Annotated in this window: 216 protein-coding genes, 1 other RNA gene and 1 riboswitch (2 of these 218 cut by a window edge); of the genes, 118 read left to right on the top strand and 99 right to left on the bottom strand. The window is 61.7% G+C overall.

What is annotated here, in order from left to right:
- The 4 genes in view from AC19YY_RS07330 to AC19YY_RS07345 are tightly spaced (at most 35 nt apart) and all read right to left on the bottom strand, a layout consistent with a single transcriptional unit that may run on beyond the window.
- Nucleotides 1–443, bottom strand: the 5' portion of a protein-coding gene (locus AC19YY_RS07330) for a penicillin-binding protein activator LpoB (RefSeq protein WP_500604011.1). It extends 298 nt beyond the left edge of the window; 443 of the gene's 741 nt are visible here — the first part of the coding sequence; the start codon lies at nt 441–443; its stop codon lies off the left edge, out of view.
- 3 nt (nt 444–446) lie between these two features.
- Nucleotides 447–1,034, bottom strand: coding sequence for a penicillin-binding protein activator LpoB (gene lpoB / locus AC19YY_RS07335; protein ID WP_169955039.1), 588 nt, complete (start codon nt 1,032–1,034; stop codon nt 447–449).
- A gap of 35 nt (nt 1,035–1,069) precedes the next feature.
- Nucleotides 1,070–1,438 (bottom strand): YcfL family putative periplasmic lipoprotein, encoded by a 369-nt coding sequence (locus AC19YY_RS07340; protein ID WP_169955038.1) that lies wholly within the window; start codon nt 1,436–1,438, stop codon nt 1,070–1,072.
- Between the two features lie 10 nt (nt 1,439–1,448).
- The gene (locus AC19YY_RS07345; RefSeq protein WP_170057552.1) at nt 1,449–2,846 is read right to left on the bottom strand and encodes a COG3014 family protein; all 1,398 of its coding nucleotides are present in this window, start codon (nt 2,844–2,846) and stop codon (nt 1,449–1,451) included.
- 301 nt (nt 2,847–3,147) lie between these two features.
- Here AC19YY_RS07345 and AC19YY_RS07350 point away from each other — a divergent pair, with 301 nt between their 5' ends.
- On the top strand, nt 3,148–5,046 hold the full coding sequence (locus AC19YY_RS07350; RefSeq protein WP_169955036.1) for an FTR1 family protein: 1,899 nt from the start codon (nt 3,148–3,150) through the stop codon (nt 5,044–5,046).
- A 63-nt stretch (nt 5,047–5,109) separates the two neighbouring features.
- Here the strand turns inward: AC19YY_RS07350 and elbB are convergent, their stop codons facing one another.
- Nucleotides 5,110–5,775: an isoprenoid biosynthesis glyoxalase ElbB gene (elbB, locus tag AC19YY_RS07355; protein ID WP_432754770.1), complete on the bottom strand. Its 666-nt coding sequence runs from the start codon at nt 5,773–5,775 to the stop codon at nt 5,110–5,112.
- A 114-nt stretch (nt 5,776–5,889) separates the two neighbouring features.
- On the opposite strand from elbB, the gene AC19YY_RS07360 reads away from it, so the two are divergent.
- Nucleotides 5,890–7,125 (top strand): sterol desaturase family protein, encoded by a 1,236-nt coding sequence (locus AC19YY_RS07360; RefSeq protein ID WP_500604012.1) that lies wholly within the window; start codon nt 5,890–5,892, stop codon nt 7,123–7,125.
- Here AC19YY_RS07360 and AC19YY_RS07365 read toward each other — a convergent pair.
- Nucleotides 7,106–7,750, bottom strand: coding sequence for a DedA family protein (locus AC19YY_RS07365; RefSeq protein ID WP_169955033.1), 645 nt, complete (start codon nt 7,748–7,750; stop codon nt 7,106–7,108). The two genes, AC19YY_RS07360 and AC19YY_RS07365, sit on opposite strands and share 20 nt — an antisense overlap.
- Nucleotides 7,751–7,968: 218 nt before the next feature.
- Here AC19YY_RS07365 and hemB point away from each other — a divergent pair, with 218 nt between their 5' ends.
- From hemB to AC19YY_RS07380, 3 genes are all read left to right on the top strand, one after another.
- Nucleotides 7,969–8,982 carry a porphobilinogen synthase gene (gene hemB / locus AC19YY_RS07370; protein ID WP_169955032.1) on the top strand — a complete coding sequence of 338 codons (1,014 nt, stop codon included), beginning with the start codon at nt 7,969–7,971 and terminating at the stop codon, nt 8,980–8,982.
- 18 nt (nt 8,983–9,000) lie between these two features.
- Entirely contained in the window at nt 9,001–11,223 is a 2,223-nt protein-coding gene (ppk1, locus tag AC19YY_RS07375) for a polyphosphate kinase 1 (protein ID WP_169955031.1), read from the top strand.
- Nucleotides 11,224–11,456: 233 nt separating this feature from the next.
- Complete coding sequence (locus AC19YY_RS07380; protein WP_170042269.1) at nt 11,457–12,866, top strand: amidase family protein; 1,410 nt, start codon at nt 11,457–11,459, stop codon at nt 12,864–12,866.
- Nucleotides 12,867–12,869: 3 nt separating this feature from the next.
- On the opposite strand, the gene ppx is transcribed toward AC19YY_RS07380, so the two are convergent.
- The gene (gene ppx, locus AC19YY_RS07385; RefSeq protein WP_500604013.1) at nt 12,870–14,372 is read right to left on the bottom strand and encodes an exopolyphosphatase; all 1,503 of its coding nucleotides are present in this window, start codon (nt 14,370–14,372) and stop codon (nt 12,870–12,872) included.
- 480 nt (nt 14,373–14,852) lie between these two features.
- Between ppx and AC19YY_RS07390 the strand changes: the two genes are divergently transcribed.
- The 4 genes from AC19YY_RS07390 (at nt 14,853) to AC19YY_RS07405 (ending at nt 19,374) form a co-directional block, all read left to right on the top strand.
- On the top strand, nt 14,853–15,500 hold the full coding sequence (locus AC19YY_RS07390) for a DUF1120 domain-containing protein (protein WP_170042098.1): 648 nt from the start codon (nt 14,853–14,855) through the stop codon (nt 15,498–15,500).
- Nucleotides 15,501–15,643: 143 nt separating this feature from the next.
- Complete coding sequence (locus AC19YY_RS07395; RefSeq protein WP_170057555.1) at nt 15,644–16,336, top strand: fimbria/pilus chaperone family protein; 693 nt, start codon at nt 15,644–15,646, stop codon at nt 16,334–16,336.
- Nucleotides 16,326–18,815, top strand: a complete 2,490-nt coding sequence (locus tag AC19YY_RS07400; RefSeq protein ID WP_500604014.1) for a fimbria/pilus outer membrane usher protein — start codon at nt 16,326–16,328, stop codon at nt 18,813–18,815. Before AC19YY_RS07395 ends, AC19YY_RS07400 begins: the two co-directional genes overlap by 11 nt.
- 4 nt (nt 18,816–18,819) lie before the next feature.
- A complete protein-coding gene (locus tag AC19YY_RS07405; RefSeq protein ID WP_178121768.1) occupies nt 18,820–19,374 on the top strand; it encodes a DUF1120 domain-containing protein in 555 nt (184 codons plus the stop codon).
- Here AC19YY_RS07405 and AC19YY_RS07410 read toward each other — a convergent pair.
- Genes AC19YY_RS07410 through AC19YY_RS07425 form a run of 4 tightly spaced genes read right to left on the bottom strand, consistent with a single transcriptional unit; the run spans nt 19,346 to nt 22,185 of the window.
- Nucleotides 19,346–20,083, bottom strand: a complete 738-nt coding sequence (locus tag AC19YY_RS07410; RefSeq protein WP_169955027.1) for an amino acid ABC transporter ATP-binding protein — start codon at nt 20,081–20,083, stop codon at nt 19,346–19,348. The two genes, AC19YY_RS07405 and AC19YY_RS07410, sit on opposite strands and share 29 nt — an antisense overlap.
- Nucleotides 20,070–20,720: an amino acid ABC transporter permease gene (locus AC19YY_RS07415; protein WP_169955026.1), complete on the bottom strand. Its 651-nt coding sequence runs from the start codon at nt 20,718–20,720 to the stop codon at nt 20,070–20,072. The genes AC19YY_RS07410 and AC19YY_RS07415 overlap by 14 nt, the downstream gene beginning before the upstream one ends.
- On the bottom strand, nt 20,717–21,385 hold the full coding sequence (locus tag AC19YY_RS07420) for an amino acid ABC transporter permease (RefSeq protein WP_170042101.1): 669 nt from the start codon (nt 21,383–21,385) through the stop codon (nt 20,717–20,719). The genes AC19YY_RS07415 and AC19YY_RS07420 overlap by 4 nt, the downstream gene beginning before the upstream one ends.
- Nucleotides 21,386–21,399: 14 nt before the next feature.
- Nucleotides 21,400–22,185, bottom strand: coding sequence for a transporter substrate-binding domain-containing protein (locus AC19YY_RS07425; protein ID WP_169955024.1), 786 nt, complete (start codon nt 22,183–22,185; stop codon nt 21,400–21,402).
- Nucleotides 22,186–22,439: 254 nt separating this feature from the next.
- Here AC19YY_RS07425 and AC19YY_RS07430 point away from each other — a divergent pair, with 254 nt between their 5' ends.
- The 5 genes from AC19YY_RS07430 to AC19YY_RS07450 all read left to right on the top strand — a co-directional run bounded on the left by AC19YY_RS07430 (nt 22,440) and on the right by AC19YY_RS07450 (nt 27,674).
- The gene (locus tag AC19YY_RS07430; RefSeq protein WP_169955023.1) at nt 22,440–23,141 is read left to right on the top strand and encodes a FadR/GntR family transcriptional regulator; all 702 of its coding nucleotides are present in this window, start codon (nt 22,440–22,442) and stop codon (nt 23,139–23,141) included.
- Nucleotides 23,142–23,261: 120 nt separating this feature from the next.
- The gene (gene trxA, locus AC19YY_RS07435) at nt 23,262–23,591 is read left to right on the top strand and encodes a thioredoxin TrxA (protein WP_169955022.1); all 330 of its coding nucleotides are present in this window, start codon (nt 23,262–23,264) and stop codon (nt 23,589–23,591) included.
- A 232-nt stretch (nt 23,592–23,823) separates the two neighbouring features.
- Nucleotides 23,824–25,083: a transcription termination factor Rho gene (gene rho, locus AC19YY_RS07440; RefSeq protein WP_003176825.1), complete on the top strand. Its 1,260-nt coding sequence runs from the start codon at nt 23,824–23,826 to the stop codon at nt 25,081–25,083.
- A gap of 156 nt (nt 25,084–25,239) precedes the next feature.
- Nucleotides 25,240–26,706 carry a 4-hydroxy-3-polyprenylbenzoate decarboxylase gene (gene ubiD / locus AC19YY_RS07445; RefSeq protein ID WP_038444369.1) on the top strand — a complete coding sequence of 489 codons (1,467 nt, stop codon included), beginning with the start codon at nt 25,240–25,242 and terminating at the stop codon, nt 26,704–26,706.
- Nucleotides 26,706–27,674 carry a CDP-6-deoxy-delta-3,4-glucoseen reductase gene (locus AC19YY_RS07450; RefSeq protein ID WP_170057557.1) on the top strand — a complete coding sequence of 323 codons (969 nt, stop codon included), beginning with the start codon at nt 26,706–26,708 and terminating at the stop codon, nt 27,672–27,674. The genes ubiD and AC19YY_RS07450 overlap by 1 nt, the downstream gene beginning before the upstream one ends.
- 203 nt (nt 27,675–27,877) lie before the next feature.
- Here AC19YY_RS07450 and AC19YY_RS07455 read toward each other — a convergent pair whose 3' ends face one another.
- The gene (locus AC19YY_RS07455; protein ID WP_500604015.1) at nt 27,878–28,354 is read right to left on the bottom strand and encodes a sn-glycerol-3-phosphate transporter; all 477 of its coding nucleotides are present in this window, start codon (nt 28,352–28,354) and stop codon (nt 27,878–27,880) included.
- Nucleotides 28,355–28,679: 325 nt separating this feature from the next.
- On the opposite strand from AC19YY_RS07455, the gene AC19YY_RS07460 reads away from it, so the two are divergent.
- Both AC19YY_RS07460 and AC19YY_RS07465 read left to right on the top strand, forming a co-directional pair.
- On the top strand, nt 28,680–31,067 hold the full coding sequence (locus AC19YY_RS07460; RefSeq protein ID WP_170042105.1) for a TonB-dependent receptor plug domain-containing protein: 2,388 nt from the start codon (nt 28,680–28,682) through the stop codon (nt 31,065–31,067).
- A 26-nt stretch (nt 31,068–31,093) separates the two neighbouring features.
- Entirely contained in the window at nt 31,094–31,759 is a 666-nt protein-coding gene (locus AC19YY_RS07465; RefSeq protein WP_169955018.1) for a gamma-glutamylcyclotransferase, read from the top strand.
- Here AC19YY_RS07465 and glpT read toward each other — a convergent pair.
- A complete protein-coding gene (glpT, locus tag AC19YY_RS07470) occupies nt 31,743–33,080 on the bottom strand; it encodes a glycerol-3-phosphate transporter (protein WP_057440450.1) in 1,338 nt (445 codons plus the stop codon). The two genes, AC19YY_RS07465 and glpT, sit on opposite strands and share 17 nt — an antisense overlap.
- Before the next feature lie 288 nt (nt 33,081–33,368).
- Nucleotides 33,369–34,349, bottom strand: coding sequence for an NADPH:quinone oxidoreductase family protein (locus AC19YY_RS07475; protein WP_169955017.1), 981 nt, complete (start codon nt 34,347–34,349; stop codon nt 33,369–33,371).
- A 149-nt stretch (nt 34,350–34,498) separates the two neighbouring features.
- Between AC19YY_RS07475 and AC19YY_RS07480 the strand changes: the two genes are divergently transcribed.
- On the top strand, nt 34,499–34,906 hold the full coding sequence (locus AC19YY_RS07480; protein ID WP_169955016.1) for a flagellar basal body-associated FliL family protein: 408 nt from the start codon (nt 34,499–34,501) through the stop codon (nt 34,904–34,906).
- Between the two features lie 62 nt (nt 34,907–34,968).
- Here the strand turns inward: AC19YY_RS07480 and AC19YY_RS07485 are convergent, their stop codons facing one another.
- The 5 genes from AC19YY_RS07485 to AC19YY_RS07505 all read right to left on the bottom strand — a co-directional run bounded on the left by AC19YY_RS07485 (nt 34,969) and on the right by AC19YY_RS07505 (nt 40,902).
- The gene (locus AC19YY_RS07485) at nt 34,969–35,418 is read right to left on the bottom strand and encodes a hypothetical protein (protein ID WP_500604016.1); all 450 of its coding nucleotides are present in this window, start codon (nt 35,416–35,418) and stop codon (nt 34,969–34,971) included.
- 150 nt (nt 35,419–35,568) lie between these two features.
- Entirely contained in the window at nt 35,569–36,687 is a 1,119-nt protein-coding gene (locus tag AC19YY_RS07490; RefSeq protein ID WP_169955014.1) for an ABC transporter permease, read from the bottom strand.
- Nucleotides 36,687–39,404, bottom strand: a complete 2,718-nt coding sequence (gene rbbA / locus AC19YY_RS07495; protein WP_500604017.1) for a ribosome-associated ATPase/putative transporter RbbA — start codon at nt 39,402–39,404, stop codon at nt 36,687–36,689. Before rbbA ends, AC19YY_RS07490 begins: the two co-directional genes overlap by 1 nt.
- The gene (locus tag AC19YY_RS07500) at nt 39,401–40,366 is read right to left on the bottom strand and encodes an HlyD family secretion protein (protein ID WP_169955012.1); all 966 of its coding nucleotides are present in this window, start codon (nt 40,364–40,366) and stop codon (nt 39,401–39,403) included. Before AC19YY_RS07500 ends, rbbA begins: the two co-directional genes overlap by 4 nt.
- An 86-nt stretch (nt 40,367–40,452) precedes the next feature.
- Nucleotides 40,453–40,902 carry an EVE domain-containing protein gene (locus tag AC19YY_RS07505; RefSeq protein WP_170042107.1) on the bottom strand — a complete coding sequence of 150 codons (450 nt, stop codon included), beginning with the start codon at nt 40,900–40,902 and terminating at the stop codon, nt 40,453–40,455.
- 195 nt (nt 40,903–41,097) lie between these two features.
- Here AC19YY_RS07505 and AC19YY_RS07510 point away from each other — a divergent pair, with 195 nt between their 5' ends.
- On the top strand, nt 41,098–41,247 hold the full coding sequence (locus tag AC19YY_RS07510) for a hypothetical protein (RefSeq protein WP_169955010.1): 150 nt from the start codon (nt 41,098–41,100) through the stop codon (nt 41,245–41,247).
- 2 nt (nt 41,248–41,249) lie between these two features.
- Here AC19YY_RS07510 and AC19YY_RS07515 read toward each other — a convergent pair whose 3' ends face one another.
- The 4 genes from AC19YY_RS07515 to AC19YY_RS07530 form a co-directional block, all read right to left on the bottom strand.
- Nucleotides 41,250–41,885 carry a 5-formyltetrahydrofolate cyclo-ligase gene (locus tag AC19YY_RS07515; RefSeq protein WP_500604018.1) on the bottom strand — a complete coding sequence of 212 codons (636 nt, stop codon included), beginning with the start codon at nt 41,883–41,885 and terminating at the stop codon, nt 41,250–41,252.
- 56 nt (nt 41,886–41,941) lie between these two features.
- Nucleotides 41,942–42,120: non-coding RNA, 6S RNA (gene ssrS, locus AC19YY_RS07520), on the bottom strand.
- A gap of 30 nt (nt 42,121–42,150) precedes the next feature.
- Entirely contained in the window at nt 42,151–42,468 is a 318-nt protein-coding gene (locus AC19YY_RS07525; RefSeq protein ID WP_029289530.1) for a cell division protein ZapA, read from the bottom strand.
- A complete protein-coding gene (locus AC19YY_RS07530) occupies nt 42,465–42,674 on the bottom strand; it encodes a TIGR02449 family protein (protein ID WP_057440444.1) in 210 nt (69 codons plus the stop codon). The genes AC19YY_RS07525 and AC19YY_RS07530 overlap by 4 nt, the downstream gene beginning before the upstream one ends.
- Nucleotides 42,675–42,811: 137 nt before the next feature.
- Here AC19YY_RS07530 and AC19YY_RS07535 point away from each other — a divergent pair, with 137 nt between their 5' ends.
- The 9 genes from AC19YY_RS07535 (at nt 42,812) to gcvH (ending at nt 52,258) form a co-directional block, all read left to right on the top strand.
- Nucleotides 42,812–43,369, top strand: a complete 558-nt coding sequence (locus AC19YY_RS07535) for a YecA/YgfB family protein (protein ID WP_500604019.1) — start codon at nt 42,812–42,814, stop codon at nt 43,367–43,369.
- Between the two features lie 20 nt (nt 43,370–43,389).
- A complete protein-coding gene (pepP, locus tag AC19YY_RS07540; RefSeq protein ID WP_169955007.1) occupies nt 43,390–44,712 on the top strand; it encodes a Xaa-Pro aminopeptidase in 1,323 nt (440 codons plus the stop codon).
- Entirely contained in the window at nt 44,709–45,896 is a 1,188-nt protein-coding gene (gene ubiH, locus AC19YY_RS07545) for a 2-octaprenyl-6-methoxyphenyl hydroxylase (RefSeq protein WP_500604020.1), read from the top strand. The genes pepP and ubiH overlap by 4 nt, the downstream gene beginning before the upstream one ends.
- Nucleotides 45,889–46,374: a DUF4442 domain-containing protein gene (locus tag AC19YY_RS07550; protein WP_169955005.1), complete on the top strand. Its 486-nt coding sequence runs from the start codon at nt 45,889–45,891 to the stop codon at nt 46,372–46,374. Before ubiH ends, AC19YY_RS07550 begins: the two co-directional genes overlap by 8 nt.
- 9 nt (nt 46,375–46,383) lie before the next feature.
- Nucleotides 46,384–47,601 carry a 2-octaprenyl-3-methyl-6-methoxy-1,4-benzoquinol hydroxylase gene (locus AC19YY_RS07555; RefSeq protein WP_500604087.1) on the top strand — a complete coding sequence of 406 codons (1,218 nt, stop codon included), beginning with the start codon at nt 46,384–46,386 and terminating at the stop codon, nt 47,599–47,601.
- Between the two features lie 163 nt (nt 47,602–47,764).
- A complete protein-coding gene (locus AC19YY_RS07560; RefSeq protein WP_169955004.1) occupies nt 47,765–48,769 on the top strand; it encodes an extracellular solute-binding protein in 1,005 nt (334 codons plus the stop codon).
- A gap of 197 nt (nt 48,770–48,966) precedes the next feature.
- Entirely contained in the window at nt 48,967–50,583 is a 1,617-nt protein-coding gene (locus AC19YY_RS07565) for an ABC transporter permease (protein WP_169955003.1), read from the top strand.
- A 156-nt stretch (nt 50,584–50,739) separates the two neighbouring features.
- Nucleotides 50,740–51,822, top strand: a complete 1,083-nt coding sequence (gcvT, locus tag AC19YY_RS07570; RefSeq protein ID WP_492633860.1) for a glycine cleavage system aminomethyltransferase GcvT — start codon at nt 50,740–50,742, stop codon at nt 51,820–51,822.
- Nucleotides 51,823–51,874: 52 nt separating this feature from the next.
- The gene (gene gcvH / locus AC19YY_RS07575) at nt 51,875–52,258 is read left to right on the top strand and encodes a glycine cleavage system protein GcvH (RefSeq protein ID WP_500604021.1); all 384 of its coding nucleotides are present in this window, start codon (nt 51,875–51,877) and stop codon (nt 52,256–52,258) included.
- 42 nt (nt 52,259–52,300) lie between these two features.
- Here gcvH and AC19YY_RS07580 read toward each other — a convergent pair whose 3' ends face one another.
- From AC19YY_RS07580 to AC19YY_RS07605, 6 genes are all read right to left on the bottom strand, one after another.
- A complete protein-coding gene (locus AC19YY_RS07580; protein WP_170057563.1) occupies nt 52,301–53,440 on the bottom strand; it encodes a DegT/DnrJ/EryC1/StrS family aminotransferase in 1,140 nt (379 codons plus the stop codon).
- A gap of 161 nt (nt 53,441–53,601) precedes the next feature.
- The gene (locus AC19YY_RS07585) at nt 53,602–53,919 is read right to left on the bottom strand and encodes a DUF2388 domain-containing protein (protein WP_057440438.1); all 318 of its coding nucleotides are present in this window, start codon (nt 53,917–53,919) and stop codon (nt 53,602–53,604) included.
- 69 nt (nt 53,920–53,988) lie between these two features.
- The gene (locus AC19YY_RS07590; protein ID WP_169954999.1) at nt 53,989–54,435 is read right to left on the bottom strand and encodes an NfeD family protein; all 447 of its coding nucleotides are present in this window, start codon (nt 54,433–54,435) and stop codon (nt 53,989–53,991) included.
- A gap of 10 nt (nt 54,436–54,445) precedes the next feature.
- Complete coding sequence (locus tag AC19YY_RS07595) at nt 54,446–55,366, bottom strand: SPFH domain-containing protein (RefSeq protein ID WP_027608388.1); 921 nt, start codon at nt 55,364–55,366, stop codon at nt 54,446–54,448.
- Between the two features lie 74 nt (nt 55,367–55,440).
- Nucleotides 55,441–57,192, bottom strand: coding sequence for a type IV pilus assembly ATPase TfpB (tfpB, locus tag AC19YY_RS07600; protein ID WP_500604022.1), 1,752 nt, complete (start codon nt 57,190–57,192; stop codon nt 55,441–55,443).
- A gap of 84 nt (nt 57,193–57,276) precedes the next feature.
- A complete protein-coding gene (locus AC19YY_RS07605) occupies nt 57,277–57,612 on the bottom strand; it encodes an ACT-like domain-containing protein (protein WP_170057565.1) in 336 nt (111 codons plus the stop codon).
- 127 nt (nt 57,613–57,739) lie between these two features.
- On the opposite strand from AC19YY_RS07605, the gene AC19YY_RS07610 reads away from it, so the two are divergent.
- The gene (locus tag AC19YY_RS07610) at nt 57,740–58,210 is read left to right on the top strand and encodes an Lrp/AsnC family transcriptional regulator (protein WP_169900887.1); all 471 of its coding nucleotides are present in this window, start codon (nt 57,740–57,742) and stop codon (nt 58,208–58,210) included.
- 85 nt (nt 58,211–58,295) lie between these two features.
- Here the strand turns inward: AC19YY_RS07610 and AC19YY_RS07615 are convergent, their stop codons facing one another.
- Nucleotides 58,296–59,663 carry a CYTH domain-containing protein gene (locus AC19YY_RS07615; RefSeq protein ID WP_170042117.1) on the bottom strand — a complete coding sequence of 456 codons (1,368 nt, stop codon included), beginning with the start codon at nt 59,661–59,663 and terminating at the stop codon, nt 58,296–58,298.
- Between the two features lie 160 nt (nt 59,664–59,823).
- Between AC19YY_RS07615 and argE the strand changes: the two genes are divergently transcribed.
- Both argE and argA read left to right on the top strand, forming a co-directional pair.
- A complete protein-coding gene (gene argE, locus AC19YY_RS07620; protein WP_169954995.1) occupies nt 59,824–60,972 on the top strand; it encodes an acetylornithine deacetylase in 1,149 nt (382 codons plus the stop codon).
- A 135-nt stretch (nt 60,973–61,107) separates the two neighbouring features.
- Entirely contained in the window at nt 61,108–62,406 is a 1,299-nt protein-coding gene (gene argA / locus AC19YY_RS07625; RefSeq protein WP_032858930.1) for an amino-acid N-acetyltransferase, read from the top strand.
- A gap of 115 nt (nt 62,407–62,521) precedes the next feature.
- On the opposite strand, the gene tauA is transcribed toward argA, so the two are convergent.
- Entirely contained in the window at nt 62,522–63,508 is a 987-nt protein-coding gene (tauA, locus tag AC19YY_RS07630) for a taurine ABC transporter substrate-binding protein (RefSeq protein WP_500604023.1), read from the bottom strand.
- A gap of 369 nt (nt 63,509–63,877) precedes the next feature.
- On the opposite strand from tauA, the gene AC19YY_RS07635 reads away from it, so the two are divergent.
- From AC19YY_RS07635 to AC19YY_RS07670, 8 genes are all read left to right on the top strand, one after another.
- A complete protein-coding gene (locus AC19YY_RS07635) occupies nt 63,878–65,209 on the top strand; it encodes an OprD family porin (RefSeq protein WP_169954993.1) in 1,332 nt (443 codons plus the stop codon).
- Between the two features lie 276 nt (nt 65,210–65,485).
- Entirely contained in the window at nt 65,486–66,124 is a 639-nt protein-coding gene (locus AC19YY_RS07640; protein WP_169954992.1) for a peroxiredoxin, read from the top strand.
- Between the two features lie 316 nt (nt 66,125–66,440).
- Nucleotides 66,441–67,034 carry an NADPH-dependent FMN reductase gene (gene ssuE, locus AC19YY_RS07645; RefSeq protein WP_038444301.1) on the top strand — a complete coding sequence of 198 codons (594 nt, stop codon included), beginning with the start codon at nt 66,441–66,443 and terminating at the stop codon, nt 67,032–67,034.
- 93 nt (nt 67,035–67,127) lie between these two features.
- Nucleotides 67,128–68,096: a sulfonate ABC transporter substrate-binding protein gene (locus tag AC19YY_RS07650; RefSeq protein WP_169954991.1), complete on the top strand. Its 969-nt coding sequence runs from the start codon at nt 67,128–67,130 to the stop codon at nt 68,094–68,096.
- A gap of 25 nt (nt 68,097–68,121) precedes the next feature.
- Complete coding sequence (ssuD, locus tag AC19YY_RS07655; protein WP_500604024.1) at nt 68,122–69,270, top strand: FMNH2-dependent alkanesulfonate monooxygenase; 1,149 nt, start codon at nt 68,122–68,124, stop codon at nt 69,268–69,270.
- 9 nt (nt 69,271–69,279) lie between these two features.
- Nucleotides 69,280–70,068, top strand: a complete 789-nt coding sequence (gene ssuC / locus AC19YY_RS07660; protein ID WP_169954989.1) for an aliphatic sulfonate ABC transporter permease SsuC — start codon at nt 69,280–69,282, stop codon at nt 70,066–70,068.
- On the top strand, nt 70,065–70,871 hold the full coding sequence (gene ssuB, locus AC19YY_RS07665; RefSeq protein ID WP_169954988.1) for an aliphatic sulfonates ABC transporter ATP-binding protein: 807 nt from the start codon (nt 70,065–70,067) through the stop codon (nt 70,869–70,871). The genes ssuC and ssuB overlap by 4 nt, the downstream gene beginning before the upstream one ends.
- 27 nt (nt 70,872–70,898) lie before the next feature.
- Nucleotides 70,899–71,114: a TOBE domain-containing protein gene (locus AC19YY_RS07670; RefSeq protein ID WP_003213899.1), complete on the top strand. Its 216-nt coding sequence runs from the start codon at nt 70,899–70,901 to the stop codon at nt 71,112–71,114.
- A 113-nt stretch (nt 71,115–71,227) separates the two neighbouring features.
- On the opposite strand, the gene AC19YY_RS07675 is transcribed toward AC19YY_RS07670, so the two are convergent.
- Together AC19YY_RS07675 and AC19YY_RS07680 are read right to left on the bottom strand one after the other, a co-directional pair.
- Nucleotides 71,228–71,854 (bottom strand): TetR/AcrR family transcriptional regulator, encoded by a 627-nt coding sequence (locus AC19YY_RS07675; protein WP_169954987.1) that lies wholly within the window; start codon nt 71,852–71,854, stop codon nt 71,228–71,230.
- A gap of 163 nt (nt 71,855–72,017) precedes the next feature.
- Nucleotides 72,018–73,394 (bottom strand): glutamine synthetase family protein, encoded by a 1,377-nt coding sequence (locus tag AC19YY_RS07680; protein ID WP_057440427.1) that lies wholly within the window; start codon nt 73,392–73,394, stop codon nt 72,018–72,020.
- Nucleotides 73,395–73,672: 278 nt separating this feature from the next.
- Here AC19YY_RS07680 and AC19YY_RS07685 point away from each other — a divergent pair, with 278 nt between their 5' ends.
- From AC19YY_RS07685 to AC19YY_RS07720, 8 genes are all read left to right on the top strand, one after another.
- Entirely contained in the window at nt 73,673–74,461 is a 789-nt protein-coding gene (locus AC19YY_RS07685; RefSeq protein WP_169954986.1) for a gamma-glutamyl-gamma-aminobutyrate hydrolase family protein, read from the top strand.
- Between the two features lie 39 nt (nt 74,462–74,500).
- On the top strand, nt 74,501–75,859 hold the full coding sequence (locus tag AC19YY_RS07690) for a glutamine synthetase family protein (protein ID WP_169954985.1): 1,359 nt from the start codon (nt 74,501–74,503) through the stop codon (nt 75,857–75,859).
- Nucleotides 75,860–75,914: 55 nt separating this feature from the next.
- On the top strand, nt 75,915–77,279 hold the full coding sequence (locus AC19YY_RS07695) for an aspartate aminotransferase family protein (RefSeq protein WP_500604025.1): 1,365 nt from the start codon (nt 75,915–75,917) through the stop codon (nt 77,277–77,279).
- A 194-nt stretch (nt 77,280–77,473) separates the two neighbouring features.
- Entirely contained in the window at nt 77,474–78,571 is a 1,098-nt protein-coding gene (locus tag AC19YY_RS07700; RefSeq protein ID WP_038448089.1) for a polyamine ABC transporter substrate-binding protein, read from the top strand.
- 241 nt (nt 78,572–78,812) lie between these two features.
- Nucleotides 78,813–79,907 (top strand): polyamine ABC transporter substrate-binding protein, encoded by a 1,095-nt coding sequence (locus AC19YY_RS07705; protein WP_500604026.1) that lies wholly within the window; start codon nt 78,813–78,815, stop codon nt 79,905–79,907.
- 67 nt (nt 79,908–79,974) lie between these two features.
- Complete coding sequence (locus AC19YY_RS07710) at nt 79,975–81,117, top strand: ABC transporter ATP-binding protein (RefSeq protein WP_029289449.1); 1,143 nt, start codon at nt 79,975–79,977, stop codon at nt 81,115–81,117.
- Entirely contained in the window at nt 81,114–82,034 is a 921-nt protein-coding gene (locus tag AC19YY_RS07715) for an ABC transporter permease subunit (protein WP_029289447.1), read from the top strand. Before AC19YY_RS07710 ends, AC19YY_RS07715 begins: the two co-directional genes overlap by 4 nt.
- Nucleotides 82,031–82,915 (top strand): ABC transporter permease subunit, encoded by an 885-nt coding sequence (locus AC19YY_RS07720; protein WP_057440425.1) that lies wholly within the window; start codon nt 82,031–82,033, stop codon nt 82,913–82,915. The genes AC19YY_RS07715 and AC19YY_RS07720 overlap by 4 nt, the downstream gene beginning before the upstream one ends.
- Nucleotides 82,916–83,045: 130 nt before the next feature.
- Here the strand turns inward: AC19YY_RS07720 and AC19YY_RS07725 are convergent, their stop codons facing one another.
- The gene (locus tag AC19YY_RS07725) at nt 83,046–83,687 is read right to left on the bottom strand and encodes an HD domain-containing protein (protein WP_500604027.1); all 642 of its coding nucleotides are present in this window, start codon (nt 83,685–83,687) and stop codon (nt 83,046–83,048) included.
- A gap of 273 nt (nt 83,688–83,960) precedes the next feature.
- Between AC19YY_RS07725 and AC19YY_RS07730 the strand changes: the two genes are divergently transcribed.
- Nucleotides 83,961–84,926, top strand: a complete 966-nt coding sequence (locus AC19YY_RS07730) for a GlxA family transcriptional regulator (RefSeq protein WP_432754757.1) — start codon at nt 83,961–83,963, stop codon at nt 84,924–84,926.
- Here AC19YY_RS07730 and AC19YY_RS07735 read toward each other — a convergent pair.
- A complete protein-coding gene (locus AC19YY_RS07735; protein ID WP_432754756.1) occupies nt 84,865–85,257 on the bottom strand; it encodes a carboxymuconolactone decarboxylase family protein in 393 nt (130 codons plus the stop codon). The two genes, AC19YY_RS07730 and AC19YY_RS07735, sit on opposite strands and share 62 nt — an antisense overlap.
- A 99-nt stretch (nt 85,258–85,356) precedes the next feature.
- Here AC19YY_RS07735 and AC19YY_RS07740 point away from each other — a divergent pair, with 99 nt between their 5' ends.
- On the top strand, nt 85,357–86,262 hold the full coding sequence (locus AC19YY_RS07740) for an AraC family transcriptional regulator (protein WP_076963658.1): 906 nt from the start codon (nt 85,357–85,359) through the stop codon (nt 86,260–86,262).
- Nucleotides 86,263–86,372: 110 nt separating this feature from the next.
- Here the strand turns inward: AC19YY_RS07740 and AC19YY_RS07745 are convergent, their stop codons facing one another.
- Nucleotides 86,373–88,739 carry a penicillin acylase family protein gene (locus tag AC19YY_RS07745; protein WP_500604028.1) on the bottom strand — a complete coding sequence of 789 codons (2,367 nt, stop codon included), beginning with the start codon at nt 88,737–88,739 and terminating at the stop codon, nt 86,373–86,375.
- Between the two features lie 40 nt (nt 88,740–88,779).
- Nucleotides 88,780–89,355, bottom strand: a complete 576-nt coding sequence (locus tag AC19YY_RS07750) for a DUF6436 domain-containing protein (protein WP_170042128.1) — start codon at nt 89,353–89,355, stop codon at nt 88,780–88,782.
- A 111-nt stretch (nt 89,356–89,466) separates the two neighbouring features.
- Between AC19YY_RS07750 and bipL the strand changes: the two genes are divergently transcribed.
- Nucleotides 89,467–90,408 carry a phospholipase BipL gene (bipL, locus tag AC19YY_RS07755; protein ID WP_500604029.1) on the top strand — a complete coding sequence of 314 codons (942 nt, stop codon included), beginning with the start codon at nt 89,467–89,469 and terminating at the stop codon, nt 90,406–90,408.
- Between the two features lie 122 nt (nt 90,409–90,530).
- Here bipL and AC19YY_RS07760 read toward each other — a convergent pair whose 3' ends face one another.
- A complete protein-coding gene (locus AC19YY_RS07760; RefSeq protein WP_169954976.1) occupies nt 90,531–91,283 on the bottom strand; it encodes a DUF2059 domain-containing protein in 753 nt (250 codons plus the stop codon).
- Nucleotides 91,284–91,414: 131 nt separating this feature from the next.
- Here AC19YY_RS07760 and AC19YY_RS07765 point away from each other — a divergent pair, with 131 nt between their 5' ends.
- Nucleotides 91,415–92,047 carry a 2OG-Fe(II) oxygenase gene (locus AC19YY_RS07765; protein ID WP_169955048.1) on the top strand — a complete coding sequence of 211 codons (633 nt, stop codon included), beginning with the start codon at nt 91,415–91,417 and terminating at the stop codon, nt 92,045–92,047.
- 2 nt (nt 92,048–92,049) lie between these two features.
- The gene (locus AC19YY_RS07770; RefSeq protein ID WP_500604030.1) at nt 92,050–92,544 is read left to right on the top strand and encodes a 2-thiouracil desulfurase family protein; all 495 of its coding nucleotides are present in this window, start codon (nt 92,050–92,052) and stop codon (nt 92,542–92,544) included.
- Between the two features lie 149 nt (nt 92,545–92,693).
- Here AC19YY_RS07770 and AC19YY_RS07775 read toward each other — a convergent pair whose 3' ends face one another.
- The gene (locus AC19YY_RS07775; protein WP_500604031.1) at nt 92,694–93,317 is read right to left on the bottom strand and encodes a transporter substrate-binding domain-containing protein; all 624 of its coding nucleotides are present in this window, start codon (nt 93,315–93,317) and stop codon (nt 92,694–92,696) included.
- Nucleotides 93,318–93,451: 134 nt separating this feature from the next.
- Between AC19YY_RS07775 and AC19YY_RS07780 the strand changes: the two genes are divergently transcribed.
- Complete coding sequence (locus tag AC19YY_RS07780; protein WP_169954973.1) at nt 93,452–93,889, top strand: DUF4399 domain-containing protein; 438 nt, start codon at nt 93,452–93,454, stop codon at nt 93,887–93,889.
- Between the two features lie 63 nt (nt 93,890–93,952).
- Here the strand turns inward: AC19YY_RS07780 and serA are convergent, their stop codons facing one another.
- Complete coding sequence (gene serA / locus AC19YY_RS07785; protein WP_029289418.1) at nt 93,953–95,182, bottom strand: phosphoglycerate dehydrogenase; 1,230 nt, start codon at nt 95,180–95,182, stop codon at nt 93,953–93,955.
- A gap of 205 nt (nt 95,183–95,387) precedes the next feature.
- Here serA and AC19YY_RS07790 point away from each other — a divergent pair, with 205 nt between their 5' ends.
- From AC19YY_RS07790 to AC19YY_RS07805, 4 genes are all read left to right on the top strand, one after another.
- Nucleotides 95,388–96,782 (top strand): D-2-hydroxyglutarate dehydrogenase, encoded by a 1,395-nt coding sequence (locus AC19YY_RS07790; RefSeq protein WP_169954972.1) that lies wholly within the window; start codon nt 95,388–95,390, stop codon nt 96,780–96,782.
- Between the two features lie 24 nt (nt 96,783–96,806).
- Nucleotides 96,807–97,472, top strand: a complete 666-nt coding sequence (locus tag AC19YY_RS07795) for a fumarylacetoacetate hydrolase family protein (RefSeq protein ID WP_170042132.1) — start codon at nt 96,807–96,809, stop codon at nt 97,470–97,472.
- A gap of 263 nt (nt 97,473–97,735) precedes the next feature.
- Nucleotides 97,736–98,662 carry an SdiA-regulated domain-containing protein gene (locus AC19YY_RS07800; protein ID WP_169954970.1) on the top strand — a complete coding sequence of 309 codons (927 nt, stop codon included), beginning with the start codon at nt 97,736–97,738 and terminating at the stop codon, nt 98,660–98,662.
- Nucleotides 98,663–98,783: 121 nt separating this feature from the next.
- Nucleotides 98,784–99,704: an SdiA-regulated domain-containing protein gene (locus AC19YY_RS07805; RefSeq protein ID WP_169954969.1), complete on the top strand. Its 921-nt coding sequence runs from the start codon at nt 98,784–98,786 to the stop codon at nt 99,702–99,704.
- A 7-nt stretch (nt 99,705–99,711) separates the two neighbouring features.
- On the opposite strand, the gene AC19YY_RS07810 is transcribed toward AC19YY_RS07805, so the two are convergent.
- A complete protein-coding gene (locus AC19YY_RS07810) occupies nt 99,712–101,658 on the bottom strand; it encodes an autotransporter domain-containing protein (protein ID WP_500604032.1) in 1,947 nt (648 codons plus the stop codon).
- 362 nt (nt 101,659–102,020) lie between these two features.
- Nucleotides 102,021–102,692, bottom strand: coding sequence for a ribose-5-phosphate isomerase RpiA (rpiA, locus tag AC19YY_RS07815; protein ID WP_076963671.1), 672 nt, complete (start codon nt 102,690–102,692; stop codon nt 102,021–102,023).
- 136 nt (nt 102,693–102,828) lie between these two features.
- Between rpiA and ilvA the strand changes: the two genes are divergently transcribed.
- Together ilvA and AC19YY_RS07825 are read left to right on the top strand one after the other, a co-directional pair.
- Entirely contained in the window at nt 102,829–104,343 is a 1,515-nt protein-coding gene (gene ilvA, locus AC19YY_RS07820; protein WP_169954967.1) for a threonine ammonia-lyase, biosynthetic, read from the top strand.
- Between the two features lie 40 nt (nt 104,344–104,383).
- Entirely contained in the window at nt 104,384–104,797 is a 414-nt protein-coding gene (locus AC19YY_RS07825) for a DUF2269 family protein (protein ID WP_170042135.1), read from the top strand.
- A gap of 112 nt (nt 104,798–104,909) precedes the next feature.
- Here the strand turns inward: AC19YY_RS07825 and AC19YY_RS07830 are convergent, their stop codons facing one another.
- Nucleotides 104,910–105,566, bottom strand: coding sequence for a histidinol-phosphatase (locus tag AC19YY_RS07830; RefSeq protein ID WP_172313674.1), 657 nt, complete (start codon nt 105,564–105,566; stop codon nt 104,910–104,912).
- A 143-nt stretch (nt 105,567–105,709) separates the two neighbouring features.
- On the opposite strand from AC19YY_RS07830, the gene AC19YY_RS07835 reads away from it, so the two are divergent.
- A complete protein-coding gene (locus tag AC19YY_RS07835; RefSeq protein ID WP_032858866.1) occupies nt 105,710–106,189 on the top strand; it encodes an RNA pyrophosphohydrolase in 480 nt (159 codons plus the stop codon).
- A 22-nt stretch (nt 106,190–106,211) separates the two neighbouring features.
- Nucleotides 106,212–108,491 (top strand): phosphoenolpyruvate--protein phosphotransferase, encoded by a 2,280-nt coding sequence (ptsP, locus tag AC19YY_RS07840; RefSeq protein ID WP_169954964.1) that lies wholly within the window; start codon nt 106,212–106,214, stop codon nt 108,489–108,491.
- 111 nt (nt 108,492–108,602) lie between these two features.
- On the opposite strand, the gene AC19YY_RS07845 is transcribed toward ptsP, so the two are convergent.
- Nucleotides 108,603–109,349 (bottom strand): NRDE family protein, encoded by a 747-nt coding sequence (locus AC19YY_RS07845; protein ID WP_500604033.1) that lies wholly within the window; start codon nt 109,347–109,349, stop codon nt 108,603–108,605.
- A 213-nt stretch (nt 109,350–109,562) separates the two neighbouring features.
- Here AC19YY_RS07845 and lgt point away from each other — a divergent pair, with 213 nt between their 5' ends.
- The gene (lgt, locus tag AC19YY_RS07850; RefSeq protein ID WP_169954962.1) at nt 109,563–110,375 is read left to right on the top strand and encodes a prolipoprotein diacylglyceryl transferase; all 813 of its coding nucleotides are present in this window, start codon (nt 109,563–109,565) and stop codon (nt 110,373–110,375) included.
- 51 nt (nt 110,376–110,426) lie between these two features.
- A complete protein-coding gene (locus tag AC19YY_RS07855) occupies nt 110,427–111,398 on the top strand; it encodes a thymidylate synthase (protein ID WP_029289382.1) in 972 nt (323 codons plus the stop codon).
- Nucleotides 111,399–111,512: 114 nt separating this feature from the next.
- Here the strand turns inward: AC19YY_RS07855 and cadR are convergent, their stop codons facing one another.
- Nucleotides 111,513–111,962: a Cd(II)/Pb(II)-responsive transcriptional regulator gene (gene cadR / locus AC19YY_RS07860; protein WP_169954961.1), complete on the bottom strand. Its 450-nt coding sequence runs from the start codon at nt 111,960–111,962 to the stop codon at nt 111,513–111,515.
- A gap of 85 nt (nt 111,963–112,047) precedes the next feature.
- On the opposite strand from cadR, the gene AC19YY_RS07865 reads away from it, so the two are divergent.
- The 6 genes from AC19YY_RS07865 to AC19YY_RS07890 all read left to right on the top strand — a co-directional run bounded on the left by AC19YY_RS07865 (nt 112,048) and on the right by AC19YY_RS07890 (nt 120,014).
- Nucleotides 112,048–114,360, top strand: coding sequence for a heavy metal translocating P-type ATPase (locus tag AC19YY_RS07865; RefSeq protein WP_170042138.1), 2,313 nt, complete (start codon nt 112,048–112,050; stop codon nt 114,358–114,360).
- 16 nt (nt 114,361–114,376) lie between these two features.
- Nucleotides 114,377–115,240 (top strand): LysR substrate-binding domain-containing protein, encoded by an 864-nt coding sequence (locus tag AC19YY_RS07870; protein ID WP_169954959.1) that lies wholly within the window; start codon nt 114,377–114,379, stop codon nt 115,238–115,240.
- Nucleotides 115,241–115,475: 235 nt separating this feature from the next.
- Nucleotides 115,476–116,540: a putative 2-aminoethylphosphonate ABC transporter ATP-binding protein gene (locus tag AC19YY_RS07875; protein ID WP_169954958.1), complete on the top strand. Its 1,065-nt coding sequence runs from the start codon at nt 115,476–115,478 to the stop codon at nt 116,538–116,540.
- Nucleotide 116,541: 1 nt separating this feature from the next.
- Nucleotides 116,542–118,266 carry a putative 2-aminoethylphosphonate ABC transporter permease subunit gene (locus tag AC19YY_RS07880; RefSeq protein ID WP_170057574.1) on the top strand — a complete coding sequence of 575 codons (1,725 nt, stop codon included), beginning with the start codon at nt 116,542–116,544 and terminating at the stop codon, nt 118,264–118,266.
- Between the two features lie 26 nt (nt 118,267–118,292).
- Entirely contained in the window at nt 118,293–119,318 is a 1,026-nt protein-coding gene (locus AC19YY_RS07885; RefSeq protein ID WP_169954956.1) for a putative 2-aminoethylphosphonate ABC transporter substrate-binding protein, read from the top strand.
- Between the two features lie 141 nt (nt 119,319–119,459).
- Nucleotides 119,460–120,014 carry a phosphonate degradation HD-domain oxygenase gene (locus AC19YY_RS07890; RefSeq protein WP_500604034.1) on the top strand — a complete coding sequence of 185 codons (555 nt, stop codon included), beginning with the start codon at nt 119,460–119,462 and terminating at the stop codon, nt 120,012–120,014.
- Here AC19YY_RS07890 and AC19YY_RS07895 read toward each other — a convergent pair.
- Nucleotides 120,011–121,378, bottom strand: a complete 1,368-nt coding sequence (locus AC19YY_RS07895; protein ID WP_169954954.1) for a DUF3482 domain-containing protein — start codon at nt 121,376–121,378, stop codon at nt 120,011–120,013. The genes AC19YY_RS07890 and AC19YY_RS07895 overlap by 4 nt on opposite strands.
- Nucleotides 121,371–122,750, bottom strand: coding sequence for a DUF2868 domain-containing protein (locus tag AC19YY_RS07900; RefSeq protein ID WP_500604035.1), 1,380 nt, complete (start codon nt 122,748–122,750; stop codon nt 121,371–121,373). Before AC19YY_RS07900 ends, AC19YY_RS07895 begins: the two co-directional genes overlap by 8 nt.
- A gap of 69 nt (nt 122,751–122,819) precedes the next feature.
- Between AC19YY_RS07900 and AC19YY_RS07905 the strand changes: the two genes are divergently transcribed.
- Nucleotides 122,820–123,332 carry a dihydrofolate reductase gene (locus tag AC19YY_RS07905; protein WP_169954952.1) on the top strand — a complete coding sequence of 171 codons (513 nt, stop codon included), beginning with the start codon at nt 122,820–122,822 and terminating at the stop codon, nt 123,330–123,332.
- A gap of 67 nt (nt 123,333–123,399) precedes the next feature.
- On the opposite strand, the gene AC19YY_RS07910 is transcribed toward AC19YY_RS07905, so the two are convergent.
- On the bottom strand, nt 123,400–124,791 hold the full coding sequence (locus tag AC19YY_RS07910) for an L-cystine transporter (protein WP_169954951.1): 1,392 nt from the start codon (nt 124,789–124,791) through the stop codon (nt 123,400–123,402).
- A gap of 242 nt (nt 124,792–125,033) precedes the next feature.
- On the opposite strand from AC19YY_RS07910, the gene AC19YY_RS07915 reads away from it, so the two are divergent.
- Entirely contained in the window at nt 125,034–126,092 is a 1,059-nt protein-coding gene (locus AC19YY_RS07915; RefSeq protein ID WP_432754745.1) for an HAD family hydrolase, read from the top strand.
- 168 nt (nt 126,093–126,260) lie between these two features.
- Here AC19YY_RS07915 and ilvD read toward each other — a convergent pair whose 3' ends face one another.
- From ilvD to AC19YY_RS07930, 3 genes are all read right to left on the bottom strand, one after another.
- The gene (ilvD, locus tag AC19YY_RS07920) at nt 126,261–128,102 is read right to left on the bottom strand and encodes a dihydroxy-acid dehydratase (protein WP_170057576.1); all 1,842 of its coding nucleotides are present in this window, start codon (nt 128,100–128,102) and stop codon (nt 126,261–126,263) included.
- Between the two features lie 228 nt (nt 128,103–128,330).
- A complete protein-coding gene (locus AC19YY_RS07925; protein ID WP_500604036.1) occupies nt 128,331–129,530 on the bottom strand; it encodes an MFS transporter in 1,200 nt (399 codons plus the stop codon).
- A gap of 246 nt (nt 129,531–129,776) precedes the next feature.
- Nucleotides 129,777–130,973: a class I SAM-dependent rRNA methyltransferase gene (locus tag AC19YY_RS07930; RefSeq protein WP_500604037.1), complete on the bottom strand. Its 1,197-nt coding sequence runs from the start codon at nt 130,971–130,973 to the stop codon at nt 129,777–129,779.
- A gap of 310 nt (nt 130,974–131,283) precedes the next feature.
- On the opposite strand from AC19YY_RS07930, the gene AC19YY_RS07935 reads away from it, so the two are divergent.
- A complete protein-coding gene (locus AC19YY_RS07935; protein ID WP_169991609.1) occupies nt 131,284–132,096 on the top strand; it encodes an HDOD domain-containing protein in 813 nt (270 codons plus the stop codon).
- 21 nt (nt 132,097–132,117) lie between these two features.
- Entirely contained in the window at nt 132,118–132,930 is an 813-nt protein-coding gene (gene mutM / locus AC19YY_RS07940; RefSeq protein ID WP_057440389.1) for a bifunctional DNA-formamidopyrimidine glycosylase/DNA-(apurinic or apyrimidinic site) lyase, read from the top strand.
- Between the two features lie 122 nt (nt 132,931–133,052).
- Here the strand turns inward: mutM and AC19YY_RS07945 are convergent, their stop codons facing one another.
- The 5 genes from AC19YY_RS07945 to AC19YY_RS07965 all read right to left on the bottom strand — a co-directional run bounded on the left by AC19YY_RS07945 (nt 133,053) and on the right by AC19YY_RS07965 (nt 137,656).
- Nucleotides 133,053–133,304, bottom strand: coding sequence for a YfhL family 4Fe-4S dicluster ferredoxin (locus tag AC19YY_RS07945; protein WP_003213796.1), 252 nt, complete (start codon nt 133,302–133,304; stop codon nt 133,053–133,055).
- A gap of 103 nt (nt 133,305–133,407) precedes the next feature.
- Nucleotides 133,408–133,887: a pantetheine-phosphate adenylyltransferase gene (gene coaD, locus AC19YY_RS07950; protein WP_003176711.1), complete on the bottom strand. Its 480-nt coding sequence runs from the start codon at nt 133,885–133,887 to the stop codon at nt 133,408–133,410.
- A 114-nt stretch (nt 133,888–134,001) separates the two neighbouring features.
- A complete protein-coding gene (locus AC19YY_RS07955) occupies nt 134,002–135,597 on the bottom strand; it encodes a GMC family oxidoreductase (protein WP_500604038.1) in 1,596 nt (531 codons plus the stop codon).
- 57 nt (nt 135,598–135,654) lie between these two features.
- Complete coding sequence (locus tag AC19YY_RS07960; RefSeq protein WP_169954945.1) at nt 135,655–136,200, bottom strand: twin-arginine translocation pathway signal protein; 546 nt, start codon at nt 136,198–136,200, stop codon at nt 135,655–135,657.
- 28 nt (nt 136,201–136,228) lie between these two features.
- A complete protein-coding gene (locus tag AC19YY_RS07965; RefSeq protein WP_169954944.1) occupies nt 136,229–137,656 on the bottom strand; it encodes a coniferyl aldehyde dehydrogenase in 1,428 nt (475 codons plus the stop codon).
- 147 nt (nt 137,657–137,803) lie between these two features.
- Between AC19YY_RS07965 and AC19YY_RS07970 the strand changes: the two genes are divergently transcribed.
- Together AC19YY_RS07970 and AC19YY_RS07975 are read left to right on the top strand one after the other, a co-directional pair.
- Nucleotides 137,804–138,475 (top strand): TetR/AcrR family transcriptional regulator, encoded by a 672-nt coding sequence (locus AC19YY_RS07970; protein WP_500604039.1) that lies wholly within the window; start codon nt 137,804–137,806, stop codon nt 138,473–138,475.
- A gap of 33 nt (nt 138,476–138,508) precedes the next feature.
- The gene (locus AC19YY_RS07975) at nt 138,509–139,363 is read left to right on the top strand and encodes a sulfurtransferase (RefSeq protein WP_500604040.1); all 855 of its coding nucleotides are present in this window, start codon (nt 138,509–138,511) and stop codon (nt 139,361–139,363) included.
- 113 nt (nt 139,364–139,476) lie between these two features.
- Here AC19YY_RS07975 and AC19YY_RS07980 read toward each other — a convergent pair whose 3' ends face one another.
- The 4 genes from AC19YY_RS07980 to AC19YY_RS07995 are packed head-to-tail and all read right to left on the bottom strand — an operon-like array spanning nt 139,477 to nt 143,983.
- The gene (locus AC19YY_RS07980; protein ID WP_172313654.1) at nt 139,477–140,472 is read right to left on the bottom strand and encodes a hydrolase; all 996 of its coding nucleotides are present in this window, start codon (nt 140,470–140,472) and stop codon (nt 139,477–139,479) included.
- Nucleotides 140,473–140,530: 58 nt separating this feature from the next.
- A complete protein-coding gene (rsmD, locus tag AC19YY_RS07985) occupies nt 140,531–141,145 on the bottom strand; it encodes a 16S rRNA (guanine(966)-N(2))-methyltransferase RsmD (RefSeq protein WP_169954941.1) in 615 nt (204 codons plus the stop codon).
- The gene (locus AC19YY_RS07990) at nt 141,145–142,635 is read right to left on the bottom strand and encodes a M16 family metallopeptidase (protein ID WP_169954940.1); all 1,491 of its coding nucleotides are present in this window, start codon (nt 142,633–142,635) and stop codon (nt 141,145–141,147) included. Before AC19YY_RS07990 ends, rsmD begins: the two co-directional genes overlap by 1 nt.
- Nucleotides 142,628–143,983, bottom strand: coding sequence for a M16 family metallopeptidase (locus AC19YY_RS07995; protein WP_169954939.1), 1,356 nt, complete (start codon nt 143,981–143,983; stop codon nt 142,628–142,630). The genes AC19YY_RS07990 and AC19YY_RS07995 overlap by 8 nt, the downstream gene beginning before the upstream one ends.
- 341 nt (nt 143,984–144,324) lie before the next feature.
- Between AC19YY_RS07995 and ftsY the strand changes: the two genes are divergently transcribed.
- The 4 genes from ftsY (at nt 144,325) to rpoH (ending at nt 148,402) form a co-directional block, all read left to right on the top strand.
- Nucleotides 144,325–145,731, top strand: coding sequence for a signal recognition particle-docking protein FtsY (gene ftsY, locus AC19YY_RS08000; protein WP_500604041.1), 1,407 nt, complete (start codon nt 144,325–144,327; stop codon nt 145,729–145,731).
- Complete coding sequence (gene ftsE, locus AC19YY_RS08005) at nt 145,728–146,399, top strand: cell division ATP-binding protein FtsE (protein WP_003213784.1); 672 nt, start codon at nt 145,728–145,730, stop codon at nt 146,397–146,399. The genes ftsY and ftsE overlap by 4 nt, the downstream gene beginning before the upstream one ends.
- Nucleotides 146,396–147,418, top strand: a complete 1,023-nt coding sequence (gene ftsX / locus AC19YY_RS08010) for a permease-like cell division protein FtsX (protein ID WP_057440383.1) — start codon at nt 146,396–146,398, stop codon at nt 147,416–147,418. The genes ftsE and ftsX overlap by 4 nt, the downstream gene beginning before the upstream one ends.
- Before the next feature lie 129 nt (nt 147,419–147,547).
- Nucleotides 147,548–148,402 carry an RNA polymerase sigma factor RpoH gene (rpoH, locus tag AC19YY_RS08015; RefSeq protein WP_003176698.1) on the top strand — a complete coding sequence of 285 codons (855 nt, stop codon included), beginning with the start codon at nt 147,548–147,550 and terminating at the stop codon, nt 148,400–148,402.
- A 170-nt stretch (nt 148,403–148,572) separates the two neighbouring features.
- Here rpoH and mtgA read toward each other — a convergent pair whose 3' ends face one another.
- Nucleotides 148,573–149,295 (bottom strand): monofunctional biosynthetic peptidoglycan transglycosylase, encoded by a 723-nt coding sequence (gene mtgA, locus AC19YY_RS08020; protein ID WP_169954937.1) that lies wholly within the window; start codon nt 149,293–149,295, stop codon nt 148,573–148,575.
- Between the two features lie 74 nt (nt 149,296–149,369).
- On the opposite strand from mtgA, the gene AC19YY_RS08025 reads away from it, so the two are divergent.
- The 4 genes from AC19YY_RS08025 to trmB all read left to right on the top strand — a co-directional run bounded on the left by AC19YY_RS08025 (nt 149,370) and on the right by trmB (nt 151,607).
- Nucleotides 149,370–149,750: a DUF423 domain-containing protein gene (locus tag AC19YY_RS08025; RefSeq protein ID WP_076963151.1), complete on the top strand. Its 381-nt coding sequence runs from the start codon at nt 149,370–149,372 to the stop codon at nt 149,748–149,750.
- A 71-nt stretch (nt 149,751–149,821) separates the two neighbouring features.
- Entirely contained in the window at nt 149,822–150,022 is a 201-nt protein-coding gene (gene thiS, locus AC19YY_RS08030) for a sulfur carrier protein ThiS (RefSeq protein WP_162947777.1), read from the top strand.
- Between the two features lie 55 nt (nt 150,023–150,077).
- Nucleotides 150,078–150,872 carry a thiazole synthase gene (locus tag AC19YY_RS08035; RefSeq protein WP_017845016.1) on the top strand — a complete coding sequence of 265 codons (795 nt, stop codon included), beginning with the start codon at nt 150,078–150,080 and terminating at the stop codon, nt 150,870–150,872.
- Between the two features lie 9 nt (nt 150,873–150,881).
- Nucleotides 150,882–151,607 (top strand): tRNA (guanosine(46)-N7)-methyltransferase TrmB, encoded by a 726-nt coding sequence (gene trmB, locus AC19YY_RS08040; protein ID WP_169954936.1) that lies wholly within the window; start codon nt 150,882–150,884, stop codon nt 151,605–151,607.
- 138 nt (nt 151,608–151,745) lie between these two features.
- Here the strand turns inward: trmB and AC19YY_RS08045 are convergent, their stop codons facing one another.
- From AC19YY_RS08045 to AC19YY_RS08085, 9 genes are all read right to left on the bottom strand, one after another.
- Nucleotides 151,746–152,069 carry a DUF3392 domain-containing protein gene (locus AC19YY_RS08045; protein WP_034116244.1) on the bottom strand — a complete coding sequence of 108 codons (324 nt, stop codon included), beginning with the start codon at nt 152,067–152,069 and terminating at the stop codon, nt 151,746–151,748.
- A gap of 18 nt (nt 152,070–152,087) precedes the next feature.
- Nucleotides 152,088–153,290 (bottom strand): radical SAM family heme chaperone HemW, encoded by a 1,203-nt coding sequence (gene hemW, locus AC19YY_RS08050; RefSeq protein WP_500604042.1) that lies wholly within the window; start codon nt 153,288–153,290, stop codon nt 152,088–152,090.
- Nucleotides 153,287–153,883 (bottom strand): RdgB/HAM1 family non-canonical purine NTP pyrophosphatase, encoded by a 597-nt coding sequence (rdgB, locus tag AC19YY_RS08055; protein WP_169955044.1) that lies wholly within the window; start codon nt 153,881–153,883, stop codon nt 153,287–153,289. The genes hemW and rdgB overlap by 4 nt, the downstream gene beginning before the upstream one ends.
- On the bottom strand, nt 153,880–154,314 hold the full coding sequence (locus AC19YY_RS08060) for a DUF4426 domain-containing protein (protein WP_029300487.1): 435 nt from the start codon (nt 154,312–154,314) through the stop codon (nt 153,880–153,882). The genes rdgB and AC19YY_RS08060 overlap by 4 nt, the downstream gene beginning before the upstream one ends.
- A 21-nt stretch (nt 154,315–154,335) precedes the next feature.
- Complete coding sequence (metW, locus tag AC19YY_RS08065) at nt 154,336–154,956, bottom strand: methionine biosynthesis protein MetW (protein ID WP_029300485.1); 621 nt, start codon at nt 154,954–154,956, stop codon at nt 154,336–154,338.
- A 7-nt stretch (nt 154,957–154,963) separates the two neighbouring features.
- Nucleotides 154,964–156,103: a homoserine O-succinyltransferase MetX gene (gene metX, locus AC19YY_RS08070; protein ID WP_169954935.1), complete on the bottom strand. Its 1,140-nt coding sequence runs from the start codon at nt 156,101–156,103 to the stop codon at nt 154,964–154,966.
- A gap of 162 nt (nt 156,104–156,265) precedes the next feature.
- On the bottom strand, nt 156,266–156,856 hold the full coding sequence (locus AC19YY_RS08075) for a YggT family protein (protein ID WP_057440376.1): 591 nt from the start codon (nt 156,854–156,856) through the stop codon (nt 156,266–156,268).
- A gap of 9 nt (nt 156,857–156,865) precedes the next feature.
- Nucleotides 156,866–157,684: a pyrroline-5-carboxylate reductase gene (proC, locus tag AC19YY_RS08080; RefSeq protein WP_057440375.1), complete on the bottom strand. Its 819-nt coding sequence runs from the start codon at nt 157,682–157,684 to the stop codon at nt 156,866–156,868.
- 33 nt (nt 157,685–157,717) lie between these two features.
- Entirely contained in the window at nt 157,718–158,404 is a 687-nt protein-coding gene (locus AC19YY_RS08085; RefSeq protein ID WP_169954934.1) for a YggS family pyridoxal phosphate-dependent enzyme, read from the bottom strand.
- Between the two features lie 57 nt (nt 158,405–158,461).
- Between AC19YY_RS08085 and AC19YY_RS08090 the strand changes: the two genes are divergently transcribed.
- Nucleotides 158,462–159,496: a type IV pilus twitching motility protein PilT gene (locus tag AC19YY_RS08090; protein WP_172313648.1), complete on the top strand. Its 1,035-nt coding sequence runs from the start codon at nt 158,462–158,464 to the stop codon at nt 159,494–159,496.
- 118 nt (nt 159,497–159,614) lie between these two features.
- Here the strand turns inward: AC19YY_RS08090 and AC19YY_RS08095 are convergent, their stop codons facing one another.
- Nucleotides 159,615–160,250 carry a C40 family peptidase gene (locus AC19YY_RS08095; RefSeq protein WP_500604043.1) on the bottom strand — a complete coding sequence of 212 codons (636 nt, stop codon included), beginning with the start codon at nt 160,248–160,250 and terminating at the stop codon, nt 159,615–159,617.
- A gap of 249 nt (nt 160,251–160,499) precedes the next feature.
- On the opposite strand from AC19YY_RS08095, the gene AC19YY_RS08100 reads away from it, so the two are divergent.
- A complete protein-coding gene (locus AC19YY_RS08100; RefSeq protein ID WP_170042155.1) occupies nt 160,500–160,928 on the top strand; it encodes an NINE protein in 429 nt (142 codons plus the stop codon).
- A gap of 144 nt (nt 160,929–161,072) precedes the next feature.
- Here AC19YY_RS08100 and AC19YY_RS08105 read toward each other — a convergent pair whose 3' ends face one another.
- The 7 genes from AC19YY_RS08105 to gshB form a co-directional block, all read right to left on the bottom strand.
- A complete protein-coding gene (locus AC19YY_RS08105) occupies nt 161,073–162,344 on the bottom strand; it encodes a dihydroorotase (protein WP_500604044.1) in 1,272 nt (423 codons plus the stop codon).
- Nucleotides 162,341–163,345 carry an aspartate carbamoyltransferase catalytic subunit gene (locus tag AC19YY_RS08110; RefSeq protein WP_038444135.1) on the bottom strand — a complete coding sequence of 335 codons (1,005 nt, stop codon included), beginning with the start codon at nt 163,343–163,345 and terminating at the stop codon, nt 162,341–162,343. The genes AC19YY_RS08105 and AC19YY_RS08110 overlap by 4 nt, the downstream gene beginning before the upstream one ends.
- Nucleotides 163,346–163,369: 24 nt before the next feature.
- Nucleotides 163,370–163,876 (bottom strand): bifunctional pyr operon transcriptional regulator/uracil phosphoribosyltransferase PyrR, encoded by a 507-nt coding sequence (pyrR, locus tag AC19YY_RS08115; protein ID WP_169953558.1) that lies wholly within the window; start codon nt 163,874–163,876, stop codon nt 163,370–163,372.
- Between the two features lie 82 nt (nt 163,877–163,958).
- Entirely contained in the window at nt 163,959–164,396 is a 438-nt protein-coding gene (ruvX, locus tag AC19YY_RS08120; protein WP_005792259.1) for a Holliday junction resolvase RuvX, read from the bottom strand.
- A complete protein-coding gene (locus tag AC19YY_RS08125) occupies nt 164,396–164,965 on the bottom strand; it encodes a YqgE/AlgH family protein (protein ID WP_170042156.1) in 570 nt (189 codons plus the stop codon). Before AC19YY_RS08125 ends, ruvX begins: the two co-directional genes overlap by 1 nt.
- A gap of 100 nt (nt 164,966–165,065) precedes the next feature.
- Nucleotides 165,066–165,965, bottom strand: a complete 900-nt coding sequence (locus tag AC19YY_RS08130) for an energy transducer TonB (protein WP_169953560.1) — start codon at nt 165,963–165,965, stop codon at nt 165,066–165,068.
- Nucleotides 165,966–166,042: 77 nt separating this feature from the next.
- Complete coding sequence (gene gshB / locus AC19YY_RS08135) at nt 166,043–166,996, bottom strand: glutathione synthase (protein ID WP_029300457.1); 954 nt, start codon at nt 166,994–166,996, stop codon at nt 166,043–166,045.
- 238 nt (nt 166,997–167,234) lie between these two features.
- On the opposite strand from gshB, the gene pilG reads away from it, so the two are divergent.
- The 6 genes from pilG to AC19YY_RS08165 all read left to right on the top strand — a co-directional run bounded on the left by pilG (nt 167,235) and on the right by AC19YY_RS08165 (nt 177,111).
- A complete protein-coding gene (gene pilG / locus AC19YY_RS08140) occupies nt 167,235–167,642 on the top strand; it encodes a twitching motility response regulator PilG (protein WP_032858786.1) in 408 nt (135 codons plus the stop codon).
- Nucleotides 167,643–167,686: 44 nt separating this feature from the next.
- The gene (pilH, locus tag AC19YY_RS08145; protein ID WP_169953561.1) at nt 167,687–168,052 is read left to right on the top strand and encodes a twitching motility response regulator PilH; all 366 of its coding nucleotides are present in this window, start codon (nt 167,687–167,689) and stop codon (nt 168,050–168,052) included.
- Nucleotides 168,053–168,064: 12 nt separating this feature from the next.
- Entirely contained in the window at nt 168,065–168,601 is a 537-nt protein-coding gene (locus AC19YY_RS08150) for a chemotaxis protein CheW (protein WP_169953562.1), read from the top strand.
- On the top strand, nt 168,598–170,649 hold the full coding sequence (locus tag AC19YY_RS08155) for a methyl-accepting chemotaxis protein (RefSeq protein ID WP_500604045.1): 2,052 nt from the start codon (nt 168,598–168,600) through the stop codon (nt 170,647–170,649). The genes AC19YY_RS08150 and AC19YY_RS08155 overlap by 4 nt, the downstream gene beginning before the upstream one ends.
- A gap of 158 nt (nt 170,650–170,807) precedes the next feature.
- Nucleotides 170,808–176,663, top strand: a complete 5,856-nt coding sequence (locus AC19YY_RS08160) for a hybrid sensor histidine kinase/response regulator (RefSeq protein ID WP_500604046.1) — start codon at nt 170,808–170,810, stop codon at nt 176,661–176,663.
- Nucleotides 176,656–177,111, top strand: coding sequence for a chemotaxis protein CheW (locus tag AC19YY_RS08165; protein WP_169953565.1), 456 nt, complete (start codon nt 176,656–176,658; stop codon nt 177,109–177,111). Before AC19YY_RS08160 ends, AC19YY_RS08165 begins: the two co-directional genes overlap by 8 nt.
- Before the next feature lie 159 nt (nt 177,112–177,270).
- Here AC19YY_RS08165 and AC19YY_RS08170 read toward each other — a convergent pair whose 3' ends face one another.
- Both AC19YY_RS08170 and AC19YY_RS08175 read right to left on the bottom strand, forming a co-directional pair.
- On the bottom strand, nt 177,271–177,558 hold the full coding sequence (locus tag AC19YY_RS08170) for a HigA family addiction module antitoxin (protein ID WP_099168625.1): 288 nt from the start codon (nt 177,556–177,558) through the stop codon (nt 177,271–177,273).
- Between the two features lie 14 nt (nt 177,559–177,572).
- Nucleotides 177,573–177,833, bottom strand: a complete 261-nt coding sequence (locus AC19YY_RS08175) for a type II toxin-antitoxin system RelE/ParE family toxin (RefSeq protein WP_169953841.1) — start codon at nt 177,831–177,833, stop codon at nt 177,573–177,575.
- A 395-nt stretch (nt 177,834–178,228) separates the two neighbouring features.
- On the opposite strand from AC19YY_RS08175, the gene AC19YY_RS08180 reads away from it, so the two are divergent.
- From AC19YY_RS08180 to madM, 11 genes are all read left to right on the top strand, one after another.
- Nucleotides 178,229–178,480: a DUF6124 family protein gene (locus AC19YY_RS08180; RefSeq protein ID WP_500604047.1), complete on the top strand. Its 252-nt coding sequence runs from the start codon at nt 178,229–178,231 to the stop codon at nt 178,478–178,480.
- Nucleotides 178,481–178,601: 121 nt separating this feature from the next.
- Nucleotides 178,602–179,324: a hypothetical protein gene (locus AC19YY_RS08185; RefSeq protein ID WP_172313640.1), complete on the top strand. Its 723-nt coding sequence runs from the start codon at nt 178,602–178,604 to the stop codon at nt 179,322–179,324.
- A 99-nt stretch (nt 179,325–179,423) separates the two neighbouring features.
- Entirely contained in the window at nt 179,424–181,094 is a 1,671-nt protein-coding gene (mdcA, locus tag AC19YY_RS08190) for a malonate decarboxylase subunit alpha (protein ID WP_115129199.1), read from the top strand.
- Nucleotides 181,095–181,952 (top strand): triphosphoribosyl-dephospho-CoA synthase, encoded by an 858-nt coding sequence (locus tag AC19YY_RS08195; RefSeq protein ID WP_500604048.1) that lies wholly within the window; start codon nt 181,095–181,097, stop codon nt 181,950–181,952. It abuts the gene before it with no gap.
- Nucleotides 181,952–182,251, top strand: coding sequence for a malonate decarboxylase subunit delta (locus AC19YY_RS08200; RefSeq protein ID WP_057960874.1), 300 nt, complete (start codon nt 181,952–181,954; stop codon nt 182,249–182,251). The genes AC19YY_RS08195 and AC19YY_RS08200 overlap by 1 nt, the downstream gene beginning before the upstream one ends.
- Nucleotides 182,244–183,086, top strand: a complete 843-nt coding sequence (locus tag AC19YY_RS08205) for a biotin-independent malonate decarboxylase subunit beta (protein WP_170057589.1) — start codon at nt 182,244–182,246, stop codon at nt 183,084–183,086. Before AC19YY_RS08200 ends, AC19YY_RS08205 begins: the two co-directional genes overlap by 8 nt.
- Nucleotides 183,083–183,862 (top strand): biotin-independent malonate decarboxylase subunit gamma, encoded by a 780-nt coding sequence (mdcE, locus tag AC19YY_RS08210; RefSeq protein ID WP_172313632.1) that lies wholly within the window; start codon nt 183,083–183,085, stop codon nt 183,860–183,862. The genes AC19YY_RS08205 and mdcE overlap by 4 nt, the downstream gene beginning before the upstream one ends.
- Nucleotides 183,856–184,452: a malonate decarboxylase holo-ACP synthase gene (locus AC19YY_RS08215; RefSeq protein ID WP_170057591.1), complete on the top strand. Its 597-nt coding sequence runs from the start codon at nt 183,856–183,858 to the stop codon at nt 184,450–184,452. Before mdcE ends, AC19YY_RS08215 begins: the two co-directional genes overlap by 7 nt.
- The gene (gene mdcH, locus AC19YY_RS08220) at nt 184,449–185,354 is read left to right on the top strand and encodes a malonate decarboxylase subunit epsilon (RefSeq protein ID WP_500604049.1); all 906 of its coding nucleotides are present in this window, start codon (nt 184,449–184,451) and stop codon (nt 185,352–185,354) included. The genes AC19YY_RS08215 and mdcH overlap by 4 nt, the downstream gene beginning before the upstream one ends.
- Before the next feature lie 66 nt (nt 185,355–185,420).
- Nucleotides 185,421–185,813: a malonate transporter subunit MadL gene (gene madL / locus AC19YY_RS08225; protein WP_169953580.1), complete on the top strand. Its 393-nt coding sequence runs from the start codon at nt 185,421–185,423 to the stop codon at nt 185,811–185,813.
- Nucleotides 185,814–185,818: 5 nt separating this feature from the next.
- Nucleotides 185,819–186,583 (top strand): malonate transporter subunit MadM, encoded by a 765-nt coding sequence (madM, locus tag AC19YY_RS08230; RefSeq protein ID WP_169953582.1) that lies wholly within the window; start codon nt 185,819–185,821, stop codon nt 186,581–186,583.
- 102 nt (nt 186,584–186,685) lie between these two features.
- On the opposite strand, the gene AC19YY_RS08235 is transcribed toward madM, so the two are convergent.
- Nucleotides 186,686–187,600, bottom strand: a complete 915-nt coding sequence (locus AC19YY_RS08235; protein ID WP_170042163.1) for a LysR family transcriptional regulator — start codon at nt 187,598–187,600, stop codon at nt 186,686–186,688.
- Between the two features lie 132 nt (nt 187,601–187,732).
- Between AC19YY_RS08235 and trhA the strand changes: the two genes are divergently transcribed.
- Nucleotides 187,733–188,350 carry a PAQR family membrane homeostasis protein TrhA gene (gene trhA / locus AC19YY_RS08240; RefSeq protein ID WP_057440355.1) on the top strand — a complete coding sequence of 206 codons (618 nt, stop codon included), beginning with the start codon at nt 187,733–187,735 and terminating at the stop codon, nt 188,348–188,350.
- Nucleotides 188,351–188,445: 95 nt separating this feature from the next.
- On the opposite strand, the gene AC19YY_RS08245 is transcribed toward trhA, so the two are convergent.
- Entirely contained in the window at nt 188,446–189,348 is a 903-nt protein-coding gene (locus tag AC19YY_RS08245) for a LysR family transcriptional regulator (protein ID WP_169953586.1), read from the bottom strand.
- Nucleotides 189,349–189,454: 106 nt separating this feature from the next.
- Between AC19YY_RS08245 and AC19YY_RS08250 the strand changes: the two genes are divergently transcribed.
- The 3 genes from AC19YY_RS08250 to AC19YY_RS08260 are packed head-to-tail and all read left to right on the top strand — an operon-like array spanning nt 189,455 to nt 191,986.
- Nucleotides 189,455–190,696, top strand: coding sequence for a D-amino acid dehydrogenase (locus AC19YY_RS08250; RefSeq protein ID WP_169953588.1), 1,242 nt, complete (start codon nt 189,455–189,457; stop codon nt 190,694–190,696).
- 9 nt (nt 190,697–190,705) lie between these two features.
- The gene (locus tag AC19YY_RS08255; protein ID WP_169953590.1) at nt 190,706–191,059 is read left to right on the top strand and encodes a RidA family protein; all 354 of its coding nucleotides are present in this window, start codon (nt 190,706–190,708) and stop codon (nt 191,057–191,059) included.
- A gap of 24 nt (nt 191,060–191,083) precedes the next feature.
- Nucleotides 191,084–191,986 carry a transporter substrate-binding domain-containing protein gene (locus tag AC19YY_RS08260; protein WP_169953592.1) on the top strand — a complete coding sequence of 301 codons (903 nt, stop codon included), beginning with the start codon at nt 191,084–191,086 and terminating at the stop codon, nt 191,984–191,986.
- 120 nt (nt 191,987–192,106) lie between these two features.
- Here the strand turns inward: AC19YY_RS08260 and AC19YY_RS08265 are convergent, their stop codons facing one another.
- Nucleotides 192,107–192,826, bottom strand: coding sequence for a 16S rRNA (uracil(1498)-N(3))-methyltransferase (locus AC19YY_RS08265; RefSeq protein ID WP_170042165.1), 720 nt, complete (start codon nt 192,824–192,826; stop codon nt 192,107–192,109).
- 166 nt (nt 192,827–192,992) lie between these two features.
- On the bottom strand, nt 192,993–194,399 hold the full coding sequence (locus AC19YY_RS08270; RefSeq protein ID WP_170042166.1) for an adenosylmethionine--8-amino-7-oxononanoate transaminase: 1,407 nt from the start codon (nt 194,397–194,399) through the stop codon (nt 192,993–192,995).
- Nucleotides 194,400–194,673: 274 nt separating this feature from the next.
- Here AC19YY_RS08270 and AC19YY_RS08275 point away from each other — a divergent pair, with 274 nt between their 5' ends.
- Nucleotides 194,674–195,225 (top strand): cytochrome b, encoded by a 552-nt coding sequence (locus AC19YY_RS08275; RefSeq protein WP_169953598.1) that lies wholly within the window; start codon nt 194,674–194,676, stop codon nt 195,223–195,225.
- Between the two features lie 32 nt (nt 195,226–195,257).
- On the top strand, nt 195,258–195,836 hold the full coding sequence (locus tag AC19YY_RS08280) for a YceI family protein (RefSeq protein ID WP_169953600.1): 579 nt from the start codon (nt 195,258–195,260) through the stop codon (nt 195,834–195,836).
- A gap of 227 nt (nt 195,837–196,063) precedes the next feature.
- Here AC19YY_RS08280 and rhlE2 read toward each other — a convergent pair whose 3' ends face one another.
- The 4 genes from rhlE2 to ahcY form a co-directional block, all read right to left on the bottom strand.
- Entirely contained in the window at nt 196,064–197,944 is a 1,881-nt protein-coding gene (gene rhlE2 / locus AC19YY_RS08285; protein WP_500604050.1) for an RNA helicase RhlE2, read from the bottom strand.
- A 223-nt stretch (nt 197,945–198,167) separates the two neighbouring features.
- Nucleotides 198,168–198,971, bottom strand: a complete 804-nt coding sequence (locus AC19YY_RS08290; protein ID WP_169953604.1) for a substrate-binding periplasmic protein — start codon at nt 198,969–198,971, stop codon at nt 198,168–198,170.
- A gap of 130 nt (nt 198,972–199,101) precedes the next feature.
- Nucleotides 199,102–199,947 (bottom strand): methylenetetrahydrofolate reductase [NAD(P)H], encoded by an 846-nt coding sequence (metF, locus tag AC19YY_RS08295; protein ID WP_029297387.1) that lies wholly within the window; start codon nt 199,945–199,947, stop codon nt 199,102–199,104.
- 169 nt (nt 199,948–200,116) lie between these two features.
- The gene (gene ahcY, locus AC19YY_RS08300) at nt 200,117–201,526 is read right to left on the bottom strand and encodes an adenosylhomocysteinase (protein ID WP_169953606.1); all 1,410 of its coding nucleotides are present in this window, start codon (nt 201,524–201,526) and stop codon (nt 200,117–200,119) included.
- A gap of 21 nt (nt 201,527–201,547) precedes the next feature.
- Nucleotides 201,548–201,655: riboswitch (S-adenosyl-L-homocysteine riboswitch) on the bottom strand.
- A 198-nt stretch (nt 201,656–201,853) separates the two neighbouring features.
- Here ahcY and AC19YY_RS08305 point away from each other — a divergent pair.
- The 4 genes from AC19YY_RS08305 (at nt 201,854) to AC19YY_RS08320 (ending at nt 204,553) form a co-directional block, all read left to right on the top strand.
- Nucleotides 201,854–202,252: an acyl-CoA thioesterase gene (locus tag AC19YY_RS08305; protein WP_029297383.1), complete on the top strand. Its 399-nt coding sequence runs from the start codon at nt 201,854–201,856 to the stop codon at nt 202,250–202,252.
- Nucleotides 202,253–202,339: 87 nt separating this feature from the next.
- Nucleotides 202,340–203,227 (top strand): formate/nitrite transporter family protein, encoded by an 888-nt coding sequence (locus tag AC19YY_RS08310; protein WP_169953842.1) that lies wholly within the window; start codon nt 202,340–202,342, stop codon nt 203,225–203,227.
- A 74-nt stretch (nt 203,228–203,301) separates the two neighbouring features.
- Nucleotides 203,302–204,135, top strand: a complete 834-nt coding sequence (locus AC19YY_RS08315) for an EamA family transporter (protein ID WP_169953608.1) — start codon at nt 203,302–203,304, stop codon at nt 204,133–204,135.
- A gap of 31 nt (nt 204,136–204,166) precedes the next feature.
- Nucleotides 204,167–204,553: an MAPEG family protein gene (locus AC19YY_RS08320; protein WP_057960859.1), complete on the top strand. Its 387-nt coding sequence runs from the start codon at nt 204,167–204,169 to the stop codon at nt 204,551–204,553.
- A 102-nt stretch (nt 204,554–204,655) separates the two neighbouring features.
- Here the strand turns inward: AC19YY_RS08320 and mltA are convergent, their stop codons facing one another.
- Nucleotides 204,656–205,837 carry a murein transglycosylase A gene (mltA, locus tag AC19YY_RS08325; protein ID WP_169953610.1) on the bottom strand — a complete coding sequence of 394 codons (1,182 nt, stop codon included), beginning with the start codon at nt 205,835–205,837 and terminating at the stop codon, nt 204,656–204,658.
- A 127-nt stretch (nt 205,838–205,964) separates the two neighbouring features.
- Between mltA and AC19YY_RS08330 the strand changes: the two genes are divergently transcribed.
- Nucleotides 205,965–206,414, top strand: a complete 450-nt coding sequence (locus AC19YY_RS08330) for a c-type cytochrome (RefSeq protein WP_500604051.1) — start codon at nt 205,965–205,967, stop codon at nt 206,412–206,414.
- An 18-nt stretch (nt 206,415–206,432) separates the two neighbouring features.
- On the opposite strand, the gene AC19YY_RS08335 is transcribed toward AC19YY_RS08330, so the two are convergent.
- The 5 genes from AC19YY_RS08335 to AC19YY_RS08355 form a co-directional block, all read right to left on the bottom strand.
- Nucleotides 206,433–206,828: a DUF1090 domain-containing protein gene (locus AC19YY_RS08335; protein ID WP_170042168.1), complete on the bottom strand. Its 396-nt coding sequence runs from the start codon at nt 206,826–206,828 to the stop codon at nt 206,433–206,435.
- A 79-nt stretch (nt 206,829–206,907) separates the two neighbouring features.
- Complete coding sequence (ligB, locus tag AC19YY_RS08340; protein WP_492633833.1) at nt 206,908–208,590, bottom strand: NAD-dependent DNA ligase LigB; 1,683 nt, start codon at nt 208,588–208,590, stop codon at nt 206,908–206,910.
- Nucleotides 208,591–208,685: 95 nt separating this feature from the next.
- Nucleotides 208,686–209,033: a DUF1090 family protein gene (locus AC19YY_RS08345; RefSeq protein WP_070993955.1), complete on the bottom strand. Its 348-nt coding sequence runs from the start codon at nt 209,031–209,033 to the stop codon at nt 208,686–208,688.
- Between the two features lie 251 nt (nt 209,034–209,284).
- Nucleotides 209,285–210,475: a methionine adenosyltransferase gene (gene metK / locus AC19YY_RS08350; protein ID WP_029297363.1), complete on the bottom strand. Its 1,191-nt coding sequence runs from the start codon at nt 210,473–210,475 to the stop codon at nt 209,285–209,287.
- 19 nt (nt 210,476–210,494) lie between these two features.
- Nucleotides 210,495–211,490: an ArsR/SmtB family transcription factor gene (locus AC19YY_RS08355; RefSeq protein ID WP_169953620.1), complete on the bottom strand. Its 996-nt coding sequence runs from the start codon at nt 211,488–211,490 to the stop codon at nt 210,495–210,497.
- A gap of 273 nt (nt 211,491–211,763) precedes the next feature.
- On the opposite strand from AC19YY_RS08355, the gene tkt reads away from it, so the two are divergent.
- The 6 genes from tkt to fba all read left to right on the top strand — a co-directional run bounded on the left by tkt (nt 211,764) and on the right by fba (nt 218,120).
- Nucleotides 211,764–213,761 carry a transketolase gene (gene tkt / locus AC19YY_RS08360; RefSeq protein ID WP_169953622.1) on the top strand — a complete coding sequence of 666 codons (1,998 nt, stop codon included), beginning with the start codon at nt 211,764–211,766 and terminating at the stop codon, nt 213,759–213,761.
- A 122-nt stretch (nt 213,762–213,883) separates the two neighbouring features.
- Entirely contained in the window at nt 213,884–214,969 is a 1,086-nt protein-coding gene (gene epd, locus AC19YY_RS08365) for an erythrose-4-phosphate dehydrogenase (RefSeq protein WP_169953624.1), read from the top strand.
- On the top strand, nt 214,966–216,129 hold the full coding sequence (locus tag AC19YY_RS08370; protein WP_169953626.1) for a phosphoglycerate kinase: 1,164 nt from the start codon (nt 214,966–214,968) through the stop codon (nt 216,127–216,129). Before epd ends, AC19YY_RS08370 begins: the two co-directional genes overlap by 4 nt.
- A 29-nt stretch (nt 216,130–216,158) precedes the next feature.
- Complete coding sequence (locus AC19YY_RS08375) at nt 216,159–216,380, top strand: hypothetical protein (RefSeq protein ID WP_169953628.1); 222 nt, start codon at nt 216,159–216,161, stop codon at nt 216,378–216,380.
- 60 nt (nt 216,381–216,440) lie between these two features.
- Nucleotides 216,441–216,776 carry an MliC family protein gene (locus AC19YY_RS08380; protein WP_169953630.1) on the top strand — a complete coding sequence of 112 codons (336 nt, stop codon included), beginning with the start codon at nt 216,441–216,443 and terminating at the stop codon, nt 216,774–216,776.
- Between the two features lie 279 nt (nt 216,777–217,055).
- Complete coding sequence (gene fba / locus AC19YY_RS08385) at nt 217,056–218,120, top strand: class II fructose-bisphosphate aldolase (protein WP_029297347.1); 1,065 nt, start codon at nt 217,056–217,058, stop codon at nt 218,118–218,120.
- A 120-nt stretch (nt 218,121–218,240) separates the two neighbouring features.
- Here the strand turns inward: fba and AC19YY_RS08390 are convergent, their stop codons facing one another.
- The 5 genes from AC19YY_RS08390 to AC19YY_RS08410 all read right to left on the bottom strand — a co-directional run.
- Complete coding sequence (locus tag AC19YY_RS08390) at nt 218,241–218,702, bottom strand: hypothetical protein (protein WP_500604052.1); 462 nt, start codon at nt 218,700–218,702, stop codon at nt 218,241–218,243.
- A 272-nt stretch (nt 218,703–218,974) separates the two neighbouring features.
- Complete coding sequence (locus tag AC19YY_RS08395) at nt 218,975–219,244, bottom strand: hypothetical protein (RefSeq protein ID WP_169953634.1); 270 nt, start codon at nt 219,242–219,244, stop codon at nt 218,975–218,977.
- A 374-nt stretch (nt 219,245–219,618) separates the two neighbouring features.
- Nucleotides 219,619–219,876: a hypothetical protein gene (locus AC19YY_RS08400; RefSeq protein WP_169953636.1), complete on the bottom strand. Its 258-nt coding sequence runs from the start codon at nt 219,874–219,876 to the stop codon at nt 219,619–219,621.
- 318 nt (nt 219,877–220,194) lie between these two features.
- Nucleotides 220,195–221,424, bottom strand: coding sequence for an alanine racemase (alr, locus tag AC19YY_RS08405; RefSeq protein ID WP_169953638.1), 1,230 nt, complete (start codon nt 221,422–221,424; stop codon nt 220,195–220,197).
- Nucleotides 221,425–221,555: 131 nt separating this feature from the next.
- Nucleotides 221,556–221,975, bottom strand: the 3' portion of a protein-coding gene (locus tag AC19YY_RS08410) for a polysaccharide lyase family 7 protein (protein ID WP_169953640.1). 246 nt of this gene lie beyond the right edge of the window; only the last 420 of its 666 coding nucleotides appear in the window; its start codon lies off the right edge, out of view — the gene reads right to left on this strand; its stop codon occupies nt 221,556–221,558.

The following is a 221,975-nucleotide window of genomic DNA, read 5'->3' on the forward strand; positions in this document are numbered from 1 at the left end:
TAGCTGTTGGTGCGATCCAGGGCGTTGATGTCCTGGGTGAAGTCGATATCCGACAAGGAGCCAAACAACACATAGTCGGCGCCCTTGAAGTGGCCGGCCTTGATCCGCTTGATCACGTCGTACACATCGCCTTTGGCCTCGCTGGTGTAGGGCGTGCCCTGGACCAGTTGGAACTGGCGCGACTTGAGAATCTCGCCCTTGATATCGCCGCTGAATTTGCGCAGCTCGCTCTGTTCGATGTAGCTGTTGCGGCTCTCGAACTCGGTGTAGCTGGACGCGCCGCTGGCGTTATACGGGCTGGCCTGGAAGTTATTGCTGGCCGCGACGGCGTGGATGTATTGCTCCACCCGCGCCTCGTAGGCCAGGTCCGTGACCGCGATTTTCGGCGCCGCCCAGGCGCCAAAGCTGCACAGCAGAGCGATGATGCCGATCCATGGGCCCATGGCTCAGCGCTCCGTGGTCTTGCGGATTTCTTTTTCGTCCATCCATTCCGCCAGGCCGCTTTCGACGTCGACCAGTTGCAGGCTGAACTTGTAGAACACGTCCTTGTAGTCGGCGCTGCGCTTGACGATGGAACTGATGGAACCTTCCAGGCGGTACTTGGCGGCGACCATGTTGCCGGTCTTGCTGACCGTGGACTTCTTGTACAGGCCGCTCTGGTTTTGCAGCTTGAGCTGGTCGACCTGGCTTTGCATATCGGTGTTGTCGCTGGCGAAGCGGGCGGTGCCGGTCTTCATCAACTGGGTCTTGATCGAGGTGGTGATCTCGCGGGTATCGATGTACTCGCTGGTCTTGTTCTTCACGTCATACACCTGCACCACCGGGCGGCCCTGGAGGATGCCGGACTGCGCCAGGGAGCGGGTCATGCTTTCAGCGATCATCTGCAGGTCGGTGGAGCCGAACTCGTTGGTCACCAGTTCCACGGCCTTGGTGTCGCCATAGCTGATGTTTTTGCCGCCGATGACCGGCGAGGTGTTGGCGCAGCCGCTGGCCAGGACGGCGATCACGGCGAGGAACGAAAAGCGTGCAAACATGGGAAGGTCTCTCGAAAACTGAATAGGGGCCAGGCTCAAGGCGTCTTGACTTCAAGGCGGAAGTCGGCGGCCTGGGGCAGGTTGGCGATGGCCGGCAGGAAGGTGGCCTGGTTGGCGTAGAGGTTCAGCACTTTCCAGGTTTCTTCGTCGCCCACCGGGAAGCCATCGGCGCCCAGCCAGGCGAAGCGGTAGTACATCATCTGATTGCTGCTGGTGATGTTGCTCAGTTGCACTTTGGCTGTCAGGAAGCCGTTTTCGCGGGCCACCCGAATGGCGCCGACGGCGATGCCCTTGAACTTGCCCATCACCACGACTTTGCTCGCGGCGCTGCCAGGTGCCGGCGGCGGGGTGGCGCAGCCGGCGAGGAAGATCAGCGCCAGGGCGCCGAGGATGAAATGACGCATAGCGTGCTCCTTAAGGTTGTTTGAGGCTGGCGACGGCCTGGGCCGGGTTGCTCGCGACCACATGGGCCGCCAGGCTGCTGGCGAAGACCTGGTTGCCGACCACCCGCAAGGTGATCACCTGGTGGCGTTGTTCGGCCTTGACCGTCACCAGGCTGCCGCCCAGGGCATTGGGCAGGCTCACCTGGTGCTCGCCACGCTTGAGGCGCAGGCGCGTGACCTGGGTGACGTCCGGCAGGGTGCGCCAGGTGCGGGTGTCGGCGCCCTCGGTGACGGCGGAGGCGATGCCCAGCACCAGGCCGGCCATTGGGTTGGTCTGGTTGAGGTTTTTTTGCGTCACGCCACGGCTGATGGCACGCACGGTCGTGCGCAGGATGATCCCCGGCATGTCGTCGCGCAGGGCGCGGCGTGACATCGCGGTCGTGCTGTTGAGGGCCGTGAGGTTCTGCTGCCGGCCGTCGACGCCGATCTGCGCAAAGGTGGCCGTCGAAGTGTCTGGCTTGATCACCGGGAACGACAGCGGTGTGATCACCCAATGCCCGTCAATAGGAATCGGCAACGGCAGGCGGATCGAGTCGCGGGCCGGCGCCAGGCCGCTCTGGACCACGATCAGAACGTCGCTTTCGTCAGCTGCTACGGCAGAGGCGTCCAGATCGAGCAGCGCCTGTTCCAGCAGCGGTGTGTTGGGGCGCAGTTCGGCGGCCTTGCGATAGCCCGGCGCGGCCAGGTCTTTTTCACCCAGGGCTTCGTAGACGAAACCGGCCAGGTAATGGCTGAACGCGCTCTGGTAGCTGTTCTTCAGGCCCACCACGTCCGGCGCGTCGAGGCTTTCCACCGGGTAGCCACGCAAGTCCTTGAATTGGGTGGCTACGCCCTGGCGCTCGGCTTCGTTTTCGCGCTTGAGGTATTCCCTGTCCCGCAGCTCGGCGATCACCGCTTCGCGTTCGTGGGTTTTCTTGATTTCGGTGCGGGCGCCGTCGAAGTCGTTGACGGCCAGCAGGTTCAGCGCCATTTGGGTGGTGAGCATGACCTTTTCATAGTCATACCCTTCGTAGCGCCGCACCTTGTCATTGACCAGGAAACTGCCGAACTGCGCCAGATAGCGCTCGGTGTCGAACTTGACCGACTCCTCCCACTTGTACACCACCACGTCTGCGCGGTGCCAGGCCGCCTGGCTGCCGGCCAGGTCGCCCTTGGCGCGCAGCAACTCGCCTTTTTCGAAGTAGTAGAGAAGGTCTTTGTCTTCGCTGCTGTTGTTCTTTTCCAGCAGGGTCAGCGCGGCATCCACGTTGCCGCTGGCCAACTGCTGATTGGTGGCTTGCAGTTCAGTGTCGTAACTGCGGAACATCGAACAGCCCGACAGCAGCGTGACTGCCGCGAGGGCAAGGGAGGTAAAAGCGCGAGATGCCATTGAGGTGCTGCTTCCCTGAGCGTAATCGGCCGAAGGGGCTGGTCGGGTCGAAAAACCAATCGCAGGAAGCTTTTTCCTACCTATTCCTCATAAAAAGAGGAGCCTAAATGCCGATTCGCGATAACGAAGGCGGCGCATTATAGGCCTCGTTACTGGCAAAACAATGGCTTTTCAGCGGCATTGTTTAAGGTTTGTGCCACTACCCAGGGCACAGATTTCAGCCGCCAATCACTAACGCCTTGAGTCAAACCCATTAACATTCGACAATATGTTACTTCTTGTTTCCATCTGAGATTCATTCATGACTGCCCCCTCCCGTTTTCTCGCCTGGCTGTTGTTGCCAGCGTTGGTGTCGTGCAGCTTCAATCTGCTGGCTGCCACCGCAGAAGGTGCGCCCCAGGCCCTGCATTTACTGGACTACATTGGCGCCGACTATCCGCCGACGGTGCAGGCGGGCAAGGTGGTCGATGAGTCTGAATACCGTGAACAGGTGGAGTTTCTCGGCGTGTTGCAGGGGCTGGTGGCAGAACTGCCGGACAAGCCCGAGCGTGAGGCGCTGGTCAAAGGCGTCGATGAGCTGCTGGCCGCCGTTACCAGCCATCAGGACGGTAACGCGGTAGCACGCCAGGCCCGGCAACTGGGGGCGCAGTTGGCGGTAGCCTATGAAGTCAGCCAGGCGCCGGCCATTACCCCGGACCCGACACGTGGCGCGCCGCTGTACGCCCAGCATTGTTCGGTGTGCCACGGTGACGCCGGGGCGGGCGATGGCCCGGCCGGTGTCGGCATGACCCCGCCGCCGGCCAACCTGCGCGATGCGCAGCGCCTGGACCGCCTGAGCCTGTATGGCATCTACAACACCCTGGGCCTGGGCGTCGAAGGCACCGACATGCCGTCGTTCGCCGACCAGCTGGATGACCGTCAGCGCTGGGACCTGGCGACCTACATCGCCGGCTTCACCGCCGACCCGGCCGCTGCAAAAAGCGAAAAATCCTTCAACCTGGCCGACCTGGCGCGCCAGACCCCGGAAGAGGTGCTGGCCGCCGAAGGGCCGGACGCCGTCCGGGTGTTCCGCGCCCAGCGCGCGCAGCCGCCGCAGGTCCAGCGTGGTCCGGCGCAGTTGCTGGAGTACACCGCGGCGACCCTGGACAAGAGCCTTGCGGCGTTCCGCAGTGGTGAGCACGAGCAGGCCTACGACCTGTCGGTAGCGGCGTATCTGGAAGGCTTCGAGCTGGTGGAAAGCTCACTGGATAACGTCGATGCCAACGTGCGCAAGGACACCGAGAAAGCCCTGATGGCGTATCGGCAGTCGTTGCAGGACGGATTGCCAATCGAGCAGGTCCAGCAGCGCCTGGATGTGGCCAAGGGCAAACTCACTGAAGCGGCCGGCCTGTTGGGCGGCGACGGCCTGAGCTGGTCGTTGAGCTATATCTCGGGCTTGCTGATCCTGCTGCGTGAAGGGCTGGAAGCGATCCTGGTGCTGGCGGCGATCCTGGCCTTTTTGCGTAACACCGGCCAGCAGTCGGCGGTGCGCAGCGTCAACGTCGGTTGGGCGCTGGCGTTGGTCGCTGGCGCGGCGACCTGGGCCCTGGCGGCGTATGTGATTGACGTCAGCGGCGCCCAGCGTGAATTGCTCGAAGGCTGCACGGCGCTGTTTGCCAGTGTGATGGTGTTGTGGCTGGGGGTATGGATGCACGATCGGCGCCACGCGGCCGCCTGGCAGGACTACATCAAGAGCAGCCTGGTCGGCGGTGGCGGGCGTTTTGGGTTTGCGATCCTGGCGTTCTTCTCGGTGTACCGCGAACTGTTCGAGGTGATCCTGTTCTACGAAACCCTGTGGCTGCAGGCCGGTCCTGCCGGGCATAACGCGGTATTGGCCGGTGGTGCCACGGCGCTGGTGCTGCTGATGGGCCTGGCGTGGATCATCCTGCGCGGTTCGGCGAAGTTGCCGTTGGCGCTGTTCTTCGGCATCAACGCGGCGTTGCTGTGTGCGCTGTCGGTGGTGTTCGCCGGGCATGGCGTCAAGGCATTGCAGGAAGCCGGCATTTTCGGTACCCGGCCGGTGGCGTTCTTTGACTTCGACTGGCTGGGCATCCATGCCGATGCGTACTCGTTGAGTGCCCAGGCCGTGGCGATCATTGCGATTGTGGTGCTGTACAGCCGCAGCCGCTTGGCCGAGAAGCGCCGGGTGGCGGCTTCCTGAAGGTACTTGCGGTCAAATTGTGGGAGCTGGCCAGCTCCCACCTGTTTGATCGGCTTCGCTCGTTCAGTCGTTCTCGTGGGTCAGTTCCAATACCCGGTCCACCAGCTTGTTGATCCCCGATGCCACTTCGCTGATGTTCTTGCCCAGCATATAGGCCGGCGTGCTCACCAGCTTGCGCGCCTTGTCTTCGACGATTTCGTCTACCGCGCATTCCTGGTGGGTCGCACCCATCTTGTCCAGGGCGGCGGCGGTGTCGGCGTCGTTGCCGATGGTGCAGGTCACGCCTGGGCCGTAGATTTTTGCCGCCAGGGCCGGCGAAATGCAGATCAACCCCACCGGCTTGCCCGCTTCGGCAAAGGCTTCGGCCAGTGCCAGTACGTCCGGGTTGACGCTGCAACCTGCGCCTTCGACGGCAAAGTTCGACAGGTTCTTCGCCGCGCCAAAACCGCCGGGCACGATCAGCGCATCGAATTCTTCCACGCGGGCCTCGCGAATGTCCTTCACCTCGCCCCGGGCGATGCGCGCCGACTCCACCAGGACATTGCGCGACTCAGGCATTTCTTCGCCGGTGAGGTGGTTGATCACATGCAACTGCGCGATGTCCGGGGCAAAGCACTGGACCTCGGCGCCGCGCTGATCCAGGCGCAGCAGCGTGATAACACTTTCATGGATTTCAGCGCCGTCGTACACGCCACAGCCGGAAAGGATCACTGCAATCTTTTTGCTCATGGGCATTTCTCCTGATTTATGGCGTTAAATGTCTACTTATTTGTCGCGCATTGCCAATGGGACAACCGGCCACTGCACTAATCTTGGTGTAACAATAATTGACCGGACTGGCCCATGGACTTCGTCCCTTACGCGGTACCGTTTTTCATTGCCCTGATTGTGGTCGAACTGCTGGCCGACCGTTGGCGTGGCGAGCGCAACTACCGGGTGGCCGACGCCATCAACAGCCTGAGCACCGGTGTATTGTCCACCACCACTGGGCTGTTGACCAAAGGCGTCGGGCTGCTGACCTATGCCTTCGCCCTCAAGCATTTGGCGCTGTTCGAGATGCCGGCCCAGAGCGTCTGGACCTGGGTGTTCGCGTTTGTCTTCTACGACTTCTGCTACTACTGGCTGCACCGCTGCGGCCACGAGCGCAATATCCTGTGGGCGGCGCACTCGGTGCATCACCAGAGCGAGGACTACAACCTCACCACCGCCTTGCGCCAGACCAGCACCGGCTTTTTGCTGAGCTGGGTCTTCTATCTGCCGCTGGCTGTCGTCGGCGTGCCGCTGCTGGTGTTTATCAGCGTGGCGTCGCTCAACCTGCTGTACCAGTTCTGGGTGCATACCCGCCATGTGCCCAAGCTCGGCTGGTTCGAATGGTTCTTCGTCACACCGTCCAATCATCGGGCCCACCATGCACAGAACGCTCTCTACATGGATCGCAACTACGGCGGGGTGTTCATTATTTGGGACCGTTTGTTTGGCTCGTTCCAGGAAGAAGACGAAAACGAGCCGGTGATCTTTGGCGTGACCACGCCTCTGGCCAGCTGGAATCCGCTGTGGGCCAACCTGCAGTTTTATGCACAGCTGTGGAGTGACGCCCGGCGTACCGAAAATGGGTGGGACAAACTGCGTATCTGGTTCATGCGCACCGGCTGGCGCCCGGCGGACGTCCAGGCCAGGTACCCGCTGGCCAAGCCGGACCTGAGCCAGTTCCGGAAATTCGAGGTGCCCCTGGACACGCGCCAGCAGATTTACATCGCCCTGCAATTTGCCGCGTATGTGGGTTTTGGCAGCTATTTGATGAATGTCGGCGAAGGCATGCCGACCGCTGCGCTTGTGTTGGGCTGGAGTGTGATGGCACTGGGCTTGTTTACCCTGGGCGTGGCCCTGGAGAATCGCCCGTGGGCCTTGAAGGCCGAGCTGCTGCGGTTGGGGCTGAACGTGCCGTTGGTGTGGCTGGCGCCGCTGGTCGGGTTGTGGCCCGCCAGCGTGCTGGGCTGGCTGGGGTTGGCCAGCTACAGCCTGCTCAGTGTCATCGGCCTTTACTGTTGCCGGGGCCGGCTTACTCGATTGGCGTCGTAGGCTCGGGCTTTTTCGGCTCGGCCAGTTGCTCCTGCTCCAGCCGGGCTTTTTCGGCCGCGCAGTTTTCCCGGGTCAGGCGGGCGTTGCGGATGCGCCGGCGCAGCCACAAGCCCAGGCCGAGCACCAGCAAGGCGCCGAGGACCCACAGCTCGTACTTCTTGACGCTGCCCAGCATGCCTTCGAGCACGGCGCCAAAGTGATAGGCCGCAGCACCCAGCGCTGCCGCCCAGATCGCCGCGCCGATACCGTTGAGCAACAGGTAGCGCCCCGGCGGGTAGCCGGACAGGCCAATGGCCACGGGCATGACCGTACGCAAGCCGTAGACGAAGCGGAAACTCAGTACCCAGATATCCGGGTGCCGGCGGATATGCTCCAGCGCCCGATCGCCCAGCAGTTGCCAGCGTGGCTTGCGCGCCAACAATTTGCGCCCGTGCTTGCGGCCCATGAAGTACCAGAGCTGGTCGCCGGCGTAGCTGCCGAAGAACGCGACCACCACCACCACGTTGATATCCATGTATCCGCGGAACGCAAGGAAGCCTGCGAGAACCAGGATGGTCTCACCTTCAAAGAACGTCCCCAGGAAGAGGGCAAAGTAGCCAAAGTCATTCAGAAATTGTTGGAGCATTGTCTGGGTGCTGGCGAAATGAACGCGCAGCCTACGCCTTCGTGAACATTCATGAAAGTATCGAGATGTGTCACGAAGTGAACATTTCCTACGTAAAGCATGAATGCGGCTACAGGTCGCATGCCAGTTGGATGAGTAAGCACAACTGTCATTCCTTCGTCATAATGGCCGCTTATAACTGTCACGCTCGCCCGTCAAGCCGGGCTCAGGAGTCTGCCGTGAGCTTTACCCCCGCCCAACGCCTGTTTCCCGCTACCCGCCTGCGCCGCAACCGTCGTGATGATTTTTCTCGCCGCCTGGTCCGTGAAAACGTACTGACGGTGGATGATCTGATCCTGCCGGTGTTTGTGCTGGACGGTGAAAATCGCCGGGAAGCGGTGGCGTCGATGCCGGGTGTCGAGCGCTTGACCATTGATCTGCTGCTCGAAGAGGCGGCGCAGTGGGTTGAACTGGGGATCCCGGCGCTGGCGCTGTTCCCGGTCACGCCGGCCGGGCTCAAGTCCCTGGACGCCGCCGAGGCCTGGAACCCTGAAGGCATTGCCCAGCGCGCAACCCGCGCCCTGCGCGAGCGTTTCCCCGAGCTTGGGGTGATCACCGACGTGGCGCTGGACCCGTTCACCACCCACGGGCAGGATGGCATCTTGGATGAAGAGGGTTATGTACAGAACGACATCACCGTCGACGCACTGGTCAAGCAGGCGCTGTCCCATGCCCAAGCGGGCGCCCAGGTGGTGGCCCCCTCGGACATGATGGACGGTCGGATCCAGGCGATCCGCGAGGCGCTGGAGCTGGCCGGGCATGTCAACGTGCGGATCATGGCCTATTCGGCCAAGTACGCCAGCGCCTACTACGGCCCGTTCCGCGATGCGGTCGGCTCGGCATTGAACCTGGGCAAGGCCAACAAGGCCTCGTACCAGATGGACCCGGCCAACAGCCACGAAGCCTTGCACGAAGTGGCGGCGGACCTGGCCGAAGGCGCCGATATGGTGATGGTCAAGCCTGGCATGCCGTACCTGGACATCCTTTATCGGGTCAAGGAGGAATTCAAGGTGCCAACCTTTGTCTATCAGGTCAGTGGTGAATACGCCATGCACATGGCCGCGATTCAAAATGGCTGGTTGGGTGAAGGCGTGATCCTTGAGTCCCTTACCGCCTTTAAACGTGCGGGTGCTGATGGCATCCTGACTTACTTTGCCGCCCGTGCCGCCCAATTGCTTAGAGAGCAACAATAGCCCTCACAGGAACACTCGATGAATACCGAAGGACTCACAGAAGTTGCCGTAAAAGATGCGCACCCGGTGGTTGAACAGGTGGCCGAAACCCCGCCGGAGCTTGCGCCCGAGCAGCCTGCCGTGACCGCGGAGCCGGTGGTGGCGGCACCGCCTATCGTGATTCCGAACCTGGACGACAGCAGCCTGTACATCCATCGCGAGCTGTCGCAACTGCAATTCAATATCCGCGTGCTGGAACAGGCGCTGGATGAGTCCTACCCGTTGCTCGAGCGTTTGAAGTTCCTGCTGATCTTTTCCAGCAACCTGGACGAGTTCTTCGAGATCCGTGTCGCCGGCCTCAAGAAGCAGATCACCTTTGCCCGCGAGCAAGCCGGCGCCGATGGCCTGCAGCCGCACCAGGCCCTGGCCCGTATCAGCGAGCTGGTGCACGGCCATGTGGATCGCCAATACGCCATCCTCAACGACATCCTCTTGCCGGAGCTGGAAAAGCACCAGGTGCGCTTCATCCGCCGCCGCAACTGGACCGTCAAGCTCAAGACCTGGGTTCGTCGCTATTTCCGTGACGAGATCGCGCCGATCATCACCCCGATTGGCCTGGACCCGACGCACCCGTTCCCGCTGCTGGTGAACAAGAGCCTGAACTTTATTGTCGAGCTCGAAGGGATCGATGCCTTTGGCCGTGATTCGGGCCTGGCGATCATTCCTGCACCGCGCCTGTTGCCAAGGATCATCAAGGTACCGGAAGAGGTCGGGGGGGCTGGCGATAACTATGTATTCCTTTCGTCGATGATCCACGCCCACGCCGATGACCTGTTCCAGGGCATGAAGGTCAAGGGTTGCTACCAGTTCCGCCTGACCCGTAACGCTGACCTGGCGGTCGATACCGAAGACGTCGAAGACCTGGCCCGCGCCCTGCGCGGCGAGCTGTTCTCGCGGCGCTACGGCGATGCGGTCCGCCTGGAAGTGGCGGACACCTGCCCCAAGCACCTGTCGGACTACCTGCTCAAGCAGTTCAACCTGGCCGAGACCGAGCTGTACCAGGTCAATGGCCCGGTGAACCTGACGCGCCTGTTCAGCATCACCGGCCTGGACAGCCACCCGGAACTGCAATACACGCCGTTCACCCCGCAGATTCCGAAGCTGCTGCAAAACAGCGAGAACATCTTCAGTGTGGTCAGCAAGCAGGACATCTTGCTGCTGCACCCCTTCGAGTCGTTCACCCCGGTGGTCGACCTGTTGCGCCAGGCCGCCAAGGATCCTCATGTCCTGGCCGTGCGCCAGACCCTGTACCGCAGCGGCGCCAACTCGGAAATCGTCGATGCACTGGTCGACGCCGCGCGTAACGGCAAGGAAGTCACGGCGGTGATCGAACTGCGTGCGCGGTTCGACGAAGAATCCAACCTGCAACTGGCCAGCCGCCTGCAAGCGGCCGGCGCGGTGGTGATCTATGGCGTGGTCGGCTTCAAGACCCACGCCAAGATGATGCTGATCCTGCGCCGCGAGGCCGGTGAAATCGTGCGTTACGCGCACCTTGGTACCGGCAACTATCACGCGGGCAACGCCAAGCTCTACACCGACTACAGCCTGCTGACGTCCGACGACGCGCTGTGCGAAGACGTCGGCAAACTGTTCAGCCAGTTGATCGGCATGGGCAAGACGCTGCGCATGAAAAAGCTGCTGCATGCGCCGTTCACCCTGAAAAAGGGCATGCTCGACATGATTGCCCGCGAGACCCAGTTCGCCCTCGACGGCAAGCCGGCGCATATCATCGCCAAGTTCAACTCGCTGACCGATCCGAAGATCATTCGCGCGCTGTACAAGGCCAGCCAGTCCGGCGTGCGGATCGACCTGGTGGTGCGGGGCATGTGCTGCCTGCGTCCGGGCATCGCGGGCGTGTCCCACAATATCCACGTGCGTTCGATCATTGGGCGCTTCCTGGAGCACACGCGGGTGTTCTACTTCCTCAACGGCGGCGAGGAGCAGATGTTCCTCTCCAGCGCCGACTGGATGGAGCGCAACCTCGACAAGCGGGTGGAGACTTGCTTCCCGGTGGAAGGCAAGAAGCTGATCATGCGGGTCAAGAAAGAGCTTGAGAGTTATCTGACCGACAACACCCACAGCTGGAGCCTACAGTCGGACGGGCGCTATGTGCGCAACACGCCGACCGGCAACCAGAACCCGCGCAGTGCCCAGGCAACCTTGCTGGAGCGCTTGGGCAGCCCGGTGCTGACGGTCCGCTGATATCGGCCAGGCCTACACCCCCCACTGAGAAATCGGACAGCACCGTCAGATTTCCCAGGTTGGGGAGTCCAGGCTCCCGCTCCTAGACTGACCTCGGGCTATCAGGCGATAGCCTGTATAGCGCAGTTGAGGAGTTTTCGATGATCGGATCGGGCGTAGGAATCGGGCTTGAAGCCTCGGGTTTTTTTGAGGTGCTGGCCGCACCGCCGAAGGGCTACCGCAGTGCGCAGGCCATGTCGTCCGACATGGCTCGGGCGGCAGTCACTTCAGAGTCGCTGGTGCGCGATTCATTGCAAGGTATCGCCAACATCGACCAGGGTTTGCAGGGTGGCAATGCGTTCCTGCAGGTCAACCCCGATGCACGTGAACAGGCGCGGGCGCGCGATCAGGAGCGTGCCGGCGGTACCGTGCGCGGTTTTTTGCACGGCGTGCCGATTGCCCTGAAAGATGTCTTTGAAACCAGCGGTAAAATGCACACCAGTGCGGGTTCCCGTGCGCTGGTCGGTTCACCGGCGACCAAAAACGCCAAGGTTGTGGACAACCTGCTCAAGGCTGGCGCCGTGATCGTGGGCAAGACCAATATGAGCGAGCTGTCCAACTTCCGCTCCAGCGTGGCGGTCGATGGCTGGAGCTCCCGTGGCGGGCAGACCCTCAATCCCCATCGGCTGGGAGGGCAGGTGGCAGGGTCCAGTTCGGGTTCGGCGGTGGCGGTCGCCCAGGGCCTGGTACCGTTGGCACTGGGCATCGAGACCAACGGCTCGATCATTGCCCCGGCGGCCTACAACGGCGTGGTTGGTTTGAAAACCTCGGTCGGGCTGGTGAGCACCGAGGGCGTCATCACCAGTTCCAGGCTGGACTCGGTGGGCACGTTTACCCGCAGCGTGCGGGATGCTGGCGAAGCGCTCAATGCCATGACCGAAACCACCGGCTATACCGCCGGCCTGACGGCCAATGCCTTGCAGGGCAAGCGTATCGGCTACACCCCGCTGCCTGAGCTGTCGCCGCAGGCCGCCCAGAATCCGGCCCTGCGCGCAGACAGAAAGCACTACGAGGACGCGCTCGCATTGCTCGCGTCCAAGGGTGCAGTCATGGTGCCCATAGGCAGGCTGGACGCGAATGTATCGAATGAGACGTACGATCAATACAGCGACGCGCTGTTTGCTGGGATCAAGCAACGCCTGGAAGGCTACTTGGCCGGCCGGGAAGGGTTGCCCGTGAAGTCGCTGGCTGAGCTGATTGCGTTCAACGAGCGTGACAGGAAAACCGGGGAGCCGGACCAGGCGTTGCTGGAGCACATCAACAGCCTGGACGTGACGGATGAGCAGCGCGAGCAACTGTGGGCGGCCGTCCTGCCGACTTTCAAGGACACCCTCGATAAGCCGTTGAGCGAGCACAGGCTCGATGCCATCGTGTCGAACTTCCGCTCCGACAGTTACTACTTTGCCGCCGCAGCCGGTTACCCCGGCATCTCGGTGCCCTCGGGCATGGATGAGGAGGGTATGCCAACCGCGCTGCACTTTTGCGGCACGGGCAACAGTGAAGCCACGCTGCTCTCGGTTGCACACGGTTATGAACAGGCCTCGCAGGCCATCCGCGAGCCGGCGTTCCGGCCTGGCGTACCGCTGTCGTCCGAGAGGGTCTAGGTGTCAGTGCACGTTCAAGCTGAACCCCACCCGCGTCAGCCACTCGGCTTCCTGGGCGAAATCCGCCTGGGTCAGTTGATTCTCGTCCAGCCAGTTTTTGGGGAACACCACATCCAGGCTGTCGCCATTGGCGCGCAGGGTGACTTGCGGCATCTGTTGGGTGCCTCGAATGTGATGGAACAGGATCGCAAAGCGCAGTAGGGCGCATAGGCGAATCAGCTTGATACCCTCGGCGCCGAACTCGGCGAACTTGTCCTTGGGGATATTGCGGCGATGGCCGCGCACCAGCAGCGCCAGCATCTGCTGGTCCTCCCGGGAAAACCCCGCCAGGTCGGAGTGCTCGATCAGGTACGCGCCGTGCTTGTGGTAATGGTAGTGGGCGATGTCCAGGCCCACCTCATGGACCTTGGCCGCCCAGCCCAGCAGTTCACGCCAGACCCCGTCTTCCAGGTCCCAATCCTCGGCGACCTGGTCAAAGGCATGCAGCGCCTTGCGCTCGACCCGTGCCGCCTGTTCCAGGTCAACGTGGTAACGCTCCATCAGCGAGCCCAGGGTGCGCTCACGCACGTCTTCGTGATGATGGCGGCCCAACAGGTCGTAGAGCACACCTTCACGCAGGGCACCATCGCAATGGTCCATACGCTGCAACTCGAGGGCGTCGAAGATGGCTTCCAGGATCGCCAGGCCGGCAGGGAAGATGGCGCGGCGGTCTGGCTTGATGCCATCGAAGTCGATCTTCTCGGCATCGCCGAGCTTGAACAGCTTGCGCTTGAGCCAGGCCAGGCCTTCGGCATTCACTTCGCCAGTGCCATGGCCGCCGGCCTTCAGGGCCAGGCCGATGGCGCGGATGGTGCCGGATGAGCCGATGGCTTCATCCCAGGTCAGGCGGTGCAGGGCGTGTTCGATGCTCATGATCTCCAGCCGCGCCGCCGTGTACGCCTGGGCGTAGCGGGCCGGGGTGATCTTGCCGTCCTTGAAATAGCGCTGGGTGTAGCTGACGCAACCCATTTGCAGGCTTTCGCGTAGCAGCGGCTCGAAGCGTTGGCCGATGATGAACTCGGTGCTGCCGCCGCCAATGTCGGCCACCAGGCGCTTGCCGGGGGTATCGGCCAACGTGTGGGAAACGCCGAGGTAGATCAGGCGCGCTTCTTCACGGCCGGAGATGACTTCCACCGGGTGCCCGAGGATCTCCTCGGCGCGGCGGATGAATTCGCCACGGTTACGCGCTTCGCGCAAGGCGTTGGTGCCGACGATACGCACGGCGCCCTGGGGCATGCCGTTGATCAGTTGGGCAAAGCGCTTGAGGCAATCGAGCCCGCGCTGCATGGATTCTTCGCTGAGCTTGCGCTCATCGTCGATCCCGGCCGCCAATTGTACCTTTTCGCCGAGCCGCTCAAGGATGCGGATCTCACCGTTCTGGGCCTTGGCCACGACCATGTGAAAGCTGTTGGAGCCCAGGTCGATGGCGGCGATCAGGGACAGATTCTTGGCTTGGGATTGCGGCATGGGTAGGGGATCTCGGTCGATAACCTTGCCATCGTGCCACGATCAAACGCTGGCGCCAACGCGTAGTGCTCGGTGATTTGTCTTACCCCTGCTCTCGATCAAGTTTTGTAGGAAATGTAGGGCAAATTCCCGGGCGGCCTATGACATCTCCCTAGTGGTATGTAGGGGGTTATAAAGTTTTTCAAAAGTTGAAGTGCTTATGCGGTTTCCTACATGGCGGCGTTAATTATGCTGATCTTTAGTTTGCTCCGGACTACTTCTATAGTTGTTAAAAGGGACGGTTGTATTTAACAGGTCTCACAGGGTTTAAGGTGTTGTCTTATATTTATTAGGTGGTGGCCAGGGTGAAACTGTCCTTCGGCAATGATGCCGTGGTGTTATTTATTTATGGCTTTGTGTTTCATCAAGGAACTAAAGGTGGGCGGTAAACTGCCCGGATTAAATAAATAACGCCTGACACTTTCTAACGACAGGTTGATCATGAAAAAAGCATTGGGTTTGACGATGGGCATTATCTGCCTGGCAGCCAGTATCGCTGCCCAGGCAACAAACGTAGCGCAACTGGTGGTGCGGGGGACGATCACTCCCACCTCCTGCAACCTGAGCCTGGGTGGTGGTGGGATCATCGACTACGGGACCATCCGCTCCGGCGAGTTGTCCCAGACCGCCTTCAACCCTCGCGAGGAGCGAACCACCTCGGTGTCCGTCAACTGCGGCAGCACCCCGGCCAAGTTCGCCCTGGCCCTGACCGACCTACAGGCTAGCAGCAAGGTCACCGGGATCCTCGGTGCCGGCTATACCGAGGCGCAGAACTTCGGCTTGGGGGCCGTATCGAACCGGCGTACCGGCGGTTACTCGGTCACCCTGCGCGACCTGAGGTCGTCAGGGGTGGTGTTGAACCCGATCATGCGGTCGGGCACCGGCGCCTGGCAGGTCAGTGATGGCAAAGTCGCGCAATCCCCCAGCCAGTATTCGTGGCGCAATGGCGCGACCATTACTCCGGCAGCCGTTGCCCAACTGACCGGTGTGATTGCGGTCAAGGCGGTCATCAACAAGGCGCAGGACCTGGACCTCACCCGGGATGTCACGCTGGATGGGCGAGCTACTTTAGTACTTAGTTACATCTAAGCACTTATAAAAACAGCCGATATTGCAACGGAAGTTTTCTTGGTACTTCCGGAACTTGTCGGCTGCTTTTGCGTGGGCACTTGTTTGCTATTTGTTTGGGTCGTTGCGGAGAAAACACTGTGAGTTGTTTTTTGAAAGCGAGTGTGACGCTGTTGAGTTGTTCAGCTTTACTGTTTTGCGCAAGTGGCATGGCCTTCGCCGATGGCATGCAGCCCGAGACAACGGTGGTCGTGCTCTATGAAGAAGACGGTGAAGCGACGATCAATCTCAAGAACACCGATCCGGGTCCCGCGTTACTTCACTCGGTGATTGAAAACATCCCGGAAGATCAAGAGCCGCTGCTGGTTGTCACGCCGCCGATTAGCCGGGTCGAAGCCGGTGAAACCCAGTTGGTGCGTTTTATCAGCACCGCCGCTGCGCCGCTCAAGACCCAGCGCTTGAAACGCGTGTCCTTTGAAGGCATCCCCCAGGCCCGCAGCCCCGGCGGGGCGACCATTGGCATCACGCTGCGCCAGAACCTGCCGCTGATCCTGCATCCCAAGGGGCTGGCCAGGCACCAGGCACCCTGGGAACTGCTGAAGTGGAAGCGCCAGGGCAGTGGCCTGGTCGTGCACAACGACAGTGCGTATGTAGTGCGGTTGGCGCTGGAGTTGCAACTGCTGCCGGGCAAACAGCTGGCGACCCTGCCGCGCAGCTACATCCTGCCGGGTGAGACCCTGGCGGTCGCGACCCAGGGCGCCCTTTCCGCCGTCAGCTCGGTGGTCCTGCAGCCGGCGACTGTGTACGGGTTCAGCGTCGACAGTTACCAAGCCAATGTGGCCGATCATGGGAATTGACCGGGCGGTGGGCAAGATGACGGGTGGTGCCCGTTGTTCGGGGCTGTTCATGGGCCTGGCCAGCCTTCTCGGGGGGCATGGGGAGGTGGTGGCCATCGAGCTGGGGACGGGGTTTGACCTGGCGGCCCTGACCACCCATGGCATTGATCCAAAAGTCTCGGAATACTTTCGCAGTGCCGCGCGTTTTCGCGAGGGTGTCCAGGTGGTCGGGCTGCGGGTCAATGGCGCCGCGTTGGGGCTGGTCGACGCTCGTTTCGACTACCAGGGCCAACTGTGCTTTACCCGAGGGCTGCTGGACAAGGCCGGTTTGCGGGTGCCATCGGCGATCTTGCAGGCCGGTGTCACGGCCGATCAGGCATGCCATGACTTTATTGGTGAGTATCCGGCAACGATAGTGCGGTTGCGCCCCGGCAGTGACGAAGTATCCCTGGTGGTGCCCACGCAATCGTTGCGCGAGGCGCAGTGGGAGGCGGGCAGCTTCAGCCAGGGCGGTACGGCCGCCATGCTCAATTACGATGTGCTGGGGTTCGACAGCCATGCACGTGATGGCTCCAGCCGGTTTGTCTCGGCCTATACCGAGGCGGGGTTCAACCTGGGCAACTGGGTTGTGCGCAGTCGGCAGTTCTACATTTCCGATAATGGCAGGGGCAGCAGCGAGCATGTGTATGCCTACGCCCAGCGCGATTTCGCGGCCCTGCAATCGACCTTCCAGGCAGGCCAGATTTCCAGCCGCAGCCCGGTGTTTGGTGGGCTCCAGCTTTCGGGCTTCCAATTCTTTCCCGATGGGGTGGCGCGCCTTGGGAGCGCCAACGGTGTAGTGGTCGAAGGCCTGGCCCATAGCCAGGCGAGGGTTGAGGTGCGCCAGTCCGGGGTACTGATTTATTCGACCCTGGTGCCTGAAGGCCCCTTCAGCCTGACCGGTCTGCCGCTGCTCAATGGCACCAGTGACCTGGACGTGAGTGTCATCGGGACCCGGGGTGGCAAGCGCAGTTTCGTGGTGCCGGCGGCGTCGTTCGGAGCCCAGGTGCCTGTGGCGCCTGGCTTCGACTTTGCCCTGGGCAAGGTGCGCGAAACGCTCGTCAGTGGCCGGGAGCAACCGGTGGTGGCGATGGGCAGCGGTACCTGGGGCCTGGGCGCAGGCACGGCCCTGGGGTTCGGCGTGCTGGGGACAGATGAATATCATGCGGCCGGTGGTACGTTGAGCCGGGTGTTTTTCCAGCGGGTTTCGCTGACGGCAAGGCACAACATGTCGCGTGACCAGGTCCGTGGCGTGGGCGGCACGCGCAATGCCGTGTCGCTGGGCAGCCCGTTGGGCGCCGGGGTTGAAGTGAACCTGAGTGCTACTACCCAGAGCCGAGGTTATCGGGATGTCCTGGAGGCAGGCGCCGTCTCGAACAAGGACTTTCTGGATGCGCGTTTCCAGCGCCAGTACACCGCCGGGCTGAGTTGGGCCGAGCCGCTGTTTGGCGCGCTATCTCTCAGCTATTCGCGCAGCACCCAGTTTGACGGGCAGGGTGCCGAACACGTATTCGCGTCGTGGAACAGGCGTTTCAGTGAGGTTGATGTCGCGTTGATCGCCGACTCGCAAACCGGCCCGTCGCGCCGCCGAAAACGCCGTTATGCCGCCAATGAGGAGCTTCCCTCGCAAGGGATGTCCCTGCGCCTGCAGGTCAGCCTGCCCTTTGGCGAGAGCCGTCGCCTGACCTCCTACGCCAGTCGGCGCAATGGCCGCTCCGATATCGGCACATCCTTGTCGGAACGGGTCAATGAGTATGTGGACTATGAGGTTGGAGCCGAGCGCGATCTGACGGACCGCCAGCAATCGGTGCACGGGCGGGTCGATGTCATGCCGCGCTACACCCGCATAGGTGCGGGAGTGAACCGCGACGCCTCGGGAACCAGCTACACCGGGCAATTGCAGGGCGCCGTGGTGGCCCATGGGCAAGGGCTGACTTTTTCGCCCTACCCGGTACAGGACACGTTCGGCCTGCTGTCGGTGGGGAATATCTCGGGCGCCAAGGTCGAGACGCCCCAGGGCCCGGTCTGGACCGACTATCGCGGCCAAGCGGTCATTCCTGGGCTACCGGCGTACAGCAACAGCCACCTCCAAGTGCAGACCCAGTCGCTGCCCAAGCGCGTCGACCTCAAGAACGGCACCCAAACCCTGGCGGCTGCACGCGGCTCGTTCAATACCGTGGAATTCCAGGTGGTCAGTGCCCGCCATGTTCTATTGACTGCCCGTGATCAGCATGGGCGCACGTTACCCCAGGGAGCTGCTGTGTTTGGCACCGACAAGGCCTTTGTGACCAGCGTGGTGGGCGAAGGCCTGATCTTCCTGAATGACAGCCAGCCCCAGCAAACCCTGAGTGTCCAATTGCCGGATTCGACCAAACCCTGCCTGTTGCAACTGAACCTTGAGCCAGAGCCCTCCAATGACAAACTTTATGAAACCGCCTCGGCCACCTGCCAAGGGTTGTAAATCGGTGAGCAGGTTTTATCAGCGCCTGTTGTTCGTTATCGCGATATTGGCCAGTGAAGCCAGTGTCGCCAATTGCCAGTTGGTTTTAAGCCAGCCTCGCGTCGACTTTGGCATATTGCGCCACGCGCAGTGGCTCGATGGCCCCGCCAGTTCATCGTCACTGGGCAAGCGTACGGTGGTGCTGAACGTGGTGTGCATCGATCCCGTGCCCATGGCGATCCGGTTTGGCGGGTTGCCTGCGGGAGGGCGGGGGTTTCGGTTTGGTGGCGAGGGCGTCGTTACCTTGAGTATCCGGCACGCCCAGCTGGATGGCCGCCCCGTGGACCTGGCCGTCGACGGCTCGACCGGCGATCAGCTTGTGCCCGGGCAGGTGCTGATCGCCCGGGCCGCGGGCGTACCGGTGACAGGCCGGCGATTATCGGCGCAGTTGGAGGTCGACCCGTATCTGCCGGTCGATGCGTTCTCTGTGCGCCGTGAAACCACATTGGAAGGGCAGGTCCAGGTCGAGTGGGTGCCGCACGGCGCTGGCATCAGCCCGGCTGCTCCACAGAACCAATAAAGTTGGCTAGCTCAGCGGTGCGCGGTTGGGCAAACAGAACCTTCGGGTCGCCAACCTCATGTACCTTGCCCTGGTGCATGAACACCAATTTATCGCCGACTTCCCGGGCAAAACGCATCTCGTGGGTGACCATGATCAAGGTCATGCCATCCTTAGCCAGTTGGCGCACCACTGTGAGCACTTCATTGACCAACTCCGGGTCCAGCGCCGAGGTGATCTCATCGCACAGCAACACTTTGGGCGACATCGCCAGTGCCCGTGCGATGGCCACCCGCTGTTGCTGGCCGCCGGACAGGCGATCCGGGAAGGCATCGAATTTTTCCCCCAGCCCGACGCGCTCCAGCATCTGTCGCGCCAGGTCCGCGGCCTTGGCCTTGGTGACTTTTTGCACGACCTGGGGCGCGAGCATGACGTTTTCGCCCACGGTCAAATGGGGGAACAGGTTGAACTGCTGGAACACCATGCCGACTTTCTGCCGCAGGCTGCGCAGGTCGGCGCGGGCCGCGTCGAGGTATTCGCCGTCGACTTCAATCACCCCATCGTTGATCGACTCCAGGCCATTGAGGGTGCGCAGCAAGGTGGATTTTCCCGAGCCACTGCGGCCGATGATCGCCACCACCTGGCCTTCCTCGACCGTCAAATCGATGCCCTTGAGCACATGGTGATCGCCGTAATACTTGTGCAGCGCGGATATTCTAAGCAGAGGCATGCAGTCTCCTTTCCAGGTAGCGGGCACTGAGGGACAAGGGGTAGCAGAGCAGGAAGTAACCGAGTGCCACCAGGCTGTAGACCATGAAGGGCTCGAAGGTGGCGTTGGCGAGCATGCTGCCGGTCTTGGTCAATTCGGTGAAGCCGATGATCGACGTCACCGCCGTGCCCTTGACCACCTGCACCGAGAAACCCACTGTCGGCGCCACGGCAATTCGCAGGGCCTGGGGCAAAATCACGTAGCGCAGTTGCTCATAAGGGTTGAGGGCCAGGCTGGCGGAGGCTTCCCACTGGCCATGGGCGATCGCGTCGACACAGCCGCGCCAGATCTCGGCCAGGTAGGCGCTGGTAAACAGGGTCAAGGCAATCGCGGCGGCCAGCCACGGCGAGATATCGATCCCCAGCAAGGCGATGCCGAAGAACACCAGGAACAACTGCATCAGCAGCGGCGTGCCCTGGAACAGTTCGATATAGGTGCGGGCAATATTGCGCGGCAGTGCCTTTTTGCTGATGCGCAGGGTCATCACCAGCAAGCCGATCAGCCCGCCGCCGATAAACGCCACCAGCGACAACAGTAGCGTCCACTGCAGGCCGGTCAGCAGGTTGCGCACGATGTCCCAGAACGAAAAATCACTCATCGGCTGTTCCTCATCACATAGCGGCGGCCGATCCAGTTGAGCAACTGGCGGATCATCAACGCCATGCACAGGTACACCAGGGTGGTCAGTGCATAGGTTTCAAACGCACGGAAATTGCGGGACTGGATAAAGTTGGCGGCAAAGCTCAACTCTTGCGTGGCGATCTGTGAGCACACCGCCGAACCGAGCATCACGATGATGATCTGGCTGCTCAGCGCCGGCCATACCTTGCCCAGCGCCGGCAGCAACACCACATGGCGGAACGCTTCAAGGCGCGTCATTGCCAGCGCCGCTGCGGCCTCCAGTTGCCCACGGGGAATCGCCTGGATCCCGGCGCGAATGATCTCCGTGGAATAAGCTCCCAGGTTGATCACCATCGCCAGCACCGCCGCCTGCCATTCGGAAATCTGCAGGCCCAGGGACGGCAAGCCGAAGAAGATGAAGAACAACTGCACCAGGAATGGCGTATTGCGGATCAACTCGACATACACCCCGAAGAGCCAGCAGAACGGCTGGATTTTCCATGCCCGCACCACGGCGCCGACAATCCCCAGCGCCACCCCAAGGATGGCGCCGATAGCGGTCAGCTCCAGGGTGAACAGCGCACCGCGCAACAACAGGTCGGTATTGGCCAGCACCGGCACAAAGTCGAATTGATAGGCCATGGATCAGCTCCGCCTCACAGGTCTGCCGGCAACGGTTCTTTGAGCCACTGCATCGCGTTTTTTTCCAGGCTGCCGTCAGCCTTGGCGGCGACCAGGATCTGGTTGACCTTCTCCAGCAGCGCCGGCTCGTTTTTGTTCACGCCGACATACACCGGCGAATCCTTGAGTTTGACTTTCAACGCCGGCACCCGCTTGGGGTTGCGCGCGCTGATCGCCACCATCACCACGTTGCCACTGGCGATCAGGTCTACCTGGCCGGCGAGGTAGGCGGCGATGGTCGAGTTGTTGTCCTCAAAGCGCTTGATCGTGGCTTCCTTGGGCGCGACGGCGGTCAACTCGATATCTTCGATGGCGCCGCGGGTTACGCTGATGGTCTTGCCCTTGAGGTCGTCCAGGCTCGCGATGGCCGCGTCAGGTGGGCCAAATACCGCGAGATAGAACGGCGCGTAGGCCTTGGAGAAGTCGATGACCTTCTCGCGCTCCGGGTTCTTGCCTAGGCTGGAAATCACCAGGTCCACTTTGCCAGTGGTGAGGAACGGGATGCGATTGGTGCTGTTGACCGGGGTCAGCTCCAGCTTGACCTTGAGTTGCTCGGCCAACAGTTTGGCGGTGTCGATATCCAGGCCGCGCGGCTTCATGTCGGGGCCGACCGAGCCGAACGGCGGGAAATCCTGGGGCACCGCGACCTTGAGGGTGCCACGGGCGACGATATCGTCCAGGCCGTTGGCCTGGGCTGGCGCCTGGCTGAGCATCAGGCTGGCAAACAAGGCAGTGAGCAGGGCGCTGCAACGCTTGGTCATGGCAACTCTCCGAAAAGGGTGAAGGGGTTTTCTGAGTTTGCCCAGTGCACAGCCCATGCCATGACGCCCTGAAACGGTCGCAAGGCAGGATTCAATGGGCTTGCAGCGGTCTTACTGGTCTGAACAGTCAGCCGCTGTTTCGCACCCTTTTCGAGCGCCGGCAAAACCGCGCGAGCCCCTTTGGGGCGTGGCTTGCGGGCTGCCGAGAATAGATTTACAACTAGGCTTACTGTTGACTAAAACCTCGGGTTTTTATGAATTCCATCGCCCAAGCCGTACCGGAAGCGGCCTTGCAAGCCATCCGCAAACTGATCAAGCAACAGGGCTTCGGGCCAGGTGATGCATTGCCTTCCCAGCGGGACCTGGCGCTGCAACTGGGGGTCAGTCGTGCCTCGTTGCGTGAGGCCTTGTCATCGCTCAGCGCCCTGGGGTTGGTCAGCGTGCAACCGGGCAAGGGCGTGTTCGTGCAGGCACCACCGGCGGGTGATATGGGCGGTGTGGCCTGGCCGTTTACGGCACAGGCCAGCCCGTTGGATATCTTCCAGTTGCGTTACGCCCTGGAGGGTTTTGCTGCGGGGCTGGCGGCCATGACGTTGACCACCGAGGAACTGGATGGGCTCGAAGACAATGTCCAGGCCATGCGCCGGGAGCTCAAGGCCGGTGATTTCGAGGCCGCCGCACGGCTGGACTTCGCTTTCCACCAGCGCATCCTGTTGGCCAGTGGCAATCAGGCGATGGTGAGCATCCTCAGCGCCAGCGCCGAGGTGTTCCTGGAAAGCCAGAAACTACCGTTCATCCGACCGGAGCGGGCGATGGAAACCTGGCAGGAGCACCGCAAGATCCTCCGTGCCCTGGCCCGGCGCAGCAGCGCGGCGGCGCACAAATCCATGCAGGAGCACGTGCGTAACGCGGCGCTGCGTACGGGGATCGCCTTTATCACCCCGGTAGCCTCATGACCCGGCCATATCCAAAATGATAGCGTCCCATAGCAAGAGTCAATCAGCGGCGGCTTCCTGAACGAAGGAAGGGCGGCTATGATGGGCAACGTTTTTTTTGCTTACAACCCGGAGACATCCATGAGCAGCGATCTTATCAAGCACGTCACCGACGCGACCTTTGATGCCGAAGTCCTTCAGGCCCAAGGCCCGGTGCTGGTTGACTACTGGGCTGAGTGGTGCGGCCCTTGCAAAATGATCGCCCCGGTCCTGGACGATATCGCAGCTACCTACGAAGGCAAGCTGACCATCGCCAAGCTGAACATCGACGACAACCAGGAAACCCCGGCCAAGCATGGCGTACGTGGTATCCCGACCCTGATGTTGTTCAAGAACGGCAACGTCGAGGCCACCAAGGTCGGCGCGCTGTCGAAGTCGCAACTGCAAGCTTTCCTCGACGCCAACATCTAAGCGTCGTCAAAAAGCCCCGCAAATTGCGGGGCTTTTTCGTGAAACAGGGCTAGACGCTCCCAAACTCAGGTGGTACATTCGGCCCCGCACTGGTTTCTCCACTGCCCCCTGCAAGCCGTCGCCGACGCATTCCTTTCGATTAGTACGCGATCCTGTCGCCTTTTCTGCGGCGCGGCCTCATTAAGCCAAAAGCTTAATTCCCCCCCTCTATAAATGATTACGTCATTCCTATATGAATCTGACTGAACTCAAGCAAAAGCCGATTACCGACCTGCTCCAACTGGCCGAAGAAATGGGCATAGAAAATATGGCCCGTTCGCGCAAGCAGGACGTGATTTTCTCCCTGCTGAAAAAGCACGCGAAAAGCGGCGAGGAAATCTCCGGTGATGGCGTGCTGGAGATTCTCCAGGACGGCTTCGGCTTCCTCCGCTCTGCAGACGCCTCCTATCTCGCCGGCCCAGACGATATCTACGTCTCGCCGAGCCAGATCCGTCGCTTCAACTTGCGCACCGGTGACACCATCGTTGGCAAGATCCGTCCTCCAAAGGAAGGCGAGCGTTACTTCGCCCTGCTCAAGGTCGACACGATCAACTTCGATCGTCCCGAGAACGCGAAGAACAAGATTCTCTTCGAGAACCTGACGCCGCTGTTCCCGACCGTGCGCATGAAGATGGAAGCCGGCAACGGTTCCACTGAAGACTTGACCGGTCGTGTGATCGACCTGTGCGCCCCGATCGGCAAGGGCCAGCGTGGCCTGATCGTCGCACCGCCGAAAGCCGGTAAGACCATCATGCTGCAGAACATTGCAGCGAACATCGCGCGTAACAACCCTGAAGTTCACCTGATCGTGCTGCTGATCGATGAGCGTCCGGAAGAAGTGACCGAAATGCAGCGCACCGTGCGCGGCGAAGTGGTTGCCTCGACGTTCGATGAGCCGCCAACCCGCCACGTGCAGGTTGCCGAAATGGTGATCGAGAAGGCCAAGCGCCTGGTCGAACACAAGAAGGACGTGGTGATCCTGCTCGACTCCATCACCCGTCTGGCCCGTGCCTACAACACCGTGATCCCGAGCTCCGGCAAAGTGCTCACCGGTGGTGTCGATGCCCACGCCCTGGAGAAACCGAAACGTTTCTTCGGCGCCGCGCGTAACATCGAAGAAGGCGGCTCGCTGACCATTATCGCCACCGCGCTGGTTGAAACCGGCTCGAAGATGGACGAAGTGATCTACGAAGAGTTCAAGGGTACCGGCAACATGGAACTGCCGTTGGACCGTCGCATCGCTGAAAAACGCGTGTTCCCGGCCATCAACATCAACCGCTCCGGCACCCGCCGCGAAGAGTTGCTGACGGCCGACGACGAACTGCAGCGCATGTGGATCCTGCGCAAGCTGCTGCACCCGATGGACGAAGTTGCCGCCATCGAGTTCCTGATCGACAAGCTGAAAACCACCAAGACCAACGACGAGTTCTTCCTGTCGATGAAGCGTAAGTAATACGACGTTTCAGGTCCGAAAGAATGGCGCCCCCAGGGGCGCCATTTTTTTTCGTGCGTTTTTTAAGCATGTTCCAAACGCAAATACGCCGCGATAAGCTGCCAGCCGCCCTCAGAGCAGGTAGGATGTACGCCTATTTTACGGGTGGCATGGTTAATGAAATTCAAGGATCTTCGGGATTTCGTGCAGCAACTTGAGCAGCGCGGAGAGTTGAAACGTATTCAGGTGCCGGTTTCCCCGGTCCTGGAAATGACTGAGATTTGCGACCGCACCCTGCGTAACAAGGGCCCGGCGCTGCTGTTCGAGAACCCCACAGGCTTTGATATCCCGGTGCTCGGCAACCTGTTCGGCACGCCCGACCGGGTGGCGTTCGGCATGGGTGCCGAGTCGGTCAGCGAACTGCGCGAGATCGGCAAGCTGCTGGCCTTCCTCAAGGAGCCCGAGCCGCCCAAGGGCCTCAAGGATGCCTGGTCGAAGCTGCCGATCTTCCGCAAGATCATTGCCATGGCGCCCAAAGTGGTCAAGGACGCGGTGTGCCAGGAGGTGGTCATCGAAGGCGATGACGTCGACCTGGCAATGCTCCCGGTGCAGACCTGCTGGCCTGGCGACGTCGGCCCGCTGATCACCTGGGGCCTGACCGTCACCAAGGGCCCGAACAAAGACCGCCAGAACCTCGGTATCTATCGCCAGCAAGTGATCGGCCGCAACAAGGTGATCATGCGTTGGCTGAGCCACCGTGGCGGCGCGCTGGACTTTCGTGAGTGGTGCGAGAAGCATCCCGGCCAGCCGTTCCCGGTGTCTGTCGCCCTGGGCGCCGACCCGGCCACCATCCTCGGAGCCGTGACGCCGGTGCCCGACAGCCTGTCCGAATACGCCTTTGCCGGCCTGTTGCGCGGCAACCGCACTGAGCTGGTGAAGTGTCGTGGCAACGACCTGCAAGTGCCGGCCACCGCCGAAATCATCCTCGAAGGCGTGATTCATCCGGGCGAGATGGCCGATGAAGGCCCCTATGGCGACCACACCGGCTACTACAACGAAGTCGATAGCTTCCCGGTGTTCACCGTCGAGCGCATTACCCACCGGATCAAGCCGATCTACCACAGCACGTACACCGGCCGCCCGCCTGATGAGCCGGCGATCCTGGGTGTGGCGCTGAACGAAGTGTTCGTGCCGATCCTGCAGAAGCAGTTTCCGGAAATCACCGACTTCTACCTGCCGCCGGAAGGCTGCTCGTACCGCATGGCCATCGTGACCATGAAGAAGTCCTACCCGGGCCACGCCAAGCGCGTCATGCTCGGTGTGTGGTCGTTTTTGCGACAGTTCATGTACACCAAGTTCGTTATTGTCACCGATGACGACATCAATGCCCGGGACTGGAACGATGTGATCTGGGCCATCACCACGCGCATGGACCCCAAGCGCGACACAGTGATGATCGATAACACGCCGATCGACTACCTCGACTTCGCCTCGCCGGTGTCGGGCCTGGGCTCGAAGATGGGCCTGGATGCCACCCACAAGTGGCCGGGTGAAACCACCCGTGAGTGGGGCCGGGTGATCGTCAAGGATGAAGCCGTGACGGCGCGTGTCGATGCGATGTGGAAAGAATTGGGAATAGATTGATGCGTGTAACCCTGCAACCTTCCGGTGCGGTCCTCGACTTGCAGCCGGGCGAGCGGATTCTTGAAGGTGCGCGGCGCCTGGGCTACGAATGCCCGCAGGCGTGCCGCAACGGCGTGTGCCACGTGTGCGCGGCCCTGTTGGTCGAGGGCCGGGTGCAGCAGGCCGGCGAGGTGCGCGATCATGGCGAGTTCTACACCTGCATCGCCGAGCCACTGGAAGATTGCATCGTGCTATGGGATGGCGTGTTGGCACCGGGAGAGTTGCCGGTGCGCAAGCTTGCCTGCCAGTTGAGCGAGTGCGTGGACCTGGGTGGCGATGTGTGGCGCGTGCGCCTGCGTGCGCCGGCCGGCAAGGCGCTGCGCTATCACGCTGGCCAGTACCTGATGATCGAACGCGAAAACGGCGAGAAATCGGCGTTTTCCCTGGCGTCGGCGCCCCATGCCGGGCGCGAGCTGGAGCTGCATGTGCTGGTGCGCGAAGACAGTGCCCGCAGCCTGATCGAGCAGTTGCAGCGCAACCAGATGGCGCGGGTCGAGCTGCCGTTTGGCGATACCCACCTGGCCGAGCTGCCCGACGGGCCGCTGGTGCTGATCGCGGCCGGCACCGGGATGGCGCAGATGCACAGCCTGATCGAGCACTGCCGGGCCAGCGGTTTCAAGCACCCGGTGCATCTGTACTGGGGCGTGCGCCGTCCCGAAGATTTCTACCAGGTCGAACACTGGGAGCAGTGGCAGCAATTGCCCAACTTGTTCCTGCACAAAGTGGTCAGCGACCTGTGCGGTTGGGAAGGGCGTTGTGGCTTGTTGCATGAGGCGGTGTGCGAGGACATAACCGACCTCAAGGCTGTGCATGTCTACGCCAGCGGTTCGCCGGCGATGATCTATGGCACGCTGGATGCGCTGGTCAACGCGGGCATGGATGCACACCAGATGCGTGCTGACGTGTTTGCCTACGCCCCTCGCGCCTGAGGCGCCGATCAAACTGTGGGAGCGGGCTTGCCCGCGATAGCGGTGTATCAGTCACCGACGATATTGACTGAACCAACGCTATCGCGGGCAAGCCCGCTCCCACAGGGGATCTGCGCATGGCAGGGAATTTTGGTACCGCCACAAATCAAATATGGGGGCGGGCAAGCTCCCACATCGGATTGTGTCTACTCAGGTGCGCGGCCTCAGAAGCGCACGCCCGTGGTCACCATCGCCGCATTGAACCCCAGCAGCACAAGCTCTGCCGCCACCGGCCCATAGTGCGCGCCTACCGACGGAATGATCACTGGTGCCACGCCGTAGCGGTTCAGCGGGATCTTGTCGCGGTATTTGCCGCGATAGCCCTGGATCGCCCCGCCGGTCAGTTTCAGGTACACCGGATAGTTGGCCATGTCATAGCGCTTGCCCGCATAGGCGTAATACGAGCGCTGGCGAAACGAGTTGCGAAAGGTCGCACCGCCATACACCCACCCCGAAGCGTCATTGCGCTCCAGGCCGATCAGGTCTTGGTGGTTGTTGTGCTCGGGGTCCGGCGCAAAGTGCCGGGTGTAGACGCTGGTCTGGGCGTACCAGAAGCCTTTGTCGTCGTTGGCGGGTGTTTCGGCGGCCATGGCGGTGGTGGCCTGCGCCAGGAGCAGCAGGCCAGAAAGTCGGTTTTTCATGGGGCGACCTCGATAGTCGGTTAATGCGCGGCTAAGTGGGGTCGTGACGCGGGCCCATCTTGAGGCCAGGCCACCCGCAAAGGCTGAACCGGTGCTGAAACAACGACGTTTACCGGCGCAATCCTGACGAATGGGCCCATTGCTTATGCTTTCTCTTATTCTTAAAAGATATTTATTCGTCAAGATAAATATCATTAAGCTATATGTCATCGGGCCACCGACTTTCTGCCAATAACCTGTAAATGACCGCCACCGTCCGCCACACGGATCGATCGTATGAACTCAGGGCATTGACGTTCTGACTTTTGATTGCAAGGGGAGCGGTATGGGGAGCTACAACAAACACGCGCTGTACACGGCGATTTTGTCAGCCAATTTGCTGACCGCCGTGGGATTCAATCCAGTAATCGCCGCTGAAACGACGACTGCGGACGCACCAAAACTCGACACGGTGATCGTCACCGGCACTCGTGCCCAAGAACGCACGGCCAGCGCCTCATTGTCACCAATTGATGTTATTTCCGGCGAAAGTCTGCGCAGTACCGGCTCCGATGAGCTGGGTGCTGTACTGGCGCGGCTGATTCCTTCCATCAACTTCCCACGCCCCAGCCTGGTGGACGGCGCCGAGCTGGTGCGCCCGGCGCAACTGCGCGGCCTGTCGCCGGATCAGGTGCTGGTGCTGGTCAATGGCAAGCGGCGCCACACCAGTGCCTTCGTCAACCTGGGCGGGGCCGTCGGTCGCGGTTCGGCCCCGGCAGACTTGAATGCCATCCCGCTGTCGGCGGTCGACCATATCGAAGTGCTGCGCGATGGCGCGTCGGCCCGCTACGGCTCTGACGCGATTGCCGGGGTGATCAACGTGATCCTCAAGCAGACCGACCATGGAGGCGCGGTTTCCAGCAAGTTCGGGCAATACAAGAAAGGCGACGGGATCCAGCGCAACATCAGCGGCAATACCGGTCTGGCAGTGGGCGAGAACGGGTTTATCAACCTCTCCGCCGAAGGCGCCGACAATGACTACACCAATCGCGCCGGCCACGATTACCGCCCGGCCAGCGTCGGCTCTACCACGTACGGCCAGCGAGTGTTCCGCCAGGGCGAACCCTCCACCAACGAAGGCAAGCTGTGGTTGAACGCCGGCTATGCCTTCAACGATGCTGCCGAGTTCTACACCTTTGGTGGCTACAGTAAGCGGCGCGGCGAGACGGCGGCGTTTTACCGGGCGAGCAATGCGTCCAACAACATCCCGGCGCTCAACCCCAATGGCTACCTGCCGCTGATCCGTGGCAACCTCGAAGACACCTCGCTGGTGGCCGGCCTGCGTGGGCAGTTGGCGTATGACTGGCACTACGACCTGTCGGCCAACTACGGCAAGAACCAGTACGAACTGCGCACCGAAACCATCAACACCTCCCTGGGCCTGGCGACGCCGCGCAAGTTCGACAACGGCACCCTGAGCAACGAACAGAAGCAGCTCAGCCTGGACCTGTCCCGGGAGTTCGACCTTGGTTGGTTGCCGTACCCGGTGTCGGTGGCCTTCGGTGGCGAATACCTGCACCAGGGCTATGAGATTGAAGCCGGTGAGCCGGCGTCCTACTACCAGACCGGCAGTTCGGGCCTCGGCGGTTTCCGTGATGCCGACGCCGGCAGCACCTCGCGCCACAACTGGGCGCAATACCTGGACCTGGAAACCAATTTCACCGAGAAGCTCGGGGTTTCGGCGGCGGTGCGCCATGAGGACTACAGCGACTTTGGCTCCAACGTCAGCGGCTCGCTGTCGGCACGCTATGACTTCACCCCGCAGGTGGCCCTGCGCGGCAGCATTTCCAATGGCTTTCGCGCACCGTCCCTGGCCCAGCAGAACTTTGCCTACACCTCGTCGCAGTTGATCGGCAACACTATCCAGGAAGCCGGCACGTTCCCGGCCACCAGCCAGGTTGCCCGCCTGCTCGGCGCCGAAGACCTCAAGGCCGAAAAGTCGCGCAACTACAGCCTGGGCCTGGTGCTGGAGCCCGCGGATAACCTGACGGTGACGGTCGACGTGTACCGTATCGATATCCGCGACCGTATCAGCCTGTCGTCCAACCTCGCGCTCAACGCGGCGACTCGCGCTTATCTGCAGGCCAACGGTGTCGGCAACATCGACTACACCACCGCCCGTTACTTCACCAATGCCACCGACACCAGCACCGATGGTGTCGACCTGGTGGCCAACTACCGCTACCAACTGGATAACGGCATCCGCTGGAACAGCACTGTGGGCTACAACTACAACCACACCAAGGTCACGGACGTGAAGGCCAACCCGGCCATTCTCGATAGCCTGGGCGCCAACCTGGTGCGGGTCGACCGGCGCGAGCGCATCGGCTTGCTGGGTGACACCACGCCCCAGCACAAGCTGAGCCTGGCCAACGATTTCACCTTCGGCAACTGGGCGCTGCACAGCAACCTGGTGCGTTATGGCGAATTCACCAGCTACCAGGCAGACAAGGTCAACGACCAGACCTTCAAGGCCGCCTGGGTGCTGGACCTGTCGGCTGACTACAAATTGCACAACTGGACCTTCACCGTGGGCGGCGACAACGTGACCGACAAATACCCGGAAAAGCTCAATGCCTACGCCAGCAGTGGCGGCAACCTGGCCTATAGCACTTTTTCGCCTTACGGTTACAGCGGCGCGTTCTATTACGGTAAAGTCGCCTATAACTGGTAATGCACAGGAGACCTAAGCGATCTGCCATGACCGTTATTGAATCCGAACGTCTGCAATTGGCTTACCCACCGCGGCTCGATCTGGGGCCGCAACTCACTCACGAACAATTGATGAGCTCGATGCAAGCCACCATGGGCCTGCACAAGGGTGGGCCGGTCTGGCTGTTTGCGTATGGCTCGCTGATCTGGCGTCCCGAGTGTTCGGCGACCCAGCGCCTGCGCGCCCGGGTCCATGGGTATCACCGGGGCCTGTACCTGTGGTCCCACGAGCACCGGGGCACGCCGGAGTTGCCGGGGCTGGTGTTTGGCCTGGATCGTGGTGGCTCGTGCAGCGGCTTTGCCTACCGCCTGCCGGAGGATCAACTGGAGGCCTCGCTCTATGCCTTGTGGCAGCGCGAGATGCCTTACCCATCGTATCGGCCACATTGGCTCAGTTGCCGGCTTGAAGACGGCAGCCAGGTGCAGGCGTTGGGTTTTGTGCTGGAGCGGCACCTGCCCAGCTACGCCGGCAACTTGCCCGACAGCGTGCTGAACCAGGTATTTGAAAGCGCTTGCGGGCGTTACGGCACCACTCGCGATTATGTCGAGCAGACCGTCAACGCCCTGCGTAGCCACGCCATGCCAGATAAAAATCTGGAGGCGCGGCTCAAGCGATGTGCCAAAGGCGTCGCGGCGATTAACGCGCCGAGCTGACGCTATTGGTGTGCCACAGGGTTGGGATCAGGAACGCGATGGCCAGCAGGCACGCGCCGATCAGCAGCACAAAGCCGCCGTCCCAGCCGAAGTGGTCCACGGTGTAGCCCATGGCCGCACTGGCCGCTACCGAACCGCCCAGGTAACCGAACAGGCCGGTAAAGCCTGCCGCCGTACCAGCGGCTTTCTTCGGCGCCAGCTCCAGCGCCTGCAGGCCGATCAACATCACCGGGCCGTAGATCAAAAAGCCAATGGAGAACAGCGCGATCATGTCGACCATCGGGTTGCCTGGCGGGTTGAGCCAGTACACCAGGGTCGCCACGGTCACCAGGGCCATGAACACAATGCCGGTCAGGCCACGGTTGCCACGGAAGATCTTGTCCGACATCCAGCCGCACAGCAGCGTGCCGGGAATCCCCGCCCATTCGTAGAAGAAGTACGCCCACGACGATTTGTCGACGGTGAAGTGCTTGGCTTCCTTGAGGTAGGTCGGTGCCCAGTCCAGCACGCCATAGCGCAGCAGGTAGACGAACACGTTGGCGAAGGCGATGTACCAGAGCATTTTGTTGCGCAGCACGTACTTGACGAAGATTTCCTTGGCGCTGAATTCGTCTTCGTGGCTGGCGTCGTAGCCTTCCGGGTAGTCGTTCTTATACTTCTCGATAGGCGGCAGGCCCACCGACTGCGGGGTGTCGCGCATGGTGATGAAGGCAAACGCCGCCACTGCCAAGGCTACGGTGGCCGGCACGTAGAACGCTGCGTGCCAGTCGTTGAACCAGGCCATGCCCAACAGGAACAGCGGGCCGATCAGGCCGCCGCCGACGTTATGCGCCACGTTCCATACCGACACCACGCCGCCGCGTTCTTTCTGCGACCACCAGTGCACCATGGTCCGCCCGCTTGGCGGCCAGCCCATGCCCTGGGCCCAGCCGTTGATGAACAGCAAAATGAACATCATGGTCACGCTGGAGGTTGCCCAAGGCGCGAAACCGAAAATGAACATCACCCCGGCCGATACCAGCAGGCCAAACGGCAGGAAATAGCGCGGGTTGGAGCGGTCGGACACCAGGCCCATGAGGAACTTGGACAGGCCGTAGGCAATGGCGATTGCCGACATGGCCAAGCCCAGTTGACCACGGGTGTAACCCTCGTCGATCAGGTACGGCATGGCCAGGGAGAAGTTTTTGCGCAGCAGGTAGTAACCTGCGTAGCCAAAGAAAATACCGGCGAAGATCTGCCAGCGCAGTCGTCGGTAGGTACTGTCGATCTTTTCTTCAGGCAGGGGTGCCTGGTGTGGGGCAGGACGAAAGAAAGCAAACATTCAAGAGCTCCAAATTTCTTGTTTTGACTGCGGATGCGAATGTTACAGTTTCGTTACCGAAAATAGCATCGCCTCTTATCCGCAAACACAGGAAACCGGAGTAATTGCATGTTCTTTTACGAACATGTCGCCAATAGACAAGTATGGGTCGTAACCAGATTCTTCAGAACACCGCAGACCCACTGTAGGAGCTGGCTTGCCTGCGCTAGCGGTGGATCAGTTACCAACGATGTAGCTGGCCCACCGCTATCGCAGGCAAGCCAGCTCCTACATTGATTGCATTTCAAATCACTGGCGGACCTGCACGACCACCTTGCCCACCGCCCTGCGCTGCCCCAGGTCATTGATCGCCTGCGCCGCGTTATCCAGCGGATATACCTGCGACACCAGCGGCTTCAACTTGCCCTGCGCATACCAACTGAACAACTGCTGGAAATTCGCCGCGTTATCCTGCGGCTGGCGCTGGGCGAACGAGCCCCAGAACACCCCGAGCACCGCCGCGCCCTTGAGCAGCGCCAGGTTCACCGGTAGTTCAGGGATGCGCCCGCTGGCAAACCCCACCACCAGCAGGCGGCCGTTCCAGGCAATGGCGCGGATGGCCTGGTCAAACAGATCGCCACCCACCGGGTCGTAGATCACGTCGGCGCCGTTGCCATCGGTCAGGCGTTTGATTTCATCCTTGAGGTTGCTTTCGCTGTAGTTGATCAACTCATCGGCCCCGGCAGCCTTGGCCACGGCCAGCTTGTCGGCGCTGCTGGCGGCGGCGATCACCCGGGCACCCATGGCCTTGCCGATTTCCACGGCGGCCAGCCCGACGCCACCGGACGCGCCCAGTACCAGCAGGGTCTCGCCAGCGGCCAGATGGCCACGTTGGGTGAGGGCGTGCATCGAGGTGCCGTAGGTCATGCTGAAGGCAGCGGCGGTATTGAAATCCATGCTCGGCGGGATCGGCAGCACGTTATAGCCCGGCACCGCGACCTGCTCGGCAAAGCTGCCCCACCCGGTCAACGCCATGACCCGGTCGCCGACCTTGAGGTGGCTGACCTTTTCCCCGACCTCGCTGACCACACCTGCCGCTTCGCCACCCGGCGAGAACGGGAAGGGTGGCTTGAACTGGTACTTGCCCTCGATGATCAGCGTGTCCGGGAAATTCACCCCGGCGGCGTGCACATCCAGCAGGATCTCGTTCTTCTTGATCGCCGGGCTTTCGACGTCTTCCAACACCAGGGTTTCGGCAGGGCCGAAGGCTTTGCACAGCACGGCTTTCATCGGACTATTCCTTTTGGCGTATTGGCCGATAAGTGTAGGTGGGTAAGGTCACGGGTCAACGAGCATGCCCCGGCCTGATAAGTCGCCATAAGCTTGTGCTCTGCCTTGCTAGCGTTATGCTACTGGCCACCGAATATGAGGAATGAACTGTGAAAGCGTGGATCCTGTTGATGCTGGCCCTGACGTTGCCGATGGCAGCCCATGCCGAAGAAGCCAAGGAAGGCGAAGCGCCCAAGGTCAGCTATTACAGCCTGACGCCGCCTTTTGTCGGCAACTACGCCCTGGATGGCGGCCCGAAACTGCGGGTATACAAGGCCGATGTGGCCCTGCGCGTGACCGGCCCGGAAGCGGCGGCGGCGATCAAGGCCAATGAGCCGCTGATTCGCAATCAACTGGTGGCGTTGTTTACCCAGCAGACAGTCGAGAGCATGGGCAGCGTCGAGGGCAAGGAGAAGTTGCGTCAGGAAGCGCTGAAGCAGGCTCAGCAAGTGATGAACGATGAGACGGGCAAGCCGGTGGTTGAGGATTTGTTGTTTAACAACCTGATCATTCAATAGGTCCGAGTGGGGGAGCTTTTGATGGTTTAAAAAACCAGCAACTAAGTTGCTGGTTGTAATAGTTAGTACACAGTGAGCTTCAGTATTTTTCTATCTGTTCTCCATACTCCATCGGGGGGCGCGTCGAAGATAAAGTAGAAAGTGAAAAATAGTGCTGTGTTGGCTGTTTGGTAGCTCATTGATGAACCCCAAGAGTGCCATTGGCCATCTTGTGGAGGGTTGACTGACAATGTGGGGCCGCTGGGGCCGTCGGTGTCTCTGGTGATTTCGAAGCGGGGGTTTTTACCCGTTACCGCAGTACGCTCGAATAGATATCTGAGCGCAGTTATCGTGTAGACATTACTTCTCCAGGTGTATTCAACCTCTATCGCTCCTTTATATCCATGCAATGAATACTCCCCTGTAACTGTTGTTTTTCCGTTGGGGTTATTCGAGTCGATCTTAATCTCTATGACCTCTGGGGTGGCAGCGTCGCTGGAGCCACTGTTATCCGAATCTGATTTATTGACCATTTTCGCTCTCCCGGGGTGCTTCGGCGATAAGTTCGTGGTTGGCTGTTCAAGCTAACAAGGGGAGAGGAATGCCGGCTACTGTCATAAATGACAGTTTTTTATTTTGTTTTTTAATAGGCTTAGTGTTTTTTATAATTCACAAGTGATAGTTCAAGACGCCAGACTCTTCCTGAACCGCGCCAACGCCACCGCAAAAAACAGCAACCCAATTCCCGCCAGCGCCAGCAAATCCGGCCACACCACGCTCACCCCCGCATCCCGGAACAGAATCGCCGCACTCAAACTCACAAAGTGCGTGGACGGCGAGCCCTGCATCACCCATTGCAACCATTCGGGCATGCTGTCCAACGGCGTACTGCCGCCTGATAACAGCAGCATCGGAATGATCACCGGGATCGCCAGCAAGCCGAACTGCGGCGTCGAGCGGGCGAGGGTGGCAAGGAAGATGCCCAAGGCGGTGCTGGCAAACAGGTATAACGCCGTCACCAGCAGGAACAGGCTCAACGAGCCGGCCAGCGGCACGCCGAGCAGGCCCTTGACCACCACTTCCAGGGACAGCCAGGTACACAGCACCACCACCAGCATATTGCTCCAGATTTTTGCCAGCATGATTTCCAGGGCGGTCAGCGGCAGCACCAGCAAATGGTCGAGGGTGCCGTGCTCGCGTTCGCGCAGCAGGGCGGTGCCGGTCAGTACGATGGCGAGGATGGTGATGTTGTTGACGATCTGGATCACCGCCAGGAACCAGCCACCTTCCAGGTTGGTGTTGAACAACGCGCGGGTGGTGAGGGCCGCTGGCGCGCGCTGGCTGGCGTCGGACTGGCCGCCGTAGGTCAGCAGTTCGCGCTGGAAAATCCGCCCGATATAGCCCGCGCCCATAAACGCCTGGCTCATGGCCGTGGCATCCACGTTGACCTGCACGCTCGGCTGGCGTCCGGCCAACAGGTCGGCCTGGAAATTGGCCGGCACGTTGATCACGAAAGTGTACTGGCCGCTGTCCATGACCTTGTCCAACTGGTCGTAGGGCAGTGGCACGGCAGGCTGGAACTCCGGTGGCTGCAGGGCTTCGGCCAACTGGCGCGACAATTGGCCGTGGTCTTCATCGACAAAGGCCACGCTGGCGTTGTGCACGCCAATCACCGAGCCGGCCGCCGGCATGTAGATGGCGACGGTGAAGGCATAGAACAGAAACAGCAGCAGCACGCTGTCGTGGCGCAGGCTGGTGAGCTCTTTGACTCCCAGGCGCAGGATATGGGCGAACTTGTGCATCAGGCCTCCTGCTTCTTGAGCATGACCAGGCTCAGCCCGGTGAACCCCAGGAAAAACCCGAACAGCGCCAGGCACTGGGGCCACAGTTGGCGCAGGTCCAGGGCTTTGGTGAAGGTGCCGACGGCGACATCCAGGAAGTAACCGGCGGGAAACAACATCCCCATCAGCGCCGCCGCCCCTTCCAGGGACGAGCGCGGCACGATCAACCCGGAGAACTGGATGGTCGGCAGGCTGGTGATGATCATGGTGCCGAGGATCGCCGCGATCTGGGTGCGGGTGAACGCGGAAATCAGCAGGCCCATGCTGGTGGTGGCCAGCACATACAACAGGCCGCCAAACGCCAGGGTCAGGCCGCTGCCCTTGAACGGCACGCCGAACAGCCAGCGGTTCATCGCCACCAGCAAGGCCAGGTTGATCAGGCTGATCACCAGGTACGGCGCCTGTTTGCCAAGGAGGAACTCCAGGCGGGTAAGGGGCGTGGCGTAGAAGTTGGTGATCGAGCCCAGTTCCTTCTCGCGCACGATGCCCAGGGCGGTGAGCATGGCCGGGATAAACGCCAGGATCAGCGCCATCACACCCGGGCCGATGGCATTTACGCTGACCACGTCCTGGTTGTAGCGAAAGCGCGTTTCCAGCTTGGCCGCGGCCGGTTGGGACAGCGGTGTGCTGTTGAGTTCGGCCAGTTGCTGCAGGTTGGCCTGGTGTACGGCTTCTACATAATTGCGGCTGGTCTCGGCGCGAAACGGCATTCCTCCATCGAGCCAGGCGGCCACCGCTGGTTGGCGCCCGGCGTAGAGGTCGCGGCCAAAGCCGGGCGGAATTTCCAGGGCCAGTTTGATTTCCGAACGTTGCAGGCGCCGGTGCAGCTCGGCCGAATCAGTGATCGGCGGCTGTTCGGCGAAGTAGCGCGAACTGCGAAAGGCCTCCAGATAGGCGCGGCTTTGCGGCGTCTGGTCCTGGTCATACACGGCGAAGGCGAGCTTCTCCACGTCCAGGGAAATGCCGTAGCCGAAGATCACCATCATGAAAATCGCCCCGAGCAAGGCAAAGGCCATGCGCACTTTGTCGCGCAGCAGTTCCTTGCCTTCACGGCTGGCCACCGCCAGCAGGCGCGCCAGGCTGAAGCCGCGCTTGCTGACGGGCGGCGTGGTCGGCGTGCTGACGCTCGCGCTGGGCGCGGCGGTTTCCGGGGTTTGCTGGGCTTGCTCCAGGCAGGTGACGAACGCGGCTTCCAGGGTCTCGCCGTGGAATTGTCGTTGCAGGGCGTCTGGCGTGTCGCAGGCCAGCACCTTGCCTGCGTGCATCAACGAGATGCGGTCGCAGCGCTGGGCTTCGTTCATAAAGTGGGTGGAGAGGAAAATCGTCACCCCTTGCTCGCGGGACAACTCCACCAGCAAGCGCCAGAAATCGTCGCGGGCGGCGGGGTCCACACCCGATGTGGGTTCGTCGAGGATCAGCACTTCCGGGCGATGCAGCACCGCCACGGCCAGGGACAGGCGCTGGCGCAAGCCCAGGGGCAACTCGCCGGAGGGTTGTTCGGCGACGCTGCCCAGGTCAAAACGCTGGATCAATTCTTCGATGCGTGGGCCGCTGTCGGCCTTGGGCAGATCAAATAACTGTGCGTGCAGCACCAGGTTCTGGCGCACGCTGAGTTCGCCGTACAGCGAGAAGCTCTGGGACATGAAACCCACGCGCTTGCGGGTCGCCAGGTCCTTGGCATTCACCGGGTTGCCCAGCAGCGTGGCGCTGCCTTCACTGGCCGGCATCAGCCCGGTGAGGACTTTCATGGTGGTGGTCTTGCCGCAGCCGTTGGAGCCGAGAAAGCCGAAGATCTCGCCACGGCCAATGGCGAAGCTGACTTTGTTGACAGCGGTGAAGTCGCCAAAACGCAGGGTCAGGTCGTGGGCTTCGATGGCGATATCGGTGTTGTCGTTAGCCCGAGGGGGGATCACCAGCGGCTGGTTGTTGTGCGCGCTGTCGCCCTGGAAATGGGTGAAGGCTTCATCCAGCTTGCCACTGGGCGTAACAGCAGCCAGGTCACGGCTCAGGCCATCGGCAATCAGCTTGCCGCGGTCGAGCATCAGGCAGTGCTCGAACTGCTCGGCTTCTTCCATGTAGGCCGTGGCCACCAGTAGCGTCAGTTGTGGGCGCTCGCTGCGTACGGTTTCTACCAGTTCCCAGAAGCGCCGGCGTGACAAAGGGTCGACGCCGGTAGTCGGTTCATCGAGGATCAGCAGGTCCGGATCGTGGATCAGCGCGCAGCACAGCCCCAGTTTTTGCTTCATCCCGCCCGACAGCTTGCCCGCGGGGCGGTCGGCGAAGCGTGCCAGGTCGGTGGCCAGCAACAGGTTGTGCATGCGCTGCTCGCAATCGGCTTTGGACAGGCCAAACAGGGTGGCGAAAAAACGGATGTTCTCGCTGATAGACAGCTCTGGATACAGGTTGCCGCCCAGGCCCTGGGGCATAAAGGCGATCAACGGGTACAGGCTGTTGCGGTGGCGGCGGTCTTCGATGGAACCGCCCAGCACCTGCAAGTCACCGGTCTGCAGCTTTTTGACCCCGGCGATCAAGCCCAGCAGGCTCGACTTGCCCGCGCCATCGGGGCCGATCAGGCCGCAGCGGGTGCCGGCCGGCAGGCTGAAGGCGATGTCGATCAGCGCCTGTTGCTTGCCGTAGCGGTGGTTGATGCCCGTGGCGTGTAGCGCCAGCCCGTTCATTGCAGGTTGGCCGGCCAGTCCAGGTCGGCAGTGCGCACGTAGCCGGCGCCGGGCATGCCGGGCTTGGCCTGGGGCACGGCGCTTGGTTGAGTCAGGCGCAGCTTGACGCGAAACACCAGTTTCTGGCGCTCGTCGCGGGTTTCCACTTCTTTGGGGGTGAACTGGGATTTGGCCGCGACAAAGCTGATTTTCGCCGGCAGCGGCTGATCCGGGAGGGCATCGAGCACGATCCGCGCTTCACTGCCCACGGTCAGGCGACCGGTGACGGAGGCGGGCAGGTAGAGGTTCATGTACTGGTCATTCGGATCGATCAGCAACAACACCCGCCCACCGGCGCCGAGCACTTCGCCAGGTTCGGCCAGGCGCAGTTGAATGATGCCGTCGATGGGCGCGCGCAGGCTGCTGTCGTCGATTTCGCTGGTCAGTTGCGCCACTTGGGCCTCGGCGGCACCAATGGCGGCCTTGACCGCATTCACCTGGGCCTGGGCGGCCACCACCGCCGCATTGCCGGTGTTCTGGCGTGCCTGCTGCTGGTCGATCAACTGCGCGCTGGCGAAACCGCGGCGGTACAGCTCTTGGGTGCGCTTGAGTTCCTGGCTGGCCAGCAGGTTCTCGCTCTGGCGCAATTGCACGTTGGCTTCGGCAGCGGCGAAGTTCTCCTTGGCGCGCAGTACTTCGGCTTCGGCCTGGGAACGCTGGGCTTCCAGGGTGCGGGTGTCGATACGCGCCAGCAGTTGGCCCTTGAGCACCTTGTCGCCTTCATCGACCCGCACCTCGGCCAAGCGGCCGGGGATCTTGGTGGCGATCTGCACTTCGGTGGATTCCAGTCGGCCGTTGCCCATGCTCAAGCCTTCCGGCAGGCGGTCGAGGGTGGACTTCCAGTAACCGAAGCCGCCGGCGGCCACCAACAGCAAAATCAGGAGAAAGGCGAAGAATTGCGAACTGCGATGTGACGTCGACATGGGTGCATCCTGCGGTGTTAGCGTCCTAGTTTGCCGGGATCGTAACCGATAGCCGTTGATACCGGTCAAATGAATACCTTTAGGCGTTAGCGCAGCGCCATGACCGCCGCCCATTGCTCCGCCGTGACTGGCATCACTGACAGGCGACTGCCTTTTTGCACCAGCGGCAATTCGGCCAGGGCCGTCTGTTGCTTGAGGTAGCCCAGCCCGAGGACTTTGGGGAAGGTTTCGACGTGGGCCACGGTGATGGCGCTCCACGGATTCTTCTCGGGGGTGGCCTTGGCATCGAAGTAATGGCTATCAGGCTCCAGCGCGGTCGGGTCGGGGTAAGCCGCTTCGATGATTTTTCCTACGCCGGCAATGCCCGGTTCCGGGCAACTGGAGTGGTAAAAGAAGAACGCGTCGCCCACGGCCATGGCCCGCAGGAAATTGCGCGCCTGGTAATTGCGCACGCCGTCCCAGCGCGCCTCGCCGAGTTTTTCCAGGCCCTTGATGGACAGCTCATCGGGCTCGGATTTCATCAGCCAATAGGCCATGGTTTTGCTCCTTTGCAGGGGATTGGGCAGGTTGTCTGTCAATTTCATGACAAACCGACGGTCGGTTGACGCCAAGGTTTGCGTGTTGGTTCACGTTAACGCAGAATGCCGGGATTTTAAGCTTGACGCAGCTGGAACGGACTACTTTGGAACGTTGCTGTCATCGTGTGTGATAGGCCTGAAGGGGGGCAATCGATGAAACGCAAACCGGATTTACTATGGATTTTGGTTATTTTGTTCGGTCTGGGCGTCGTGACCACCGGGTATGCGCAAAGCCTATGGTCGAACAAGACCCAAGCCCCGGTTGAATTTGCACAGCAGCAACAACAAACCTTCAAGCGTTGACGCTATTTCGGCGCCGTTGAGTCCAGCGGCGTCCCCTCTGCGACATACCATCTTCTATCGGTAACGGTGCCATTCAACGGCACATCCCAGCTTGCCTGCGCCAGGCGTTCGACCTTCTGGCACTCATGGGCCAGTCCCAGTAGCGTCGGCTTGCGCCACGACGAGCGGCGCGCCAGGTACGCCAGGCTGCGATCGTAAAAACCGCCGCCCATGCCCAGCCGCCCGCCCGCGTCATCAAAACCCACCAACGGCAGCAGCACCAGGTCCAGGGCCCAGACCTTGCGCTGGCGCCCGACATTGACCCGTGGCTCAAGAATGCCAAAGCGGTTGGGCGCAAGCTTTTCCCCAGGGCGCACGCGTTGGAACACCATCTTGGTCCGAGGCCAGGCGCTGAGCACTGGCAGGTAGGTGGCCTTGCCCCGGCGCTGGGCAGCGCGCAGCAGCAAGCGCGGATCGATTTCGCCATCCGTCGGCAGGTACAGGGAGATATGTTTGGCCCGGCGAAACAGCGGGTGCTGTGCCAGTTGCCGATACAGGCCAAGCGCGGCCTGGCGTTGCTCGCTCGGCGTCAGGGCGCGGCGGGCCTTGCGCAACATGCGTCGAAGGTGCGGACGGGAAAGTGGCGCAGGTTCGGTCATGGTGTTCGGCTCATAAAACAATGCCAGTCCGGGGACTGGCATTGAGTTTGGGAATCAGGCTCCCCGACAGAACCGCTGTCGACTTAGCCCTTGAACCCGAAAGTTCAAGGTGGAAGATGCAGTAGGCTTTAAGGCTTTCCGTCTAGCGGACATGCACACCAGCCCAACGTGCAACTTCCAGGGTAGTGCGAATCGGCTCAGGGACATCGCCGACTGGCAAGCACGCCAGGGAGTGAGGCGAGTATACCCGAAATAGACGCGGCGATCAGCCCTTGGGTGGTTCCTGGTCGGTAGAAAGCACCAGGTCGACGCGCTCGAGCAGGTCACGCACTTGCTCGCGTGTCGAACCACTGGCCTGTACGTCAGGGCGTTCCTGCTTATGCAGCAAATCGTGGGTAATGTTCAGCGCGGCCATCACGGCGATACGGTCGGCGCCGATGACTTTGCCGCTGCTGCGGATTTCACGCATCTTGCCATCCAGGTAGCGGGCGGCGCTCACCAGGTTGCTGCGCTCCTCCTGGGGGCAGATGATCGAATACTCTTTGTCGAGAATCTGCACGGTGACGCTATTGCTTGAACTCATGAGTCTTGCTCCAGGGCCTTCAGGCGCGAAATCATCGATTCGACCTTACGCCGGGCGATTTCGTTTTTTTCAATGAGGTGCGCGCGTTCCTCGCGCCAGGTCTTTTCCTGAGCTAATAGGAGTCCGTTTTGACTCTTTAGTTGCTCGACCCGGGTAATTAGCAATTCGAGTCTGGCCATCAGCGCTTGCAAGTCGGCGTCTTCCATAGGGTTCCACTGGATTTGTCTGATGAATGGCAACTGCAGGATAAACGATCTGACGCCCTTGATAGTCGGGTGCGTCTGCCGGTGCTAGGATACAGCGCTTCATTCTAGACATCGCGCCGCCTGGCGCCTAGCTCATCATGCCTATTCAGAACTCCCCGTACGACGCTTTTTCCAAACTGCTGAGCTCCAGCGGTCACCCTTGCTCGCCTGCCGAACTGCATGGCGTGCTGCTGGGCCGTAGTTGCACCGGCGTCGGTTTTGACGCCGACACCTGGCTGGCCGACGTGGCCGAGCTGCTGGAAACCGAGCCTACCGAAAACGTGCGCAACGCGTTGATCGGCTTGCAAGAAATGGTTAAAGGCGAACTGACCGGTGATGACGTCACCGTGGTCCTGCTGCTGCCAACCGACGATGCGTCGCTCACCGAGCGTGCCGCTGCACTGGGCCAATGGTGCCAGGGTTTCCTCCATGGCTTTGGCGTGAACGCCGGCGGCCTGGAGCTGAGCACCGACGCTAAGGAAGTGTTGCAGGACCTCGCAGCCATCTCCCAGGTGCAAGATGCCCTGGAAGAATCCGAAGACGGCGAAGGCGACTATATGGAAGTCATGGAATACCTGCGCGTCGCGCCGCTGCTGCTGTTCACCGAGACCCGAAAGTCTTCTGAACCTGCTGCAACCAAGCCGTCGCTGCACTAAGAGAGGGAACCCACCTGCCCATGATCCATATCCCCAAAGCGGAATACACCCGCCGCCGCAAGGCGCTCATGGCGCAGATGGAACCCAACAGCATCGCGATCCTGCCGGCCGCTGCCGTGGCGATCCGCAACCGTGATGTCGAGCACGTGTACCGCCAGGACAGCGACTTCCAGTACCTGAGCGGCTTCCCCGAGCCCGAAGCGGTGATTGTGCTGATGCCTGGGCGCATTCACGGCGAATACGTGCTGTTCTGCCGTGAACGCAACGCCGAGCGCGAATTGTGGGACGGCCTGCGCGCTGGCACCGAAGGCGCGATTCGCGAATACGGCGCCGACGATGCGTTCCCGATTACCGATATCGACGACATCCTGCCCGGCCTGATCGAAGGCCGCGACCGGGTGTACTCGGCCATGGGCAGCAATGCCGAATTCGACCGGCACCTGATGGAGTGGATCAACGTGATCCGCTCCAAGGCGCACCTCGGTGCGCAGCCGCCGAACGAATTCGTTGCCCTGGATCATCTGCTGCACGACATGCGCCTGTATAAATCCGCCGCAGAAGTGAAGGTCATGCGCGAAGCCGCGCGGATTTCCTGCGCGGCCCATATTCGGGCGATGCAGGCCAGCCGCGCCGGGTTGCATGAGTTCAGCCTGGAAGCCGAGTTGGACTACGAATTCCGCCGGGGCGGGGCGAAGATGCCGGCCTATGGCTCCATCGTCGCCTCGGGGCGCAACAGTTGCATCCTGCACTACCAGCAGAATGACGCGCTGCTCAAGGACGGGGACCTGGTGTTGATCGACGCCGGTTGTGAAATCGACTGCTATGCCAGCGATATCACCCGCACCTGGCCGGTCAATGGCAAGTTCTCGGCCGAGCAGAAGGCGATCTACGAAATTGTGCTGGCCTCCCAGGACGCCGCCTTTGCCCAGATCGCGCCGAACAAGCACTGGAACCAGGCCCATGAGGCGACGGTGCAAGTTATCACCGCCGGGCTGGTGAAGCTGGGCTTGTTGCAGGGTGATGTGGACGAGTTGATCGCCAGCGAAGCCTACAAGGCGTTCTACATGCACCGCGCCGGGCACTGGCTGGGCATGGATGTGCATGATGTGGGCGAGTACAAGGTCGGCGGCGAATGGCGGGTGCTGGAAGTGGGCATGGCCCTGACCGTGGAGCCGGGCATCTACATTGCCCCGGACAACCAAAACGTGGCAAAGAAATGGCGTGGCATAGGCGTGCGCATCGAGGATGACGTGGTGGTGACCAAGCAAGGCTGTGAAATTCTGACCGGTGGCGTACCCAAGACCGTGGCCGAGATTGAAGCACTGATGGCGGCCGCCCGATGAGCCGGGTCAACCTGGCGATTATCGGTGGCGGCCTGGTGGGCGCCAGCCTGGCCTTGGCATTGCAGGCCGGGGCCAAGGCCCGTGGCTGGAAAATCGTGCTGATCGAACCCTTCGCCCCCGGCGACAGCTACCAGCCGAGCTACGATGCGCGTTCCTCGGCGCTGTCCTTTGGCGCGCGGCAGATCTACCAGCGCCTGGGTGTGTGGCAAGACATTTCCCGACGTGCCGAACCGATCAAGCAAATTCATGTTTCCGACCGTGGGCGCTTCTCTACCGCACGCTTGTCGGCCCTTGAAGAGGGCGTACCGGCCCTGGGCTATGTGGTGGAAAACGCCTGGCTCGGGCAGTGCCTGTGGCAAGGCCTGGACAAAGACGTGATCAGTTGGCGCTGCCCCGCAGAAGTCAGCCGCATGGAACCGCTGGCCGATGGCTACCGCCTGACCCTCAACGATGAAACCGTCATTGAGTGCGACCTTGCGGTACTGGCCGATGGTGGCCGCTCCGGGCTGCGCGAGCAGTTGGGCATTGGCGTCAAGCAACGGCCTTACAACCAGAGTGCCCTGATCGCCAACATCACCCCCAGCGAAGCCCATAACGGCGAGGCGTTCGAGCGTTTCACCGACGAAGGCCCGATGGCCTTGCTGCCGCTGGCGGACAACCGTTGCGCGCTGGTCTGGACCCGCGTCGGCATGGACGCCCAGCGCCTGGCGCAGTTGGATGAACGCAGTTTCCTCAGCGAGTTGCAGGGCGTGTTTGGCTATCGCCTGGGCACCCTGAAACAGGTCGGCGCGCGCCACTTGTATCCGCTGACGCTGGTGGAGGCCGAGGAGCAAGTGCGCTCGCACCTGGTGGTCCTGGGCAACGCCGCCCACAGCTTGCACCCGATTGCCGGTCAGGGTTTCAACCTGTCCCTGCGCGATGCCTATGCGTTGGCCGAGGCCTTGCTGGCCGGGCCCGCCGTGCCGGGTGACCTGGCGACCTTGCAGGCCTACCGCGAAAGCCAGCGCCTGGATCAACAACTGACCGTGGGCTTCTCCGACCAGGTCACCCGCCTGTTCGGCAGCGGCCAACCGCTGGTCGCCATGGGCCGTAACCTCGGCCTGCTGGGCCTGGACCTGCTGCCGCCGGCCAAACGCTGGTTCGCCCGGCAGGCCATGGGCCTGGGCACGCGCCCCGATGCGTAAGTGGCTGACGGAGCGCCTGGGCAAGGCGCGGTTATTACGCTGGTTCTTGAGCCTGTACCCGCCGTACCTCGGCGCCGGGGTGCGGGTCCAGCACCTGAGTGCCGACTTTTGTCACGCCAAGGTGCGCATGGGCCTGGGCTGGTACAACCGCAATTACGTCGGTACGCAGTTTGGCGGCAGCCTGTATTCGATGGTCGACCCGTTCTACATGCTGATGCTGATGGAGAACCTGGGCCGCGACTACATCGTCTGGGACAAGGCGGCGAGCATCGATTTCATCTCGCCGGGCAAAGGCCCGGTGTTTGCCGAATTCTCCATCGACCAGGCCTTGCTCGATGAAGTGCGACGCCAGACCGAGGGCGGCGAGAAATACTTGCCGCACCTCAAGGTGCAGATTTACGACGGTTCCGGCACCCTGGTGGCGCGAGTCGACAAAACCCTTTACGTGCGGCGCAAGCCGCCAGCGAAACAGGCATAAAGCATGGACATGCGCGCAGATGTGCTGATTGTCGGGGCCGGAATGGTCGGAAGCGCCCTGGCGCTGGCGTTGCAGGGCAGTGGCCTGCAAGTGCTGCTGCTCGACGGCAGCCCGTTGAGCGTCAAGCCATTTGACGCCGATGCTCCGTTTGAACCGCGGGTGAGCGCCTTGTCGGCCGCCAGCCAGCGCATCCTCGACCGCCTGGGCGTGTGGGACGGCATCGCCAGCCGCCGCGCCAGCCCCTACGGCGAAATGCAGGTTTGGGATGGCAGCGGCACCGGGCAGATCCACTTCTCGGCGGCCAGTGTGCATGCCGAGGTGTTGGGGCATATCGTCGAAAACCGTGTGGTCCAGGACGCCCTGCTTGAGCGCCTGCACGACTGCGACCTGGGCCTGCTGGCCAATGCACGCCTGGAGCAGATGCGCCGCTCCGGCGATGACTGGCTGCTGACCCTGGCCGATGGCCGCACCCTGCGCGCGCCGCTGGTGATCGCCGCCGACGGCGCCAACTCGGCCGTGCGCCGCCTGACCGGCACCGCCACACGCGAATGGGATTACCTGCACCACGCCATCGTCACCAGCGTGCGCAGCAGCCAGCCGCACCAGCGTACGGCCTGGCAGCGCTTCACCGACCATGGCCCGCTGGCGTTCCTGCCGCTGGTGCGCGATGGCCAGGAAGATTGGTGCTCGATCGTCTGGTCGACCACGCCGAGCGAGTCCGAACGCTTGATGGCCCTGGACGACGAAAGCTTCTGTGGTGAACTGGAGTGCGCTTTTGAGGGCCGCCTGGGCAGCGTGGTCAGTGCCGACCCACGCCTGTGCGTACCGCTGCGCCAGCGCCACGCCAAGCGCTACGTCGCCGAAGGCCTGGCGCTGATTGGCGATGCCGCCCACGTTATTCACCCGTTGGCGGGGCAGGGCGTGAACCTGGGCTTCCTCGACGCCGCGGTGTTGGCCGAGGTGCTGCTAAAGGCGTGCGAGCGCGGTGAACGCTTGGCAGATGTGAAGGTGCTCAGTCGCTACGAGCGCCGGCGCATGCCGCACAACCTGGCGCTGATGGCGGCGATGGAGGGCTTTGAACGGTTGTTCCAGGCCGACCAGCTGCCGTTGCGCTGGTTGCGCAATGCCGGGCTGAAAATGGTCGACCAAATGCCCGAGGCCAAGGCGCTGTTCGTGCGTCAGGCGCTGGGTTTGACCGGCGACCTGCCGGACCTGGCCAAGCCCTGAGTGCGTTCCCGCTAGGAGCCGGCTTGCCGGCGATGAGGCCGGTTGCCGCAGGGTAAATTCTTCCCATGCAACATCTCGTAACGCCTGCGCCCAGTGTTTGGTTGAGATGCTAAATGTGAGTCCTTATCATTTGCGCTCACTTTTCCTACGAGAGACCGCACCTATGTTGGCACCCAAGCGCCTCCTGACTGCCCTGGCACTCACCCTTATCGCCAGCACCACCGTCCAGGCGGCTGACGAAGTGGTGGTCTACTCCTCTCGTATCGACGAGTTGATCAAGCCGGTGTTCGACGCCTACACCAAGAAAACCGGGGTGCAGGTGAAGTTCATCACCGACAAGGAAGCGCCGCTGATGCAGCGCATCAAGGCCGAAGGCCAGAACGCCACCGCCGACCTGCTGCTGACCGTCGATGGTGGCAACCTCTGGCAAGCCGAGCAGATGGGCATTCTGCAACCCTTCACCTCCAAGGTGATCGACGCCAACATCCCTGCACAATATCGCTCCTCCAGCCATGCCTGGACGGGCTTGAGCCTGCGGGCGCGCACCATCGCCTACTCCACCGACCGCGTGAAGCCGGCAGAGCTGACCACCTACGAGGCCCTGGCCGACAAGCAATGGGAAGGCCGCCTGTGCCTGCGCACCGCGAAGAAGGTCTACAACCAGTCGCTGACCGCCACCCTGATCGAAACCCATGGCGCAGAAAAGACTGAAGAAATCATCAAGGGCTGGGTCAATAACCTGTCCACCGACGTCTTCTCCGATGACATTGCGGTACTGCAGGCAATCAACGCCGGGCAGTGCGATGTGGGTATCGTCAACACCTACTACTACGGCCGCCTGCACAAGCAGGACCCGAAACTGGCGGTGAAACTGTTCTGGCCGAACCAGGGCGACCGTGGCGTGCACGTCAACCTGTCGGGCATCGGCCTGACCAAGTACGCCCCGCACCCGGAAGCCGCCAAGGCTCTGGTGGAGTGGATGACTACGCCTGAGGCGCAGAAGATCTTTGCCGACGTCAACCAGGAGTTCCCGGCCAACCCTGCGGTAGAACCCTCGGCTGAAGTGGCGAGCTGGGGCAAGTTCAAGGCGGACACCCTGCCGGTGGAAGTGGCGGGCAAGCGCCAGGCCGAGGCGATTCGCCTGATGGATCGCGCGGGCTGGAACTGAGTACAATTTGTAGCACGCCGCAGTTCTAATTAATGTGGGAGCGGCTTGTGTGGAAGCTGGCTTGCCTGCGATAGCATCACCCCGGCATCGCTGATAAACCGAGGTGTCTGCATCGCAGGCAAGCCAGCTCCCACACAAGCCCGCTCCCACAGTGTTTTGTGCAGGCCTGCGAATCATCCACAGCTTGAGAATTCCTTTTGGCCCACCCCGCCCAACGCCGCTGGTACCTGCCGGTCTTCACTGTCGCCGCCCTGGTGCTGCTGCCCCTGAGTGTCCTGTTGCTGTCCTGGCAAAGCATCGACACGCAAATCTGGTCGCACCTGTGGGATACCCAGATGCCGCGTCTGCTGGGCAACACCTTGACCCTGGTGGTGGGCGTCGGGGTAGGCGTAACGGTGCTGGGCGTGAGCCTGGCCTGGCTGACCAGCCTCTGCGAGTTCCCCGGCCGGCGCTGGCTGGACTGGGCGTTGATGCTGCCGTTTGCCATCCCGGCCTATGTCCTGGCGTTTGTCTTCGTGGGTTTGCTGGATTTCTCCGGGCCGGTACAAACCCTGCTGCGCGAATGGTTCGGCATGGGCCTGCGCCTGCCGCGCGTGCGCTCCACCAGTGGCGTGATCATCGTGCTGGTGCTGGTGTTCTATCCCTACGTCTACCTGCTGGCGCGCACCGCGTTCCTGGCGCAGGGCAAGGGGTTGATGGAAGCGGCGCGAGTGCTGGGCCAGTCGCCCTGGCAGGCGTTCTGGCGGGTGGCCCTGCCCATGGCGCGCCCGGCGATCGGCGCCGGCGTAGCCTTGGCGTTGATGGAAACCCTGGCGGACTTCGGCGCGGTGTCGGTGTTTAACTTCGACACCTTCACCACCGCCATCTACAAGACCTGGTATGGCTTTTTCAGCCTGTCCAGCGCCGCACAACTGGCGAGCCTGCTGCTGTTGGTGGTGATGCTGGTGCTCTACGGCGAGCGCCGGGCCCGTGGCGCCAGCCGCCCGAGCAACGAGCGACCGCGGGGCAAGGCGCTCTATCACCTGCATGGCGTCAAGGCCGCCGCCGCAACCGGCTGGTGCGCCCTGGTGTTTGCCTGTGCCTTTGTTATCCCGATGCTCCAGCTGCTGGCCTGGTTCTGGCAGCGCGGGCGTTTCGACCTCGACGAGCGCTATGCCGGGCTGATCGTGCATACCCTCTACCTGGGCGGCATGGCCGCGCTGATCACCGTCAGCGTGGCGTTGCTGCTGGCCTTCGCCAACCGCCTGGCGCCGACCCGGGCTATCCGCTCCGGGGTCAGCCTGGGAAACCTGGGCTATGCCTTGCCGGGTTCGGTATTGGCGGTGTCGATCATGCTGGCTTTCAGCTATCTGGACCGCGAGTTGGTGATTCCGGTTTCCAGCTGGCTGGGCGGCGCTGGCAAACCTTTGCTGCTGGGCAGCCTGTCGGCGCTGGTGATGGCCTATCTGGTGCGCTTCCTGGCGGTGGCCTATGGCCCGCTGGAAAACAGCCTGGCGCGCATCCGCCCGTCCTTGCCGGAAGCAGCGCGCAGCCTGGGGGTAAGTGGGCCACGACTGTTTTGCAAAGTGTATCTGCCACTTTTACTGCCCGGCACCTTGAGCGCGGCCTTGCTGGTGTTTGTCGATGTGCTCAAGGAAATGCCCGCGACCCTGCTGATGCGCCCATTCGGCTGGGACACGCTGGCGGTACGCATCTTCGAGATGACCAGCGAGGGTGAGTGGGCGCGTGCCTCGTTGCCCGCCCTGACCCTGGTGTTGGTCGGCCTGTTGCCGGTCATCGGCTTGATCCGACGTTCGGCGCGACGAATCGGTTAGGTGCCAGTCCTACGGCTTGAGGCTACAATGCGCGGCATTCGGTGCGGCCCGTCTTCCGGGCAGGGTGGCTGATTGTGGCTGCAGGCCTTGTATTTCAAGGTGTGTAGCCCGAACGGCAACCGTCCGCACCTTCGCCACGCCCGGAAGGAGAAACCCATGGGACAGCGTACGCCTCTGTATGACCTGCATCTCGCCCTCGGCGCGAAAATGGTCGATTTTGGCGGTTGGGATATGCCTCTGCACTACGGCTCGCAAGTCGAGGAGCACCATCAGGTGCGCCGTGACTGCGGGGTGTTTGATGTTTCCCACATGACCGTGATCGATATCTCAGGCCACCAGGCCAGGGAGTGGCTGCAGTACTTGCTGGCCAATGATGTCGATCGTTTGCATGGCTGCGGCCATGCGCTGTACAGCGCCATGCTCAACGAGCAGGGCGGGGTGGTGGACGACATGATTGTCTACCGCACCGAAGACGGTTACCGGCTGGTGGTCAATGCGGCCACCCGCGACCAGGATATCGCGTGGATGCAGGCCCAGTTGGGCAGCTATCAGGTGCTGATGCGTGAGCGCCCGGACCTGGCCATGCTGGCGATCCAGGGGCCCCAGGCCCGGCACAAGATTGCCGAGCTGGTCACCCAGTCTCGCGGCGTGCTGATCCACCAGCTCAAGCCTTTCGAGGGCCGCGCCGACGGCGACTGGTTCATCGCACGCACAGGCTATACCGGCGAAGATGGCCTGGAAATCGTCCTGCCCGCCGACCAGGCCCCGGGCTTTTTCAACGACCTGGTGGGCGCGGGCATCTCGCCTATCGGCCTGGGTGCGCGTGACACCCTGCGCCTGGAGGCCGGCATGAACCTCTACGGCCAGGATATCCACCTGAATGTGTCACCGTTGGCCGCCAATATGGCCTGGAGCATCGCCTGGGAGCCCGCGGGCCGCGACTTCATCGGGCGTGCCGCCCTGGAGGTTGAACGGGCCGCCGGAGTGCAGCTCAAGCTGGTGGGTTTGGTGCTGGAAGAACGCGGGGTTTTACGCGCTCATCAAGTGGTTCGTATCGCCGATGTTGGCGAAGGAGAGATCACCAGTGGTAGTTTCTCTCCTACGCTGAGTAAATCCATTGCCCTGGCGCGTGTACCGATGGCAACCGCTGACCGCGCGGAAGTAGAGATTCGCGGCAAGTGGTACCCGGTGCGAGTGGTCAAGCCGACCTTCGTGCGCCATGGCAAGACCTTGATCTAACCTTTTGCGGCAGGCCAATGGCCGCTGACATTTCTTTTTGAGGACACAGACTATGAGCGATATCCCTGCCGCACTGCGTTTTGCCGAAAGCCACGAATGGGCACGCCTGGAAGCGGATGGCACCGTGACCGTCGGGATCTCCGATCACGCCCAGGAAGCGTTGGGTGATGTGGTGTTTGTTGAATTGGCGGAAGTGGGCAAGGTGTTCGCCGCGGGCGACGCCGCAGGCGTAGTCGAATCGGTGAAGGCTGCTTCGGATATCTACTCGCCGGTTTCGGGTGAAGTGATTGCGGTCAACGAGGAGTTGGCCGATGCCCCTGAGTCGCTCAATGAAAAGCCTTACGAGGCCTGGATCTTCAAGGTCCAGCCAAGCAATACCGCCGAACTGGAAAAACTGCTGGATGCCGCTGGCTACCAAGCCGCCATCGGCGAATAACACCGTCCCCTGCAGGAGCCGGCAAGCCGGCTCCTGCAACGGTCAGGGCTTGAGCACCTGCTTCACCGCCGCAACAGCCCGCTCCACATCCGCCTTGGTCATCGCCGTAAACATCGGCAACGACACAATCAAGCGCCCGACGCTTTCCGCAACCGGAAACATGCCTTCCTTGAACCCCTGTGCCCGATACAGGCTCAGCAGGTGGATCGGCGGGTAGTGATAGCCAATGCCCACGCCCTGGGCCTGCATCTGCTCCATGAACGTAGCGCGGGCCGGCAGGCCATCCGCACGCTCGGGCAGAACCAGTTGGAACAGGTGCCAGTTGCTGTTTTCAAAGTCCGCAGGCGGCAGTTGCGCGCCGTATGTTGCCTCGAAATCGCTGCCCAAACACTCGAAGTAATGCCGGGCCAGTGCCTGGCGATGGGCCGTGATCTGCTCGAGATGGGCAAACTGGCCCAGGCCGATGGCGGCGGCGATATCGGTCATGTTGAACTTGCCGCCCAGCACATCCACGTCCAACCCGTCGAACCCACTGCGGGTCACGCCTTGCAGGCGGTATTTCTCCGCCAGGCGCGCTTCTTCAGCGTTGTTCAACACCAGGCAGCCGCCTTCGGAACAGGTGATGTTCTTGTTCGCCTGGAAGCTGAACGAGACAAAATCCCCCGTGGCGCCAATTCGCTGGCCATCCCAACTGGAGCCCAATGCCTGGGCGGCGTCTTCGATGATCCGCAGCCCATATTTGTTGGCCAGTGCATAGAGCATCGGCATGTCCAGCGGCAGGCCGGCCAGGTACACCGGGATGATCGCCTTGGTGCGCGGCGTAATGGCGGCTTCCACCTGGGCCAGGTCGATATTGCGGGTCACCGGGTCAATATCGGCAAACACCGGCGTGGCGCCTACCTCCAGAATCACGTTGGCCGTTGCCACCCAGGAAATCGGCGTGGTAATCACTTCATCCCCCGGCCCGACACCGGCGATGCGCAAGGCAATCTCCATGGTGCAGGTGCCGGAGTTGAAGGTGCGCACCGGCCGGCCGCCAAAATATTCCGACAATTGTGCTTCGAACGCCTGCACCTTGGGCCCGCTGGTGATCCAGCCGGAACGCAACACTTCACCGACTGCCGCGATAGTGGCTTCATCAATGGTCGGTTTTGAAAACGGCAGGAAAGGCAGTTGGCTCATGACGTTGAAAGCATCCGTTTTAAGAAGAACTAAGAATAAAAGCTCATATCAATCCCGGCATCGTCGCACGGGGTAACTGAATATAGCCTGTCATCCGTGAACGAATCGTCGAACGATAGGCACAAAAAAGCCGCTTTTGAAGCGGCTTTTTTGTGCCCGGTTTACTCGGCGGCGATGGCGTTCTTCGCCAGGATGGCGTTGGCCAGTTCCATGTCAGTGGCCTTCAGGCCTGGGTTGTCGGCACGCACTTTCTGCATGGCGGCTTCCAGGTAAGGGCCACGGATGCCGCCGTCGCTGGCGACGAAGCTACCGGCGTCGTCCTGGGCGGCGACTACCAGCTTGTGGTCCTTGAAGGTCAGGTACGTGGAGCCGGTGGTGGCGCCCGATGAGATGACATTACGCCAGAAGCTGTCGGCCATGGCCGATCCAACTGGGAGGGAAAGCACGGCGAGGGTGGCGACAGCATATTTGAGACGCATGATGGGTGACTCCGACTGGGTTATCTGAACAGTTTGATTGTAGATAACCCAGCCTAGTTCCATGGCTGACTAAACAGTTTCGACCCGCAGAATCACGCCTTCCTGGCCAATCACCCGTACTTGAGCCCCTACAGGCGCATCAGGCCCGGTGACCATCCACACGCCATCGCCGACCTTGACTTTGCCCCGGCCATCGATAATCGCCTGATGCACCACAAAGGTGCGGCCAATCAGCTCCGAACCACGCATATTCAGGCCCGGCTGATCGCTGGCCTTGGCACTGCTGCGCTGGCGCTTCCACCAGTACACCGCCGTCAGGATCGACAGCACCGCAAACAGCAGCAGTTGCAGCTCCAGCCCAAGCCCTGGAATCAGGAACTTGAGCACGCCAACCGCTGCCGCCGCGATCCCCATCCACAACAGATAGCCGCCGGCACCAAACACTTCGAGAATCAGCAGCACGGTGCCCAGCGCCAGCCAATCCCAGAACGACAGGTGTTGCAGGAATTCCCACATGGCGCGAGCCTCAGGCTTTCTTGTTGTCGAAGGTGGCCTTGACGATTTCGCCGATGCCGCCCACCGCGCCAATGACCTGGCTGGCTTCCAGCGGCATCAGGATCACTTTGCTGTTGTTGGCCGAGGCCAGCTTGCCCAGGGCATCGATGTATTTCTGCGCGACAAAGTAGTTGATGGCCTGCACGTTACCGGTGGCAATCGCCTCCGATACCACCTGTGTGGCGCGCGCTTCGGCTTCAGCCTGACGCTCACGGGCTTCAGATTCCAGGAACGCAGCCTGGCGACCCCCTTCGGCCTCGAGGATCTGCGCCTGCTTCTTGCCTTCGGCGGTCAGGATAGCGGAGGCACGCAGGCCTTCGGCTTCGAGGATCTGGGCACGCTTGATCCGCTCAGCTTTCATCTGGCCGGACATAGCGGCCATCAAGTCGGCAGGTGGGCTGATGTCCTTGATCTCGATGCGGGTGATCTTGATGCCCCACGGCGCGGTGGCTTCATCGACCGTGCGCAGCAGCTTCTCGTTGATGCCGTCGCGCTGGCTGAGCATGGCGTCCAGTTCCATGGAACCGAGCACCGTACGGATGTTGGTTTGCAGCAGGTTGCGGATCGCATGTTCGAGGTTGTTGACCTCGTAGGCCGCCTGGGCGGTATTCACCACCTGGAAGAAGCACACCGCGTCGATCTGCACCGTGGCGTTATCGGCCGTGATCACTTCCTGGGGCGGAATATCCAGCACGCTTTCCATCACGTTGATCTTGCGCCCGATGCGGTCCATCACCGGAATGATGATATTCAGGCCGGGCTTGAGCGTGTTGGTGTAGCGGCCGAAGCGCTCCACCGTCCATTGGTAGCCCTGGGGCACGACTTTGAAGCCCATGAACAGGATGGCAATGGCCAAGCCTACGAAGAGGAGAAGCACTGTTCCGATCTGCATAACGATTCCTTGTCTGGTGGTGGCGGTACGCGAAGTCTGTCGATTGTAACGGGCTTGTCGCAGATAAGAACGGTTTACTCGTTGGAGGGGGTGACCCGTAAGACCTCTTCCAGGGTGGTCAGCCCCGCCGCAACCTTGTGGGCGCCCGACAATCGCAGGCTGTGCATGCCGTCCTTGAGCGCCTCGCGGCGCAATGCCTGCAGGTCGGTTTCGGCGCAGACCAGGTTCCTGGCAGCGTCATTCATCAGCATGATCTCGTAAACCCCGATGCGTCCGCGATAGCCACTGTCCCGGCATTCTGCACAGCCATTGGCCCGGTAGACGCTGGCGGGGGGCGGCGTGCAGGACTGGGTGGCGCTGCGCCAATCGTCCTGGTTCAGTGCCTCCGGGCTTTTACACTGTGGGCACAACCGGCGCACCAGACGCTGGGCCATGACCCCGATTAATGTGGCCTTGATCAAGTAATGGGGGATGCCCAGTTCCAGCAGGCGACTGATCGCGCTGGGGGCATCGTTGGTATGTAGGGTCGAGAGCACCAGGTGGCCGGTCAAGGCCGCCTGGATCGCCATTTCAGCGGTTTCCAGGTCGCGGATCTCGCCGATCATGATGATGTCCGGGTCCTGGCGCATCAGCGCGCGGATGCCGCTGGCGAAGGTCAGGTCGATATTGTGCTGGACCTGCATCTGGTTGAAGGCCGGTTCCACCATCTCGATTGGATCTTCCACCGTGCACAGGTTGACCGTGCGGGTCGCCAGCTGTCGCAGGGTGCTGTAGAGGGTGCTGGTCTTGCCTGACCCGGTGGGGCCGGTGACCAGGATGATGCCGTTGGCCTGACCGGTCATTTGCCGCCAGCGCAGCAAGTCATCGGCCGAAAGCCCCAGTTGCTGGAAGTCCTGGAGCAGCACCTGTGGATCAAAAATCCGCATCACCAGCTTCTCGCCGAAGGCCGTGGGCAGGGTCGAAAGGCGCAGTTCCACTTCGATCCCCGCGGGCGTCTTGGTCTTGATCCGGCCATCCTGGGGTTTGCGCTTTTCGGCGACATTCATCCGCCCAAGGCTTTTCAGGCGGCTGACCACGGCGGTGGTGACCTGGGACGGAAACTGATAGGCATCGTGCAGCAGTCCATCGATACGCAAACGCACGCGGCCCTGGTCGGCGCCCGGTTCGATGTGGATATCGCTGGCGCGCTGGCCAAAGGCAAATTGCAGCAGCCAGTCGACAATATTGACGATGTGCGCGTCGTTGGCGTCTGGTTCCTGCTCACCGGCACCGAGCCTGAGCAGTTGCTCGGCAGCGGTCGCCATGGGGTTGGTCTGGTCGGCCCCGTTGACCGACCTGGCCAGGCGGAAGAACTCCTGGGTGCAACTGCGGATCGCCTCGGGGTTGGCTACCACGCGCTTGATCGGGCGCTTCAACACATGGGCCAGGCCTGTTTCCCACTCACGCAGGTACGGTTCGGCACTGGCTACCGTCACGCTGTCGCGGTCAACGGCGACGGCAAGGATATGGTGGCGTTGGGCGAAGGCGTGGGACATCAGCGGCACCACGCTCGCGACATCGATTTTCAGCGGGTCGATGCGTAGGTAGGGCTGCCCCACCTGACGGGCGAGCCACTCCGTCAGCCGTTCCAGGCACAGCAATAGGCCGGGCCTGGCGGGATCAGGCAGTGACTGGCCGGCGAGAAACTCCAGCGGATGCAAGCCATTGGCCGATGTGCGCCGCAAGCGCTCGGCCAGGGCGGTGTCGAGCAAACCGTGGGTGGTAAGGGCGGGCAGCAGATCGTCGAGGCAAAGCCTGCGATCCTGGTGTTCTGGCACAGCGGACATGGCGGTTTCCTGGGCGGTTTGAAGCAGCAGCGCCAAGGCTAGTCCGATCCTGGTCGCTGTCGCCCAGCGGGTTATTGCCGGTTTTTACTGAGCCACCGCCTGCACGGTTTGTAGCCTTGTGGATTCAACGGGTTGTAGTTCCAGCGAGCACACGCTGATCAGGTTACGAAGTTTTTCGCCGATCACCTGGGCGCGGTGCCAGCTCAGGCCATCCATCACTACGTCGATGTTCAGCAGGTCATCGTCGCGCATCACGGTCACCTGCTGCGGCACCAAAAACTGCAAGGCGAAGAAATTGAGGATCCGGCACAGCACATCGGGCTCGGCTTCGGCGAGGATCTGGTAGCGCGCCTGGCAATGGCTGTTGCTGACGGCCCAGGCATCGACGCGGGTGGTGGGGCTGGATGGAATTGAATGCATGGCCGTTCTCCAAATTTGACTGGAGAAATTTTTACATGGGGTGTGGGGTATTTCTTATCTATGTTGGAGTGATATGCCTTATATATGAATAAGGTAATTCGTAGAAACTGGATTAATAGGTATTTTTATGCACAGTGAGTTGGACGTCTACGACCGCCGGATCCTGGCACTGCTCCAGGAAGACGCGTCGCTCTCCAGCGCGCAGATTGCCGAACAGGTCGGCCTGTCGCAGTCGCCCTGCTGGCGGCGGATTCAGCGGCTCAAGGAGGAGGGGGTGATTCGCGCCCAGGTAACGCTGCTTGATCGCAAGAAGATTGGCCTTAACACGCAGATCTTTGCCGAGGTCAAACTCAACGCCCACGGGCGCTCCAACTTCACGGAATTCACCGAGGCGATCCGCGGGTTCCCGCAAGTGCTGGAGTGTTATGTGCTGATGGGGGCGGTGGATTTTCTACTGCGCATTGTCACCTCGGATATCGAGGCATATGAGCGTTTCTTCTTCGAGAAACTGTCGATGGTGCCGGGGATTCAGGAGGTCAATTCGATTGTGGCGCTGTCGGAGATCAAGTCCACCACCAGCCTGCCAGTGTTGCGGTGATAGAGCGGGCTGCTCCCACATTCAAACCGGTCTTCTCTGGAGAACTCGGTCAAATGTGGGAGCGGGCTTGCCCGCGATAGCAATCTTACATGCGCAACAAAGTCTTCCAGGCACGGTTCTGATACACCGCAATCACCTGATGCATCCGCGCATCCAGCGACTCATCGGTGATCGGCTGGTTGGCCAGGGCCGCCAACTTGTTCAACTCGCCGTACAAACGATCCAGCTCCGGGATCTCCAGCAGGTGGCGGGCGTGATGCAGCCAGGCCTGCAGACGCTCGATGCGCGGCAGTTGCTCGGCCAGGTCTTCGGGCTGTTGCTGGTAGCGCGGCAGGCGCAGGGCGACGGCTTCGTCGGCCAGCAGGCGCGGCAGCCAGTTGGCGACCTGGGCGGCGCCCTGGCGGTTGCCACGCACATTGCGGTCCAGGGTCCAGGTGCGGGCCAGCAGCCAGCGCGAAGTGTTCAGTGAGAACAGGCCCCAGCGCACGTCGGTCAATTCTTCGAGGAACTGTTCCGGCGCGGCCTTGCGCACGTCTTCATCGTCTTCACCGGCCTGGACCAGCGGGCGCCAGTCTTCCAAAAGGGCGTCGAGGGCGCTGCGCAGTTCGCTGGTGGATTGGCGCGGCGCGGCCTGGCCAAGGCTGCCGATCAGGGCGCGCATTTCGGCGAGGTTGTCTACCCAGTCCTGCAACAGGCGCCAGTGACCGTTGAAACGGTACTGCTCGGCCAGGCGCTGGCTGCTGCCCAGCAAATGCCAGGTCAGCGCGGCGAAGGCGTCGTCCAGGGGCATTTGTGGTTGCAGTTGCGGGGCCGGCAGGCTCAGGGAGTAGCTGTTGGCGTCGAACAGGCGATAGCCGCGCTCGGCCTTGCTGATATCACACGGCATCAGCGCCAGGGTTTGCGCCAGCTCGGCTGCCAGTTCCAGGAGGGCGGCGGGCTCGCCTTCGCGCAGTTCCAGTTCCAGCTCGCAGATTTCTTCCTTCTGCTTGCCGACAATCACCTGGCCCAGGTCCAGGGCGGCTTCGATCACCACCTTGGCCTTGCCACGGCCCCAGGCGATCTCGGCACGTTCGCGTACGAAGTCGGTGGTGAAGATCGGCTTGAGGGTCTTTTTGTCCAGCTCGGCCAGTTGCTCGGGCCAGCACTCGCCGTCGAGTTTCTTCACATCGAGCTTGGCCTTGGCCAGTTTCCAGTCGTATTCATTGCGCTCCGACAAGCCGGCAACGCTGTGGCCACGGGTCTTGAGGGTCTGGATCACTTCGTCGCCATCCTTGCGCAGGCGCAGGGCAACCTTGGCCTGGGCCAGGTCGCGCTCGGGGGTGTCGAAGTACTGGTTCATCAACTCACGGCGTTCCCAGCCACTTTTGTTGCGTTTTTTCAGGAGCGGGTGCTCACGCAGCGCGGCGAGGGTCTCGCGGCTGACGCGGAGCTTGATTTCGGTTTCTTTTTGCATGGCCGGAACATCCAGGATCGGGAGTGCAGCCGGGAGAATAGGTGGCTGCCAAGGCCGTGCAGTGTACAGGACTGAGCCGGGCAACGTGCCGTAACGGGTTTATTGTGCAGCGCGGATGGTTCTATGATGGGTTTCATCTGTGGAAGTTGAGAGACAGCGCATGCCTTTACCGTCCATGAAAGAACAATTTGCCGCACTGATTGCCGCGCCCTCTGTCAGTTGTACCCAAGCGTCTCTCGACCAGACCAACCGCCCGGTGATCGATTTGCTCGCCACCTGGCTCGGCGATTTGGGTTTTGCCTGCGATATCCAGCAGGTCAGCCCCGGCAAGTTCAACCTGTTGGCCAGCTTCGGCAGCGGCCCCGGTGGCCTGGTGCTGGCGGGGCATAGCGATACTGTGCCGTACGATGAAGCGCTGTGGCAGACCGATCCTTTGAAGTTGACGGAAGTGGACGGGCGCTGGGTAGGATTGGGTAGCTGCGACATGAAGGGTTTTTTCGCGCTGGCCATCGAAGCCGTCTTGCCGCTGCTCGACCAACCGTTCAAGCAGCCGCTGCTGATCCTCGCCACCTGCGATGAAGAAAGCTCCATGGCCGGCGCCCGCGCCCTGGCTGCGGCCGGTCGCCCGCTGGGGCGTGCCGCGGTGATTGGCGAGCCCACGGGCCTCAAGCCGATCCGCCTGCACAAAGGCGTGATGATGGAGCGCATCGATATTCTCGGACGCAGTGGCCATTCGTCGGACCCAAGCCTGGGCCACAGCGCCCTCGAAGCCATGCATGACGCCATGGGCGAGCTGCGCGGCCTGCGCCTGGCCTGGCAGCGGGAGTACCGCAACCCCCAGTTCAGCGTGCCCCAGCCGACCTTGAATTTTGGCTGCATCCACGGCGGCGATAACCCCAACCGCATTTGCGGCCAGTGCTCCCTGGAGTTCGACCTGCGGCCCTTGCCCGGCATGGATCCCCAGGTGTTGCGCGACGCCATCCGCCAGAAGCTGACGCCCATCGCCGAGCGCCATCAGGTGCAGATCGACTACGCGCCACTGTTCCCCGAAGTGCCGCCCTTCGAGCAGCCGGAAGATGCGGAGCTGGTGCGGGTCGCGGAACGTTTGACCGGTCATCGTGCCGAAGCAGTAGCGTTCGGCACTGAAGCGCCTTATCTTCAGCGCCTTGGTTGTGAAACCCTGGTGCTCGGCCCTGGGGATATCGCCTGCGCCCACCAGCCGGGCGAGTACCTTGAAATGTCACGCTTGACGCCTACAGTGCGTCTATTGCGGGAATTGATTGAACACTACTGCCTCAAACCTGCATAAATTAACTCCATTGCACACCGTACATAGAAGGAGAGCGAGCGTGTCGCCAAGCCTGTTCCGACGATAACCATCAGCCCGCTGTGCGTTTAGCGATTCATCCTTTTTTGGCTGCTTTTTATTACAGGCCCAGGTTTTATGCCCGAATACGTCAATTGGCTTCGTCACGCTTCGCCCTACATCAATGCCCACCGTGACTGCACCTTTGTGGTCATGCTGCCGGGCGATGGTGTGGATCATCCCAACTTCGGCAATATCGTCCACGACCTGGTGCTGCTGCACAGCCTCGGCGTGCGCCTGGTGCTGGTGCATGGTTCGCGCCCGCAAATCGAAACCCGCCTTGCCGCTCGCGGCCTGACCCCGCATTACCACGACGGCATGCGCATCACTGATGCGGCAACCCTTGAGTGCGTGATCGACGCGGTCGGCCACCTGCGCATTGCCATTGAAGCGCGGCTGTCCATGGACATGGCGTCTTCGCCGATGCAGGGCTCGCGCCTGCGGGTGGCCAGTGGCAACCTGGTGACCGCGCGGCCGATCGGCGTGCTGGACGGCATCGATTACCACCACACTGGTGAAGTGCGCCGGGTTGACCGCAAGGGCATCAATCGCCTGTTGGACGAGCGCTCCATCGTCGTGCTGTCGCCGTTGGGCTATTCGCCGACCGGGGAGATTTTCAACCTCGCTTGTGAAGACGTCGCCACCCGCGCCGCCATCGACCTGGGCGCCGACAAGCTGCTGCTGTTCGGCGCAGACCTGGGCCTGATCGACGAAAACGGCCGGCTGGTGCGCGAACTGCGCCCGCAACAAGTGCCGGCGCACCTGCAACGCCTGGGCAACAATTACCAGGCCGAACTGCTGGATGCGGCGGCCGAGGCCTGTCGTGGGGGCGTGGGGCGCAGCCATATCGTCAGTTATGTCGAGGACGGTGCGCTGTTGACCGAACTTTTCACCCGCGACGGCGGCGGTACCCTGGTGGCTCAGGAGCAGTTCGAGCTGGTGCGTGAGGCGGCGATTGAAGACGTCGGCGGCTTGCTGGACTTGATCAGCCCGCTGGAAGAGCAAGGGATCCTGGTGCGCCGCTCGCGGGAAGTGCTGGAGCGGGAAATCGAGCAGTTCAGCGTGGTGGAACGCGAAGGCATGATCATCGCCTGCGCCGCGCTATACCCGATTGCCGACTCGGATGCCGGCGAACTGGCGTGCCTGGCGGTCAATCCGGAGTATCGCCATGGTGGCCGTGGCGATGAGCTATTGGAGCGCATCGAAACCCGCGCCCGCACCCAAGGCTTGAAGACCTTGTTCGTGCTGACGACCCGCACCGCCCACTGGTTCCGCGAGCGCGGATTCGTGCCGAGCAGCGTCGATCGCCTGCCATCGGCGCGGGCTTCGCTGTACAACTTCCAGCGTAATTCGAAGATCTTCGAAAAGACCTTATAAGCGCCACCCATCCAATGTAGGAGCGGGCTTGCCCGCGATGGCGGTGTATCAGTCGACATCTTTGTTCACTGGCCCACCGCCATCGCCGGCAAGCCGGCTCCTACAGGGGGAGGGTTTATTCTTTGATGAATTTTCCGGTCACGTAGGCCGAATAGTCCGGTAACACGGTCTCTACTTTCCCTTGTTCCTTAAGAAATTTCGCCGTCTCCCCAATGGCCTTGGCTGTCCCACCATTGAGCAAGGCGTCGGTTCGCTGCGCCTGTGCATCGGGGAAGGTGCTGCCTTCCAGCAGTTCGGGGATGTCTGCGGCGTTTGCGCCGGTCAACCGGGCGATCTTTTGCACCGGTACCGAATCCGCCGTCCACTCGGATTTGTGCGCTGCGTACTCGGCAAACGAATCCAGGGTGACCTTGGCAAACTTGGCCACGACCTCCGGATGTTTCTCGGCAAAGTCCTTGTGCGCCACCCACACCTCGAACGTCGGCGCGCCCCATTGGCCCACCTCGGCGGCGTCGGTCAACGTCTTGCCGGTCTTGCGGATTTCCCCCAGGGCGGGCGACCAGACAAAGGCACCATCGATATCCCCGCGTTTCCAGGCTGCGGCAATTTCGCCTGGTTGCAGGTTCACCACTTTCACCTGTGTGGTGTCCAGGCCCCAGTGTTTCAAGGCCCCGAGCAGGCTGTAGTGAGATGTGGAGACAAAAGGTGTGGCAATGGTTTTGCCGATCAGGTCCTTGGGTGCGTCAATTTGGCTGCCGTTACGCACTACCAAAGCTTCAGAACTATTGATCTGAGCCGATACGATGAAGGCTACGATGGGTAGATTGCGGGATGCGGCGGCGGCCAACGGGCTGGAGCCGAGGTTGCCGATCTGCACATCGCCGGAGGCAATCGCGGTGACCACTTCTGGGCCGCTGTTGAAGCGGCGCCAGTCGATTTTCTCGCCGATGGCCTGCTCATAAACACCGTCGGCCTGGGGCACTTTGCTCGGATCGATGCCGGTCTGATAACCGATGGTTAGGTTGGCGGCCTGCACCCCAAAAGAAAGTGTAAGCGATAGTAAAACTGTAACAAATTGACTAGAGGATGCGCGTTTGGCCATGATGGCGTCGCCTTTTTGATCGTGAGTGACGTGTGCGAGATTCTGCTCACACTAAACGATCTAAAAAATGGCCAATAAATACCCTTTAGGAATTAGCTTATGGAGCGATACCCCGCTGCGGGATTGTCGCGCCATGGAAAGTGTTATTCCTGAATAGTATGAAAAAGGATGAAATAATTCTTTTTGGGTGTATGAAAAACTCATTACCCTGCAGGGACCAAATCAACTGCGATTAGACGAAGGTAGTAGACACACAAGGTTACGATTGACTTGTCAGTCACGATCTGGCGCTAATCGCGCATCTGTGGATCGAGGGCGTCAGACCCGAGACCAAAGAACTACAAAAATTAGAAACGAGAGGAGCGGTACATGAAGAAGTCCACATTGGCGTTCGCCGTCGCAGCTGGGGTTTTGGCCCAGCAAGCTGGCGCCGCTGGTTTTGTTGAAGACAGCAAGGCAAGCGTTACTGCACGTAATTTCTACATCAATACCGACAACCGTGATGGCACGGCCAAACCTTCCAAGCAGGAAGAGTGGGGCCAGGGCTTCATTTTCAACTTTGCTTCGGGCTACACCCAAGGCACCGTTGGTTTTGGTGTTGATGCAATCGGCCTGTACGGCGTCAAGCTGGACTCCGGTAAAGGCACTGCCTACAACGGCAACAACTCCAAGGGCGGCACCGTGTTCCCTAGCGACCACGACGGTCGTGCGGTAGACGACTTCGCCAGCCTGGGCCTGACCGGTAAGGTCAAGATCTCCAAGACCGAACTGAAGCTGGGTACCTTGCTGCCGAAACTGCCGGTAGTGACGTCCAACGACGGTCGTATGCTGCCGCAGACCTTTGAAGGCGGTCAGATCACCTCCAACGACATCGACAACCTGACTCTGGTTGGCGGTAAGCTGGAACACGCCAAAGGCCGTAACTCCACCAACAACGACTCGCTGACCATCGCTGGCTCCAACGGTGCAACCCGCACCGCTACCGCCAACGCCCGCAGCAACGAGTTCTACTTTGCTGGTGGTGACTACAAGATCACCAAGGACCTGACTGCCCAGTACTACTACGGCAACCTGTCTGACTTCTACAAGCAGCACTTCCTGGGCCTGACCCACAACTGGGCGCTGCCAGTCGGTAGCATCAAGTCCGACCTGCGTTACTTCAACAGCGACTCCGACGGCAAGAACTCGAGCCAGGAAGGTCGTATTGCCGGCTACCGTGCTTCGGGCTACCAGAATGGCGGCGAAGTCGACAACCGCACCTGGAGCGCCAAGTTCACGTACAGCCTGCAAGGCCACGCCATCAGCGCCGGCTACCAGCGTGTCAATGGCACCAGCGACTTCCCGTTCCTCAACCAGGGTGATGGCGCTTCGGCTTACATCATCACCGACATGCAGATCGGCAAGTTCCAACGCGCCGGCGAGCGTACCTGGTTGGCCCAGTACGCCTATGACTTCGCAACCATCGGCTTGCCAGGCCTGACCACTTCTGTGGTCTACCTCAAGGGCGACAACATTGCCGCCGTGAATGGTGACAAAAGCGAGTGGGAACGTGACTTCAACCTCGGCTACGTAATCCCTGAAGGCACCTTCAAGGGCCTGGGCCTGGCCTGGAAAAACGCCTCGCTGCGTTCCCAGGTTACTACCCAGCGTGACCAGGACGAAAACCGTCTGATCGTCAGCTACACCCTGCCGATCCTGTAAGACCAGCAGTAAAACCTTGCCCGGCGCAATGCCGGGCAAGGTGCTGTTGCTTTCAAGTCGGGCTCAACCCCCGCAAGCCCTTCCTGAACCCCTCTTTCTACAGCGTCTCAAGGCCTTCTCGAACCTTGGGTGCATGTTGGCCTGCACCTTGGTTGCGGTCCAGTGAACAGATTTTTAATATTCCTTTATCGTCTAAATAAATCGATATTTATTCTTTTTAAAATATCATCGGCACAGGCACAGTGGGTTCCATAAGCACTCATCAGGAGCCACACCATGAGCCTCAGACTGGGCGATATCGCCCCCGACTTTGAACAGGATTCCAGCGCCGGCAAGATTCGCTTCCACGAGTGGCTGGGCGATAGCTGGGGCGTGTTGTTTTCCCACCCGGCGGACTTCACCCCGGTGTGCACCACCGAGTTGGGTTTCACCGCCAAGCTCAAGGATGAGTTCGCCAAGCGCGGGGTCAAGGCCATTGCCCTGTCGGTAGACCCGGTGGACTCCCACCACAAGTGGATCGAAGACATCAACGAAACCCAGAACACCATCGTCAACTTCCCGATCCTGGCCGATGCCGACCGCAAGGTCTCGGACCTGTACGACCTGATCCACCCCAATGCCAACGACACCCTTACCGTGCGTTCGCTGTTCGTGATCGACCCGAACAAAAAGATTCGCCTGACCATCACCTATCCGGCCAGCACTGGGCGCAACTTCCACGAAATCCTGCGGGTCATCGACTCGTTGCAGCTGACCGACAACTACAAAGTCGCCACCCCGGCCAACTGGCAGGACGGTGACGAAGTGGTGATTGTGCCTTCGCTCAAGGATGAGGAAGAGATCAAGAAGCGCTTTCCCAAGGGCTATCGGGCGGTGAAGCCGTATCTGCGGCTGACCCCACAGCCCAACCGCTAACCCGAATCCAATGTGGGAGCGGGCTTGCTCGCGAATGCGGTGGTTCAGCAAGAAATGTGCTGACTGATACGCCGCAATCGCGAGCAAGCCCGCTCCCACAAGTTAATCGCATTTCAGTACTCACATAGCAGGGGTTTTCAGGCCGTTTCGACGGCCTTTTTTTTCGCCTGGCGAATGATCTTTCTTATATGCAATTTAAGAATAAACAAATGAAAAAATAAGATTTATAGATATATAAATCTGCTGATAAGGTCTGTTCCATCTTGGCGCCATCGCCGCACCGCGAACCGCCGACACTTGCTCAAGGAAACTCCAGATGCTGGTCGTAACACTTGGTGGCAGTCCCAGTCAGCGTTCCCGCTCCGGGGTCTTGCTGGATCATTCCCGGCGCTGGTTGCAGCAGCAAGGCGTGGAAGTGGTGAGTTATCAGGTACGGGACTTCCCGGCCGAAGATTTGTTGTATGCCCGCTTCGACAGCCCGAAGGTCCTCGACCTGCTGGCCCAGGTGGCCAATGCCGATGGTTTGCTGATTGCCACGCCGGTGTACAAGGCTTCGTTTTCCGGTGCATTGAAAACCGTCCTCGACCTGCTGCCGGAACGCGCCCTGGCCCACAAAGTGGTATTGCCCATGGCCACCGGCGGCAGCATTGCCCACATGCTGGCGGTGGACTACGCCCTGAAACCCGTGCTGTCGGCGCTGAAAGCCCAGGAGCTGCTGCACGGGATTTTCGCCGAAGACAGCCAGATCGCCTACGGCGAAGGCAGTGCCCAGGCGCAGTTGGTGCCGATCCTTGAACAACGCTTGAGCGAAGCCCTGGAGCAGTTCTACAGCGCCATGGCCCGCCGCCCGCAACCGCTGGACCCCCATGTGTTGAATGAACGTTTGTTGAGCGCTCGCTGGAGCATTTAAGCCGAACCCTAATGTAAGAAACCCTCACCTTACTCAGCCGCCAACGGCCAAGCAGGTGCAGCCACAACCCTCATCGTCAATTTGGAGAGCGCCATGCGCACTGTCATCTTGCGTCGGGGCCTGGTCGCACTGTTTGCTGCGGCTGTGTCCTTCGGCGCCATTGTTCAAGCCCAAGCCGCAGAAACCCTGCGGATCGGTTATCAGAAGTACGGCACCCTGGTGCTGCTCAAGGCCAAGGGCACCCTGGAAAAACGCCTGGCGGACCAGGGCGTGAACGTGCAGTGGACCGAATTTCCCGGTGGCCCGCAGTTGCTTGAAGGGCTGAATGTCGGCTCCATCGACTTTGGCGTCACCGGCGAGACCCCGCCAGTGTTCGCCCAGGCCGCCGGCGCCGACCTGCTCTACGTCGCCTACGAACCGCCAGCGCCGACCAGCGAAGCCATCTTGGTACCCAAGGACTCGCCGATCAAATCGGTGGCCGAGCTCAAGGGCAAGAAAGTTGTGCTCAACAAAGGCTCCAACGTGCATTACCTGCTGGTGCGCGCCCTGGAAGACGCGGGCCTGAAATACACCGACGTACAGACCGTGTTCCTGCCGCCCGCCGACGCCCGTGCCGCCTTCGAGCGTGGCAGTGTCGATGCGTGGGTCATCTGGGACCCGTACCAGGCGGCTGCCGAGAAGCAACTGCAAGCCCGCACCCTGCGTGACGCCACCGGCATTGCCGATAACCACCAGTTCTACCTGGCCACCAAGCCTTACACCGAAAAACACCCGGACGTGATCAAGGCGTTGGTGGAAGAAGTGCGCGCCGTGGGCGAATGGTCCAAGGCCAACCCCCAGCAAGTCACCGAACAAGTCGCACCATTGCTCGGCCTGCCGGCTGACATCACCCTGACCTCGGTGAAACGCCAAGGCTACGGAGCGCTGTTCCTGACCCCGGAAGTGGTCGCCGCCCAGCAGAAAATCGCCGACACCTTCTACCAGCTCAAATTGATTCCCAAGCCCTTGAGCATCAAGGACGTGATCTGGACGCCACCTGCGACCGTTGCCAAAGCGCCGTAATCCGACTTCTTCAGGAGACAACTCCATGAGCCTCAATATTTTCTGGTTCCTGCCAACCCACGGCGACGGCCATTACCTTGGCACCGCCGAAGGCGCTCGCGCCGTGGATCACGGTTATTTGCAGCAGGTCGCCCAGGCCGCTGATCGCCTGGGCTTTGGCGGGGTGCTGATCCCCACCGGGCGCTCCTGCGAGGACTCGTGGCTGGTGGCCGCCTCGCTGATCCCGGTGACCCAGCGTCTGAAGTTCCTGGTTGCGCTGCGCCCCGGGATCATTTCCCCGACGGTGGCGGCGCGCCAGGCAGCGACCCTTGACCGGCTGTCCGGTGGCCGCGCACTGTTCAACCTGGTGACCGGTGGCGATCCAGAAGAGCTGGCCGGTGACGGCCTGTTCCTCAGCCATGAAGAGCGCTACCAGGCCTCGGTGGAGTTCACCCGCATCTGGCGGCGCGTGCTGGAAGGCGAAACCGTGGACTACGACGGCCAGCACATCAGCGTCAAAGGCGCCAAGCTGCTGTACCCCCCGATCCAGCAACCTCGGCCGCCGTTGTATTTCGGCGGTTCTTCCGAAGCGGCCCAGGACCTGGCAGCCGAACAAGTGGAAATGGTCCTGACCTGGGGCGAACCACCTTCGGCGGTGGCGGAAAAAATCGAGCAGGTGCGGGCCAAGGCGGCCAGGCTCGGGCGCACCGTGCGCTTCGGTATTCGCTTGCATGTGATCGTGCGTGAAACCAACGACGAGGCCTGGAAAGCCGCCGACAAACTGATCTCCCATCTGGACGACGACACCATCGCGCGCGCCCAGGCGTCGCTGTCGCGCTTTGATTCGGTGGGCCAGCAACGCATGGCCGCCCTGCATGGCGGCAGCCGCGACAACCTCGAAGTCAGCCCTAACCTGTGGGCCGGCGTCGGCCTGGTACGCGGTGGTGCCGGCACGGCACTGGTGGGTGACGGGCCGACCGTGGCGGCGCGGGTCAAGGAGTACGCGGACCTGGGCATCGACACCTTTATCTTCTCCGGCTATCCCCACCTGGAAGAGTCGTACCGGGTCGCGGAGCTGCTGTTCCCGCACCTGGATATCGAACGTCCAGAGCTGCCGAAAAGCGCCGGTTACGTCAGCCCGTTTGGCGAGATGGTGGCCAACGACATTCTTCCCAAAGCCGCGTCGCAGAGCTGAGGCGCCGTCATGAATAGTCAACGGATTCTGCATCGGCTGGCGCCGTGGGCGCTGCCGGTCCTGTTGCTGGCGGTGTGGCAGTTGTCGGTGTCGGCGGGCTGGTTGTCGACGCGTATTCTGCCGGCCCCCAGCGCAGTGATTGCGGCTGGGGTACATCTGGTCAGCAGCGGTGAAATCTGGACCCACCTGGCCATCAGTGGCTGGCGCGCGGGCCTGGGTTTTGTGATCGGCGGCGGCATCGGCCTGGCCCTGGGCTTTATCACCGGCCTGTCGAAATGGGGCGAACGCCTGCTGGACAGCTCGGTGCAGATGATTCGCAACGTGCCGCACCTGGCGTTGATCCCGCTGGTGATCCTGTGGTTTGGCATCGATGAGACGGCGAAGATTTTCCTGGTGGCCCTTGGCACGCTGTTCCCGATCTACCTCAACACCTATCACGGCATCCGCAACGTCGACCCGGCGCTGGTGGAGATGGCTCGCAGTTACGGTTTGTCGGGTTTGAGCCTGTTTCGCCAGGTGATCCTGCCCGGCGCCTTGCCCTCGATCCTGGTGGGGGTGCGCTTTGCCCTGGGCTTTATGTGGCTGACGCTGATCGTTGCGGAAACCATCTCGGCCAGTTCCGGCATTGGCTACCTGGCTATGAATGCCCGCGAGTTCCTGCAAACCGACGTTGTAGTGCTGGCGATCGTGCTGTACGCGGTGCTCGGCAAGCTGGCGGACCTGGCGGCGCGGGGCCTGGAGCGGGTCTGGCTGCGCTGGCATCCGGCCTATCAAGTGCATAAAGGAGGTGCGGCATGACCGCTCAACAACCTCCACGCCTGCTGCGGGGTATCCCGTTGGCGGTGCGCAAGCTACGCAAGGCCTTTGGCGCGCGGGAAGTCCTGCGCGAGATCGATCTGCACATTCCGGCGGGCCAGTTCGTCGCCGTGGTCGGGCGCAGTGGCTGCGGCAAAAGTACCTTGCTGCGCTTGCTGGCCGGCCTTGATAGCGCCACCAGTGGCGAGTTGCTTGCAGGCTCCGCACCGTTGAGCGAAGCGCTCGAAGACACGCGGCTGATGTTTCAGGAAGCGCGCCTGCTGCCCTGGAAAAAGATCATCGATAACGTCGGCCTGGGCCTTAAAGGCAACTGGCGGCCCCAGGCCCTTGAAGCGCTGGAAGCGGTCGGCCTGGCCGAGCGTGCCGATGAGTGGCCGGCAGCGTTGTCCGGTGGCCAGAAACAACGGGTGGCCCTGGCCCGCGCCCTGATTCACCAGCCGCGCCTGTTGCTGCTGGACGAACCTTTGGGGGCGCTGGATGCCCTGACCCGCATCGAGATGCAGCAACTGATCGAAAACCTGTGGCGCAAGCATGGTTTTACCGTGTTGCTGGTGACCCATGACGTCAGCGAAGCCGTGGCCATTGCCGACCGCGTGATCCTGATCGAGGACGGCGAAATCGGCCTCGACCTGCATGTGGAACTGCCACGCCCGCGGGTCCGCGGCTCCCATCGCCTGGCGGCCCTGGAAACCGAAGTGCTCAACCGTGTGCTGTCACTGCCCGGCACGCCGCCTGAGCCGGAACCTGTTTCACCGTTGCCTACGCAATTGCGTTGGGCGCAATAACTCACTTGTCCCTTAAGGAATAACACCATGACTATCAAAGCGATCAACGTGCGTAACCAGTTCAAAGGCACCATCAAGGAAATCGTCGAAGGCGACGTACTGTCGGAAATCGACGTGCAGACGGCGTCCGGCATCGTCACGTCAGTGATCACCACCCGCTCGGTCAAAGAGCTGGAGCTGGTGATTGGCAGTGAAGTGATTGCGTTTGTAAAGTCCACCGAGGTGTCGATCGCCAAGCTGTGATCGGCTTCAGGCCGCTATCGCAGGCAAGCCTACTGCCACATTCGAACATGGGAATGCGGTCGAATGTGGGAGCGGGCTTGCTCGCGAAGAGACCGGCCCAGTCACCGTAAAACTTATCGCTTAGGCAAAAACACCGGCAAATAAAGCCCCACATACGCATCGAATACCCGCATCCCTTCCTCCGCCATGCGCGGGGTGATCTGCCCATGCTGATGCACCGAGCGCGCATACACGCGGTCGCTCAGTTCCAGTGCCAGGGCAAACACGTCCACATCCGCCGGCAGCGTCGGCACCTCAAAGTGGCGGTTGAACACTTGCAGCATCAAGTCCCCCAACTCCAGGTCGTGCTGGCGGTCGGCCTGGGTCACTTCGGTGAGGCCGTGCTGGGCGAGGATCAATTGGCGGGCGGCGGCGTCCTTGCTGTAGATCGCCAGCATGCGCAGCTCGACCAGGCGCGACAGGTCGCGCCAAGTGTGCAGTTGGTCGTGGTCGATGGGTGCTTGCAGCGCTGCGCGGAAGGCGGCGTGCACGTCTGCCGTCAGGGCTTCGAGCAAGGCCGGTACGCTGGCGAAAAAGTGATACACCGAGGACGGCGGAATCTGCGCCCGTTCGGCCACGCTGTAGATCGACAGGCTGGCCACACCTTCGGCGGCCAGCAAGGTGCGGGCGGCGTCGAGGATCGCGTCGATCCGGGCCTGGCTGCGGGCGCGGGGTTTGCGAGGGGCGGCGGGGCGGGTCATGGATGTCTCCTACAGGGCAGCGGGTATTGTATGAGCAGGAAGGTGTGTTGTCTGCCAAACCGCTATCGCTGTAGGCGCTGGCTTGCCAGCGATCCGCCGCAGGCGGCCATAAAAAAACGCCACAGGCCATAAGCCTGCAGCGTTCATTTATTGCAGCCACCGCTTACACGGTATGCAGATACCAGTTGTATTCAAGGTCGGAGATGGAGTGTTCGAACTCCTCCAGCTCACTTTCCTTACAGGCGACGAAGATATCGATGTATTTCGGATCGATGTACTTCGCCATCACCTCGCTGTCGTCCAACTCGCGCAGGGCGTCGCGCAGGTTGTTCGGCAGGCTTTGCTCGTTCTGCTCGTAGCTGTTGCCTTCCACCGGTGCGCCAGGCTCGATCTTGTTGGTCAGGCCATGGTGCACGCCTGCCAGGACCGAAGCCATCAGCAGGTAAGGGTTGGCATCGGCGCCGGCCACACGGTGTTCGATACGTACGGCGTCGGACGAGCCGGTCGGTACGCGAATCGCCACGGTGCGGTTGTCCAGGCCCCAGCACGGCGAGTTCGGCACGTAGAACTGTGCGCCGAAACGACGGTAGGAGTTGACGTTGGGGCACAGGAAAGCCATTTGTGCAGGCAGGGTCTCCAGCACACCGCCGATCGCGTGACGCAATGCGGCGTTCTGCTCGGGATCCTCGCTGGCAAAGATGTTCTTGCCGTCTTTGTCCAGGATCGAAATATGCACGTGCAACCCATTGCCGGCCTGGCCTGGGTAAGGCTTGGCCATGAAGGTGGTATCCATCTCATGGTCGTAGGCAATGTTCTTGATCAAACGCTTGAGCAGTACCGCGTAGTCGCATGCCTTGATCGGATCGGCGACGTGGTGCAGGTTCACTTCGAACTGCGCCGGGGCACTTTCCTTGACGATGGCGTCAGCCGGGATGCCTTGCTCTTTGGCACCTTCCAGAATGTCCTGGAGGCAGTCGACGTATTCGTCGAGGTCGTCGATCAGGTAGACCTGTGTCGAGTGCGGGCGTTTGCCGGAAATCGGCGAGCGGGGAGGTTGTGGCCGGCCGTTCACGTTCTCCTGGTCGATCAGGTAGAACTCAAGCTCGAAGGCGGCGCAGATGGTCAGGCCCATATCGTCAAACTTGGTTACAACTTGGCGGAGCACTTCGCGCGGATCGGCGAAGAAAGGTTCACCTTCAAGTTCGTGCATGGTCATCAGCAGTTGCGCGGTAGGGCGCTTTTGCCAGGGTTCATTGCACAGGGTGTCGGGGATTGGATAACAGATTCGGTCAGCATCACCGATGTCCAGACCCAGGCCGGTGCTTTCCACCGTCGAGCCATTGATATCCAGGGCAAATAAAGAGGCCGGCAAGTTGATGCCTTTCTCGTAAACCTTGTGGAGGCTGGTGCGTTCGATGCGCTTACCGCGCACCACACCATTCATATCCGCAATTAGAAGGTCTACGTACAGAACCTCAGGATGATCCTTAAGGAACGCGTTCGCTTCGTTAAGCTGAACGGCACGCGGGGGTACCGACATGATGCAACACCTTTGTTGTTAAAAATATCAATCATTGATCTTTTCTGGTTTCAGTCAACCCGAACGGCTTGCCGAAGTCAAGCGAGGCCTTTTTTGCCCTAAAAAAGCGCCAAGGGGGCTTTTTTGCGGCTTTTTTGGGCAGTTTTGCCAGTTTGACCGGCTTGGGACTAGCAGGCTTGAGCGGGCCGTGTTGTATTTTTTACGGGGGTGTTGTGTAAAAAAATGAACAAGGCTAAGCTCGATTCAAACCCATAACAGCAATAATACCGGGGTGCTTCATGTCTGGCCTGCCGTTAATCGGCGTCACCGCCTGCTCCAAACAGGTTGGTCTGCATGCTTATCACATCAGTGGCGACAAATACGTCCGCGCCGTGGCAGTCGCTGCCAAGGGCCTGCCATTGATTATTCCGTCCTTGGCGGAGCTGTTCGAACCGGCCAATATTCTTGACGGTCTGGATGGCATTCTCTTTACCGGCTCACCTTCCAATATCGAACCCTTCCATTACGACGGTCCGGCCAGTGCGCCCGGGACTGCCCATGATCCTGCACGGGACCAGAGCACCCTGCCGCTGATTCGCGCCGCGATTGCCGCAGGGGTGCCGGTGCTGGGGATTTGCCGGGGCTTCCAGGAAATGAACGTGGCCCTGGGCGGCAGCCTGCACCAGAAGGTTCATGAGTTGCCGGGTATGCTCGATCACCGCGAAGACGATACCCAGCCGCTGGAAGTCCAGTACGGCCCGGCGCACGCCGTGGCGATTGCCCCGGGCGGGGTATTGGCGGGCCTGGGCTTGCCGGACACGATCCAGGTCAACTCGATCCACAGCCAGGGCGTCGACCGCCTGGCGCCGGGCCTGCAGGTCGAGGCGACCGCGCCGGACGGCCTGGTCGAGGCTTTTTCGCTCAAACAGGGCAAGGCTTTTGCAGACGCTTTTGCATTAGGAGTGCAATGGCACCCTGAATGGCAGGTAAGCTCCAACCCGTACTACCTCGCGATCTTCCAGGCATTTGGCGATGCCTGCCGAACGCGGGCGAAACAAAGAGACGCGCACGCGTCAAACAACGCCTGACCTTTAATGGATGTCAGGAAACCCAGCCCAGAGGCATTTATGAGTAACAACCTCGACCAGCTCACCGATTGGTTGAAAGACCACAAGATCACAGAAGTCGAATGCATGATTGGCGACCTCACGGGGATCACCCGGGGCAAGATCTCGCCGACCAACAAGTTCATTGCCGAAAAAGGCATGCGCCTGCCCGAGAGCGTTCTGTTGCAGACCGTGACCGGCGACTATGTCGAAGACGACATCTATTACGAATTGCTCGACCCGGCCGACATCGACATGATCTGCCGCCCGGACCAAAACGCTGTGTTCCTGGTGCCCTGGGCCATCGAGCCCACCGCCCAGGTGATCCACGACACCTACGACAAGCAAGGCAACCCGATCGAGCTGTCGCCGCGCAACGTGCTCAAGAAAGTCCTCAAGCTCTATGCCGACAAAGGCTGGCAGCCCATCGTGGCGCCGGAGATGGAGTTCTACCTGACCAAGCGCTGCGAAGACCCGGACTTCCCGCTGCAACCGCCGATTGGCCGCTCTGGCCGTCCGGAAACCGGTCGCCAGTCCTTCTCTATAGAAGCGGCCAACGAATTCGACCCACTGTTCGAAGATGTCTACGACTGGTGCGAGCTGCAGGAGCTGGACCTCGACACCCTGATCCACGAGGACGGCACGGCGCAGATGGAAATCAATTTCCGTCACGGCGATGCCCTGTCCCTGGCCGACCAGATCCTGGTGTTCAAGCGCACCATGCGTGAAGCCGCGCTCAAGCACGACGTGGCCGCCACCTTCATGGCCAAGCCGATGACCGGCGAGCCCGGCAGTGCCATGCACCTGCACCAGAGCATCATTGATATCGCCACCGGCAAGAACGTGTTCTCCAATGAGGACGGCTCCAAGAGCGAGCTGTTCCTGCACCACATCGGTGGCCTGCAGAAGTTCATCCCCGAGCTGTTGCCGCTGTTTGCGCCTAACGTCAACTCGTTCCGCCGCTTCCTGCCCGACACCTCGGCGCCGGTGAACGTGGAGTGGGGCGAAGAGAACCGCACCGTGGGCCTGCGCGTGCCGGATGCCGGCCCGCAGAACCGCCGCGTGGAAAACCGCCTGCCGGGCGCCGATGCCAACCCGTACCTGGCCATCGCCGCCAGCCTGCTGTGCGGCTATATCGGCATGGTCGAAGGCATCAGCCCGAGCGCCCCGGTGGTCGGTCGTGGTTACGAGCGACGCAACCTGCGCCTGCCGTTGACTATCGAAGATGCGCTGGAGCGCATGGAAAACAGCAAGACCATCGAGAAATACCTGGGTCAAAAATTCATCACTGGCTACGTCGCGGTCAAGCGGGCCGAGCATGAAAACTTCAAGCGCGTGATCAGTTCGTGGGAGCGGGAATTCCTGCTCTTCGCCGTCTGATGCGCCGGGTGCGGCCAGGATGGGTCGCACCTTCACCTACTTTTTGGAGATTGGTATGTCCAGCAACAACCCGCAAACCCGTGAATGGCAAGCCCTGAGCAACGATCATCACCTGGCGCCGTTCAGCGACTTCAAGCAGTTGAAAGAGAAAGGCCCGCGCATTATCACCAACGCCAAGGGCGTTTATCTGTGGGACAGCGAAGGCAACAAGATCCTCGACGGCATGGCCGGCCTGTGGTGCGTGGCCATCGGTTATGGCCGCGATGAGCTGGCTGACGCCGCCGCCAAGCAGATGAAACAACTGCCTTACTACAACCTGTTCTTCCAGACCGCCCACCCGCCAGTGCTGGAACTGGCCAAGGCGATCGCCGATATCGCCCCGGCCGGCATGAACCACGTGTTCTTCACCGGCTCCGGCTCCGAAGGCAACGACACCATGTTGCGCATGGTCCGCCACTATTGGGCGATCAAGGGCCAGCCGAACAAGAAGACCATCATCAGCCGCAAGAATGGCTACCACGGTTCCACCGTGGCCGGCGCCAGCCTGGGCGGCATGACTTATATGCACGAGCAGGGCGACTTGCCGATCCCGGGCATCGTGCACATCGCCCAGCCGTACTGGTTTGGCGAAGGCGGCGACATGAGCCCTGAAGAGTTCGGGGTGTGGGCCGCCAATCAACTGGAAGAGAAGATTCTGGAAGTCGGCGTGGACAACGTCGGTGCCTTTATCGCCGAGCCGATCCAGGGCGCCGGCGGTGTGATCGTGCCGCCAGAGACCTACTGGCCGCGCATCAAGGAAATCCTCGCCAAGTACGACATCCTGTTTGTCGCCGACGAAGTGATCTGTGGCTTTGGCCGCACCGGTGAGTGGTTCGGTAGCGATTTCTACGGTCTCAAGCCGGACATGATGACCATCGCCAAGGGCCTGACCTCGGGCTACATCCCCATGGGCGGCCTGATCGTGCGCGACGAAGTGGTGGCAGTGCTCAACGAAGGCGGCGATTTCAACCACGGCTTCACCTATTCCGGGCACCCGGTGGCTGCTGCGGTGGCCCTGGAAAACATCCGCATCATGCGCGATGAAAAAATTGTCAGCCGCGTCCATGACGAAACGGCACCGTATTTGCAAAAGCGTCTACGCGAGCTCGCGGATCATCCGCTGGTGGGCGAAGTACGTGGTGTCGGCATGTTGGGTGCGATCGAGCTGGTACAGGACAAGGCCACGCGCAAGCGTTATGAAGGCAAGGGCGTGGGCATGATCTGCCGCACCTTCTGTTTCGAAAATGGCCTGATCATGCGCGCCGTGGGCGACACCATGATCATTTCGCCGCCGCTGGTGATCAGCAAGGCCGAGATTGACGAGCTGATGACCAAGGCTCGCCAGTGCCTGGATCTGACTTTGGCGGCATTGCAGGGCTAAGTGCTAGGCTCAGAATGCAGCGGCTAGCGGCTGTTGCATTCGGGCAATGATAAATGCGGGGCTTTGGTTGAAAGCCGGCCCCTGAACTTGCCAGACTGTCGCCCTGTTTTGTTGCCCTTCGACGGGCCATGAAACGTAGAAAAATGTGGCCCAAAAAAGAAAAATTGGAGCATGACCGAATGAAGGCATTAGGTTTGAAGAACGCTGGCAAGACCCTCCTGGCCTTGTCCCTGATGGGCGTGATGGCGGGCGCGGCCCAGGCAGACAGTAAAGTACTGCATGTCTACAACTGGTCCGACTATATTGCACCGGACACCATCGCCAACTTCGAGAAAGAGTCTGGCATCAAAGTGGTGTACGACGTATTCGACAGCAACGAAACCCTCGAGGCCAAGCTGCTGGCGGGCAAGTCCGGCTACGACGTGGTTGTGCCGTCGAACAACTTCCTGGCCAAGCAGATCAAGGCCGGTGTGTACCAGGAGCTGGACAAGTCCAAGCTGCCTAACTGGAAGAACCTCGATACCGACCTGCTCAAGGCCGTCGGTGACGCCAGCGACAAAGGCAACCTGCACGCATTCCCGTACATGTGGGGCACCATCGGCATCGGCTACAACCCCGACAAGGTCAAGGCTGCGCTGGGCGTGGACAAGATCGACTCGTGGGATGTGCTGTTCAAGCCCGAGAACATCGAAAAACTCAAAAGCTGTGGCGTGAGCTTCCTCGATTCGCCAACCGAAATGATCCCGGTGGCCCTGCACTACCTGGGCTACCCGACCGACAGCCAGGACAAGAAGCAACTGGCTGAAGCCGAGGCACTGTTCCTCAAGATCCGTCCTTCGATAGGCTACTTCCATTCCTCCAAGTACATCTCGGACCTGGCCAACGGCAACATCTGCGTGGCCGTGGGTTACTCGGGCGACCTGGAACAATCCAAGTCCCGCGCGGCTGAAGCCGGTGGCAAGGTCAAGGTTTCCTACGCCATTCCGAAAGAAGGTGCAGGCAGTTTCTACGACATGGTCGCCATCCCTAAAGATGCCGAGAACCTGGACGCCGCCTACCAGTTCATGAACTACCTGCTCAAGCCTGAAGTCATGGCGGCCATCACCAACAGCGTACGTTTCCCGAACGGTAACAAGGCCGCTACGCCGCTGGTGAACAAGGATATCTCGGGTGACCCGAGCATCTATCCCTCGGATGCAGTGAAAGCCAAGCTGTATGCAATCAGCGATCTGCCGGCCGCTACCCAGCGCCTGCTGACACGCAGCTGGACCAAGATCAAGTCGGGTAAATAAGCCTTGATAAGTGTGGGAGAGGGTTTGGGTGGGAGCGGGCTTGCTCGCGAAAGCGGCGTGTCAGTAGAGACATATGCAGGCTGACACGCCGCCTTCGCGAGCAAGCCCGCTCCCACACAAGCCCGCTCTCACAAATTAAATGACAGAAAGTTTTGCCGGATCGGTTTATCGAGGGTAAGTTGCGCGCCGGTTTTGTTGTCGGGCAACAACTTTGGGCCCAACTATTTAAGAGGACCTCCACTTGCCAATTTCTTTATTTCGCAAAGCCTTGCTGGTAGGGGCGGGCCTCACGTTGGCAGTCAGCGTGCAGGCGGCTTCGACTGTGCATATTTATAACTGGTCGGACTACATCGGCCCCGACACCCTGGCCAACTTTGAAAAGGCCACCGGCATCAAGCCGGTCTATGACGTGTTCGATTCCAACGAAACCCTGGAAGGCAAGTTGCTGGCCGGGCGCACCGGGTATGACGTGGTGGTGCCGTCCAACCACTTCCTGGGCAAGCAGATCAAGGCGGGCGCGTTCCAGAAAATCGACAAGGCGCAGTTGAGCAACTACGCCAACCTCGACCCGGCGCTGCTCAAGCGCCTGGAAAAGAACGACCCGGGTAACCAATACGCGGTGCCTTACCTGTGGGGCACCAACGGCATTGGCTACAACGTCGACAAAGTGAAGGAAGTGCTGGGTGTCGACAAGATCGACTCCTGGGCCGTGCTGTTCGAGCCGGAAAACATGAAGAAGCTGGCCAGTTGCGGCGTGTCCTTCATGGACTCGGCCGATGAAATGCTACCGGCGGTGCTCAACTACATGGGCCTGGACCCTAATAGCACCAACCCGGCCGACTATAAAAAGGCCGAGGAAAAACTCCTGAAAGTACGTCCCTACGTGACCTACTTCCACTCATCCAAATACATCTCGGACCTGGCCAACGGCAATATCTGCGTGGCTGCCGGCTTCTCCGGCGATGTGTTCCAGGCCAAGGCCCGGGCGGCCGAGGCAGGCAAGGGCGTGAACATCGCCTACGCGATTCCGAAAGAAGGCGGCAACCTGTGGTTTGACGTGCTGGCGATCCCCAAGGACGCGACCAACGTCAAGGAGGCCCACGCCTTCATCAACTATTTACTGCAACCTGAAGTGATCGCTCAGGTCAGTGATTACGTCGGCTACGCCAACCCTAACCCAGGGGCGGACACGCTGATGGAGCAATCGATACGCACCGACGAAGCGGTTTATCCACCGCAGGCGGTTCTCGACCGGACGTTTGTCAACTTCGAGCTACCCCCGAAAGTGCAACGCTTGATGACCCGTAGTTGGACCAAGGTCAAGACGGGCAAGTAAGGCTCACACTATCTAAGGTTCGTCCGTATTGGACGTTCTGCACTCTTTTTTTCTGGGAGTTTCGTAAATGGCAGTTGCCTCCGGCGCCTATAAGAAAGCCCTCGAGGGCGACCAGACACCGAAAAAGGTGTTGGTCAAAATCGACCGGGTCACGAAGAAGTTCGACGAGACGATTGCCGTGGACGATGTGTCCCTGGAAATCAAGAAAGGCGAGATCTTCGCCTTGCTCGGCGGTTCTGGTTCGGGCAAGTCCACCTTGCTGCGCATGCTCGCAGGTTTCGAGCGACCGACCGAAGGGCGGATTTTCCTCGACGGTGTGGATATCACCGACATGCCGCCCTACGAGCGGCCGATCAACATGATGTTCCAGTCCTACGCCTTGTTCCCACACATGACCGTGGCGCAGAACATCGCCTTCGGCCTGCAACAGGACAAGATCCCCAAGGCCGAAGTCGAGGCCCGCGTGGCCGAGATGCTCAAGCTGGTACAGATGAGCCAGTACGCCAAGCGCAAGCCGCACCAGTTGTCTGGCGGCCAGCGTCAGCGGGTGGCCCTGGCCCGGTCCCTGGCCAAGCGCCCGAAACTGCTGCTGCTCGATGAGCCAATGGGCGCGCTGGACAAGAAGCTGCGCTCGCAGATGCAGCTTGAACTCGTCGAAATCATCGAGCGCGTCGGCGTGACCTGCGTGATGGTGACCCACGACCAGGAAGAGGCCATGACCATGGCCGAGCGCATCGCGATCATGCACCTGGGCTGGATCGCGCAGATCGGCAGCCCGATCGATATCTACGAAACCCCCACCAGCCGCCTGGTGTGCGAGTTCATCGGCAACGTCAACATCTTCGACACCGTGGTGGTGGATGACGCCGAAGGCCACGCGGTACTCAAGTGCGCCGACCTGGACCGCGATATCTACGTGGGTTATGGCATCGCCACGTCGGTGGAAGACAAGTCGGTGACCTACGCCATCCGCCCGGAAAAGCTGCTGGTCACCACCGAAATGCCGACCTGCGAGCACAACTGGTCCAGCGGCAAGGTGCATGACATCGCCTACCTGGGCGGCCACTCGGTGTTCTACGTCGAGCTGCCGAGCGGCAAGCTGGTGCAGTCCTTCGTCGCCAACGCCGAACGCCGTGGCGCGCGGCCGACCTGGGGTGACCAGGTCTACGTATGGTGGGAAGACGACAGCGGCGTGGTACTTCGCTCATGAACATGAAGAAATTCAAACGGCGATTGCACCGAATAATTCCCAGCGGCAAGCAGGTGGTCATCGGGATTCCATTCCTGTGGCTGTTCCTGTTCTTCATGCTGCCGTTCTTCATCGTCCTGAAGATCAGCTTTGCCGAAGCCGACGTGGCGATCCCGCCCTACACCGAGATCTACACCTACATCGAGCAGAAGTTGGAGGTGGTGCTCAACCTGGCCAACTACAGCCTGCTGGCCGGCGACGAACTGTACATCGCCGCCTACCTGGGCTCGCTGAAGATGGCGTTTTTCAGCACGGCCTTGTGCCTGCTGATCGGCTACCCGATGGCCTACGCCATCGCCAGTGCGCGCAAAGAGATGCAGACCGTGCTGGTGCTGCTGATCATGATGCCGACCTGGACCGCGATCCTGATCCGCGTGTATGCGTGGATGGGCATCCTTAGCAACAACGGCTTGCTCAATGGCTTCCTGATGTCCATGGGCCTGATCAACGAGCCGTTGCAGATCCTCAACACCAATATCGCGGTGTATATCGGCGTGGTCTATTCGTACCTGCCGTTCATGATCCTGCCGCTGTATGCCAACCTGGTCAAACATGACCAGAGCCTGCTGGAAGCCGCGTCGGACCTGGGTTCGAGCACCTTCAACAGCTTCTGGAAAATCACCGTGCCGCTGTCCAAGAACGGCATCATTGCCGGCTGCATGCTGGTATTCATCCCGGTGGTGGGCGAGTTCGTGATCCCGGAACTGCTGGGCGGCCCGGAAACCCTGATGATCGGTAAAGTGTTGTGGCAAGAATTCTTCAACAACCGCGACTGGCCGGTGGCCTCTGCGCTGGCGGTGGTGATGCTGGCGATCCTGATCGTGCCGATCATTCTGTTTAACCGCAGCCAAGCCAAAGAGATGGAGGGCAAGGTATGAAGCGCTTCAGTTTCTCCAGCTTCATGCTGGTCGTAGGGCTGCTGTTCATCTACCTGCCGATGCTGATCCTGGTGATCTATTCGTTCAACGAATCGAAACTGGTGACGGTGTGGGGCGGCTGGTCGATCAAGTGGTACGTGGGCCTGTTGGACAACACCCAGTTGATGGGCTCGGTGGCGCGCTCCCTGGAAATCGCCTGCTACACGGCGGTGGCCGCGGTGGCGCTGGGTACGTTGGCAGCGTTCGTGCTGACCCGTATCAGCCAGTTCAAGGGCCGCACGCTGTTTGGCGGCCTGGTGACCGCGCCGCTGGTGATGCCGGAAGTGATCACCGGTCTGTCGCTGTTGCTGCTGTTCGTGGCCATGGCGCAGATGATCGGCTGGCCCCAGGAGCGTGGCATCGTCACTATCTGGATCGCCCACACCACGTTCTGTGCGGCGTATGTGGCGGTGGTGGTGTCGGCACGCTTGCGTGAGCTGGACCTGTCGATCGAAGAGGCGGCCATGGACCTGGGTGCGCGGCCGTGGAAGGTGTTCTTCCTGATCACCATCCCGATGATCGCACCCTCGCTGGCGGCGGGCGGCATGATGTCGTTCGCGTTGTCCCTGGATGACCTGGTACTGGCCAGCTTCGTGTCGGGCCCGGGTTCGACCACCTTGCCGATGGAAGTGTTCTCGGCGGTGCGCCTTGGGGTCAAGCCCGAGATCAACGCCGTGGCCAGCCTGATTCTGTTGGCGGTGTCGCTGGTGACCTTTTTGGTGTGGTTCTTCAGCCGCCGTGCCGAAGAGCGGCGCAAGAAGGCGATCCAGCAAGCGATCGAAGAAGCCGCGGCGGATGGCTGGAAACAGCCGGATGTACGGCGCGCGCCCGCACCGGTCTAACGGCCGGAACAGGCTCAAAATGTGGGAGCTGGCTTGCCTGCGATAGCAGAGTGTCAGTCACAGAAGATGTGACTGACACTCTGCTATCGCAGGCAAGCCAGCTCCCACATTCAATTGCATTTCAAGTTGATTAAGCCGTCCACGGCGACTGGCGAATCACCTCGACAAAGTTCATCGGCTTGAACCCTGGCTCCTGATCCACCAGCACATCGGTCTTCACGTTGCCAAACGTGGTCTGCGGGCGATGGCGCAACCCGTCGGCAAACGCGCAGATGATGCACTCCTTGAACCCTTCACCCCGTGGATGCGCATGCACCACCGCCTCGCGCTGCACGTGGGTAAACGCGGCGTAGTCCGTGCCCAGCACATCCATCTCCACGCCAGCGGTCACCAGGGCGACGGTAGGGCGCAGGTGCTTGGGCACGCCCGGCGTGGTGTGCAGGGCGATGGACAGCCACACCTGCTCGATATCGTCGTCGCTCAAGCCATAAGGCTTCAGGAAGGCGGCAGCAGCGTTGGCGCCGTCCACTTCAAAACGCTCATCATCGCTGCGGTGGCCGGCCACCAGGCCCAAGTCATGGAACATTGCGCCGACGTACAGCAGCTCCGGGTTGTAGGCCAATTGCTGGCGCTCGCCGCTCAAGGCGCCAAACAGGAACACCCGGCGGGAGTGGTGGTAGAGCAGGTCGGATTCAATGTCGCGGATGTATTCGGTGGTAGCCTTGGCCAGGGCACTGTCGGGGATTTTGATGCCGGCGATGGTGGTGCTCATGGTCATGATCCTCAATAAAGCGCCGGTTGGCGCTGATCAGTCCAGTCTGGTCGCCCAGCTGCCAGGCAACCACCGCCGCAGGGGCGCGATCCCGGCCAATGTGCCTTCATATCGCGCCATGGTTGTACACGATCCAATGTGGGAGCTGGCTTGCCTGCGATAGCATCGCCTCGGTACATCAGGTATACCCAGGTGATGCCATCGCAGCGATGCGGCGATCCGACAAGCCAGCTCCCACAGGGGTTTTGCGACAGTCCAGAGGAAGGTTTACCCATGCACAAGACCGTCGCGATCCTGATCTTCCCCGGCGTCCAGTCGCTGGACGTGACCGGCCCCATGGATGTGTTCTGCGAGGCCAATCGCTTCCTGGCGCCTGCGGATCATTACCGGCTCGAAGTCATCGGCCAGGTCCAGGGCCAGATCGCCTGTTCCAACGGTCTGTCCTTGCAGGCTCATATCCATTACAGCAATGCGCTGCAAGCCTATGACCTGTTGTTGGTCGCCGGCGGCCCGCAGTTGCCCTTCGAAGATTTCGGCGCGCCGTTCCATCAATGGCTGCGTGACGCCAGCGCCAGGGCCCGGCGCTTCGGTTCGATCTGTAATGGCGCCTTCATGCTGGCCCGGGCCGGATTGCTGGATGGCAAAACCGTCACCACCCACTGGAGCGATGCGGCTGATCTGGCGCGCCTGTGCCCCTCGACCCAGGTCGACGCCGACCGCCTCTACGTGCAGGACGCCAACCTCTACACCTCGGCCGGGGTCACGGCGGGCATCGACCTGTCGCTGTACCTGTTGGCCCAGGACCACGGGCCGGAAGTGGCCTTGAGCGTGGCCAAGCGCCTGGTGGTGTTTACCCAGCGCAGCGGCGGGCAATCGCAGTTCAGCCCGTTTCTCACGCCCCACGCCGAAGCCACCTCGGCGGTGGCGCAAGTGCAGTTGTACGTGCTGGCGAACCTGACGGGTGACCTGGGCATCGCCGACCTGGCCCGCGCGGCCAATATGAGTGCGCGCAACTTTTCGCGGGTGTTTGCCCGCGAAGCGCGGATCACCCCGGCAGAGTTTGTCGAGCGCGCGCGGGTGGATGCGGCGCGGGTGATGCTCGAAAGCAGCACCGCACCGCTGAAGACCGTGGCCTACCAATGCGGGTTTCGCGACGCCCAGCACCTGCGCAGTGTGTTCAAGCGCCGGCTGGGGGTGACGCCGCAGCAGTTTCGGCTGAACTTTGCGGCGCTGGTTTGAGTGTGTCGTAGGCTTCCAGTGCGCGCAGCGAGTAGATGTAGGCGGCGCCGGCATTCAACGAGATCGCGGTGGCAAGCGTCGCGGCGATTTCTTCGCGGGTGGCGCCGGCCTTGATCGCGGCGTCGGCATGCACGCCGATGCAGCCGTCGCAGCGGGTGGTGATGGCCACGGCAATCGCGATCAGTTCGCGGGTCTTGGCATCCAGGACGTTGTTTTCCTCGGCAGCCTCGCCCAGCGCCATGTAGGCTTTGACCATCTTCGGGTTGCTCTTGCCCAGTGCGCCAAAGGCGTTCTTCACGGTGGGCAGCAAGTCGGGCCAGTTATTGAACATTGCGTTGACTCCTGAACGGGTTGGGTGTGAAGCCAGTGTGTGCCGTTCGGATTTGGCGGTATTGTTCGATCCGCTCATCTTTTTGACCGATATTCGCAAATGAACGCTATCGACACGCTGATCACATTGGCCAACCTGCGCGGCCGCCTTGACGTGCGCTGCCAGTTCCAGGGCGACTGGGCCCTGGACCATGCGCCCGAATCGCTGGGGGTGGCGCCGTATCATATTGTCGTGCGGGGGACCTGCCACGCCGAGCTTTCGGGTGGGCAGCAGGTGACGCTGGCAGAAGGCGATATCCTGTTGATGCCCGGTGGTGCGACCCATCTGCTGCGCAGCCAGGGCGCGCAGACCCCGCCGAGGCTGCCCACGGTGATCGACAGCGGGGTACTGAAGGTGCATCGCTTGGGCGGTGATCAGCCGGAGGTGGAGATGCTCTGTGGCGCCTTTCACTACAACCGCCAGTCGTTGCTGTTTGCGGCCTTGCCCGAGTACCTGGTGGTGTCCAGCCGACAATGGCCGGCCGATGGGCAACTGGCGGCACTGATTGCGCTGATGCGCAGTGAGGCTGACGGTGAGCGGCTGGGCGCGCGGTCGTTTATTGATGCCCTGTCGGTGGCGCTGTTCACCTTGCTGGTGCGCACCTGGTTGGCGCAACAGGCGCCGCTGGCCGGCACCTTTGCCTTGCTCACCGACAAACGCCTGGGCCGCGCCTGGCAGGCGATGCTGGCCGAGCCCGGGCATGACTGGACCATCGACAGCCTGGCGGGGGCTGCATCGATGTCCCGGGCCACGTTCATGCGCGCATTTGTCAAAGTGGCCGGCGTGTCGCCGTGGGTGCTGCTGACCCAGTTGCGCATGGAGCTGGCGTTCAATCTGCTGCAGCAGTCACGGCTGAGCCTGACGGATATTGCGGCCCGGGTGGGTTACCAGTCCCAGGCGGCGTTCAGCAAGAAATTCAAGGAGGCATATGGCCAAGCGCCCGGTCGAATGCGCAACGCAGATTAAAACTGTGGGAGCGGGCTTGCCCGCGATGGCGGTGTATCAGTCAACTAATGTATCGACTGACACTCAGCCATCGCGAGCAAGCCCGCTCCCACCGTTTTGAGGGTGTTTCTTCAGGGCTGTTGTGGGCGGGCCGGCAACAACTTGAGGGTGCCGCGAGTATTGGCCTGGACCTCTTCTTCATCAAAATGCGCCTGCTCGTACCCGCCCTCGATATAGGTCTCGGCCTGGTCGGCATAGTGCTTGTCGAACGGCACACCGCTTTGGCCCACCGGGTTGATGGTCAGCGCGTGAGCGGCGTCGGCAAAGTCCACCAGGCGTCGGGTGGACGGGCCGTACGTCACCGGCCATGGCGCAGGGCCGATGATTGCCGACAGGTTGTTCGGCACTTCGTGGCTGCCCGGTGAGGCGAACGGCCCGACATTGACGATCTGGTCCAGTGGCTTCTTGATGCCCAGCGGATGGCCGTGGGTCAGGGGATGGGCCTTGCCCCACTGCCATTGCGCCGGGTCGTCACCGAAGGTGGTTCTCAGGTGCGCCAGGCTGTTGTCCCAGGCGTGCTTGACGGTCGCGGCACGTTGGCCGTTCCACCACGGCGAATCGGCAGCAGCGGCCAGGCGTGGCAAGGCGGCGTCGATCACACGAGTGGTGATCAGGGTCTTGAACATCTCGTCACCCAGTTTGGGGCGAAAGGCCGCGTCGGTCAGGTCGTACAGCAGTTGGTTGAACAGCGTGGCCGGGATCGACTGCACCGGGTAGTCACCTTTCCACGCGGCCAGTTGCTCCAGCAGCTTGAGTTCGGCCGGGTCCTTGACCACCTCGCGCAGCACCGGCAACAGCGGCGCCAGCAGGCGCGGCCCGTAGGCGGTGGTGGTGCCCAGTTGCAGGGCCTGGCTGTTGTCCAGGTCCCATTTGATCTGGTTGTCGCTCAATTGCGCGTTCAACTGCTGGCCACGGTCCGCCAGGTTGTAATAGCCGGGGATCTGCATGCCAGTAGGTGACACCGGCTGGGCATTGGCCGAGACCACGTAGCCACGGGCCGGGTTTTCTTCCTGGGGGTTGGCGCTGAACGGGTAGAAGCCCAGCTTGTCGGCCTGGGCTGTGCTGCCATCGAGGATAAACCCGGCGTTGACCCCGGCCGGGCGGATCGGCAACTGCGCTGCGGCCCACCAGCCAATATCGCCCTTGGCATTGGCCCACACGATATTGAGCCCCGGTGCATGCACCTTGGCCACCGCCTGGCGGGCCTTGGCCAGGGTGTCGGCGCGGTTGAGTTGGTAGAAGCCATCGAGGATCGGGTTTTCGGTATCGAGGAAGGCCCACCACATGGCAATCGGCGTGGTGCCGGCATTGGCGCCGAGCACGTCGTTGATGATCGGGCCGTGGGGCGACTGGCGCAGGGTCAGCGTCACCGGGGCCTGGCCCTTGACCGCGATCTGTTGCTCGCTGCTGGTCATGTCGACCCACTGGTCGTGGTAGCGCACCTGGTTGGGGTTGTCCGGGTTGACCTGCTCGGCGATCAGGTCGAGGTCGTCGTTCTGGAACATCGTCAGGCTCCAGCCGAACGCTTTGTTATGGCCCAGGAACGCCACCGGCACCAAGGCGTTGTGATAACCGTAGAGTTCAAAGCCGGGCGCCGACAGGTGCGCCTCGTACCATACCGACGGTACCGAAAAGCGGATATGCGGGTCGCCCGCCAGCAACGGCTTGCCGCTCTTGGTGCGGTTACCGCTGATGGCCCAGGCGTTGCTGCCTTCGAACTGCGGCAGGCCATTGTCGGCCAGGGCCTGCTCGCTGAGGCGGGCGATGGCGCTCAGGCCTTGCCAGTCGGCGGCGGCCAGGCCGAGGTCGCCCTTGGGTTTCCAGTCGAGGTCGAACACCTTCAGGTAGTCGCTGCCCAGTTGGTCGCGCACGTAAGTCAGCAAGGGCTCTGTACGAAAGGCTGCGGCAAAGCTGTAGGCCAGGTAGCCGGCAATGCTGATGGTGTCTTCGGCGGTGAACGGCCGCTTGGGGATGCCCAGCACGTCAAACTCCATGGGGCTGGCGTGGCTGTCCTGATATTGGTTGATCCCGTCCAGATAGGCTTGCAGGGCCTTCCAGTGCGGGGACTGGCGGTCCATCTGGGCCGCGTAGGTGGTGGCGCGCTCGCGGATACGCAGGCTGCGGAACAGTTTATCGGTGTCCAGCAACTTGACGCCGAGCACCTCGGCCAGCTCACCGCGCGCCAGGCGGCGCATGATTTCCATCTGGAACAGGCGGTCCTGGGCGTGCACGTAACCCAGGGCGCGATACAGGTCGGCCTCGTTTTCCGCGCGGATATGCGGCACGCCCCGGTCGTCATAGCGCACCGTGACCGAGCCTTGCAGGTTGGCCAGCTCCACCGTGCCCTGGCGGGTCGGTTGCTTGCTGTAGACGTACCAGCCAGCCCCGAGGGCGATCAACACCAGCAGGGCTACAAGACCCGACAAAACGCGCTTCATAAACAATCCTTATTATTAGAAGTGGGGCTACCTTGAAAATCTACGAACCTTGCGGCCAGGAACAATAGCAGCCCACTGCCAGGGTGTGGGTTGCGTTCACCGCCCGCCCGCCGTTGAGCGCCTGCAGGATCGGTTCGATAAAGCTGTTGCTCGAATTACAGGTCAGGCCCTCGCTGTACGGGCCGAAATACGCCAGCTTGCCGCTGCGATCCCAGATACCCACCGCCGGGCTCGCGGGCACCTGGTCGGCGCCGGGCAGGGCGGTGATGATTTTCATCGCGCCAAGGGTCGCGGGCAATTGGCCGTGGCTGCCGGCTTTTTGCAGGGCGTAGAACTCCACGCCCTGGGGCGCGTATTGCTCGATCAGTTCGCTCAGGTGCTGCTGGTTGCCGACATTGCACGGGCAAGCCGGGTCCCAGAAGTGCACCAGGCGGATCGGGCCGGGGCCTGCGAGGTCGTCGGGCAGGCGCAGCAGGTCGCCGGAAAACACCGCCGTATGTTCGCTGAATGCCCGCAGGTAGCGGCCCTGGAACCAGTCATACGCGACCCACAGCACCACGGCGCAGATCAGCAGGATCAGGCTGGCGAGCAGGGCGTTGCGGTAGGGCTTTGGCATTCAGAACAATCCTCGACGGTGGCGTAGCTTGCCATGCTTGCCCTGACAGATGAATATCGCGACTCAATATTCATCTGTTCACTGCTGTGAAGCCCTAGTCTGGAAGTTCTTATGCCCGTTACCTTTGACCCCGATCATCTGCGCGAAAGCCTGCGGCCCCTGGTGGACGCGCAGCCGCTTTCGGCCGAGGCCAGGGTCTACCAGCGCTTCTATGGGCTGGACCTGGCCGCGCGCAAAACCCCGGTGGCCAGCCGTCTGGGGCGCATGGAGGTGGATGGGTTCGAGGTGGTCAGCCAGGTCTGGTGGCCGGCGCAACCTGTGGCCACACTGTTTATGTTCCACGGTTTCTACGATCACATGGGGCTGTATCGCAGCGTGGTGGAGTGGGGGCTGGACCAGGGTTTTGTGGTGATTGCCTGCGATTTGCCGGGCCATGGCCTATCCAGTGGCGAACGTGCCAGCATCGATGATTTTGCGGTGTACCAGCACGTGGTGAACGGCTTGTTCGACCAGGCCGACGCGCTGCAACTGCCCAAGCCCTGGCACCTGTTCGGGCAAAGCACCGGCGGGGCGATTGTGGTGGACCATCTGCTCAACCATGGCTCCAGCAGCCCGGCGCAAGGCCAGACCTTCCTGTTGTCGCCGCTGGTGCGGCCGCGTGCCTGGGGTTGGTCGCAACTGAGCTATTACCTGCTCAAGCCGTTCGTCAAAGGTATCGCCCGGCGCTTCAGCGATAACAGCAACGACCCGGCGTTCCGTCCGTTCCTCGAGGCCGACCCGTTGCAGCCCCGGCAACTGCCAACCGCCTGGGTGGGCGCGCTGGCGCGCTGGATCAAGCGCATCGAGGCCGCGCCGCGCAGTACGCGGCGACCACTGATCGTGCAGGGCGAGGAAGATATGACGGTGGATTGGCAGCACAACTTGCAGGTGCTGCGTGGCAAGTTTGATCAGCCGCAGATCCTGATGTTGCCCAAGGGCCGGCATCATCTGGCCAATGAACTGCCGCAAATCCGCGAGCAATACTTCAAGTTCCTCACCGACCACCTGAAATAACCCTCCCCCCTGTAGGAGCGAGCTTGCTCGCGAAGAACGTCAACGATAACGCGTGCTGCCTGGTTAGACGCGGCGTCCTTGAGTTCTTCGCGAGCAAGCTCGCTCCTACAGGGGGAGGGGCGTCAGGGGGCCAGGCTGGAGGTGCTTTGGCCGACCGCCAGCCCGGCGCGGATCGCCGCCAGCGCTGCCTGGTAGTAAGCCTTGCCTTGCGGCGACTCGGCAAAGGTGGCGAATTCTTCCAGCTCCGGGTCCGACAAATCCCGATAGACGTACAACAAGGTGTTGTTCAGGTCATTGCCGATCTGCTGCATCAACCGCTCGCGCTGGCCATTGAGCATGCTCTGCGCCTGACCGCCGCCCAACAGGCCGGGGATCATCTGGCTCAGGCTGTCTGCGGCCACGCCGGCAATCGCCAGGCTGACTTCGGCCCCGGCTTCGCGGGCAGGCAGGGCCTGGGCCAGATGGCCGATGATCAGGCTGCGGGTGGCGTCGGCCTGGATCTGCGGCAAGCCCTGGGCGTTCTTGGCCAACTGGTCGCGACGGGTCGCCAGCAACTCGGCGGCGACAATCTTGCGCCCCAGCGGCGACTGGAAAAACGCCAGCGCCGGTTTTGGGTCCGCCAGGTTCTGGCGCAACTGGGCTTCGGCGCGCTGATCCATGGCCTTGGGGGCGAAGCGTTTATTGCTGTTGTCCACCAGCGCCTGGTACACCGCCGGCGGCAAGCTGTTGCGGTAGCGCTGCTGGGCGGCACTCAAGGCGTCATTAAAATGCGCGCGTTGTTCCGGCCAGCCGGCGACCGCGTACAACTGGTCATGGCTGTCTGCCCAGGCGGGCAACACGCAGAACATCAGCAAGGATAAAAACAAACGACGCATAGGGACTCCTGTCAGTCGGCCACTATTGTCCGTGTCGGGCGTAGGATTTGTCGAGAAGTCCTATCAATCGCCTGACTAAAGTGTATTTAGGCGCTCGGCGGCGCTGTCGGTTTGCCAGGCGTATGGATACTATGCGCGCCATGCAAATATCCCCTGATGACCCGCTGCTGCTAAGCATCGTCGACGACCTGGCCGTGAAGGGCTGGTCGCAGCAGAACATCTTCCTGCCAGAGGCTCTGACCCTGGAACTGGCGGCTGAGTGCCATAAACGCGCAATTGAAGGCGAATTGGCCCCGGCCGCTGTCGGACGCGGCCCGGCCCAGGAGATTCGCGAGGGGATCCGTGGCGACCATATCCAATGGCTGGAGCCCGGCCAGGCGGCGATCTGCGACCGCTATCTGGCATTGATGGACAACCTGCGGCTGGCGATGAACCGCGGGCTGTTCCTCGGCCTGGAAGAGTTCGAATGCCACTTCGCCATGTACCCGCCGGGGGCGTTCTACCTCAAGCACCTCGACCGTTTTCGCGATGATGACCGGCGCATGGTCTCGGCGGTGGTCTACCTGAACCAGGACTGGCTGCCCGAGCACGGCGGCCAGTTGCGCATGTACCTCAAGGACGGCGTTGAATACGACGTGGACCCCACCGGCGGTTGCCTGGTGGTGTTCCTGTCGGGGGAAGTGCCCCACGAAGTCCTGCCCGCCCACCGCGAACGCCTGTCCCTGACAGGCTGGTTTCGCCGGCGGGGCAACGAGCCGTTTTGAGCATGCAAAAGATTCTGGTCAGCCGCTGCCTGCTGGGGCATCGCGTACGTTACGACGGTGGGGCCAGCGGGCCGTTTGACCAACTGGCCGCCTGGCAGGCCGAAGGCCGGGTGGTTGCGGTATGCCCGGAGGTAGCCGGTGGCCTGCCTACCCCACGGCCATCTGCCGAGATTCCGGGCGGGCAGGGGATGGCGGTGTGGGAAGGCCGCGCCCAAGTGTTGACCTCCGATGGCGAGGACTTCAGTGACGCCTTTGTCGAGGGTGCGCGCCAGGCTCTGGCCCTGGTGCAGCGCCATGGCATCCGCATCGCCGTGCTCAAGGCCAACAGCCCGTCTTGCGGCAACCTGCTGACGTATGACGGCACCTTCAGTGGGGTCAAAGTCACGGGCGAAGGCGTGACGGCGGCGTTGCTCAAGCGCCATGGGGTGCAGGTGTTCAGCGAGCTGGAGCTGGCCGAGGCGGCGGTAGCCCTGGACCAGCTCTCAAACCCCGCTTAAATCCCATGTAGGACCAGCCTTTTGTGGGAGCGGGCTTGCTCGCGAATGCGGTTTATCAGTGCCAGATTTGTTGACTGACACACCGCTTTCGCGAGCAAGCCCGCTCCCACACAAGCCCACTCCCACACACAAACCTGGCCCCACATTGGTTATTTGGCAGGTTTGCTGGTGTCAGCCTCAAACCACTTTTCCGACAGCGCCGTCAGCCGTCCATCGGCCTTGATCCGCTCCAGTGCCTTGTCCAGGCTCGATTTGAACGCCGGGTTGCCCTTCTGGAAGGGGATGGCCAGGGTCCGCGTGGCCTTGGCATCGACCCGGCTGCGCAAATCCACGCCCGCGGTGGGCTTGGCGGCAAATTGACTGCTGGTGAGTGTATTCAGGCCGCTCAACAGGGGTTTTTGCTGCTTGTTGGCAAGCATCTGGGCATTGGCATAGCTATAAGGCGCGCTGAAATCGAAACGATCCCGCAGTTCAGGAGTCACAGCGATGTGGTTGATCGCCACGTCGTACTTGCCGCTTTCCACACCGGGCAGCAAGTCGCTGTCGTCGGTGGTGATAAAGGAGGCGCGTACGTCCATTTCCCGAGCCAGCAACTCACCCAGGTCCACTTCAAAGCCGGTGAGTTTGTCGCCTTCCTTGAAGTTGAAGGGCGGCGTGTCCGCTTCCAGGGCAATGCGCAGTTCGCCACGGTCAAACACCTCGTCGAACAGTTCGGCGTGAGCCAAGGGGCTCAGCAAAGGCAGCACAAGTAACAGGCCAGGCAAAAAACGCATGGTCACTCCTAAAGAATTCGAAGGTGCGAGACGCGGTTAAGGCTCGCTTTGCTATGGTGTTGAGTGCCTTGGACAACGTTTCGTCACTAAGTTGTCTTAACCCTACAGATTTCATAGAAAAACTGGAGAAGTTAATGAAAGCCATTTTGTCTCGTGCAACCCTGGCCAGCCTGCTGCTGGGGGCTTCAATGCTGGCGTCTGCGGCGGATATCCCGCGCACACCGGCACCCAAAGGGGCTGAAGTGTTCATTGTTTCGCCCAAGGATGGCGCCACCGTCGACAAGACCTTCACCGTCGAGTTTGGCATCAAGGGCATGGACCTGGAGCCCATCGACAAACAAGTCCCGGGTGCAGGCCATCACCACCTGCTGGTCGACCAGGCGCAACTGCCTGATCCAAGCCAGCCGATTCCGGCCACCGACACTGTGATCCACTTCGGCAAGGCGCAAACCAAGACCGAACTGACCCTGGCCCCAGGCAAGCACACGCTGCAACTGGTGGCGGGCGATAACCTGCATCGTCAGTTCGAACCTACTGTAGCCTCAAAAGTGATCACTGTTACCGTGAAGTAAGATTTGTTCAGACGAAAAAAGGGAGCCCCGCGGGGCTCCCTTTTTCGTGGTGCGCTTGAAACCTTAGAACAACACGCGGCTACGAATAGTACCGCTGATGTGCTGCAGCTTCTCTTGCGCCAGGTCCGAGTACTCGGCGTCTACGTCGATCACCACGTAGCCGACCTTCTCGTTGGTCTGTAGGAACTGACCGGAGATGTTGATGCCGTTTTCCGCGAAGACCTTGTTGATCTCCATCATCACGCCAGGAATGTTCTGGTGGATGTGCAGCAGGCGGTGCTTGCCAGGGTGAGCCGGCAGGGCCACTTCCGGGAAGTTGACCGAGGACACCGACGTACCGTTGTCGCTGTACTTGACCAGCTTCTCTGCCACTTCCAGGCCGATGTTGGCCTGGGCTTCAGCGGTGGAGCCGCCGATGTGCGGGGTCAGGATCACGTTGTCCAGGCCACGCAGCGGGCTTTCGAAGATGTCGTCGTTGGAGCGTGGCTCCACCGGGAACACGTCGATGGCAGCGCCGATCAGGTGCTTGTCCTTGATCGCGTCGGCCAGGGCATCCAGCTCGACCACGGTGCCGCGTGCGGCGTTGATCAGGATCCCGCCCTTCTTGATGGCGCGGATTTCCTTCTCGCCGATCATCCACTGGGTCTCAGCGGTTTCCGGCACGTGCAGGGTGACGATGTCGGACATGCCCAGCAGTTCGGTCAGGCTCGACACCTGGGTGGCGTTGCCCAACGGCAGCTTGGTCAGGGTGTCGTAGAAGAACACCTGCATGCCCAAGCCTTCAGCCAATACCGACAGTTGGGTACCAATGGAGCCGTAACCGACGATACCCAGCTTTTTACCGCGGATTTCGAAGGAATTGGCCGCGCTCTTGATCCAGCCGCCACGGTGGCAGGAAGCGTTCTTCTCAGGGATACCGCGCAACAGCAGGATGGCTTCCGCCAACACCAGCTCCGCCACGGAACGGGTGTTGGAGTACGGGGCGTTGAACACCGCGATACCGCGCTCGCGCGCTGCATTGAGGTCGACCTGGTTGGTGCCGATGCAGAAACAACCGACCGCCACCAACTTCTTGGCGTGGTCGAAGATCTCTTCGGTCAGCTGGGTGCGGGAGCGAATGCCGATAAAGTGCGCGTCGGCGATCTTTTCCTTGAGCTGGGATTCCGGCAGAGAACTGGTGATGTACTCAATGCTGGTGTACCCGGCGGCCTTTAGGACGTCGACGGCCGATGGGTGGACGCCTTCCAGAAGAAGGAACTTGATCTTGCTCTTATCGAGAGAAGTCTTGCTCATCTGCGTAAACCTGTATCCCGGAGAAAAATGGCAGGGAATCGAGCAGCGCAAGCTGACCCGGACGGCAGGAAAGCCGTCACCGCAGAAACGCCCTTGGGCTCTGTCCTGCGGGGGCGGTATGCTAGCATACGCGCCCCGCTAAACACTCATTCCTGCGACGTGAAGCGTTCTCAGGATGACCATGAATTGTTCGAGAGTTCTGTCGATGACCCATCCTGCCCTGATTGATGAGCTAAAGACCCTGGTTGAGCCCGGCAAAGTGCTGACCGATGCAGACTCCCTGGAGGCTTACGGCAAGGATTGGACCAAGCACTTCGCCCCCGCGCCGACCGCTATCGTCTTCCCCAAGACCATTGAGCAGGTGCAGGCCATTGTTCGCTGGGCCAACACGCACAAGGTGGCGCTGGTGCCGTCCGGCGGGCGTACCGGCCTGTCGGCGGCTGCCGTGGCAGCCAATGGTGAAGTGGTGGTGTCGTTCGACTACATGAACCAAATCCTCGATGTGAACCTCACCGATCGCACCGCCGTGTGCCAGCCGGGCGTGGTCACCAAGCAATTGCAGAACGTCGCCGAAGAAAACGGCCTGTACTACCCGGTGGATTTCGCATCGTCCGGTTCCAGCCAGATTGGCGGCAATATCGGCACCAATGCCGGCGGGATCAAGGTGATTCGCTACGGCATGACCCGTAACTGGGTAGCGGGCATGAAGGTCGTCACCGGCAAAGGCGATGTGCTGGAACTGAACCGCGACCTGATCAAGAACGCCACCGGCTACGACATGCGCCAGCTGTTTATCGGCGCTGAAGGCACCCTGGGTTTTGTGGTCGAAGCCACCATGCGCCTGGACCGGGCGCCGAAAAACCTCACCGCAATGGTGTTGGGCACCACCGACTTCGACTCGATCATGCCGGTGCTGCACGCGTTCCAAAGCAAACTGGACCTGACGGCGTTCGAGTTTTTCTCTGACAAGGCCCTGGCCAAAGTCCTCGGCCGTGGCGATGTGCCGGCGCCGTTCGAGACCGATTGCCCGTTCTACGCCCTGCTGGAATTCGAAGCCACCACCGAAGAAGTCGCCAACCACGCCTTGGAAACCTTCGAGCACTGTGTCGAACAGGGCTGGGTGCTCGATGGCGTGATGAGCCAGAGCGAAACCCAGTTGCACAACCTGTGGAAGCTGCGCGAGTACATCTCCGAGACCATCTCCCACTGGACGCCCTACAAGAACGACATTTCGGTCACAGTGTCGAAAGTGCCGGCATTCCTCAAGGAAATCGACGCGATCGTCGGCGAACACTATCCAGACTTCGAAATTGTCTGGTTCGGCCACATCGGCGATGGCAACCTGCACTTGAACATTCTCAAGCCGCAAAACCTGTCCAAGGACGAGTTCTTCGCCAAGTGCGCCACCGTCAACAAGTGGGTGTTCGAGACGGTCGAGAAGTACAACGGCTCGATCTCTGCCGAACACGGCGTGGGCATGACCAAGCGCGATTACCTGACTTACAGCCGCTCCCCGGTTGAAATCGAATATATGAAGGCAGTGAAAGCCGTGTTCGACCCGAACGGGATCATGAACCCGGGCAAGATCTTCGCTGTTTAACCATCACGAAAGAGGAAGCGGTCCATGAGCTATCAGCACAAGTACGTCGACGGCACCAACATCCACTTTCCACTGGGCAAAGTGGTCTGCATCGGGCGCAACTACGCCGAACACGCCAAGGAACTGGACAACCCGGTGCCGACCGAGCCCCTGCTGTTTATCAAGCCGGGCAGTTGCGTAGTGCCGTTGGAAGGCGGCTTTGCCATTCCAGCCGAGCGCGGTTCGGTGCATTACGAAGCGGAAATCGCGGTGCTGATCGGCAAACCGCTGTCGAAAACCCCGAGCCGTGAAGAAGTGCTGGACGCCATCTCCGGCTTCGCCCCGGCCCTGGACCTGACCTTGCGCGACAAGCAGTCCGAGCTCAAGGCCAAGGGCCTGCCGTGGGAAATCGCCAAGTCCTTCGACGGTGCGGCAGTCATTGCGCCGTTCGTGGTGGGCAGCACCTTTCCCGACCTGACCGATATCGGCATTCGCCTGACCATCAATGGCCAGGTGCGCCAGGACGGCAACAGCGCGCAAATGCTCAACCCGATCGTGCCGATGATCCAGCACATGGCGGGCTGCTTCTCGCTGCAGGCCGGGGATGTGATCCTGACCGGCACGCCTGTGGGCGTGGGCCCGCTGGAAGTGGGTGACGAACTGGTGCTGGAACTGCCGGGTGTCAGCCGCTTCGAAAGCGCCGTACGCTAACCCCATCTCTCTGTAGGAGCCGGCTTCTGTGGGAGCTGGCTTGCCTGCGATAGCATCACCGCGGTGTGCCTGATGCACCACGGTGCCTGCATCGCGGGCAAGCCCGGCTCCCACACAAGCTTGTACACAGATTATTTGTGCGTACTGCGCACATCGGGGCTTTGCATTTTTTTCACACTCCATCCGGATAATCCTCGGCCATATGGCACGCAGGCGCTCTGAGCCTGGGCCATCACCTACAGCCGATTATCTGGAATGCCTCCATGGCCGTGCCCCTCCCTTCTGTGAAACCCACTCTTCGTTCGCGCTTGAACATGCGCTGGTATTCCTGGCTGTTCCTGGCCGGGGCGATCATGTACGGGATTTCCTGGTTGATGCACTGGGATGACCGGGGCGCGTTGTGGGTGTTGGAGCGGTTTGAAAGCCCGATGGAGCGTCGCGAGAGCATCTGGCTTCCGGATTACCAGGCGGTGATCGACGCCAAGCCGTTGCCTGGCATGGAAAAGGACGAAGCTTCGGATCTGGCCTACGACCCCAGGACCAAGACCCTGTTCGCCGTCATGGGCAGAAACCCGTTCCTGGTGGAGCTGAGCCTGCAGGGTGATGTGTTGCGCAAGATTCCGATGGTTGGCTGGAGCAACCCGGAAGGTGTGACGGTCATGGAAAACGGCGTGCTGGCCATCGTGGATGAGCGCAGGCACAACGTGACCCTGGTCAAGGTCGATGCCGACACGCGGCAACTGGCCTTCGCCGACTACCCGAGCTACGACCTGGGCCCCTCCAAGAACCAGAACAAGGCGTTCGAGGCCATCACCTGGGACAAACGCAATCAACAGCTGGTGCTGGGTATCGAGCGCCCAGCGCAGCTGTTTACCTGGGCCAGCGACGGCAGCCAGGTCCTGGCGGGCGACAAGCAGAAATTGCCCAGCTCCGAGCTGGATATCCGCAACCTTTCGGCCCTGAGTGTCGATCCGCGTACCGGCCACCTGTTGGTACTGTCCGCCGACTCCCATCTGCTGCTGGAACTGGACGAGAAGGGCGAGCAAGTCAGCTTCATGACTGTGCTGGGCGGCTTCAACGGCTTGAAAAACACCATCCCCCGCGCCGAAGGCGTGACCATGGACGAAAACGGCACCCTGTACATGGTCAGCGAGCCCAATTTGTTCTACCGCTTCGAGAAGCAGAAATAGCCGATTGATTACGTCGGATTCTTCTCTATGAGCGGCATTCCCCAGACACTGAGCTGCGTTTAAGTTTAAATTCAGATGGCTGTGATATTCATTTGCCAGTTTTGACTTTGAGCCAGCCCCCATGCGCCGATTTGCCCGCCCCAAACCTGCCCTTCTTATCCTAGTGTTGATCGCCCTGGTTGCTGTGGGCGTGGTCGCCCAGCAGTTTCGTTTATTCGAGCGCGCCTGGTTCAACTGGCAGACCTGGCGCCAGCCGCTGGATGAACGCTCCATTGGCCTGGCGGACTATGAGGTGGTGCTGGAAGCCCAGGTGATTGAAGGCCTGGATGATGATGTCTCGGCGCTGACCTACGACCCGGTGCGCAAGAGCCTGTTTACCGTGACCAACCAAAACGCCGAACTGGTCGAGTTGTCCCTGGACGGCAAGATCCTGCGGCGCATCAACCTGGTGGGGTTTGGCGATGCCGAGGCGGTGGAGTTCATCAGCGAAAACACCTACGTGGTCAGCGATGAGCGCCAGCAGCGGCTGATCAAGATCCATCTGGAGGACGACACGCAGTTTCTCGACGCGGCCGAGGCCGAGCAGATGACCCTGGGTGTGCACCTGAAGGGCAATAAAGGCTTTGAAGGGCTGGCCTATGACTCAGTGGGCAAGCGCCTGTTTGTCGCCAAGGAACGGGACCCGATGCTGATCTACGAAGTGCACGGCTTTCCCCATTTCAAACCGGAAAAAACCTACTCGGTCCACGTGGTCAACAACCCCCGACGCGATGCCGGGCTGTTTGTACGCGACCTGTCCAGCCTGCAATACGATGAGCGCAGTGGCCACTTGCTGGCGCTGTCCGATGAGTCGTACCTGGTGCTGGAGCTGGATATCGACGGTCGCCCCTTGAGCAGCTTGTCGCTGCTCAAGGGGCGCAATGGCCTGAAAAAACGCGTGCCCCAGGCCGAGGGTATTGCCATGGATGACGATGGCACGTTGTACCTGGTGAGTGAGCCGAACCTGTTCTATGTCTTCAAGAAAAAGCCCGAGCAGCGGTAAGCGCGGATCAGAACATCCACTGCACACCCAACGAATAGCCGGTCTGGCTGCCTTCGGCATGGCCCAGGCGGCCGTTCACCTCTGCGTACACCCCAAGCTGCGGGGTGATCGCCAATTGGCTGCCGACCTGTGCGCGGCCAAAGCTCTTGTCCACTGAGCCCAGGCGTGCGGTACGGGCCTGGCCGTCGGCGCGGGCGGTCAGGTCGAGGTCGTCGAGGCGGCCGTCGGCCAATTCCTTGACCCAGGCGATGTCGCCGTAGGGCATCAGGCTCAGGCCATAAGGCAGGGCCACGGCACCGCGCACGCGCCAGCCGAGGCTGGCTTCCAGGGAATCGAAGGACTGTTCTTCATATTCAAGGGCGGTGCGCAGGTTCTGCTTCTCGTGGAACTTGTCGATGCGCGAGTGGCTGTAATCGAGCCCGGCAAACGGCCCGGTCTTGATCGCGCCCAGGTCGAAGTCATAACCGCCGAGCACGCGGGCGCCCAGGGACAGGGCATCGGTCTCGCCAGTCAACTGCTGGTTAAGTAGCACGGGGCCACCGTTGGCCTGGATCAGCAGGTTGCGCTTGGAGTCGAAGCTGCTGTGGCCCACGCTCAGGTCTCCGGCCAGCCAGGTCGGGCCGCCATCGTTCAACAAGGCGTAGACCGCGGCTTGCCAGGTGTCGCTTTGCAGCTTGCCACGGTGTTCCAGCTTGTCGCGGCCGTTGAGGTAGCTCAGGCTGGCGCCGATGTTCAGGCTGCTGCTCAGTTGATAGTCGCCCAGGGCATGCAGGCCCAGGCGCCGGGCCTCTGGGTTGGGGGCGGTGTCGAAGCCGCTGTCCGGGTTGTATTCGCCGTCCACGCCGATCTCGCCATCGAAGCTGCCGACTTCACGGCTGGCCGCTTGCAAAGTCAGCCAGCGACGGTCGTGCAGGCGCACCATGGCCTGGTGCTGGCGCTGCAGGTTGTCCTGCATATTGCGCGCAACCGCGCCGCCCGAGGTGGTGGAAGCCATCAAGTCGGCATTGGTCAGCTCCAGCACCAGGCGACTGAGCAGGCGCGAATAGTCGCGCAGGCGCTGGTCGATGCGTTCCTGGCCGAAGGCGTTGGTCAGGACCGTCTTGTTGTCTTCATTGGGGTCGTGCCACGTCGAGCCGCCGGGGATTGCCGGGTTGTTGGTCTGGGTGTAGCCGTCCAGGGCGCCCAGTTCCCAGTTGGTGGCTTCGATATACAGGATCGGGATGTTCAGCGCCTCGAAGGCCTCGCCGTCACTGCAGCAGCCGGTGCCGGCGGGGTATTGCGCGTCCAGGCCGGGGTTGGTGAACAGGTTGATGTTCAACTCCTTGGCGATTTGGAACGTGTGTTCGCGCAACGACGCTAGGGCCGGGTTGGCGGTGCTGTTCTGGCCGGCGTGGGCGTACATCATGTCGCCGGTGATCAGGCTGTCGAGGTTGATCATGGCCAGCATATTGGCGCGTTGGCTGGAGCTCAATGAGTCGACAAACGCCCGGGAGCCGCGCAGGCCTTCCTCTTCGGCGCCGAAGCCGACGACCTGCAGGCCGTTTTCCAGTTGCAGGCCACCGAGGTTCTTCGCCACTTCGGTCAGCACGCTGGCGCCGGAGCCGTTGTCGTCCAGGCCTTGCAGGGTCGGGCGGCCGAAGTAGGTGTCGAAGTGCGCGCCAATCACTACGTATTGCGGTTTGGTACCGGCGGCGTAGGCCACCACGTTCTGCGAGGCGCGGCTGCCGCCATTCCAGGTGAAGTCCTGGCGGCTGATGTTGTAGGCGCTGCCCATCTGGCTCTGCATCCAGTCGGCGGCCCCGGCAAAGTTGGCCGTGCCGCGATAGCGGCCGGGGTAGTCGGTGATCAGCTTTTCCAGGGTGACATTGGCGTGCTCGCCGTAGTCGTAGGCATGGGATTGAGTCGACAGCAGGGCACAGGCAACGCTGACAGCGAGGGCTAGGGGCTTGATCACAAGGTCTTCCTTGAGGTGGTTGAGGGAGTGGCTCGGCGGGACCGATTGCACAATGCGCGCCTCATTCCATGGGGCGGTCGCGAATTGGCGCGTTGTTGGAAGTGGGGGTCGCCTGGCTATAAGTTGTAACGGATTTGATACCAGATACGGCAGGGGATGCCGTGAGCTGGCGCACAAATTGGGGCAGACGGGGGAGGGAATGCTGCGAAAAGTAGCGTTTTTGTTACATGTACATCGGATGGGGCGCGGTCAAAAATGTGGGAGCGGGCTTGCTCGCGAATGCGGTGTGCCAGTCACCGATTTTGCTAGCTGACACACCGCATTCGCGAGCAAGCCCGCTCCCACAGGGGTTCTGCGTGTACTTAGGCCTTGAGGGTTTTCACGCCTTCACTGGTCCCCAGCAGCAGTACATCGGCAGGCCGCGCTGCAAACAACCCGTTGGTGACCACGCCGACGATGGCATTGATCTGGGTCTCCAGCTCCACCGGGTTGGTGATCTGCATGTTGAATACGTCGAGGATGATGTTGCCGTTATCGGTCAGCACGCCTTCGCGGTACACCGGGTCGCCGCCCAGTTTCACCAGCTCGCGGGCCACGTGGCTGCGGGCCATGGGGATCACTTCGACGGGCAGCGGGAAGTTGCCCAGCACTGGCACCAGCTTGCTGGCGTCGGCGATGCAGATAAAGGTCTTGGCCACGGCTGCGACGATCTTCTCGCGGGTCAGGGCTGCGCCGCCGCCCTTGATCAGGTTCAGGTGCTCGTCGCTTTCATCGGCGCCGTCGACGTAGAACTCCAGGTCGCTCACGGTATTGAGCTCGTACACCGGGATGCCATGGCCCTTGAGGCGCGCGGCGGTGGCTTCGGAGCTGGCCACGGCGCCGTCGAACGCGCCCTTGTGCAGGGCCAGCGCATCGATAAAGCAATTGGCGGTGGAGCCGGTGCCGACGCCGACGATGCTTTTATCGTCGAGTTTAGGAAGGATTAAATCGACGGCGGCCTGGGCCACTGCCTGTTTGAGTTGATCCTGGGTCATGCGGGCTCCGGAACGGGCGGGGAGTAAAGAGGGGCGCGAGTATAACCCAACAAAACCTCTGGATTCGTGTGGTCGTCCGGCCAAGAGGCGGGTTAGACTCCTCGGCCCTGCCCAACCCGCCCAGTGATGCTTTCCGATGCTCGAACAGTACGTCAAGAAGATCCTCACCTCGCGCGTTTACGACGTTGCCGTGGAAACCCCGTTGCAGACCGCCCGCCAGCTCTCCGAGCGCCTGGGCAACAAGGTCTGGCTTAAGCGTGAAGACTTGCAGCCGGTGTTCTCCTTCAAGATTCGCGGCGCCTACAACAAGCTGACCCAACTGAGCGCCGAAGAACGTGCCCGTGGCGTGGTCACCGCCTCGGCGGGCAACCATGCCCAGGGCCTGGCCCTGGCGGCCAAGGTGCTGGGGGTCAAGGCCACCATCGTGATGCCCAAGACCACCCCGGAGATCAAAGTCGAAGGCGTGCGTTCCCGTGGCGGCAAAGTGGTGCTGCACGGTGACTCCTTCCCGGAAGCGCTGGCGTACTCGCTGAAACTGGTCGACGAAAAAGGCTACGTCTATATTCACCCCTACGATGATCCACACACCATTGCCGGGCAGGGCACCGTGGCGATGGAAATCCTGCGCCAGCACCCAGGGCCGCTGGATGCGATTTTCGTCCCGGTGGGCGGCGGCGGCCTGATTGCCGGCATCGCGGCGTACGTGAAGTACCTGCGCCCGGAGATCAAGATCATCGGTGTCGAGCCGGACGACTCCAACTGCCTGCAAGCCGCCATGGCCGCGGGCGAACGCGTGGTACTGCCGGCCGTGGGGATCTTTGCCGATGGCGTGGCGGTGGCGCAGATCGGCCAGCACACCTTCGATATCTGCAAGGACTATGTGGATGAAGTGATCACCGTCAGCACCGATGAAATCTGCGCGGCGATCAAGGATATCTACGACGACACCCGCTCCATCACCGAGCCTGCAGGGGCATTGGGCGTGGCCGGGATCAAGAAGTATGTGGAGACCCGTGGCGTCAGCGGCCAGACCTTTGTCGCCATTGATTCCGGGGCCAACGTCAACTTCGACCGCCTGCGCCATGTGGCCGAGCGCGCCGAGCTGGGCGAAGGTCGCGAGGCGATCATTGCCGTGACCATCCCCGAGCGCCCGGGCAGCTTCAAGGCCTTCTGCGAGGCCGTGGGCAAGCGCCAGATCACCGAATTCAACTACCGCTACCACTCCGGCAGTGAAGCGCACATTTTTGTCGGGGTGCAGACCCACCCGGAAACCGACCCGCGCAGCGCGCTGATTGCCAGCCTGAGCGAGCAGGGTTTCCCGGTGCTGGACCTGACCGAGAACGAACTGGCCAAGCTGCACATCCGCCATATGGTCGGCGGGCATGCGGCGCATGTCAGCAATGAAGTGGTGTTTCGCTTCGAGTTCCCGGAGCGTCCGGGGGCCTTGTTCAACTTTCTGAATAAATTAGGCGGGCGCTGGAACATCTCGATGTTCCACTATCGCAACCACGGCGCGGCCGATGGCCGTGTGGTGGCTGGGCTGCAAGTGCCGGCCAACGAGCGCCACCTGGTGCCAGCGGCATTGGAAGCGATTGGCTACCCGTATTGGGATGAAAGTGACAACCCGGCCTATCAGCTGTTCCTCGGTTGAGCGACTACGCTGACTGGGCGGCCTTTAAGGAATCGAGAGCATGGAATATCTGACGACCCTCAAGACGATCCACATGGTGGCAACAGTGCTGCTGTTGGCCAGTGGCCTGGCGCTGGCCGTACTGAGCTGGCGCAAGCGCGCCGCCGGCCCGGCGGTTACGTTGCACCGGCCATGGCTGTTTGTCTGGTTGTTGATGGGCGTAAGCCTGGTAAGCATGCCGTTTACCGGCTGGTGGCTGGTGCACCTGATCGGCTGGCCATTGGGGCAGACATGGATCCTGGGCTCCAGCGTGATCTACACCGTGGCGGCGCTTGCCTGGTTCTGGCTGGTGGTGCGCCTCAATCGCCTGCGGCTGGGCGGTACGGGCAGTGCGAAATTCACCCTGGCCCTGGCGGTTGTCAGCCTGGTGGGGTTTGTGGCGATTGCCGGGTTGATGGGTGCCAAACCCGTTTAAGGCTTGAAACCGGGTCGCCTTCATTCGCGAGCAAGCCCGCTCCCACATTTGATCGGGTTCCACCTTTGGAATGCAGTCGAATGTGGGAGCGGGCTTGCTCGCGAAAGCTTTATCAGCCGCGCAGGCTAATCACCGGCCAGCCACGCTTCTGGGCCTCGGCCCGCAGATTCGGGTCCGGATCCACCGCCACCGGGTGGGTCACCTGCTCCAGCAGCGGCAGGTCATTCGTCGAGTCGCTATAGAAATAGCTGTCTTGCAGGCTATACCCGGTCTCTTCCAGCCAACGATTCAAGCGCGTGACCTTGCCCTCGCGAAAGCACGGTACATCGGTGCTGCGCCCGGTGTAGCGGCCATCGGCCATCTCGCATTCGGTGGCGATCAGGGTTTCAACCCCCAAACGTGCGGCAATCGGCGCGGTGACAAAGCGGTTGGTGGCGGTGATGATCACCAGCGTGTCACCGGCGGCGCGGTGCTTGGCCAGCAGTTCAGCCGCCTTGGGCAGCATCAGCGGCTCGATGCAGTCGCGCATGAAGTCGCGGTGCCATTCGTCGAGCTGGGCCATCTCGGTGCTGCCGAGGATCTCCAGGCTGAAGTTCAGGTACGCGGCGTTGTCCAGCTTGCCGGCCAGGTAATCCTGGTAGAACTCGTCGTTGCGGGTCTTGTAGGCAACGGCATCGAGGATGCCGCGCTCACACAGGTAATCACCCCAGGCGTGGTCACTGTCGCCGCCCAAAAGCGTGTTGTCCAAGTCGAATAAAGCCAGGCGCATTGCGGTTACTCGCTGAAAAGTCTGTAAAAAGGCGTCCAGAATACGGTCTTTTCACAAGAGTGCACATAAGGTAAGCAGCCTCGTTGCCGCTGCAACAAGCTTTGTGGAACAATGCGGCGACATGCGTTTGCGAGGTTGTTGCCGTGATCGACCCCGATGGTTTCCGTCCAAATGTCGGGATTATTCTTACGAATGATGCCGGACAGGTGCTATGGGCTCGCCGAATCAACCAAGATGCCTGGCAGTTTCCCCAGGGTGGGATCAACCCCGACGAAACCCCTGAAGACGCCCTGTACCGTGAGTTGAACGAAGAAGTCGGCCTGGAGCGCGAAGATGTGCAAATTCTGGCCTGTACCCGAGGCTGGTTGCGCTATCGTTTGCCGCAACGCCTGGTGCGTACCCACAGCCAACCGCTGTGCATCGGCCAGAAGCAAAAGTGGTTTCTGCTGCGCCTTGTCTCCAACGAGCAGCGGGTGCGTATGGATTTGACCGGTAAACCGGAGTTCGATGGCTGGCGCTGGGTCAGTTATTGGTATCCGTTGGGCCAGGTGGTGACATTCAAGCGCGAGGTTTATCGTCGCGCTCTCAAAGAGCTTGCCCCGCGCCTTTTAGCGCGCGACTGACGACGGAGTTCGACCCCGAGCCATGCTCAATACGCTGCGCAAGATCGTCCAGGAAGTTAACTCCGCCAAGGATCTCAAGGCGGCGTTGGGGATTATTGTGTTGCGCGTCAAGGAAGCCATGGGCAGCCAGGTCTGCTCGGTTTACCTGCTGGACCCCGAGACCAACCGTTTTGTGCTGATGGCTACGGAGGGCTTGAACAAGCGCTCCATCGGCAAGGTCAGCATGGCGCCCAATGAAGGTCTGGTGGGCCTGGTGGGGACGCGTGAAGAACCCCTGAACCTTGAAAACGCGGCCGATCACCCGCGTTATCGCTACTTTGCCGAAACCGGTGAAGAGCGCTATGCCTCATTCCTCGGCGCACCGATCATCCACCACCGCCGCGTTGTCGGCGTATTGGTCATCCAGCAGAAAGAACGCCGCCAGTTCGATGAAGGTGAAGAAGCCTTCCTCGTGACCATGAGCGCGCAGTTGGCCGGGGTGATCGCCCACGCCGAAGCCACCGGCTCGATTCGCGGCCTGGGGCGCCAGGGCAAGGGGATCCAGGAAGCCAAGTTCGTCGGCGTACCGGGTTCGCCGGGTGCGGCGGTCGGTACTGCAGTGGTCATGCTGCCGCCGGCCGACCTCGATGTGGTGCCGGACAAGTCCGTCGACGACATCGACGCGGAAATCAAACTGTTCAAGACCGCCCTGGAAGGCGTGCGCGCCGATATGCGCAACCTGTCGACCAAGCTGGCCACCCAGTTGCGCCCCGAAGAACGGGCGCTGTTCGACGTGTACCAGATGATGCTCGACGACGCGTCCCTGGGTAACGAAGTCAAGACCGTGATCAAGACCGGCCAGTGGGCCCAGGGCGCGCTGCGCCAGGTGGTCACCGATCACGTCAACCGCTTTGAATTGATGGACGACGCCTACCTGCGCGAGCGCGCCTCGGATGTGCGCGACCTCGGTCGGCGCCTGCTGGCCTACCTGCAGGAAGACCGCACCACCAACCTGGTCTACCCCGACAACACCATCCTGATCAGTGAAGAACTGACCGCCACCATGCTCGGCGAAGTGCCGGAAGGCAAACTGGTGGGCCTGGTCTCGGTATTGGGTTCGGGCAACTCCCACGTGGCGATCCTGGCCCGTGCCATGGGCATCCCGACAGTGATGGGCCTGGTGGACCTGCCGTATTCCAAGGTCGACGGCATTTCGATGATCGTCGACGGGCACCGTGGCGAGGTGTTCACCAACCCCAGCGAGGTGCTGCGCAAGCAGTACGCCGAAGTTGTCGAGGAGGAGCGCCAGCTGTCCCAGGGGCTCGATGCCCTGCGCGAACTGCCCTGCGTGACCCTCGACGGCCACCGTGTACCGCTGCTGGTCAATACTGGCCTGCTGGCGGACGTGGCGCGTGCGCAACAACGTGGCGCTGAAGGGGTGGGCCTGTACCGCACCGAAGTGCCGTTCATGATCAACCAACGTTTCCCGAGCGAGAAGGAGCAGCTGGCGATTTATCGCGAGCAACTGTCCGCCTTCCATCCGTTACCGGTGACGATGCGCAGCCTGGACATCGGCGGCGACAAGTCACTGTCTTATTTCCCCATCAAGGAAGACAACCCCTTCCTTGGCTGGCGCGGTATCCGCGTTACCCTCGACCACCCCGAAATCTTCCTCGTCCAGACCCGCGCCATGCTCAAGGCCAGCGAAGGCCTGAACAACCTGCGCATTCTCCTGCCGATGATCTCCGGCACCCACGAGCTGGAAGAAGCCCTGCACCTGATCCACCGGGCCTGGGGCGAAGTGCGCGACGAAGGCGCCGACGTGCCGATGCCGCCGATTGGCGTGATGATCGAAATCCCGGCCGCGGTGTACCAGGCCAAGGAACTGGCGCGGCAGGTGGACTTCCTGTCGGTGGGCTCCAACGACCTGACCCAATACCTGCTGGCCGTGGACCGCAACAACCCGCGGGTGGCCGACCTCTACGACTACCTGCACCCGGCGGTGCTGCAAGCCTTGCAGAACGTGGTGCGCGATGCTCATGCCGAAGGCAAGCCGGTAAGTATCTGCGGGGAAATGGCCGGTGATCCGGCGGCGGCGGTGCTGTTGATGGCCATGGGCTTTGACAGCCTGTCGATGAACGCCACCAACTTGCCCAAGGTCAAGTGGATGCTGCGCCAGATCAACCTGAGCAAGGCCAAGGACTTGCTGGCGGAACTGATGACCATCGACAACCCGCAAGTTATCCACAGCTCGCTGCAATTGGCCCTGAAAAGCCTGGGGTTGGCGCGGATGATCAATCCGACCGCGACGAAAACCCTCTAAAAAATGTGGGAGCGGGCTTGCCCGCGATTGCGGTAGGTCAGTCAACTAAGATGCCGACTGATCCAATGCTATCGCGGGCAAGCCCGCTCCCACAGTTGACCTGCGGCGCTGTTAGATCTTGAGTTCCACCTCGCCCAACCGCCCCCCATGGGGCCCAAAGCTGCGTTCGAGCATATGTCGCAGCCCATCGGCATGCACAATCAGCGCGGTACTCGCCCGCGTCCCATAACTAGGGCTGGCGATAAACACACTCGACAACAAACTCTCCGTAGCCAACCCCACCCCGGTATCCGGCAACTCGGCAAAAGGAGCGGTCTGCGGGTCGCTCAAAATCCCCAGCAAGGCATCCGGCTGCGGATCACTCAGCACTTGGGCCAGTGCCGTCTTGGCCTTGAGCAGCTTGGGCCAGGGCGTATCCAGCCCGGCGTTGGATAAGCCATAGATCCCGGCCGTCAGTTGGGTGGGGGCCGATTCATTGGCGTTGTAGTGCCACAGCTCGTGCGGCGTGCCAAGCAACAGGTTGAATCCGGCATATTCAATCGATCTGCCGTTAACCTCGGCCAAGTAGTCGGCAACCGGCAGCGAACCGCCGAGAAAGCGCGCTACCAACTCGCCGCGGGACTTGCGCGCCGGTGGCTGGTGCGGGTCGCGGATATTGGTCAGCGCGGCAAACCGTCCATCGGCGCCGACCCCCAGCCAAGTGCCCCCCGCTTCCTGGTCGCGACCGGCATACACCTGCGGTGCATCCGGCCACTGGGCCAAGGGCAGGCTGGGCCGGGCGTAGAATTCGTCACGGTTGGCCGCGACGATCAGCGGCTGGGCATGGCCCGGCCGCCAGGCGAAAACAATCAGGCACATAAGGCGATCCTTTTGTGTTTTGCTCACTCTACCCATAGAACCGCCGGCTATCCATCGTATCGAAGTTGGGCCAGATGCCTCCCATCCGTTAACATGCCAGGCTGCTTGGCGCGGGTGCGAACTTCTTCATTTGATCGAGCTGCTGTAACGCAGGCTTAATCGTCCACCGGCAAGGTCCGTGCGCAATAACGAATGATTTAACGAGGAGTCGCAATGCTGCCTTACCCGCAGATCGACCCGGTGGCCCTGGCCATCGGTCCGCTGAAAATCCACTGGTACGGGTTGATGTACCTGATCGGCATCGGCGGCGCCTGGCTGTTGGCTTCCCGACGCCTGAACCGCTTCGACCCGACCTGGACCAAGGAGAAGCTCTCCGACATGGTGTTCTGGATGTCGATGGGCGTGATCGTCGGCGGGCGCCTGGGCTATGTGCTGTTCTACGACCTGAGCGCGTACCTGGCCAACCCGACCCTGATTTTCGAGGTATGGAAGGGCGGCATGGCGTTCCACGGCGGCTTTATCGGCGTGATGCTCGCGGCCTGGTGGTTTGGCCGGCGCAACGGTAAGTCGTTCTTCCAACTGATGGATTTTGTCGCGCCTATGGTGCCGATTGGCCTGGGTGCCGGGCGGATCGGTAACTTCATCAACGCCGAGCTGTGGGGCAAGCCGACCGATGTGCCGTGGGCCATGGTGTTCCCGCCGTTCAGCGACCCGGCGCAGTTGGCGCGCCATCCGTCGCAGTTGTACCAGTTCGCCCTGGAAGGTGTGGCGCTGTTCCTGATCCTCTATATCTACTCGCGCAAACCGCGGCCGACCATGGCGGTTTCGGGGATGTTCGCCCTGTTCTACGGGATTTTCCGTTTCATCGTCGAGTTCGTGCGGGTGCCGGATGCGCAGTTGGGCTACCTGGCGTTCGGCTGGCTGACCATGGGTCAGGTACTGAGCATTCCGATGATTCTTGTTGGCCTGGGCCTGCTCTGGTGGGCTTACAACCGCCCACAGGCGATCAAGACCACTGCGCTATAAATTCGAACGCCGAGGCCCGAGGGCCTCGGCTTCACCGATACAGGTAATGTCATGAAGCAATATCTCGAGCTGGTTTCCCACGTCATCAACAACGGCACCAAGCAGGCCAACCGCACTGGCGTGAACACCATCAGCTTCCCCGGTGCGATGTTGCGCTTTGACCTGCAGGAAGGCTTCCCGGCCATCACCACCCGCAAAATGGCCTTCAAATCGGCGATTGGCGAGATGTGCGGCTTTTTGCGTGGGGTGAATAACGCCGCCGAATTCCGCGCCCTGGGCTGCAAGGTCTGGGACCAGAACGCCAACGAAAACGCGCAGTGGCTGGCCAACCCGTTCCGCCAGGGCGAGGACGACCTGGGCGAGATCTACGGCGTGCAATGGCGCAAATGGCCGGCGTACAAGCAGATCCCGCTAAGCAACCAGGCCGCTATCGAGCAGACCCTGGCCCAGGGCTATCGCCAGATCGCCGAAGGCGAGGAAGACGGCCAGGCCTACGTGGTGCTGTACAAGGCCATCGACCAGATCCGCCAGTGTGTCGACACCATCATCAAGGACCCGGGCAGCCGGCGCATCCTGTTCCACGGCTGGAACTGCGCCCAGCTCGATGAAATGGCCTTGCCGCCGTGCCACCTGTTGTACCAGTTCCACCCGAATGTCGAGACCAAGGAAATCTCCCTGACCCTCTACATCCGTTCCAACGACCTGGGCCTAGGCACGCCGTTCAACCTCACCGAAGGCGCCGCGCTGCTGAGCCTGATCGGGCGCCTGACCGGCTACACGCCGCGCTGGTTCACCTATTTCATCGGTGATGCGCACGTCTACGAGAACCACCTGGACATGCTCAACGAACAGCTCAAGCGCGAGCCATTCGCCGCGCCGAAGTTGGTGATCAGCGAGCGCGTGCCGGAGTTTGCCAAGACCGGCGTGTACCAGCCGGAGTGGCTGGAGCTGATCGAGCCTGGCGACTTCTCGCTGGAAGGCTATGAGCACCATGCGCCGATGACGGCGCCGATGGCGGTCTAGTCGAGACCGCATCGTCTGCATCGCAGGCAAGCCAGCTCCTACATGTGACCGAGTACTCAGGCACATGTGGGAGCTGGCTTGCCTGCGATGGCGTCAGCTCAGTTACCCCATTATCTAATGGCCGTGACTACGACCCACATGTGAGTGCTCCGCCTCACTGGCCGCCACACTCCCACTGACCTCCAGCCGCTGCAAAATCCCACACTGGTCGATCTCCGGCCCTTCGCCACAGCGCTGGCGCAGGTCGAGTAGTTGTGTCTGCAAGGCCAGCAACCCGTCAATCCGCGCCTTGACGTGATGGATATGCTCGTCGATCAGTGCATTCACGCTCTCGCACTGGTCCTGGGGGCTGTCACGCAGGCCGAGCAGGCTGCGGATTTCCTCCAGGGTCATGTCCAGGCTGCGGCAGTTGCGGATAAAGGTCAGGCGCTCGGTGTGCGCCTGGGTGTACAGCCGGTAGTTGCCCTCACTGCGCGCCGGTGGTGGCAGCAGGCCTTCTTTCTCGTAATAACGGATGGTTTCCACCGGGCAGTCGGTCAGTTTTGCCAGTTCGCCGATCTTCATCGCAGCAATCTCCAAAAGGGTGCTTGACCCTATAGTGGCTACAGGGTCTTTACTTGGCAACAGGCACCTTCATGGACGCGACACAATGAGCGATTCCCTGCGCACCCCGCACAAGCACGACCACAGCCACGATCATGATCACGACCATGATCACAGCCATCACGACCACGGCCATGATCATAGCCATCATGATCACGCGCAAAAGCTTGCGCCTGTGAAAAAGCATGATCACGGTGGCGGCTCCTGCTGTTCCGGCGCCGCAGCCCCGTCGTTGGTGACGTTGACGCAAGCAACCAGCGCCAACGCGCGCCTGAGTACCTTCCGCATTGAGGCCATGGACTGCCCCACTGAGCAGACGCTGATCCAGAACAAACTGGGCAAGATGGCCGGTGTGCAGCAACTGGAATTCAACCTGATCAACCGTATCCTCGGCGTGACCCACGACCTGCCGAGCACCGCGCCGATCGTCGAGGCCATCAAGTCCCTGGGCATGCAGGCCGATCCGATCGAAGAGGGCGTGCCGGCCGCCGCACCACCGGCCAAGAAGCACTGGTGGCCGCTGGCCCTGTCTGGTTTTTGCGCCCTGGCAGCAGAGGTGATCCATTTCACTGACGCGGCCCCGACCTGGGTGGTGGCGCTGGTGGCGCTGGTGTCGATCCTCAGTGGCGGCCTCACCACCTACAAAAAGGGCTGGATTGCCCTGAAAAACCTCAACCTGAACATCAACGCGCTGATGAGCATCGCCGTGACCGGTGCGATCCTGATCGGCCAGTGGCCGGAAGCGGCGATGGTGATGTTCCTGTTTACCGTGGCCGAGTTGATCGAGGCCAAGTCCCTGGACCGTGCGCGCAATGCCATCAGTGGCTTGATGCAGATGACCCCGGAGCGGGCCACGGTGCGCCAGGCTGACGGTAGCTGGGTCGAACAAGAGGTCAAGACCATTGAACTGGGCGCTGTCGTGCGGGTACGTCCCGGCGAGCGCATTGGTCTGGACGGTGAAGTCACTGCCGGCCAGTCCACCATCGACCAGGCGCCGATCACTGGCGAGAGCCTGCCGATCGAGAAGACCGTGGGCGATAAAGTCTTCGCCGGCACCATCAACCAGGCCGGTTCCCTGGAATACCGGGTGACCGCTGCCGCCAACAACTCGACGCTGGCGCGCATCATCCATGCAGTGGAACAGGCCCAGGGTTCGCGAGCGCCGACCCAGCGCTTTGTCGACAGCTTCTCGAAAATCTACACCCCGGCGGTGTTCCTGTTTGCCCTCGGCGTGGCCGTGATCCCGCCGCTGTTCATGGGCGCGGTGTGGTTCGACTGGATCTACCGCGCCCTGGTGCTGTTGGTGGTCGCGTGCCCTTGTGCCCTGGTGATTTCCACCCCGGTGACCATCGTCAGCGGCCTGGCTGCCGCTGCGCGCAAAGGCATCCTGATCAAGGGCGGCGTGTACCTGGAGGCCGGCTACAAGCTCGACTACCTGGCCCTGGACAAGACTGGCACCATCACCCACGGCAAGCCGGTGCAGACCGACTACCTGGCGTTGTTCCCCAACTTGGAGGACCGCGCGCCGGCCTTGGCCGCCAGCCTGGCCGCGCGTTCCGACCACCCGGTGTCGCTGGCGATCGCCAATGCCGCTGTGGATAAAAAACTCCCGCTACAGGCTGTGGATAACTTCGAAGCCCTGGCCGGGCGCGGGGTGCGCGGCGAGATCAATGGCCAGGTCTATCACCTGGGCAACCATCGCCTGGTGGAAGAACTGGGCCTGTGCTCGCCGGCCCTCGAAGAGAAACTCTTCGCCCTGGAAAAACAAGGCAAGTCGGTGGTGCTGCTGCTCGACACATCTGGCCCGCTGGCGCTGTTCGCCGTGGCCGATACGGTCAAGGACAGCAGCCGCGAAGCCATCCAGCAGTTGCACGAGCTGGGCATCAAGACCCTGATGCTCACCGGCGACAACACCCACACCGCCCAGGCAATTGCCGCCCAGGTGGGCATCGACCAGGCCCAGGGCGACCTGCTGCCCACCGACAAGCTCAAGGCTATCGAGGACCTGTACGGGAAAAACCACCGGGTCGGCATGGTCGGCGACGGCATCAACGACGCCCCGGCCCTGGCCCGCGCCGAGATTGGCTTTGCCATGGCTGCAGCGGGCACCGACACGGCCATCGAGACCGCCGACGTTGCGCTGATGGACGACGATTTGCGCAAGATTCCGGCATTCATACGCTTGTCGCGACAAACGTCGAGTATCCTCAAGCAGAACATTGCCCTGGCGCTGGTGATCAAGGCGATCTTCCTGGCGGTCACCTTCATGGGCATGGCAACTATGTGGATGGCGGTGTTCGCCGACATGGGCGTGAGCCTGCTGGTGGTGTTCAATGGTCTGCGCCTGCTGCGCAAATAGTCGATGAGAGGGTGGTGTGCTGAGTGCCGAGTTGAAGGCGTTTTACATGGTTGCCCGCCTGGGCAGTATTACCCAGGCGGCGAAAAAACTCGGCCTGAGCCAACCCACGGTGACCACCCAGATCCGCCATCTGGAAAGCCAGTACGCAGTTGAGCTGTTCTACCGCGGTGGCCGCCGCCTCACCGTCAGCGACGAAGGCGCGCGGTTGATGCCGATGGTCAAGGCGCTGTTGCAACAGGAAGCGGATATCGAGTTTTTCCTGCGCAACAGTGGCCAGGTCCAGGGCACGTTGCGGATCGCCGCGACCGCGCCCTATTACATCCTCGACCTGGTGAAAACCTTTCGCGAACGCTTGCCCCACGTGGAAGTGGCGGTGGAAATCGGCAATTCCCAGCAGGTCCTCGAAGCCCTGGATGATTACCGGGTGGACGTCGCCGCCTCCTCGCAACTGCTGGACGACCCGCGCCTGATCCGCCGGGTGCTGGGCACCGATCCACTGGTACTGGCGGTGCATCGCAATCACCCGTTGGCCGTGCTGGAGCATGTGCCGCTCAGTGCGCTGGCGGGGCATACCCTGTTGATGCGCGAGGCAGGGTCCACCACCCGGCGCCTGACTGAAGAGATGCTCAAGGGCGCTGGCGTGAGTTATGGGCCGCTGCTGGAAATTGGCAGCCGCGAATCGATTCGCGAGGCGGTGCTGCGCAACATCGGCATCAGTATCATCGCCCGCCAGGAAGTGCCCCATGACCCGCAACTGCGGGTGCTGACCATCGAGAATGCGCCGCAGATTCCCGAGTACCTGTACTGCCTTAAAGAGCGCAAAGGTGCGCGGTTGCCGGCGGCGTTTCTGGGGTTGGCGCAGGAAATGTCGCCACTCTGAAAAGGTGGATGGCTATGAAATCGCCATCGCAGGCAAGCCAGCTCCCACATTTGAATGTATTCACAGATCAAAATGTGGGAGCTGGCTTGCCTGCGATAGCGGTAGACCAAACACCCCAAGGCTATACCCCTACCCAAATCCACCAATACCACTATCACCCGCTTTTGCCTTCCTGCCACACCAGGGACGCATTTGCTCCCTAGCATGGCCTTCATCAGTTTGATGAGGTGCCACCATGAACACAGCCCAGCTCAACCCCGGCGCGCCGATGAAGGTGCGTGGTATCCAGAAGCGCTTTGGCGCCTTTACTGCCCTGGACCATGTGTCCCTGGACGTCGCCGCCGGTGAACTGGTGTGCCTGCTCGGTCCCTCGGGCTGCGGCAAGACCACCTTGCTGCGCTGCATCGCCGGCCTGGAACGCCAGGACAGCGGCGAGTTGTACCTGGGTGATCGCGACGTTTCCCTACTGGCACCCCAGGCGCGGGACTACGGCATTCTGTTCCAGTCCTACGCGCTGTTTCCCAATCTCAGCGTCGAGGCCAACATCGGCTACGGCCTGACCGGCAGCGGTCGCGATGAAGTGCGCAAGCGCGTGGCGCAGATGCTGGAACTGGTGGGCCTGACCGGCAGCGAAAAAAAATACCCCGGCCAACTGTCCGGCGGCCAGCAACAGCGCGTCGCCCTGGCCCGTGCCCTGGCGCCGGCCCCGTCGTTGTTGCTGCTGGACGAACCGATGTCGGCCCTCGATGCCCGAGTGCGCGAGCACCTGTGTACCGAGCTGCGCCAACTGCAACGCCGCCTGGGCATCACCACCCTGATGGTCACGCACAATCAGGACGAGGCCATGCTGATGGCCGACCGCATCGCCGTGATGAACAACGGCAAGGTCGAGCAGTACGCCACCCCGCAAGAAATCTACGACCGCCCGGCCACGCCGTTCGTGGCCGAGTTTGTCGGCCAGGGCAACTGGCTGCCGTTCAGCCGCAACAGCGCCAGCCACGCCCAGGTCGGCGGGATGAACGTGCGCCTGGCCGATGACTGCGGCAAAGCCGCGTCGGGCCGCCTGTTCTGCCGGCCGGAAGCGATCAGCGTCAACCCGCCGGTACACGAAGAAAACCTGTTCCCGGCCAAGGTCCGCGAGATCACCTTCCTCGGCAACCGTTGCCGCATGAGCTTTGAACTGGACCAGTTGCCCGGCCATTCACTGCTGGCCGAACTGGCGCCGGAAGCCATGCCACGCCTGGGCGCACAGGACATCTGGGTGGCACTGCCGCCGCGCAGCCTGCAGGTGTTTGCCTGAGATGGCCGTTGATATGAGCCTGCCGGTACCCGGCCGCGTGGCCCGTCAGGCTTCCCGTGCGCAAATCGGCGACCGCATCTTTGTGCTGGGCGGCAAGCTGCTGTTGCTGTGCCTGTTGGGCGTCGCCGTGCTGCTGCCGCTGCTGGCGATCTTCTGGCGCGGTTTCAGCGCCGAAGACGGCCAGGGCGGCGGCCTGGTGGCCGCGCGCGAGTTGCTGACCAGCGCCAACTTCCATTGGCTGCTGGGCAATAGCCTGAAGGTTTCCCTGAGCGTCGCGATCATTGTCGTACCCCTGGCCTACCTGTTTGCCTACGCCCTGCAACGCACGCTGATCCCCGGCAAGACCCTCTGGCGCGGCCTGTCGTTGCTGCCGCTGATGGCGCCGTCGATGTTGCCGGGCATCGCCCTGGTGTACCTGTTCGGCAACCAGGGCATGTTGCGCGGTTTGCTGTCAGACAACATCTACGGCTTCTGGGGGATTGTCCTCGGTGAAGTGATCTACACCTTTCCCCACGCGCTGATGATCCTGCTGTCGGCGCTGTCCCTGGCGGACGCGCGGCTGTTCGATGCCGCCTCAAGCATGGGCGCCAGCCCGGCCCGGGCGTTTCGCAGCATCACCTGGCCGGCGACACGCCAGGCGGTGTTCGCCGCGTTCTGCCTGGTGTTCACCCTGACCATCACCGACTTCGGCGTGCCGGTGGTGGTGGGCGGCGACTATCAAGTGCTGGCGCTGGAAGCCTACAAGGCCGTGGTCGGCCAGCAGCAATTCGGTCGTGGTGCCCTGATCGGCATGGTGCTGCTGTTGCCGGCGCTGCTCAGTTTTGCGGTGGATACCTGGCTGCGCCGGCGCCACGGCGACTCCATGAGCGGCCGCGCCCAGGTGTTCCAGCCGGCGCCATCGCGCCTGCGTGATGGCTGTTACCTGGCGATTGTGCTGCTGATCTGCGCGGTGCTGCTGTTGGTGTTCGGCATGGCGGTGTACTCGTCGCTGGTGAAGTTCTGGCCGTACAACCTGTCGCTGTCGCTCAACCACTACCAGTTCAATGACACCGCCGGCGGCGGCTGGCTGGCCTATCGCAACAGCCTGACCATGGCGATCTGCACCGCACTGATCGGCAGCGTACTGATCTTCACCGGCGCTTATCTGATGGAAAAGACCAAGGGGCAAAAAGGCCTCAACCTGGCGCTGCGCATGCTCAGCTTTGTGCCGATGGCGGTGCCGGGCCTGGTGCTGGGCCTGGGCTACGTGTTCTTTTTCAACCTCAACGGCAACCCGCTGCATGTGCTCTACGGGACCATGACGCTGCTGGTGGTGTGCACCATTGCTCACTATTTGACCACCGCGCAAATGACCGCCACCACGGCCCTGCGCCAACTCGACGCCGAGTTCGAAGCCGCCGCGCTGTCGCTCAAGGCGCCGCTGTACCGCCACTTTTTGCGGGTCACCGTGCCGATCTGCCTGCCGGCGCTGTTGGACATCCTGCGCTACCTGTTTGTCTCGGCGATGACCACCGTATCGGCCGCGATCTTTCTCTACAGCCCCGACACCATCCTCGCCGCAGTGGCCGTGCTGAACATGGACGACGCCGGCAACGTAGGCGGCGCGGCGGCCATGTCGACCCTGATTCTGTTCACCTCAGCCAGCGTCTCGCTGCTGCTGGCGTGGGCCTCACGCGGTTTGTTGCGCCGCTCCCAGGCCTGGCGCCAAACCGCGCCCGGTCAATAACTCTGCCCCCCACAAGGAAACGCACCATGTTCAAGCCCCTGGCCCTCGCCGCTGCTGTGCTCACCGCGTTCAGCCTGAATGCCTTTGCTGCCAAGACCGAGTTGACCGTGTACACGGCCCTTGAAGCCGAGCAGTTGAAGACCTACAAAAAAGCCTTCGAGGCGGCCAACCCGGACGTCGAGATCAAGTGGGTGCGCGACTCCACCGGGATCATCACCGCCAAGCTGCTGGCGGAAAAATCCCGCCCGCAAGCCGATGCGGTGTGGGGCCTGGCGGCTTCCAGCCTGGCGATCCTCGATCAGCAAGGCATGCTGCAAAGCTATGCGCCAAAGGATCTGGACAAGATTGGCAAGAACTACCGCGACGCTGCCAACCCACCGGCCTGGGTCGGCATGGACGTGTGGGCCGCGACGATTTGCTTCAACACCGTCGAAGCCGAGAAACAGGGCTTGAGCAAACCCATCAGCTGGCAGGACCTGACCAAGCCCGAGTACAAGGGCAAGATCGTCATGCCTAACCCGGCGTCGTCCGGCACCGGCTTTCTCGACGTCAGCGCCTGGTTGCAGACTTTCGGTGAGAAGCAGGGCTGGCAGTACATGGATGACCTGCACCAGAACATCGGCCAGTACGTGCACTCCGGTTCCAAGCCGTGCAAGCTGGCGGCTTCGGGTGAGTTCCCGATCGGCATTTCCTTCGAATACCCGGCGGTACAGTTGAAACGCCAGGGCGCGCCGCTGGACATCGTCTTGCCCAAGGAAGGCCTGGGCTGGGATATCGAAGCCACTGCGCTGATCAAGGGCACGGCCCACCCGGAAGCAGCGCAGAAACTCGCCGACTTCTCCGCCAGCCCCGCAGCGATGGAGCTGTACAAGGAAAACTTCGCGGTGCTGGCCCAGCCGGGCATTGCCAAGCCGCAGACCGAATTGCCGGCGGACTATGAGCAGCGCCTGATCAAGAACGATTTTGCCTGGGCCTCGAAGAACCGTGACAACATCCTGGCTGAATGGCGCAAGCGCTATGACGGCAAGTCGGAGAAAGTGGCAGGTCAATAATATTCGTTGGGGCTGATGGCCTTATCGCCGGCAAGCCAGCTCCCACATTTGAAGGTGTTCACAATTCACCCTGTAGGAGCTGGCTTGCCGGCGATAGCGGTTTGCAATTCGCTACATCACTTAATTCTGGGGAGAGGCCTAATGAAAGCTGAGCAGGTAGTCGCCGAGGTCTTTGCTCTGTATGAACAGCATGGCGCTGCCGATTACATCGGCGAGCCGGTGTCGCAGATCGAGCATATGTCCCAGGCCGCGCAACGGGCCATGGCCGAAGGCTTCGACGATGAAGTGGTGCTGGCGGCGTTCTTTCACGACATCGGACATATCTGCTGCCAGGGTGGCGCGAACATGGGCGGCTACGGCGTGGTCAGCCACGAACGGCTGGGCGCCGATTACTTGCGGCGCGCCGGGTTCAGCGAACGCCTGGCGAAACTGGTGGAGTATCACGTGCAGGCCAAGCGTTACCTGACCTTCAGCCAGCCGGACTATTACGCACGCTTGAGCGAGGCCAGCCGCCGCACCCTGGGTTATCAGGGCGGGGTGATGACGGCCGACGAGGCCCGCGCGTTCGAGCAGGACCCGCTGTGCGCGGTGAGCCTGCGCATGCGCCACTGGGATGAACAGGCCAAGGAAATGCACGTGCCGCTGCTCGACCTTGAGGTGTTGAAGGCCAAGGCCCGGCAACTGCTGGCGGCCTAGGCCTCGTCCAGGCGTTGGGCCAGGGCCTCGATCTGTTCCTGGCGCTCGGCCTGGCTCAACCTTGGGTGAGGGTTGAGCGATGACCATTGCGGATGGGCGCGCGCCTTGTGCAAGGCGTCGGGCAGTTTGCCTTCGCGCCAGCTCTTGTCCTGCGGGGTGTCGACCTTGATGCTGTGCAGCGCCGCATGCCCGCGCAGGTTCAGGGCCTTGAGCAACTGGCGCTGGCGTAGGGCCAACAGGCGCAACACGCTGTCATCCACGGTCAGTTCGCGCTGGCCCTTGATCTTGCCCAGCAGACGGCTGCCGTAGCTGCGCGCGGTTTGCAGCGCGCCGCCGGCAATCGCCCCGGCCAGGGCGGCTGCGCCCAGGGTCAGGCCGCCCACCAGCAAATCCACACCGGCCCCGGCGGCGGCCCCCGCGGCAATCCCGCCGCCGACCCGCACCCCCAGTTGCTTGAGGGTTTCGGGGTTGAACAAATCATCACCCCAACGCCCGTCCAGCAACGGCAGGTCGCTGGCCGCAGCGTCTTGCGGGCGGAAGCCGTAGAGTTTGAGCAGGGCCTCGACGCAACGTTGTTCGCGCTGGCGCACGGCCTTGCGCAGATCGCTGATGGCTTGCTGTTCATCCTCGGTGACCACGCTGCGTCGGCACGCAGCGCAGTCGATCAGCAGCTCGGCGATCAGGCGCGCGGCGCTTAGCTGGCGCGCCTGGCGCTGGGCTTCCTGGTCGAGGATCAGCCGTTCCAACTGTGGCCGCGAGCTTTCCAGCAACAGGGCGAGGCTTTCATACAACCGCCGCTCGCCATCTTCGGGGGGCGCCACGCTGTCAAAGCGCACCAGCGCGTGCAGGCCCAGGCGGGCCAGGGCTTCACGCCAGTCCGGCTCGCGGTGTTCGGCGCTGCTGACAAAGTTGAGCACCGGCAGCAGCGGTTTGCCGCAACTGGCCAGCACTTGCAGCTCGTCGCGGTACTTGGCCAGCACCGGCTCCCGGGCGTCGATCACGTACAGGCCGGCGTCGGACGCCAGCAACTGACGCAAGACCTTGGCCTCCTGCTCAAAGCGCTGGCGGGCTTCGCTGCCTTCGAGGAAACGCGCCAGGCGCGCCGGGCCATCCAGGCGTTCACCGGGGCGGTCGAGGCGTTCGAGGTAGTCGAGCAGGGCGATGGCATCTTCCAGGCCTGGGGTGTCGTACAACTCCAGCAAGGCCTCGCCGTCGACCGACAAGCGCGCACCTTCGACATGCCGGGTGGTGCTGGGGCGGTGGGACACTTCGCCAAAGCCCACGTCTCGGGTCAGGGTGCGCAGCAGCGAGGTCTTGCCGACGTTGGTGTGGCCGACCACCGCCAGTTTCAGGGGTTTAGTCATGACCGGTCTCCAGCCAGGTGAGCGGCGCGCAATCGGCGAAGGGCAAGTCCAGTTGCCGCAACGCGCTGTGCCAATCGCCGAGGCGCTCGGCATCCAGCGCCTGGCCCGGTGGCGCTTGCAGCAGCCAGACGCGGGTAGCGCTGGCGCTGCGGGCCAGCTCGCCGATCAGCGCGAGGCTGCCGCGATCCGGCGAGCGGCGTGGGTCGCAGGCGATCAGCAGGCGTGCCGGCGGGAAGCGGGTCAGTTGCTCCAGCAGTTTGTGGCGCGATTCGCGGCTATCGAGGATGCCGGCGTCCTTGACCGTGGCCGGCAACTTGGGCGGCCAGGGGCGCTGGTCGTCCAGTTCGATGGCCACCAGCAGGGCGCCATCGCTGTGCAGGTCGCTGGCACCGCCGCTGACGTGGTGCAACTGCGGCGGCGCGGCATCGTTGACGCCAAGGCGTTCGCTGCTGGGCATCAAGGCTTCGCGCAAGTGGCTGTAGCCGGGCAGGTTGAGGTCCAGGCCCAAGGCTGCGCGCCCGCGTTTCCAGCGCCATAGGCACAGCACGGCGAGAATCAGCCTTGGCAGCAAGCCATAAACCAGCAACACCCCTACCAGCCACGCAGCCCAGGCCTGGCGGGCGCTTTCGATATTCAGCGCCGAATCGCCGCTGGCGCGGATCATTTCCACGCTGGGTACGCTGAAACCGAGCAGCGCGGGCAGGCTGCCCAGGGCCTGGGTCACGCTGACAAAGGTGTCGGCGCCAAGGATGGTGGTTTCCCAGACAAACCCGTAGCGCCGGGTGGCCATCAGCGTCAGCAGGATCACCAGCGCGCTGCACAGTGCCAGCAGCCACAGGCCATTGACCAGCACACCCACCGCCCAGCGGTTGAGCTTATGGCGTTGCAGCAGCAACAACAGCGCTGGCGCCAGTTGCGCGGCCTTGGCATCGCGGGCGAGTTTTTCGCTGAGCCACAACCACAGACGGCCGAGGCTGGCGCTGTGTTCGCCGGCAAACAGCAGGCCCAGGGCCCAGCTCAGCAGCAGGATCAGGTTCAAGCCCAGCAGGCTGCCCAGGGCCCAGAACACATTGACCGGGGCCAGGCCGTTGCCCAGGGCGGCGAAGGCCAGGCCAGCGCCGCTGACGATGGCCAGCACCATCAGCACGATCAGCGCCAGGCGTGCGCCTTGCAGCCAGTGGAGCAGGGCGGCGTGCAGGCCGTCACGCTCGGCCAGCCACAGCGCGCGGTTTTGAATGCGCGTCGGCAGGTCGCCGCCGTTGCTGCGGGCCAGGCGATTGGCTTCCTGGTCTTCCAGGGGGCCGGCGTGTTCTTCACGCAGGCGCACGGTTTCCGTCAGCCAGAGTGTGTGCAGGGGGGTCAGAGCAGTCACGCGCCGTCCTGTTGTGTCAGTGAGCCTGGAGCATAACCGCTGGCCCGCGCCTCTGGTATTCTCGTCGCCATGAAAAAAACTCTCCCTTTAAGCCTGATCGCAGCCCTCGGTGAAAACCGCGTGATCGGCGTCGACAACAGCATGCCCTGGCATTTGCCGGGGGATTTCAAATATTTCAAGGCCACCACCCTGGGCAAGCCGATCATTATGGGGCGCAAGACCTGGGACTCCCTGGGTCGACCGTTGCCGGGTCGCTTGAACATAGTGGTCAGCCGTCAGACCGATCTGGTGCTCGAAGGTGCGGAAGTTTTTCCGTCCCTCGATGCGGCAATTGAGCGAGCCGAGGCCTGGGCGCTGGAGCAGGGCGTGGACGAGCTGATGCTGATCGGCGGCGCGCAACTGTATGCGCAGGGGCTGGAGCAGGCGGATCGCCTGTATCTGACGCGGGTTGCGTTGAGCCCGCAGGGGGATGCGTGGTTTCCGGAGTTTGACTTGAACCGGTGGACGCTGGTGTCGAATGTGCAGAATCCGGCAGAAGGCGACAAGCCGGCGTACAACTTCGAAGTCTGGGAAAAGGCCTAAAAGCATCGCCGGCAAGCCGGCTCCTACAGGACCGTGTAGGAGCCGGCTTGCCGGCGATAGCGCTCTATCAGGCCTGCGCCAACTCAGCATGCTCATCGGCATTGAGCAGCTCTTTATCGGTCTGCTGCATGATCTGGCTGGTAATCGCCCCCGCCGTCATCGAACCATTCACGTTCAACGCCGTGCGGCCCATGTCGATCAGCGGCTCCACGGAAATCAGCAGCGCCACCAACGCCACCGGCAGGCCCATGGCCGGCAGCACGATCAGCGCGGCAAACGTCGCACCGCCGCCTACGCCGGCCACACCGGCCGAACTCAGGGTCACGATTGCCACCAGGGTAGCGATCCACAGCGGGTCCAGCGGGTTGATGCCCACGGTCGGCGCCACCATCACGGCCAGCATCGCCGGATACAGGCCGGCACAGCCGTTCTGGCCAATCGTCGCGCCGAACGAGGCGGCGAAGCTGGCGATGGACTGCGGGATGCCCAGGCGGCGGGTTTGTGCCTCGATGCTCAGCGGGATACTCGCCGCGCTGGAGCGACTGGTGAAGGCAAAGGTCAACACCGGCCATACCTTGCGGAAGAAACGCAGCGGGTTGATCCCGGCCAGCGACAGCAGCAGGCCGTGGACCACAAACATCAGCCCCAGCGCCAGGTAGGACACCAGCACAAAGCTGCCGAGCTTGATGATGTCTTGCAGGTTGGAACTGGCGACCACTTTGGTCATCAGCGCCAGCACGCCGTAGGGGGTCAGCTTCATCACCAGGCGCACCAGGCGCATCACCCAGGCTTGCAGGGTGTCGATGGCGTTCAGCACCTTCTGGCCTTTTTCCACGTCGTCCTTGAGCAGTTGCAGCGCGGCAACCCCCAGGAACGCAGCGAAGATCACCACACTGATAATCGACGTCGGCTTGGCCCGGGCCAGGTCGGCAAACGGGTTCTGCGGGATGAACGACAGCAGCAACTGCGGGATATTCAGGTCGGCGACCTTGCCCGCGTAGTCACTCTGGATCACCTGCAGGCGCGCCAGTTCCTGGGTGCCGGCCACCAGGCCTTCGGCGGTGAGGCCGAACAGGTTGGTCAGGCCGATACCGATCAGCGCCGCAATGGCGGTGGTGAACAGCAGCGTGCCGATGGTCAGGAAGCTGATCTTGCCCAGGGACGCGGCGTTATGCAGGCGGGCCACGGCGCTGAGGATCGAGGCGAACACCAGCGGGATCACGATCATCTGCAACAGTTGCACATAACCATTGCCCACCAGGTCGAACCAACTGATCGAGGCCTTGAGCACCGGGTGGCCGGCGCCGTAGATGGTGTGCAGGACCACACCAAACACCACCCCGAGCACCAGGGCCAGCAAGACCTTCTTGGCCAGGCTCCAGTGGGTGCGACGGGTTTGGGCCAGGCCTAGCAATAAGGCCAGGAACACCAGCAGATTGAGAATCAGCGGCAGATTCATTGAAGCTCCAAGTAAATGGCTGCCAGTCGCCTGAGCGTGCGACTGCGAACCGGAAAGCCTAACAGCTTGAAATATATTGATTTAATACCTTTATGGAATGACTACTGTCGTTTTTGGAATAAGGGCCTGGCGCCCTGACATATGCCGGTGGCGGTTTCAGGACGCAGACGGTCGTGCTGGTGCCGGGAACGGTCACACGGATTTGTTAGCGTCGATGTCTTTCACTCAGGGAGAAAACGCACATGAAGCTCACGTCGAGACTGTTTGCCGCCGCGCTGTGCCTGGGGCTTGCCAGCCAGGTCATGGCCGCCACCGAGTTGAAGCACTGGCCGGCACCCGCCGCCAAGCAACTCAATGAAATGATTGCGGCCAACGCCAACAAGGGCAATTACGCGGTGTTCGACATGGACAACACCAGCTACCGCTTCGACCTCGAAGAGTCGCTGTTGCCGTACATGGAAAACAAGGGCCTGATCACCCGCGACAGTCTCGACCCATCGCTCAAGCTTATGCCGTTCAAAGACACCGCCGAGCACAAGGAAAGTCTGTTCAGTTACTACTATCGCCTGTGCGAAGTGGACGACATGGTCTGCTACCCGTGGGTCGCCCAGGTGTTTTCAGGCTTTACCCTCAAGGAACTCAAGGGTTACGTGGATGAGTTGATGGCCTCCGGCAAGCCGGTGCCGGTCACCTACTTTGAAGGCGATGTGGTGAAGAACATGGAGGTGCAACCGCCGAAAATCTTCACCGGCCAGACCGAGCTGTACAACAAACTGATGGAAAACGGCATCGACGTGTACGTGATGACCGCCGCCTCTGAAGAGCTGGTGCGCATGGTCGCCTCCGATCCGAAGTACGGCTACAACGTCAAGCCGCAGAATGTCATCGGGGTCAGCCTGTTGCTCAAGGACCGCAAGACTGGCGAGCTGACCACTGCCCGCAAGCAGATCAGCGCCGGCAAATACGATGAAAAGGCCAACCTCGGCCTGGAACTGACCCCCTACCTGTGGACCCCGGCGACCTGGATGGCCGGCAAGCATGCGGCGATCCTCACCTACATCGACGAATGGAAAAAACCGCTACTGGTCGGCGGCGACACCCCTACCAGCGACGGCTACATGCTGTTTCACGATGTGGACGTGGCCAAGGGTGGCATCCACTTGTGGATCAACCGCAAGGACAAGTACATGACCCAGCTCAACGGCATGATTGCCAAGCATGCTGCGGCCCAGGCCAAGGAAGGGCTGGCGGTGACGGCGGACAAGAACTGGGTGATCGTCAAGCCCGATGAAATCCAGTAACCCTGTGGGAGCTGGCTTGCCTGCGATAGCATCACTGCGGTGTGGCAGGCAGACCGGGTCGCCTGGATCGCCGGCAAGCCAGCTCCTACATTTGATCTCTTGTGGTTTGGCAATTCAGGCAGGCAAAAAAATGCCCCGCACGTGGCGGGGCATTTTTATGGGCGGGGCTTACAGGCCGTCGAGCATGGCCTTGTTACGCACCGCACCCTTGTCGGCACTGGTGGCCAGCAGGGCGTAGGCCTTGAGGGCGGTGGTGACTTTGCGCGGACGCTTCTCCACCGGTTTCCAGCCTTTCTTGTCCTGCTCGACCCGGCGTGCGGCCAGTTCTTCGTCGCTGATCAACAGGTTGATCGAGCGGTTCGGAATGTCGATCAGCACCTTGTCGCCATCCTGCACCAGGCCAATCGCGCCACCGGCAGCGGCTTCTGGCGAAGCATGGCCGATGGACAGGCCCGAAGTGCCGCCCGAGAAGCGCCCGTCGGTCAGCAGCGCACAGGCTTTGCCCAGGCCCTTGGATTTCAGGTACGAGGTCGGGTAGAGCATTTCCTGCATACCCGGGCCGCCTTTCGGGCCTTCGTAGCGGATGATCACGATGTCGCCTTCTTTCACTTCGTCGGCGAGGATGCCGCGCACCGAGCTGTCCTGGCTTTCGTAGATCTTGGCGCGACCCTCGAACACGTGGATCGACTCATCCACGCCAGCGGTCTTCACCACACAGCCGTCGAGGGCGATGTTGCCGTAGAGCACGGCCAGGCCGCCTTCTTGCGAGTACGCGTGCTCGACACTGCGGATGCAGCCGTTTTCACGGTCGTCGTCCAGGGTGTCCCAACGGGTCGACTGGCTGAAGGCCGTCTGGGTCGGGATGCCGGCCGGGCCGGCCTTGAAGAAGGTGTGCACGGCTTCGTCGTCAGTCTGGGTGATATCCCACTTGGCGATGCCCTCGGCCATGGACGTGCTGTGCACGGTCGGCAGGTCGGTGTGCAGCAGGCCGCCACGGGCCAGGGAGCCTAGGATCGAGAAGATCCCGCCGGCGCGGTGCACGTCTTCCATGTGGTACTTCTGGATGTTCGGCGCGACCTTGCACAACTGCGGCACGTGGCGGGACAGGCGGTCGATGTCGCGCAGGTCGAAGTCGATCTCGGCTTCTTGCGCTGCGGCCAGCAAGTGCAGGATGGTGTTGGTGGAACCGCCCATGGCGATATCCAGGGTCATGGCGTTTTCGAACGCCTTGAAGTTGGCGATATTGCGTGGCAATACCGACTCGTCGTTGTCGGTGTAGTAACGCTTGCACAGGTCGACGATGGTGCGGCCGGCCTGCAGGAACAGCTGCTCGCGGTCGCTGTGGGTGGCCAGTGTCGAACCATTGCCCGGCAAGGCCAGGCCCAGGGCTTCCACCAGGCAGTTCATCGAGTTGGCGGTGAACATGCCGGAGCACGAACCGCAGGTCGGGCAGGCGCTACGCTCGTATTCCGCGACTTTCTCGTCAGAAGCGCTGGAATCGGCGGCGATGACCATGGCGTCCACCAGGTCCAGGCCGTGGGAGGCGAGTTTGGTCTTGCCGGCTTCCATCGGACCGCCGGAGACGAAGATCACCGGGATGTTCAGGCGCAGGGAGGCCATCAGCATGCCGGGGGTGATCTTGTCGCAGTTGGAGATGCAGACGATGGCGTCGGCGCAGTGGGCGTTGACCATGTACTCCACGGAGTCGGCGATGATCTCGCGGCTCGGCAGGGAATACAGCATGCCGTCATGGCCCATGGCGATGCCGTCATCCACGGCAATGGTGTTGAATTCTTTTGCTACGCCGCCAGCACGTTCGATCTCGCGGGCGACCAGTTGGCCCAGGTCCTTGAGGTGGACGTGGCCCGGTACGAACTGGGTGAACGAGTTGGCAATCGCGATGATCGGCTTCTTGAAGTCGTCATCTTTCATCCCCGTGGCACGCCACAGTGCGCGGGCGCCGGCCATGTTGCGGCCATGGGTGGATGTTTTCGAGCGGTAATCTGGCATGGAGCACTCCGGGCGGCTAATCAGGTACTAAATAGGGGAGTGAGCTTCTATTGACGTCTGGAACACTCAGAAATAGCCGTGTGTCCGGAAGTTGCCGCAAACGTTACGGGATCGCCGTGCGCATTGGCCTTGAGCTCATAAACCCGCCGGGGGATGACTGGCGATGAATAGGGTCGATTCTACACCGCTGGCGTCGGGAGGGAATGGCGAGAAGCATGTCCCGGGGCTTTATCGCCCGACCCTCGTATTTGTCAGCCAGCCCCAGAGGCTGAAGACGATAAAGCTTGCGGCAATGGTCATCAGCAAATGCGTTCCGGTTTGCGCAAGGGCTGCGCTGCTGATGGCGGCCGTCAGGAACATGATGCTGTTGCCCGCCGAGGCGGCCGTGCCCGCGCTGCTTGAGAACAGCAGCATCGCCGCCGAAATGGCCGCCGGGCGCACCAGGGTCACGGCCAGGGCGCTGATCAGCATCGGGATCAGCAGGGTTATGGTGGTGATGGCGTCAAGGCTGACGATCAGCATCAGTAGCACACCGGCCACCAGCAGTAACCCCAGGCCGATATTGATTTGCCGGGCCAGCGAGATGCGTTTTTGCAGAAACGAGGCCACCACGCCGCCCAGCAGATAGGCCACGCCATAGACCATCAGCACCAGGGCGTACTGGTATTCGGACAGTTTCAGCCCATCCATGAACATCAGGGGTGTGACGCTGATCAAGGCGAAGTAGCAGGCGAACACCAGTGCGGCGATCCACCAGTAGCGCAGGAAGTCCCGGTTGCCGGCCACGGCTTTCAACGTGGCAATGATCGACACCGATGCGCGATGGGGGCTGGCGGACTTGGTGGGCAGGATGCACAGCGCATGGATCAACATGCCCAATGCCATCACCGCGAACCCGTAGAAGCTGCCTTGCCAGTCAAAGGTGGTTTGCAGCCAGGAGCCGATCAGCGGCGAAAGGGCGACGAACGAGCCGCTCAGGGTCATGTAATACAGGCGCACGCGAGCCCGGTCCTGTTCGTCGAACAGGTCTTCCACCAGGGCGTGGCCCAGCACGAAGAAGCCACAGCCCATGGCCTGCACGCTGCGAAACAGCAGGAAGGTCAGGTAGTCCGGTGCCAGCGTGCAGCCTATCGCCCCCAGGATCGACAGTGTGATGCAGCCAAGCAGGACTTCCTTGCGCCCCCACTTATCCGAGAGTGGGCCGGCGATCAGTTGGGAGACCGAAAAGACCAGGGTAAACAGGCTGATGGACAGCGCGACATTGGCGCTGGGCGTGTCGAACCTGGCGGCGAGGGCCGGAAATGAAGGCAGCAGGATATTGATCGGGAAGAAACTGATCAGGGAAATGCAGGTAATGAGGATGAAGCGGGAAAGATACTGGCGTTTGGCTGGGCCATCGAGGACGGGCGAGCAGGTGGAATCAGACATTGTTTTTGTTTTCCGCAGTGAAGCCAGAAACCGATACTAGTCTGCAAAAAGTGGAATTCAATCAAAATCGTCGAAGGAAATTTCCTGATGGCGTATGGCTTGCGACGGTAGGAGAAATCTTTTTGATACGGCACAAAAAAGGTGGGAGCTGGCTTGCCTGCGATAGCGGTGTAACAGATTAAAAATCTGTAACTGATACACCGCTATCGCAGGCAAGCCCACTCCCACCTTTGATCTGCGTGTTACTTAGCTATTGGGCAGCAACCGGCACGTGATGCTCTTGATGTAGCGCGTCTCGGCAATCGCCGGGTGCACCGGGTGGTCCGGGCCCTGGCCGCCACGTTCGAGCATCTGGATATTGCGGTCCAGATGGCGGGCGCTGGTCAGCAGGATGTTTTGCAGGTCGTCTTCGGGCAGGTGCATGGAGCACGAGGCGCTGACCAGGATGCCGTCCTTGCTGAGCAGGCGCATGGCTTGCTCGTTCAGGCGGCGGTAGGCGCCCTCGCCATTCTTCATGTCTTTCTTGCGTTTGATGAAGGCCGGTGGGTCGGCGACGATCACGTCGAAGCGTTCTTCGCTGGCTTTCAATTCTTTGAGGGCTTCGAACACGTCGCCTTCGATGCAGGTCATTTTCTCGGCAACACAGTTCAACGCGGCGTTGCGCTCTACGCCATCAAGGGCGAAAGCCGAGGCGTCGACGCAGAACACTTCACTGGCGCCGAACGCTGCAGCTTGCACGCCCCAGCCGCCGATGTAGCTGTACAGGTCGAGAACGCGCTTGCCTTTGGCATACGGGGCCAGGCGTGCACGGTTCATGCGGTGGTCGTAGAACCAGCCGGTCTTCTGGCCCTGGATCACCGGGGCTTCGAATTGCACGCCGTTTTCTTCCAGGGCAACCCACTCTGGCACCAGGCCGAACACGGTTTCGACGTAGCGGTTGAGGCCTTCGGCGTCGCGCGCGGCGGAATCGTTCTTGAACAGGATGCCGCTGGGCTTGAGCACTTGTGTCAGTGCGGCGATCACGTCTTCTTTATGGGCTTCCATGGTCGCCGAGGCGATCTGTACCACCAGGATATCGCCGAAACGGTCGACCACCAGGCCCGGCAACAGGTCGGAATCGCCGTAGACCAGGCGGTAGAACGGCTTGTCGAACAGGCGGTCGCGCAGGGACAGGGCGACGTTGAGGCGGTGCACCAGCAGCGACTTGTCCAATGGCAACTTGATGTCGCGCGACAGCAGGCGCGCGCAGATCAGGTTGTTTGGGCTCATGGCCACGATGCCCAGGGTCTTGCCACCGGCCGCTTCGAGGATGGCCTGGTCGCCTGCCTGGAAGCCGTGGAGTGGGGTGGCGGCCACATCGATTTCGTTGCTGTAGACCCACAGGTGGCCGTTGCGCAAACGACGATCGGCGTTGGCTTTGAGACGCAGGCTTGGCAGGGACATGACGTCGCTCCGGAAAAAAGAGCGGGAGTATACCGTGTTGTGTCGTTGTTGGCCGCGCCGCCGGACATGTGGGAGCTGGCTTGCCTGCGATCCAGGCGACTCGGTCTGTCTGTCGCACCGCAGCGATGCCACCGCAACGATGCCATCGCAGGCAAGCCAGCTCCCACATTTTGCTCCGGTTTCCAATCGGGTTTTTGAGGTGTCGGTCAGCTTTGCTTAGAGGTTAGAATTCGCGCCTAGCCCAGAGTGTGTATTTATGTCCCAAGAGCTTTCCGCCGAACAGATCCAACAGGCCCTGCAAGGCATCAGCGTGCCGCCCCAACCGCAAATCATGGTGGATTTGCAGATGGAGCAATACATGCCCGATCCGGACCTGGAGGTGATTGCGCGGCTGATCTCCCAGGACCCCGGCCTGTCTGGCTCGCTGCTGAAAATCGTCAACTCGCCGTATTACGGCCTGAGCAACAAGATTGCCTCGATCCAGCGCGCGGTGAACCTGTTGGGCAGCCGCTCGATCGTCAACCTGATCAACGCCCAGTCGATCAAGGGCGAGATGAGCGACGACACCATCGTCACCCTCAACCGGTTCTGGGACACCGCCCAGGATGTGGCGATGACCTGCCTGACCCTAGCCAAGCGCACCGGCTCCCAGGCGGTGGACGAAGCTTATGCCCTGGGGCTGTTCCACGATTGTGGCGTGCCGCTGATGCTCAAGCGTTTCCCGGACTACATGAGCGTGCTGGAAGACTCCTACGCCAAGGCAGGGCCCGATTGCCGGGTGGTCGACACCGAGAACCGTGCGTTCCACACCAACCACGCGGTGGTGGGCTACTACACTGCCAAGTCCTGGCGCCTGCCGGAGCATGTGACCAACGCCATCGCCAACCACCACAACGCCCTGGCGATTTTCAGCGATGAGTCGGCGCGCAACAGCCCGCTGAAAAACCTGCTGGCGATCCTGAAGATGGCCGAGCACATTTGCGCGTCCTATCGGGTGCTGGGCAACCAGACGGTGGACCATGAATGGGAGAGCATCGGCCACCTGGTGCTGGATTACGTGGGCCTGTCGGACTACGACTTCGAGAGCCTGAAGTTGTCGATCCGCGAGCTGGGCGCGCACTAACCTTTCTATCGCGAGACGAATATGCCTGAGCTGCCAGAAGTCGAAACCACCCGGCGCGGAATTGCGCCGCACCTGGAAGGCCAGCGGGTCAGCCGCGTGGTGGTGCGTGAACGGCGCCTGCGCTGGCCGATCCCCGAAGACCTCGATGTGCGGCTGTCCGGGCAGCGCATCGTGCTGGTGGAGCGGCGGGCCAAGTACCTGCTGATCAACGCCGAAGTCGGCACCTTGATCAGCCACTTGGGCATGTCGGGCAACCTGCGCCTGGTGGAAGTCGGCCTGCCGGCAGCCAAGCACGAGCATGTGGATATCGAGCTGGAGTCGGGCCTGGCCCTGCGCTACACCGACCCCCGGCGCTTTGGCGCGATGCTCTGGAGCCAGGACCCGCACAACCACGAACTGCTGTTGCGCCTGGGGCCGGAGCCGTTGACCGACCTGTTCGACGGCGAGCGCCTGTTCCAGCTGTCCCGTGGGCGCTCGATGGCGGTCAAGCCGTTCATCATGGACAACGCGGTGGTGGTGGGGGTGGGCAATATCTACGCGACCGAGGCGCTGTTTGCCGCCGGGATCGACCCGCGCCGGGAGGCCAAGGGCATTTCCCGTGGGCGTTACCTGAAGCTGGCGATCGAGATCAAACGCATCCTCGCGGCCGCCATCGAGCGCGGCGGTACGACATTGCGCGACTTTATCGGGGGTGATGGCCAGCCGGGGTATTTCCAGCAGGAACTGTTCGTCTACGGGCGTGGGGGCGAGGCGTGCAAGGTCTGCGGGAGCGAATTGCGCAATGTGATGCTGGGGCAGCGGGCGAGTGTGTTTTGCCCCAAGTGCCAGAGCTGATTGTGTGTGACGGCGGCTGCCGTCATCGCGGGCAAGCCCGCTCCCACATTTTGACTTGTGAACACCTTCAAGTGTGGGAGCGGGCTTGCCCGCGATGAGGCCCTCCCAGCCACCACAAGGTCTCAGGCCTTGCCGGTAATCAACCGGTACTTCTCCATCAACTGCTCTTCAGTCTCAGGGTGCGCCTCATCCAGCGGGATGCAATCGACCGGGCATACTTGCTGGCACTGGGGTTCGTCGTAGTGGCCGACACACTGGGTGCACAGGTTGGGGTCGATCACGTAGATCTCTTCACCCTGGGAAATGGCAGCGTTCGGGCACTCGGGTTCGCAGACGTCGCAGTTGATGCAATCGTCGGTGATGATCAGGGACATGGAAACTCCTGCCAGGGCGCTCTGCCAAGGCATCTGAAAAACTAATGCGCGCAATTGTGCCGCATTGGCGCCCGCAGTGCGAGCGGGCGCCGGTCGAGCGGTCTTACTTCTTGAAGCGCAGCGTCAGCGCATCGGCGACCGCAGGGTGCACAAACTTGGTGATATCCCCACCCAATGCCGCGATTTCCCGCACCAGGGTCGAGGAAATGAACGAGTAACGCTCCGACGGCGTAAGGAACAGGCTCTCTACGTCCGGCGCCAGTTGGCGGTTCATATTGGCCAGCTGGAATTCATATTCGAAGTCCGACACCGCCCGCAGGCCACGCAGGAACACATTGGCGTTCTGTTCCTTGGCAAAGTGCGCCAGCAGCGTCGAAAAGCCCACCACTTCCACGTTGGGCAGGTGCTTGGTGACCTCGCGGGCCAGCTCCACGCGCTGTTCCAGGGGAAACAGCGGGTTTTTCTTGGGGCTGGCCGCGACCGCGATGATCACATGGTCGAACAAGCGCGAGGCGCGTTCGACCAGATCGCCATGGCCTTTGGTAATCGGGTCGAAGGTACCTGGGTACAACACTCGGTTCATCGCGTCGTCCTGGCGGAGTCCGTTGGGGAACCGGATGGTATCGCAGCCATCCCGGTCGGCCAAGTCAACTTATTCAGAAGAAAGCACTATAGACACCGCGAATACCTGGTTTTTTCATGCTGTTTTCAGACGTTCAGCCAGCGCCGTCGCCAGTTGCGCAGTCAGGCCGTACACCGAAAGCTGGGGGTTGGCGCCGATGCTGGTGGGGAACAGCGAGCCGTCGTGGATCGACAGATTACGCAGTTGGTGATGCCGCCCCAGGCTGTCGGCCACGGCGCTTTTCGGCTCTTCGCCCATGGCGCAACCGCCCATCACATGGGCGCTGCCCAGGCAGGTGCGATGCAGTTCCAGGTTCAGGCCGTCAATCAGGCTGCGGGCCTGCGCCAGTGTGTTGACGTGGCGCGCGTCGTGGTGCAGCGGCTTGACCGACTTGGCGCCGGCGGCAAACTGGATCTCGGCCATGCTGTGGAAAGCCCGGCGCAGGCCGTCCCAGGCGTAGGGCGAGACCTCATAGTCGAGCACCGGCGTGCCATCGCCGCGCAGGCCGACGCTGCCGCCCTGGCTGTCGGGGTGGAAGCCGTCGCGCAGCAGCGCCAGCATGGCGTGGGTCTTGGGCAACTGGCTCATGTCCAGGGCGTTCTGCGTGCCATAACCCCCGAACAATGTGCTGGCCAGCGCCGGGTGCAACGGCGGCGCTTCGAGCTTGTAGGACATTTTGCCGGTGGTGCCGTCCTGCCATTGGAAGTGGTCGGAGTAAATCGACTGCGGCGCGCCGTAGAACGGGTTGATCACCTCGTCGAACAGCCCCGCAGAAAAATTCACCAGATGCAGGAACGTGCGCTTGCCCAGGCGCGAATGCGGGTCGGGTGCGTCCGAGCGCATCAGCAGCGCCGGGCTGTTGATACCGCCGCCGGCCAGTACGTAATGCTTGGCTTTGACCGTGATCTTGCGGCCGGTAGGCGCTACGCAGCGCGCATCCATGGCCACGCATTCGAGGCTGGTGATGGTGTCGCCGCTGAACTTCAGGCGCTCGGCGCGGGCCAGGTACAGCAACTCGCCGCCTTGCTCCAGGGTCGAGGGAATGGTGGTCACTAGCATCGATTGCTTGGCGTTGACCGGGCAGCCCATGCCGCAATAGCCCAGGTTGAAGCAGCCGCGCACGTTGCGCGGGATCACGTGCCAGCTGTAGCCGAGCTTTTCGCAGCCTTGGCGGATCACATCGTTGTTGGGGTTGGGCGGCACGGCCCAGGGCGCGATGCCCAGGCGCTGTTCCATCTTTTCAAACCACGGTGCCATCTCGGCGCTGCTGTGGCCCTTGACCGCGTACTCGCTGGCCCAGTGGGACAGGGTCGGGTCGGGGGTGCGAAAGCTCGAGGTCCAGTTGATCAGCGTGGTGCCGCCCACGGCGCGGCCTTGCAGGATGGTGATGGCGCCGTCCTTGCTCATGCGGCCGATGCCTTCCTGATACAGGCTGGCGTAGGCCTCGTCTTCCAGCAGCTTGAAGTCGCTGCTGGTCTTGAGCGGGCCTTCTTCGATCAGCAGCACCTTGTAGCCGGCGGCGCTGAGAATCTCTGCGGTAGTGCCGCCGCCTGCGCCGCTGCCGATGATCGCGACATCGGCTTCCAGCACCAGGTCCTGGTCGAGGGCGGCGCCGTTATGGGTTTTCCAGCCGCGGGCCATGCCATCGCGGAACACATCAGGTACGGGCATTAGCTTGTTCTCTTATTGTTTTGGCTACGGAGTGGCTATCAAAGTGGGTTGCCAAGGTCAGATCTTCGGTGGCCCGGGGTACCCGCAATGGGCCCAGGACTCGGGCCGAAAGTACCAGGCCATGATCACCAGCTTGAGCAGCGAGCCCTGGCCCATGCGCAGTAGGTTGAGGAAGCTGTTCTCCCAGCGATGCAGGAAGTTGCGGATCTGCTCGCTGCTGGCATTTTCCCAACTGCCCCAGATGCCGGTCAGCGGGCCACGGGTGACGGCCATGCCCAGTACGTCGAACAACTGCTGGGTCAGCTTGAACATCTCCGGCGACAGGTGCAGCAGGCTGTAATCGAGTTTTTTCAGGGTGTCTTCAATGCCTGCCGCCACCACCTCGGCGCTGGCCGCGCCTTCGAGTAACACCGGGATCACTGCGCGCAAAAACGGCAGGTCGCTGTTGCGCAGCATGGCAAAGCCGCTGGCGGGGGTGCTGCTGGAGCAACCGCTGAGGCTGGCGCCAAGGCCTGCGGTGGCCAGGAAGGCGCTGGCGCACAGGCCGATCTTCAAGACGCCGCGCCGTGACAGCGCGGGTGATTCAGTCAGGCTAGGGTTCATTTTTATTGTGGTCCCGGTGGTAACGGTTTTAGCGCACGAACAGCTTCTGGATCAGTTTCTGGATGGCTTTGCCATACGGTGGGTAAATCAGCTTGGCCGCATTCAGGCGTTGCTTGATCAGCACCCCCTTGGCCTTGCTGAACGTGAGGAACCCTTCATGGCCGTGATAGTGACCCATGCCCGACGGGCCGATGCCGCCAAAAGGCATATCGTCCTGGGCCACGTGCAGCAGGGTGTCGTTCAAGCACACGCCGCCGGAATGGGTCTCGTGGAGTACGCGATTCTGTTCGGCCTTGTTGTAGCCGAAGTAATACAGCGCCAGTGGGCGAGGGCGTTGGTTGATGTAGGCAAAGGCCTGGTCGATCCCGCGATAGGGCACGATGGGCAACACCGGGCCGAAAATCTCGTCCTGCATCACGGTCATTTCATCGCTGACATTCAGCAGCAGGCTATGGGCCATGCGCCGTGCCTGGCCCTGGTCATAGAGCGGCACCAGGGTCGCGCCCTTGTCGGTTGCGTCCTTGACGTAGGCATTGAGTCGGGCGAGTTGTCGCTCGTTGATGATGGCGGTGTAGTCCGGGTTGTCGGCCAGGGTCGGATAAAACCCACGTACCGCCTGGGTGTAGGCCTCGACGAAGCCGTCCACACGGTCTTCGGGAACCAGCACGTAGTCCGGCGCCACACAGGTTTGCCCGGCATTCAGCGCCTTGCCGAATGCGATCCGTTCAGCGGCATCCTTGAGCGGCACATCGGCCGAGACAATCGCCGGGGATTTACCGCCCAGCTCCAGGGTGACCGGGGTCAGGTGCTCGGCGGCGGCGCGCATCACATGCTTGCCGATGCTGGTGGCACCGGTGAACAGCAGGTGATCGAACGGCAGCTTGGAGAACGCCATGCCCACTTCTGCTTCGCCGAGCACCACGCACACCAGGTCTTCGGGGAAGATTTGCGCCAGCAGGGTCTTGAGCAACTGGCCAGTGGCAGGGGTGGATTCGCTGAGCTTGAGCATCACCCGGTTGCCCGCCGCCAACGCGCCGACCAGCGGGCCGATGGCCAGGTACAACGGGTAGTTCCAGGGCACGATCACCCCGATGACGCCCAGGGGTTGATAGATCACTTTGGCAGATGCCGGCTGGAAGGCTATACCTACAGCGCGGCGCGACGGTTTCATCCAGCCCTTGAGGTGTTTGCTGGCGTAGTGAATGCCATGCAGGCTGGGCATCAGTTCGGCGAACAGGGTTTCGTCGGCACTGCGATGACTGAAATCGCTGCTGATGGCCTCGATCAGCGCCTGGCGCTCATCGCTGAGCAGGTCGCGCAAGGCCTTGAGCCACTGCTGGCGCTGCGCCGCCGTTGGCATCGGGTTGGCCGCGTAGGCGCGGCGCTGAGCAGCGAACAGGTCCTGGAGTTGGTCCAGCGCCTGGGAATCTTGCAGGTAGGCAACGTTGGCAGACATGGCGCAGTTCCCGATTGTTATTGGAATACCTGCGTTTTTAGAGTTATTGCTCTATTTTGTCAAATGACTTCGCGGCAACATGCAGTTTTATCCTGGCAAGGATAGACCGTAAGATGTTTGCATCAGGATTTTAGAAGCCGATACCCCATGGCACCACGAGTAAAGACCAGCGAACGCATTGTGCAAACCAGCCTGGAGCTGTTCAACCAGCAGGGCGAGCGCAGCATCAGCACCAACCATATTGCCGCCCACATGGAAATATCCCCCGGCAACCTGTACTACCACTTCCCGAACAAGCAGGCGATTATCGCCGTGCTGTTTCGCGAGTACGAAGCCCTGGTAGACAGCTTCCTGCGCCCGCCCCAGGGGCGGGCCATGGTGGTCGAGGACAAGCGCTTCTACCTGCAGGCGGTGCTGGCCGGCATGTGGCGCTACCGCTTTTTGCACCGTGACCTTGAGCATCTACTGGAGAGCGACCCGGAACTGGCCACCGGCTACCGGCGTTTCTCCCAGCGCTGCCTGATCCAGGGCGGCGCGATTTACCGGGGGTTTGTCGAGGCCGGGATCCTGAACATGGACCCGGTGCAGACCGAAGCCCTGACCCTCAACGCCTGGATTATCCTCACCTCCTGGGTGCGCTTTTTGTGCACCACCAACGAGAACTCCGCACACCTGGGTGCCGAGGCGATCAAGCGCGGGGTGTACCAGGTGTTGGTGCTGGAGGCGGGGTTTATCACGCCACAGGCCAAAGAAGCTGTGGACGCGTTGTTCAAGGAATTTTACGTGCCTCTAAGTCAGGCACTGGAAGAAGTGAAGTAGGCCCTTTCCCGAACGTATTTCCAGGAGTCCGTTATGCCGCTTGCACAACTGATCAGCCCGCAACAACTGGCCGAGCGCCAGCAGCACGCAGGCTTAGTCATCCTCGATTGCCGTTTTGCCCTGGAAGACCCGGATTACGGGCGTTGCAGCTATGCCGAAGGGCATATCGAGGGGGCGCAGTATGCGGATCTGGAGCGCCACCTCAGTGGGCTGGCGACTAAAGGCGTGACTGGACGCCATCCGCTGCCGGCGCCCCAGGCGCTGGTCCAGCAGTTGCGGGCCTGGGGCATCCATGCCGACAGCGAAATCGTGCTGTATGACGACGGCCCTGGCGCGTTTGCCGCCCGTGCCTGGTGGTTGCTGGTGTGGCTGGGCAAGCGTGACGGTGTGTCGATCCTCGATGGTGGCCTGAAGGCCTGGCACAGCGCCGGTTTCCCCTTGAGCCTGGATGCGCCGAGCACCGAGCCTGGCACCTTTGCCGGCAGCCCGGACAACCATCTTCTGCTGGACGCCGAGCACCTGCAAAAACGCCTGGGCCAGCCGGGCCTGACCTTGATCGACGCCCGTGCCTTGCCGCGCTTTCGCGGTGAAGTGGAACCCATTGACCCGATTGCCGGGCATATTCCCGGCGCGCAATGTGCGGCGTTCAGCGAAAACCTGGGCAGTGACGGGCGCTTCTTGCCGGTGTCGCAGCTCAAGCAACGGTTTACAGAAAAGCTGCAAGGCCGCTCGCCCCAGGAATTGGTGGCGTATTGTGGCTCGGGTGTGACGGCGTGCCACAACCTGTTTGCCTTGAGCCTGGCGGGGTATCCGTTGGGCAAGTTGTATGCGGGGTCGTGGAGTGAGTGGATCACTGATCCGCAGCGCGAAATTGCTACCGGCGATTAAGTGGGTAATCCCCGATCAAATGTAGGAGCGGGCTTGCCCGCGAATGCGGTGTGCCAGCCACCGAATTTATTAGCTGAAACGCCGCATTCGCGAGCAAGCCCGCTCCCACATGATTAACCGTGTTTTACCCGTAACCAATGCGGGATCCGCCGCTCCAGGTAGTACCCAGGCGTCTTCAGCGAACCCTCGACAAACCCCACATGCCCACCCTTGGCCTGCAGTTCAAACTCGATGCAGTCCGACAGCTCGCTGGCCTGGGGCAAGCTGTGGGCGAACACAAAAGGATCATCCGCCGCCTGGATGATCAGCGTTGGCGTGCGAATCTCCCCCAGGAAGTAACGACTCGACGCCCGCCGGTAATAGTCCTCGGCGCTCAGATAGCCATGCAGCGGTGCGGTGACGCGCCCATCAAAATCCCAGAATGTGCGCATCTTCTCCAGCGAGCCCAGATCGGCCAGGGTCTTCAGTGCGTCTTCGCGCCCGTCCTGGGTGAATTGGCGCTGCTTGACCCGGATATAGCTGAGCATCTCGCGCATGAAGTGCTTCTGATAGACCCGTGAGAAGCCCAGGCCGATGCGGTCGGCGCACTGATCCAGGCGAAACGGCACCGATACCGCCGCCGCGCCTTGCAGGCCGCAGTGGTCGCCGGTTTCGCCCAGGTGCTTGAGCAGCACATTCCCGCCCAGGGAGTAACCCACGGCATACAGCGGCGCCAACGGCCGCTTGGCCCGCAGGTGCGCGATGGCGGCGGCCAGGTCTTCACTGGCGCCGGAGTGGTAACTGCGGGCCAACAGGTTGGGTTCGCCGGAGCAGCCACGCCAATTCAGCGCGACACTGGCCCAGCCCTGGCTGGCCAGGGCTTTTTGCAGGCCGGCAACGTAGGGCGAGTTGGATGAACCGGTCAGCCCATGCAGCACCAGCACCAAGGGCGCATGCGGGTCGTGGGGGCCGTGCCAGTCGAGGTCGAGAAAATCGCCATCTTCCAGCCACAGGCGCTCGCGCTGGCGCTCGAGGTGGGTGGTGGGGCGCCAGAGCGGGCCCCACAGCGTTTGCAGATGTGGGTTGCCGAGGCCGAAGGCGGGGGTGAAGCGGTTTGCTGGCGGTGTCATGAATACCTGTCCTGTAGGCGCGGGCCTGCCCGCAGACAAACTCGCGCCTACAGCGTTTTCAGTGGGTCAGAGCCGTACGTTGCCACAACGCGTAATACACCCGCCCGGACTTTTGCTCGCGGTGCAGGCGCCAGTTGCCCGGCAGGCCCAGGGTTGATGGCGCGGTTTCGCTTTCGGTGTAGACCCAGGCGTCATCGGCCAGCCATTGGCGCTCTTCCAGCAGGGTGCAGACGGTCGGCAGCAGGTTCTGGTTGAACGGCGGGTCGAGGAACACCACGTCGAATGCACTGGCCGGCTGGGTTTCCAGGTAGCGCAGGGCATCGGCGGTTTGGACGTGACCGGTGGTGCAGCGCAGGGTGCCCAGGTGTTCGCGCAGGCTGGAAACCGCCACGTTGCTCGCGTCCAGGGCCTGGCCCAGGGCGGCGCCACGGGACAGCGACTCGAGGAACAGCGCGCCGCTGCCGGCGAACGGGTCAAGCACCTTGGCCCCTTCGATGTACGGCGCGAGCCAGTTGAACAGGGTCTCGCGGACCCGGTCCGGGGTCGGGCGCAGGCCCACGACATCGGGGAAGCTCAGCTTGCGGCTGCGCCATTGGCCGCCAATGATGCGCAGTTGGCCCACACCGTTATGAACGTTGTGGACAGGTTTTTTAGGGCGCGATGGACTAGCCATTAATGCTCCGGAACCCCGAGCGGCTGCTCGGCAGGTTTATCAGTGGGGGGCGGTAGTGGCTTTTGCGCGGTGGTGGGACCAGCGGTCACGATCACCATTTTATCGCTGCTCAAGTGCTTGTTCAGTGCAGCCTTGACCTGTTCGGTGGTCAGGGCCTGGGATTGCTTCATGAAGTCTTCCAGGTAATTGAGCGGCAGGTTGTAAAAACCCATGGCGCCCAGTTGCCCGACGATATCGGCGTTGCTCGCGGTAGACAGCGGGAAGCTGCCGGCCAGTTCACGTTTGGCGTCATCCAATTCTTTTTGCGTCGGCCCGGTCTTGAGGTAGTCGGCCAGCACTTGCTCCACCAGGCGCAAGGTGCCGCCGCTCATTTCGGCGCGGGTCTGCAGGTTGATCATGAAGGGGCCACGTACCTGCATCGGCGAGAAGCCGGAGTACACGCCATAGGTCAGGCCGCGCTTCTCGCGCACCTCGCTCATCAAGCGAGTGCCAAAGCCACCGCCGCCAAGGATCTGGTTGCCCAGGGACAGGGCGGCGTAGTCCGGGTCGGCACGGTCGATGCCCAGTTGCGCGAACAGCAAGTGCGTCTGCTTGGAGGGAAACTCGATGTGCCCCAGGCCGGCCTTGGGCTCGGTCGGCTCGGCGATTTTCGCCAGTGCCGGGCCCTTGGGCAGGGACGCGGACACCTTGGCTGCCATGGCTTCGGCGTCGGCACGGGACAGGTCGCCGACCATCGCGATCACCGCGTTGCCGGCGGCGTAGGCCTTGGCGTGGAATGCCTTCAACTGTGCCTGGGTAATGGCCGGTACGCTCTCTGGTGTGCCTTCGCTTGGGTGCGCATAGGGATGATCGCCGTACAGGCGCTTGAACAGCTCGATGCTCGCCAGCTTGCTCGGGTTCTGTTTCTGGTACTCGAAGCCTGCCAGCAACTGGTTCTTGATCCGCGCCAGGGAGTCGGCAGGGAAGGTCGGCTGGCCGATCACCTGGTCAAACAGCGTGAGGGCGGCCTCGCGCTTGTCGGCGGCACTGAGGCTGCGCAGCGACACCAGCGCCATGTCGCGGTAGGCACCGTTGCTGAAATCCGCGCCCAGGCCTTCAAAACCGGCGGCAATCTGCCCCACATCCTTGCCCGGCACGCCTTCGTTGAGCATGGCGTTGGTCAGCAGCGCCAGGCCCGGCGTGTTGCCGTCCTGGCTGCTGCCGGCGGCGAACAGGATGCGCATGTCGAACATCGGTAGCTCATGGGCCTCGACGAACAGCACCTTGGCGCCCTCGGCGGTGTTCCAGGTCTGCACGTTGAGCTGGCGATTGGTCGGGTTCTTGCCGTCCAGTTCCGCCAGGGATTGCAGGGTCTTGCTGGACTTGGCCTGCTCCAGCGCTGGGCTGGCCACGGAATCATCCGGGCGACCGATATACACCGCGACCGCTGCCACCAGGGTCACGACGATCAGGCCAGGCAGCACCAGGCGGTTGTTTTTGCGATCACTCATGAGTGGTCTCCTCGGGCATGACATGGGCGACACTCAGGCGTTCGCGGGTGAAATACGTACGCGCGGCTTTCTGGATGTCCTCGGGCGTCACGCTCTGCAATTCGGCCAGCTCTGTGTCCATGAGTTTCCATGACAGGCCGACCGTTTCCAGGGAGCCAATGGCCGTGGCCTGGCTGGTGATGGAGTCGCGCTCGTAGACCACGCCGGCAATGACCTGGGCGCGAATACGCTCCAGTTCCTCGGCGGTCGGTGGCTTGGCCTTGAGTTCGTCCAGCAGGCGCCAGAGCCCGGCTTCAGCCTGGGCCACGGTTTTCTGCTTCTGCTGGTTGGGCGTGGCGCTCAAGGTGAACAGGCTGTCGCCGCGGGTGTAGGCGTCGTAGTTGGTCGAGGCAGCGGACACCAGTTCTTCACCGCGTTCCAGCTGGCTCGGTATGCGCGCGCTGTAGCCGCCATCGAGCAGTGCCGAGATCAGGCGCAGGGCGTTGACCGAACGCTTGTCTTCGGCAGTGGCCAGGCCCGGTACGTTGAAGCCCAGGATGACGCTCGGCAATTGGGTCTGCACGTGCATGGTCAGCAGGCGTTCGCCCGGCTCGGCCAGTTCCAGGGGCTTTTTCGCCGGTGGCACGTCACGCTTGGGGATCGGGCCGAAGTAACGCTGGGCCAGGGTTTTCACCTCGTCCGGGGTCACGTCGCCGACCACTACCAGGGTGGCGTTGTTCGGCACGTACCAGGATTGGTACCAGTGGCGCAGTTCCTCGACCTTCATGCGGTCCAGGTCGGCCATCCAGCCGATGGTCGGCGTGTGATAGCCGCTGGCCGGGTAGGCCATGGCCTTGAAGCGTTCGAAGGCCTTGGACATCGGGTTGTCATCGGTGCGCAGGCGGCGCTCCTCCTTGATGACTTCGATCTCGCGGCTGAATTCGTCGGCTGGCAGGCGCAGGGTGGCCATGCGGTCGGCTTCCAGTTCCAGGGCCACGCCCAGGCGGTCGCGGGCCAGCACTTGGTAGTAGGCGGTGTAGTCGTCGCTGGTGAAGGCGTTTTCTTCGGCGCCCAGGTCGCGCAGGATCAACGAAGCTTCGCCTGGGCCGGTCTTGGAGCTGCCCTTGAACATCATGTGTTCCAAGGCATGGGACAAGCCGGTCTGGCCAGGGGTTTCATAGCTGGAGCCGACCTTGTACCAGACCTGCGAGACCACCACCGGAGCGCGATGGTCTTCGCGCACGACGACCTTGAGGCCGTTGTCCAGGGTGAATTCATGGGTGGGTTGAGGGTCGGCAGCCAAGGCTGAAAGGGGCAGACAAACTGTGCTGAGCAGCAGGCCTGCGGCGCGGCGGGCTAGAGCATTCATTCGTTTTTAAACCTGTTGGGCTGCCCGCTTGGTCTTAGCGTCGGCGGGCGAGGAGGTGCTAGGATACTGATCCGTATTAGCGGCGGCCACTGCGGCTGTCATATCGTTTCGGATCCAGTCGTCGTGAAGATGGAGTTATCCGTGGGTTTCCCCGGTTTTAATCCGCTTTTCGCCGATTTTATCGCTTCAGTCCTATATTGAATCGATTTGTTGAGGCTGTATTCACGCCTCACAAAATACTGCGCATGAACAAGCTGGCTAAAAAACAGTCTGTTGCGCATCGAATATTATTTACCGAGGCGCCACCTTGGCGCGTCGCTACCGTGAGATAGCCGTCCTCCATGTTTGGTTCCAACGACGACAAGAAGAGCCCAGCTGCGGCTGGCGAGAAAAAAGGCCTGTTCGGATGGCTGCGCAAAAAGCCGCAGGAAACCGTCGTCGAACAGCCGCAAGTGCAACCTGAGCCCGTGCCTGAGCCTGTCTTGCAGGCGCAACCTGCGATTGAACCGGTGGCCGAGCCTGTCGTCGAGACGCCGGCGCCTGTGGTGCTGCCTATCGCCGAGCCGGTCTTGCAGCCGGTGGTGGAGGCTGCGCCAGAGCCAGAACCAGAGCACAAGCCATGGCCGCCATTGCCGGTGGCTGAAGAGCCTGTCGCGCTGGTCGAGGATGTGCAGGCTGAACATGTGGCACCACCGATTCCTGTGGTTGTGGAGCCGGTCGAGGTGGTCGCCGAGCCCCTGCCCGTTGTGGTCGAACCGGTGATTGTCGAGCCCGTAGCCGTAGTTGCCGAGCCTGCCACCGCACCTGCCGAAACCAGCAAGACCGGCTTCTTCGCCCGACTCAAGCAAGGCCTGAGCAAGACCAGCGCAAGCATCGGCGAAGGCATGGCCAGCCTGTTCCTCGGCAAAAAAATCATCGATGACGAGCTGCTCGAAGATATCGAGACCCGCCTGCTGACCGCTGACGTGGGCGTCGAAGCCACCGCCGTGATCATCCAGAGCCTGACCCAGAAGGTCGCGCGCAAGCAGCTCACCGACGCCGACGCGCTCTATAAGTCATTGCAGGCCGAACTGGCCGCCATGCTCAAGCCAGTGGAAGCGCCGCTGGTGATTACCGAGAAAAAACCCTTTGTGATCCTGGTGGTTGGCGTCAACGGCGCCGGCAAGACCACCACCATCGGCAAGTTGGCGAAGAAGCTGCAACTGGAAGGCAAGAAAGTCATGCTCGCCGCCGGTGATACCTTCCGCGCCGCTGCCGTGGAGCAATTGCAGGTGTGGGGCGAGCGCAACAAGATCCCGGTGATCGCCCAGCACACCGGCGCCGACTCCGCCTCGGTGATCTTCGATGCCGTGCAGGCCGCCAAGGCCCGTAACATCGATGTGCTGATCGCCGATACCGCCGGTCGCCTGCATACCAAAGACAACTTGATGGAAGAGTTGAAGAAAGTCCGCCGGGTGATAGGCAAGCTCGACGCCGACGCGCCCCACGAGGTGCTGTTGGTGCTGGACGCCGGGACCGGGCAGAACGCGATCAGCCAGGCCAAGCAATTCAACCAGACAGTCCAGCTGACTGGCCTGGCGTTGACTAAGCTCGATGGCACGGCCAAGGGTGGGGTTATTTTCGCCCTGGCTAAACAATTCGGGCTGCCGATTCGTTATATCGGTGTCGGCGAAGGCATTGATGACCTGCGCACGTTTGAGGCCGAACCCTTTGTCCAGGCACTGTTTGCCGAGCGGGAGCGTTCATGATTCGTTTTGAACAGGTGGGCAAGCGTTACGCCAACGGGCATGTCGGCTTGCATGAGCTGAGTTTCCGGGTGCGTCGTGGCGAGTTTTTGTTTGTCACCGGTCACTCCGGCGCCGGCAAAAGTACCTTGCTGCGCCTGTTGCTGGCCATGGAGCGTCCGACCACCGGCAAATTGCTGCTGGCGGGCCAGGACCTGGCCACCATCAGCAATGCACAGATCCCGTTCCTGCGCCGGCAGATCGGCGTGGTGTTCCAGAACCACCAGTTGCTGTTCGATCGCACAGTGTTCAATAACATCGCCCTGCCATTGCAGATCCTCGGGCTGTCCAAGGCCGAAATCGTCAAGCGTGTGGATTCGGCCCTGGAGCGGGTGGCGCTGTCGGACAAGACCGACCTGTACCCCGGCGACCTGTCCACCGGCCAGCAACAGCGCGTCGGCATTGCCCGCGCCATCGTCCATCGCCCGGCCTTGCTGCTGGCGGACGAACCTACCGGTAACCTCGACCCGCGCCTGGCTGCAGAAATCATGGGTGTTTTTGAAGACATCAACCGCCTGGGCACCAGCGTGCTGATTGCCAGTCACGACCTGGCATTGATCGCGCGCATGCGCCATCGCATGCTGACCCTGCAGCGCGGCCGCCTGATCGGTGACGGGGAGGCTGGCGTATGAGTGCCACACGCAGCCCTAAAGTTTCCGAGCGCGTAGCGCCGAAAGCGGCCGACCCGCAACCGCAGAAAAAGAAACGCGACGATGATGACGGCCCTGACTTCAGCACCTTGCTGCACGCCTGGATCGAAAGCCATCGCGCCAGCCTGGTGGACAGCCTGCGCCGCCTGGGCAAGCAGCCGATTGGCAGCTTCTTCACCTGCCTGGTGATGGCCGTGGCGTTGAGCCTGCCGATGGGCTTGTCGTTGCTGCTTAATAATGTCGAGCGCCTGGGTGGTTCCTGGCAGCGCGCGGCGCAGATTTCCCTATATCTGCAACTGGATGCCAGCGCCACCGAAGGCGAGGCCCTGCGCGAGCAGATCAAGAACCTGCCGGGCGTGGCGGATGCCGAGTACATCAGCCGCGACCAGGCGCTGGAAGAGTTCCAGCAACAGTCCGGCCTGGGTGAGGCGCTCAAGGAGCTGCCGCAGAACCCGCTGCCGGGGGTTGTGTTGGTCACGCCCAATGAAATCGACAAGACGGCCCTTGAAGCATTAAGACAAAAATTGGCTGAATTGCCCAAGGTACAGCAGGCGCAGCTTGATCTGGTGTGGGTCGAGCGTCTGGCGGCGATTCTCAAGCTGGGCGACCGTTTTGTCTTTGGCCTGACGGTGTTGCTGGTTTCTGCATTACTTTTGGTGATAGGCAATACCATTCGCCTTCATATTGAAAACCGCCGCACCGAGATAGAAGTGATTAAACTGGTCGGCGGCACAGACAGCTATGTGCGTCGTCCTTTTCTGTACATGGGCGCGCTTTATGGCTTTGGTGCGGGGATTCTGTCCTGGGGCGTATTGGCGTTTGGCCTGGATTGGCTGAACGACGCGGTAGTCGGCCTGGCCGGTTTGTATGGCAGTGATTTTGCCCTGGCTGGCGTACCCGCTGCCGATGGTCTATCACTGTTGCTTGGCGCGGTGTTGTTGGGGTATATCGGTGCTTGGATTGCGGTCGCACGGCATTTACGTGAGCTGGCGCCGAAGTAGTTAATGTCAGATTAATGTGGTTTCGTTTGTATTGACCGTATCAGTGGTTTAGGGAACTTGTCCTACGGTTTCCGGTCAATTTTCGCAGTGCTGAACTGCACGAGTTATGTGAGTCGGAGGTTTTTTCGTATGACCACTTCTTTGCAACCTGCTTATGCTCTGGTCCCGGGTGCGAACCTGGAAGCCTATGTGCACACGGTCAACAGCATTCCATTGCTGACGCCCGAGCAGGAGCGTGAACTGGCCGAGAGTCTCTACTATGAGCAGGATTTGGGGGCGGCTCGGCAGATGGTGCTCGCCCACCTGCGTTTTGTCGTACATATCGCCCGTAGCTATAGCGGCTACGGCCTGGCCCAGGCTGACCTGATCCAGGAAGGCAACGTCGGCCTGATGAAGGCTGTGAAACGCTTCAACCCGGAAATGGGTGTGCGCCTGGTGTCGTTCGCCGTGCACTGGATCAAGGCGGAAATCCACGAGTTCATCCTGCGCAACTGGCGCATTGTGAAAGTGGCGACCACCAAGGCCCAGCGCAAGCTGTTCTTCAACCTGCGCAGCCAGAAAAAACGCCTGGCGTGGCTGAACAACGAGGAAGTCCACCGTGTGGCCGAAAGTCTCGGCGTGGAGCCCCGTGAAGTGCGCGAGATGGAAAGTCGCCTGACCGGCCATGACATGGCCTTTGACCCGGCCGCTGAAGCGGACGATGACAGCGCTTTCCAATCGCCGGCCAATTACCTGGAAGACCACCGGTACGACCCGGCGCGCCAACTGGAAGATGCCGATTGGAGCGACAACTCCAATCACAATCTGCACGAAGCACTGGAAGTGCTGGACGACCGCAGCCGTGACATCCTCTACCAGCGCTGGCTGGCAGAAGAAAAAGCCACGCTGCACGACCTGGCGCAAAAGTACAACGTGTCGGCCGAGCGCATTCGTCAGCTTGAGAAGAGCGCGATGAATAAGCTGAAACTGTCGATCGCCGCCTAACACGCAGCGAACGAGCAAAAAAATGCCCCGATCGAAAGATCGGGGCATTTTTGTTCGTGCCGCGCCCCTGTAGGAGCCGGCTTGCCGGCGATGGCGATCTACCGGCTATCAATGATTGGCTGATACAGCGCCATCGCCAGCAAGCCGGCTCCTACAGGCTTTATGTTGCGTCAGTTGGCCCACGGCGCCTTTCGCGTACTGTTCAGCTCATTCAAATAGCCAGTACCACCCAACTGCCCCATCTGCTGGCGAATCCACGCTGCCCGCCGTGCCACATACGCCGTCGGATGGCTGGCACTCCACACCCGTGGATTGGGCAGTACCGCCGCCAGATAGCTGGCCTGCTGCCGCGAAAGCCCCTTGGCACCCACACCAAAATGATGCCGCGCTGCCGCCTCTGCGCCAAACACACCTTCGTCCCATTCCACGCTGTTGAGGTACACCTCAAGGATCCGCTGCTTGGGCCAGAGGATTTCGATCAGCCCGGTAAACCAGGCTTCCAGGCCCTTGCGCACATAACTGCGGCCGGCCCACAGGAACAGGTTTTTCGATACCTGCTGGCTCAGCGTACTGGCGCCGCGAATCGAGCCGCCGCGCTCGTTATGCAGCAGCGCAGCCTGGATCGCCCCGAAGTCAAAACCCCAATGCTGCGGGAAGCGCTGGTCCTCGCCGGCCATAACCGCGACTTTCAGGTCATCGGAGATCTCATCCCACGGCACCCAGGTACGTTGCAGGTCAATGGGCTCGCCATCGACCCAGGACTCGATCTTGCGCTCGACCATCAGTGCGGTAAACGGCGGCGGGACGACACGAAACAGCAGCACCAGCAAAACACTGCCGATGACAAACCATTTCACGACTTTGAGAAAACGACTGAAGAGGACACGCAGCATAGAGATGGCTTGGCCGAACCCGTTGAGCGGGCCATTATACAGACCCGGCCCTTTGAGTCTGACTGGAGTTCCTCATGCTGCGTGGCTTTCTGATGTTGGCGGCCTTTTTCGGCTTTACGGGTGTTGCCCTCGGCGCGTTCGCCGCCCATGGCCTGAAAAAAAGCCTGACGGCTGAATACCTGGCGATATTCCACACCGGCGTGACCTACCAACTGGTGCACGCCCTGGCGTTGTTTGGCGTGGCCTTGCTGGCCGCGCATGTGCCCGGGCGCCTGGTGCTCTGGGCCGGTGTGTCGTTCAGCATCGGCATCTTGCTGTTCTCCGGCAGCCTGTACCTGCTGACCACCATCGGCATTGGCAAGTTGGGGATCATCACGCCGTTTGGCGGCCTGGCGTTCCTGATTGGCTGGCTGTGCCTGGGGCTCGCCGCCTGGCGCCTGCAACTGACCGCCTGACGCTTGTAGCTGACCTTCAGGTCACGATCAGGCTAGAATGCTGGCCCCTAAAAACGATGGCGGCCCGTGGCATGCGCATTCAATTGAACGGCGAATCCTATGAACTGCCCGACGGTGAAACCGTCGCGGCCCTGCTGACCCGTCTGGAACTGACCGGACGTCGCGTCGCAGTGGAGCTCAACCAGGATATCGTCCCGCGTAGCCAGCACACCGAAACCGCCCTCACCGAAGGCGATCAGGTTGAAGTGGTCCACGCCATCGGCGGCGGCTAGCCCTGCGGCAACTACCCGGATTCTGCAGAACCTCACCCCAACTCGAGGATTTCCCATGAGCATCGTTCGTAGCGACAAGCCCTTCGTCCTGGCCGGTCGTACCTACCAGTCGCGTTTGCTGGTAGGCACCGGCAAGTACCGCGACATGGAAGAAACCCGCCTGGCTATCGAAGCCTCGGGCGCCGAAATCGTGACGGTGGCTGTGCGCCGCACCAATATCGGCCAGAACCCGGGCGAACCGAACTTGCTGGATATCCTGCCGCCGGATCGCTACACCATCCTGCCCAACACTGCCGGTTGCTACGACGCCATCGAAGCTGTGCGCACCTGCCGCCTGGCCCGTGAGCTGCTCGACGGCCACAACCTGGTGAAGCTGGAAGTGCTGGCGGACCAGAAAACCCTGTTCCCCAACGTGATCGAAACCCTCAAGGCCGCCGAAACCCTGGTCAAGGAAGGGTTCGACGTGATGGTCTACACCAGCGATGACCCGATCATCGCCCGCCAACTGGCCGAGATCGGCTGCATCGCGGTCATGCCGCTGGCCGGCCTGATCGGTACTGGCCTGGGGATCTGCAACCCGTACAACCTGCAGATCATCCTCGAAGAAGCCAAGATCCCGGTGCTGGTGGATGCCGGCGTCGGTACCGCGTCCGATGCCACCATCGCCATGGAACTCGGCTGCGAAGCGGTGCTGATGAACTCGGCCATCGCCAATGCGCAACAGCCGATCATGATGGCCGAAGCCATGAAACACGCGATTGTCGCTGGCCGCCTGGCGTACCTCGCCGGGCGTATGCCAAAAAAACTTTACGCCAGCGCCTCCTCGCCGCTGGATGGTCTGATCAAGTAAGAGCCATTGATGACTGAATCAAACGAAACGCCGAACCCCGTGGAAGAAGGCGACGAGTCCAAGCACCGCCGCATCAAGAGTTTTGTGATGCGTGCCGGGCGCATGACCGAAGGCCAGCAAAAGGGCCTGGACCAGGGCACGCCGCTGTTCGTCCTGCCCCTGGCCGATGCGCCGGTGGACTTCGACCAGGTGTTTGGCCGTTCGGCCCCGCGCTCCCTGGAAATCGGCTTCGGCATGGGCCATTCCCTGCTGGAAATGGCTGCGGCGTCGCCCGAGCAAGACTTTATCGGCGTGGAAGTGCACCGTCCGGGCGTGGGCGCGCTGCTTAACGGCGTGCTGACCCAGGGCCTGAAAAACCTGCGGGTCTATGACTGCGACGCGATCGAAGTGCTTAACCGCTGCATCGCCGACAACAGCCTCGACCGCCTGATGCTGTTTTTCCCGGACCCATGGCACAAGAGTCGTCACCACAAGCGCCGTATCGTCCAGGCGTCCTTCGCGGAACTGGTGCGCAGCAAGCTCAAGGTGGGCGGCATCCTGCATATGGCCACCGATTGGGAACCGTATGCGCAGTACATGCTGGAAGTGATGAACGTCGCCCCTGGCTACCGCAACCTGGCCGAAGATGGTCAGTGCGTACCACGCCCGGCCGAACGTCCGATCACCAAGTTCGAACGCCGTGGCGAGCGGTTGGGGCATGGGGTTTGGGATTTGAAGTTCGAAAAGCTGGCTTGATCAGCTAGAAAACTGGAATGCGACCAACTGTAGGAGCTGGCTTGCCGGCGATAGCGTCACTTGGGTATCACTGATACACCGAGGTGACGCTATCGCCGGCAAGCCAGCTCCTACAGTTGTTTTGTGGTGGGCTTTGAGTCAGCGGCGGTCGGCAACCACGCCAATCAACACCAGCACCACCAACAGCACCGGTGCCAGGCTGTAGTTATTGAACTGGCTCAACCCCCGCACAATCCACGGCGTGGCGTAGATCAGCGCAGCACCGCTGCCGATCATGCACAGCAGGGCCATCAACGGTACGCGCAAGGCGCCGGCGATGCTGCCCAGGCGCGCTTCGACCCAGCCCTTGATGTCGGCGCCGAACAGCACCAACAGGCAGCCTACCAGCGCCAGGGAGATTTCCGACAGGTTGCTACGGCTCCAGCGGGATACGGTGGCGAGCAGGTCGAGTACCAGATCCATTCGATTTCCTTAGAGCGATCAGCTCAAAAACTTCTGCAGCAGGTCATTGAGAAAGAGTTGCCCACGGTCCGTGGCCGCCAGGCGTGACGGTTCGACCTGCAATAAGCCACTTTGTTCGGCATCCCTGCGGGCTTGATCCAGGCTGGCCAGGTCCAGGCCGGTGCGCTCGGCATACAGCTTGGCTTCCACGCCCTCGGTCAGGCGCAGGGCGTTCATCAGGAACTCGAAGGGCAGTTCCTCGTTGGTCAGCTCTTTCATGCCTGCCTGGAAGCTTTTTGCCGGGTTGAGGTAGTCCTTCGGTGCGCGGGTCTTCCAGGTGCGCACGATGCGCCCGTCTGGATGGCTGAGCTTGCCGTGGGCGCCGGCGCCGATGCCGATAAAGTCGCCAAAACTCCAGTAATTGAGGTTATGCCGCGCGGGCCGGCCCGGCTGGGCGTAGGCCGAGACTTCATATTGCGCGTAGCCGTGTTCGGCGAGCAGGGCCTGGCCGGCTTCCTGGATATCCCACAGGGTGTCGTCTTCCGGCAGCGTCGGCGGCTGGTTCCAGAATACGGTGTTGGGTTCCAGGGTCAGTTGGTACCACGACAGATGGGTCGGCTTGAGCGCAATCGCCTGGCGCAGGTCGCCCAGGGCGTCGTCCAGGGATTGATCGGGCAAACCGTGCATCAGGTCCAGGTTGAAGTTATCGAACCCGGCCTGGCGTGCCATGCCGGCGGCGCGTACGGCTTCGTCGCCGTTGTGGATGCGGCCCAAGGCCTTGAGCTTTTCCTGCTGGAAGCTCTGGATGCCAATCGACAGGCGATTGATCCCCAGCTTGCGGTAGGCGACGAACTTCTCTTGCTCGAAGGTGCCGGGGTTGGCTTCCAGGGTGATTTCGATATCGCTGGCAAACCGGATACGTTGCTCCACGCCCTCCAGCAACCGGCCCAGCGCCGTAGCACTGAACAGGCTTGGCGTGCCGCCGCCAAAGAAGATCGAACTCAACTCGCGGCCATACACCGCGTGCAGGTCCTGATCCAGGTCCGCCAGCAGCGCGTCGACATACTCTTCTTCCGGCAACACTTTGCTGGCGGTATGGGAGTTGAAGTCGCAATAGGGGCATTTACGCACGCACCACGGGATGTGGATGTACAGCGCCAGGGGCGGCAGCACTGGCAAGGCCGCCCGAGGTGTTTGCGCGCCACCGAGGATCAGGGGCTGCGCGGAGGTGTTGTGGGTCATTTCAAGCCCAGGCGCTGGCGCAGCAAATCCATTGCGCGGGCGCGGTGGCTGATCTGGTTTTTGTCGGCGGGGCTCAGTTCGGCGCTGGACACATTGCGCTCCGGCACCCAGAACAGCGGGTCATAGCCAAACCCGTGCTCGCCGCTGGCCGTATGCAGGATGCGCCCGTGCCACAAGCCTTCGCAGAGGATCGGCAGCGGGTCGTCGGCATGCCGCACCAGCGCCAGCACGCAGACAAACTGCGCGCCGCGCATCGCGTCCGGCACGTCCTTGAGGGCGTCCAGCAGCTTGGCGTTGTTCGCCGCGTCGCCTTTGCCGTCGGCATAGCGCGCCGAGTAGATGCCAGGAGCGCCGCCGAGGAAGTCCACCGCCAGGCCCGAATCGTCGGCCAGTGCCGGCAGGCCGGAAATGCGCGAGGCATTGCGGGCCTTGAGGATGGCGTTTTCGACGAATGACAGGCCGGTCTCTTCCGGCTCCACCTGGCTGAACTCGCCAATCGAGCGCAATTGCACCGATTCGCCGAGCATGGCCTGGAGTTCCTTGAGTTTGCCGGCGTTATGGCTGGCCAGTACGAGTTGTGTCAGGTTCATTATTCGGCCGGGAACAGTTCTTGGGTGAAACTGAAACCGTGGGCCTTGCCGCCGGTTTCAACATTAATGGTAAAGGTGCGGAACTCCTGCTGCGGCACCGAGTAGGGGGCGAGGTAGTAGATCGCGCCTTTTTCGGTGATTTGCTTGAAGGTCAGCATTTCACTTTTGCCGGTCAGGTCCTTGATCGTGCCGGTCACTTGCGCGGCCACGGGCTCCACGCCCTTGATCACCGAGACGTTGATCATGCCCTTGTTCTTGCTGCGCACCACGCCCACGGCCTGGGCTGTCTCGGGTTGCAGGAAGCTGGAGGTGAAGGTGCTGTAGTGCACGGTGATATCACCAAATGCCTTCTGCCGATTGCTGTCGATAGGGCCGGCGGCCATGGCACTGGCGCCCAGGCAGGCGGTGAGTAGAAAAATAGCCAGGCGACTCATGATCGTCCTCCTCGAAAATGGTTAGACGGCAATCTGGTGGTCGGTCAGGCCAGGGCTGCTGACCCGATAAATCCCGATTTCACCCAAAAGATTAGGCCATAGCTTACTCGCCCAGCCGTGGCGATGCTGTTGATCAACGGCAAGACGGTTGATCACCTTGGCTTCGCGCCCGCTGCACAGTGCTTCGAAGTCCTCGAAGGTGCAGAAGTGAATGTTGGGCGTGTTGTACCAGGTGTACGGCAAGAAGTCCGATACCGGCATCCGGCCCTTGGTGGCCAGGTACCAGCGGCAGCGCCAGTGGCCGAAGTTGGGGAAGGTGATGATGCACTGGCGGCCGACGCGCAACATCTCGTCGAGGATCCGGTCCGGATAGTGCACGGCCTGCAGGGCCTGGGTCATCACCACGATATCGAAGCTGTTGCTGGCAAAGTTGCCCAGGCCCTTGTCCAGGTCCTGCTCGATCACGTTGATGCCCTTGGCCACGCACTGGGCGATGTTGTCCGGGTCGTTTTCCAGGCCATAGCCGGTGACTTGCTTGTTGTCGCGCAGCCAGCTCAGCAGTTCGCCATCGCCGCAACCCAGGTCGAGCACGCGGCTGCCGGCGGGGATCCAGTCTTGGATGATTTCCAGGTCGGCTCTCATGGCTTTCTCACAATGTAATGCGGTTCATGTAGTTGCTGAACGCCTGCAGGTAGCGCGGGATCGGGATCAGGAAGGCGTCGTGGCCTTGCGGTGCATCGATCTCCAGGTAGCACACGTCCTTGCGGGCGGCCATCAGCGCATCCACCAGTTCCCGCGAGCGGGCCGGCGAAAAGCGCCAGTCGGTGGTGAACGACATCACGCAGAACTTGGCGCTGGCCCCCTCGAAGGTCTTCGCCAGGTCGTCGTCAAAGTTTGCCGCCGGGTCGAAGTAGTCCAAAGCCTTGGTCATCAGCAGGTAGGTGTTGGCGTCAAAACGCCCGGAAAACTCCTCGCCCTGGTAACGCAGGTAGCTTTCGACCTGGAATTCGACGCTGTGGAAGTCGTAGTTGAGCTTCTCGCTCTTGAGCCCACGGCCGAATTTCTCGCCCATGGAGTCATCCGACAGGTAGGTGATATGCCCAACCATCCGCGCCAGCATCAAGCCGCGCTTGGGAATCACCCCGGCTTCCTGGAACGAACCACCGTGGAACTCGGGGTCGGTGAGGATCGCCTGGCGCGCCACTTCGTTGAAGGCGATGTTCTGCGCCGACAACTTGGGGGCCGAGGCGATGGCCAGGCAATGGCGCACGCGGTCGGGGTAGGTGATGGTCCATTGCAGGGCCTGCATACCGCCCAGGCTGCCGCCGATCACCGCGGCCCATTGCTGGATGCCCAGCAGGTCGGCCAGGCGTGCCTGGCTGTGCACCCAGTCTTCGACGGTCAGTACCGGGAAGTCGGCGCCAAACGGCTTGCCGGTTTCCGGGTTGAGGCTGCTGGGGCCGGTGGAGCCATTGCAGCCGCCAAGGTTGTTCAGGCTGACCACAAAGAATTTGTTGGTGTCGATGGGCTTGCCGGGGCCGATGCAGCTGTCCCACCAGCCGGGCTTGCGCTCGTCGGCGCTGTGGTAGCCAGCGGCGTGGTGATGGCCGGACAGGGCGTGGCAGATCAGCACGGCATTGCTGGCCGTGGCGTTCAACTCGCCGTAGGTTTCATAGATCAGGTCATAGGCCGGCAGCGATCGACCGCAGGCCAGGGCCAGGGGTTCGCTGAAGTGCGCCACTTGGGGCACGACCAGTCCAACAGAATCGGGGGGGAAGGCAGCTGGCATCGACCCTGCTCTCGTTTAAATGAGGCGTAAGTCTAAAGAGCGGGGGGGCCAGCGGCAAGCGAACCTTGTCCTGGCTGATGACGGCTTGTTTCTGTGGGAGCCGGCTTGCCGGCGATGGCGTTTTCGCGGGTGCCATCGCCGGCAAGCCGGCTCCTCCAAAGGTCAGATCAGCAAGCGCAGGATGTCCGGCATCATGGTCATTGCCGCCAGGTTGTTGATCACCAGCATGTCCAGGAGCTTGAGCACCATGAACGCAAGGATCGGCGAGATATCCAGGCCACCCAGGTTCGGCAGGATCTTGCGAAACGGCGCCAATGCCGGTTCGCAGATCTGGTTGACCAGCTCGGCACCTGGGTTATGGCTGCCCGGTGCGACCCACGACAGGATCACGCTGATAATCAGGGCGAAGAAGAAAATCTTCAGGAACAGCGCGGTCACGCCGATCAGGGCCCAGACCAGCAGTTGCAGGAAATTGCCCATGGTGCCGTAGGTCAGCAGCAGCGTCAGGGCCATCAGCGCCAGTTGGACCAGGATCGCCAGGACCAGCGAAGACATGTCCAGGCCGAACAGGCTCGGGATCACCCGGCGCAGCGGCTTGAGCAGTGGCTGGGTGGCCTTCACGGCGAACTGGCAGAGCGGGTTGTAGAAGTTGGCGCGTACCAGTTGCAGGACAAAACGCAACAGCACGATCAGCAGGTAAAGGCTGCCGAGGGTTTGCAGTACATAGACGGCGGCGGTGTTCAAACCAATCATATTGGCTCCTTATTGACCCAGTTGTTCGGCAAGTTCGGCCGAGCGGTGCGCGGCGGCACCCAGTGCTTTTTCGACCAGGGCTTCAAAGCCCCCGGCCTGGAACGATTCGATGGCCGCCTGTGTGGTGCCATTGGGCGAGGTCACGCGCCGGCGCAACTCGGCCGCGTCCACATCGCTGGACACCACCATATGCGCGGCGCCGAGGGCGGTTTGTTGGGTCAGTTGCTCAGCGATTTCCCGTGGCAGGCCCAGTTTCACACCGGCGGCGGTCATGGCTTCGACCAGCAGGAAGAAATACGCCGGGCCACTGCCGGACACGGCAGTGACGGCATCCAGTTGCTGTTCTTCTTCCAGCCACAGGGCCACGCCCACGGCCGACAACAGCTCCTGGGCCTGCTCACGCTGGGCGGCGCTCACTTGGGCGGTGGCGTACAGGCCGCTGACGCCTTGGCGCAGCAATGATGGCGTGTTGGGCATGCAACGCACGATCGGCTGGGCGCCGAGCCAGTTGTTCATGCTGGCGCAGTTGATACCGGCGGCAATCGACACCACCAGTTGCTGCGGCGCCAGGCTTGGGCGCAGGGCTTCGCACACGGCCTTCATGGCCTGTGGCTTGACTGCCAGCACGATGACGTCGACGCCCTGGATGGCCTCGGCGTTGTCGGCGAAGGTTTCGATACCGTGTTCTGCGCTCACTCGGGCACGGGTCTCGGCGCCCGGATCGCTGGCGCGAATCTGTGACGCTTGCAGGCCCTTGGCCCGCAGGCCGCCGATCAGGCTGGCCGCCATGTTACCGGCGCCGATAAAGGCTATACGCGTGCTGCTCATGACAGGTCCTTACTCAGATGGAAGTCAGCCATTTCATGGCTGGCCGTAGTCGCGGGCGCCAAACAGGGCGGTACCGATCCGCACCCAGGTGGCCCCTTGGGCAATGGCCGACTCAAGGTCATGGCTCATGCCCATGGAAAGTGTGTCGAGCCCCAGGTCCAGGCTCGCTTGCAAGTCTCGTACGGCGGCAAACGCCGCATCTTGCTGTGCGCGGTCGTCGGTGGGCTCGGGGATCGCCATCAGGCCGCGCAGCTTCAAGCGGGGCAGGGCCTGGATCGCCTCGGCCAATGCTGGCAAATCGGCGGGTGTACAGCCGGATTTGCTGGCTTCGCCACTGACATTGACCTGGATGCAGATATTGAGCGGTGGCAGGTCGGCCGGGCGTTGTTCGGACAGGCGTTGGGCGATTTTCAGGCGGTCCACGGAGTGCACCCAAGCGAAGTTCTCGGCGATAGCGCGCGTCTTGTTCGATTGAATGGGGCCGATGAAGTGCCAACTCAAGGGCAGGTCGGTTAATTCGGCCTGTTTGCCGAGGGCTTCCTGCAAGTAGTTCTCGCCGAAGTCGCGTATCCCTGCGGCATGGGCCTGGCGCACGGCTTGCGCGGGTTTGGTCTTGCTCACGGCCAGCAAGTGGACGCTGCTTTCATCGCGCTGCACGGCCCGGGCCGCGGCACGGATGCGCTCACTAACCAGGCCGATATTGTCTGCTATGGTCGACATTCAAGTTGCGCCCGTGGATATGGAGTCCGCGGCATTCTACTGGAAATGGATAGCCCTATGGACATCACTGAACTGCTGGCCGCAAGTGTCAGCCGGGGCGCCTCCGACCTGCATCTGTCGGCAGGGCTGGCGCCGAGGGTGCGCGTTGATGGCGAGGTTCTGCCGCTGGATTGGCCGGTGCTGAGTGCTGCCCAACTGGCCGACCTGCTCAGCCCGATCCTCAATAAACACCAACAAAAGGATTTCGAAACATCTCTTGAAACGGATTTTTCCTTTGAAGTGCCGGGTGTCGCGCGCTTTCGCGCCAATGTGTTCCGCCAGCACCGGGGGATGGGCGCGGTGTTTCGCGCGATCCCCTCGCGGGTCCAAAGCCTGGAAGCCTTGGGGCTTGGCGATGTATTCCGGCGCATCGCCGAGCTGCCCAGGGGGCTGGTGCTGGTGACAGGTGCCACGGGCTCGGGCAAGTCCACCACCCTGGCGGCGATGGTCGATTACCTCAACAACACTTGCCAGCAGCACATCCTGACCCTTGAGGACCCCATCGAGTTTGTCCACGAACCGCGCAAGGCGTTGATCAGCCAGCGCCAGGTGCATCGTGACACCCACAGCTTTTCTGCGGCCCTGCGTTCTGCTCTGCGCGAAGATCCGGATGTAATCCTGGTGGGGGAGTTGCGCGACCTGGAAACTATCCGCCTGGCCCTGACAGCGGCTGAAACCGGGCACCTGGTGTTCGGCACCCTGCACACCAGTTCGGCGGCAAAGACCGTGGACCGGCTGGTGGATGTGTTCCCGGTTGGGGAAAAGGCCATGGTCCGCTCGATGCTCTCGGAGTCGCTGCAGGCGGTGGTGAGCCAGGTGTTATTGAGCAAAGTCGGCGGCGGGCGCGTGGCGGCCCATGAAATCATGCTCGGCACGCCGGCGGTCCGTAACCTGATCCGCGAGGACAAAGTGGCGCAGTTGTACTCGGCGATCCAGACAGGTGGGGCGTTGGGGATGAAAACGTTGGATATGAGCTTGAAGGGGTTGGTCGGTCAGGGGCTGATTAGTCGCGAAGAGGCGCGGGGGCAGGCGCGGGTGCCAGCAGATATATAGGATGTGGGAGCTGGCTTGCCTGGGATGCAGGCAACTCGGTGTGTCAGCCACACTGAGGTGATGCTATCGCAGGCAAGCCAGCTCCCACACAAGCCAGCATTCACATTTGCATTTACTGTCAGCGCTGCACAATCCGCAGGTTGTTCTGCTCTTTGGGCAGCACGCGCTTGGCAATCACGTAGTTCTTGTTCCAGAACGGTTTTTTCAGGGTGTCGATACTGACCGACTTGCCACGGCGTGGTGCGTGGATAAAACGGTCGTTGCCCAGGTAAATGGCTACATGGTTGACCTGGCGGCTCTTAAGCTTGAAGAACAACAGGTCGCCGGGCTTCAAATCCTTGCGATCAACCTTCTGCCCGTGGCCGCTGGCCATGGCATTGGAGGTGCGTGGCAAGTCCACCGCAGCTACATCATTGAAGGCGTATTTCACCAAACCACTGCAATCAAAGCCTTTACTTGGGCTGCTGCCGCCCCAACGATAAGGGGTACCGAGCACGTTGACCGCACGGCTCAAGACTTTGCTGCTTTGCTGGTTATTGCTCGCGACCAGGCCGGGAACTGCATTAACGTTGGCCTTGCTCAGTTGAGCCGGGCGCTTGACGCTGAGCTTTACCGATTTGGCGGAGCTGGTAGTGGCGTGAACTTTAGGGGTGAAACCATTAACGTTCGGAAGTCGTTGCTCACGATTGGTGGCGTGGGCGGCCAGTGGCATCAATAGGCAAATGGTTAGCCATGTCTTTAAAAATGGTCGCATAAGGCAGGCTCTTGTTGGTTTGCGCGCAACTTTATAACAGCTTTTAGTGTCTTTCTCAGGCCGTTTGTCGACTGAACCTTGACGTCAAAATCAGGAAAACCGCGACGAACTGTCGCAATTGTCCTACACAAGTCAGGCGGCATAAGGCTTTGAGGGAAGCGACGATAGCATTTGCCGTACGTCGGGTGCCTGTAAAAAAGTCACAAAGAAACCAGAAATATTTATCTATCGAGGCAAAAGAGGTCATTCATGAACACCTATCGACAGGATGTTTCGCAACAGGACACTCACAGCAAGATGATCGGTTATCTGCTCTGGATCTTCGGTTTTACCGGGGCGCACCGCTTCTACTACGGCAAGCCGGTGACCGGGACGATCTGGTTCTTCACCTTTGGTTTGCTGGGGATTGGCTGGTTGATCGACCTGTTTCTGATCCCGGCAATGGACCGTGAAGCCGACCTGCGTTTTACCGCCGGGCCCATTGAATACAACGTGGCGTGGATTCTGTTGGCGTTTCTTGGGGTATTTGGCTTGCACCGCATGTATCAGGGCAAATGGCTCACCGGCCTGTTGTACCTGGTGACCGGCGGCTTGTTCCTGATTGGCGTGCTGTATGACTTCTGGACGTTGAATACGCAGGTTTCGATCCGCAATGCCGAGCGGTTGGGCGGTCGCTGATCATCTCCAGCCTTGTGAGGATCTAATTGTGGGAGCGGGCTTGCTCGCGAAAGCGGTGTATCAGTCGACCTATTTGTTAACTGATACACCGCTTTCGCGAGCAAGCCCGCTCCTACATTTGACTGTGCCCGCTTCAGTTCTGGATCAAGCCTGGTAGCTGATCCGTCCATCCACCAGGGTGTAACGCACAGTCGCCGGCAAGCTATGGCCGATGAACGGGCAGTTTTCACCGCGGGACAGCCACTGCTCGCCGGCGACAGTAGAACTGGCCGGGTCAAACAGCACCAGGTCCGCCGCCGCACCCACCGCCAGCTTGCCCGCCGGCAGGCGCAGCGCTTGCGCCGGGCCTGAGCTCAGGCGTGCCAGCAACGTTGGCAAGTCCAGCAACCCATCTTCCACCAGGGTCATTGCCAGTGGCAGCAGCAGCTCGACGCTACTGATCCCAGGCTCTGTCGCGCCAAACGGTGCCAGCTTGGCATCCCGTTCGTGGGGCTGGTGGTGGCTGGAGATCGCCGAAACCACCCCGGACTTCACCGCCGCACGCAAACCGTCACGGTCGGCGCGGGTGCGCAGTGGCGGTTGCACGTGGTACAGGCTGGAGAAGTCGATCAATGCCTCATCGGTCAGGATCAACTGGTACAGCGCCACATCGGCGGTCACCGGCAGGCCACGGGCCTGGGCCTGGGCGATCAAGGCTACGCCGCGGGCGCTGGTCAGCTGGCTGAAGTGTGCGCGCACGCCGCTTTGTTCCACCAGCAGCAGATCACGGGCCAGGGCCACGGTTTCTGCGGTTTCCGGGATGCCTGCCAGGCCGAGGAAACTGGCGGTGGGGCCTTCGTGGGCCAGGCCGCCTTCGGCCAGGTCGTGGTCCTGGGAGTGGAAGATCACCGTCAGGTCGAAGGTGGCCGCGTACTCCAGGGCACGGCACAGGGTGCGGGTGCTGCGGAAACTCTCCAGGCCGTTGCCGAAGGCCACGCAACCCGCGTCGCGCAGGGCAATCAGCTCGGCCAGTTGCTCGCCATCCAGGCCTTTGCTCAGGGCGCCGATGGGGAACACTTTGCAATTGCCGGCCTCGCGGGCGCGGTCGAGGATCAGCTCGGCCACGGCCGAGGTGTCCAGCACCGGTTTGGTCTGCGGCGGGCAGCACAGGCTGGTGACACCGCCTGCAGCGGCGGCGCGGGTTTCGCTGGCGATGCTGCCTTTGCGGCTATAGCCCGGCTCGCGCAGGGCCACGTTCAGGTCTACCAGGCCGGGCGCGGCCACCAGGCCTTTGGCATCGATGCTCTGAACCGGGCTGAAACCACTGGGGGCGGCGTCGATGGCGATGATCTTGCCGGCTTCCAGGTGCAGATCAGTGACTTGATCCAGGCCGCTGGCCGGATCGATGACTCGGGCGCCGAGAATGCTGAGCTTCACTGGGCGTTCTCCTGCTCGAATTGACGTTGGGCGGTTTGCCCGCTCATGGCCATGGACAGCACGGCCATGCGCACCGCGATGCCGTAGGTGACCTGGTTGAGAATCACCGAGTGCGGACCGTCGGCCACCGCCGACTCAATCTCCACCCCCCGGTTGATCGGGCCTGGGTGCATGACAATGGCATCCGGCTTGGCGCCGGCCAGGCGTGCGGTGGTCAGGCCGAACAGGCGGTAGAACTCGCCTTCGCTGGGCAGCAGGCCACCGGCCATGCGCTCGCGTTGCAGGCGCAGCATGATCACCACGTCGACATCCTTCAGGCCTTCGGCCATGTCGGTGTAGACCTTCACCCCGTATTGCTCGATGCCTACCGGCAGCAGGGTTTTCGGCGCAATCACGCGGATATCCGGGCAGCCCAGGGTTTTCAGGGCCAGCATGTTCGAGCGTGCCACCCGCGAGTGCAGGATATCGCCGACGATGGCCACCGAGAGGTTTTCAAAGCCGCCCTTGTGCCGACGGATGGTGAGCATGTCGAGCATGCCCTGGGTCGGGTGGGCGTGGCGGCCATCGCCACCGTTGATGATCGCCACCTGTGGGCACACGTGCTCGGCGATAAAGTGCGCCGCGCCCGAGTCGCCATGACGCACCACGAACATGTCGGCCGCCATGGCCTCCAGGTTGCGCAGGGTGTCGAGCAGGGTTTCGCCCTTGCTCGCCGACGAGGTGGAGACGTTCAGGGTGATCACGTCGGCTGACAGGCGCTGGGCCGCCAGTTCGAAGGTGGTGCGGGTGCGCGTCGAGTTCTCGAAGAACACGTTGCAAATGGTTTTGCCGCGCAGCAGCGGGACTTTCTTCACCGCCCGGCCGCCGACTTCAAGGAACGAGTCGGCAGTGTCGAGGATTTCGGTGAGCAATTCGCGGGGCAGGCCGTCGAGGGACAGGAAGTGTTGCAGCTGGCCCTGAGCGTTGAGCTGCAGCGGGCGCTTGGCATCTAGAGGCGTCATCGCGGGGACTCTTTACAAGGCGGTTTAAAGGGCGAGGTCTTGCAGTTCGAGTTCGAGCGGCGTGGGACCGGACAATTTTACCCGCTGCTGGGCCGAAAGCGACAGGGTCGCACCCACCACATCCGGGCTGATCGGCAGTTCGCCAGCCTCGAGGTCGAGCAGGCAGACCAGGGTGATGCTGGCCGGGCGGCCGTAGTCGAACAGCTCGTTCATGGCGGCGCGGATGGTGCGCCCGCTCATCAGCACGTCATCGATCAGTACCAGGTGCTGGCCTTCGATTTCAAAGGGCAGCGCTGACGGGCGCACTTGCGGGTGCAGGCCGTTCTGGCTGAAGTCATCGCGGTAGAAGGACACATCCAGGGTGCCCAGGGGCGCATCACTGCCCAGCTCTTGCAGCAACGCCTGGGCGACCCACACGCCACCGGTACGGATACCGATGAAACGCGGCTCGCTGATGGCGCGGTGTTGCAGGTGGGTCGTGAGGCTCGTCGCCATCTGACGGATCAGTTCGGCGGGATTGGGCAGGCTCATGGTGGCTCCTTCAAGGGCTTGGGCAGCGTGACGCTGGCAAAGTCCGGGCTCAAACGTAAGAAGACGCGGCAAGCCGCGTCAGTCAGGATTCAAATAAAGCGGTGTTTTCATCCAGCCAACCCTGCAGCAGCAAGGCGGCGGCAATGGCGTCGACCGGGTTGTCGCGGTAGCTGCCTTTCTGCCCGCCACGGTCGCGACGCTCACCCTTGGCCTCGAAGGTCGTCAGGCGTTCATCGTGGGTATAGAAGGGCAGGTTGTAGCGGCCGTTGAGGCGGCGGGCGAACTTTTCGGCGCGCAGGCACATGTCGCTGGGGGTGCCGTCCATGTTCAGCGGCAGGCCGACCACCACGGCGTCGGGTTTCCATTCCTTGATCAGGGCTTCGACCTGATTCCAGTCCGGTATGCCGTTCTGCGCCTTCAAGGTACACAGCTCGCGGGCCTGGCCGGTAATGACCTGGCCCACGGCCACGCCAATCTGCTTGGTGCCATAGTCAAACCCGAGGATCAGTCGCAAGGCCATCAGGCGTGCCCCACCTGGCTGGTCAGCAGGTTGAGGTTGACCCCCAACTGCTTGGCCGCGGCATTCAGGCGCAGTTCGCTGGCGGTGTTGAACAGAATGTCGGCATCGAAGGGGCAGGTCAGCCAGGCATTGTTGGCCAGCTCTTCTTCCAGTTGCCCGGCTTCCCAGCCCGCGTAACCCAGGGTGATCAGGCTCTGCTGCGGGCCGGCGCCATCAGCGATGGCAAACAGCACGTCCTGGGAGGTGGACAACGACACGCCCTCCAGGTCGACGGTTGCCTGGAACGTCGGGCCGCTGGGATGCAGCACGAAGCCGCGGTCAGTCTGCACCGGGCCACCGAAGTAGATCGGCACCGCCTGGCAACTGGCGGGTGGGTCGATCTCCGGGCGCAGTTGCTCAAGGATATCCGCCAGGTTCAGGTCTTGCGGTCGGTTGACCACCAGCCCCATGGCGCCATTGGCCGTGTGCTCGACGATATAGGTCAAGGTGTGCGCAAAGTTCGGGTCGGCCATATGGGGCATGGCGATCAGGAATTGGTGCTTGAGGTAAGTCGGGCTGACATTTTTCATGTCCGCTAGTGTGGCGTTGGAGGGGCGAACTGACAAGCTGGGGATGTGTAGGAATACGGTTAGCGGATTTGTTGCCCGTGTAGGAGCGAGCGTGGGGTAGTCAATTGCTGGAAAGTCGGTCGCCCTTGGCAAAGCGCCAGGTGCGGATGATTTCCAGGCGGTCGATATCGTTCAGGTCGCCGGTAAACGGGGCGAACGGTGCGGCCAGGCGCACGATGCGTTGCGCCGCCTGGTCCAGTAATGGCTGGCCGGAGGACTCCAGCACCAGCACTTCATATAAGGAGCCGTCGCGGTTGATTGATACGAGCAGGCGCAGGTTGCCGTAGATCTGCTGGCGCCGGGCCTCGTCCGGGTAGTTCAGGTTGCCGATGCGCTCGACCTTCTTGCGCCATTCGTCCTTATACCAGGCGCCTTTGTCGCGCATGGTAGAGGCGGCATTGAGCCGATAGATGCGCGGGCGCTTGGCATACAACTGTTGTTCGTTGGCCAGTTCGGCCTCCAGGCTGGAGATTTCGCTGGAAAGTTGCGAGCTGTCGAATGTTGGTGCGGGCTTGCTCGGCACAGGCTCGGTCTTCACGGCTTCGCGCTGGGTCACGGCCTTCTGGGGTTTTGGCGCAATGGTGGCGACGGCGGCCTTGGGCGCGGCCTGCTTGACCTCGGGCTTGGCCGCTGGAGGCGGGGTGACCTTATTGATCTTGTTGTCCTGGAAGGGCGCCACTTCGGTGGTCTTGGGCACTGCCTTTTTATCCAGGGTGCCGCTGCCCTGCTGGTTGTCCTGCGCCAGAAAGTCAGCCTTCTCGGGCTTTTTCTCACTTTTGAAGGTGGCGAGGGTGATTTCCAGGGTTTTGCTGATTTGCTGGGGTTCGACGAACGTGAAGCCCAGGCCGAGGATCAACGCCAAATGAATCAGCGCTGCCAGGAACAGGGTAAATCCGAGCCGATCAGCCGGGCGTACGCCGCTGTGGCTGAGTTCGGGGGGCAGGTCGGACGGAAGCGTCATAACAGGAAAACCAACATCGCGCGTCTCACGGGTGGCGCATGATAGCGCAATGTTGGTTTACATCTGGCTGTTCTATGTCACTTGGCTTGTAGCTTGTCGGCAATTGCCGCCATGAGCATTTCGCCGATATTGGTGCCGAACGCGTTGTCTATTTCGCGGATACAGGTGGGACTGGTCACGTTGATTTCGGTCAGGTGCTCGCCAATTACGTCAAGGCCTACAAACAGCAGGCCCTTTTCCCGCAGGGTCGGGCCAACCTGGGCGGCGATCCAGCGGTCCTTGTCGCTCAGCGGGCGGGCTTCGCCACGACCACCGGCCGCGAGGTTGCCACGGGTCTCGCCGGCCGCCGGGATACGCGCCAGGCAATAATCCACCGGCTCGCCGTCGATCATCAGGATGCGCTTGTCGCCGTCCTTGATTGCCGGCAGGTAGGCCTGGCCCATGATCTGCTGGGTGCCCAGGGCGGTCAGGGTCTCAAGGATCACCGACAGGTTCGGGTCGCCCGCGCGGTGACGGAAGATCGAGGTGCCGCCCATGCCATCCAGCGGCTTGAGGATCACATCGCCATGCTTGGCGGCAAATTCACGCAGCACATCGGCGCGGCGGCTGACCACGGTCGGCGGCGTGCACTGTGGGAACAGGGTGGCGAACAGTTTTTCGTTGCAGTCGCGCAGGCTCTGCGGCTTGTTGACGATCAGCACGCCGGCGCGCTCGGCCTGCTCCAACAGGTAGGTGGAGTAGACGAACTCCATGTCGAACGGCGGATCCTTGCGCATCAGGATCACGTCCAGGTCGCTCAGGGGGCTGTCGATCTCGTCTTGCAGCTCAAACCATTTCTCAGGGTTGGCGAACACCTGCAAGGGGCGCATCCGCGCCCGCGCCTCGCCATCGCCCTGGTAAAGGTCGCGCTGTTCCATATAGAACAGGGTCCAGCCGCGGGCCTGGGCGGCCAGCAGCATGGCCAGCGAGCTATCCTTTTTATAGGAGATGCTGGCGATAGGGTCCATGACAATGCCGACGCGAACGCTCATGGGGAATTCCTCTAGCAAATAAGGGCGCATAAAAGTGGCGTCAGAGTGGCGCTGCGGCTGTTGTGGGTCAAGGAAAAACCACCTTGCCGGTTGGCCGATAGATTGCCTCCCCAGTCTGTGCTAAAAAGGCTGCCATGGCGTGTCGGCCCTTGCATGGCAAGGGTTTTGGCGCTAGTCCCAGGCAGCATCCGGCAGTACACACCGAAACCCGATTCGCTGTGGCGATGGTAGAGCAGATATGGAACAGCATTCCAACGCCTTGAAAGTGATGGTGATCGACGACTCGAAAACGATTCGCCGCACCGCTGAAACGCTGTTGAAGAACGTGGGGTGCGAAGTCATCACGGCCATCGACGGTTTTGATGCCCTGGCCAGGATCGTTGACCATCACCCGCACATTATCTTTGTCGACATCATGATGCCGCGCCTGGATGGCTATCAGACCTGCGCCCTGGTCAAGAACAACCCGGCGTTCAAGGCCATCCCGGTGATCATGCTGTCGTCCAGGGACGGCCTGTTCGACAAGGCCAAGGGGCGCATCGTCGGCGTCGATCAATTTTTGACCAAGCCTTTCAGCAAGGAAGAACTGCTCAGTGCGATCAAGGCCTATGTGCCGGGTTTCGCCGCAGTAGAACAAGCACATTGACCCAGCCCCCTGGGCTTGCGTCAACCAATGTAGTGGGGAAAACCATGGCACGCGTTCTGATCGTCGACGATTCGCCGACTGAAATGTACAAACTGACCGGCATGCTGGAAAAGCACGGCCACCAAGTCCTCAAGGCCGAGAATGGCGCCGATGGCGTGGCCCTGGCCCGCCAGGAAAAACCCGACGCCGTCCTGATGGATATCGTCATGCCCGGCCTCAATGGCTTCCAGGCTACACGCCAGTTGTCCAAGGAGCCGGAAACCAACGGTATCCCGATCATCATCGTCACCACCAAGGACCAGGAAACCGACAAGATCTGGGGCGCACGCCAGGGCGCCAAGGCGTACCTGACCAAGCCGGTGGAAGAAGACAAGCTGATCGAAGTGCTGAACTCGGTGCTCAAGTCCTGACGGCACGTTCCCATGACCGAGTCGCAAACCGCCTTTGAGCTGCTGCTGGACATCGACCGCCGTTGCCGCCTGTTGGCCGCTGATTTGCCGTCCCAGGAAACCCGCTCGCACAGCTGGAGTGGCATTGGCTTTCGCCTGGGCGGGCATTGGTATGTGGCGCCCATGGGCGAAGTCGCCGAGGTACTGCATGAACCGCGCTGCACCCTGATGCCCGGGGTCAAGCCCTGGGTCAGGGGCGTGGCCAACCTGCGCGGGCGCTTGCTGCCGGTGATCAACCTGTGCGGGTTTTTCGGCTACGAGCTGTCGACGGCGCGCAAGCAGCGCCGGGTGCTGGTGATCGAACACGAAGACACTTTCGTCGGCCTGCTGGTGGATGAGGTGGTCGGCCTGCAGCACTTCGCCCAGGACCAGCTGCGCCCGGTATCGGCCAGCGTGCCCGCGGCCAGCGCCGCGTTTATCCAAGGCCAGTTCAGCGGCGACCCGCTGTGGCAGGTCTTCAGCCCCTTCGCCCTGGCCCAGGCCCCGGGCTTTCTGGATGTTGCCGCATGAGCACCGCCACGCCCGTCAAACCGCAGGAAGCCTCCCGTAGCCGCTCGCAGATCATCGTGCTGTTTATCGCGCTGATTATCTTCATCATGCTGCTGTTCGCCAACTTCGCGTACCTCAACACCCAGTCCACCTACGACAAGCAGTACATCGGCCACGCCGGCGAGCTGCGCGTGCTGTCCCAGCGCATTGCCAAGAACGCCACCGAGGCCGCAGCCGGCAAGGCCGCCGCGTTCAAGCTGTTGAGCGAGGCGCGCAATGATTTTGCCCAGCGCTGGAGCTACCTGAAAAAAGGCGACCCGGCCACCGGCCTGCCCGCTGCGCCCAGCGCCGTGCGCAGTGAAATGCGCGCCGTGCAGCATGACTGGGAAGCCTTGCTGAAGAACACCGACGTGATCCTGGCCAGCGAGCAGACGGTGCTGTCCCTGCATCAAGTGGCGGCGACCCTGGCCGAAACCGTGCCGCAATTGCAGCTGGAGTCGGAAAAGGTCGTCGAGATCCTGCTGCAGCGCGGCGCGCCCGCCAGCCAGGTGGCTGTGGCCCAGCGCCAATCGCTGCTGGCCGAGCGCATCCTGGGGGCGGTCAACACGGTGCTGGCGGGGGATGACACGGCGGTCAAGGCCGCCGACGCCTTTGGCCGCGATGCCAACCGCTTTGGCCAGGTCCTGGCCGGCATGCTCCAGGGCAGCGCAGGCCTGAAGATCAGCGAAGTGCAGGACCCGGACGCCCGTGTGCGCCTGGCGGAGATTGCCGAGCTGTTCGAGTTTGTCTCCGGCTCCGTGGATGAAATCCTCGAAACCTCGCCGCAACTGTTCCAGGTGCGCGCCTCGGCAAGCAACATCTTCAGCCTGTCGCAAACCCTGCTCGATGAAGCCTCGCACCTGGCCACCGGTTTTGAAAACCTGGCCGGCGGGCGCACCCTCGACACCATCGGCGGTTATGTCCTGGGCTTGCTGGCGCTGGCGTCAATCATCCTGATTGGCCTGGTGATGGTGCGCGAGACCAATCGCCAGCTACGCGAAACCGCCGAGAAAAACGAACGCAACCAGAACGCGATCATGCGCCTGCTCGACGAAATCGAAGACCTGGCCGACGGCGACCTCACCGTGACCGCCTCGGTGACCGAAGACTTCACCGGCACCATCGCCGACTCCATCAACTATTCGGTGGACCAGTTGCGCGACCTGGTGGCGACCATCAACCTCACCGCCGGTGAAGTGGCCGGCGCCGTGCAGGAAACCCAGGCCACCGCCATGCACCTGGCCCAGGCCTCGGAACACCAGGCCCAGCAGATTGCCGAAGCCTCGACGGCGATCAACCAGATGGCCCAATCCATCGACCAGGTATCGGCCAACGCCGCCGAGTCTTCGGCGGTGGCCGAGCGCTCGGTGGAGATCGCCAACAAGGGCAACGAGGTGGTGCACAACACCATCCATGGCATGGACAACATTCGCGAGCAGATCCAGGACACCGCCAAGCGCATCAAGCGCCTGGGCGAGTCGTCCCAGGAAATCGGCGACATCGTCAGCCTGATCGACGACATCGCCGAGCAGACCAACATCCTGGCCCTCAATGCCGCGATCCAGGCGAGCATGGCCGGTGACGCCGGGCGCGGGTTTGCGGTGGTGGCCGATGAAGTGCAACGCCTGGCCGAGCGCTCGTCGGCGGCTACCCGGCAGATCGAGAACCTGGTGCGGGCGATCCAGACCGACACCAACGAAGCGGTGATCTCCATGGAGCAGACCACCACCGAAGTGGTACGTGGCGCGCGCCTGGCCCAGGACGCCGGGGTGGCCCTGGAAGAAATCGAGGGGGTGTCCAAGACCCTGGCCGCGCTGATCCAGAGCATCTCCAACGCCGCGCAGCAGCAAACCTCGTCGGCGGGGCAGATCTCCCTGACCATGAACGTGATCCAGCAGATCACCAGCCAGACCTCATCGGGCTCCACGGCCACCGCCGAGAGCATTGGCAACCTGGCCAAAATGGCCAGCCAGTTGCGCCGCTCGGTATCGGGTTTCACCCTGCCGCCCGTGCGCAAGACCGATGAATGACATGCCTCCCCAAAGCCACCGCAATCTAAATGTGGGAGCGGGCTTGCTCGCGAAAGCGGTGTATCAGTCACCTAATGTGCCGACTGATCCAGCGCTTTCGCGAGCAAGCCCGCTCCCACATGGATTCTCACTTTTCACCCATTCAGACGGGAGTCGTTATGGTTGACCGGCACGACTACGTCGCCCTCGAATGGGTCAAGGGCGAGATCGCCGACACCCTGAAGCAGGCCCGTGCGGCGCTGGACGCCTTTGCCGAGGACGCCAGCGAGCAAGCCCTGGCGCAGTGCCTGGAGGGCATTCACCAGGTCCACGGTGCCCTGCAAATGGTCGAGTTCTACGGCGCGGCACTGCTCGCCGAAGAAATGGAGCACCTGGCCCTGGCCCTGCAAGCCGGGCGTGTCAGCCAGCGTGAAGAAGGCATTCGCCTGCTGCAGCAAGCCCTCGGCCAACTGCCGTTGTACCTGGACCGTGTGCACAGCGCGCGGCGCGACCTGCCCCTGGTGGTGTTGCCACTGCTCAACGACCTGCGCAGCGTGCACGGCAAAAGCCTGCTCTCGGAAACCAGCCTGTTCAGCCCGCAACTGCTGGTGATCGCGCCGCTGCCCGATGATGCCCTGGCCCAACGAGCGCCGGCCGATTTTACCGAACAACTGCAGCAATGGCGGCAAATGCTGCAACAGGGCCTGGCCGGGCTGCTGCGTGAAGACCACGGCCCGAGCAACCTGGAAGACATGGCGCGGGTCTTCGCGCAACTGGAAGCGCTGTGCCACGGCGCGCCGTTGCTGGCGTTGTGGCAAGTCACCTCGGCGCTGGCCGAAGGCATGCTCACCGGCGTTATCGCCAATAGCCCGGCGTTGCGCAGCCTACTCAAGAGCTGTGACAAGGTGCTCAAGCGCCTGCAAATCCAGGGCATCGAAGGGATCAACACCCCGGCGCCCGACCAACTGCTCAAGAGCCTGCTGTTTTACATCGCCAAAGTCACCCGACCGACACCGCGCATGCAAAGCCTCAAGGAACGCTACGGCCTGGATGAAGCCTTGCCCGACAGCACCGTGGTCGATGCCGAGCGCGCGCGCCTGGCCGGGCCGGACCGCAACGCCATGGGCTCGGTGCTCGGTGCGTTGTGTGAGGAGTTGGTGCGGGTCAAGGAGCGCCTGGACCTGTTCGTGCGCAGCGACCGCCAACACATCTCTGGCCTGGACAGCCTGCTGGCGCCGTTGCGGCAGATCGCCGATACCCTGGCGGTATTGGGCTTTGGCCAGCCGCGCAAAGTGATCATCGACCAATTGGCGGTGGTCCAGGGCCTGGCCCAGGGGCAGCGCGAGCCCAACGACGCGGTGTTGATGGATGTGGCCGGGGCGTTGCTGTATGTCGAGGCGACGCTGGCCGGGATGGTCGGCACCGTCGAACCGCAAAACCGTGAAGACAGCCGCCTGCCCACCACCGACCTGACCCAGATCCACCAATTGGTGATCAAGGAGTCATGCCAGTGCCTCAAGCAGGCGCGAGAGCTGGTCATCGACTGCCTTGAGGCGCAATGGGATACACAGCGCCTGGAGTCCCTGCCAGAGCTGCTGACCCAGGTGCGTGGCGCCCTGGCGATGATCCCGCTGCCGCGCGCGGCGAGCCTGGTGCGTGGCTTCAAGATTTACGTCGATGAACAGTGGATGGGCCATGACACCGCGCCGCCGGCGGCGCAGCTGGAGCATTGCGCCGATGTGCTCACCAGCCTGGAACACTACCTGGAGCGCATGCTGCAGGACCCGGATGCACCGGGCGAGCGGGTGTTGGATATCGCTTTTGACGGGCTCGCGGCGCTAGGTTATGCGCCAGTGCCCGCGCAGCAAGCCTGGCGCCAGGAACCCTCGGCACCGCACGATGAATTGCCGGTCGATTCCCAGACCCTGGCGCAGGCCCTGGCCAGCCCGACCCCACGTCTCAACCCACCGGCCCTGCAACGCCCGGGCAGCCTGCTGCCGCCGCCAGCCGATGAAGAGTCGGTGGATGATGAACTGCGCGAAGTGTTCCTGGAAGAAACCGCCGAAGTGCTGGATGTGTTGCAGCGCCTGGTGCCCCAAGGTGCCGCCAGCCTTGAAGATAAAACCGCCCTGAGCGACATGCGCCGCGCCTTCCATACCCTCAAGGGCAGCGGGCGCATGGTGCGTGCCCTGGTGTTGGCGGAGTTGGCGTGGGCCGTGGAAAACCTGCTGAACCGCGTGCTGGAACGGGTGGTCGCGCCGGGCGCCGAGGTCCAGGCCGTGCTGGATGACGTGCTGGTGCTGCTGCCGGCCTTGATCGCCGAGTTCGCCGCCGACACCCAGCGCCAGCGCGATGATGTCGACCACCTTGCCGCACGCGCCCATGCCCTGGCCAGTGGCGCGCCGTTACCGCCAGCCGTGGCTCAGGATGACAGCGCGCTCGACCCACTGCTGCTGGAGATCTTTCGCAACGAAGCACAGAGTCACCTGGACAGCCTCAATCGGTTTTTGCACCAGGCCACCGAGCAGATGCCGCTGCCTGTCAGCGATGAGTTGCAACGTGCCCTGCATACCCTCAAGGGCAGTGCCTACATGGCGGGCGTCTTGCCCATCGCCGAACTGGCGCGGCCGCTGGACCACCTGACCCGCGAATACAAGGCCCATCGCCTGGCCCTGGACCTGGATGAAATCGACTTGCTGCTGGAGGGCGAAGCCCTGTTCCAGCGCGGCCTGCGCCAGTTGGACAGTGACCCCCTGGCGCCCATCGACGGTGCGCAATCGTTGATCGAGCGCACCCAGGCGCGCCTCGACAGCCAGCTCGAAGCCTTCCTCAATGCGCCGAGCGCCGGCCTGCGGGTCAAGCGCGACCCACAGTTGATCAGCAACTTCCTGGCCCAGGGCATGGACATCCTGCTCGATGCCGAAAGCCTGCTGCGGCGCTGGCAACAACACCCTGGCGAGCGCCAGGAGCTCAGTGCGTTGCTGGACGAGCTGACCACCCTGGGCGAGGGCGCGCACCTGGCCGAACTGCATCCGATGGATGAACTGTGCGAAGCCTTGCTCGACCTGTATGGCGCGGTGGAAGAAAGCAGCCTGGCGGTCAGCGAGCGATTTTTCCAGGAGGCCGAACAGGCCCATGAAGCCCTGATCAACATGCTCGACCAACTGGCCGCCGGCCAGGAGGTCAGCCCGGCGCCGGCGCGCATGAAAGCCTTGCGCGAGTTACTCGATGAAGGGCTCGACCCCAGCGCCACCGGCCTGATCAAAACCGATGGCAGCCGCGCCTTGAGCATTGCCGAACTGGGCGCGGCCACCTCGCAGTTGCAGCAGGACTGGGCGGTGGACGATGAGATCGTCGAGATCTTCCTTGAAGAAGCGGTGGATATCCTCGACAGCGCCGGGCAGTCCCTCAAGCGCTGGCTGCTGGACCCCGACGGCGTGGCGCCGCTGTCGTCCCTGCAACGCGACCTGCACACCCTGCGCGGCGGTGCGCGCATGGCCGAAATCGGCCCGGTGGGCGATCTGGCCCAAGAGTTGGAAAGCCTTTACGAAGGCCTGGTGGACCGGCGCTACAACTACTCCGTTGAAATGGCGCAAGTGTTGATGGACAGCCATGAACACCTGGCCTTGCAACTGGAGCAGTTGCAAGAGCAGCAACCCTTGAGTGATTCCAGCGCCCTGATTGGCCGCTTGCGCGAGGTGCGCCAGAACGCCGCGCCGGTGGCGCTGCCCACACCGCCCGATGCACAGGGCGGCGGCAGTGATCCGGAGCTGCTGGACATCTTTCTGGAGGAAGCGGCCGACATCCTCGACAGCTCCGGCGCCGCACTGTCGCGCTGGCAGGCCGAGCCCCAGGGCCGCCAGGAAGTCGAGACCCTGCTGCGCGACCTGCACACCCTCAAGGGCGGCGCGCGGATGGTCGAGATCGGCCCGATTGGCGACCTGGCCCACGAACTGGAGTTTCTCTACGAAGGCCTGTCGGCGGGCTTGCTGGCGCCCACCAGCGAGCTGTTTGCGCTGCTGCAGGGCTGCCATGACCGCCTGGCGCAGATGGTCGAGGCAGTGGCGGCGGGGTTGCCGGTCGGTTCGGTGGAGCGCCTGATCGAGCGCATCAAAAGCCTGGTCCAGCCCAGCGAAGACCAGGCCGCACCGGTCGCCATGGCCGCCAGCAAACCCGAAGCCCCGGCCGCTAGCGAGCCGGGCGCGGACATGGTGAAAATCTCTGCCGAGCTGCTGGATGACCTGGTCAACCTCGCCGGCGAAACCTCGATTTTCCGTGGGCGCATCGAGCAGCAGGTCAACGACGCCCGCGCCGCCCTCAGTGAGGTGGAAACCACCATCGAGCGCATGCGTGACCAACTGCGCCGCCTCGATACCGAGACCCAGGGCCGTATCCTCAGCCGCCAGCACGCCGAGACCGAGCGCCTGGGCTACGAAGAATTCGATCCACTGGAAATGGATCGCCATTCCCAGTTGCAACAGCTGTCCCGCGCGTTGTCCGAGTCGGCCTCGGACCTTTTGGACCTCAAGGAAACCCTCGACCAGCGCAACCAGGACGCGCAGAACCTGTTGCAGCAACAGGCGCGGATCAACACCGAGCTGCAAGAAGGCCTGATGCGCACGCGCATGGTGCCGTTCGAGCGCATGCTGCCGCGCCTCAAGCGTATCGTGCGGCAAGTGGCCGGCGAGCTGGGCAAGGACGTGGAATTCGTGGTCGGCAATGCCGAGGGCGAGATGGACCGCAACGTGCTGGAGCGCATGGCCGCGCCCCTGGAGCATATGCTGCGCAACGCCGTCGACCATGGCCTGGAATCGCGGGATGCACGGCTGTTGGCGGGCAAGCCGCAGAAGGGCCGGATCACCCTGGACCTGAGCCATGAAGGTGGCGACATCATCTTCGACATGCGCGACGACGGCGCTGGCGTGCCGCTGGATGCGGTGCGGCGCAAGGCGATCAAGCGTGGCCTGCTGGACCCGGAGATGGAGATCAGCGATCGCGATGTGTTGCAGTTCATCTTGCAGCCGGGGTTTTCCACCGCCGAAAAAATCACCCAGATTTCCGGGCGCGGCGTGGGCATGGACGTGGTGCATGAAGAAGTGCGCCAACTCGGCGGGAGCATGGTGATCGACTCTACGCCGGGGCAGGGCGTGCATTTTCGCATTCGCCTGCCGTTCACCGTGTCGGTCAACCGGGCGTTGATGGTGCAGTGCGCGGAAGACCAGTACGCGATCCCGCTGAACACCATCCAGGGCCTGGTGCGCGTGTTGCCCAATGAGCTGGAAGGGCACTACCAACTGGACCCGCCGGTGTATCAATACGCCGGCCAGCGCTATGAGCTGTATTACCTGGGCGAGCTGCTGCACACCGTGGCCCGGCCCAAGCTGCTGGGGCAGAACCAGCCGCTGCCGGTGCTGCTGATGCAATGCAACGAGCGATATATTGCGGTGCAGGTGGACGACATGGCCGGCACCCGGGAAATCGTGGTCAAGGGCCTGGGCCCGCAGTTTGCGGCGGTGCAGGGGCTGTCCGGGGCGACCATCCTCGGCGATGGCCGGGTGGTGTTGATCATCGACCTGCTGGCACATATCCGCGCCCTGGCCCCGGCCTTGCCGGCCCAGGCGGCGGACACGGCATTGGCGGTCAACGAGCCGCAGAAAAAACAGCGATTGCTGGTGCTGGTGGTAGACGACTCGGTGACCGTACGCAAAGTCACCAGCCGCCTGCTCGAGCGCAACGGCATGAACGTACTGACTGCCAAGGACGGCATCGACGCCATCGCCCTGCTCGAAGAACACACCCCGGACCTGATGTTGCTGGACATCGAAATGCCGCGCATGGATGGCTTCGAAGTGGCGATCCAGGTGCGCAACGACCCACGGCTCGCGCGCCTGCCGATCATCATGATCACCTCGCGCACCGGCCAGAAACACCGCGATCGGGCCATGGCGATTGGCGTCAACGACTACCTTGGCAAGCCCTATCAAGAGTCGGTGTTGCTCGAAAGCATCGCCTACTGGAGCCCGAAACATGCTTGACCACCGCACCAGCCAACTCACCGGCTTGCTGCTGCCCCTGGCCGACCGCCACCTGCTGCTGCCCAACGTGGCGGTGGCCGAGCTGATCGACTTCCAGCGCGGCGAACCGGCCAGCGACGCTCCGCCCTGGTACCTGCGGCAAGTGACCTGGCGCGACCAGCAACTGCCCCTGATCAGCTTCGAAGCGGCCTGCGGTGGTACCAGCGTTGTCAGCGAACGCGCACGGATCGTCGTGCTCAACGCCCTCGGCGGGCGCCCGACCTTGAAGTTCATCGCGCTGGTGATCCAGGGCATTCCCCGCTCGTACAAGCTCGACAGCCAACTGAGTTATGTGGACGTACCCCTATCACCGCTGGAACTGGCGGCGGTACAGGTCGGCGAGCATGTGGCGAAAGTGCCGGACCTGATGGGGTTGGAAGCGCTGCTGGTCGAGGCTGGGTTGGCCTGAACAGCCGTTATCAGCACCTCTGAAGACCCAATGTGTGGAGCTGGCTTGTGTGGGAGCTGGCTTGCCTGCGATAGCATCACCTCGGTTTAACTGACACACCGAAGCGTCTGCATCGCAGGCAAGCCAGCTCCCACATTGGAGTGCGCTTGGCGCCAAACCTTACTTAATCTGCGCAAAACGCTCAATGACCGGTTGTTCACGGTGCTCTGCTTGCCAAAGATCGTAGGTACTTTGCATCGACAACCATAACCGCGCTTTGCTGATGCCTGCCCGCTCCAACCTCACGGCAAGGTCTGGGCTGACTGGCGCGTGACCATGCAGGATCCTGGAGAATGTTTCCCTGGCAAAGCCGAGCCGCCGGGCCATTTCGGTAATGGTGATGCCCAAGCTGGGCATCACATCCTCAAGCAGGATTTCGCCGGGATGTGGCGGGTTGTGCATACCCATGTACGTGCCCCTGTTCAATGGTAGTCAAGGTAATCAACCAGTTCGACGTGATCATCAAGCATACGAAAAATGATGCGCCAGTTACCGCTAATGCTGACGGAGCAGTAGTCGAGCAGATCGCCTTTGAGTCGATGAAAACGCCATCCTGGGAGATTCAATTCGCCCGGGTGTCCTGCGCTATCCAGAATCAGCAGCACACGACGCAAGCGTTTCGCGTGACCCGCGTTGATGCCTTTGGTTGATCCTGTTTCATAATGTTCTGCTGGTGAGATGATTCAAATTCCAAAGGCTGGAGAGGTGCCATCCGAGCAACAATCCTAAAAATCTGTAGGAATGATCATGCGGCATGATGCCTTCAGATTTTTCCCGCACATTTTCGCGCCGCCCATGAACTTGTCGCTCGCCGCCTGCGCGCCTAGGCTTGGTCGGTCATCGCAAAAAACGGTGACACGGACGTGCAAGTCCGGTTACATATCGGCGCACCAACGCCCATAGCCATTCAACGGGCGTTTTTTATGCCTGCTGTGTTTGTTATGGCGGCTGTGCGTGGGAGACCTTCGGGTCTGCCGGGGTCCGATATGCCCGGTCTTGCACACCTGCGCACAGCTGCCACCCGATTTGCGTGCAAGCAAGCGGTGTCAGTCTCCTTCACATATCGGAGATGTTCACCATGATCAAACCCACCCCCAACCCGCCTACCTCATCCAGTATCTTCACCGTCAACCCACACCAGAACACCGAAACCCTGCTGGTCAACGCCAGCGAAACCCTCGCCTCCCTCAACGCCCTGGCCTGCGGCCTGGCCTTTGAGCTGAACGGCGCCCAGCGCGGCGTGCTCCTGGCCATCCAACAAATGACCGAACTGGGCCAACTGCTGGTCGAGCGTGCGCTGGAGCAACTATCGCCTGCGGCCGCTGCGTAAAACTTGATCAGTCCCAAAAAGGGACCGTTCGTTCCCTTTTTGGGACTGATGCCTGCTCGGATAAAGCCCCACGTAAACCCGCCGATAACCCGACGAGTCTTTCGGTGGAAGCAACAACACAATGTGGCTATTTGACGTATTTGCCTGGCTGTACAACCTCACCCCGTTTACCGGTGCTTTGCTGTTGTGGTTCCTGGTGTTGGTGTTCACTGCCAGCGCGACGATGAGTTTTCCGACACGGCGCGGCAAGCTCGCTGGCTTCGGGATTTCGGTGGTGGGCGCGGTGTTTATCTTGGGGTACCTGGAAACCCTCGTGCTCAACGCCACAGGCAAAGAAATCAAGGGTGTTGTGATCAACCTGGTGGTCATGAGCCTCGGCGGTTTGGGCTCGTGCTTGCTTGGGGTGGCCATTTCGAAAAGACCAAGCAAGGCCGAGATTGAACAGACCCGCACCAGCATTCGTGGCTGGGGCCTGGCGGTCTTTGAATACCTGTTCGTGTTTATCCTGATGTGTTCACTGGTGCTGACTGTTTTCTGCCTGCCCTTGTGGCGCCTGGATTGGCCCGTGGTGTCGGGGCATGAAGTCACCGGCCTGTTGCTGGCTTTCCTGGGCGCGGTGTCAGGCTGCGCGATCGTCTCCTATCTGCGTCGGTTGATGAAGTGGGAGCAATGGGGCGTGGCCGTGTTGTTTGGGCTGCTGCTGTTTCTGCTGCCCGTGTACGTGCAGGCGATTTGGGGGCTGGTGAGCTGGAGCCTGGCGGCGGTGCTGGGGTTTCATGGCGTGGCGGGCATTGGCTTGGGCTGGACGGTGTGGCGCCAGCGCATGGAATGGCGGCGCTCCTGACCGTTACTCCAACCGTAACAATCCACCGCCGAGCTTGATTGATACCCCCCCGATTCACTCCTATGGTGAGCCCCACGACAGCGAACCCGTGGAGCGATCATGACAACAACAATAACCCCCGACTCGCGCTGGACGCGGCGCCGCGACGAGAAGCAGCGGCGGCTCGGGCTGGTCCAGGCGTTTGCCGACGGGGCCGTGCTGCCCAGCGACAGGATCGTCGAGGCCCTGCAAGCCCTGATCCTGCCCGGCGACCGCGTGGTGCTGGAAGGCAATAACCAGAAGCAGGCCGACTTTCTCTCGCGTTCCCTGGCCAAGGCCGACCCGGCCGTGCTCCACGATTTGCACATGATCATGCCCAGCGTCGGGCGCTCCGAGCACCTGGACCTGTTTGAAAAGGGCATCGCCCGCAAGCTCGATTTCTCGTTTGCCGGCACCCAATCCCTGCGCATCAGCCAGCTGCTTGAAGACGGCCTGCTGGAAGTCGGCGCGATCCACACCTACATCGAACTCTATGCGCGACTGGTCGTAGACCTGATCCCCAACGTGGTGCTGTCCGCAGGCTTCATGGCCGACCGCGCCGGCAATATCTACACCGGCCCCAGCACCGAAGACACCCCGGCGCTGATCGAGCCGGCGGCGTTCAGCGATGGCATCGTCATCGTGCAGGTCAACCAATTGGTGGACGACGTCAGCGACTTGCCCCGCGTGGACATCCCGGCCAGTTGGGTGGATTTCGTGGTGGTGGCCGACAAGCCCTTCTATATCGAACCGCTGTTCACCCGCGACCCCCGGCATATCAAGCCGGTGCATGTGCTGATGGCGATGATGGCGATCCGTGGCATCTACGAAAAACACAACGTGCAGTCGCTGAACCATGGCATTGGTTTCAATACCGCCGCCATTGAACTGATCCTGCCGACCTACGGTGAGTCCCTGGGCCTTAAAGGCAAGATCTGCCGCAACTGGACCCTCAACCCGCACCCCACGTTGATCCCCGCCATCGAAAGCGGCTGGGTTGAAAGCGTGCATTGCTTCGGCACCGAACTGGGCATGGAAAACTACATCGCCGCGCGCCCGGATGTGTTCTTCACCGGTCGCGACGGCTCGTTGCGCTCCAACCGGATGTTCTGCCAACTGGCGGGGCAATACGCGGTGGACCTGTTTATCGGCGCCACTTTGCAGGTGGATGGTGACGGTCATTCGTCCACCGTGACCCGAGGCCGGCTCGCCGGGTTTGGCGGTGCGCCGAACATGGGCCACGACCCACGCGGGCGCCGCCACGGCACCCCGGCCTGGCTCGATATGCGCCACGACGATGCCCCCGAAGCCTTGCTGGAGCGCGGCAAAAAGCTGGTGGTGCAGATGGTCGAGACCTTCCAGGAGGGCGGCAAACCGACCTTCGTCGACACCCTCGACGCAGTGGAAGTGGCGCGCAAAAGCGGCATGCCCCTGGCGCCGATCATGATCTACGGCGACGACGTGACCCACTTGCTCACCGAAGAAGGCATCGCCTACCTGTACAAGGCGCGCTCCCTGGAAGAGCGCCAGGCGATGATCGCGGCGGTCGCCGGGGTGACCGCCATCGGCCTGCGCCACAACCCCAAGGACACCGCGCGCATGCGCCGCGAAGGCCTGATCGCCTTGCCCGAAGACCTCGGCATCCGCCGCACCGACGCCACCCGCGAACTGCTGGCGGCCAAAAGCGTGGCCGACCTGGTGGACTGGTCCGGTGGCCTGTACAACCCGCCCGCCAAGTTCAGGAGCTGGTAAATGCACGCACTCAAACTGCACACACTGACCCTGGCCGAGCAACTGGCGGACCTGGCGGTCGATGCACTGATCGACGAAGCGGACCTGTCGCCCAAGCCGGCGCTGGTGGATCGGCGCGGCAATGGCGCCCATCACGATTTGCACCTGGGCCTGATGCACGCGTCGGCGCTGTCCTTGTGGCCGGCCTTCAAGGAAATGGCCGAAGCGGCGATTGCCCTGGGCGAGATCGGCCTGCCGCTGCGCGAAGCCCTCGGCCGGATCGGCCGCGAAGGCGAACAGGCGATGCTCGCCACCACCCAGGGCGTGAATACCCACCGTGGCGCGATCTGGGCCCTTGGCCTGCTGGTGGCCGCCGCCGCGCTGGCACCTGCCTTGCGCACGGCCAATGCGCTGACTTTAAGGGCTGCGCGCCTGGCCCTGCTCAATGACCGTTTTGCACCGCAACCGCTGAGCCATGGCGCGCAAGTCGCGCAGCGCTATGGCGTACGTGGCGCCCGCGAAGAAGCGCAACTGGGCTTCCCCGCAGTGCTGCAACGGGGCCTGCCGCAACTGCACGCAAGCCGTTTGCAACAACACGGCGAGCAGAACGCGCGCCTCGATGCGCTGCTGGCGATCATGACCCAACTGGCCGACACCTGCGTGCTCTACCGCGCCGGCACCGATGGCTTGCAGGCGATGCAACGGGGCGCCCAGGCCGTGCTGGATGCGGGCGGCAGCGCGAGCCTGGCCGGGCGGCGTCGCCTCAATGAGCTGGACCAGCAACTGCTGGCCCTGAATGCCTCCCCCGGTGGCGCCGCCGACCTGTTGGCCGCCTGCCTGTTTATCGACCGCATCGAGTCTTGCGACGGAGCGTTTTGATGGAAACCCTATCCTTTGAATTCCCCGCCGGGCAGCCGCCCAAAGGCCGCGCGCTGGTGGGCTGCGTCGGTTCCGGCGACCTTGAAGTGCTGCTGGAACCGGGCACGGCGGGCACCTTGAGCATCCAGGTGCAAACCTCGGTCAACGGCGCCGAGCAGCGTTGGCAGCACCTGTTCCAGCGGATTTTCCAGGAGCAGACCCCACCGGCGCTGAACATTCAGATCCACGATTTTGGCGCCACCCCCGGCGTGGTGCGTTTGCGCCTGGAGCAAGGTTTCGAGGAGCTTGGCCATGACTGATTTACTCAACCGGCACAGCTTCGTCGAACTCGGCGCCCGCCAGCGGGCCAAGGCCTTGCTCGATGCCGGCAGCTACCGTGAATTGATCGACCCGTTCCAGCGCGTGATGTCGCCGTGGTTGAGCCGCCAGGGCGTGGTGCCGCAGGCTGACGACGGGGTGGTGATCGCCAAGGGCACCCTCGATGGCGTGCCGCTGGTGATCGCCGCCATCGAAGGCAACTTCCAGGGCGGCAGCCTCGGTGAAGTGGGCGGCGCGAAAATCGCCGGTGCCCTGGAGCTGGCCGCCGAGGACAACCGCAACGGCATCCCGACGCGTGCGGTGCTGCTGCTGGAAACCGGCGGCGTGCGCCTGCAGGAGGCCAACCTCGGGCTGGCGGCGATTGCCGATATCCACGCGGCGATTGTCGACCTGCGCCAGTACCAACCGGTGATCGGCGTAGTGGCCGGCAGCGTTGGCTGTTTTGGCGGCATGTCCATTGCCGCGGGCCTGTGCAGCTACCTGGTGGTGACCCGTGAAGCGCGCCTGGGCTTGAACGGCCCGCAAGTGATCGAACAGGAAGCCGGCCTTGAAGAATACGACTCCCGTGACCGGCCCTTCATCTGGAGCCTGACCGGCGGCGAGCAGCGCTTCAACAGCGGCCTGGCCGACCGTTATGTGGCGGACGATGTGGCGCAGATCCGCCAGCAGATCAGCGAACTGTTGCAGCAAGGTTTGCCGGCAGCGCCGCGCAGCCGCCAGGCCGACTATTACCTGGCGCGCCTGGCTGCGCTGGACGCCGAACCGCAGATCGAGCCGGCCACGGTTCGTGACCTGTATCAGGGAGAACGCTCATGAGAGGCTTGCACTGGTTCAACGCATTGCGCGCGGATGCAGCGCCGGTGGCGGGTTTGCCGGCTTCGTTGAAAGTTGCTGATGGCGTGCTCGGCGAGCAGGCCGTGCGGTTTATCGCGGTGGTGCCCGATGCTGCCAACCGCTTCCCCCGCGCCCGCCAAGGTGAGGTTGGGTTGCTGGAAGGCTGGGGCCTGGCCAAGGCGGTGGATGAAACCATCGCCCGCGGCGATCAACGCCCGATTGTGGCTATTGTCGACGTGCCGAGCCAGGCCTATGGCCGTCGCGAAGAAGCCCTGGGCATTCATCAGGCCCTGGCGGCGGCGGCGGACAGTTATGCCCGCGCCCGTTTGGCCGGGCACCCGGTGATCGGGTTGCTGGTGGGCAAGGCCATGTCCGGGGCGTTTCTCGCCCATGGCTACCAGGCCAACCGCCTGATTGCCCTGCGCGACCCTGGGGTGATGGTGCACGCCATGGGCAAGGCCTCGGCGGCGCGGGTCACCTTGCGTAGCGTCGAAGAGCTCGAAGCCCTGGCCGCCAGCGTGCCGCCCATGGCCTATGACATCGACAGCTATGCCAGCCTCGGCTTGCTCTGGGAAACCCTCACGGTCAGCCAGATCGAACAACCGACCGCCGACGACCTGGCGCGGGTCAGGGATTGCCTGGTGCAGGCGATCAAGGATGTGCAGAACAGCGGCGTGCGCGATTTACGCGGGCGCCTGGGCGCCGTCAATCGTGCCGCGTCTAGCCATGTACGCCAGCTGTTGCGGGAACAATGGTGAACGCCCACGACTTGCTCTGGGGCATGGCCCCGGCGCACGTGCCCGCTGACGCACCGGCCTGGGTACTGGCGGTGATCGGGGCGGGGCAGCCAGTGGTGGTGCGCCGGGCGCTGGCCGAACCGGGCTATGTGGCGGTGGGTGTGCGTGGACGTTTGCGGGAGCAGCGCTTTGCGGCCGTGATGCCCGTGGCGGCTGTGCAACGGCGAGTGACACCCGAGGCCCTGTGCGGGGTGATCTCGCCGCGGGATTTACCGGCGTTGCGCGCCCTCGATCAACTGCGGCCGGTGCTGGCGCAAGAGGTTTGGGGTGTGACGGGCAGCGCGGGTTTCGAGTTGGCCACGGGCATTGAGGCACTGCATGCCCAGAGCGATCTGGATTTGCTGCTGCGCGCGCCCGAGCGGCTTGATCGCGGTGATGCCGAGGCGCTGCTGGCGATTCTGGACACCGCACCGTGTGCCGTGGACCTGCAATTGCAAACCCCTTATGGCGCGGTGGCCTTGCGCGAATGGGCCGGCCCATCGCTGCGGGTGCTGCTGAAAAACGCCAGCGGTGCGCATCTGGTGATCGACCCTTGGCAGGCCGTGGCATGAGCAGCCTCCTGGTGTTTCCGGGGCAGGGTGCCCAACGCCCGGGCATGCTCCAGCAATTGCCTGCCAATGTCCTCGATGAAGCCAGCGATACCTTGGGACAAGAGGTGCGCCAGCTCGATTCGGCGCAGGCCCTGGCCAGCACCCGCGCCGTGCAACTGTGCCTGCTGATCGCCGGCGTGGCCCATGCCCGTGAGTTGCAACACACACCGGACTATGTGGCGGGCCTGTCCATCGGCGCTTATCCGGCGGCAGTGATCGCCGGGGCCCTGGCGTTTGCCGATGCGCTGCGGCTGGTCAGCCTGCGCGGTGAACTGATGCAGCACGCTTATCCACAGGGCTATGGCATGACCGCACTGATCGGCCTGGAGTTATCCACCGTCGAAAGCGTGCTCGCCGAGATCCACAGCGCGCAAACCCCGGTGTACCTGGCCAATATCAATGCCGATAACCAGTGCGTGATCGCCGGCAGCGATGCCGCCATGCAACGGGTGGCCAACCGCGTCAAAGGCCAGGGCGTGGCCAAGCGCCTGGCCGTCAGCGTGCCGTCCCATTGCGCCCTGCTGGAGCAACCGGCCCAGGCCCTCGCTGAAGCGTTTGCCAAGGTCGCGCTCAAGGCGCCGGCCATTATTTACCTGAGTAGCAGCCGGGCGCGGCCGATTCGCGATCCTGCGCAGTTGCGCGACGACCTGGCGTTCAACATGTGCCGCCTCGTCGATTGGCGCGGCACCGTGCAAAGCGCCTATGAGCGCGGCGTGCGCCTGCACATCGAGCTGCCTCCGGGCACAGTCCTTACCGGCCTTGCGCGGCGGGTGTTTGAGCAAGGCACCGTGATTGCCTTCGAAGGTGCGCGCCTGGACACCTTGCAGGCCTTGCTGGAACAGGAGGGCCGCCACCACCGATAAAGCGTGAGCTTGGCTTTCGAAGCACAAAAACAACAATTTCGATCAAGCATCAAGAGGACTACCAGCATGATTATTTACGGTGTGGCGTTTCTGGCCCTGTGTACCCTGGCGGGCCTGTTCGTCGGCGAGCTATTGGGCAAATGGATGGGCATCCCGGCCAACGTCGGCGGGGTGGGGATCGCGATGTTGCTGCTGATCGGCCTGGGCAGTTACCTCGCTAAGCGTGGCCTGTTTACCGGCAAATCCGAGCAGGGCGTGAGCTTCTGGGCGGCGGTGTACATTCCCATTGTGGTGGCCATGGCGGCCCAGCAAAACGTGTATGGCGCGATCAGTGGCGGCCCGATGGCGATCCTCGCCGGCACCAGCGCGGTGGTGGTGGCATTTGCCCTGGTGCCGGTGCTGGTGCGCATCGGCAAGCGTGAGCCGGAAGCGGTTGTCACTCCCAAGTCGGCAGGGTGAGCGCCATGTACGAATCCTTGATGAAAGTCATCACCGGCTACGGCCTGATCAGCGGTTTTGCGGTAATCGGCCTGACCATGTGGGTGTCCTACTGGATCAGCGACACCTTCACCAAAGGCCGCCTGCATGGTTCGGCCATCGCGATCCTGCTGGGGCTGGTGCTGTCCTATGTGGGTGGTGCGTTTACCGGCGGGGCCAAGGGCGTGGTGGATATCCCGTTGCTGTCGGGCATCGGCCTGCTGGGCGGGGCGATGTTGCGGGACTTTGCCATCGTGGCCACCGCGTTTGGGGTGAGCGTCGATGAGCTCAAGCGTGCTGGATATGTGGGGGTGCTGGCGTTGTTTGTCGGCGTTGGCTCGTCGTTTATCGCAGGCGTCGGAGTGGCCATGGCGTTTGGTTATACCGATGCAGTGAGCCTGACCACCATCGGCGCCGGGGCCGTGACCTACATCGTCGGGCCGGTGACCGGGGCGGCGATTGGCGCCAGTTCCGAGGTGATGGCGCTGTCCATCGCGGCGGGGTTGATCAAGGCCATTCTGGTGATGGTGATGACCCCGTTCGTCGCCCCGCTGATTGGCCTGAACAGCCCGCGCAGTGCGGTGATCTTCGGCGGGCTGATGGGCACCTCCAGCGGCGTGGCCGGTGGGCTGGCGGCGACTGATCCGAAGCTGGTGCCTTATGGCTGCCTGACGGCGGCGTTTTATACGGCGCTGGGGTGTTTGTTGGGGCCTTCGTTGTTGTTTTTGATCATGCGCGGGTTGGTGGGCTGATCGACCCTTTGTGGGATCCGGCTTGCCGGCGATGGCTGCCTTGGATGTGTCGCAAGGCGAATGGCCTCATCGCCGGCAATCCGGCTCCTACAGGGGCAGTGTTCAACGTTGCCGATTGGCATACATCCGACACTCCGCCAACAACGCCAGCAGGTTCGGATCGCGCTCCTTGGCCTTCAAGAACACCACGCCAATGTGCTGCTGCAACCGGTAGCGTGGTTGCAACGGGATCAGCTTGACCCGGTTCTCATACACCGCCGCGATCCTTCCCGGCAGCAGCGCATAACCAACGCCCGAGCTGACCATGCTCAGCAGGGTAAAGATATCGTTGACCTGCATCGCCACCTTCGGCTCGAAGCCTGCCTGCTTGAACACCCGTGCGCCGTCCTGGTGGGTGGCGAAGCCTTGGGTCAGGGTGATGAAGGTGGCATCGCGCACCTGGGCCAGGTCGATTTCCTGTTCGCGATCCAGGGGCGAGTCGGCGGGGGTGGCGAGGAAGATATCGTCGCAAAACAGCTGGATCTGCGCGCAATCCGGCTCGACGGCCTGGTCGTCGAGGGAGATCAGGATCGCGTCGACTTCCATGTTTTTGAGCTTGTACATCAGGTCGACGTTGGAGCCCAGGATCAGGTCGATATTGAGCTCGCTACGCCTGATTTTCAGACCCATGATCAGTTGCGGCACGGTCTTGACCGTCAGCGAATACAGAGCGCCGAGCTTGAAACGCTCGGCGGAGAAACCGGCGGCTTCGCGGGTCAGGCGCACGCTGTCGACCACATCCTGTACCAGCTTCTGCGCGCGCTCTTCGAGGATGTAGGCGCTTTCCAGGGGGGTGAGGTTGCGCCCTTCGTGCTTGAACAGCGGGCAGCGCAGTGCGTTTTCCAGGGAGTGGATGGCCCGGTGCACGCTGACATTGCTGGTCTGCAACTCGGCGGCGGCACGGGCCAGGTTGCCGGTGCGCATGAAGGCCAGGAAGATTTCCAGTTTCTTGAGGGTAAATTCTTCGTCGATCAGCATGGCGATGACTCTTATTCGAATGCGTTCGATTGTGCCCTTAAAGCGCCGCAACCGTCATAACGGTCTTGCACTCTCGCCTGTCAGGCCTGAGCCTTATGGGGTAGATGCAGCAGTTTTGGAGGTTGGCAACACATGTATCACGGAGAACGATTCAACGCCTGGAGCCATTTGCTCGGCGCCGTGGCAGCCTTTATCGGCGCGGTGTGGATGCTGGTGGTGGCGAGCATGGACGGCAGCCCGTGGAAGATCGTCAGCGTGGCGATCTACGGTTTTACCTTGCTGGTGCTGTATAGCGCCTCGACGGTGTATCACAGCGTGCGCGGGCGCAAGAAAGCGATCATGCAGAAGGTCGATCACTTTTCGATCTATCTGCTGATTGCCGGCAGCTACACCCCGTTTTGCCTGGTGACCCTGCACGGGCCGTGGGGCTGGACGCTGTTCGGGATTGTCTGGGGGCTGGCGGTGATCGGGATCTTGCAGGAGATCAAGCCGCGTTCCGAGGCGCGCATTTTGTCGATTGTGATTTACGCGGTGATGGGCTGGATTGTGTTGGTGGCGGTCAAGCCGTTGATTGCCGCGCTGGGCATGGACGGGTTTATCTGGCTGGCGTCGGGTGGGGTGTTGTACACGGTGGGGATTATCTTCTTTGCCCTGGAACACCGTTTAAGGCACTCCCACGGGATCTGGCATCTGTTTGTGATTGGCGGCAGCCTGCTGCATTTTGTGGCGATCATGCGCTACGTGCTCTGACGCACCTCTGTAGGAGCCGGCTTGCCGGCGATGGCGTCAGCAAGGTTGGCGCAAGACTTGATGGCCTCATCGCCGGCAAGCCGGCTCCTACAGGTTTAGAGGCGGTCTAGCTGCTCCTGGGCACGGCTGCCAAAGATCTCCAGCAGGCTCGCCAACATATGCGGCGGTGGCTCGTCGGCGCGGGTCAGGGCATACAGGGTGATGGGCAGCGGCGGGGCCAGGGGGCGGATGCAGGTGCTGTCGGTGGAGGCGCCCAGCGCGGTGAAGGGGTCGATCACCGCCAGGCCGGCGCCGGACTCCACCATGGCCCGGGCCAGGGAGTAGGTCTGCACCGAGATCCGCACGCGTGGCGGTGGTTCGACCGCTTCCAGATAGCTGTCGAGCCGCGCCGACAGCGGGTCGGCACTCGACAGGCCAATCAACGGCGTGCCCGCCAGGGCCATCAAGGGCAGGGGTTTGCCCAGTTCCGCCGCCGGCCAGAAACCCCGTGGTGCCAGGGCCACCAATACGCCGTGGGCCAATGCCTGTGCCTTGAGCCCCGGATGGTCCGGGGACTTGAGGGTCAGCGCCACATCCATCTCGCGCATCAACAGGTTTTGCACCAGCTCGCGGCTGTGGGCGCTGGACAGTTCGCAGGCGATGTCCGGGTAGCGTTGGGTCCACTCGCCAATCGCCGGCGGCAGCAGTGACAAGGCCAGGGCCGGCGTGGCGCCAATGCGCAAGCTTTGGCCAGGCGCGCGCCGCAGGTTCTGCGCCAGGCGCCGCACGCCTTGCAGGCTTTCGCTGACCTTATCGACTTCGCGCTCCAGGGCCAGGGCTTCCGGGGTGGGCTGCAGCTTGCCGCGTATGCGCAGGAACAGCGGGAAGCCCAGTTGCAGCTCGGCATGTTGCAGCACCTTGGTCACCGCCGGTTGCGAGACATGCAGCAACTGCGCGGCGGCACTGACCGAGCCGGTCTGGCGGATGGCCTGGAAGATTTCGATATGACGCAAGCGCATGACGAGTCCATAACCTTTGTTTATAGGTGGCCCATCTTTATTCATTGTCCGGCGCCTGTCACCTGCCCCTACCCTTGGACGCTCATTACAACGCTTGGGAATCGATATGGCTGAGCAGGTTTGCATCATTGGCGGTGGGGTCATCGGTCTGGCGAGCGCCTATGCCCTGGTGCGCGCCGGCATGGACGTGACGGTGGTCGAGGCGCGCGACAGCCTGGGCAGCGAGACCAGCTTTGCCAATGGCGGCCAATTGTCCTATCGCTACGTTGCGCCGCTGGCGGACAAAGGCGTGCCGTTGCAAGCCATTGGCTGGCTGCTGCGCGGTGACTCGCCGTTAAAGCTGCGCCCGCGCCTGGACCCGGCGCAATGGCGTTGGATGGCCTCCTTCCTTGGCGCCTGCCGGGCATCGGTCAACAAGCGCAACGCCGGGCACTTGCTGCGCCTAGCCACCCTGAGCCAGGGCACCTTGCAGCAATGGCGCGAAGAAGACGGGCTGGACGGCTTCGACTGGAAACGTAACGGCAAGCTGGTGACATTTCGCAGCCATCACACCTTCGAGCACGCTCGCAACAAGGTGCTCGATTGCCTGCAACAGCAAGTGCTGTCGGCGGCCGATTGCACGCGGCTGGAGCCGACCCTGGGGGCCAGGGATTTTGTCGGAGGTATCTACACGCCCAATGAAGAAGTGGCGGACTGTCATGGCTTCTGCCAGCAGTTGGCGGCGCGCCTGCAAGCGTCGGGCCGGTGCCGGTTTGTGCTGGGGCGCAAGGTCACCGGTATCCGCCATGCCAACGGCACCGTGCAGGCGATTGAGTTGGGTGACGAGGTGATGCCGGTGCAGCACCTGGTGCTGGCGGCGGGAGTACGCAGCCCCGAGTTGGCCTTGCCGGGCATCGCATTGCCGCTGTATCCGCTCAAGGGCTACAGCCTGAGCGTGCCGATTGGCGCGCAGCACGCCGCGCCGAACATCAGCATCACCGACTATGACCGCAAGATCGTTTACGCGCGGATCGGCGAACAACTGCGGGTGGCGGCGATGGTCGATATCGTCGGCTTCGATAAGGGCCTTGAGCCCAAGCGCCTGGCCCTGATCAAGCGCCAAGCCAGTGAGACGTTCCCTTTGGCCGGCGATTACAGCCAGGCCATCGAATGGGCAGGCATGCGCCCGGCCACCCCCAGCGGCGTGCCGCTGATTGGTGCCAGCGTGTACCGCAACCTGTGGCTCAACCTCGGCCACGGCGCCCTGGGTTTCACCCTGGCCTGCGGCAGCGGCCAGGTGTTGGCCGAACTGATCGGCCAGCACACTCCTTCCATTGATATGCAGGGCCTCGCGCCCCGCGCCGCATAGGACCGCGCAATGACCATCACCCGGATCAACAGCAATAGTCGCCTGTCGGGCGCCGTGACTTTCCAGGACCTGGTCTTCCTTTCCGGCCAGGTGCCGGGCGACGGCCAGGACGTCAGTACCCAGACCCACGAGGTGCTGGCCAAGATTGATGCGCTGCTGGCCGAAGCCGGCAGCGACAAGGATCATCTGCTCAACGCGACTATCTACCTGAAAAACATTCAGGAGGGTTTTGCGCCGATGAATGATGTCTGGTGCGCCTGGCTCACGCCCGGCCAGGCACCGACCCGTACCACCCTGCAGGCGGAACTGGCACGCCCCAGTGTGCTGGTGGAAATCAGCGTCATCGCTGTACGCCGCCCATAACAAGAAAACCAACGGAGAATAACAATGCAAAAAATCACGTTGATCGGCACGGCCCTCGGGCTGTTACTGGCGGCCCAGGCCCAGGCCAATGAAGCGCCGCTGGTGGGCACCCTGGCCAAGGTCGCGAATGCCAAGAGCATCACCCTGGGCTATCGCGATGCGTCGGTGCCGTTTTCCTATGTCGGCGACCACACCGGCAAACCCATGGGCTACTCGGTGGACCTGGCGAGCAAGATTGTCGAGCGCATCCAACAGAAGATCGGCGTGCCCCAGCTCAACGTGAAGTACAACCTGGTCACCTCCCAGACCCGTATTCCGTTGGTGATCAACGGCACCGTCGACCTGGAGTGCGGCTCCACCGGGGTGACGGCCGAGCGGCAGAAGCAGGTGGCGTTTTCCTATGGCTTTATCTACGTCAAGGGCCAGTTGCTCACCGCCAACGACAGCGGTATCCAGCGCTTCGCCGACCTGCGCGGCAAGAACGTGGTGACCACTGCCGGCACCACCAACGAGCGGTTCCTCAAGAGCTACAACCACGAGCACAAGCTGGATATGTCGGTGATCAGCGCCAAGGATCACGGCGAGGCGTTCCAGATGTTGCAATCGGGCCGGGCCGTGGCGTTCTACATGGACGATGCGTTGCTCTACGGCGAGCGCGCCAAGGCCAAGGACCCGCACAAGTGGGTGGTGGTGGGCGAGGAGCAGTCGCGGGAAATCTACAGCTGCATGGTGCGCAAGGACGACCCGCAGTTTCTGGCGGTGGTCAACGAAACGTTGGGCGAGCTGTACAGCTCGGGGGAAATCAACGGGATCTACCAGCGCTGGTTTGAACAGCCGATCCCGCCGAAGGGATTGAACCTGGAGTTCCCCATGACCAGCGAGCTGAAGGCGATCATTGCCAAGCCGGTGAGTGATCCGGTGGAATAAAACACCCAGCCTGTAGGCGCCGGCTTGCCGGCGATGAGGCCCGCAAGTCTTGCGCAGGCCTTGATGCCGCCATCGCAGGCAAGCCAGCTCCTACAGTTTGATTGGGTTTGCAACGTGGGGTTAGAAGTCGCCCCATAGCTGTTGTGCGACGGCCAGCGCAACTACGGGCGCCGTCTCGGTGCGCAACACCCGCGGCCCCAGCCGTGCGGCGTGGAAGCCAGCGCCTTGCGCGGTCTGGACTTCACCATCGGTCAAGCCACCCTCCGGCCCGATCAAAAACGCCAGGCTCGATGGCTTGGCATGGCTCACCAGCGGCTCGGCCACCGGGTGCAGCACCAGCTTCAAATCCGCCTCGGCCTGTTTCAACCAATCGGCCAGCAACAGCGGTGGGTGAATCACCGGCACCGTAGAGCGGCCGCATTGCTCACAGGCGCTGATTGCGACCTGGCGCCAGTGCAGCAGGCGTTTGTCGGCACGTTCGTCCTTGAGGCGCACTTCGCAGCGCTCGCTGAAGATCGGCGTGATGGCATTGACCCCAAGCTCGGTGGCTTTCTGGATGGCCCAGTCCATGCGCTCGCCACGGGACAGGCCCTGGCCCAGATGAATGTGCAGTGGCGACTCGACCTGGCCGGCGAAGGCTTCGGTCAGTTGCACCGTCACGCGTTTTTTCCCGACTTCCAGCAGGCTGCCGCGAAATTCCTGGCCAGAGCCGTCGAACAGTTGCACGGCATCGCCTTCGTTCATGCGCAGCACACGGCTGATGTAGTGCGCCTGGGCTTCGGGCAATTCGTGGTCGCCAAGGCTTAGCGGGGTATCGGTGAAAAAACGCGACAGTCTCATTTCTGTTCTCTGCAAATAATGTGTGTGTTGCTATGCAGCGGGAGCGACGGCGTACTGTAGGAGCCGGCTTGCCGGCGATGGAGGTCAACGATAACGAGGGGGCCTGGATGAACGCGGCGCTCTCACGTTTTTCGCCGGCAAGCCGGCTCCTACAGGGGGCTGAGGGTTAGCCGGGGTCGCGAAAGCCTGGGTGGAAGTCCTTGGGCACGGCCACGCTGACTTTGCTATTGGTGGCGATATCAATGCCTTCAGTGGCCACTTCGGCGAGGAAGTCGATCTGCTCCGGGGTAATCACATACGGCGGCAGGAAATACACCACGCTGCCTAGCGGGCGCAGCAGCGCGCCGCGTTCCAGGGCATGCTCGAACACTTTCAGGCCGCGCCGTTCCTGCCAGGGGTAGGCGGTCTTGGTGGGCTTGTCCTGTACCATCTCGATGGCCAGCACCATGCCGGTCTGGCGCACTTCCGAGACATGGGGGTGGTCTACCAGGTGCGCGGTGGCGGTGGTCATGCGCTGGGCCAGGGCCTTGTTGTTCTCGATGACGTTGTCTTCTTCGAAGATATCCAGGGTCGCCAGGGCTGCCGCACAGGCCAGCGGGTTGCCGGTGTAGCTGTGGGAGTGCAGGAAGGCGCGCAGGGTCGGATAGTCGTCGTAGAAGGCGCTGTACACATCTTCGGTGGTGACCACGGCGGCCAGCGGCAGGTAGCCGCCGGTCAGGGCCTTGGACAGGCACAGGAAATCCGGGCGGATGCCCGCCTGCTCACAGGCAAACATGCTGCCGGTACGGCCGAAGCCCACGGCGATTTCATCGTGGATCAGGTGCACGCCATACCGGTCGCAGGCTTCGCGCAGCAGCTTGAGGTATACCGGGTGGTACATGCGCATGCCACCGGCACCCTGGATCAGTGGTTCGACGATCACGGCGGCGACGCTGTCGTGGTTGTCCGCCAGGGTCTGTTCCATGGCCTGGAACATATTGCGCGAGTGTTCTTCCCAGCTCATGCCTGCGGGGCGCAGGTAGCAGTCCGGGCTTGGCACCTTGATGGTGTCCAGCAGCAGCGCCTTGTAGGTCTCGGTGAACAGCGGCACATCACCGACCGACATCGCGGCGATGGTTTCGCCGTGGTAGCTGTTGGTCAGGGTGACAAAGCGCTTTTTGTTCGGCTGGCCGCGGTTGAGCCAATAGTGAAAGCTCATCTTCAGCGCGACTTCGATGCACGACGAGCCATTGTCGGCGTAGAAGCAGCGGGTCAGGCCTTCGGGGGTGATCTTGACCAGGCGCTCGGACAGCTCGATCACCGGCTGGTGGCTGAAGCCGGCGAGGATCACGTGCTCCAGTTGGTCCACCTGATCCTTGATGCGCTGGTTGATACGCGGGTTGGCGTGGCCGAACACGTTGACCCACCACGAGCTGACGGCATCGAGGTAGCGCTTGCCTTCGAAGTCTTCCAGCCATACGCCTTCACCGCGCTTGATCGGCACCAGCGGCAGTTGCTGGTGGTCTTTCATCTGGGTGCAGGGATGCCACAGCACCGCCAGATCGCGTTGCATCCACTGGTTGTTCAAGCCCATCTTTTAGTCTCCTCGAAGCGCTGCCGTGACCCGCGCAGGCAAAACAATCGCGCAAGCCTATGCAATGGTGGGCTGTGTCACAACCCATGAACGGTGAATTGGCAGTAAATGCAGGACGGTCTGTCACGTTTGTGCTCGATAGTCCTTAATCCCTAGTTAATTTACTGTTCATAGGCTCAACATCGGATAAATCGATATTTCAAAGCGAAATTTTCGGCTTTATATCGATAGGTAACACGCTAGTCTTGGACACGGCTCTTACAGGATTTGGGGAATGCAACTACGAAACACATCGGCCCGCTACGGCTGGGTCAGCATTGTTATCCACTGGAGTGTGGCCCTGGTGGTGTTTGGCCTGTTCGCGCTGGGCCTGTGGATGGTCGGCCTCGACTACTACAGCCTATGGCGCAAAGATGCACCGGACTTGCACAAAAGCATTGGTATTACGTTGTTTGCGGTGATGTTGGTGCGCATTGTCTGGCGCCTGCTCAGCCCACCACCGCCGCCACTGGCCAGCTATAGCCGCATGACCCGGATCGGCGCGGCGTTTGGCCACGCGTTCCTGTATCTCGGGCTGTTTGCCGTGATGATTGCCGGCTACCTGATTTCCACCGCAGACGGTGTCGGGATCCCGGTGTTTGGCCTGTTTGAAATTCCTGCCGTGGTTTCCGGTCTACCGGACCAGGCAGACGTAGCTGGGCTGGTGCATTTGTACCTGGCCTGGGTACTGGTGGTGTTTGCCGGCCTGCATGGCGTGGCCGCGTTGAAGCACCACTTCATTGATCGTGACGCGACCCTGGTTCGTATGCTGGGGCGCAAAGCCTGATGTTCAACCTCGACTCACAAGGAATAGAAAGCATGTTGAAAAAGACTCTCGCCGCTCTGGCAATTGGTTCTGCTCTGCTGTCTGCTGGTCAGGTGATGGCTGCTGATTACAAGATCGACAAGGAAGGGCAGCACGCCTTCATCGACTGGAAAATCAGCCACCTGGGCTACAGCTACATCCACGGTACTTTCAAGGACTGGGATGGTACGTTCAGCTGGGATGCCGCCAAGCCTGAAGCGAGCAAAATCGCCGTCGACGTGAAAACCGCCAGCCTGTGGTCCAACCACGCTGAACGTGACAAGCACATCGCCAGCAAGGACTTCCTGGACGTTGGCAAGTTCGCCGATGCCAAGTTCGTTTCGACCGCAGTTAAACCAACCGGCGAAAAAACTGCTGACGTGACCGGCGACCTGACCTTCCACGGTGTGACCAAGCCTGTGACCTTCAAGGCCACGTTCAACGGTGAAGGCAAGGATCCATGGGGCGGCGAACGTGCTGGCTTCAACGCCAAGACTACGCTGAACCTGAATGACTTCGGCATCAAAGGCCCTGGCCCGACTTCCCAGACCGTGGACCTGGACATCTCGCTGGAAGGTGTCAAAGCGAAGTAAATTCGCAGGCTGCATAAAAAACCGGATCGTGAGATCCGGTTTTTTTCAGCCTGGAATACGGTCAATGTAGGAGCTGGCTTGCCTGCGATAGCGGCAGGTCAGCCACCTGCGATGCAGGCTGAAATTCCGTCATCGCAGGCAAGCCAGCTCCCACAGTTGATCGATGTCGAGTCCAAAAAAATACCCCGGATCTTTCGATTCGGGGCATTTTTATGGCGCTTTGAAAATCAGCGGTTGCGGGTCAGCAACGCTGGTTTTTCACCACGAGGGCGGCCTGGCAGTTGATCCAACTGCTCAGGTGTCGGGAAGCGATCGCTTTTCGACTCCTTGTGGATGATCTTCGGCGTGGTGCCGCTGCGCGGGTTCTGCACGGCAGGTTCCGAGGCGCGTGGCTGCTCATCACGCGCAGGGCGGCGGTTGCGCGACTCTTCGCGACGGGCCTGGCCGTCACGCGGAGCGCCGTTGCGCGGGCCATTGCGCTTGGCAGGCGGGGTGCCAGTGGTGGCGCCGTTGCTGCTGCGTGGACCGTTCTGGCGACCCTGCGGCTGGCCGCCGGTGCGCGGAGCACCTGCACCAGCGCCCGGTGCCGGGGCACCTGGGCGGCGACCACGGCCTTGGGCCGGCTTGGCCTGGGGCACGTAGTCGACGCGGTTGCCGAAGTTATCCACGTCGTCGTCGAGGAACTCGTCCGGTGCGCGGTCGGCTGCGGCGCGTGGCGGCTGGCTCGGCTGGCGCTGTTCGCGGGCCGGGGTGCCTTCACGGGGCTTTTGCTCACGGGCTGGGCGTTCGCCACGGCCGTTGGTAGGCGCCTTGTCCTTGCCGCCCTTGTCCTTGCCTTTGTCGCGACGACCACCGCCACCACCGCCGCCGTTCGGGCCATCGCCCTTGGGACCACGTGGGTTGCGCGGGTTACGCACATCCGGACGCTCGCGCACTTCCGGTTTTTCGGCTTCCACGGTGCTGGCATCGAAGCCCATCAGGTCGCCGTCGGCGATTTTCTGCTTGGTCATGCGCTCGATGCTTTTCAGCAGTTTCTCTTCATCCGGGGCGACCAGGGAAATGGCCTCGCCCGAACGACCGGCACGGCCAGTACGGCCGATACGGTGCACGTAGTCTTCATCGACGTTTGGCAGCTCGAAGTTGACCACGTGCGGCAGTTGGTCGATATCCAGGCCGCGGGCGGCGATATCGGTGGCCACCAGGATCCGTACGGAGCCGGCCTTGAAGTCGGCCAGGGCCTTGGTCCGCGCGTTCTGGCTCTTGTTGCCGTGGATGGCGACGGCGGTGAGGCCGTGCTTGTCCAGGTACTCGGCCAGGCGGTTGGCGCCGTGCTTGGTGCGGGTGAACACCAGCACCTGTTCCCAGGCGCCAGCGGTGATCAGGTGAGCCAGCAGCGAGCGCTTGTGGCTGGCTGGCAGGCGGAACACCCGCTGCTCGATACGCTCGACCGTGGTGTTGGGCGGCGTGACTTCGATGCGCTCGGGGTTGTGCAGCAGCTTGCCGGCGAGGGCCGTGATGTCGTTGGAGAACGTTGCCGAGAACAGCAGGTTCTGACGCTTGGCCGGCAGGCGTGCGAGGACTTTCTTCACGTCATGGACAAAGCCCATGTCGAGCATACGGTCGGCTTCGTCCAGCACGAGGATTTCCACGTGGGACAGATCGACGCTGCCTTGGCCGCACAGGTCGAGCAAACGACCAGGGCAGGCGACCAGCACGTCAACCCCGCGGGACATGGCCTGAACCTGTGGGTTCATGCCGACGCCGCCGAAGATGCAGGCGCTGACGAACTTCAGGTCGCGAGCGTACAGCTTGAAGCTGTCATGCACTTGTGCGGCGAGTTCGCGGGTAGGGGTCAGGACCAGTATGCGGGGTTGGCGCGGGCCGTGACGCTGGGATTTGTCCGGGTGACCGTTGGGGAACAACCGCTCCAGAATCGGGAGGGCGAAGCCGCCGGTTTTACCAGTACCTGTCTGAGCCGCGACCATCAGGTCGCGACCTTGCAACACGGCGGGAATAGCCCGCTGTTGCACCGGAGTAGGCTCGGTATAGCCCGCTGCCTCGATGGCGCGGACTAAAGCCTCGGAGAGACCGAGGGAAGCAAAGGACATGAGTAATCCTGTTTGTAGTTAGGGCTTGGCCCAAAGGGATAATCTTGCCGGGCGCGAATCGCGTTTAGAGGAACGCAACCCCGTCCGGTCCTGCTGGGGCTGGCAGGCACTCCAATGGCTCGCGCGGGCTGCAAAGCTGCGCAGTAGCGGGGTTGGATGCCTGTGATACGACCACAGCGGCCGGGCGTAAGCCTGGCGGAAAGGCCGGAGTATAACAGAGCATTCACTGCGCGCTGCTTTCCTGCTGCTCAACGGTGTCGTCCAGCAGCGGCGACGGGGCTATCTGGGTCCCGGCGCCGGCATATTTGGCACTCAGGGCCGCGTAGGCGGGCTCTTGCTTGAAACGTTTGAGCTCGGCACCAAAACGCTGGACCAGCAGGTCCATGCCCGCGCCACGGCGTACGGCGAGGAATTGTTTCTGGCTGCTGATCACCGGCGGCGCCTGGGTGACCTGGTGTTCCAGGCCCAATTCCTTGAGCACATGCTGGCCGACCCGGCGGTCGGTGATCACCAGATCGATCCGGCCACGGGCCAATTTGCCGAAGTTAGCCTCATGGCTGGGGGCCGGTTCGCGGGTAAACAGCGTGGATTCGCTGAACCCGGCGCTATACAGGTAACCGGGGGAGGTGCCGATGGTCAGCCCTTTGAGCTCATCCAGGGTCTGGAACGGATGCGGGCGCTGGTTGGCGTAGAACATCACAAACTCAACCTGGGACAACGGTTCGCTGGGGTAAAGCAGCGCGGCGTCGCGTTCGTGGCTGTGGAAAATATCCAGTGCGCCGTCCGCCAGGCCTTGGTCGAGCATGGCCAGGCAGCGTTTCCAGGGCAGGAACTGCCACTGCACCTCGATCCCCAGGCGCTGGAACACGATGACGGTAGTCTCGTAGTCGAGCCCGCGCATCTGGCCGTTTTCTTCGTAGACGTAAGGTGCCCAGGGCTCGGTGACAATGCGCAGTTTCTCGCCGTGGGCGGTCAGGCTCAGGCAAGTGAAAAGAACAGCGCTCAACAGCTGGAGAATGACGGGCATACCCTGAGGTTACGACTGTCTCAGGTTAAAGAGAAGCTCTGGATCGGGGATCTTCAGGCGGCAAACCTGAACTTTTATTGCGCCGCCGAGCCGGGAAGGAATCCTGGCCGGCGGTACAAAGGGGGCAGCCTCAGCGTGGCAGCTTGAGGTTGTTCCAGATCGCCAGGCTCGGGTCAGCCTGGTTCAGGGTGTAGAAGTGCAGCCCCGGTGCGCCACCTTGCAGCAAGGTTTCGCACATTTCACTGATGACCTGCTCGCCGAAGGCCTGGATGCTCTTGACGTCATCGCCGTAGGCTTCCAGCTGCTTGCGTACCCAGCGTGGGATTTCTGCACCGCAGGCGTCAGAGAAGCGCGCCAGCTTGCTGTAGTTGGTGATCGGCATGATGCCCGGCACGATCGGGATATTCACACCCAGGGCCTGCACGCGCTCGACGAAGTAAAAGTAGCTGTCGGCGTTGAAGAAGTACTGGGTGATCGCACTGTTGGCGCCGGCATTGGCCTTGCGCACGAAGTTGTTGAGATCGTCTTCGAAGTTGCGCGCTTGCGGGTGCATTTCCGGATAAGCAGCCACTTCGATATGGAAGTGATCGCCGGTTTCTTCACGGATGAAGCTCACCAGGTCATTGGCGTAGCGCAGCTCGCCGCTGGCCATGCCCATGCCGGACGGCAGGTCACCGCGCAGGGCGACGATACGCTTGATGCCGGCGGCCTTGTATTGGGTCAGCAGGCCGCGCAGGTCGTCCTTGCTGTCGCCCACGCACGACAGGTGCGGCGCGGCAGGCACCTTGGCCTCGCTTTCCAGCTGCAGCACGGTGTTGATCGTACGATCACGGGTCGAGCCGCCTGCGCCGTAGGTGCAGGAGAAGAAATCGGGGTTGTAGCTGGCCAACTGCTTGGCAGTCGCCATCAACTTTTCATGCCCAGCATCGGTCTTGGTCGGGAAGAACTCGAAGCTGTAGCGACGGTCTTGGGACATGGTAATACCCTTGAAAACTCATAAAACCGGAAGACATACACCGTCAATGTGGGAGCGGGCTTGCTCGCGAAAGCGGTGTGCCAGTCGTTACTGCTTCGACTGACACTGCGCATTCGCGAGCAAGCCCGCTCCCACACAAGCCCGCTCCAGCAGGGAGAGAGCCGGTTACTTAGTAGCGGTAGGCGTGCGGCTTGAACGGGCCTTCGACGGTCACGCCGATGTAGTCGGCCTGGGTCTTGGTCAGTTGCGTCACGACGCCGCCGAAGCCGCGGACCATTTCCAGGGCCACTTCTTCGTCGAGTTTCTTCGGCAGTACTTCCACGGTCAGGCGCTCGGCTTTCTGGGCTGGCGACAGGTCGGCGTACTTCTGGCCGAACAGGAAGATCTGCGCCAGTACCTGGTTGGCGAACGAGCCATCCATGATGCGGCTTGGGTGGCCAGTGGCGTTGCCCAGGTTAACTAGGCGGCCTTCGGCCAGCAGGATCAGGTAGTCATCGTTCTGTGGGTCGAAATCACCACTGCCTGTACGGTGAACCTTGTGAACCTGAGGCTTGACCTCTTCCCATGCCCAGTTCTTGCGCATGAAAGCGGTGTCGATTTCGTTGTCGAAGTGCCCGATGTTGCACACCACGGCGCGCTTTTTCAGGGCCTTGAGCATGTTCGCATCGCAGACGTTGACGTTACCGGTGGTGGTCACGATCAGGTCGATCTTGCCCAGCAGGGCCTTGTCGATGCTGGCTTCGGTGCCGTCGTTCTGGCCGTCGATGAACGGCGAGACCACTTCGAAACCGTCCATGCAGGCTTGCATGGCGCAGATCGGGTCGACTTCGGAGACCTTGACGATCATGCCTTCCTGGCGCAGGGACTGGGACGAACCCTTGCCCACGTCACCGTAGCCGATCACCAGGGCTTGCTTGCCCGACAGCAGGTGGTCGGTGCCGCGCTTGATCGCATCGTTGAGGCTGTGACGGCAGCCGTACTTGTTGTCGTTCTTGCTCTTGGTCACCGAGTCGTTGACGTTGATGGCCGGGATTTTCAGCTCGCCCTTGGCCAGCATGTCCAGCAGGCGGTGTACGCCGGTGGTGGTCTCTTCGGTCACGCCGTGGACGCGGTCGAGAATCTGCGGGTACTTCTTGTGCAGCAGCTCGGTCAGGTCGCCGCCGTCGTCGAGGATCATGTTGGCATCCCAAGGCGCGCCATCTTTCAGGATGGTTTGTTCCAGGCACCACTCGTACTCTTCTTCGGTCTCGCCTTTCCAGGCGAAGACAGGGATGCCGGCAGCGGCGATGGCAGCAGCGGCCTGGTCCTGGGTCGAGAAGATGTTGCAGGACGACCAGCGCACTTCGGCACCCAGGGCAACCAGGGTTTCGATCAGCACGGCAGTCTGGATGGTCATGTGGATGCAGCCGAGAATCTTCGCGCCCTTGAGCGGCTGCTCAGCGGCGTACTTGCGGCGCAGGCCCATCAGGGCAGGCATTTCGGATTCGGCGATAAAGGTTTCGCGACGGCCCCAGGCAGCGAGGGACATATCGGCGACTTTGTAGTCGGTAAAACCTGCAGGCGTGATTACAGCGCTCATGAAGAGCCTCCATTCGTAGTGTGCGAATGGGCGCCGTTGTGCGTTTAGTATCCAACCAGGACAACCCGGCTGGGCAACGCCCCATCCGAGCCTGACAGGCCAGGGCCTGCTGCAGCGCCCCTCGGACAGGTGGCGGGAGAACGGTATCAATCACAGATGACCGTTTTGAAGCGGTGGCGATTATAGCCGCCTGCGCCTGACTTCCCAAGCCTTTCTGTCGGGGTCATGAAGATCGCTCATGACACTGATAGGCAATGGCTCATAGAGCTTGGGCCGGCGCTCTGCCATGATGTTGGCCATCATTTCGCAAGACGCTTTGGAGTGAACATGAACTTCCACACCCGCAAATGGGTAAAACCCGAAGACCTCAACCCCAACGGCACCCTGTTCGGTGGCAGCCTGCTGCGCTGGATCGACGAAGAAGCGGCGATCTACGCCATCGTTCAACTGGGCAACCAGCGCGTGGTGACCAAGTACATTTCCGAGATCAATTTTGTCAGCGCCTCGCGCCAGGGCGACATCATCGAGCTGGGCATCACCGCCACCGAGTTTGGCCGCACCTCCATCACCCTGACCTGTGAAGTGCGCAACAAGATCACGCGCAAGAGCATCCTCACCGTAGAAAAAATGGTCTTCGTCAACCTCGGCGAAGACGGCCTGCCGGCACCCCATGGTCGTACCGAGATCAAGTACGTCAAAGACCAGTTCCAGGACGACAGCGAGTAACCCTCCGTGTAAGGAAGTGGCCATTGAACGCTGGTGATGACTGGCAGGTCGTACCTGAACATCGTCACCCAACGTTCAGGTACGCCCATGGCCACGCAAAAAGACGGCAAGACTCCCAACCTGTCGCAGGAAGAACAGCAGGATGTGGACAAGAACCAGCCACCCCGGGCGGCGGTGCTGCATGAAATCATCCGCACCCAGGGCGACCAGGAGCTGGAGCGCAGCGTAGCGGCGCTGTGGTGGTCGGCGCTGGCCGCCGGCCTGACCATGGGCCTGTCATTGATGGCCATGGGGCTGCTCAACTCACGCCTGCCCGACGGCGAAGGCTTCAAGGTGATTGCCAGCTTTGGCTACTGCGCAGGCTTTCTCGCAGTGATCCTCGCGCGCCAGCAACTGTTTACCGAAAACACCCTGACCGCCGTGCTGCCGGTGATGAGCAAGCCGACCCTGGGCAATGCCGGGCGCCTGTTGCGGCTGTGGACGGTGGTGCTGGTGGGCAACCTCTGCGGCACCTTGCTGGTGGCTTATGTGATGCTGCACCTGCCGATCTTCGACACCAAGACCGACCAGGCCTTCCTCGAAATCGGGCGCAAGATCATGGAAAACGATACGGGCCAGATGTTCGCCAAGGGCATCGTCTCCGGCTGGATGATCGCCACCATGGTGTGGATGATCCCGTCCATGGAAAGCGCCAAGATGTGGATCATTATCCTGATCACCTACCTGATGGCCTTGGGCGACTTCACCCACATCGTCGTCGGTTCGGCGGAAGTGTCCTACCTGGTATTTGCCGGCGAGCTACCGTGGAAGGACTTCTGGCTGGTATTTGCCGGGCCGACCCTGGCGGGCAATATCATCGGCGGCAGCTTTATCTTTGCGTTGATCAGCCATGCGCAGATTCGCAGCGAAGGCAGCCTGCCGGGCAAAAAGGCGGCGGACCCGAGGCATCCGCAGCGGATCGACAAGGATCAGTGAGGCCAGTGTGTGCCAGCGCGGTATTTGGTATATGTATGTGCTGACACATCACGAATCACTTACAGGAGGTTCCATTGCTTGCGACAGTCTTGGTACTGATAGCGGCACTGTTGCATGCGACGTGGAACACCTTGATCAAATTCAGCGGCGAACGCCTGTTGGTGATCGCCTGCATGGACAGCGTTGCGCTGCTGTTTGTGCTACTGGCGGTAGGATTTGTGTCGCTGCCGCCCTTGGAAATCTGGCCGTGGATCATCGCCTCGGCGCTGTTCGAGTTGCTCTACCGCTACCTGCTGATCCAGGCCTACCGCGTCGGTGACCTTGGGTTGGTGTATCCGCTGATGCGCGGCTTATCGCCGCTGGTGGTGCTGGCGTTGACCCTGGTGTTTGCCGGGGAGGTACTCAGTACCCAGCAGATTGTCGGCATCCTGCTGATCCCGCTCGGCATGTTGTGCCTGTTGTGGCATGGCGGTGGTGGGGATCGGTTGCCGTGGTCGATGTTGCCGGTGGTGGCGCTGATCGGCCTGTGCATTGGCTGCTACACCTTCCTCGATGGTCAGGCGCTGCGGCGCTGGTCGCACCCATTGGACTACCTGGTCTGGGTGACCCTGCTCAGCGCCTGGCCGTTTCCATTGTTGGCCATGGTGCGCAAGCGTGCGGCGTTCAGCCTGTTCTGGCGCACACAATGGCGGTTGGGGTTGAGCGTGGGTTTGTGCGTGTTGTTGAGCTACGCTCTGGTGCTTTGGGCCATGCAGTTGGGCTCGATTGCCGAGGCCGCCGCGTTGCGGGAAGTCAGCGTGATCCTGGTGGTGTTGTTCGGCATGCGTTACCTGAAAGAACCTTTCGGCCGCTCCCGGCTCTTAGCCTGTGGGTTGGTACTGATCGGCATGCTCGTGATGAAACTCTAACCAGCGGATAAAACTAAAAAAGGAATGAGTGATGACTGTCGCTTTCTGGTGTGTGTTGATCGCAATTTTTCTGCCTTACCTGTGTACCGGCGTGGCCAAGTTCAGTGGTGGCAAGTTCGGCCCCCGGCAGAACCATGACCCCCGGGCCTTCCTCGAAACCCTCGAAGGCTTCGCCAAGCGCGCCCACAGTGCACAGCTCAACAGCTTCGAAGTGACCCCGGCGTTTGCCGCTGCGGTGATCATTGCCCACCTGGCCGGCAACGCGGAACTGGTGACCATCAACGTACTGGCGGTGCTGTTTATCACCAGCCGCCTGCTGTACATCATCTGCTACCTGGCGGACTGGGCGATCTTGCGTTCGCTGGTGTGGTTCGTGGGCATGGCGTTGATTGCGAGTTTCTTCTTCGTCTCGATCTAAGGCACGCAGCCAGCCCTTGTGGGAGCTGGCTTGCCAGCGATGACGCCAGCACGTGCACCCGCGATGTCGGATTTCAAACCGCCATCGCCGGCCAGCCGGTTCCTACAAAGGCGCATCCGGCACTTGAGGCAGCGCCGTACCCTTGGGCCACAACATCCAGATCTGGCCCTGCTGCTTCATGTTCCCGGCCAACTCGCCCGCCGCATCACCGGTGCCCCAGAACAGGTCCGCACGTACCTCGCCGACAATCGCCCCCCCGGTATCCTGGGCCGCTACCGGCCGTACGACCGGCGCGCCATCGGGGCGGGTGGTGGACAGCCACAACAGGCTGCCCAGCGGGATGACCTTGCGGTCCACGGCTACGCTGTAGCCTGCGGTCAGCGGCACGTTCAGCGAGCCGCGCGGGCCTTCATTGCTGTCGGGGCGGGTGCTGAAGAAGACGTAGCTGGGGTTGCTCGCCAACAGTTCCGGGATCCGCTCAGGATGGGCCTTGGCCCAGGCACTGATCGCGCCCATGCTCACTTCGTCTTTCTTCAACTCGCCTTGCTCCACCAGCCAGCGGCCGATAGGGCGATACGGGAAGCCGTTCTGGTCGGCATAGCCCACGCGCAGTTGACGACCGTCAGCCAGCTGGATGCGGCCAGAACCCTGGATTTGCAGAAATTGCAGGTCCATCGGGTGAGTCAGCCAGGCAATAGGCTTGGCACTGGAGCCTTGCTGGTTGATGGTGCCGGCATCGTCATAGGGCTTGAGTACCCGGCCTTCCAGGCGCCCGCGCAGGCGTTTGCCCTTGAGTTCGGGGTAGATGCTTTCCAGGTTGACGATGATCAGGTCGTCCGGCACCCCAAACACCGGCACGTGGGCGGTCTTGGTTTCGGTGAGGCTGCCCGGGTAGACCGGTTCGTAATAGCCGGTGATCAGCCCATTGGGCGTGTTGTCCGCCGAGCGCAAGCCATAGACGTCCAACTGCTGCTTGAGGAAACCACGGATATCCCCGGCATTGCCCGGCACATTGACCGCTGCAGCGCAGGTGGCGCCCCACACCGGGTCGTTCTTCAAGCGTTGGCAGGCGCTGCGCCAGGATTCGAAGCCAGCTTGCAGGTCGCTGTCCGAAACCACCGGCAGGTCTTCCCAGGTGGCACTGACGTAGGTCGCCACAGCATGGGGTTTTTCTGGCTCAGGTTTGGGTGCCGGAGCGTTGCCGCCGTCGCATCCGGCGAGTAGTGCGATCATCGGCAGAGCCCATGCCAGCCGGCGGCTCCAGGGGTTAAACAGGTTATTCATGCAAGTAATTCCCAAGGCGATTGCCTGCGCAGGGTGCGGCGCAAGCATCCATATTATTAATAGGGCTATTGGTCTTTGCGGGCGGGGCGAGGATACTGGCCGCCGTTTCCCGTGACCCTGAGCCATCATGACTTTTAAAAAACTGACTGTTGTATTGCTGGCCTGCCTGACGCTGACCGCTTGCGGTGGCGTTGACCCGAACTCGCCATTGGGCCAGCGCAAGGCCATCTTCAAGCAGATGCTCAAGACGGGCGAAGACCTGGGCGGCATGCTGCGTGGCCGCATCCCGTTCGACGGGGCCAAATTTGCCGAAGGTGCGGTCAAGCTTGACGCTTTGTCCCATGAGCCGTGGAATCACTTTCCAACGGTGCGCGAAGAAGATCACACCAGCGCCAAGGACGACGTATGGCAAAAACAGGCCCAGTTCCAGGAACTGGCGCGCAACCTTGAGGCGGCCACCGGTGAATTGGTGATCGCCAGCCAGGTGCAGCCTTACAAAGCCACTGACTTGAAGCCTGCGGTGCAGAAAGTCGAAGATGCCTGCAGCGCCTGTCATAAGCAGTTTCGCGACCATTGAGGCTCGATTGGCTGCGCCTTACTTGTCCAGGTCGTCGAGGGCTTGCTGCAACTCTTTGCGCGATTCAGCGAGCTTGTCCTTACGCTTGTTGATCTTCTCGGAGTCGCCCTTTTTCATGGCCTTGTCGAGGTCGGCCTGACGGCGGCTGACTTCGTGCTTGGCGTCCAGCACCTTGTTCTCGCGTTCCTTTTTCAGGGAGGCATCGGTGCAGTGGGCGGTGACTTCGCTCAAGGCTTTTTCCAGGCCGGCTTGTTGCTCACTGTTGCCGTGGGCCTTGGCTTGTTCGATCTGCAGGCTGATGGCCTGGCGCTTGGCGGCGCAACCGGTCAGTTGCGGGGCTGTCTCGGCAGCCAGCAATGGCGTGGCGAGGAAGCTGGTAACGGTCAACAGGGCAAGCGGTGCAAGAAATTTCATGGAAACTCCAAAGTAAACAGATCGTTGTCAGGTGGGCAGGATGATTTCTGCTGGCACCGATTAAATTGGCGGGTCGGGACTAAAAGCCATCTATCCCGGCAGCCCGCAGTGTTTCACTCATAGCCACCACCTGGGGGTCGCGAAAAAAGGCGCTCAATTGCGCCGCGCGCCCCGGGCCGATTCCTGCTTCGGCCTGCCAGGCTTGAGTGTCTCGCGCAGCCAGGGCATGCCAGCCGCCCGCCAGGTTATTGCGGGCGGTAGGTGGAACCCCAAGCGCCATCAGCCATTGCGCGAACGGTCGCTGGCGCGCCACTTGCAGGCTCGCAAGCAGGCGCGCACTGCTGCGGTCGCCGAATCCGTCAATGGTAGCAAGCTCTGTCTCATCAAGGTTCAACCAATCCACCAAACCACTGATTTGCCCGGCCTGGATCAAGCTATTCCAGGTCTCGCGGCCAATGTGTGGCAGGTCCAGCCCTTGCTTGCCGCTGAGCCAGGTCAGCCGGGCCAGCAGTTGCTCCTCGCAGGCCGGGGCCAATTGCCAGCAGCTCAGGTGATGGAAATTGCTGGCTACCGGCACCGCGACATCGACCCGTGGATAGCTGCGCAGGATGACCTGGTCGAGCCTTGGGATCACCTGGCCGGCGAGGCTGATGGACACCTGGTCGCCTGGGCGGATATCCAATTCCTGCCAGCGCTTCAAGGAGCCGATGCTGACGCGTTTGATCTGACGGTCGTCGAGCAGCACCGGGTCCAGTTCCAGGATCGGAGTGATACGGCCGGTGCGGCCGATTTTGAACTGCACATGGCGAACATGGGCCAGGGCTTTGATGACCGGGTATTTCCAGGCAACAGCCCAATACGGCGTACCGGCCTGCCAGCGTTCGGCCGGGGCGCGCTGGCTGTGGTGCAGCACCACGCCATCAGTGGCGAAGGGCAATGGATGTTCATGCCAGAAAGTTCGCCAGTGCCGTGCCTGTTCGAAGGTGTCGATGGGCTGGCTGTAACGCTGGCTATCGCCAAAACCCCAGCGTGCGAGGCTGTCCAACTGCTGCTTGAGGTCCGCCGGCCCATGGGGCCAGGCCCAGACAAACAGGCCGATACCTGCGGCGTCGGCGTCACTCAGGTGTTGGCGGTTCATCAGCCCGGAGACTTTACTGCGGGCATTCATGCCGCCCGTCTCCCCTTGTATGTGGGCGCCCAGGCGCCAATACAGCTCGCCCTGCAAGAGCAGGTCGATGGCCTCGGGCAGCTGTTGCACGATGCCTGGAATGTTGCGGGCCGAGGCGGTCCAGTCCTGGCCGAACAGGCCGTCGCCGCGGCTGATGACCTGGGCCAGGCGCCCTGCGCGATAGACCAGGGTCACCGCCACACCATCGACCTTGGGTTGTACCCACAGGTCGCGGCGTGTGCTGATCCAGTCTGCCACGGCGCGGTCGTTGACCAGCTTCTCAAGGCCTGTATGCGCGACTGGGTGGGCAACAGTGCCGCGCGCGCTGGACAGGGGGTTGTTGGCAGATGACGGTGCCTGTGCGAAGCAACCCCGCCATTGCTCCAGGCGTATGCGGGCCTGATCGTAGAGCTCGTCGCTGATCAGGGATTGGCCGAGCCGATGGTAACTGTCATCCCACAGGCCGATTTGCCGTTGCAGGGCGGTTATTTCGTCCTGGGCCTTGTTCACTGGCCAGTCCGGGCAGCCCTGCGCCCAGGCGATGAGAGGGAAGAGCATCAACAGCAGGTAGGTCAGCAGGCGTGGCGGCATCATGAGCATCCTTGCTCTGAAGGGGGGGCCAGCCTAAAGCAGGCAGACGCCCATAAAAAAGCCCCGCAGGCGCGAGGCTTTTTACCGGGTGTTTCTGCTTACTTGAACAGACCGCCCAGGGCTTTCACGGTGTCGTTGCTGTCTGCCTTGGCCTGCTGCTTTTGCGAGGCTTCGTCGAGCTTGCCCTGGGACTCGCCGACTTTTTTGCAACCTTTGTTTACCTGATCCAGTGCAGCCTGCATGGCCTTCACTTTCAGGTCTTCGCCATTGGCTTTGGCGGCATCGACCTTGGCTTGCAGCTCCTGGCTCTGTTTTTCGCAGTTGCCGGTTGCGCCGCCCAACTGGGAAGTCAGGGCGCCAGTCAGGCCGCTCAGGTCAGCGGCTTGCACTGGCAGGGCGAACAGGCTGAACAGGACGGCGGCAGGGGCGAACGTGGAAATACGCATGAAAAACCTCAATGTTCGATTGCCTGCGCACTTGGCTGTCCCGAGCGGGCGCAATGCAATATCCAATGTGGTTGAGCGCTCGGGAGGGCGCGGATTCTAGTGGGCCATCATTTTGCCTGCAAGGTTTGGATCCAATAAATGTGAACTATTTGCCAGGTTCGCCGTCGCGTGCTCATCGGTGCCTGTAAAAAAGCGCAACAAAAAGCCCCGCCGGGAATACCCGGCGGGGCCTTGGGTGCTACGTGCTGCGATTACAGGCCGGCAGCGGTGCGCAGGTCGTCGGCGCGGTCGGTTTTTTCCCAGGTGAACGTGGTGAAGGTGTCGTCGCCGACGGTCTTCTGTTCAGGGGTACGGCCGAAGTGGCCGTAGGCCGCGGTTTCCTGGTACATCGGGTGCAGCAGGTCGAGCATGGTGGTGATTGCGTACGGACGCAGGTCGAAAATCTCACGCACCAGCTTGACGATCTTGTCGTCGCTGATCTTGCCGGTGCCGAAGGTGTTCAGCGAGATCGACGTAGGCTGGGCCACACCAATGGCGTAGGACACCTGAATCTCGCAGCGTTCGGCCAGCCCGGCGGCAACGATGTTCTTGGCCACATAACGACCGGCGTAGGCGGCCGAGCGGTCAACCTTGGATGGATCCTTGCCGGAGAACGCGCCACCGCCGTGACGGGCCATGCCGCCGTAGCTGTCGACGATGATCTTGCGACCGGTCAGGCCGCAGTCGCCTACCGGGCCACCAATGATGAACTGGCCGGTCGGGTTGATATGGAACTGGGTGTCCTTGGTCAGCAGCTCGGCAGGCAGCACGTGCTTGACGATCAGCTCCATCACGCCTTCGCGCAGGTCTTTGTAGGAGACTTCCGGGTTGTGCTGGGTCGACAGCACCACGGCGTCGATGCCCACCACTTTGCCGCCTTCGTAACGGCAGGTCACCTGGGACTTGGCGTCCGGGCGCAACCAAGGCAGCAGGCCGGATTTACGGGCTTCGGCCTGGCGCTTGACCAACTGGTGGGAGAAGGTGATCGGCGCAGGCATCAGTACGTCGGTTTCGTTGCTGGCGTAGCCGAACATCAGGCCCTGGTCGCCGGCGCCCTGGTCTTCTGGCTTGGCACGGTCCACACCCTGGTTGATGTCGGGCGACTGCTTGCCGATGATGTTCATCACGCCGCAGGTCGCGCCGTCGAAGCCGACGTCGGAGCTGGTGTAGCCGATGTCGGTGATCACGTCACGGACGATCTGCTCCAGGTCGACCCAGGCCGACGTGGTGACTTCACCGGCGATGATCGCCACGCCCGTTTTCACCAGCGTCTCGCACGCCACGCGGGCGAACTTGTCTTCAGCAATGATGGCGTCCAGCACCGCATCAGAAATCTGGTCGGCGATTTTGTCCGGATGCCCTTCAGACACGGACTCGGAGGTGAAAAGGGAATATTCGCTCATCTCGATGTTTTCCTGATATTTACCGATGGTGAGTGTCGCCAGTTGGCCGCTGAAAGTGGCGGACCTGAATCTGGAAACCATTACGTAAGCCTACATAGAGGCTTTCCCCGGGAACGAGTCCCGCAGCGGTGGCCCAACGGGCCAGATCGTCCTGTTCAAACCCCAACCATAGATCACCGCAGGCCTCCCTGGCCCAACTCTGGTTGTGGCTGCATAAATCGGTTACCAAAAGACTGCCGCCCGGTTGCAGCAAACCGGCCATTTGTTTGAGGGCATCGGCCGGGGCGGCGAAATGGTGCAAGACCATGTTCAGCACCACGCAATCGGCTTGCAGCCCTACATCATTCAAGGCATCGGCCAGCCGCAGGCTGACGTTGCCCAAGTGCTCGCGTTCGCACAGCTGGCGCGCCAGTTCCAGCATGGCCGGGCTGTTGTCCAGCGCCGTCACCTGGTGGAAGCGGCGTGCCAGGTCTGGCAGGAACCCGCCATCGCCCGGGCCGACTTCCAGCGCCGTGGCAGCCTGGCTGAAGCCCAGTTTGTCGAGCAGCGCCAATACGCTTTCGCGGTATTGAGGCAGCCCGGCAATCAGGTCCTGCTGGGCGCGAAATTTGTCCGCCACCCGTGAGAAAAAGTCCTGGCTGGCGGCGGCGCGTTGCCCGTGGACCTGTGCGATCCGCGATTGGACGTCAGCCGGCAGGGCCAGGTTGTCCACTTCTTCGAGCAATGCAGCGTGCAGCTTGCCACCCAGCAAGTCGGTGTGGGGCAGGGCGCGACGGTAAAAAATCGCGTTGCCTTCACGGCGGGTGGCCACCAGGTCGGCCTGGGCGAGCACTTTCAGGTGATGGCTCATGCCGGACTGGCCAATGGCAAAGATCCGTGCCAGTTCCAATACGCCAAACGAGTCGTTGGCCAGGGCGCGCAATACATTCAGGCGCAGCGGATCGCCGCCGGCCTTGCACAGGGCCGCCAGCTCATCGCAGTCGTCGGGGCGAATGGAAGGCGCAGGTAAGTTCATAAGGCCAGCAGTCTAGTGATGAGGTCAAATCCTCGCAAGGCCAATATCAAAAAGTTTTGATATTGGTCGATAATCGGTGGTTATAAGCAGGCGCTATAACCTTTAGACGAACGGCGGGAAGTGTTCTTGCTGCCAATGCAGTCCAAACCACAGGAAAAACCTACATATGTCGGTATCTGTCATTGCCCCTAAGGCCTTGGCTGAGGGAAAATGCCGGTCCTTTTTTCCGTTTCTTTTATTCACTCTCGATTCAATATCCTCAGGAGATCAGCGATGCCCAGCCGTCGTGAGCGTGCCAACGCCATTCGTGCCCTCAGCATGGATGCCGTGCAAAAAGCCAACAGCGGCCATCCCGGTGCCCCGATGGGCATGGCGGATATCGCCGAGGTACTTTGGCGTGACTACCTGAAACACAACCCGAGCAACCCCTCGTTCGCCGACCGTGACCGCTTCGTGCTGTCCAACGGCCATGGCTCGATGTTGATCTATTCGTTGCTGCACCTGACCGGCTACGACCTGTCCATCGACGACCTCAAGCAGTTCCGCCAACTGCACAGCCGCACCCCGGGCCACCCGGAATTCGGCTACACCCCTGGCGTCGAGACCACCACCGGTCCCCTGGGCCAAGGCCTGGCCAACGCCGTGGGCTTCGCCCTGGCCGAAAAAGTCCTGGCGGCGCAGTTCAACCGTCCAGGCCATAACGTTGTCGACCACCACACCTATGTGTTCCTGGGTGATGGCTGCATGATGGAAGGCATTTCCCACGAAGTCAGTTCCCTGGCAGGTACCCTGGGCCTGGGCAAGCTGATTGCTTTCTACGATGACAACGGCATCTCCATCGATGGCGAAGTCGAAGGCTGGTTCACCGACGACACGCCAAAGCGTTTCGAAGCCTACAACTGGCAGGTCATCCGCAATGTTGACGGCCACGATCCGGAAGAGATCAAGACGGCCATCGAAACGGCGCGCAAAAGCGAGCAGCCGACGCTGATCTGCTGCAAGACCACCATTGGCTTCGGTTCGCCGAACAAGCAAGGCAAGGAAGACTGCCACGGCGCCCCACTGGGTGACGCGGAAATCGCCCTGACCCGCGAAGCGCTGAAGTGGAACTACGGCCCGTTCGAAATCCCGGCTGATATCTACGCCGAGTGGGACGCCAAGGAAGCCGGCCGCGCCGCTGAAGCCGAGTGGGACCAGCGTTTTGAAGCCTACGCCGCCCAATTCCCGGCATTGGCCAATGAGCTGATGAGCCGCCTCAATGGCGACCTGCCGCTGGACTTCTCGGCCAAGGCCGACGAGTACATCGCAGAAGTGGCTGCCAAAGGCGAAACCATCGCCAGCCGCAAAGCCAGCCAGAACGCGCTGAATGCCTATGGCCCACTGCTGCCTGAACTGCTTGGCGGTTCGGCTGACCTGGCCGGTTCCAACCTGACCCTGTGGAAAGGTTGCAAAGGTGTCTCGGCTGAAGACGCCAGCGGCAACTACATGTACTACGGCGTGCGCGAGTTCGGCATGAGCGCCATCATGAACGGCGTTGCCCTGCACGGTGGCCTGGTGCCTTACGGCGCGACGTTCCTGATGTTCATGGAATACGCACGCAATGCCGTACGCATGGCGGCGCTGATGAAGAAGCGCGTGATCCACGTGTACACCCACGACTCCATCGGCCTGGGCGAAGACGGCCCGACGCACCAGCCGGTCGAGCAACTGACCAGCCTGCGTACCACGCCGAACCTGGATTGCTGGCGCCCAGCCGACGCGGTGGAATCGGCCGTGGCCTGGAAGCACGCGATCGAGCGCAAGGACGGCCCTTCGGCGCTGATCTTCTCCCGCCAGAACCTGCAGCACCAGGCGCGTACCGACGCGCAGATCGCCGCTATCAGCCGTGGTGGCTACGTGCTCAAGGACTGCATCGGCGAGCCGGAGCTGATCCTGATCTCCACCGGTTCCGAAGTGGGCCTGACCGTTCAGGCCTACGACAAGCTGACTGCCCAAGGCCGTAACGTGCGCGTTGTGTCCATGCCGTGCACTAGCGTGTTCGAAGCCCAGGACGCGGACTACAAGCAATCGGTCCTGCCGTTGCAGGTCAGCGCGCGTATTGCCATTGAAGCGGCGCACGCCGACTATTGGTACAAGTACGTGGGCCTGGAAGGTCGCGTGATCGGCATGACTACCTATGGTGAGTCGGCGCCGGCGCCAGCGTTGTTCGAAGAGTTCGGTTTCACCCTGGAAAACATCCTGGGTCAGGCTGAAGAGCTGCTGGAAGACTAAGTCAGTCTGCGTTGTCTGTACTGGCGCCATCGCGGGCAAGCCCGCTCCCACATTTGGATCGCGGTCTAATGTGGGAGCGGGCTTGCCCGCGATAGCGATGGAACATATTGATCGAGAACCCCATGCCTGAACCCCGTCCCTACAAAGTTGCACTCAACGGCTACGGCCGGATTGGTCGTTGCGTCTTGCGTGCGCTGTTCGAGCGAGGGGCGGCGGCCGGGTTTGAAATTGTCGCAATCAACGATCTGGCCGACATGGCCAGCATCGAATACCTGACACGCTTCGACTCCACCCACGGCCGGTTCCCCGGCGAAGTGCGGATCGACGGCGATTGTCTGCATATCAATGGCAACTGCGTGAAAGTTTTGCGCAGTGCCACGCCCGAGGGCATCGACTGGGCGGCGCTGGGCGTCGACCTGGTGCTGGAATGCTCCGGTGCCTACCACACCCGTGCCGATGGCCAGCGATTCCTCGACGCCGGTGCGCCGCGCGTGCTGTTTTCCCAGCCGATGGCCAGCGAGGCGGATGTCGACGCCACCATCGTCTACGGTGTCAACCAGGACTGCCTGACCGGTGACGAGTTGCTGGTGTCCAACGCCTCCTGCACCACCAACTGCGGCGTGCCGCTGTTGCGTCTGCTGGACCAGGCAATTGGCCTGGAATATGTGTCGATCACCACCATTCACTCGGCGATGAACGACCAGCCGGTGATCGACGCCTACCACCATGAAGACCTGCGCCGCACCCGTTCGGCGTTCCAGTCGGTGATTCCGGTGTCCACCGGCCTGGCCCGCGGTATCGAACGCCTGCTGCCGGAACTTGCCGGGCGAATCCAGGCCAAAGCAGTGCGCGTGCCGACGGTGAACGTGTCGTGCCTGGATATCACCATGCAAACCGTCAGTGACACCGACGCCGGCGAGGTCAACCGGATCTTGCGCGACGCCGCCACCAGCGGCCCGCTCAAAGGCCTGTTGGCCTACACCGAGTTGCCCCACGCCAGTTGTGATTTCAACCATGACCCGCATTCGGCCATCGTCGATGCCAGCCAGACCCGTGTTTCCGGCCCGAGGCTGGTGAACATCCTGGCCTGGTTCGATAACGAATGGGGCTTTGCCAACCGCATGCTGGATGTTGCGGAACATTATCTGCACATCGCTTCTGCAAAATCAGCCTTTCAAAATCAAGCAATTCAGGAACTGCGACCATGACCGTGTTGAAGATGTCCGACCTCGATCTGCAAGGTAAGCGCGTATTGATCCGCGAAGACCTCAACGTCCCAGTCAAGGACGGTGTGGTCACCAGCGATGCGCGCATCCTTGCCTCGCTGCCGACCATCAAGCTGGCCCTGGAAAAAGGCGCGGCCGTAATGGTCTGCTCCCACCTGGGTCGTCCGACCGAAGGTGAGTTCTCCGCCGAAAATAGCCTCAAGCCTGTAGCCGATTACCTGAGCAAGGCCCTGGGCCGCGAAGTGCCGCTGGTGGCTGATTACCTGGGCGGCGTCGACGTCAAGGCCGGCGACATCGTGCTGTTCGAAAACGTGCGTTTCAACAAGGGCGAGAAAAAGAACAGCGACGAACTGGCCCAGCAATATGCTGCGCTGTGTGACGTGTTCGTGATGGATGCGTTCGGCACCGCGCACCGCGCCGAGGGTTCGACCCATGGCGTAGCCAAGTTCGCCAAGGTGGCCGCTGCTGGCCCGTTGCTGGCTGCCGAGCTGGACGCACTGGGCAAGGCCCTGGGCGCACCGGCCCAGCCAATGGCCGCCATCGTGGCGGGCTCCAAGGTGTCGACCAAGCTGGACGTGCTCAACAGCCTGAGCCAGATCTGCAACCAGTTGATCGTTGGCGGCGGCATTGCCAACACTTTCCTGGCGGCCGCTGGCCATCCGGTAGGCAAATCCCTGTACGAGCCGGACCTGCTGGACACTGCCCGCGCCATCGCGGCCAAGGTCAGCGTGCCACTGCCGGTGGACGTGGTAGTGGCCAAGGAATTCGCTGAAAGCGCCGAAGCGACCGTCAAGCTGATCGCCGACGTGGCGGCAGACGACATGATCCTGGACATCGGCCCACAAACTGCTGCGAACTTCGCTGAGCTGCTGAAAGCCTCCCGGACTATCCTGTGGAACGGCCCGGTGGGTGTGTTCGAGTTCGACCAGTTCGGCAACGGCACCAAAGTGCTGGCCAAGGCAATTGCCGAAAGTTCGGCATTCTCCATTGCCGGCGGTGGCGACACCCTGGCGGCCATCGATAAATATGGCGTTGCTGAGCAGATCTCCTACATTTCTACCGGTGGTGGCGCGTTCCTTGAGTTCGTCGAAGGCAAGGTGCTGCCAGCCGTTGAAGTGCTGGAAAGTCGAGCCAAGGGCTGAGGCCTGCGGTCTGGAAAAGGAGCATTCCCATGATCAAGCCATTCGCGCTGGTGATTGCAGCAGGCCTGTTGGCCGGCTGCGGCAGCGCGCCCAAGGCGCCGCCAGAGGCACCGGGGGCTGCGCCGCACAAGGGCTGCTACCAGGCCGACTGGCAGGCTGAAACCATGCCGGTGATCAGCAAGCGCATAGGGCCCGACGGGCTGGAGAAATACGACTCCCCGCCCAAAGGTAAGGAACAGGGTTGCCCTTGATGGGTCTGATTCACTAACCGACAGCAGTGGCGGCCCCAGGCCGCCGTTCGAGGATTGGCAATGAAAGGCGTTATCGCCCTGGCAGCACTGGCTCTACTGGCCGGTTGTGCCAACCTGAACATGTTCAACAAGGCACAACCGCAGCAAGCACCATGGACCACCTGGGTATGCGACAGCCAGGCCCAGGTGAACTGGCGGTTTGTCGATACCGACCACAAGCAGGTGGATGTGCGCCTCGGCGGCTCCGACCAGGTCTATCGCCTCAAGGAAGACGTGGCGGCCTCCGGCGCGCTGTACAGCAATGAACGGCTGGCGTTTCACACCAAAGGTGAGGAAGGCCTGGTTTACTGGGTGGCCACCGATGATTTGATCGGCCGGGGCTGCAAGGCCCAATAGAAAGAACACGGTCTCAACATAAATGATATCCAAATGTGGGAGCGGGCTTGCCCGCGAAAGCGGTGGCGCAGTTGGCGAATTCGGTGTCTGGCACACCGCGATCGCAGGCAAGCCAGCTCCCACATGATTCGGTTCCAGATTGGAATTTGGGTCAGCCCCAGTAGCAATAACGATTCAGCAGGCCAAGGCTCAACGCCTTGATCTGCAATAACTTGAATAGCAGCCGCCGCTACGGCAGGCTTGCACGATTAACGACCCTCGACCGGGAGAGACAACACAATGGCACTTATCAGCATGCGTCAAATGCTGGACCACGCAGCCGAGTTCGGCTACGGCGTCCCAGCCTTTAACGTCAACAACCTTGAGCAGATGCGCGCCATCATGGAAGCCGCTGACAAGACCGACTCCCCAGTGATCGTCCAGGCTTCGGCCGGTGCCCGCAAATACGCCGGTGCGCCGTTCCTGCGTCACCTGATCCTTGCGGCAATCGAAGAATTCCCACACATCCCGGTGTGCATGCACCAGGACCACGGCACCAGCCCTGACGTGTGCCAGCGCTCGATCCAACTGGGCTTCAGCTCGGTAATGATGGACGGCTCCCTCGGTGAAGACGGCAAGACCCCGACCGACTACGACTACAACGTGCGTGTCACCCAACAAACCGTCGCCCTGGCTCACGCCTGCGGTGTGTCGGTAGAAGGTGAGCTGGGCTGCCTGGGTTCCCTGGAAACCGGCATGGCCGGTGAAGAAGACGGCATCGGCGCCGAAGGCGTGCTGGATCACAGCCAGATGCTGACCGACCCCGAAGAAGCCGCTGACTTCGTCAAGCGCACCCAGGTCGATGCCCTGGCCATCGCCATCGGCACCAGCCATGGCGCCTACAAGTTCACCAAGCCACCGACTGGCGACGTACTGGCCATCGACCGCATCAAGGAAATCCACAAACGCATCCCCAACACCCACCTGGTGATGCACGGTTCTTCCTCGGTACCGCAAGAGTGGCTGGCGATCATCAACCAGTACGGCGGCGACATCAAAGAAACCTACGGCGTACCGGTTGAAGAAATCGTCGAAGGCATCAAGCACGGCGTGCGCAAGGTCAACATCGACACCGACCTGCGCCTGGCTTCCACCGGTGCGATGCGTCGCCTGATGGCCACCAACCCGAGCGAGTTCGACCCGCGTAAGTTCTTCGGTGCCACTGTGACTGCGATGCGTGATGTATGTATCGCGCGTTACGAAGCGTTCGGTACTGCCGGTAATGCTTCGAAGATCAAGCCTGTGTCGTTGGAAGCGATGTACCAGCGGTACTTGAAAGGTGAGTTGAACGCCAAGGTTAACTAAGCTTCAGGTGTTAATAAAAAACCCGCCTCTTCAGGCTGTGTGAAAACGCAGCCTGATACCTGCGGGTTTTTTATAGATGCGTGAAACACCTGCCAACACAAGGCGAAACCGCAGCAAAAATCAAGCTTTTCGCAACCATCCTGATTTCAACTTGCCTTTATTGCTCGCCTTCACATTTTTTTCAAAATCAGCCAAGGAATATGCAGCACCACTTCCTCGTTTATAAGTACCGGCTCTTAATTGCGACAAGACCCCAGATGCCAGTTCCTCATAGTTAGCGGCGCCTGTAACGCCTGGAAACTCGTCTCCACCGCGATGCCCGACTATATAACTGATTCTTTGAGCGTCTGAGATGGTTTCTTCAAAGAAGTAATGATGATTAGTAAATTCAGCCCATTGTTGGTCATGCTGCTGAAGCACTTGTGTCTCTTCATAAGATAAAGGGTCTTCCGGTGTCCAACCCCCAAGAGATATAAAAAGTTTCTTTGTCGAGTCTTCAGGATTTTTAAGAAAGTCCCGGTGAGCCAAAGCCCTTGCAGTTGCAGTGCCTACATGTGGTGCTTGTACAAAATTATATTCCATGACTTTAAACCTCACCTAAATGTTAGCGAAATAAACACACTTTGTGGCTCATCCTTAATCACCAAAGACCACACAACAAAAATAAACCAACAAAAACCAAGTTAAACCTGTCAAAAGCTGCAGTCTTTAGACTCTTTCGCTATTGAGGATAAAATGGAAGAATATCGATAATGGGGACAGATCTATTTAACTAACCCACCCTTATGGGGCGTCAGTACTCTATGGAATCTAACAGATCCGTCCCCTTTACCCTCTTTATCGTTATGGCTTGTTCACTTTTTTACGCAAGTAACATTAAGGGATGTTATGCCGTAAATTTTTTGGGCGGTGCCCGCCATTTCCGCTTTTACTTTTTTTTCTGCCTCACTTGCAGACGTTGCTTTGACAGTTGAAATTGGGTTGCCAGGTAACGATATATTGCATATGTATGTATCCTCCTGTGCATGGGCTGGAGCAGACACCGCTAGGGTGCAAGCAAGGAAAGCTGCCGGGGTGAGGTTTTTTCCTGAATTTAATAACTTCGTAAGGATTGAGTTTTTCATGATTTTTCTCATCTGGATTGATCTGAGTCCTTAAGGTAGTTTTTTTTTATAACTGTCTCTACTGTGAAATCTCACAGTATTGGTGGCTTTTTTATATTTTTTCGTGATTGCACTTGTGGTTAATAAGATCTGTTTGTTATGGCTGCGCTGGACCATCTGATGCGGGGTTTTAGGCAATGCAACTCTGGCCAGATTGGGCATCGATCCTCCCACGCCCGTGTAATCGGGTAGACGTATAGCAGTAAAAATGGTGCCAAAAAAGATCCGTCCCCTTTATCCTCAATGGAAAAAGCCCGCAGCGACGCGGGCTTTTTTGTAGCGATGTTTGAGCAAGCTTCCTTCGGTTGCTTTTATAGTGCTCAGAGGGATGCTTCTTATCGGACGTCTACATAATAGTAAGGCGTGTATCGACCGATGGTTGTATCGTAGATCGTCAAGTCTTGTCGTGTGCCTGAAGGTACACCTGCAAATGTTCCAGCAAAACTACCATCATAACTTGAGGTCATTTGCCCATAGAGATATCCGGTGTTGGCTTGCTGTACGTTTAGAACAGTATTTGGTGCTGCGCCTGTACCACCGACGGTAATGGTCCCGGTTGAAGTGCTTTGTGCATAGTTGATTGAAATGGTCATTGCATATTCCTTTATTAAATAAAGTTGGTGGGTGAATTAGATAAATCCCGGTTTCCAGCTTCACCCTTCCTGGGTGGTGCGAGGAGAATGATAGGGGCGTTAACTGTTGCTTTCATCTGTAAGAAATGACAGTTTTTTAGATTTTTTTGGAATGGTTGTTATTAGGAAATGTAAGTTGTGTGAGAGCGGTAAATTTGAAGTGGTATTTAAAATTAATAACAGGGTTAACTAAGCTTTAGGTATTAATAAAAAACCCGCAGAGATGCGGGTTTTTTGTGGGCAGGATTTGAAAGTATCAACCCACAGGGTTGCTGTAGTTTATTGATCGACCAGAACCTTGGGATTGGAATTACCCCACACCGTATAAAGGTCCGCCAACAACGCCCCGTTAATATCCTCTACCTCCGCCTGGGTCGTCTGCACATTCCCCTGCTTGCCAAACAACACCACCTCATCGCCGCTCTTCACGGTCGGCACGTCCGTCACATCCACCATCAGCGTGTTCATTGACACCTTGCCCACCACCGGCACGCGATGGCCATTGATCAGCACGATGCCTTTGTTGGTGAACGCCCGGCGATAGCCGTCGGAATAGCCCACGGTGATGTTTGCCAGTTTCGAATCACGCGCCAGGGTGTAGGTGCGGTCATAGCCGACGGTGTTGCCCTTGGGGTAGCTGTTGACCGAGGCCACGTGGGACTTGAACTGCATCACCCGCTTGTATTCGGTAAACGACGGCACGGTGTCGCCGAACAGCAGGCCGCCAGGGCGCACCATGTCCAGGCGGGACTCGGGCACTTCCAGGGTGGCGAAGGAGTTGGCGGCGTGCAGGGTGATTTTGCTGCGGTCCAGTTGGGCGACGTTGATCAGCCAGTTGGCCTGCTCGTTGAAGGCCTTGAGGCCGGCGCGTACGTCGGCGGCGTCTTCGACGGCGAAGTGGGTCATGATCGCCTTCACCTCCAGGTTTGGCACCTTGGTGATGGCTACGGCGTCGCGGCGGCCCTGGGCGGTGGTCATTTCCACGCCGTTGCGGCTCATGCCACTGGAGTTCAGGCCCAGGTGCACAACCAGCGGGCGGCCGTGATGCTCGGCGATCAGGCTGGCGCGCACGGCGAAGTCGAGGTTGCCCACCAGCTCTTCGACGTTGTATGGCAGCGCCGCTTCCAGTTCGCTCAGGGCGGCGGTGCGCACGCGGATCAGTTGGCCCTTGAAGCCGCTTTCGCGTACCACGCGGGCTTCTTCATTGCTGGCCACGCCCACGCAAGGCACGCCGAGCTTGATCACCGATGGCATCAGCAGGCCAATGCCGTGGCCGTAGGCGTCGGCCTTGAGCACGGCGCAGATTTTCGACTTGTCGGCGAGGCTGGTTTGCAGGGTGCGGATGTTGTGTTCAAACGCGGCTTTGCTGATCTCAACCCAGGCGTTGCTGTCCTGGATATTGACCTGGGCCACCCCGTCGGTCATCGACAACGGCGGGGCCGCGAAGGCCGGGTTTTGCAGCAGAACCATGCCCATGGACAGGGCGAGTAGGGTGCGAGTGAAGGGCATTGATGAGTCTCCATGACTTTCTTATAGGTAAGCATTGCGCGTGCGCGGCGCCATACTCGAATTGTCCTACAAGAAAGTCGAGACCCAGGGTCGCGGTTCTGTCCTAAAGCGTCGTGAGAATGATCAGACTGTCAGTTGTGATCGATATCCAGCTTGGCAAACGTCACTTTGCCGCCCTCTTTGCTGTCGCCACTGTTGTCTTGCACGTACACACCGGCCTTGAAGTACAACGGCTTTTTGCCCCAGGCCGCGCCGAGGCGTTCGTTCCATTGGCCGTTGGCGGCCTCGATGCTCAACAAGCCAGCCTTGTTCAGGTGAATGACGTAGGTGAAGTTGCGCCCCTGGGGCACATTCTCGGCCACGATAATTACCCGGCCCTTGCTGTCGTCCGGGCGCATGCGCACCTTGGCGACGATGTTGCCGGTCTGGGTTTTTTCCTTGTACTGGTATTCGACTTTGACCAGCGGTTTCTGGCTGTCATAGGCGTGAATCTGGCCGATCACGATCTTGCCCGAAGAGGGCACCTGGTTGATGGCCAGGGTGGCGCGCAG

This window comes from Pseudomonas sp. MF09156, from assembly GCF_059862305.1.

What these genes read in the sequence shown, in the direction of transcription:
- lpoB (WP_169955039.1), bottom strand. Translation starts at nt 1,034, where the DNA reads ATGTTTGCACGCTTTTCGTTCCTCGCCGTGATCGCCGTCCTGGCCAGC.
- AC19YY_RS07340 (WP_169955038.1), bottom strand. Translation starts at nt 1,438, where the DNA reads ATGCGTCATTTCATCCTCGGCGCCCTGGCGCTGATCTTCCTCGCCGGC.
- AC19YY_RS07345 (WP_170057552.1), bottom strand. Translation starts at nt 2,846, where the DNA reads ATGGCATCTCGCGCTTTTACCTCCCTTGCCCTCGCGGCAGTCACGCTG.
- AC19YY_RS07350 (WP_169955036.1), top strand. Translation starts at nt 3,148, where the DNA reads ATGACTGCCCCCTCCCGTTTTCTCGCCTGGCTGTTGTTGCCAGCGTTG.
- elbB (WP_432754770.1), bottom strand. Translation starts at nt 5,775, where the DNA reads ATGAGCAAAAAGATTGCAGTGATCCTTTCCGGCTGTGGCGTGTACGAC.
- AC19YY_RS07360 (WP_500604012.1), top strand. Translation starts at nt 5,890, where the DNA reads ATGGACTTCGTCCCTTACGCGGTACCGTTTTTCATTGCCCTGATTGTG.
- AC19YY_RS07365 (WP_169955033.1), bottom strand. Translation starts at nt 7,750, where the DNA reads ATGCTCCAACAATTTCTGAATGACTTTGGCTACTTTGCCCTCTTCCTG.
- ppk1 (WP_169955031.1), top strand. Translation starts at nt 9,001, where the DNA reads ATGAATACCGAAGGACTCACAGAAGTTGCCGTAAAAGATGCGCACCCG.
- AC19YY_RS07380 (WP_170042269.1), top strand. Translation starts at nt 11,457, where the DNA reads ATGTCGTCCGACATGGCTCGGGCGGCAGTCACTTCAGAGTCGCTGGTG.
- ppx (WP_500604013.1), bottom strand. Translation starts at nt 14,372, where the DNA reads ATGCCGCAATCCCAAGCCAAGAATCTGTCCCTGATCGCCGCCATCGAC.
- AC19YY_RS07390 (WP_170042098.1), top strand. Translation starts at nt 14,853, where the DNA reads ATGAAAAAAGCATTGGGTTTGACGATGGGCATTATCTGCCTGGCAGCC.
- AC19YY_RS07400 (WP_500604014.1), top strand. Translation starts at nt 16,326, where the DNA reads ATGGGAATTGACCGGGCGGTGGGCAAGATGACGGGTGGTGCCCGTTGT.
- AC19YY_RS07410 (WP_169955027.1), bottom strand. Translation starts at nt 20,083, where the DNA reads ATGCCTCTGCTTAGAATATCCGCGCTGCACAAGTATTACGGCGATCAC.
- AC19YY_RS07415 (WP_169955026.1), bottom strand. Translation starts at nt 20,720, where the DNA reads ATGAGTGATTTTTCGTTCTGGGACATCGTGCGCAACCTGCTGACCGGC.
- AC19YY_RS07420 (WP_170042101.1), bottom strand. Translation starts at nt 21,385, where the DNA reads ATGGCCTATCAATTCGACTTTGTGCCGGTGCTGGCCAATACCGACCTG.
- AC19YY_RS07425 (WP_169955024.1), bottom strand. Translation starts at nt 22,185, where the DNA reads ATGACCAAGCGTTGCAGCGCCCTGCTCACTGCCTTGTTTGCCAGCCTG.
- AC19YY_RS07430 (WP_169955023.1), top strand. Translation starts at nt 22,440, where the DNA reads ATGAATTCCATCGCCCAAGCCGTACCGGAAGCGGCCTTGCAAGCCATC.
- trxA (WP_169955022.1), top strand. Translation starts at nt 23,262, where the DNA reads ATGAGCAGCGATCTTATCAAGCACGTCACCGACGCGACCTTTGATGCC.
- rho (WP_003176825.1), top strand. Translation starts at nt 23,824, where the DNA reads ATGAATCTGACTGAACTCAAGCAAAAGCCGATTACCGACCTGCTCCAA.
- ubiD (WP_038444369.1), top strand. Translation starts at nt 25,240, where the DNA reads ATGAAATTCAAGGATCTTCGGGATTTCGTGCAGCAACTTGAGCAGCGC.
- AC19YY_RS07450 (WP_170057557.1), top strand. Translation starts at nt 26,706, where the DNA reads ATGCGTGTAACCCTGCAACCTTCCGGTGCGGTCCTCGACTTGCAGCCG.
- AC19YY_RS07455 (WP_500604015.1), bottom strand. Translation starts at nt 28,354, where the DNA reads ATGAAAAACCGACTTTCTGGCCTGCTGCTCCTGGCGCAGGCCACCACC.
- AC19YY_RS07460 (WP_170042105.1), top strand. Translation starts at nt 28,680, where the DNA reads ATGGGGAGCTACAACAAACACGCGCTGTACACGGCGATTTTGTCAGCC.
- AC19YY_RS07465 (WP_169955018.1), top strand. Translation starts at nt 31,094, where the DNA reads ATGACCGTTATTGAATCCGAACGTCTGCAATTGGCTTACCCACCGCGG.
- glpT (WP_057440450.1), bottom strand. Translation starts at nt 33,080, where the DNA reads ATGTTTGCTTTCTTTCGTCCTGCCCCACACCAGGCACCCCTGCCTGAA.
- AC19YY_RS07475 (WP_169955017.1), bottom strand. Translation starts at nt 34,349, where the DNA reads ATGAAAGCCGTGCTGTGCAAAGCCTTCGGCCCTGCCGAAACCCTGGTG.
- AC19YY_RS07485 (WP_500604016.1), bottom strand. Translation starts at nt 35,418, where the DNA reads ATGGTCAATAAATCAGATTCGGATAACAGTGGCTCCAGCGACGCTGCC.
- AC19YY_RS07490 (WP_169955014.1), bottom strand. Translation starts at nt 36,687, where the DNA reads ATGCACAAGTTCGCCCATATCCTGCGCCTGGGAGTCAAAGAGCTCACC.
- rbbA (WP_500604017.1), bottom strand. Translation starts at nt 39,404, where the DNA reads ATGAACGGGCTGGCGCTACACGCCACGGGCATCAACCACCGCTACGGC.
- AC19YY_RS07500 (WP_169955012.1), bottom strand. Translation starts at nt 40,366, where the DNA reads ATGTCGACGTCACATCGCAGTTCGCAATTCTTCGCCTTTCTCCTGATT.
- AC19YY_RS07505 (WP_170042107.1), bottom strand. Translation starts at nt 40,902, where the DNA reads ATGGCCTATTGGCTGATGAAATCCGAGCCCGATGAGCTGTCCATCAAG.
- AC19YY_RS07510 (WP_169955010.1), top strand. Translation starts at nt 41,098, where the DNA reads ATGAAACGCAAACCGGATTTACTATGGATTTTGGTTATTTTGTTCGGT.
- AC19YY_RS07515 (WP_500604018.1), bottom strand. Translation starts at nt 41,885, where the DNA reads ATGACCGAACCTGCGCCACTTTCCCGTCCGCACCTTCGACGCATGTTG.
- AC19YY_RS07525 (WP_029289530.1), bottom strand. Translation starts at nt 42,468, where the DNA reads ATGAGTTCAAGCAATAGCGTCACCGTGCAGATTCTCGACAAAGAGTAT.
- AC19YY_RS07530 (WP_057440444.1), bottom strand. Translation starts at nt 42,674, where the DNA reads ATGGAAGACGCCGACTTGCAAGCGCTGATGGCCAGACTCGAATTGCTA.
- AC19YY_RS07535 (WP_500604019.1), top strand. Translation starts at nt 42,812, where the DNA reads ATGCCTATTCAGAACTCCCCGTACGACGCTTTTTCCAAACTGCTGAGC.
- pepP (WP_169955007.1), top strand. Translation starts at nt 43,390, where the DNA reads ATGATCCATATCCCCAAAGCGGAATACACCCGCCGCCGCAAGGCGCTC.
- ubiH (WP_500604020.1), top strand. Translation starts at nt 44,709, where the DNA reads ATGAGCCGGGTCAACCTGGCGATTATCGGTGGCGGCCTGGTGGGCGCC.
- AC19YY_RS07550 (WP_169955005.1), top strand. Translation starts at nt 45,889, where the DNA reads ATGCGTAAGTGGCTGACGGAGCGCCTGGGCAAGGCGCGGTTATTACGC.
- AC19YY_RS07555 (WP_500604087.1), top strand. Translation starts at nt 46,384, where the DNA reads ATGCGCGCAGATGTGCTGATTGTCGGGGCCGGAATGGTCGGAAGCGCC.
- AC19YY_RS07560 (WP_169955004.1), top strand. Translation starts at nt 47,765, where the DNA reads ATGTTGGCACCCAAGCGCCTCCTGACTGCCCTGGCACTCACCCTTATC.
- gcvT (WP_492633860.1), top strand. Translation starts at nt 50,740, where the DNA reads ATGGGACAGCGTACGCCTCTGTATGACCTGCATCTCGCCCTCGGCGCG.
- gcvH (WP_500604021.1), top strand. Translation starts at nt 51,875, where the DNA reads ATGAGCGATATCCCTGCCGCACTGCGTTTTGCCGAAAGCCACGAATGG.
- AC19YY_RS07580 (WP_170057563.1), bottom strand. Translation starts at nt 53,440, where the DNA reads ATGAGCCAACTGCCTTTCCTGCCGTTTTCAAAACCGACCATTGATGAA.
- AC19YY_RS07585 (WP_057440438.1), bottom strand. Translation starts at nt 53,919, where the DNA reads ATGCGTCTCAAATATGCTGTCGCCACCCTCGCCGTGCTTTCCCTCCCA.
- AC19YY_RS07590 (WP_169954999.1), bottom strand. Translation starts at nt 54,435, where the DNA reads ATGTGGGAATTCCTGCAACACCTGTCGTTCTGGGATTGGCTGGCGCTG.
- AC19YY_RS07595 (WP_027608388.1), bottom strand. Translation starts at nt 55,366, where the DNA reads ATGCAGATCGGAACAGTGCTTCTCCTCTTCGTAGGCTTGGCCATTGCC.
- tfpB (WP_500604022.1), bottom strand. Translation starts at nt 57,192, where the DNA reads ATGTCCGCTGTGCCAGAACACCAGGATCGCAGGCTTTGCCTCGACGAT.
- AC19YY_RS07605 (WP_170057565.1), bottom strand. Translation starts at nt 57,612, where the DNA reads ATGCATTCAATTCCATCCAGCCCCACCACCCGCGTCGATGCCTGGGCC.
- AC19YY_RS07610 (WP_169900887.1), top strand. Translation starts at nt 57,740, where the DNA reads ATGCACAGTGAGTTGGACGTCTACGACCGCCGGATCCTGGCACTGCTC.
- AC19YY_RS07615 (WP_170042117.1), bottom strand. Translation starts at nt 59,663, where the DNA reads ATGCAAAAAGAAACCGAAATCAAGCTCCGCGTCAGCCGCGAGACCCTC.
- argE (WP_169954995.1), top strand. Translation starts at nt 59,824, where the DNA reads ATGCCTTTACCGTCCATGAAAGAACAATTTGCCGCACTGATTGCCGCG.
- argA (WP_032858930.1), top strand. Translation starts at nt 61,108, where the DNA reads ATGCCCGAATACGTCAATTGGCTTCGTCACGCTTCGCCCTACATCAAT.
- tauA (WP_500604023.1), bottom strand. Translation starts at nt 63,508, where the DNA reads ATGGCCAAACGCGCATCCTCTAGTCAATTTGTTACAGTTTTACTATCG.
- AC19YY_RS07635 (WP_169954993.1), top strand. Translation starts at nt 63,878, where the DNA reads ATGAAGAAGTCCACATTGGCGTTCGCCGTCGCAGCTGGGGTTTTGGCC.
- AC19YY_RS07640 (WP_169954992.1), top strand. Translation starts at nt 65,486, where the DNA reads ATGAGCCTCAGACTGGGCGATATCGCCCCCGACTTTGAACAGGATTCC.
- ssuE (WP_038444301.1), top strand. Translation starts at nt 66,441, where the DNA reads ATGCTGGTCGTAACACTTGGTGGCAGTCCCAGTCAGCGTTCCCGCTCC.
- AC19YY_RS07650 (WP_169954991.1), top strand. Translation starts at nt 67,128, where the DNA reads ATGCGCACTGTCATCTTGCGTCGGGGCCTGGTCGCACTGTTTGCTGCG.
- ssuD (WP_500604024.1), top strand. Translation starts at nt 68,122, where the DNA reads ATGAGCCTCAATATTTTCTGGTTCCTGCCAACCCACGGCGACGGCCAT.
- ssuC (WP_169954989.1), top strand. Translation starts at nt 69,280, where the DNA reads ATGAATAGTCAACGGATTCTGCATCGGCTGGCGCCGTGGGCGCTGCCG.
- ssuB (WP_169954988.1), top strand. Translation starts at nt 70,065, where the DNA reads ATGACCGCTCAACAACCTCCACGCCTGCTGCGGGGTATCCCGTTGGCG.
- AC19YY_RS07670 (WP_003213899.1), top strand. Translation starts at nt 70,899, where the DNA reads ATGACTATCAAAGCGATCAACGTGCGTAACCAGTTCAAAGGCACCATC.
- AC19YY_RS07675 (WP_169954987.1), bottom strand. Translation starts at nt 71,854, where the DNA reads ATGACCCGCCCCGCCGCCCCTCGCAAACCCCGCGCCCGCAGCCAGGCC.
- AC19YY_RS07680 (WP_057440427.1), bottom strand. Translation starts at nt 73,394, where the DNA reads ATGTCGGTACCCCCGCGTGCCGTTCAGCTTAACGAAGCGAACGCGTTC.
- AC19YY_RS07685 (WP_169954986.1), top strand. Translation starts at nt 73,673, where the DNA reads ATGTCTGGCCTGCCGTTAATCGGCGTCACCGCCTGCTCCAAACAGGTT.
- AC19YY_RS07690 (WP_169954985.1), top strand. Translation starts at nt 74,501, where the DNA reads ATGAGTAACAACCTCGACCAGCTCACCGATTGGTTGAAAGACCACAAG.
- AC19YY_RS07695 (WP_500604025.1), top strand. Translation starts at nt 75,915, where the DNA reads ATGTCCAGCAACAACCCGCAAACCCGTGAATGGCAAGCCCTGAGCAAC.
- AC19YY_RS07710 (WP_029289449.1), top strand. Translation starts at nt 79,975, where the DNA reads ATGGCAGTTGCCTCCGGCGCCTATAAGAAAGCCCTCGAGGGCGACCAG.
- AC19YY_RS07715 (WP_029289447.1), top strand. Translation starts at nt 81,114, where the DNA reads ATGAACATGAAGAAATTCAAACGGCGATTGCACCGAATAATTCCCAGC.
- AC19YY_RS07720 (WP_057440425.1), top strand. Translation starts at nt 82,031, where the DNA reads ATGAAGCGCTTCAGTTTCTCCAGCTTCATGCTGGTCGTAGGGCTGCTG.
- AC19YY_RS07725 (WP_500604027.1), bottom strand. Translation starts at nt 83,687, where the DNA reads ATGAGCACCACCATCGCCGGCATCAAAATCCCCGACAGTGCCCTGGCC.
- AC19YY_RS07730 (WP_432754757.1), top strand. Translation starts at nt 83,961, where the DNA reads ATGCACAAGACCGTCGCGATCCTGATCTTCCCCGGCGTCCAGTCGCTG.
- AC19YY_RS07735 (WP_432754756.1), bottom strand. Translation starts at nt 85,257, where the DNA reads ATGTTCAATAACTGGCCCGACTTGCTGCCCACCGTGAAGAACGCCTTT.
- AC19YY_RS07740 (WP_076963658.1), top strand. Translation starts at nt 85,357, where the DNA reads ATGAACGCTATCGACACGCTGATCACATTGGCCAACCTGCGCGGCCGC.
- AC19YY_RS07745 (WP_500604028.1), bottom strand. Translation starts at nt 88,739, where the DNA reads ATGAAGCGCGTTTTGTCGGGTCTTGTAGCCCTGCTGGTGTTGATCGCC.
- AC19YY_RS07750 (WP_170042128.1), bottom strand. Translation starts at nt 89,355, where the DNA reads ATGCCAAAGCCCTACCGCAACGCCCTGCTCGCCAGCCTGATCCTGCTG.
- bipL (WP_500604029.1), top strand. Translation starts at nt 89,467, where the DNA reads ATGCCCGTTACCTTTGACCCCGATCATCTGCGCGAAAGCCTGCGGCCC.
- AC19YY_RS07760 (WP_169954976.1), bottom strand. Translation starts at nt 91,283, where the DNA reads ATGCGTCGTTTGTTTTTATCCTTGCTGATGTTCTGCGTGTTGCCCGCC.
- AC19YY_RS07765 (WP_169955048.1), top strand. Translation starts at nt 91,415, where the DNA reads ATGCGCGCCATGCAAATATCCCCTGATGACCCGCTGCTGCTAAGCATC.
- AC19YY_RS07770 (WP_500604030.1), top strand. Translation starts at nt 92,050, where the DNA reads ATGCAAAAGATTCTGGTCAGCCGCTGCCTGCTGGGGCATCGCGTACGT.
- AC19YY_RS07775 (WP_500604031.1), bottom strand. Translation starts at nt 93,317, where the DNA reads ATGCGTTTTTTGCCTGGCCTGTTACTTGTGCTGCCTTTGCTGAGCCCC.
- AC19YY_RS07780 (WP_169954973.1), top strand. Translation starts at nt 93,452, where the DNA reads ATGAAAGCCATTTTGTCTCGTGCAACCCTGGCCAGCCTGCTGCTGGGG.
- serA (WP_029289418.1), bottom strand. Translation starts at nt 95,182, where the DNA reads ATGAGCAAGACTTCTCTCGATAAGAGCAAGATCAAGTTCCTTCTTCTG.
- AC19YY_RS07790 (WP_169954972.1), top strand. Translation starts at nt 95,388, where the DNA reads ATGACCCATCCTGCCCTGATTGATGAGCTAAAGACCCTGGTTGAGCCC.
- AC19YY_RS07795 (WP_170042132.1), top strand. Translation starts at nt 96,807, where the DNA reads ATGAGCTATCAGCACAAGTACGTCGACGGCACCAACATCCACTTTCCA.
- AC19YY_RS07800 (WP_169954970.1), top strand. Translation starts at nt 97,736, where the DNA reads ATGGCCGTGCCCCTCCCTTCTGTGAAACCCACTCTTCGTTCGCGCTTG.
- AC19YY_RS07805 (WP_169954969.1), top strand. Translation starts at nt 98,784, where the DNA reads ATGCGCCGATTTGCCCGCCCCAAACCTGCCCTTCTTATCCTAGTGTTG.
- rpiA (WP_076963671.1), bottom strand. Translation starts at nt 102,692, where the DNA reads ATGACCCAGGATCAACTCAAACAGGCAGTGGCCCAGGCCGCCGTCGAT.
- ilvA (WP_169954967.1), top strand. Translation starts at nt 102,829, where the DNA reads ATGCTCGAACAGTACGTCAAGAAGATCCTCACCTCGCGCGTTTACGAC.
- AC19YY_RS07825 (WP_170042135.1), top strand. Translation starts at nt 104,384, where the DNA reads ATGGAATATCTGACGACCCTCAAGACGATCCACATGGTGGCAACAGTG.
- AC19YY_RS07830 (WP_172313674.1), bottom strand. Translation starts at nt 105,566, where the DNA reads ATGCGCCTGGCTTTATTCGACTTGGACAACACGCTTTTGGGCGGCGAC.
- ptsP (WP_169954964.1), top strand. Translation starts at nt 106,212, where the DNA reads ATGCTCAATACGCTGCGCAAGATCGTCCAGGAAGTTAACTCCGCCAAG.
- AC19YY_RS07845 (WP_500604033.1), bottom strand. Translation starts at nt 109,349, where the DNA reads ATGTGCCTGATTGTTTTCGCCTGGCGGCCGGGCCATGCCCAGCCGCTG.
- lgt (WP_169954962.1), top strand. Translation starts at nt 109,563, where the DNA reads ATGCTGCCTTACCCGCAGATCGACCCGGTGGCCCTGGCCATCGGTCCG.
- AC19YY_RS07855 (WP_029289382.1), top strand. Translation starts at nt 110,427, where the DNA reads ATGAAGCAATATCTCGAGCTGGTTTCCCACGTCATCAACAACGGCACC.
- cadR (WP_169954961.1), bottom strand. Translation starts at nt 111,962, where the DNA reads ATGAAGATCGGCGAACTGGCAAAACTGACCGACTGCCCGGTGGAAACC.
- AC19YY_RS07865 (WP_170042138.1), top strand. Translation starts at nt 112,048, where the DNA reads ATGAGCGATTCCCTGCGCACCCCGCACAAGCACGACCACAGCCACGAT.
- AC19YY_RS07875 (WP_169954958.1), top strand. Translation starts at nt 115,476, where the DNA reads ATGAACACAGCCCAGCTCAACCCCGGCGCGCCGATGAAGGTGCGTGGT.
- AC19YY_RS07880 (WP_170057574.1), top strand. Translation starts at nt 116,542, where the DNA reads ATGGCCGTTGATATGAGCCTGCCGGTACCCGGCCGCGTGGCCCGTCAG.
- AC19YY_RS07885 (WP_169954956.1), top strand. Translation starts at nt 118,293, where the DNA reads ATGTTCAAGCCCCTGGCCCTCGCCGCTGCTGTGCTCACCGCGTTCAGC.
- AC19YY_RS07890 (WP_500604034.1), top strand. Translation starts at nt 119,460, where the DNA reads ATGAAAGCTGAGCAGGTAGTCGCCGAGGTCTTTGCTCTGTATGAACAG.
- AC19YY_RS07895 (WP_169954954.1), bottom strand. Translation starts at nt 121,378, where the DNA reads ATGACTAAACCCCTGAAACTGGCGGTGGTCGGCCACACCAACGTCGGC.
- AC19YY_RS07905 (WP_169954952.1), top strand. Translation starts at nt 122,820, where the DNA reads ATGAAAAAAACTCTCCCTTTAAGCCTGATCGCAGCCCTCGGTGAAAAC.
- AC19YY_RS07910 (WP_169954951.1), bottom strand. Translation starts at nt 124,791, where the DNA reads ATGAATCTGCCGCTGATTCTCAATCTGCTGGTGTTCCTGGCCTTATTG.
- AC19YY_RS07915 (WP_432754745.1), top strand. Translation starts at nt 125,034, where the DNA reads ATGAAGCTCACGTCGAGACTGTTTGCCGCCGCGCTGTGCCTGGGGCTT.
- ilvD (WP_170057576.1), bottom strand. Translation starts at nt 128,102, where the DNA reads ATGCCAGATTACCGCTCGAAAACATCCACCCATGGCCGCAACATGGCC.
- AC19YY_RS07925 (WP_500604036.1), bottom strand. Translation starts at nt 129,530, where the DNA reads ATGTCTGATTCCACCTGCTCGCCCGTCCTCGATGGCCCAGCCAAACGC.
- AC19YY_RS07930 (WP_500604037.1), bottom strand. Translation starts at nt 130,973, where the DNA reads ATGTCCCTGCCAAGCCTGCGTCTCAAAGCCAACGCCGATCGTCGTTTG.
- mutM (WP_057440389.1), top strand. Translation starts at nt 132,118, where the DNA reads ATGCCTGAGCTGCCAGAAGTCGAAACCACCCGGCGCGGAATTGCGCCG.
- AC19YY_RS07945 (WP_003213796.1), bottom strand. Translation starts at nt 133,304, where the DNA reads ATGTCCCTGATCATCACCGACGATTGCATCAACTGCGACGTCTGCGAA.
- coaD (WP_003176711.1), bottom strand. Translation starts at nt 133,887, where the DNA reads ATGAACCGAGTGTTGTACCCAGGTACCTTCGACCCGATTACCAAAGGC.
- AC19YY_RS07955 (WP_500604038.1), bottom strand. Translation starts at nt 135,597, where the DNA reads ATGCCCGTACCTGATGTGTTCCGCGATGGCATGGCCCGCGGCTGGAAA.
- AC19YY_RS07960 (WP_169954945.1), bottom strand. Translation starts at nt 136,200, where the DNA reads ATGAACCCTAGCCTGACTGAATCACCCGCGCTGTCACGGCGCGGCGTC.
- AC19YY_RS07965 (WP_169954944.1), bottom strand. Translation starts at nt 137,656, where the DNA reads ATGTCTGCCAACGTTGCCTACCTGCAAGATTCCCAGGCGCTGGACCAA.
- AC19YY_RS07970 (WP_500604039.1), top strand. Translation starts at nt 137,804, where the DNA reads ATGGCACCACGAGTAAAGACCAGCGAACGCATTGTGCAAACCAGCCTG.
- AC19YY_RS07975 (WP_500604040.1), top strand. Translation starts at nt 138,509, where the DNA reads ATGCCGCTTGCACAACTGATCAGCCCGCAACAACTGGCCGAGCGCCAG.
- AC19YY_RS07980 (WP_172313654.1), bottom strand. Translation starts at nt 140,472, where the DNA reads ATGACACCGCCAGCAAACCGCTTCACCCCCGCCTTCGGCCTCGGCAAC.
- rsmD (WP_169954941.1), bottom strand. Translation starts at nt 141,145, where the DNA reads ATGGCTAGTCCATCGCGCCCTAAAAAACCTGTCCACAACGTTCATAAC.
- AC19YY_RS07990 (WP_169954940.1), bottom strand. Translation starts at nt 142,635, where the DNA reads ATGAGTGATCGCAAAAACAACCGCCTGGTGCTGCCTGGCCTGATCGTC.
- AC19YY_RS07995 (WP_169954939.1), bottom strand. Translation starts at nt 143,983, where the DNA reads ATGAATGCTCTAGCCCGCCGCGCCGCAGGCCTGCTGCTCAGCACAGTT.
- ftsY (WP_500604041.1), top strand. Translation starts at nt 144,325, where the DNA reads ATGTTTGGTTCCAACGACGACAAGAAGAGCCCAGCTGCGGCTGGCGAG.
- ftsE (WP_003213784.1), top strand. Translation starts at nt 145,728, where the DNA reads ATGATTCGTTTTGAACAGGTGGGCAAGCGTTACGCCAACGGGCATGTC.
- ftsX (WP_057440383.1), top strand. Translation starts at nt 146,396, where the DNA reads ATGAGTGCCACACGCAGCCCTAAAGTTTCCGAGCGCGTAGCGCCGAAA.
- rpoH (WP_003176698.1), top strand. Translation starts at nt 147,548, where the DNA reads ATGACCACTTCTTTGCAACCTGCTTATGCTCTGGTCCCGGGTGCGAAC.
- mtgA (WP_169954937.1), bottom strand. Translation starts at nt 149,295, where the DNA reads ATGCTGCGTGTCCTCTTCAGTCGTTTTCTCAAAGTCGTGAAATGGTTT.
- AC19YY_RS08025 (WP_076963151.1), top strand. Translation starts at nt 149,370, where the DNA reads ATGCTGCGTGGCTTTCTGATGTTGGCGGCCTTTTTCGGCTTTACGGGT.
- thiS (WP_162947777.1), top strand. Translation starts at nt 149,822, where the DNA reads ATGCGCATTCAATTGAACGGCGAATCCTATGAACTGCCCGACGGTGAA.
- AC19YY_RS08035 (WP_017845016.1), top strand. Translation starts at nt 150,078, where the DNA reads ATGAGCATCGTTCGTAGCGACAAGCCCTTCGTCCTGGCCGGTCGTACC.
- trmB (WP_169954936.1), top strand. Translation starts at nt 150,882, where the DNA reads ATGACTGAATCAAACGAAACGCCGAACCCCGTGGAAGAAGGCGACGAG.
- AC19YY_RS08045 (WP_034116244.1), bottom strand. Translation starts at nt 152,069, where the DNA reads ATGGATCTGGTACTCGACCTGCTCGCCACCGTATCCCGCTGGAGCCGT.
- hemW (WP_500604042.1), bottom strand. Translation starts at nt 153,290, where the DNA reads ATGACCCACAACACCTCCGCGCAGCCCCTGATCCTCGGTGGCGCGCAA.
- AC19YY_RS08060 (WP_029300487.1), bottom strand. Translation starts at nt 154,314, where the DNA reads ATGAGTCGCCTGGCTATTTTTCTACTCACCGCCTGCCTGGGCGCCAGT.
- metW (WP_029300485.1), bottom strand. Translation starts at nt 154,956, where the DNA reads ATGAGAGCCGACCTGGAAATCATCCAAGACTGGATCCCCGCCGGCAGC.
- metX (WP_169954935.1), bottom strand. Translation starts at nt 156,103, where the DNA reads ATGCCAGCTGCCTTCCCCCCCGATTCTGTTGGACTGGTCGTGCCCCAA.
- AC19YY_RS08075 (WP_057440376.1), bottom strand. Translation starts at nt 156,856, where the DNA reads ATGATTGGTTTGAACACCGCCGCCGTCTATGTACTGCAAACCCTCGGC.
- proC (WP_057440375.1), bottom strand. Translation starts at nt 157,684, where the DNA reads ATGAGCAGCACGCGTATAGCCTTTATCGGCGCCGGTAACATGGCGGCC.
- AC19YY_RS08085 (WP_169954934.1), bottom strand. Translation starts at nt 158,404, where the DNA reads ATGTCGACCATAGCAGACAATATCGGCCTGGTTAGTGAGCGCATCCGT.
- AC19YY_RS08090 (WP_172313648.1), top strand. Translation starts at nt 158,462, where the DNA reads ATGGACATCACTGAACTGCTGGCCGCAAGTGTCAGCCGGGGCGCCTCC.
- AC19YY_RS08095 (WP_500604043.1), bottom strand. Translation starts at nt 160,250, where the DNA reads ATGCGACCATTTTTAAAGACATGGCTAACCATTTGCCTATTGATGCCA.
- AC19YY_RS08100 (WP_170042155.1), top strand. Translation starts at nt 160,500, where the DNA reads ATGAACACCTATCGACAGGATGTTTCGCAACAGGACACTCACAGCAAG.
- AC19YY_RS08110 (WP_038444135.1), bottom strand. Translation starts at nt 163,345, where the DNA reads ATGACGCCTCTAGATGCCAAGCGCCCGCTGCAGCTCAACGCTCAGGGC.
- pyrR (WP_169953558.1), bottom strand. Translation starts at nt 163,876, where the DNA reads ATGAGCCTGCCCAATCCCGCCGAACTGATCCGTCAGATGGCGACGAGC.
- ruvX (WP_005792259.1), bottom strand. Translation starts at nt 164,396, where the DNA reads ATGGCCTTGCGACTGATCCTCGGGTTTGACTATGGCACCAAGCAGATT.
- AC19YY_RS08125 (WP_170042156.1), bottom strand. Translation starts at nt 164,965, where the DNA reads ATGAAAAATGTCAGCCCGACTTACCTCAAGCACCAATTCCTGATCGCC.
- AC19YY_RS08130 (WP_169953560.1), bottom strand. Translation starts at nt 165,965, where the DNA reads ATGACGCTTCCGTCCGACCTGCCCCCCGAACTCAGCCACAGCGGCGTA.
- gshB (WP_029300457.1), bottom strand. Translation starts at nt 166,996, where the DNA reads ATGAGCGTTCGCGTCGGCATTGTCATGGACCCTATCGCCAGCATCTCC.
- pilG (WP_032858786.1), top strand. Translation starts at nt 167,235, where the DNA reads ATGGAACAGCATTCCAACGCCTTGAAAGTGATGGTGATCGACGACTCG.
- pilH (WP_169953561.1), top strand. Translation starts at nt 167,687, where the DNA reads ATGGCACGCGTTCTGATCGTCGACGATTCGCCGACTGAAATGTACAAA.
- AC19YY_RS08150 (WP_169953562.1), top strand. Translation starts at nt 168,065, where the DNA reads ATGACCGAGTCGCAAACCGCCTTTGAGCTGCTGCTGGACATCGACCGC.
- AC19YY_RS08155 (WP_500604045.1), top strand. Translation starts at nt 168,598, where the DNA reads ATGAGCACCGCCACGCCCGTCAAACCGCAGGAAGCCTCCCGTAGCCGC.
- AC19YY_RS08160 (WP_500604046.1), top strand. Translation starts at nt 170,808, where the DNA reads ATGGTTGACCGGCACGACTACGTCGCCCTCGAATGGGTCAAGGGCGAG.
- AC19YY_RS08165 (WP_169953565.1), top strand. Translation starts at nt 176,656, where the DNA reads ATGCTTGACCACCGCACCAGCCAACTCACCGGCTTGCTGCTGCCCCTG.
- AC19YY_RS08170 (WP_099168625.1), bottom strand. Translation starts at nt 177,558, where the DNA reads ATGGGTATGCACAACCCGCCACATCCCGGCGAAATCCTGCTTGAGGAT.
- AC19YY_RS08180 (WP_500604047.1), top strand. Translation starts at nt 178,229, where the DNA reads ATGATCAAACCCACCCCCAACCCGCCTACCTCATCCAGTATCTTCACC.
- AC19YY_RS08185 (WP_172313640.1), top strand. Translation starts at nt 178,602, where the DNA reads ATGTGGCTATTTGACGTATTTGCCTGGCTGTACAACCTCACCCCGTTT.
- mdcA (WP_115129199.1), top strand. Translation starts at nt 179,424, where the DNA reads ATGACAACAACAATAACCCCCGACTCGCGCTGGACGCGGCGCCGCGAC.
- AC19YY_RS08195 (WP_500604048.1), top strand. Translation starts at nt 181,095, where the DNA reads ATGCACGCACTCAAACTGCACACACTGACCCTGGCCGAGCAACTGGCG.
- AC19YY_RS08200 (WP_057960874.1), top strand. Translation starts at nt 181,952, where the DNA reads ATGGAAACCCTATCCTTTGAATTCCCCGCCGGGCAGCCGCCCAAAGGC.
- AC19YY_RS08205 (WP_170057589.1), top strand. Translation starts at nt 182,244, where the DNA reads ATGACTGATTTACTCAACCGGCACAGCTTCGTCGAACTCGGCGCCCGC.
- mdcE (WP_172313632.1), top strand. Translation starts at nt 183,083, where the DNA reads ATGAGAGGCTTGCACTGGTTCAACGCATTGCGCGCGGATGCAGCGCCG.
- AC19YY_RS08215 (WP_170057591.1), top strand. Translation starts at nt 183,856, where the DNA reads ATGGTGAACGCCCACGACTTGCTCTGGGGCATGGCCCCGGCGCACGTG.
- mdcH (WP_500604049.1), top strand. Translation starts at nt 184,449, where the DNA reads ATGAGCAGCCTCCTGGTGTTTCCGGGGCAGGGTGCCCAACGCCCGGGC.
- madL (WP_169953580.1), top strand. Translation starts at nt 185,421, where the DNA reads ATGATTATTTACGGTGTGGCGTTTCTGGCCCTGTGTACCCTGGCGGGC.
- madM (WP_169953582.1), top strand. Translation starts at nt 185,819, where the DNA reads ATGTACGAATCCTTGATGAAAGTCATCACCGGCTACGGCCTGATCAGC.
- AC19YY_RS08235 (WP_170042163.1), bottom strand. Translation starts at nt 187,600, where the DNA reads ATGCTGATCGACGAAGAATTTACCCTCAAGAAACTGGAAATCTTCCTG.
- trhA (WP_057440355.1), top strand. Translation starts at nt 187,733, where the DNA reads ATGTATCACGGAGAACGATTCAACGCCTGGAGCCATTTGCTCGGCGCC.
- AC19YY_RS08245 (WP_169953586.1), bottom strand. Translation starts at nt 189,348, where the DNA reads ATGCGCTTGCGTCATATCGAAATCTTCCAGGCCATCCGCCAGACCGGC.
- AC19YY_RS08250 (WP_169953588.1), top strand. Translation starts at nt 189,455, where the DNA reads ATGGCTGAGCAGGTTTGCATCATTGGCGGTGGGGTCATCGGTCTGGCG.
- AC19YY_RS08255 (WP_169953590.1), top strand. Translation starts at nt 190,706, where the DNA reads ATGACCATCACCCGGATCAACAGCAATAGTCGCCTGTCGGGCGCCGTG.
- AC19YY_RS08260 (WP_169953592.1), top strand. Translation starts at nt 191,084, where the DNA reads ATGCAAAAAATCACGTTGATCGGCACGGCCCTCGGGCTGTTACTGGCG.
- AC19YY_RS08265 (WP_170042165.1), bottom strand. Translation starts at nt 192,826, where the DNA reads ATGAGACTGTCGCGTTTTTTCACCGATACCCCGCTAAGCCTTGGCGAC.
- AC19YY_RS08270 (WP_170042166.1), bottom strand. Translation starts at nt 194,399, where the DNA reads ATGGGCTTGAACAACCAGTGGATGCAACGCGATCTGGCGGTGCTGTGG.
- AC19YY_RS08275 (WP_169953598.1), top strand. Translation starts at nt 194,674, where the DNA reads ATGCAACTACGAAACACATCGGCCCGCTACGGCTGGGTCAGCATTGTT.
- AC19YY_RS08280 (WP_169953600.1), top strand. Translation starts at nt 195,258, where the DNA reads ATGTTGAAAAAGACTCTCGCCGCTCTGGCAATTGGTTCTGCTCTGCTG.
- rhlE2 (WP_500604050.1), bottom strand. Translation starts at nt 197,944, where the DNA reads ATGTCCTTTGCTTCCCTCGGTCTCTCCGAGGCTTTAGTCCGCGCCATC.
- AC19YY_RS08290 (WP_169953604.1), bottom strand. Translation starts at nt 198,971, where the DNA reads ATGCCCGTCATTCTCCAGCTGTTGAGCGCTGTTCTTTTCACTTGCCTG.
- metF (WP_029297387.1), bottom strand. Translation starts at nt 199,947, where the DNA reads ATGTCCCAAGACCGTCGCTACAGCTTCGAGTTCTTCCCGACCAAGACC.
- ahcY (WP_169953606.1), bottom strand. Translation starts at nt 201,526, where the DNA reads ATGAGCGCTGTAATCACGCCTGCAGGTTTTACCGACTACAAAGTCGCC.
- AC19YY_RS08305 (WP_029297383.1), top strand. Translation starts at nt 201,854, where the DNA reads ATGAACTTCCACACCCGCAAATGGGTAAAACCCGAAGACCTCAACCCC.
- AC19YY_RS08310 (WP_169953842.1), top strand. Translation starts at nt 202,340, where the DNA reads ATGGCCACGCAAAAAGACGGCAAGACTCCCAACCTGTCGCAGGAAGAA.
- AC19YY_RS08320 (WP_057960859.1), top strand. Translation starts at nt 204,167, where the DNA reads ATGACTGTCGCTTTCTGGTGTGTGTTGATCGCAATTTTTCTGCCTTAC.
- mltA (WP_169953610.1), bottom strand. Translation starts at nt 205,837, where the DNA reads ATGAATAACCTGTTTAACCCCTGGAGCCGCCGGCTGGCATGGGCTCTG.
- AC19YY_RS08330 (WP_500604051.1), top strand. Translation starts at nt 205,965, where the DNA reads ATGACTTTTAAAAAACTGACTGTTGTATTGCTGGCCTGCCTGACGCTG.
- AC19YY_RS08335 (WP_170042168.1), bottom strand. Translation starts at nt 206,828, where the DNA reads ATGAAATTTCTTGCACCGCTTGCCCTGTTGACCGTTACCAGCTTCCTC.
- ligB (WP_492633833.1), bottom strand. Translation starts at nt 208,590, where the DNA reads ATGATGCCGCCACGCCTGCTGACCTACCTGCTGTTGATGCTCTTCCCT.
- AC19YY_RS08345 (WP_070993955.1), bottom strand. Translation starts at nt 209,033, where the DNA reads ATGCGTATTTCCACGTTCGCCCCTGCCGCCGTCCTGTTCAGCCTGTTC.
- metK (WP_029297363.1), bottom strand. Translation starts at nt 210,475, where the DNA reads ATGAGCGAATATTCCCTTTTCACCTCCGAGTCCGTGTCTGAAGGGCAT.
- AC19YY_RS08355 (WP_169953620.1), bottom strand. Translation starts at nt 211,490, where the DNA reads ATGAACTTACCTGCGCCTTCCATTCGCCCCGACGACTGCGATGAGCTG.
- tkt (WP_169953622.1), top strand. Translation starts at nt 211,764, where the DNA reads ATGCCCAGCCGTCGTGAGCGTGCCAACGCCATTCGTGCCCTCAGCATG.
- epd (WP_169953624.1), top strand. Translation starts at nt 213,884, where the DNA reads ATGCCTGAACCCCGTCCCTACAAAGTTGCACTCAACGGCTACGGCCGG.
- AC19YY_RS08370 (WP_169953626.1), top strand. Translation starts at nt 214,966, where the DNA reads ATGACCGTGTTGAAGATGTCCGACCTCGATCTGCAAGGTAAGCGCGTA.
- AC19YY_RS08375 (WP_169953628.1), top strand. Translation starts at nt 216,159, where the DNA reads ATGATCAAGCCATTCGCGCTGGTGATTGCAGCAGGCCTGTTGGCCGGC.
- AC19YY_RS08380 (WP_169953630.1), top strand. Translation starts at nt 216,441, where the DNA reads ATGAAAGGCGTTATCGCCCTGGCAGCACTGGCTCTACTGGCCGGTTGT.
- fba (WP_029297347.1), top strand. Translation starts at nt 217,056, where the DNA reads ATGGCACTTATCAGCATGCGTCAAATGCTGGACCACGCAGCCGAGTTC.
- AC19YY_RS08390 (WP_500604052.1), bottom strand. Translation starts at nt 218,702, where the DNA reads ATGGAATATAATTTTGTACAAGCACCACATGTAGGCACTGCAACTGCA.
- AC19YY_RS08395 (WP_169953634.1), bottom strand. Translation starts at nt 219,244, where the DNA reads ATGAAAAACTCAATCCTTACGAAGTTATTAAATTCAGGAAAAAACCTC.
- AC19YY_RS08400 (WP_169953636.1), bottom strand. Translation starts at nt 219,876, where the DNA reads ATGACCATTTCAATCAACTATGCACAAAGCACTTCAACCGGGACCATT.
- alr (WP_169953638.1), bottom strand. Translation starts at nt 221,424, where the DNA reads ATGCCCTTCACTCGCACCCTACTCGCCCTGTCCATGGGCATGGTTCTG.